This window comes from Parageobacillus galactosidasius, from assembly GCF_002217735.1.
GTDB classification, from domain to species: Bacteria; Bacillota; Bacilli; order Bacillales; family Anoxybacillaceae; genus Parageobacillus_B; species Parageobacillus_B toebii.
This window is the reverse complement of record NZ_NDYL01000001.1, coordinates 634386-865071: the sequence shown is the minus strand read 5'-3', so window position 1 is coordinate 865071 and position 230686 is coordinate 634386. Positions and strand designations below refer to the sequence as shown.

Sequence of the window (230686 nt, the reverse complement as noted above, 5' to 3'; positions counted from 1 at the left end):
AACAGCGGCAAATGTTCATGAACCGTTTCGATCAAATTATCGTAAACACTTTCAGGAATATTATTGCTGCTTAATGCCGCTTCTCGCGCTGATTTATAACGGCGAACGCGGGCAAAAAAGTTATCTTTTTTCACCGCTCCGGCGAGAGTGCTAGCAAACGTATTCTTGTACTTTTCGTACGTATCATATACCGCTTTAAACGCATCGCGCCGCACACGGCGGTCTGTGCTTTCCAAAAAGCGAATAAAACGGCCATGTGTCACTTCCACTTCTTCCCCATTTTCATCAATAATCGTTGGGAATGTTAAATCCGCATTATTCAGCATGCCAAATGTAGTCGAAGATGCTTGCATGACTTCCGCAGCTTGGGCAAGGAGAGCCTCCTCCTCGGCAGACAATACATGCGGACGCTGACGGTTAATTTCGTCTAAAGCGTGTTCATACAGCTTTAATTCTTTTTTCTCTTCTAAAAATGAACGCAACTTCGCCTCATCGATCGCTAAAATTTCCGGAACGATAAACGCCATCGCACTAGACGCTTCGCTATAAAGGCTGGTAGCACGGTCATTAAGTCCTTGATAAAAGGCATTTGTCGTATCTTGGTCGTAACGCATATGCGCATATGTATATAGCTTGCCGAGACGCATCGATATCTCATCTTGATATTGCAGCGCTTCGTATAACGTATCTGCTGATTCTCCCAACCGCCCTTGATAGTCCGATAATTTCGGAATCATTTTTTTCACTGCTTGGAATTCTTGCTCCCATGCTTCATCCGTTGGGAAAATGTCCTCTAAACGCCATGTTTCTTCTACAGGAATTTCACTTCGTGATGGCAACGATTTTTTTGTTTTCTTTTCTTCCATTTTGCAAACCTCCTTTTGGAAAATTATATCATAAATCATATTCACTTTTTTACTATCATTTCCTTTTTCGAGAAAATAAATGTTTGCTATCACTTTCTTATACAATATTTTTGTTAAGTTCCAATTTATTTATATAATGGTAAAGTGATGGCTCCATTTTCATCTGCTCCATCATTTGTTGATCCTGCTGTATTACTTCATCCATCGTCTTTGGAAAAGTAAATTCCTTTACTAAACGAAGGCTTTTGCGGCTTTCCCATTGAAAATAGCCTAACTTCGTAAGCAATTGCAAATACTCATAAACTGCTTGCGTATAGCGTTGTCCCATTGCGAGCGGCAACTGGCGAGCCGCAAGCCGCCCCGCTGCCATTCTTTCATCAATAAAACGATAAATGGAATGTATAGAGACATGTTTGCTTTCTGATTGCATAAATGGGATTAACACATATGTTTGCCAAATAAATGGCGGTGTTTCAAACAAATAGCCGTGCGGCAGCGGCCAGCCTGCTTCGGTAGGAAAAAGGGAAGGAATAATGCCAAAGCGATAAAAATCAGAACAAATAAGCCTTGTGATCTTATTCGGATATGACGTGAAAGTGAGACGCCATTGTTTTTTACGGCAAAGCCAATCATTCCAAAACGATGGTGGCAGTGAAACAACCGGAGATGATAGCAAATCGGAAAAAGAAACCGAATGCAGAGGCTTGACAATGGGAATCGCAAATGTATGGCGAACAGAAAACGGAATCAAATGAACGAGGCGGATAAGACGTTTGGTTTCCGAACAATAGTAGAAAAGGAGCGGGCGAGGAACAAACGGAAAATGGTGGGCAAACATCCATTGAAATCGGGGCAATGCCAAGTGGTATATGGTCCGATATCGCAAATGATGTGCTCCAAGAATCCAAATTGGTCGAATTCCTTTTATGCGATAGGAATCATTGCGTTTTTGAAACAACTGTTCACTAATGGTAGAGCATTGATATTCCATCGCATACAGGAGGTGGTTATGCGCAACAAGGATGTCTGGACGTTGTTGAATCGATGGTAAATATGGTTCCAATTTTGCCCGTATGTTTTGACGTTGAAGCCAGGAAAATAGATCTAACTTTCCTGTTAAATGACGTGTTGATTCCGACTCATATTCATATGGACATGCGGTATCTTTTTTATGCGCAAAATGTGGAATGCGGCGACTGCCGAGCTTTAATACCACTTCCCGCTTGCAGGCAGGACAAAAAAACGCTTCCCTCCTCTTTAACTGAACTAATTCCTCCTTTGTCCAAGTCTTAGCCAGTGAAATGAATTCTCCATTCCGCAACAAGGCAACAAGCAAAATGATCACATCCTTTCATCATCCTTTCTAGTTTATTCGACAAAAACAGTCTGGTTTCCTATTTTTTATACAAAATTCCTTAAAAATGATAAACACCCGGTACAATTCCGGGTGAAATTTTATAATAAAGGAGATAATAATCTTGATACAGATTCAACAACACGAATGGATAACGGACGTTGTTGAAATGTTTCATAATCAATTGGACTGGCTTCTTTTAAATCTTCAAGAAAATCAGCAACAAGTTTTTTTGTACTATCCGTATGATATAAAAAAGCGTTTACTTCGAAATTGAGATGAAAGCTGCGCATATCCATATTAGCTGTGCCGATTGATGCTAATTCCCCATCAACGATCATGATTTTACTATGCAAAAATCCTTTTGAATATTCATAAATTTTCACACCTGCTTCCAACAATTCCGGGAAATAGGATCGTGAAGCATAAAAGACAATTTTTTTATCTGGTCGTTTCGGTGCCAAAATGCGGACATCAAGCCCGCTTAAAGCAGCGATTTTTAATGCTGTTAGGATATCTTCATCAGGCACAAAATACGGCGACGCAATCCAAATCGATCGCTGAGCAGACGTAATCATTGCAAAATATAAATGCTTAATGACTTCCCATTTCTGGTCAGGACCACCCGCAATTAACTGAACCCCCCCCTGACCGTCATAATGAACGAGCTCTGGAGATAAATATTCCGGTGTCAATAACGTTTTTCCCGTCATATAATACCAATCTTGCAAAAAAATAAGCTGTAGCGTCCGGACCGCTTCGCCACGAATCCATAAATGCGTATCGCGCCAAAAACCGAAATATTTATCTTTTCCTAAATATTCATCACCGATATTCAGTCCCCCGACAAAGCCAATCGTTCCGTCAATCACAATAATTTTTCGATGATTGCGGAAGTTAATGGTGTTGCTCAAAAACGGCAAACGAACCGGTGAAAAAGGAATCATTTCTACCCCGGCATCGCGCAGCTCTTGAATATACGTTTTGGATAATTTCCAGCTTCCTACAGCATCATAAAGAAAACGGACATGAACTCCTTTTTTTGCTTTTTCTATTAAAATCGTTTTTAGCTTCTGTCCAACTTCATCATGGCGAACAATGTAATATTCTAAATGAATATGGTGTGTCGCTTTTTCCAGTTCTTCAAAAATAGTAGAAAATGTTTCTTCGCCATTCGTCAATACCCTTGTTTCCGTCGCGAGAGAAACCGGGCTTTTTCCAATTCGATGAGCCAGCTGAAGCAGCGGACGTTGGTGTTCTCCAATCGGCATCTGTTCTATCGCCCACTCTCGCTGTCCTTGAAATTTTAAAAATGTTTGTTCATCGAGCATCGCCTTTTTTTGGAAAAGCCTCTGCTTTCGATAATTTCTTCCAAACATTAAATAAAAGAAAAATCCAATTAGCGGGAAGCTTCCGAGCACGACAAGCCACGTGATTGTATGGGCAGGCTTTCTGTTTTCGAGAGAAATAACAAACGCAATGAAAACAACAGAACAAGAAATTAAAATACTAAGCCCACCAAGCAGCTTCCCTTCCCAATAATCATTGGTCAAAAATAAAAAAGCCGCTACAGCCAGGACAAAAATAATAACCCTTAACGTATTTCGCAATGAAATTCACCTGACCTATTTTCTAAACTTTCCCGCCGAAGAAAACGCCGATTTCAGCAGTTGAAATCGGCGGCTACTTTAATGGAAAATATTGTTTGATCGCCTCTAAAGCATTGTCGCGAATAATCTCTTTTCCATATTCCTCTAAACGGTAAATCGTAACTTGCGAATCCATTCCATATTCTAGAAGCAAGCTCAAAATGTTGTCCATTTCATATTCGGTGTAATCTTCCTCATTAAATTGGACAAATAAGTAATATCGATCTTCAAATTGGAAAAGACGATTGTCAAGTCCTGTAAAGTTAGCACGATGTGCAAGGGCAATCAAATCTTCGATATCTTTAAAACAAATAGTAAACTGAAGGATTTCCTTATCATTATCGTCGGCAAACGATTCATCATTGCGTACAATATGGAAATGATGGTCAAGCAGTTCTTCAATTTTTTCATCAACTGGGACTGGAAAATCGCGCAATTTTTCTTCCGGAAGCGGAAGTTCCAATTTGCTTCCATCTTTCGATAATTGCGCTTTTGTGACAAGCACTTCTAACCCTTTATCCAATGCTTGTACTTGAATCCAAAGAGGGCCCTCAAGCGAAAAATCGCCTTCGCTATGAACCTCATCCATCATTTCCCAAAATAATTCTTCGCTGCGCTCACGGTTATACCAAATTTCTTCCCGGTCAAAACCACGTTCTTCTATATCAACATAAGAAATATAAAACTTTACTGTATGTTCATTAATTCGTTCTATTTCCATATTGCCGAACTCTCCCTTCCTAAAAAAAGAATAAAATTGAAGGGACTTTTACCCCCAAAAATTCTATCTTAAATACAAGATTATGTCTTGTACTTTTATTTTATGATAAAAATCGAAAGATGGGAAATAAAAAAACCAAGTTTTTAAAAATTGGGTATGAAATAAAACATGCCCTACTATAATGATGGTGAAAACAAAAGAAATGAGGGACATGCATGGCTGGCGAATATGTGACATCCATTCTTCTCATCATTGGCATTGATATTATTCTTGGAGGAGATAATGCTGTTGTTATCGCGTTAGCAAGCCGCAAGCTGCCGGAACGAAAACGAAATATCGCAATTTTCGTTGGCACCGCGTTGGCCATTTTCATTCGCATTCTCTTAACAGTAGGGATCGTGATATTATTAAAAATCCCTTTTTTGCAGCTAGTCGGCGGCTGCATTTTGCTTTGGATTTCTTTAAGATTAATGGTTCAAAAAGAGGAAGCGAGTGCATCTATTAAATCGGAAACATCCCTTTGGAAAGCGATATGGACAATTGTGACTGCTGATATTGTGATGGGGTTAGACAATGTTCTTGCGATCGCTGGAGCAGCTCAAGGTCATACTTCTCTCGTTGTGTTTGGTTTTCTTTTTTCCGTTCCCATTATCATTTTAGGCAGTAAACTAATTCTTTATGCGATGGAGCGATACCCTTTCCTCATTTATATTGGCGGAGCTCTGTTAGCCTATACCGCCGGAAAAATGATCAGCGAAGAACAACAAATCCGCTATTTATACGACAGCGCTGCTGCATGGAAACCGATGTTTCCATTTATTACAGCGACATCAGTCGTTTTGCTCGGTTTCATTATCAATCGTAGAAAATTGCATCGTTGGACATAAAAATATGGATCGGCTGCTCAATAAAGAGATGATAAAAAACTTCTACATGGCGGGCCATGTAGAAGTTGGTTCTCCTCTTATTCATTAACGAGACGTTGCGCTTGACGAAGTTGATATGCTCGCACTTTTCGCGGCAAGAAACGGCGAATTTCGTCTTCATTGTAACCGACTTGAAGCCGTTTTTCATCAATAATAATCGGTCTGCGTAAAATTCCCGGATGTTTTTGAATAAGTTCATATAAATCTTGAAGCGGCAACGATTCGAGATTGATGTTCAGCTTTTGGAAAACTTTTGATCTTGTTGAAATAATCTCGTCTGTTCCTGTTTCCGTCATGCGTAGAATTTCTTTAATCTCCTCAATCGTTAACGGTTCGGAGAAAATATTGCGTTCTACATAAGGAATATTATGTTTTTCTAGCCATGCTTTCGCTTTTCGGCATGACGTGCAACTTGGTGAAGTATACAATTTCACCATATTCTCACTCCCTTTCAACAAGGATAACCTAACCTTGCCTTCTATATCAATGGAACGAACTAGCTAAACTCTGCAGCTACAAAACATGGTAATTTGAAATAACTCTAACATAATACATTATACAATAAATATATAAATAAAGATATAGTTTTTCAAAAAAGTCATCTATTTTCTAGGTTTATTTTTCACCGCTTCTTCCAATAAAAAGAAAAATCACTTACAATAAAATTAGAGCGATTGTCTGGGGGAGAGCGTTCATGACACAATATGTTATGGATTATATCATCGTTTTCGTAATGATTGTTGGCATCACTGCGTTAATGGGAGTCATCGCGAACGGCATTGGCGAAAAAATTTTCGGCGGTTCGAAGCGAAAAGAACATGTAAACGAAACAAAACGTACACAAGCTGGCTGGAATTTAGTCGGCGGCAAAAAATAAAACGATCTCACAAATCGAGATCGTTTTATTTATACATCGATTGATATGTTTTATATTCTGCTTCCGAGCATAATACGAAATGCCCTGGAGTAATTTCACGAAACTCCAATTCCTCTCCTTCTTTATAATTATGCTGCGACGGATCATAAATAATCCGTTTGCGCGTCCGCTCTGTTTCCGGGTCAGGAAGCGGGATTGCCGATAATAGCGCTTTTGTGTAAGGATGGATCGGATTGCGGTACAATTCCTCCGCATCCGCAAGCTCCACCATTCTTCCAAAGTACATAACGCCAATACGATCGCTAATATATTTCACCATCGACAAATCATGAGCGATAAACAAATATGTCAAGCCTTTTTCCCGCTGCAACTTTTTCATTAAGTTCACCACTTGCGCCTGAATCGACACATCCAACGCAGAAATCGGCTCATCGGCGATAATAAACTCTGGCTCTACCGCTAGCGCGCGGGCAATCCCGATACGCTGGCGCTGGCCGCCGGAGAACTCATGCGGATAGCGATTGGCATGCTCACGGTTTAAGCCGACTGTCTCAAGCAGCTCATATACGCGCTGCATGCGTTCTTCCTTCGTTTTCGCAAGACCGTGAATATCGATGCCTTCAGCGATAATATCCGCAACGGTCATTCGCGGGTTTAACGAGGCGTATGGATCTTGGAAAATCATTTGCATTTTTCGCTTTAATTCCTTTAACTCTTTTTTTGATTTTTTTCCATGAACGCTCACTCCGTTAAACAGCACTTCCCCTTCCGTCGCCTCATATAAACCGATAATCGTTCTTCCTGTCGTCGATTTGCCGCACCCGGACTCACCAACAAGCCCAAACGTTTCTCCTTTGTAAATATCAAATGTCACTCCATCTACTGCCTTTACCACTTCCCCTCTGCCAACGCGAAAATATTGTTTTAAATTTCTCACTTCGAGGAGTTTTTGTCTAGCCACGAGGTCCTCCTCCTTTCCGAGCAACAATTTGCGCAAATTTAGCCATGCGGTCGCGCACGATTTGCGGCGGTTCTACTTTTGGCGCATTTTCATGGAGTAGCCACGTCGCTGCGTAATGCGTATCCGAAACTTTAAACATCGGTGGTTCTAATTCATAGTCAATTTTTAGCGCATATGGATTTCTTGGCGCAAACGCATCGCCTTTCGGCGGATTCAATAAATCCGGCGGCGTGCCTGGAATCGAGTAAAGCTCCATATCTTTATGATCAAGGCTTGGCATCGAAGCAAGCAATCCCCATGTATATGGGTGCTTCGGATTATAGAAAATCTCATCGACTGTGCCGATTTCTACGATTTTTCCAGCGTACATGACCGCCACGCGGTCAGCCATATTGGCGACGACACCAAGGTCATGTGTAATGAAAATAATCGACATTCCTAGTTTCTTTTGAATATCTTTCATCAGTTCCAGGATTTGTGCCTGGATGGTTACGTCTAATGCTGTCGTCGGCTCGTCGGCAATTAAAATTTTCGGGTTGCAAGCGAGAGCGATCGCAATCACGACACGCTGGCGCATCCCGCCGGAAAACTGGTGCGGATATTGTTTTATGCGCAGCTCCGCATTTTTGATGCCGACAAGCTGCAATAGTTCAACCGCACGCTTGCGCGCTTCTTCTTTCGAGATTTTCTGATGTTTTAAAATTGCTTCCATGACTTGTTTGCCAATGGTCATCGTTGGGTTTAACGATGTCATTGGATCTTGGAAAATCATTGAAATTTTTGCACCGCGAATGTTTTGCATTTCTTTATCGGAAAGCTTCGTTAAGTCTTTTCCTTCAAACAAAATTTCTCCTTGTTTAATTCGGCTCGGCGGAGTTGGCAATAGCCGCATGAGCGCTTTCGAAGTCACCGATTTTCCGGACCCTGATTCACCGACAATGGCCAACGTTTCTCCTTTATATAAATCGAAGCTAACGCCCCGGACCGCCTGCACTTCGCCTGCATGTATGTCGAAGGAGATGTGTAAATCTTTCACTTCCAATACTGTAGATGAGCAAATTCACTGACATAAATTGACAACTAAACAAAAAAGGAGACATGAACCCGATTCCTTGGTTAGAATAGATGTACCACCAACTATCCACAAGGAGGTTCATGTCTCATGAATAGTTTATGACGCTGCAAAGCAAGATATTCCCATTGATGTGATCAAAAAACAGCTCCGTATCGCGTAAGGGGTACCCTGTTTGTCTCTCTAACCATGGAAATTATTGTAATGAAAAATGCTCATCTACAGTTCCAATATTTTCTCCATGCTCTCCTCTCCTTCCGTCCATTATTTGCGCATTTTCGGATCTAGCGCATCGCGCAGCCCGTCTGCCACTAAGTTAAAGCTCAAAATTAATAAACTGATGACAACCGCTGGAATGATCATCATATGCGGATAGGTTTGAATCGATTTATATCCTTCGTTGACTAATGAACCGAGCGATGCTTCCGGTGGACGAATTCCAAGACCGATAAAACTTAAAAACGCTTCGGTGAAAATCGCGCTTGGAATCGTAAACATCGTTGTAATAATGATTGGACCGACGACGTTCGGGATTAAATGCTTAAAAATTAACCGGGAGTTGGATGCTCCTAGCGTACGGGCCGCAAGCACATATTCCATATTTTTTAATTTTAAAATTTGTCCGCGGACGATCCGTGCCATCGTCATCCAGCCAGTGATGACCATAGCCAGTGTAATCGAAATGATCCCCGGCTCAAAAATTAAAATAAACAAAATGACGACAATTAAGCTCGGAATACCGTATAATATTTCAATAATCCGCTGCATAATGTTATCGACGCGACCTCCGTAAAATCCGGAAATCCCGCCGTACGCAATTCCGATGCACAAATCGATCAGCGCAGCCAATAACCCGATGTAGAGAGAAATTCGTGTTCCATACCAAGTTCTTGTCCATAAATCGCGTCCTAAATCATCTGTTCCAAACCAATAGTATTCTTTAATGCCTTTCTCTTTATATACATCAACGCCGTTTGCGTCTTTCCCGTCTAGATTGAGCCAGCTAATATGCTCTAAAACAGGAACTTTTGGCGGCAGTTTCGCATGATTTAAATTTTGTTCTTTATACGTGTGCTTGCTCGTCATCGGAGCGATAATCGCCGTGAGTGTTAAAATAATAATCATGATTAATCCAGCTATGGCTGCCTTATTCTTCCGTAAACGAATCCAGGCGTCTTGCCAAAATGTCAAACTTGGGCGGGTAATTTTTTCATGTTCACTGACATTCGGTGAAGCGGGTTGAAACAGATCTGGTGAAAGATTTTCATAGTTTAGTTTAGCCATCATTTTTTCCCTCCCGCTAAACGAATACGTGGGTCGATGACACCGTATAGCATGTCAACGATAAAAATCGCCAAAATAAGCAATGCGGAGTAGAACAACGTCGTTCCCATAATAACAGGGTAATCGTTTAATTCGATCGAACGAACAAATTGTTCCCCTAATCCAGGAACTGCGAAAATTTTCTCAATAACAAGCGTTCCCGTCATTAAGTTGACGACCATTGGACCAAGAATCGTAATAATCGGGATGAGCGAGTTGCGGATTGCATGTTTCACAATCACTGCGGCATTGCTAATTCCTTTTGCTCTTGCCGTTAAAATATAGTCAGAGCTTAATACTTCCAGCATTTCCGTGCGCATAAAGCGAGCGATATTGGCAATGACGCCAACCGACAATGCAAGCGTTGGCAGAATCGTATATTCAAATCCTTCCCAAAACGCGACTGGCAGCCATTGCAATTTTACGGCGATAAAGTATTGCAAAAACCCGGCAAGCACAAACGATGGGATGGAGATTCCTAATACGGAAATAACGGTTGCCGTATAATCTCCCCACGTGTTATGGCGAATCGCCGCAAAAATGCCAAGCAACAGGCCAATAATAGTACCAAGTACAATCGCCTGAAAGCCGAGCTGCGCCGACGGTCCGATTCGTTCCCCGATTAACTCCGTTACGGGACGGTTATCATATTGGAACGAAACGCCTAAATCCCCTTTTAATAAATTGCCTAAATAGCGGACATATTGCACTGGAACCGGATCGTTTAATCCGTATTTCTCTAAAATAATTTGCTGCTGCTCTGGCGTGAGTTTTTCTTGGTTTTGCAATGGTGAACCGGGAAGCAATTTCATTAAAAAGAACGTCACCGTCGCGATAATAAATAACGTAATGACCATATACACAATCCGTTTGATCACATATCGCGCCATTGGAGCACCTCCTCCAACATAATAATTAGAATCTTCTCCTTTTTTCGACTTTTTTCGCCTTTTCAGGCAAAAGGAGAGTATATGCTTTTCACATATACTCTCCTCAGCAATTACAATTACTACAGAACTATTACTCGATATATGCCCATTTATAACTATAATCTCCGCCAAATGGGTGAGTAACAATATCTTTTACGTACTCGCGCTGTAAGTACGCTCTACCACGTTGATAAAGCGGCGCGATCGGCATTTCTTCAAACAAGATTTTTTCCGCTTTTAACATTGTATCCCAACGAGCTTGCAAATCGCTTAGCAACGTTGTTTTCGCATCTTTAATAAGCTTGTCATACTCTGCGTTAGACCAACCAGTTTGGTTGTGCGGGTTGTTTGTCACCCAAAGATCGAGGAATGTCATTGGGTCTTGATAATCCGGGCCCCATCCAGAGAAGGATAGGTCATATTGCATGTTGCTTTCTAACTCAAGCTTTTGTTTGAACGGTTGTTGTTTAATGTTGACCGTAAGGCCAGGCAAGTTCTTTTCAAGCTGTTCTTTTAAATATTCGCCAGTTTTTTTCGCGGTATCAGTATCATAGTTCAACAGCTCAATCGTAAATTTGTCTTTGCCAAGTTCTTTTTTCGCTTGTTCCCATAATTTTTTCGCTTCTTCTACATCGTATTTCACTAAATCACCGTTTTCGTCACGGAAATCTTTTCCGTTTGGACCTTCAACGAAGTCTTTTGGAACAATATAGTTAGCCGCAACTGTACCGTTGTTTAAAAGCGTGTCAACAAGCGCTTGTTTGTCAATCGCCATCGCGATTGCTTTACGAGCATTCACGTTTTTCAACAATTCGTTTTTCGTGTTCATGCGCAGCCAGAAAATAGATGGTTCAAGCTCTGTATGGAAGTTTTTATCGTTTTTATATTTATCAACAAACTCTGCAGTGAGAATAACGCGGTCTGCTTTTTTCGTTTCGTAAAGGTTTACAGCTGTTGCAGTATCTTTTACGATTTTGACATTGATTGTTTCTAGCTTCACGTTGTCTTTATCCCAATAGTTTGGATTTTTCTTATATGTCCATCCTTGTTCATGTTTCCATTCGCTTAATACGAATGGACCGTTGTAAAGCGTCGTGTTTGCTTCCAAGCCATATTTGTCGCCTTGCTCTTTTACGAATTTTTCGTTTTGCGGCATGAACGATCCAAATACGGTTAAGCTGATGAAGTATGGAATTGGGTTTTTCAATTCTACTTGAAGCGTATAGTCATCTACCGCTTTTACGCCAAGCTGGTCAACTGGCAATTTGCCTTGGTTGACTTCTTCCGCGTTTTTAATGTCATACATAATGTAGGCGTATTCGGAAGCTGTTTTTGGATCTAATACTTTTCTCCACGCAAATACGAAGTCATGCGCCGTTACAGGGTCGCCGTTCGACCATTTTGCGTCTTTGCGAAGTTTAAACGTGTACGTTTTGCCATCTTCGCTTACTTCATAGCTTTCCGCCACACCTGGAACCGGCTTGTTGTCTTTGCCTAAACGGTAAAGACCTTCCATCACATTGTTCAACACGATAAACGATACTTGGTCTGTCGCAAGCGCGGAATCAAGCGATGGAATTTCGGAAGTTTCCAACAAGTTCAACACTTGCTCTTTCTTTTCGGCCGGCTTATTTGCGGTGCCGCCATTGTTGTCTTTTGCTGTGTCGTTGTTGCCTCCACAGGCCGCTAGAAATGTGGTTACAGCCAGGAGAAGCACAAGAAACAATGATAGCTTCTTCTTCACTAAAAAGTCCCCCCTTAATGGTATGTAACTTATTAAAAATCTTCTGAATGTTATGTTTCAGAAGATTTTGCTTACCAACTATTATATATAGTATTAGTATATTTGGAAATAATTTTTTTATTTTTTTGAATAGAAATTTTCTAATTTTTTTGTTTTAGGCAACTATACAGTTACTTTGAATTTTAATGATATTTTCACGAAATGTAAACAAAAAATTTTCACCATCTATCTAAGAAAACGCTTACAATATAATGTTTTTCGACAAATTTAGAATTCAAAGTATACGAATATAGGCTTTTTTAAGAATTTATATTCTTTTCTTAATATAATTCCTTTAATAATATCTTCAAAAAGTTTATATTTCTAATTGGCTATGGAAACAGAAATCTTCGGAGTTTATTTGTGATACAATTAAACTGAAAATTTAGCTGGGTAGCGTCAAAAGTTTTATGAAAACTCCACATCCGCCATCCCATGGAGCATCGTAAGGCATCCTTGGAGCCGGATTCGCCCTTGACTAACACCCGCCAAAGGTGTGAAAGGGACGTCAAGGGCGACGGGGACAAAAAAGAGGGCATAGGAAAGCCGCCCTTGCCCTTACCGAATTTTACCTTTGACGAGGTTCGGTTGGTCAAGGGTTCGCTTCGCCGAATCCGGCTGTTCTTCTGATCCATGGGCTCCGGCGGACAAAAAAGTTAGGCTGCCTCTTGTTGGAGGAAATCTTGAGCCATGGCGATCAGCTTCGTCCACCGGGCCGGCATATGGGGCAGGTCGGCGAGCTCCGGGATGACGACAGGAACCCGGCCTTCGAGTGCACCGTGCGGGCGCAGGAAGTTGAAATACGCCACAAACAGCGTGACAAAGGAGACCGAGCCTTCTTCCGCGCCAAATCCGTGAGTCGGCCGATAGTTGCCTTTAAACGTCCGGTTGAATCGCTCGATGATTTGTTTGAGCGCGCGGAACTCTTCGGACACCGGATCCTCATTGGTCAGTCCGATCACTTGGCGGACGTCAAACGGAATCCCATGCTGGGCAAAAAAGTGCTGCGCCAGCAGGTAAATGGGATTGCCGTCGACGACGAACGACAAATCGTCCGGGATGGACGGCAGCTTTCGCAGGACGTCATCGATGGCCCGGATGGCCGACAACGCATCCCGGTGGGGAGAGACGCGATACGACAACACCACTTTTTTCACGGCATCAAACATAAAAAACAGGTAATGCCAGCGTCCTTTCACGCGAATATACGTCTCATCCCCACAGAACGAGCCGGACAGCTCGTACGGGAACTGGTCGACAAATGGCTGAATCATGAGCGCGACGCTATTGGCGTAGTTGAGTACCGTCTGATGGGAGATCGACACGCCATGCACATCCTTCATGATTCCGGCTGTCTGTCTGGAGGACATCCCATAGTTAACGTAGTACGTCAACACGAGTCCGAGGGTGTGCGACGACACCGCCAGACGAGACAAATCGACCTTTGGCTTTTTCGGCGACGATGGGGCCAATGGTTGAAAGTCAAACAAAAACTCACGGAACAGATACCGCACCTTGAAGGCTTGAGGGTTCTGCTGGAACCGTTGGCGTTCTTTTTGGCTCATCCGGCGAAGGTTCTTTTGGTAAAACGGGCAGTCGTTGTTCTTGCATTTGTAGATGTAGTAGTCCTTGCGTTCTTTGATTTTCTCAAGCGTTTGGAAGCAGTGCGGGCAACGAAAGACTGCTTGCTTTTTGAACCGATTTCGATGGTTGAACCGGCATTGGCACACTTTGCATTGGTACTGCCCTTTTCCGCCGTTGTTGGCGTACAGGTAGGATGACGGCGCCTGGCAACGGGGACACGTCAACGAATCCGGAACACGGTGTTTAGCGTTGTCCCGGCGTTGGATCGGCGGCAACGGACGGCCGTGCCGGGCTTCGTAGTCGGCTAAAAGCTGCCGGTAGTCGAGTGTTTCTGGGACAACGATGATGGGAAGGTCATCGACTTGAAGTTTTCGGTACGGTTTTCGAACCGGTTCGTCCATGTCTTTGCGGCTTAAGGATTTTCCTAATAAGGCACCAATTAAATAGACAATGATTTGATGTTGGGACTTGATTATTTCGAGCAAATAGGCTAATAATTGAGGTAACAAGCTTGTCACTCCTTTGTTTTGGGTGTTGGGTGTGGGGTTACCTCAATGATGGCCTAAAACAACGGGGGTGGCAAGCTTTTTTTATTCTAACCGTTGAAACTCAATGAAAAACAGTGAGTGTGGAGGATAAACTTTTGACAATACCTTTAGCTGTTTAGGGGGCATAAAATGAAGGCAATTGCTAGAAGTACATGCCTGCTTACGGCAGCCATGTTAATCATTAGTTTCTTTATCGTTCTATTTCGGGGAGAATGGACGTTTCTTTCTTTTGTCAATGTTACGTTTTTGCTTTCGCTTTTGCCTCTCGTGATCGGCGGGTTTTTATTCGTGTATGAACAGGGTTTTTTTAACGGTTTTGCATATGGGTTTCGGAAGCTGCGCAAAGGCAGTTCGAAAGCGAAACGTTATCTAGCGGAGCTGCAAGGAATATCCGCTGAGCAGCCGGTTCATCCCCAAAAATTCGCCATTACGTATCCTTTCTTGTTTTCAGGACTTATTCTGTTTCTCTTGATGATTGCCGCCGGATATGCCATACGATAAAGTTGCAGCAACTATCGCATTGTTTTATAATATAAAGCAATCAATCATATGAAACATGCGATGAGAAAGAAGAGTACATATTGCGATGCCTTCAGAGAGCTTGTGGGTGGTGCGAACAAGCGGCTAGCAATATGGAATGGGCTTTCGAGCATCCGGCTGAATGAGCAGTTGGCTTTAGTAGGCTTTGGACGTCTGCCTTACGTTATCAAGGCGCCATGCATATAAAAAGCATGGGCAAAGTGATTGCACGTCATGTGCAATAACTAGGGTGGCAACGCGGTCCTATCGTCCCTAACTCTCAGGGGGTAGGGCCTTTTTAAATTGATAAAAAAGGAGTGGTGTTATGAAAACGAGCTTTTCAGGAATTCAGCCAAGCGGCGTCATTACGCTTGGTAACTATATCGGAGCAATGCGGCAATTCGTGGAATTGCAGCATGAATACAACTGCTATTTTTGCATTGTCGATCAACACGCCATTACCGTTCCGCAAGATCCGGAAGAACTGCAAAAAAACATTCGCAGCTTAGCCGCTCTTTACTTGGCGGTCGGCATTGATCCGAATAAAGCTACTTTGTTTATTCAATCGGAAGTTCCTGCCCATGCCCAAGCGGGTTGGATACTGCAATGCATTTCTTATATCGGTGAACTAGAAAGAATGACTCAATTTAAAGATAAATCGGCAGGAAAAGAAGCAGTGAGCGCCGGGCTGCTTACCTATCCTCCATTGATGGCTGCGGATATTCTCTTGTATAAAACCGATATCGTTCCTGTTGGAGAGGACCAAAAACAACATATTGAATTGACGCGCGATTTAGCGGAACGATTTAACAAACGGTATGGAGAGATTTTTACGATTCCAGAACCGCGCATTCCAAAAATCGGTGCACGCATTATGTCACTTACGGATCCAACGAAAAAAATGAGCAAATCGGATCCAAACAAAAAGTCGTTTATTACACTTCTTGATGATGCCAAAACGATTGAAAAGAAAATAAAAAGCGCTGTAACCGATTCTGAAGGCGTCATCCGATATGACAAAGAAAATAAACCGGGAATTTCCAATCTCCTTAACATTTATTCGATTTTAGCCAATAAAACGATTGAAGAACTTGAACAAGAATATGCTGGGAAAGGATATGGCGTATTTAAAGCTGATCTTGCCCAAGTAATTATTGACACCCTTACTCCGATCCAAGAAAAATATTACGACTTGTTGGAAAGCAGCACGCTTGACCAAGTGCTTGACCAAGGAGCAGAAAAAGCAAACAAAGTAGCAACGGAAATGCTTGAAAAAATGGAACAAGCGATAGGGCTTGGAAGAAGACGCTAAAACAAATAATAAAAGCAAGCCGAACGATGGCTTGCTTTTTTATATGTTTTATATGCTTATTAAGCTTTCCTATGCTGACTCTGGCAGAAATATCATTCATCATTGCGACTTTATTTTTCTTAATTCACTTTTGGCTCCTGTTCCATTTCCCAAAGCTTTTCAAAAAACGGCTGTCCTTTAATTAATTTTTCGCATAGCTGCTCATGTTTGTCGGACCAGCCGTATTTTGTCTCTTCGTATAAGTGCTGCCATGCCTCTTCAAACGACATTTTTTGAATATCAGGATATTTTTGCGGCGCCCATTCCGTATACCAGTAGCGTACCTCTGCAACGTTTTTCGTCAAATGAAGTTGGTCAAGCGCCATAAATAAAAGTTGTTTAAGCTGTCGTTCCTTTCGTGTAAGTCCCATCATCCATTCAGGGGAGGGCGACAAAATATGATACTCTTTTTCATGAGCAGGCAGCGGATATGGTTCTTCTTGATGTTCAGCGACCATTTCGTATACTAGCTGCTCCTGTCTCGGAATAAGGCGGCTTTTCCGAATCGGAATGTTATAACCAATCGTATCAACAGCAAGAATGCCATAACCGTCTGTAATGACAAAACAATAATCAAGCTGAATGCGTTCATGATTTTTTCGCACATATGCTTTTTGGTATACGTCTTCAAGAAGCTGCTTTGGGATTTCCGATAAACTGTTTTCAATATAGTTGAATAGCGCAGAAGACACTTTGAGAAGCGGTACTTGATCGAGCAGTTCCACTTGATCATCTTTCCGCCATTCATGGAAATGACATACGTTGTATCCGTTCTCTTCCCCTTCAAACCAATTGACCCAAACATCATGCAGATACAGCATACGATACCCCTCACTTCTAAACCTATTTGTCCATCAGTATAGGCAGAGGGGGCGAATTTTATTCCATACTACCCTTTTTTATCCATTACTCTTCTCGGTAAGGGAAGTATAAGCTTCCCCACATTAGTAAAAGTCCTATTGGTAATAAATAACATTCTACTCTTGTGCAAATATATGAAAAATATTCGCTCCATCCCCGCTCTGGCGTCATAATGTTTAAATAAGCAATAACGGTTATCCCGCCAATGACAGAAACTCCAAAACCGACTAAATAAATAAATATGCGAATCATCGGGTCCCTCTTCTTTCTCTTAACTTGTCCATCTTATTTTTACATATATGAGCACCCGATGATCATCATGACTATTCCTTTTTCTCTGACGAAGCAAGATGCAACATCTGTTCTGAGTCAATGCCCATTAACTCGGAAAAGCGAGCACCATGTTCAAGGCAACGACGGACTATATAATATCCCACTGCATAGCCAAGCATGACTGGATAAAAACCGAGACCATAGAGAAGTCGAGAATATAACGGATGTTGTGGTAAAATTGACTGATATGGTGAAACATATCGTTTCCAAAAATGATCAAGTTGTTCATCTGAGTAATAGGTCGTCCAACTTGCTTGATGACTCTTGCCAACATAACGGCCAACAGCATTTTCGGCAAGTCCTTCTAGTACGATCGCGTCTAAAAGTGTAACGCCTTCATCTTCCTTTTTTTGTTTTTTCAGGCGGCAAACATGATTATACTCATGTGTGATCAATGCCTCGATTTCTTTGTCCGTATGATGCGGTAATAAAAAAATAAGCAATTTATCGTGAAAAGCGACTCCGCCTTTACTATTAAACTCACGAGCCAATTTTCGATTATGTGTGTCTGCTGGAAAAAGAAAAAGAGGCACATCTGGACCGTTCCATTCCTTTTTTCGCTTCTCGTAAACCGCCTCGACTCGTTCCCATATGTTTTTTTGTTTCATTTGCTTAATCATTTCTCCGATATTTTTTGACGGTTGATACATACCGTAACGCACGAGATAAAGATAAATATCACGTGCTCTGGCGTTTGGAAAGTAGGAAGTTAGATGTTGGCATAGCCGAATAGGATTGTCATGCCATTCATCGAGCCATTGGTCGGTACGAATAACAGGCATCTTTTTCACCTCTTTTTCCGTTTTTTCTATCGTATGACGGAAAAGAAAAAGAGGTGAAAAAAGGCTATCTCTCTTCTATCGAGATAGCCGTTTTCCATTATTTTGTATATTTTTTGAAAATCAACGTTGCATTATGTCCGCCAAATCCAAGAGAATTGCTTAACACTGCGTTTACTTCTTGCTTTCTTGCCTCATTTGGCACATAGTCCAAATCGCATTCCGGATCAGGAGTTTCATAGTTCATCGTCGGCGGAATCATTCCATCTTTAATCGCTAATACGGAAAATATCGCTTCTACTGCTCCAGCCGCTCCTAACAAATGACCGGTCATCGATTTTGTCGAGCTGATCGCAAGCTTGTATGCATGGTCGCCAAACACTTCTTTAATCGCCATCGTTTCATATTTGTCATTGTATTCCGTACTTGTACCATGGGCATTAATATAATCAATCTCTTCCGGATTCATTCCCGCATCCGCCAACGCTTGGCGCATCGCGCGAACACCGCCTTCTCCGCCTGGAGCCGGCGCAGTAATATGATATGCATCCCCTGTCGCACCATAGCCGACAATTTCCGCATAAATCGGCGCACCCCGGCGCAACGCATGCTCTAGCTCTTCTAATACGAGAATGCCGGCGCCTTCACCCATGACAAAGCCATCCCGATTTTTATCAAACGGACGGCTTGCCGTTCTTGGGTCTGGGTTCGTAGATAATGCCGTATTTGCACAAAATCCGGCTAACGCCATTTTCGTAATCGGCGCTTCTGTACCGCCAGTAATCATTACATCGGCATCGCCGCGTTGAATGACTTTGAACGCATCACCAATGGAATTTGTCCCTGTTGCACAAGCAGTGACCGTACAAGAATTGATTCCTTTTGCACCTAGAATAATAGATACTTGCCCTGCTGCCATATCCGGAATCATCATCGGCACAAAAAACGGGCTTACGCGACGGTAGCCGCGTTGTTGGAAAATTTCAAACTGCTGTTCAAACGTTTCCATTCCGCCGATGCCAGATCCGATCCAAACGCCGACTCTTGCCGCATTTTCTTCTGTAATTTCTAATTTTGCATCTTTTACCGCCATCAACGAGGCAGCGACAGCATATTGCGTAAAACGATCCATTTTACGTGCTTCACGTCGATCCATAAAGTCTTCCGGATTGAAATCTTTCACTTCTGCTGCTACTTTCGCCGGGAATTCATCTGGATTGACACGAGTAAGCACCCCTATTCCCGACTTGCCGGCAATAATGTTTTTCCATGTTGTTTCCACATCGTTTCCAAGCGGTGTTACTGCACCAAGACCTGTAACAACGACTCGTCTTTTTTCCATCGCTTCCGTCTCTCCTTTTTATCCGTATTGAGCTGCTAGCGGCCCCAACGTAAAGCGATTGCACCCCACGTTAATCCGCCGCCAAATCCAACCATAATTATGAGATCATCATCTTTGATTTTACCTGCTTCCAATTCTTCGACAATAGAAATCGGAATGGAAGCCGCTGAAGTGTTTCCATATTTTCGAATAGTTGTTGACATTTTCTCCTCCGGCAGTTCAAGACGCTGCCTTGCCGCCTCGACAATGCGAATATTCGCTTGATGTGGAATGAGAAAATCAACGTCGTTTTTCGATAATCCCGCTTTTTCTAAGACGTGAATGCACGATTCACCCATTTGACGAACGGCAAATTTAAACACTTCTCTACCGTTCATTACGATATATTCTTCTTTATATAAATGTTTTCCTCCTGTTCCGTCTGCACCTAATTCAAACGATAAAATACCACGTCCCTCGGAAACAGGCCCCATCACGACCGCACCAGCACCGTCGCCGAATAGCACTGCCGTATTGCGGTCATTCCAATCGATGATTTTGGATAATTTTTCAGCTCCCACTACCAATATATAACGATATGCACCATTGTCAATAAATTGGCTTGCTGTGACCATTCCATAAATAAAACCGGCACATGCCGCGCTAATATCCAATGCTGCTGCTTTTACCGCTCCAAGCCGTTCCTGCAGCATGCAGGCCACAGATGGAAATGCCCTGTCAGGAGTTACCGTTGCTACTAAAATTAAATCAATATCTTGCGGAGAAATTTTTGCGTCCTCGATCGCTTTTTTCGCTGCAAAATATGCCATATCGGAAGTATCCATATCATCAGTGGCTATTCTTCGTTCTTCAATTCCCGTTCTCGTCCGAATCCATTCATCAGACGTATCCATCATCTTTTCCAAATCAAAATTTGTTAACACCTTTTCCGGCAAATACCGACCGATTCCAATAATACCTGCTCCCACACTGAACATCTCCTTTAGTAGTATATAACCAATTATTATTACTTGGTACTAATTTTATCGGAAATAGAAAAAACGCGCAATAGAAATATGTAACACATGTGATTTGTCTAGTCACTTCTTATTTTTTTACATACAGTGCTAATAAAGATAAAGAAAAGGAGGCGGTGTTACGATGGATGATAAAGAGCAGTCAAAACAACCTAGCGAGCAGTTAGATCGTTTTTCCCGTTTAATGTTCGGTCCCTTTCCTCCACGATCTCATCAATCACATGATAATCCAGCTGCTCGTACGGAGTCTTCTTCACAGCAAGACATTGATTTTATGCAGATCATTCAAAATATTGATACGCTGGTCGCTTCGTTTGACCAATTAAAACCATTGATGAGAAAAATTACTTCTTTGGTAGATATGTTTAAAAAATAAGAGGCGTCGTTAGACGGCGCCTCTTTTATTATTAACTCTTAATAACTAACAATAATTCCTCTACCGTTCCGATCGTCAATAGAGGAATTCATGAAAGCTCATTATATTGTTGAAAAAATTGATCGATCGCTTTGCCAAATTGGTACCGTTTTTCCGGCAAACAATAAATCACATGAACGTTATGGTTAGTCGTCCTCATCCATTGCTCATATTTTCGACAATGTAGAGAGGATGGGTAAGGAGTAATTCCTGATAATTGCCATATTTTTATTGGAACTTGATGCGGAACAAGCAGCAGTGAAGGAACCGCTTTTTCGGCATTTGCCTCGTCTATATCGTATGCAAGCGCTATTTCTCTTGCCATTCGCTTATAAAAAAACTTATTTTCCTTTTCATACTCAAGTTGAGCGCGTAAATCTAGACAAGGGCTTAACATCACAATCGCGCGGATTTGCTTTGGCATTGTTTCAAGGAGCTGCAAAGCCACAAGCGCTCCCATTCCTTCCGCAAGAATATAAATACGATTGTTTAATATTTCACTTTTTAATACGTAGTAAATAAGTTGCTTAGCCAAGCGTACGGCTTTAGGGCTTCCCCAATGCCGGCCGTATAAATGAGAGTAAAAAATGGTATAACCATATTCGAGCAACTCGCAAAGAAGATGATGGCGTCCTTTGTGCTCTATCCAAAAACTTGTATGTTCATTAACAAAATGATTCGTATCGCCAATAATAAAGACAGCAAATCCGTTTGGGCGCTCTGGCAAATGAATGATACACCACTGATCGTCGAGCTGAAAAAATCGTTGTTGAATCGTCATTGATATCCACCCTTGCTTTTACGATGCATAATTGTACAATATACAGTATGCGGAATGAAAAAAAAAGTACGGGTATATGCCTAAAAGATCAAGTTGTGGTAAGATAAGAAAAGGAAGCTAGAGAGATTGGGGGGAAGAAGCATGCGGCTTTTTTGGACGTTTTTCTGGACGTTCCTTTTAGTGCAAATGGCTACATACGTCATTGGCTCTATGCAAGGAATTCCATATAATTTTTCAACAGGGGCTTTATTAGGGGCGATCTTTACTATTTTGGTTATTATTGTAGCAAGCTTGATTCCTGATGAACCGATAGAACACCACTAAGAAAAACTAACAACAAGGCTGTCCTAAAATGAAGGACAGCCTTGTTTCTATTATTGGACTTCTACAACAATTTGCCCGTTCCGGTAATCCACTACAACTGTGCTGTAGTCTTTCACACGTCCGGCGACAATTTCTTTTGCAAGCGGTGTTTCAATTTGCTTTTGCATAAATCGTTTTAACGGACGCGCCCCGTAAACCGGGTCAAATCCAGACTCGGCGATATATTCTTTTGCTTTATCTGTCAAAGAAAGCGAAATATGACGGTCGCTAAGCCGTTTCGCTAATTCATTCGCAAACTTTGTCACGATTCCTTTTATTTCATTCATGGTTAACGGCTTAAATAAAACAATGTCGTCGATTCGGTTTAAAAATTCCGGGCGGAAATGAGCGCGCAATTGCTGTAATACTTGCTCACGCGTCTCTTCTTTAATCTCTCCATTTTCCGTAACTCCTTCTAGCAGTAAATGCGACCCGATATTCGATGTCATAATCACAACCGTATTTTTAAAATCAACGGTACGTCCTTGCGAGTCAGTAATACGCCCATCATCCAGCATTTGCAATAAAATATTGAACACTTCTGGATGCGCCTTTTCAATTTCGTCTAACAGGATGACGGAATACGGTTTGCGCCGCACCGCTTCCGTTAGCTGTCCTCCTTCTTCATAGCCGACATAGCCCGGAGGAGCTCCAATCAAGCGAGAAACAGCATGTTTTTCCATATACTCGGACATATCGATGCGGATCATTTGTTCTTCACTGTCAAACAACGCTTGTGCGAGCGTTTTTGCTAGTTCTGTTTTCCCGACTCCTGTCGGTCCTAAAAAGATAAAGGAACCAATCGGACGATTAGGATCTTTAATGCCAGCACGCGCCCGCAACACCGCATCAGCAACAAGTTCAACCGCTTCATCTTGACCGATGACTCGTTCATGCAGCAATTCGTGCAGACGCAATAACTTTTCCCGCTCTCCTTCGACTAATTTCGTTAACGGGATTCCCGTCCATCGCGAAACGATTTCCGCAATTTCTTCCTCTGTTACTTCTTCGCGGAGAAGACGGCCTTCTTGACTATTTTCATTCATTTGTTGTTCAAGCTGCTTTAATTGTTTTTCTAACTGCGGAATGCGGCCGTGACGAAGTTCTGCTGCTTTATTTAAATCGTATTCATTTTCCGCTTCTTCTAATTCCCGCTTTGCTTTTTCCAGCGCTTCGCGAACGTCACGCACGCGCTGGATAGCTTCTTTTTCCTGCTGCCATTGCGCTTTCATACTGTTCGCTTTTTCCCGTAAGTCAGCCAGCTCTTTGGTGAGCGCTTCAAGACGTTCTTTACTCGCTTCGTCTGTTTCTTTTCGCAATGCTGCTTCTTCGATTTCCAATTGCATGACGCGGCGCATCACTTCATCCAGCTCCGATGGCATGGAATCCATTTCGGTACGGATGGTCGCACATGCTTCATCGACTAAGTCAATCGCTTTGTCAGGCAAAAATCGATCCGAAATGTAGCGATCGGCCAATGTCGCCGCCGCAACAAGGGCACGGTCATGAATTTTTACACCGTGATGAACCTCAAACCGCTCTTTTAAGCCGCGCAAAATCGAAATCGTATCTTCCACGCTCGGTTCTTCGACAAGAACTTGCTGGAAGCGCCGTTCGAGTGCCGGATCTTTCTCAATATATTGCCGGTATTCGTCAAGTGTGGTTGCACCGATGCAATGCAGCTCGCCGCGCGCCAACATCGGCTTTAACATGTTGCCCGCATCTATCGCTCCTTCTGCCCTTCCGGCACCGACAATCGTATGCAATTCATCGATAAATAAAATAATTCTCCCTTCGCTTTTCTTTATTTCATTCAATACCGCTTTTAGACGTTCTTCAAATTCGCCGCGAAACTTCGCCCCGGCGACGAGCGAACTCATATCTAAAGCAAAAATCGTCTTATCCTTCAATCCTTCCGGAACATCTTTGCGAACGATGCGTTGCGCCAATCCTTCTACAATTGCCGTTTTCCCAACACCCGGTTCCCCGATAAGCACCGGGTTGTTTTTCGTTTTGCGTGATAAAATGCGAATAACACGGCGAATTTCGCTATCACGACCAATGACAGGATCAATTTTTCCCGCTTTCACTTCAGCGACTAAATCGCGGCCGTATTTTTTTAATGCTTCATATGTAGCTTCTGGATTTGAACTTGTCACGCGCTGATTCCCCCTTATTTCCGTCAATACGTGCAACAATGAAGAACGGTTAATGTTGTAACGATGAAAAAGCCGTCCGATATCATCGGCCTCCGATGTAAAGGCAAGCAGTAAATGCTCAACAGAAATATATTCGTCTTGCATATTTTTTGCTTCTTCTTCCGCTTTTGTCAACAATCGCTGCAGCCGTTGGGACATATAAAGGTTTTCCGCACCAGCCCCAAGCACTTCTGGCTTTTTCTTTAACAACATTTGCAGTTCATGAGTGAATGCGTCTATATTAACTCGAAGCAGTGTGAAGATTCTTCTCGCAAGCCCTTCTTCTTGCTGCAATAATGCGAGCAGCAAGTGTTCGACATCGAGTTGCTGATGATGGCGCCGAATGGCAATCGATTGAGCCTCAAGAAAAGCCTCCTGCACTTTCTCCGTAAACTTATTTGCGTTCATCGACTTTCCCTCTCTTTTGACCTTTTTTGACCTTTAAGTATATTATAGCGGATGCCGACTTTTCTTTTCAAATAGAAAGCCACTCCAATATAGGAATGGCTTTGTAGTGGGGAATATACGGAACCGGGATGACGGCATTTCGCCGTTGCCCACAGGACGTGGGCAGCCTTTAGGCGAAATTGGGCCGCCTCCGCTTTTCTTTATTATGGTTTTCTCTTATATGTCCAGTGGCGATTGTGATTTGATGTTTCCGGGAACGTATCTCCTGCTTTTAGTTTTATTTTTTTTGGATTTTTGACGTTATCACCTGTTTCGCCAATTTCAATATATATACCGTTGTTCGGCGCTTTGTCGCCTGGTTGGAAATGGCGCTGTTGTCCCATTGCAGCATCCCCCCTTATCCGAAGTATATTTTTATCATTCCCGTCTGTTCCTTTGTTCATAACCATACAAATAATGGCTGCATGAAAAAAGCACCGGCATATCTCCGGTGCGATTTCGTCATAATAACGATAGTAAAATCGCCTTCTGTACGTGAAGCCGATTTCCGGCCTGTTGGAAGACAAACGAATTTGGTCCATCAATCACATCGGCTGTTACTTCTTCATCGCGGTGGGCTGGCAAGCAATGAAGAAACATATAATCAGGTTTTGCATGTTTTGCTAATTCGCAATTGACTTGAAACGGTTGAAACACCGCAAGACGCTGCTCGCTTTCTTGTTCTTGCCCCATGCTCGTCCATACGTCTGTATAAATGATGTCCGCGTTGGTGACCGCTTCGACTGGATTATGCGTGACTGCAACATTCGCTCCTGTTTGTTTTCCAATTTGCATTGCCGCATTTACATACTTCTCTTTTGGCTCATAACCAGCCGGGCAAGCGATCACACAGTCCATGCCAACTTTTGCAGCCGCAATCATAAGCGCGTGTGCGACGTTGTTGCCATCACCGACATAGGCAAGTTTCAATCCTTTTAACGTGTTCTTCACTTCATAAATCGTTAATAAGTCAGCCAGCGCTTGACACGGGTGATCATCATCGGTCAGTCCGTTAATAACCGGAATCGTCGCATATTCAGCGAGCTCCTCCAATTTTTGATGAGCGAATGTGCGAATCATAATCGCGTCAACATATTGCGATAATACTCTCGCCGTATCGGCGATCGTTTCTCCTCGTCCAAGCTGCAAATCATTGCTATTTAAATAAAGCGCACTACCACCGAGCTGGGTCATTCCCACCTCAAATGATACTCTCGTGCGGGTGGATGGTTTTTCAAAAATCATCGCTAACGTTTTTCCAACAAGCGGAGTATACAATTGTCCGGCAAGCTGTTTTTGCTTTAATTCCTTGGCAAGTGTCAACAAATAATGAATATCTTCTGTTGAAATGTCCATTAATGTTAAAAAATCTTTTCCTTTTAATGAAACGACTGTTTTCATACAATCACCGCTTTCTCGATTTGTTTTTTCTTTTCAAGCCATTCTTGAATGGATAAAACAGAAAACTTTTTCACACCGACCGCTTGTAAAAAGAGACAGAACGTTTCGATTTCTGTAAACGTCATAATTTGCCGGGACAACGCAAGCATTCTATATTGGCTGTTTCCGTCTTTTTGCAAATCTAAAAACGCTAACGCTTCCTTTCGTTTTATCCATTCGGAAAACGGTATGTCGGAAACAATGATTAATTGTTTTTCCTTTATAATTTGAAGAAGTTCATCGCTTATTTCACCGTTCACATAAATTTCTCGTGCTTTATGTTTTTTTGCTAAATACGAATAAAACGCCTTTGCCGCCGCTTCTTCCATTGTTTTTGCAATGCTGATTCCTTCTCCCGTCGACTTCATTTCTGGTCCAACAAGCGGATCGACTCCCGGCAATTTATATGTCGAAAATACCGGATATTTTAAAACAATATATGGCAAGCTCGCCAAACGCCGCTGTTTTTCGTCAATGACATCGCTTAAACATTTCCCAAGCAATAATTTTGTCGCAATTTGCGCGAGCGGTATGCCTGTTGCCTTGCTGACGATCGGAACGGTCCGGCTTGCGCGCGGGTTCACTTCCAATACGTATACCTGATCGTTGGCAATGACATATTGAATATTCATAATGCCTTTAAATTGTAATTTCTTTACAATTTTTTCGGCGTACGTAATGATTTTGGATTGTTCTTCATCCGTAATCGTTTGCGCTGGCAGCATTGCATAGCTGTCTCCTGAATGTACTCCAGCCTTTTCCACATGTTCGATAATCGTCGGAAGTAAAATATCGTTTCCATCCGCAACAACATCGACTTCTGCTTCTTTTCCGTCTAAATATGCATCGATCAGCACAGGGTACGTAATTATTCGCTGCTCTAGCAGCGCGCATAATTGTTGTTCATTTTTCACAATGAACATTCCTCTGCCGCCAATGACATAAGAAGGACGAAGCAATATCGGATAACCGATTTTTTTGGCGTTCGAAATAAGTTCTTCTTCGTTATTTGCCATCATTCCCGGTACGTGCGGAATATCCAATTCTTCTAATAGCTGATAAAAACGATCACGATCTTCAAGCTGGTCAATCACATCATAAGTGACGCCGAGAAGAGTGATATTCGCTTCTTCGAGCCCTTTCACGAGATTAATTGCCGTCTGTCCTCCGAACTGAACAATGACTTTTTTAATCTGTTCCGCTTCTATCACGTTCAACACTTCTTCTAAAGTAAGCGGCTCGAAATAGAGACGGTCAGCCACAGCAAAATCAGTGCTGACGGTTTCCGGATTATTGTTCATCAATACCGTTTCATATCCTTCTTCTTGAAGTGCGTACACACTGTGGACAGAGCTGTAATCAAACTCGATTCCTTGCCCGATTCGAATCGGTCCTGCGCCAATAATCAATACTTTCTCTTTATCGCTTTTTTTCCGTTCATCTTCGCCGAAATATGTCGAATAGTAATAATCCGTTTCTGAATGGAATTCTGCCGCGCACGTATCGACCATTTTATATGCCGGAACGATGCCAAGTTGTTTTCGCTTTTCTCTTACGTCTTTTTCCTTCACGTTCCATACTTCCGCTAAAAACGCATCAGAAAACCCTTTTTCTTTCAACAGACGGAACGTCGATTCATCAATATGTTCTAAGCTCGTTTCTTTCGCTTTCTTTTCTAATTCGATCAGCTGATAAAACGAATGCAAAAAGAAACGGTCGATTTTTGTTAATTCATATACGGTATCGATCCTTTCTCCGCGACGGAACAATTCGAGAATCGCAAAAAAGCGGCGATCATCTTTTCGAACAAGCAGTTGTTTGAGCTCATCATCTGTATGGGAAGCAAGTTCTGGTAAATACAATCCGTTATTCGCACCTTCTAATGAGTAAACCGCTTTTTGAAACGCTCGTTCCATGTTGCGGTCAATCGCCATCACTTCTCCCGTCGCTTTCATTTGCGTGCCAAGCTGGCGATCGCCGAAAGGAAATTTATCAAACGGCAAGCGCGGAAATTTTACAACGACATAATCGAGTGCTGGTTCAAAGCTTGCGTACGTCGTTTTCGTTACTGGATTAAGAAGTTCCGCCAATGTATAGCCGACTGCTAATTTCGCGGCTATGCGTGCGATCGGGTATCCCGTCGCTTTCGATGCAAGCGCCGATGAACGGCTGACACGCGGATTTACTTCAATTAAATAGTATCGTTTGCTAAACGGATCTAGCGCGAACTGAATGTTGCATCCTCCAATGATACCGAGCGCCGAAATAATTTTGATGGCTGAAGATCGCAACATTTGGTATTCCTCGTCCGTCAACGTTTGCGATGGAGCAACAACGATAGAGTCACCGGTATGGATGCCGACGGGATCGACGTTTTCCATATTGCAAACAGTAATGCACGTATTCGTATGGTCGCGCATTACTTCATATTCAATTTCCTTATATCCAGCTACGCTTCGTTCAACAAGACATTGCGTAATTGGACTTTCCGCGAGTCCTTTTTCGACTAGATCAATAAATTGTTCCATCGTTTCTGCGATTCCCCCGCCCGTTCCTCCGAGTGTATAGGCGGGGCGAATAATGATCGGAAATCCGATTTTTTCGGCAAAAGCGACCGCTTCATCGACACTCGTAATAATTTCACTCTCCGGAACTGGTTCGCCTAATTCATACATGAGCGCGCGAAACGCTTCGCGGTCCTCTCCTCTTTTAATCGCTTCAATCGGAGTTCCGAGCAGTTTCACCCCATATTTTTCTAAAATTCCTTCTTCATGAAGCTGAAATGCTAAGTTTAGTCCCGTCTGTCCCCCAAATGTCGCCAATAGCCCGTCTGGTCGCTCTTTCGCGATAATCGCCTCCACGCTATCCACCGTCAACGGCTCAAAGTACACGGCATCGGCATGAACTTCGTCTGTCATAATCGTTGCCGGATTGTTATTCACTAAAATAACGCGGTACCCTTCTTCTTTTAAGGCAATACACGCTTGTGTGCCGGAATAGTCAAACTCCGCCGCCTGTCCGATGACAATCGGACCGGATCCGATGATTAAAATCGATTGCAGCGATGTATCTTTAGGCATATACTTTCTCTCCTTTTACTACCGTTTGCAAAAACTCGTCAAAAATATGGTTCGTATCGCTAGGACCTGGATGCGCCTCCGGATGATATTGCACCGATAAAATTGGTTTGTGGCGGTGTACTATTCCTTCGACGGAACCGTCATTGACGTTTGTAAATCGGATATTAAACGGGGTGTTGGCTAAACTTTCTTTCTTAACCACATAACTATGATTTTGTGATGTCATAAACACTTTTTGTTTTACCGTATCATACACAGGCTGATTTGCTCCCCGATGGCCGAAGCGAAGTTTTTCCGTGTCTGCGCCGTATGAAAGCGCCACTAACTGATGACCTAGACAAATCGCTAACGTTGGATAATGGTCAATAATTTGGCGAATGTTTGCTAACTGCTTGGAAAGTTGTTTTGGATCTCCTGGACCATTGGACAACACGATTCCATCCGGCTTCATTGATTCGATCATTTCAAATGAAGTATGGTACGGAACGACGGTAACCTTGCATCCCCGCGCTACCAATGACTGCAAAATCGATTTTTTGTAGCCAAAATCGATTAATACGAGATGAGGCCCGCCGCTTCCGTATGTTTCGATTTTCGCAGTCGACACATCATGAACAGGAAACGGGTTTTCATGAAATGCCGCCGTGTTACATGACGGTGAAACAGTAAGTTGTGCCATCATCGTCCCTTCATTGCGAATTTCCTTTACTAATGCACGCGTATCAACATGGGAAAGCAACGGAATATTCCATTGCTGCAAGTATTCCTTTAAGCTGTATTTCGCTTCGTAATGATATCCTTTGCTGCTCGCTTCATATACAATAACCGCCTGTACATGCGGGCGCTTGCTTTCAAAATCATCTGCGTTAATCCCGTAATTTCCGATTAACGGGTACGTAAACACGATGATTTGATTCTTATAAGAAGGATCGGTTAATACTTCTTGATACCCGGTCATGCCGGTAAAAAAAACGATTTCTCCGCTCACTTCTTCATTTGGAAGCGGCGATTCCAACTGTCCGACAAATGTCTTTCCGTTTGCTAAATGCAAATATGCTTCCATGAATGACACCTCATGCTCGAATTTTTATTTATATTACAGAATTTTTATTCACCTATTAAGGATAAAGACGCAGCTATCGACTACTTCGTAGCTGCGATTTTTTCTTTCTGTATTGTTTGTTTGATAATGCCTACCGCTTGATCTAATTCTTCTTTTGAAACGACTAGCGGCGGCAATAGCCGAATCACATTCGGACCAGCTGTTAATACAAGCAGTCCATTTTTGTGAATAAATGGGATTAGTTTTGTAATGTCCTCATCACATTCAATGCCAACTAATAACCCAAGTCCCCGAACTTCTTTTACTAGCGAAAATTCGCTTAATGCCTCTTGAAGCTTCGTTAAGAAATACGTTCCTTTTTCTTGTACGTCTTGTAAAAAGTCAGGCTGAAAAATCGTTTGCAACGTCGCTTTTGCGGCTGCCATCGCGATTGGATTGCCGCCAAATGTCGAACCGTGAACCCCTGCGGTAAACGTATCTTTCAAAAACGCTTTGCCAATCATCGCACCAACTGGAATGCCGCTTCCTAACCCTTTCGCACTTGTAATAATATCCGGTTCGATATCAAAATATTGATAGGCAAATGGTTTGCCAGTGCGGCCGATGCCGGTTTGCACTTCATCAACAATCAATAGCGCGCCGTATTGCTTGCAAAGCTCAGCTATTTTTTTCAAAAACGCTTTATCGGCCGGTCTGACTCCACCTTCTCCTTGAACAATTTCCACCATTACCGCCGCAACATCTTCGTTCATTTCGTTTTCCAGTGTTTCGATATCATTAAACGGCAGATGGATAAATTGTGGTAAAAGCGGGCCAAACCCTTTGTATACTTTTTCTTGTCCTGTGGCCGACATCGTCGCAAACGTCCGTCCATGAAACGATTGCTTAAATGTAATGACTTTATGTCGCCCCGTATGTTTGCGCGCTAATTTTAATGCCGCTTCGTTCGCTTCCGCGCCGCTATTGCAGAAAAACACATAATCGCCGCAGCTATTTGCCGCAAGAAGTTCCGCTACCTCTTCCTGAAGCGGAATGGTAAATAAATTAGAAACATGCCAAAACCGCTCAAGCTGTTCTTCGATCGCTTTCTGCACAGCAGGATGACGGTGGCCAAGATTACAGACGGCGATCCCGGAAACAAAATCCAAATACTGTTTTCCGTTTATATCGGTAACCGTCGTCCCTTCCGCTGATTGTATACAAATATTCCAACGGTTATATGTCGGAAATAACGCTCCCATTAATAGACCCCCACTTCGTTTCGAATCGTCGTTCCATGCAATTGCCCGTTTTCATAAAACGGTGTTTTCCCGCTTACGATCATCACTTCATGAAGCGATTCCGATAACGCGGCAATCGCTGCTTTTACTTTCGGAATCATTCCTCCTGTAATAATCCCTTCATTCATCATCCGTTCAATCACATCGATCGTTGCCTGTTCAACGATAGAACCGTTTCGCAAAATCCCCGGAACGTCCGTCACAAATAGCAATTGCGCCGCCTTGATCGCTTTCGCTACCGCCCCCGCTGCTGTATCGGCGTTAATATTATATTTTTGGCCATCCTTATCCGCACCGATCGGTGAAATGATCGGAATGTAACGTGATTTTAATAGCTGATGAACAAAATCGGCATTGACATTGACGACTTCCCCAACGTATCCGAGCTTCGCTAAATCGATTGGCGCCGCTTGCAATAAACAGGCGTCTACACCGGAAACGCCCACGGCAGGCAGCCCATGCTGCCGCAGCAATGCCACAAGCTGCTTATTTACCTTTCCTGCTAAAACCATTTCTGCTACTTCTAGTACTTCTTTTGTCGTTTTGCGCAAACCGTTCACAAATTCACTCGGCACGTTTAGCCGTTTTAGCATTTGTCCGATTTCCGGTCCGCCGCCGTGAACGAGAACAATGTTCATACCTTGTGCGTACATCTCTTGTAAACTTGTAAAAAACGACGGCGACAGATCACTTAACACGCTCCCTCCACATTTGATGACAATCGTCTTTCCCATCTCCCTCTCCCCTTATTACGTGCGATAACTCGCGTTAATTTTCACATAATCGTACGTTAAGTCACAGCCCCAAGCAACTCCTGTTCCGTTGCCGAGATGAAGATCTACTTCAATGATAATCTCATCATTTTGCAAGTAGGCTCTCGCTTCCTCTTCGGAAAATGGCTGCGGTTCGCTTCCTTTTAGCATGACAATCGGTCCCATCGAAATATCGACATTGTCCGGATTCACCATTGCATCTGCGTAGCCAATTGCACAGATAATTCTTCCCCAGTTTGCGTCAGCACCATAGACCGCCGTTTTTACTAAATTAGAGCCAACGATTTGTTTGGCGATTTTTTTCGCATCCTCGTCCGTTTTCGCCCCGTTCACGCGCACTTCAATGAGCTTCGCCGCCCCTTCGCCATCTTTGGCGATTTGTTTCGCTAAATCCTCACATGTTTTTTTCAGCGCTTCATAAAAGTTTTCCCAGTCTGGATGATCCGGCGTTAATTCCTTATTTCCGGCAAGTCCGCTCGCCATAACGATTACCATATCGTTCGTGGACGTATCTCCATCTACCGTAATTTGATTGAAGGATACATCTGTAATGGAACGAAGCGCTTCTTGCAATACCGGCGAAGAAATATTGGCATCGGTCGTCACAAACGCGAGCATGGTTGCCATATTCGGATGAATCATTCCCGAACCTTTCGCCGCGCCTCCGATCGTTACCGTTTTTCCGTCAATCGTTGTCTGATAACAAGCTTTTTTCATGACCGTATCAGTCGTTAAAATCGCTGTTTGAAACGCCTCCGCATTTTCCGGCAAGTCGCCTGGCTCTAATTTTTTCATTCCTTCCCGAATTTTCTCCATCGGCATAAATTCACCGATCACACCAGTGGAGGCGACCGCAACAAGATGCGGGGCAATGCTGAACTGTTGTGCGCATAATTCTCTCATTTCATACGCATCTTTTAATCCTCTTTCTCCCGTACACGCATTCGCGCATGCGCTATTGACGACTACCGCCTGCAATTTTTGCTCGGCCGCGATGCTTTGTTGCGTTACTTTCAGCGGGGCGGCTTGAAAATGGTTTTGTGTATAAACCGCGGCACAAGATGCTGGCACATCGCATACGATAACGCCCAAATCTTTTTTCGCGTAACGCAAACCGGCATGCACGCCTGCCGCTTTAAATCCTTTTGGAGTTACGACCGTTCCTTCCGCAATATAAGAAATTTTCGTTCCATGCTTTTCTTGCTTTGCGATCACCATCGTTTGATCTCCTTCCTTATGGATAAATCGGTGCTAACATAAGCCCGCTTTCTTCATCCCAGCCCATCATCACGTTCAAGTTTTGAATCGCCTGTCCTGCCGCTCCTTTGACAAGATTGTCGATGACGGAAACAACGGTAACTCTTCCCGTACGTTCGTCATAAGCAACTCCGATATCGCAATAGTTGGAGCCATACACTTCTTTTGTGGCTGGGAATTGTCCAGGCTTGCGAACGCGGACAAATTTCGAATCTTCATAACTTGTTTTATATAAATCTAGCAATGTCTCTAACGACAGCTCTTTCTTTGCTTTCGCATAAATCGTTGCCATAATTCCCCTTGTCATCGGAATTAAATGTGTGCTAAACGTAATCGGCTGAATGCGTTCATTCCAAGCTTTTAGCATTTGTTCGATTTCTGGAATATGTTGGTGAGAATTCACTTTGTAAATTTTGACATTTTCATTGACTTCTGAAAAATGGGTATTCAGCGAAGCTTTCCGTCCTGCTCCCGACACCCCGGATTTTGCGTCAACAATAATAGAATCTTCTTCAATCAACCGTTCTTTGACAAGCGGGGCTAAACCGAGCAGCGTAGCGGTCGGATAGCATCCCGGATTGGAAAGAAGCTGCGCCTTTTGAATGTCCTCTTTATTCCATTCCGTTAATCCGTATACCGCCTGTTGCAAATAGTGATCGGAAGCCGTTTGTCGCTTATACCACATTTCATATACCGATCTATCTTTCAAGCGAAAATCGCCGGATAAGTCAATCACTTTAACTCCTTTATCAATCAACGTTGGTGCAAGTGTGCTAGAAACGCCTGGCGGAGTAGCAAAAAAGACGACCTCGCATTCATCTGCCATTTGTTCGACATCGATTTTCTGAAGAATCGCTCCCTCTATTTCGCCAACATGCGGGAAGCTTTCGGAAAAATGGATGCCGTCTTGTGAAGAAGAATAAAGCGAACAGTGATGAACATGTGGATGATGCTGTAAAAATCTTAATAATTCTACACCGCCATACCCGGTCGCACCAATGATTGCAATATTCATGACAAGCCTCCTTGAACGAATTATCTTTCATGTAATTACCATTATAATACTGTATAAAAATAAAATCAAATGTATATTTAATTATTTTCTAAATATTTTTTAATCGTTTTTATAACTATTTCCGCAAAACACAATATTTGTTTCATGGAAAAAGTGTATTATACTCGGACACCTGTACATCATCGGACACACTAAATAAAAAAACGAGGTGCGTTCACTTACATACCTCGTTTTTATGAGTAAAGGACGATCATGGCAATAAGAAAATAAGCGGCGTTGGCAATTTCTAATATTCCTAATTTCATAATCGGCAGCGATTTGCCATATAAATAAACAGCCCGAACAACACTTGGCACATAGGCAAGAACAAATAACGGGTACCCGATGACAACGAGCGCGATCATTAATATTCCATGGTATCCCCATGACAACCATTTATACATCGGGTTTTTCTTTTCGCGAATCATTGTTTTTACGTAAAAGGTACTTCCGAGGAAAAAGAGAAAACAAAAAGCAGCTAGTTCAAACGCTTCTATCGTTAATTCCTCGCGCCCAACATAAAAGCTGGCAAGACCAGCAACACAAAAAACAATGATTGCCGCAACATCATTCCAAAAAGCACGTTCCTGCTTCCGTTTGGCATAAGAAAGATTAATTAGAAAGAACGGAAGCATCGCCGCTCCAAAATAAAATAAAGATGGCACATACCATAAACAAATAGCTAATATCACAGCGGCAATGGCAGTGTAGCCGTAAAACGACCACATGTACTCTTGTGTGCGTTTTAATTTTACCGCCATCAACAACGGATATGTCGCCAAGTATAAGAAAAACCATCCTACAAATAACGGCAGATGAAGCCATGTCAATCCGCCTGCATATGCGCCTAATACAAACGGAATGATCAGCATTGCCCATGCGCCATGTTGTTTCGGAACAATCCACTTTTGTTTTTGTCGGTTTTTCATAGATCTCATCCTCCGCTTACCGGTGGGATAAAGGCAACGATATCACCTGGCTGAAGTGTTTGATCATCGCGGGCATATTCCTCATTCACCGCGACCATCACTTGTTTCAGATCAATGTGATAACGCTTTTCTACTTCCTGCTTTAATGCATTTACCGTTTTGGGAACGTCAGGAAGCACCATACGCTCCTCTCCAATTGCTTCCTGTAAATGCGCAAAAAAGAGAAGTGTGATCATTGTAAATCCTCTCCTTCCGGCTTTCCTGTTGGATACGCTTTCGTCCCTAATTGATTGCCAACCCATTCCGTTCCATCTTCCCAATGTTCTTTTTTCCAAATCGGAACAATTTGTTTAATGCGCTCAATCGCATATCGGTTTGCCTCATACGCGTCGTTGCGGTGCGGCGACGAAACGGCGATGGCGACAGCGATATCGCCGATATCCAGCCTGCCGATTCGGTGCGTAATCGCCACTTTCGTTTCTGGCCATTTTTCTCGAATCTCCTCCCCGATTTGTTCTAGCATTTTTTCCGCCATCGATACGTACGCTTCGTATTGTAAAAATAAGGTCCGCTTTCCGTTTGTCCATTCGCGCACCGTTCCCATGAACGTGGTCACCGCTCCGGCTTCGGGGCGCATTACTTTTTTTACCACATTCTCAATGGAAATCGGCTTGTCCGTAATCATAAAAAGGCGTTCCTTCATTCGTTTTTTCTCACCTCATTCATTAACCAATGTAAATAACTTTCCTCATCATCGATGAAAAATAAAGGATATGGAATGAAAGATAGCCGCGAAGAAGATTCCCACGTAATAACGGCAATAATATTAGACAACTGTGACAGCGAATCCCAATCGTCCTCGTTTCGCAGCATCACAACCTTTTTATATGATTCATGTTTGTAGCCTTCGACAAGTACGAAATCAAGCGGCAAAAGTTCATATAATGATAAAATTTGCGCTAGCGGCCATGCAGGCTGCCATGCGTGAAGCTCGAGCAAACCGCCGCCTTCCACTGAAACGGCAACTGCTCCCGCCTGCTCGTGGCGCTTTGAATCCGTATAGGAATCGTTTCTTTCAGGATAACCGCCGTGTCCGTGATGTTTCACTGTTCCGACACGATATCCTTCGGCTGCCGCGATTTTTATCCATTTTTCAATAAGCGTCGTTTTGCCGCTATTTTTATAGCCAACCACTTGCCAAACGTTCATATGTCACTTCCTTCCTCATCTTCTAGCAGCCATACATCGACGGTATCCCCTTTTGCAAATCCTCGCGTCCCTCCAGGCAGCACCATCAGCGCATTTGCTTTTGCCAGCGATGTGACTATATTCGATTTATCTGTCCCAACAGGCGACACGGTTAACCGGCCATCTTCGACCGCCACATAACTTCTAACAAACCGGGTAAACGGATTCGGTTTAGGAAAGTCTGCCATCAACGTTGCCGTCGCTTTCCGTAAATACGGTTTTGGCGAAAATAGACGCGTCCGTACGGCCGGACGTACAAACAACTCATATCCAACGTAACATGCCGAAGGGTTGCCAGATAGACCAAACAACAGTTTTCCATTGAGCTGCGCAACCGTCGTCACGCTTCCCGGACGCATCGCGACTTTATTAAATAACACTTCTGCCCCAAGGCGTTCATAAATGGCCGGCAAATAATCGTAATCTCCAACCGAAACGCCGCCCGTTGTGATGAGAAAATCAACTTGTGGCAGCGCCTTTTGTATTGCTGTAAAACATGTATCCACATCATCGGCTAATTTTCCAAAATAAACTGGCTCCGCGCCGCTGCGTACTACTTGCGCCTGAATCATATAGGCGTTGCTGTTGCGAATTTTTCCGGGAACGAGCGGCTCAGATACGTCCAAAAGCTCGCTGCCTGTCGCGAAAATGCCAATTCGCGGTTTTCTCGCGACTTTCACCCGAGCATACCCGAATGTCGCTAACAATGCTTGCACTCCTGGATTAATAAACGTTCCCTTTGGGACGAGCACCTCTCCTTTTTTCGCATCTTCTCCTTGGAACGAAATGTTATCTTCCGGTTGAAAGGGACGTTTGATCGACATATATGTTTTTCCGTCTCTCTCATATTGTTTCGCTAATTCCAGCATGACAACCGCATCGCATCCATCTGGAATTTGCGCCCCCGTCATAATGCGCACCGCTTGAAATGGTTGAACGGTCTTCGACGCTACTTGTCCCGCTCCAATCGTTTCAATCACTTCAAATTCTACGGGATTGTCAAGCTTTGCTTTTGCGGAATCAACAGCGCGTATCGCAAAACCGTCATATGGTGACCGGTCAAACGGCGGAACGTCATGGTCAGCGCGCAATTCTTCCGCCAAATACCGTCCATATGCCTCTTCTAATGAAACCGTTTCCACTTCTCCTGTTCCTGCATACTTCATGACTTTTTGGATTGCCTCTGTTACCGGAATAAGAGTTCGTCTTTCTTCCATGATTTTATCCCTCTTCCTGTATATTGGTTTCCATTTATGCATCCTTATTCCAAATGTATTGATATTATCAATCTTTCTATTCATTTTTTCAACTATATAAGTTAAACTTGAAAGTCCTGCTTCTTGCAGAAGATTAAGTTTGTAATCCATCTTGTTTTCTATTGTACGGAAACGAAAAAAATTCATTTGTGAGATTAATCACATTTTCTGGCTTCCTTTGCAGTTCAACATGATTTGTTCAAAATCTATTCATAAATATATGTGTGATATGCATCACGACATAGAAATAGAAAAGGAAATATACTTAGATTGTAACGATTTATAAAAAATGGAGGGGCCGATCATGGAAAAACGATTTACAGAACAATCGATCATCGGTGATATCGTAGCACAGTTTCCAAAAGCAAGCGATATTTTCAAAGCATACAAAATTGATTTTTGCTGCGGTGGACAGCGTCCGTTAAAAGAAGCGATACAAGAACGAAACTTAGATGGCAAAGCGATACTAGAACAATTAAATACTCTTTATGCACAATCACTTGAAAAAGATGAAAAAAATTGGTCGGAAGCTTCTTATAGTGAACTGATCGACCATATTATCCAAAAACATCACCGTTACCTGGCGGAAGAATTGCCTAATCTTAGCCCTTACGTAACAAAAGTGCTTCGCGTTCATGGGGTGCATCACCCGCATCTAGCACAAATTCATAAGTTGTTTAACGAGCTGAAAACAGAACTCGAGCAGCATACGATCAAAGAAGAAACTCATGCTTTCCCGCTTATTTTACAATTTGAAGAAACTCCGACTCCAGAAAACAGAGAAACGATGAAACAAGCAATTCGCGAACTTATCAATGAACATGATGTTGCTGGCGATATCATCAAAACGATTCGTGAGATTACAAATGACTTCACCCCGCCAGAAGATGCATGCCGGACGTACCATCTTGTCTACAACCGATTAGAAGCGCTAGAAGAAGATTTATTGGAACATATCCATTTGGAAAATAACATTTTATTTCCGCGTGTTCTTCATGAAACAGAAGCATCCCAATAAACAACAACCGGACTGCTCCACATAACGAGCAAGTCCGGTTTGTTTATCCGCCAATATAAGACATTTCAATTTTTTTCCTCGTTTTTGCTGTTTGCTCCGTTCGTTCATCCGAGTAGCGGTCTGTCCGCATGTTCCATGTCGATGCAATCATTTTCTTTATTTCTTCTTTATCGGCCCCGGAACGCAGTTTTTCTTTTAACGAAACACCGCTTGCAGCAAACAAGCACGTATATAGCGTGCCATCGGCGGAAATGCGCGCCCGAGTGCAGCTTTGGCAAAACGATTCGGTCACCGAAGTGATAAAGCCGACTTCCACGTTCGTGCCAACATAGCGGTAGCGGCTTGCCACCTCGCCGAAGTAGGCTTTTTCCACCGGCTCAAGCGGATGCATTTGCTGCAGGCGTTCATACATTTCTTTTTTCGTTACCACATGGGAAAAGTCCCATCCGTTTGTCGTGCCGACGTCCATATATTCAATAAAGCGGAGGGTAATGCCTCGTTCTTTAAAATAGTTCGCCATCGGAATGATTTGCGAGTCGTTCATTCCCTTTTTGACGACCATGTTCACTTTAACGCCAAGCCCGGCTTCCCGCGCTGCTTCAATCCCTTTTAACACCGGTTTGACCCCGACGCCAACCCCGTTCATCTTTTTAAATACTTCGTCATCTAACGCGTCCAGGCTGACATTGACGCGCTTGAGCCCCGCTTCTTTCAAACGTTTTGCCCATTTCACTAAATGAATCCCATTCGTAGTAAGAGCGATATCGCGAATGCCGGAAATGTGCGCCAGCCGTTCTACTAATAAGTCTAAGTCGCGTCTTAACAGCGGTTCTCCCCCGGTGATGCGAATTTTTTCCACCCCAAGTTCCGCAAAACTTTCCGCAAGCAGCCCCATTTCCTCGATCGTTAATAATTCGTCTTCACGCAAAAAACGGAAATTCGGTCCGAATATTTCTGCCGGCATACAATATACGCATCGGAAATTGCACTGGTCTATTACTGAAATGCGCAAATCGCGAAGCGGACGGTTCCACTGGTCGACAATCACCGATTGACCTTTTCCCATACCGCCTCCTCCTTTCAATTGAACTTAAAGTTTGTCGCACATAATTAACCATGTAAATACCGCTGTTTTTTCCAAACAGAAAAAAACCAATGACCGATGGCGGAATCACAAGTGGAAGCCTCAGCACCGTTTCTATTACGATTTTCCCTTTAAACCGGTGGCATGCCATCCATTTCGCGATAACGGTTCCAAGTAGGACCACAATGACTCTGGAGATGAATGCCGCTTTTATCGACAACAAAATCCAATTATGTCAAAAACCTCTTTCAACAACACTATGACATTTTCCCATTTACTATACAAGAAAGATAAGAGAAATGTTGTGACGTTACTCACATTTTAACATAACAATCATGAAAACGGTTTCAAAAAATATTTTGTGACATCATTGTGACAATGATCACAAATACAACAAAATGTGATTTTCTTCACAACAAAACCAACCCCTTGTTTCCTACAATGGAAGTAACAACAAATCATTGAGGTGAAAAAAATGCTTGCAGCAAAAACGTTGCACAACCATGATCGCTTTGGCCATTTGCGTGAATTACTCCGTTCTGCGAAACATACAGTCAAAATACGAAAAGGAACATTTTTATTCCAAGAAGGAATGGATGCTGATGAACTATATCTTATTCTTTCAGGTAAAGTGCAAATGAGCAAAATTTGCGCTGACGGAAAAGAGATGTGTTTCCGCATCTGCGGCTCTGGGGAAATTATCGGCGAGCTAACATTGTTTACAGCAGAACCTCGCTATTTGTTAACAGCAAAAGTAATCGAAGATGGTGAAGTGGCAGTCATTAAAAAAGATGATTTAGAACGAGAGCTCCTCACCAACCCTTCACTTACTTATGAATATATGCAATGGGTCAGCATGCATGCGCGGCGGACACAAACGAAATTTCGCGATTTAATTATGCACGGCAAAAAAGGAGCGCTCTATTCCACGCTCATCCGCATGTGCAACAGCTATGGCGTTACGCTGGATAATGGAAGCATCCTCATCGACTTAACGCTGAAAAACCAAGATTTAGCCAACTTTTGCGGCACCACCCGCGAAAGCGTCAACCGCATGTTGAACGTGTTAAAACAGCAAGGTGTTCTTTCCATTAAAAAAGGAAAAATTACGATCCATGACCTCGACTATTTAAAGAAGGAAATTCAATGCGAAAACTGTCCGGTGGATATTTGTCGCATTGAATAAAAACACCCCTCCTTTTCGAATGGAAAAGGAGGGTGTTTTTAAATCTTCTTTGCACGCATGCGGCGATATACAACATAATGTCTATTTAAATACGTCAGCGGAACGCTCCAAACATGGACAAGACGGGTAAACGGCCAGATGCCAAACAGCAATAAGGCGGTAATAATATGAATTTGGAATCCTAACGGGGCATCGCTTACCAGTTGAGGCAGCGGCCGAAACGTTAAAATCCCTCGGAACCATGGGCCAATCGTATCGCGATAATCAAACGTTCCTCCTGTAGCGGTATATCCTACTGTATTGGTAAATCCCGTTAAAATGACGATGGTTAACAGAAACAATGCAAGGAAATCACTTTTGCTGCTGTTGCGGAAAATACGACGAACGCTTAACCTCCGCCATAGCAGCAACAGAACGCCGATGACCGTTGCGACTCCAGCTGCGCCGCCGAACCAAACCGCCCCGAAGTGATACATCTCATCCGTAATTCCGATTGTTTCATAAAATGGTTTTGGCACCAGTATCCCAGCTACGTGCCCGAAAAAAACAAATATAATTCCCCAATGAAAAAGAATACTTCCCCATCGCAGCCGTCTGCTTTCAAGAAACTCACTTGATTTTGCCGACCAGCCAAATTGATCTGTATTATAACGGTAAATATGACCAACGACAAATAACGTAAGCATGAGATATGGATAAATTACCCAAATAAATTGATCAAGTAAACTCATCAGGCGTCCTCCATTCATGTTCGTATTGTTAAGAGGCTTTTTTCTCCTCTAAAAATGAAACGATTCCGGTTACACAGCCATCCATGACAAGATAATACGGATTATTCGCTAATTTTAGTTCCTCTGTAATTTTATCAATGGTTGTTTTATGAATAAGAAGCATCTTCTTTGCATGCTCTTCGGGAGCGACAGACGCAAATTCTAAAACGACTGGCAAATAGTCTGGCAGCTCCTCATCCAATAGATCAAAACCGGCGTTGCGAAACTCTTCTTTTAGTTTTAAAAAGGCTTGGCCGCGCTCTTTCTGATCGCCAAATAGATGATAAGTTAAATACATTGTGGTTTTATCGCTAAAATCAAACGTATTCACATATATTTCGCATAACGTCTCTATTTCGTTTGTTGTTAAATAGTCCAGAAACTGCATAAACAGTTTCCGGACGCCTTCATTGCTTAGCGAAGAAATTTCATGGAATAATTGTTCATCACCAATCCACCCTTGTTCCGGGTACTGCAGCAAAATCGAAGCGATTTTAAAAATTTTCCGGTGCTCTTCCATCGATATCACTCCAATAAAATTGATGAAAGTTTTCCGCGTCATATCCCGAACAGCCGGAACAAGATTCCATAAATTCATAACCGACTGCTCCTTGTCCGTAAAACATATTGTCTGCCTTCTCGCGATGAGAAGATGGAATCACATAGCGGTCGGAATATTTCGCAACAGCGGAAAGCTTGTACATTTCTTTCACCGTATGTTCATCCATTCCCACTTTATCTAATATGCTCTTATCCGGTTCTTTCCCCAAGTTCACGGCGCGCATATAACTTCGCATCACCACCATTTTTTTCAACACCGTGCGAATCACTTCCGTATCTCCTGCTGCAAGCAAGTTCGCCAAATATTCAATCGGAATGCGCATTTGATCAATCGCTGGAAAAATGACGTGAGCATTAATGTCGTCCAATCCACCGTCAAATGCTCCCATGATTGGGCTTAGCGGCGGAATATACCAAACCATTGGCAATGTGCGATACTCAGGATGAAGCGGAAGCGCAATTTTTTGTTCCACCGCCAATTTATAAACCGGGGAGCGCTGTGCCGCTTCAATCCAATCATCGGTATATCCTGCTTCACGCGCCGCTTTGATCACTTCCGGATCATACGGATTAAGAAATACATCTAAGTGGGCTTGATATAAATCTTTTTCATCCTTAACCGAAGCAGCAGCCTCCACTTTATCTAAGTCATAAAAAACAATGCCGATATAGCGGAGACGCCCGACGCATGTTTCTGAGCAGATCGTTGGCTGACCGGTCTCAATGCGTGGAAAGCAAAACGTACATTTTTCCGCTTTATGTGTTTTCCAATTAAAATACACTTTTTTATACGGACAGCCCGTCATACAAAAACGCCAGCTTCGGCACGCATCCTGATCAACGAGCACAATTCCGTCTTCATCCCGTTTATAAATCGCGCCCGATGGACAGGAGGAAACGCATGGCGGGTTTAAGCAATGCTCGCAAATGCGCGGCAAATACATCATAAACGTTTGCTCAAATTCGAACTTCACTTTCTCTTCAATGCCTTTTATATTTGGATCGCTTTTTCCTGTCTCAAATACTCCTGCCAAGTCATCTTCCCAGTTCGGTCCCCACGTAATTTCCATATATTCACCTGTCAGCTGCGATTTTGGTCTGGCAACAGGCTGATGTTGTTTTTCCGGGCTGTTAATTAAATTTTCATAGTCATATGTCCAAGGCTCATAATAATCGTCAATCGGGGTCATGTCCGGATTATAGAAAATATTTAGCAGTTTATTCACCCGGCCGCCGGCACGCAGCTCGAGCTTCCCGTCTTTGAGCACCCATCCGCCTTTACGTAAATCTTGATTCTCCCACTCTTTCGGGTAACCGATTCCCGGTTTTGTTTCTACGTTGTTCCACCACATGTACTCTGCTCCGGGACGATTCGTCCACGTATTATTGCATGTAATGCTGCACGTATGGCAGCCGATACATTTATCTAAATTCATCACCATTCCAAATTGTGCCCTAATCCTCAAGCCAGTTCACTTCCTCTTTTTTAAGTTTGCGAATGATGACTTGTTCATCCCGTTGGTTTCCCGTTGGACCATAATAATTGAAGCCATAGCTTAATTGCGCATAGCCGCCGATCATTTGTGTCGGTTTTACATGAATGCGCGTCGGGCTGTTAAACGTTCCGCCGCGAAGTTTGCTGATTGGCGAGCCCGGAACATTAATATAACGGTCTTGCACGTGATACATAAACGCGACTCCGCGCGGCAGCCGGTGGCTGACAACCGCCCGTGCGATGACAACACCGTTGCGGTTATACATTTCAATCCAATCGTTATCGGCAATGCCTGCTTCTTCCGCGTCGTCTTTATTCATCCATACATGCGGTCCGCCGCGAAACATCGTTAACATCGGGAGCGTATCTCCATATGTGCTGTGATACGACCACTTAAAGTGCGGCGTTAAATAGCGGAGCGCAATTTCTTTGCCGCTTACCTTCGGACGATGGTCCTTTTCGTAGAAAGCCAGTTTTCGCAATGGTGCTTTAAACGTCGGTAATTCCTCGCCAAACTCCAGCATTAACTCATGGTCAAGGTAAAAATGTTGCCTTCCCGTTAACGTCCGCCATGGAATGAGCCGCTCGACATTGGTTGTAAATGGGGAGTACCGCCGGTTTCCTGTTTCGCTCCCGCTAAATACAGGAGTAGTTAACACTTGGCGCGGCTGTGATGTAATCGCTTGGAACGTAATGTGCTCTTCCGCCCGTTCTTCCACTAAATCTTTTAGCTTTTGCATCGTCTTTCTTTCCATCTCTTCCCAAGCTTTCAGCGCCAGCGAACCGTTTGTCGCGCTCGATAACGCCAATATCGCCTCCGCAGCGTCACGGTCGGTCAACAGGCTTGGACAATCTTTATACGGCCCTGTCAGCGAGGAAGAACCGGCCGTATCAAGCAGCCATTTGTATTCTTCATTGGCGTTCCAGCTGAGCCCTTTCGCTCCGATTCGTTCCTGAACAACCGGGCCGAGAGCCACAAATTTGTTGTACACTTCTGCATAATCCCTTTCCACGATGTGAAGCCGCGGAAAATTTACCCCCGGAACCGGGTCGCTCGCTCCGTCTTTCCAATCGTTCACGATTCCAAACGGCTGGACGATTTCATCTCGTGTATCATGCAAAAGCGGCGTTGCTACCACATCCTTGACTGGAGCGGAAAAATAGTGTTTTGCCATTTCCGAAAACGTCTTGGCGAGCCCTTTAAAGAAATCCCAATCCGATTTCGCTTCCCACGGCGGGGCAATCGCTGGATTAAACGGATGCACAAACGGATGCATATCGGTGCTGCTTATATCATATTTTTCATACCAGGTGGCTGCCGGAAGGACGATATCGGAATACAGCCCCGTTCCATTCATGCGAAAATCGATGTTTACCATTAAATCGAGCTTTCCTTCGGGTGCATCCTCATCCCAAACGATTTCGCTCGTCTTTAGCCCATCGTTTTGTCCGCTTAAATTTGCGTGATGTGTCCCTAACAAATGTTTTAAAAAATATTCATGGCCTTTTGCCGAGCTACCGATCAAATTGGCGCGCCAAACAAACATCACTCTCGGAAAGTTGATCGGGTCGGACGGATTTTCGATCGCAAACGTTAAATTTCCTTGTTTTATTTCATTGACCACATATTGAATCGCTTCTTCGTTTGTCTTTGCGTTTGCCTTTTCCACTAACGTGATGCTGTTTGCGTTAAATTGCGGATAAGATGGGAGCCACCCTAAACGAACCGCTAAATAGTTATAGTCGCCGCCATGCTGATAACGCGGCTGATCAAACAACGGAGAAATATGTTCGTCCATCTTTTGATCTTCGTATTTCCACTGCTCTGTTACAAAATAGAAAAACGACGTTCCGTTTTGCAGACGCGGCGGTCCTCCCCAGTCGCGCGCCATCGCAATCGTCTGCCAGCCTTCCAGCGGCCGCACTTTTTCCTGTCCGACATAATGCGCCCATCCTCCACCATTTACTCCTTGCGAACCCGTTAACAAAACAAGGTTTAAAATCGCACGGTAGATAGCATCGGAATGATACCAATGGTTGATGCCTGAGCCCATGACAATCATCGAACGACCTTTCGAATCGATCGCATTTTGCGCAAATTCGCGAGCGATTTGCGCCGCCGTGTTTCGATCAATGCCAGTAATCGCTTCCTGCCATGCCGGCGTATACGGTTTCGGATCATTATAATCGACAGGATAATCACCCGACAGTCCGCGGGAAACACCGGTTTTGGCCAGCAATAAATCAAAAACGGTCGTTACATACAGCGTATCTCCGTTTTTCTTGATTGCTTTTACAGGAACGCCGCGTTCTAGCACCGATTTTTTCTCTACTTCAAAATGCGGAATTTTAATCGTAACAATATCATCTTCTTTTCCTAAAAACGTTAATGCCGGATCGAGGCCGATTCGTTTATTGTCCATGTCATTGAGCTGCAAATTCCAATTCCCGTTATTTTCCCACCGATGCCCAATCGTTCCGTTTGGCACGGCAAAAGTCTGCGACTTTTCATCCCATACGACCGTTTTCCATTCCGCGTAACGCAGCGGCATGCCGATATCGCTTGCCCGTAAAAAGCGATCTGCCACATAATCGTCTCCATGTTTTTTAAGCATGACTAAAAACGGCAAATCCGTATACCTTTTCACATAATTTGTAAAGTAATCTATTTGCCGATCGACATAAAATTCTTTTAAAATGACGTGCGTCATGGCCATCGCCAGCGCCCCGTCCATTCCCGGCTGAATCGGAAGCCAGTTGTCGGCAAATTTGACAAACTCCGCATAATCCGGGCTCACAGCGACCACTTTCGTTCCCCGGTAGCGCGCCTCTACGTAAAAATGGGCATCCGGAGTGCGCGTCTGCGGCAAGTTTGATCCCCACACGATCATGTAGCTCGAATTAAACCAATCAGAACTTTCCGGAACATCCGTCTGTTCGCCCCATATTTGCGGGGAAGCAGGCGGAAGATCGGCATACCAATCATAAAAACTAAGCATCGCTCCGCCGATTAAATTTATAAATCTCGCACCGGCGGCATAGCTTACCATCGACATCGCCGGGATAGGTGAAAAACCGAAAATACGGTCTGGTCCATACTTTTGAATCGTATAAATAAGCGAAGCCGCAATCATTGTGTTGACTTCATTCCAATTCGCGCGGATAAATCCGCCTTTTCCGCGTGCGCTTTTATACCGTTTTGCCTTCTCGCGATCTTCCACGATCGATTTCCATGCGGAAACAGGGTCTCCTTCTTTTTTTAATGCTTCTCTCCATAGCTTTAAAAGCGCTCCGCGCACATACGGATAGCGGACTCTTAGCGGGCTGTATGTATACCATGAAAAACTTGCTCCTCTTGGGCAGCCGCGCGGTTCGTATTCCGGCATATCCGGACCTGTAGTCGGATAGTCGGTCTGCTGTGTTTCCCAAGCAATAATGCCGTCTTTCACATGCACCCTCCAACTGCAGGAACCAGTACAATTCACTCCATGGGTTGTGCGAACTACTTTGTCATGCTGCCAACGACGGCGGTACACTTTTTCCGAGTCGCGACCATACGGTGATACCTCGGCATGGCCAGCGTTTTTTTCGGATTTGCCAAAATACTTTAGCTTTTTTAGCAGCGGCGAAGGTTTCTTATTCATGTCAGCATGAAGCTCCTTCCTTTGCTTTATTGGCTAAAATAAAAATTTTTCTTCGTCGTCACTATGCATACGGTTAATATGCAAAAGCGCGTGAAATCGAGTGAGTACCTCTTTATCAATTCGTTGCGCTAACAATTGTTTCACTTCTTCAATTAAATATCTCATTAAATCATGGTCGCGCTTTAACATCGCCACTTTTTCAAACAAATTGTGGTCTTCCTCTACTTTTTCTTGATAAAATCCTTCTTCTTCCGCCTGCGCATGGGCAATGACTCTCTTTTCCCAATGCTCCACAAGCGCATCAGCAATCTCGCCAAGATGCTCCTGACGCCCATCGTTATATAGCTTCTCAAGCAGCTCAGTCAGATGTTTCGCCTCGGTAAATGCCCCTTCATGAATGGAACGATGCGCCTCTAATTTCCGTAAAGATGGACCGCCCATTTCACCACCTCTTTCCCCTGCTTAAATAAATTAAACCTCTATTAGCATATGTTTCCTATCTGTTCCGTTTATTATTCAAAAAATAAAAAAGGAGAGTTTTCATCTAACGAGTTCGGTTGTTGTCAACAGTATCCAAGATGTTGAACCCGATTATCAATTTCATAAAGATGGATGTATTGTGGAAGATTGTACGCCTTTTAACGAACCAAAGGCATTCTATAAACGTGGAAAAAGCACAGGTGAATCACAAAGATGGCAATGTAAGACGTGCAAGAAGTTAATATATTACCTAACCGTAAGCAATCTATCACATACAATCAAAAACGAAGTGATATTCTTCTTTGGTTTACAAAGTTATTGTTAAGTCGGGTTCCGATTACCAGAACTTGCGAACTTTTGGAAATTGGGAGAGGTACCTATTACGAATTTGTTTATCGAAGATGTTTGGAGTTTTTGGAACGGCACGAAACAAAACCGCTTCAAAATATGCAGTTTAAAGAAATGTGGCTCAATAGATAAAATGACTTATTTCCTCAACAATGTTCGGAAAAAAGGAATGGGTGGCAGCCAGTATGACGATTTAAAGTCAATTCCCAACCAATGTGGTGATTACTGCCGATGTCTTCTCAAGGTATGTGTTCCGAAGTGATGTGGCATTTGATTGGGATATTTCATTGAGGGATATTGCCCTTGATACCGTTCTTTTAAAAGAAAACCCCCTAAATGAATTTGCTAAGAAACACGCTCGCATTCCGAAATATTATCATTATCCGATGCCTACATCTAAAAAATGACAAACAAACTTATGTCGAGTATCAAGCCGAATTAGATAAAATTGAACGCAGAGCCAAGTATATTGATGGATTACACATAACTTATACAACGATTGCTCATTATTGGCTCATTAAACAGCTTGTAAAGGCTTCAGAATGGCGTTTTGTGACGGATAAAGACAATTCATTGATGACTTCCCTTTGAAAGGGATTTGATATTTTATAAGACCAAATCACCACGCGATTTGTTTTTTTTATTTTTGTTGAAATATCAATATTTTTTGACGAAATCCTTTTTAAGGATTTTGGTATTTTATGTTAAACTAAATATATAGATTAATCAGAAAATTAACAAGAGTAAAATGAACCCATAAGGGGGGAGTGTATGAAAAAGTTTTTAATTACATTATTAATATTAATTGCGTTAGGCATTGGGGGTTATTTTGTTATTGGACTATTTAGTGCTAAACCACCTTTACCAACCATAACTGTTGGAGAAAAAAAGGTAGAAGTGACACAAGGTTCGTATTGTTGGAATGGATTACTTAATTCTGTTTGTATTGATACAAGTTCTCCGCCAGAACTCATTAAAAATCAAGAACTAAAACCTGTGGTTATACCATCAAATTCCCAATTGAAAATAGAATTCAAAGACGAGCCTAAAGAAAATACATTAGTAGTAAATAGATGGCTTACAAATGAAAAAACAGAAAATGTTCCAATAAATGATAATGTGATACTATTACCAAAAGAAAAAGGTGTATATGTGTATGATGTTTCAGCAAGATGGGAAAAGGGAGATTCAAGTTATGCCTTCGTAATTGAAGTGCGGTAGTAACCTTTTAGTAACAGTCTTAATTGAACAAGTCAATATAATTTTAGTTTAAAACGCTTGGAATAAGCCCAAGCGTTTTAATATGCCTTTTACTTTGTTAAATGTGGTTCGAATTTTGTGCTAATTACGCTGTTATTTGTACTGTTTTTTGATTTTGTACTTCTGAACCGAACCCGTTAGTTTTCATCTCTCCTTTTTAATGTTGTGTGATGCACATCACTTATCTTTTTCTATAATCCTTTACAATAGATGAAGAAGCTCTCTTGTAGCGGCATGCCGTTTCTCGTTTGGCAGAACGGGAAACGGTTAGTGTCCGCTTGTTTCTGTACCGTCATCTTCACCGGTCTCCGTTACTTTTAATATCGCTACGGCTCCTTTTTGCGCGTGGTTGAATTGGTGCGTAACGATCGGATACGTTCCCGGGCGTGTGACGGTAAATTCAACGACCGCGCCGCCGCTAGCCGGAAGCATCACTGTCTGCAAACCTTTTAGATGGTTGTTTGGATTACCGTCGATATACACATCATCCAAAACGGTTCCAACGACATGGAATGAGCTGACTTCGTTCGGACCAACGTTAAGGATGTAAATTCTAACTTTGTCGCCGACTTTGGCAACGAGCGGCTTCTCTTTTAGCGTAAATGTATCTCCGTTCGTATTTCGATCGCCTGCTTTTAACGCTTTTGCCGAAAAAACAACATAGCTTGGTACCCCGTTTTGGAAATCATCCATGTCATTATACTTGTACCACTCGTTTTGGATTAAGACAAATTCGCGGTCCACTTCTTTATCGGTCGGATAGCCGTTTTTCGGCTTGACGATAATCATCCCATGCATGCCGTTGGCGATATGGGCGAGCACCGGCTTCGTGCCGCAATGGTACATAAATACGCCTGGGTTGTTCGCTGGGTACGTAAACGTTCCCGACTTATTCGGCATGACGTCGGCAAAATCTTTCGACGGCGAAGCGTGGACGGCGTGGAAATCCATGCTATGGGGCAGCGATGGGTCCATATTTTTTAACGTAAAATGGAGCGTATCTCCTTCATTGACGACAATGAGCGGTCCAGGTGCTTGACCGTTGAACGTCCATGCTTTATAGATTTTTCCTTTATCGATTTCGATGTCAGTTACTTGTGCAGTCATCTCGATTTTGACATCATGCGGACCGATGCGTTCCATTTTCAATGGAACCGGTTTTTGGTTAAGATCTTTATGGGCAGCGATGACGTTTGAACTTGCGTGATGCTCTATCTTTACCGTTTCTTTCGTCGCCTCTTTCTCCCCGGCACCTTCGTTTCCACAGGCCGCTAGTAACGCTGCCGTCGCTGCTACCGCCATGAATGTGTGAAGTTTGCCTGCCATGTTCCTCCCTCCATTTTTATCAATCCTTACACTTTAAGAATAGTGCGTTCTGTTTCTCATCCTAGTGATTCGTATCACGTATCATGGCCGATGTTTGAATAGTTTGTGAATTGTTGAACAATGTTATATATTAACGTTAGAAATCATTTCGGTAGGGAAAATGATGGATTGAACGATATACGTTTTACTTAAAAACATGCAAATAATCAGAAATCAAAGCTCCATATTAAAAAAAGCAGATCGCTTGAAACGACCTGCTTTTTGTTACGGTGCATATGGTTTTGTCACTTTGCCCACTTTTTTTCCGAAGACGACGCGGTTAAGCAGGAAGCAAACGAGGGCAAACAAGCTGAGAAGAAGAAAGCCGAGCACGTAAGAACCAGTAGCATCTTTCACTATTCCCAGCAAAATCGGTGGGAAAAAGCCGCCAAGTCCGCCCCATGCGCCGACGATGCCGGTGACAGCACCTGTTTCTGCAGGGAATAGCTGCGGAACAAGCTTAAAGACCGCACCGTTTCCTAATCCGGACATAATGGCAATAAACAAGCATGCGACTGTCATCACAACAATATTTTCCATTCCAAATACAATGGCAAGCGCTCCAATCGTAATTCCAGCATAAACGAAATTCAATACCCGTTCGGCACCGATTTTATCGCCGAGGTTTCCGCCAATCGGTCTCGCAAGTGTCGCAATAATGGTAAATCCAGCAGCGCGAAGCCCGGCATCCACCGGAGTTAAACCATATAAATCAATGAGCAGCGATGGCAAATAAATGCCGAATGCAACAAATGCACCAAATGTAACGAAATAAAAGAGAGATAACGTCCACGTATGTTTATACTTCAACACCGATAACGAATCAAGCATCGTTTTTTGCTGCTTAGGCTTTGGCATATCCGGAGTAAAGAACCAAACAAGAAGGAGCATGATGACAACTGGGATAATCATTCCCCAAAACGCCCATTTCACTCCAAACGCTGCCGCGATCGAAGGAACCAAAAAGCTTGCCACCGCTGTTCCAATATTCCCCATCGCGTTAATGCCGAGTGCTGTTCCTTGTTTTTCTGGCGGTGTTAAGCGCGATACGAACGTAACAGAAATGGCAAACGACGTCCCTGCCATTCCGATAAAGAACGCCCAAAACATTAACATTGCATATGAATCAGCAAAACCCGCTCCTATTAATGGAATAATTATGAACAATAGCAACAACGAAAATAATCGTCTGCCGCCAAATCGATCCGTCCAAATCCCGAGCGGAATGCGCATAATGGAACCAAGCAAAACTGGAATCGCAACTAAAATGCTTTTTTGTGTCGATGTTAGTCCGTACATTTCTTGGAATGTATTCGCCAACGGAGAAAATACAGCCCATACAGCAAACGCAAACGTCATCGCCAACGTTGTAATCGGCAAAAGGGCTTTTTGCTTATTCATCACGAAAATCCTCCTTTTTGTTCACAGCCATATAACTAAATTCACCTGCTTTTGAGTACATCATACGCAAATGAAAAAAAAATATTTGTGAAGTTTATCACATTTTTTTATAGTGTCACATAATTGTAAAAAGTTGATTTCCATCTTTATCGTGTCCTGTTTATTTTAATGTCTAGAAAATTATTTCAGTGAACTCGTAAATAAAAAACTGGCTCCCTAATAAAAGAGAGCCAGTTACCACTGTGATTAAGATAAATGTTTTTCTTTTTGTCGCAATGCTTTTGGAATGTATACGCAATACGGTTCGCTTTCTAAGTAATCACCCGTAACTGCATACGCCCGCGAGCGCGATCCGCCGCAAACGTAGCGGAATTCGCATACGCCGCATTTTCCTTTATATTTATCAGGATTGCGCAAATCTCGGAAAATCGGAGAATTTCGATAAATTTCCGCGAGCGGCGTTTCCCGGACATTTCCTGCTTTCACCGGGAGCAACCCGCTCGGATATACGTCACCGATATGAGAAATAAAAACAAATCCATTGCCATCATTGACCCCTTTTGGCGCACGGCCAAGACCATCGACTTGTCCAGTTAATCCCTTCATCAACACGTCTTCATAGTTAATTTCATCGCCCGAGATTTGTTTTTCTCGCATTTTCGCCTGCAACACGACACGGCGGTAATGCTGCCCTGCTGTCGTTTTTATGTCAAACGGGACGCGCTTGCTCGTTTCATAAAGCCAACGAAACACTTTTTCATGTTCCACCGGCGAAATCATATCTGACTCTTTTCCGCGTCCTGTCGGCACAAGGAAAAAGACGCTCCAAAGCACACATTTTAGTTTTTCAACCAACTCTGCCATTTCATCAAGCACATGGACGTTATATCGGGAGATGACGGTATTAATTTGCACTGGAATATCAAGTTCATGTAAATATTCAATCGCTTTTATAGTCAAATCAAACGAACCGGATGTCCCACGAAAACGATCATGAATTTCCGCGTTTGGCCCATCTAAACTAAACGCCCAACGAGAAAGGCCAACTTCCTTCGCTTTCCGAATCGCTTCCTTTGTCACGTTCGGCGTCGCACTTGGCGTCATTGAAACATGAAGTCCTTTGTCAATCGCATATTTGGCAAGATCATATACATCTGGGCGCATGAGCGGGTCCCCGCCAGTAAACACGAGAAGCGGCTGATCCATCTCATATATATCATCAATTAACTTTTTCCCTTCTTCGAATGTCAATTCGCGCGGATCGCGGTGATATTGCGCTTCCGCTCGGCAATGAACACATTTTAACTGACATGCCCTTGTTAGTTCCCAAATCACAATAAACGGATTTTCGTTAAAGTCCCTCACTACTATCCCCCTCCTTGTTCTCATTGTACTGCATTGGAGAGGACACTAATGTGATAAATATCACAAAGTGACTTATGTCACAATATCGTCAAACTCATTCGGCGTGTTTACATTGCGAAAGACGATCTCATCTTCCCAAAAATCTTGCTCGTTCACATAGTGGACATGGCAATGGCGAAAAAGCGATTTCATCCTATTATCTTGTGCCTGTAGAAGTTTTTCGATCTGCTTGCATGTTCGCCGATGATATATGCCAACTAATGGCTGAATTCGGCCGAAATGCGCACAGATAATCGCATCAAACTTCTCGTTCGCATATTTAGCAAGTTTTGCCGCTGCTTCTGGACGCATATACGGCATATCGCACGGAAGCACAAATATCCATTCCGCCTCGCATTCTTTCATGACCGTATAAATTCCGGCAAGCGGCCCTTGGCCACGATACCGTTCATCGTCCATAATCACTTTTTCCGCCGTCTTTTGTCGAAAACAGTCTATTAGCGAAGGATGGCTAACAATATAAATATCCTCTACTACTGCGCGTAACGTTTCCACAGCAATTTCAAAAAAATATTTTCCGTTAAATTTGGCAAACGCTTTCGGGCTGCCAAAACGCCGCGACTGCCCGCCGGCAAGAACCACTCCTGCCATTTTGTTCATTCATTTTTCCCCTTTCACCAAAATCTTTGTTTTACTGTACCATGGAAGCAACAAAAAAAAAAGATTCCCATCATTCTTTCGGGAATCTTTTTTAGCATTCATGTTTATTTTTTGCCGATTGCGACTCGCCAAATTTCTGGTCCTTCTTCCAAGTACTCCCAAGTAAATTGATCTGGACGTTCCATCATAAACTGATAATGCAGCGGACGCGGATCATGGTCATTCGTTAATTCCATCACTTCACCTGGTTTTAAGCTATCGAATAAGCGAAAGATCGCAGGGTGTCTTTCTCTCGGCTCATAGTCAGGTGCATGAATTTTTGCGGCAAATTGATTCATACTTATTGCCTCCTTTATAGTATAATTAATTATGTATACATCATAATCATTTCTGTCGTTTGTCGTAGTGACGAATATCACAATTGATGGATGAAAATTCTCAATGCCTGTGAAAGGAGAAATGATGATTGGAAGAGCTTGTTGGCTTTTGTTCGCAGTGCGGCAAACCGATACATTGTTTTCATGGTTTCTTAAACGGCGTCATTTGCGACGAAAAAGAAACATTATACTGTTTTCAATGTCACGAGAAAAAAGAAAAAATGCAGAAAACCTAACAATAAACAAAATAGAAAGCGCTATCATAGAAAGATAAAAAGAATCACAGCTATTTGTGCTGTGATTCTTTTTTGTTTATTCTTCTTTTGTCAGATCGGCGACCGGAAGCGCTTCTCCCTCGCCGTGTGTCGGTTTACGCAAATGGAATAGCGCTTTTACGCTGAACCCCATAATCACGATGACACCAATTAAGAAAATCGTATCTGGAACAGCACGGATCAGATTCAAGTTTTGCACAATATCTTGTTGTAAAAACTCTGGAGAGCGAGATGCCCAATAGCCTTTTTCAAAAGCTTCTTTAATTTGCAGAATGCCGACTGGCAACAACGTCACTGCAATCATCCCTGCAAGCCCGATATTGAGCATCCAGCATGCAAATTTTAATAATTTATCGTTCCATGCTTCCGGTTTCACGATATTGCGCAATGAGTAAAGCAGCACGGCAATACCGAACATTCCGTAAACACCCATCATCGATCCATGGCCGTGGGCTGGTGTTAAAAATTGCCCGTGTTCAAAGTAGCTGACTGCCGGCAAGTTGATAAGGAATCCAAGCACACCCGCGCCGACTAAGTTCCAAATTGCCGTAGCAATTAAGAACCAGAATGTCGATTTATAAGGGAAGTTAACCCCGCCGTCGCGCATCATTTTATACTGTTCATATGCTTCTAAAATCAGCAATGTAAGCGGAATGACTTCGAGTGCTGAGAAGACGGCGCCAAGCGCGATCCATATTTCCGCCGAACCGTTGTAATAATAGTGGTGGCCGATACCGATGACCCCGCTGCCAAGCAAAATCGTAAATTGGAAATATAATGCTCTTACTGTAGATTTTTTTGTAACAAGTCTCAATTGCACTAACAAAAAGCCGATAACAACAACCGCAAACACTTCGAAAATTCCTTCTACCCACAAATGGATAATCCACCAGCGCCAGAAATCTGCCATTGTAAAGTTCGTGTCTGGCTTAATAAAGAACGCAAAGATGTAAAAGAACGGCACCGCAATTGCAGAATAGAACAATAAGTGAATTAGTCCGCCTTTATCACTTTCCCGCTTTAATCCGCTCTTAATGCCGCGGAAGACGATAAACAGCCAAATAAGCATACCTACTACTAAGATAATTTGCCAAATGCGTCCAAGCTCAAGATATTCCCAACCTTGATGGCCGAGCAAGAACCAGTTGTTTCCTAAATATCCGTTTACTCCAAGCCATTGGCCGATCATGCTGCCGCCGACAAGAACGACAAGCGCCCAGAACAAAATGTCAACAAGAAGCCCTTGTTTTTTCGGTTCATGTCCGCCGACAAGCGGTGCGATAAAAATCCCCATACCTAACCATGATGTTGCAATCCAAAAAATTGCTAGTTGTAAATGGTAACCTTTTGCAATGTTAAACGGCAGTAAATCGTGAATCCATTTGATGCCGAAAAAGCTGTCTGGTTCTACATAATAATGGGCAAGCAACGCGCCAAACATCGATTGAACGAAAAACAGCACGGCTACGATTGTAAAGTATTTTGCTGATTTCGCTTGCGAAGGGGTTAATGGCTGCTTGCGCAAATCGATAACTGGAAACTGTCCTTCTTTATATGCTTCTTGCATGCTCAATTGATAACGATAGAAGAAGTACAAAATAATCGCAACAAATAAAATTAAGATGGTCACACTTGCACCGCTCCACCACATGGCGGAAAACGTCATTGTATTTCCTGCATCTTCGTAATAAGGCCAGTTGTTGGTGTACGTAATATTGTCACCGATACGCGGAGTGCTTGATAACCAAGCTGTCCAGAAGAAGAAATCGGCAATTTGCTGAATTTGATCGCTGTCCGCAACCCAAGCGCGATTTGTTTTTGGCATATCCGATTCTTTAATCAACCCTTTTTGCAAGCCCCAACCATCACCGTTTGTAAATACATCGCGGTAATAGTCACGAACTTTTTGAAGCCCATATACTTGTGCATCTGTTAACACAAGCACATCGGTAACCGGATTGTAGCGGTTTTTCCGCATTTCTTTAATAACTTTATCCCGAACGATTGTTTTTTCATCTTTGGATAGCTCAGAGAATGGCTTATCATACAGTTCTTTTGCTTTATACTCTTGCATTCCTTCCGTATAAATCTTCAATGCTTCTGCTGTATAATCCGGCCCCATGTAAGAACCATGTCCAAGCACTGTACCGTAATCCATTAATCCGTATTTCTGGAACACGGACTGCCCACCGATAATTGTTTCTTTCGTCATTAATACGTCGCCGCTTTCGCTTCGGACCTCTTTCGGTCTTGGCGCCATTTCTTTAAAAATCCAGTATCCGCCAACTAGCAAGACGGTAAAACTGATCAAAATGGTAAAAATTAATATAGATTTAAGAAAACTATTTTGTGTTCGACGTTCAGGACGTGGAGACGTACGAACCGATCGATTAATTTCCATAAATAACCACCTTCCTATCATTAAATTCGCCTTCATTGTAACGCTGCAAATGGGATTAGAATGTGAGGTACGGCAAACGTTCGCTATGATTTTCATCACTATGATTTACGTCACAACTCTTTTATGGAAAATGTTATAAAATTAAGTTGGAGGAAGCATTGTTCCTTCTTATTGCTTAAAACAATACGACTATTTTTTTATATATAAATTTAAGGAGAGATTATCTATGACAAATAATTGGATGAAAGAGAGATTAAAAAGCGTTCCGCTTTTCCGTGAATTATCCGATCATGAGCTTGAATCGCTTGTGGCTATTTCTCATGTGCGCGTCTATAAACCGCGGACGTTTGTATTTATGCAAGGAGACCCGCTCGAGCGTGTCTATTTCATTCATTCCGGGACGGTAAAAATTTATAAAACCGATATGAGCGGGAAAGAACAAATCATCTCGATTTTGCAGACAGGCGAAATGTTTCCGCATACCGGTTTTTTCTTAAAAGGTTCGTACCCTGCGCACGCGGAAGTCATCGACGAAGCGACGTTAATTGCGATCCCAATCGCTGACTTCGAACAAACGTTAATTTGCTATCCAGAGGTATGCATTAAATTATTTCGCGTCATGGGCGAAAAAATCGTTGACTTGCAAAAACGTTTAGAAGAACAAATTCTTCATAACACATATGAACAAATTATTATGCTTCTGTTGCGCTTAACAAAAACAAATGCGGTACCGCAAGGGAAATTTTACCGTTTGACTGCTCATGTGACGAATCGAGAGCTTGCCAACATGATCGGCACCTCACGGGAAACGGTAAGCCGAACGCTTAGCCAATTAAAGCGAAAAGGATTGATTGATATTAATGAAGATGGATTTTACCTTATTGATAAAGAAGGATTGGAAAAAGAAATCTTTTTCTAATGGATGTGATAAAAATCACAACGCTTGAAAATGAAAATTACTATCATAAAAAACAAAGGAGGGATTTCGTTGGGAAAGATTGTAGAGTTGGATGTCCGCGAAGATTTACAAAAGAAAATCGAACCGTTTGAAAAAATTATGAACACAATTAAACCGCTTCAAGCGGGGGATACGTTTATTCTGCATGCGCCGTTTAAACCGATTCCGCTTTTTCCGATTATGAAAGCAAAAGGATTTACGTATGAAGCGGAACAGATTGGGAAAAAACATTGGAAAGTCACGTTCGTAAAACAGGGGTGAGAACGATGATTCTTGACAATCGCGGGTTAGAGCCGCCGCAACCAATGATGAGAACATTGGCGGCGTTAGGGAAACTGCAGCCTGGAGAAACGTTAACCATCATTAACGACCGCCGCCCGATGTTTTTATACGAACAACTTGATGAGCTTGGCTATAAATACGAAACGACAGAACGCGAGGATGGCAGCTTCCAAATTACGATTACAAAAGGATGACCATCATGATTCCAACAAATACTGCATATGAAACAAATATTCGTCTTCCTTTTTTATTTATCTTGTTTGGTGTCATTGCTTTTGTTGCATCACAAACAGTCGCACTCATTGCCGGACCAGCCATGGTAAACGGAGCGTTCCGCCTGCCGATCGTCTGGGCGGCGGCGCATTTCGCCGTGCTCGGTTTTGCGCTGATGGTTGCGATGGGAGCGATGTACCAGCTCGTTCCAGTTGCGTTTTTGACACCAATTTGGAGCGAGCGGTTAGGATTTGTACAATTTTTTATTACAGCAGCCGGAATCGTATTATTTTCTGCCAACTTAGCGTTTAATGCGCACTTCGCCTTTTTCCCAGGGTTGTTGCTTGTGCTTGGCATCATGCTCTTTCTTTTTCAAATGGCAATGACATTGCGGAAACAGGCGAAAAAAAATATTATGACATTGTTTGTCAGCTCGGCACTTGCTTGTTTATTATTTACGATTGTCTTGGGACTGACGCTTGCCTTTCATTTTTGGAGCGGCAGACAAACGATGGATCATCTTTTTGCTTTAAAAACACATATCTTATTTGGCGTGTTCGGCTGGTTTACTCTGCTTATTATCGGTTTTTCCTATAAAATGGTGCCGATGTTTTCTCTCGCGCATGGGTTTTCGATGACGTTGGCGCGATATGTATACATCGTTTATATGACGGGGCTTGCCGTTACATTTATCAGCTTTTTCATAAATGGACGATCGGTTTTCATCTCCGGTGCTGGGCTTTTATTTATTGCATTCGCACTATTCGCTTATCATATATGGTCGATTTTGCAAAAACGGATGAAGAAAAAACTGGACCGCCCATTTCAGTTTGCTTTGCTTGCCATTGCGATTGCCTTTATCCTGCACGGGACAGCATTTATTTTATCGTTTTTCGGCAATCTTCACGGAATTGCGATTGTGATTTACGGCTATATACTTGGCTGGATTATGTTAAGCATCATCGGCTATTTATATAAAATTGTTCCGTTTTTATGGTGGACGCACCGCTACAGCAAAAAGATCGGCCAAGAAAATGTGCCGACGTTAAAACAAATGATGAATGAGAAATGGACTGTTGTTCAATGTGTATTGTTTATCATTAGCGTTATCGGTGTCGTAGCTGCATTGACTGTTTCCAGTCCGACGATATTTTATGCTGCCCAAGGTGCATTGACATTGTTTTCTCTTCTCTTTGCCGGGACGATTCTTTCGGTTTTGTGGAAATAAAAAGGAGGCTATAATCATGGATATTCGCGAATTGGTACTTCAGCAGCTTCGAACGGTTATTGACCCAGAACTGGGGATCAATGTCGTGGATTTAGGGTTAATTTATGATTTGCAAATTAATGATGGAAACATATATATTTTAATGACGCTTACGACACCGGGCTGCCCGCTTCACGACTCCATCGTCGGCGGTGTGAAACGTGCGCTCGAACATATCGATGGAATCCGCGATGTACAAGTACAAATTACATGGAATCCGCCTTGGACTCCGGAACGAATGAGTGAAGAAGCGCTGCGGCAATTAGGGCATTTTTCATAACTTTTTTGGGAAAATGTCCCGTCCGCTTTTACCCCTCCGATAATGTTGTAACGGCTATGCCATAAGCATAGCCGTTTTTTTCTTACACATGTTTCGTAAACCATTTCACCGTTTCTAAAAACGCTTCCCTTGTCACTTTATGCCCTGCCGTATCATCGGAAATAAACTTCAAATTTTCTTCTTTTCCTTGATAAAGCGGTTTTATTTGTTCATAAAACTCATATGTATAAGAATAAGGGACAACTTGGTCGCACTTTCCATGCCAAATAAGAAGCGGACGGCCCGCTAATTTCTCCGGCTGTCTAGAAAGGTCATATTTCATTAATCGCGCCTTTTCCCGCTTTAGTTGTTCATCGGAAAGCGGAATCGCCACTCCCATTTTTTTGCCTGTTTCAATTAAGGCGTCAAAAAATGCTTCATACATTGGATTTCCCATCAGCGAAACGGCCGCTTTAATCCATGGATACACGGCAAGTGCGCCAAATGTGACAATCCCCCCCATCGATGTACCGGCAAGTCCTATCCGATCCGGCTGAATGAGATTGCGAAGTTCTAATTCCTCTTTGATTTTTTTAATTTCCGTAATCGTACGCGTCACAATATTCCAGAACGCCAATTGCAGCTCACGCTCAGATAAAGACGAATCTCGTTCACCGTGATGCAGCGCATCCGGCAAAATCACGCGGTATCCCGCCTCGGCAAGCAAGTACCCAAAGTGCAAATTATGTTCTTTTGCACTTGTAAATCCATGAATAAACAAAATAAACGGCAATCGTTCTTCCCGCTTTTCTTTTTTTACGACATGAAGCACAGGCACTTGGGCAACGGTTTCTTTTTCAATGATGACCATGATCCCAAAACTCCTTCATTCTTTTTTCTATAGTGTAACATGTAGACAAGAATTTTGGAAAAGAGTTACACTATATTAGAAAAGATCCAAAAAAACAAAATGATGATAAATATAGTAGTGACCTTAAACTCATGATCGTATATACTTTAAAAAAACAATGTAAAGGGAGTTATTATGAAACAATATTTAATTGCGTTGGATTTAGATGGTACGTTATTAAAAGATGACAAAACGATTTCCCCATTTACCAAAGAAATGATTTTGCGCGCAAAAGAAGAAGGGCATCTTGTCGTGATTGCAACTGGAAGACCTTATCGCGCCAGCAAAATGTACTATGAAGAGCTTGGACTCACAACGCCAATTGTCAACTTTAACGGGGCGTTCGTCCATCACCCTGCCGACCATTCATGGGGGATCCGTCATTTTCCGCTTCCGCTCCAAACCGTAAAAGACATTATTGAAGTAAGTGAAACGTACTCGATTAAAAATATTTTAGCCGAAGTGATGGACGATGTATACTTTCATGAACATGATGAAATACTGCTAGATATTGTCCGGCTTGGCAACCCGGCCATCGAAATCGGCGACTTGCGCTATGCATTAAAAGATGATCCAACGAGCATCCTTATTCATACAGACAAACAACATGTCGACCAAATACAGTCGTACTTATCCGACGTTCATGCGAACGTATTGCATCATCGGCGCTGGACCGAGCCATGGCATATCATTGAAATCGTTCGCGCCGGCGTTCATAAAGCGTTTGGACTCAAGCAAATCGCTGATTATTTCCATATCCCTAGAGAACGGGTCATCGCTTTTGGAGACGAAGATAACGATTTAGAAATGATCGAATGGGCAGGTCATGGCATTGCGATGGGCAACGCGATTGAGCCCCTCAAACAAATCGCCAACGATGTGACTGCAACAAATGAAGAAGATGGCATCGGTATTTATTTAAAATCAATGTTAAAGCTGTAACGAATTGCCTTATTACAATCCCCCCTATACGGTTACACTATCCATGACGCAATACTGCGTCTTTATTTTTTCAAGGGGGGAATACGTCTTGGGTAAACGAAATAAATCGAAACGCTTCATTCAACAAAGCGTCGATGCGGTAGAAAAACATGACGAACGAATCCCTTACCACATGACATACGCTGAAGCGGAAGAGCGCAAAATGCAAAAAGCGTTTGAAACGTCGCTTGGAGGCGAATAACGATGGGCAATCGATTGTTTCAAGAAGCGCGCAAAGCGGTCATGCAGGCAAAACAAGCAGCAAACGGCCAAGCGGATATCGACTTGGATCGCGCGATCGCCATAGCAAAAAACGCCTTATCTTCTGCCTATGCTCATTCCAGCTTGGCAGAAAAAGCGCAGTTGCGTCAATTCCAGGAAGAACTTGATCAACTCACTCAGTAAAGGTTGCGGCGCTCGTCCGCAACCTTTTTATAGGAAAGAAAAATTGTCTTTTTTCATCATAATCGCTACACTAAAATATATCTTATCTTAACTTTATAAGAGGTGGATGCAGTGTCGATTCAAATTATTACGGACAGTGGCAGCGATCTCCCACATTCTTATTTGCAGAAGCATAACATCGCGTTTCTGCCGCTTCTTGTCCATTTCAATGGCGAAGAATACGAAGACTTTATTACCATTGAACCAAAACAAGTATATGACGCGATGCGCAACGGACAAATCGTGAAAACGGCGCAAGCGAATCCGCTAAAAATGAAAGAACTATTTACCAAGTACGCAAAAGAAAACCGCCCTTGTCTATATATCGCGTTTTCCTCGCAATTATCTGGTACATATCAAACCGCGATGGCGATTCGCAGCGAAGTGCTTGAAGAATATCCTGAGTTTCAGCTAACGATTATCGATTCGAAGTGCGCGTCGCTCGGACAAGGACTTGTGGTGATGAAAGCGGCGGAACTCGCAGAAAGAGGAATGCCGTACAACCTATTATGCGAAACGATTGCTTCTTACTGCCGCCATATGGAACATATTTTTACGGTTGACAATTTAGAATTTTTGGCGCGCGGCGGGCGAATTAGCAAAACCGCAGCAATGGTCGGCGGCCTTTTAAACATTAAGCCGCTTCTCCATGTCGAAGACGGCAAACTTATTCCGCTGGAGAAATTACGCGGCCGCAAAAAAGTGTTAAAGCGCATGGTCGAAATCATGGGCGAACGCGGCGACGATCTGCAAAAACAAGTGATCGGCATCAGCCACGGCGACGACGAAGAAGCCGCATTGGAATTAAAGCAGCTTATTGAAAAAACATATGGCTGCACGCGCTTTTTCATCACCGAAATCGGCGGTGCGATCGGCGCGCACGCCGGTCCGGGCACATTGGCGCTCTTTTTCTTGAACAAATATATTGAGGTATAAGTCCTTCTTTTCCACGCATACTAATGGTGTACACCGTGGATAAAGGAGTGCACGCCAATTATGTCACATACAAGCGATAACGATAAAAAAGCACGAGACAACAACGCGAAACGCCATGAAAAAAACATGTTGCGCGAAAAAAACCGCCAGGCTGGGAAATTTGCGTACTCGAAGAAGACGGATCATTTATAAAATTCGGCTGTCCTTTTATACTGGACAGCCTCTTTTCTTTGCCGAGAAGACCCCCACCTCTAAGCGAAGCGTAGGTGGAGGATGAATCGGCATTTTTTGTTTTTTTAGTAATTTTAATAGTTGAAAAGCGTTCTTCTTCTGTCATAAATGAACGGAGGGGGGCTTGGGGCCTTTGAGCAACAACAGACAAAGGAAACAAAAATCCCCCACTTCCACCGGCCTTAGCCGGTAAGTGGGGATAGTTCAATTTCATTCCATCCGAAATTTTGCCATCACCTCATGCAGTTCATCCGTCAATTGTCTTAGTTTCGTTACTTTCTCCACCATTTTTTCAAACGCTGTCAGCTGTTCTGCCATCGAAGCGGCAATTTCTTCGCTGCCGGCCGCCGACTGTTCGACGACGGCGCTGATGCTTTCCACATTTTGCAATACTTTCTCCTCTAACTGTTTCGACATGATAACATCATCGACAAGTGCTTGAATATCGGCGGAAATGCCGGCGACTTTGTCCTCGATTTCGGCAAACGCCTTCGTTGTTGTTTCAATCGATTGCGATTGCTGCTCGGCGATTTTTACCGCTCGGGCAACGGTTTCGGAAACCGTGGAAATGCCATGCTTAATCAGCGAAACTGTTTCAAAAATTTGTTTTGTCGCCTGTGCGGATTGCTCGGCAAGCTTGCGCACTTCTTCCGCGACAACAGCAAATCCTTTCCCCGCTTCTCCCGCTCTTGCGGCTTCAATGGCCGCGTTTAACGCCAACAAATTCGTTTGTTCCGCAATATCGGATACCACCTTTGCCATTTGTTCAATGTTGGCGGCGTAGCTCGTAAATTCATTCGTCGCCTGTTCAATCGACAATGTCGCTTCATTGCTTTCGCGAATGAAGTGCATTTGTTGTTCCATCGCTTTTTGGCCATGTTGAATCGCTTCGACAGCCGTCTCGCTGTAATGTGCTGTCTGTTCGGTTCGCTCCGCTGTTTTGGCAAACGTATCATCCATTTTTTCAATCTGCTGTACTGCTTGCTGCAATTCTTCAGAGATGCTTTGCGCTCCAGCGGACAACTCATTGGTGGATAACGCAACTTGCCGGTTGATCTCCGTAAGCATTTTATTTTCTGTTTCGATTTCTTTTGCAAATGTTTCCACTTGTTGACTAACCACTTCTACCGAACGAAGCAGACGCTTCAACTCCTCGACCATTGTATGAAATGCCACATTTAATGCACCTAACTCATCGTTTTGTTTATAGTCAATGCGCTCAACAAGCAAATTGCCCCCCGCAATTTCGACCGCATTGTGGGCAAGCTGCTTGAGCGGATTCGTAATCGAGCGCGTCAGCCGTAGACTCATAGCACCTGACACAACGATGAGCGCGATGCTGCCGATGACCGCCGTCCAAATGACAAAACGGATTTGTGCCTGTAAATCACGCTGGAGCTCCTTGTAGTAATCATTCGTATACAATTGCAGCGTGTAAATATCATTGACCGCCCCTTCGATTCGCATCGCTTGCCGTCTTGCTTCCGATACATCGCGATGTTCAAGAGCGGCAAGCGACGCATTATGCACTTCGGCAAATTTTTGTTTTGCTTTTTCTAATAGCACGCGAAATTCCTTTTGTTTCAATGATTTTTCTAATTCGCCAATCAGCTTTTCTGTCGTTTCGATTTGCGCTAGCACTTCTTGCTTATTTCCTTCCGTCATATTGTAGGCGGCGTTGTTTAAGCTCTGCTTTGCCGATTTCATGCTTGCCTCGAGCTTTTCTATCGTCAGCAAAACCGGAACGATATCTTTATTCGTTGCCTGAATCGACAACATATTGACGATGATGAACCCCATCAATACGGTCGATGCGATAAGCGAAAGAAACGAATGAAGCCACAATTTTCTGCGAATTGTCATTCTAATCCCCTTTTCTGTATTACTTTGTCGCCACTTTGCCGTCCACAATGTTTTGTTTCCACTGTTCGAGCAGCTGTTGTTTTTGGTCATCCCATGGGATAACGCGAATCGGTGCGAGCCCAACTCCATCTTCCGCTAATCCAAGCTGAACAGTGCCGGTTGGCAATTCCCCTTTTTCCACGTATTGTTTTAACACGCGAAACAAGGCGACATCGACATTTTTGACCATTGATGTCACAACCGCTTTTTCCGCGTAAAAATATTGGTCGCTGTCAACGCCAATCGCATACACACCTCGTGCTTCCGCTTCCCGAAGCGCGCCAACTCCCGTAAATCCTGCCGCCGTATACACGACATCACTCTTTTGGTCGAACATTTCTCTAGCAATTTGGGCGCCGAGCTTGTCATTTCCGAAATCACCTGCATACACGATGTGAACGGAGGCGGACGGCTTCACGGCGTGAACCCCTTTTTCAAACCCCGCCGCAAATTTACGAATCAATGGCACATCCGCCCCACCGATAAACCCGAGGCGGTTTGTTTTTGTCACAAGCGCCGCCAACACTCCGGCAAGAAAGCTTCCTTCATCTTCTTTAAACGTAATCGATGTCACGTTTGGCAAATCAGAAACAGAGTCAACTAAAATAAAACGCTGCTTTGGATATTGTTTTGCCACTTTTTCCAAATCCTCTTGCACCATAAAGCCAAGGCCAATGACGACATCATTGCCATCTTTAATAAGCTCCTTCAATCCTTGTTCATACGTTTTCGTATCTTTCAATTCACGATAATCAAAAATGATGCCTAGTTCATCACGCGCTTTCATTAATCCGCGAAATGCCGAGTCGCTAAACGATTGATCTCCAAGTCCGACGTCCGACAACATAATCCCGACTTTGATACTATCTTTTTTCGTTACCGTCTCTTTCGTCGAACAACCAGTCATCATCAAAATAACCAATAACGCAATAACAAGATGCCATATACGTCTTTGTTTTTTCATTTGTTCGTCCCCTTCTTTTCATGGTGTCCATTATTGTTTATCGGCATCATTCTACATTTGTTGAGTTTTTTGCATAAAAAAAGCAAAGCTGTAATTGGCTTTGCTTTTTATTATCGCTTGATATACGTCCATCCATCTTTTTGATATACTTTGTCTTCTTTCATTAATCGTCCTAATGCTCGTTTAAAGGCGGCCTTGCTCATATGAAAGCGCGCTTGGATATCGTCCGGGTCGCTTTTGTCGTGATACGGCATCGCTCCGCCGCGGCTTTCTAAGTACGTATAAATGGCTGCCGCATCTTCGTCGATGCTTTCATGCTTGCGCGACAGTAAGGAGACATTGACCGTCCCATCCTCTTTGACGGCGATAATCCGCCCTTCCACTGCTTCACCGAGGCGCGGCGCGTTTCGCCACTGGGATTCATGTACAAATCCAAGGTAGCCGACATCAGAGATAAGGAAAGCTCCCACCTTAATCACGCGGTAGACGCGCCCGCGAATGTTTTGATTGAACGCTGATTCCGGCGCTTTCACGGCGATTTGTTTCATCGTTTCATCATCCGCTAGTTTAGCAAGCAGCCGTCCTCGTTTATCCGTTTTTAACGAACAATATAATTGATCCCCTCGCTTCGGCCATTGCGAGCGGAGCGGCGGCAAATCATCGATGGACACGAGCATATCTTTGGAAATGCCAATATCGACAAAGACGCCCAATTTCGGAACGATGTCGACCACTTCAACCCAGTCGTATTTGTGGTTCGTAATTTTCGGCATTTTCATGGTAGCGCACAGCTGTCCGTCGTGGTCATGATATAAAAATACCGTTGCCTCGTTGTCGACCGCAAGCGTTGTATTCGCTTCTCTTTTATGCAGCATCACTTCCTCCGTGCCGTTCGTCAAAAAGCAGCCAAACGGCATTTCCCGTTTTACCGTTAATGTCATGATTTCTCCAGGAATTAATCGTTTCATTGCAATCTCTTCCTTTGTCTATATTTTCACGCTTATTATTTCCCACTCCAATGGACAATTCTGCATAAAACACAGTTTTTCCCATCATCACAAGAGCACCTCCACGTCGTTCGGCTTCCCCTCCTTTTCTTGTTGTGTCCCTTGCCACATTTTACTATAATAAAATAAAAAATGCTGGAGGTTGTGTATGTCGAAAGAAAGTTCCTTTGATATTGTATCGAAAGTCGACTTATCGGAAGTCACCAATGCGATCAACATCGCGATGAAAGAAATTAAAAACCGCTATGACTTTAAAGGCAGCAAAAGCGACATTTCGCTAGACAAAGACGAACTCATCCTTATTTCCGACGATGAATTTAAATTAGAGCAGCTAAAAGACGTGCTCATCGGCAAGCTCATTAAACGCGGCGTGCCGACGAAAAACATCCAATACGGCAAAATTGAGCCAGCTTCTGGGGGCACAGTGCGCCAGCGCGCCAAACTTGTGCAAGGCATCGATAAAGAAAACGCGAAAAAAATCAACACGATCATTAAAAACACTGGCCTGAAAGTGAAAAGCCAAGTACAGGACGATCAAATCCGCGTCAGCGGCAAAAGCAAAGATGACTTGCAAAAGGTCATCGCTGCGATTCGCGAAGCGGACTTGCCGATTGATGTGCAGTTTGTGAATTATCGATAAGCGGATGAGGCAAGCCTCCATCCGCTTTTTGTTTTACAAGCAGAACGATAGAAAATTTGAAGGAGAAGCCAGCTGGCAAGCTCCCTATAATTCTTATAGCAAGAAAAAAACAGCTCATCTTTTGGGAAAAGCGAGCGCATGATATCAGGTACTGAAGTAAGCAGGCGGCCTCTACATGCTAACCACCGCCCAACGAGCACACCAAACACAATGAAGGCGAGTGCCATGTCGACAATCGGCTCGGCGAGTCGCATCGCTTCTCCTTCCCCACCGGAGCGGCCAAGCGCCGCAGCAATTAAAGCAAGACGGATAAAATGGTCCTTAATCCGTTATCGATATTTCTGGATGGTGAATATCCACGATGTGCGTCTTCACTGTGCCCCCGAGATGACGGCGTATGGAGGAAGCCAATTCTTCCAGCGCTTTGTAAAGAACCTCATTCCTTGTTTCATCAATCGATTCGATGCAAAGGAAGGCGTGCTTCGTCTGTTCGGTGAGCATCGTTCGTTGGGCTTCCCGCCAATTCCAGCAGCGGCATATGGCGCCCACGTCATCTTTATACACGATTTCTCCTTCATACGGCAGGTCGTTTTCCTCGCCTCCCAACGGGATGAACGGTTCATGACCATCCGCCAGCGCCAGCCGGATGTCGCCGACAAACGTGTCGATATCCTCCCCTCCGCATGGAAGCCCGTAACGCAATGAAACAGAATTATAAATATCCACAAGCGGGTTGATCGTTCGGATGTGCTGACCGTTTTTCACTCGTTTCAGCAGCGCTTCAACCGAACAACGCGCCCCTTTTTTCGTTTTGAATCGCCGAAACGCCTCTCGCCAAACAACGATGACGGGGTTGCGGCTCAATTCTTCAAACTCCAGGAATTTCCGCGCCTCTTTCTCCGCCTCTCGCAGCATTTGTTCGTAAACGCTGGCATTCTTGATGCCGTTGTCAATCCCTTGGGCAACGACCACACCGATTTTGGCGTGGGGAAATATGGCCCAAACATCGTCTTCAACAACAAAACGTGTCATCATCCACTCCTCCATTCTCTTACGGTTTTGAAGGGCTCGCCAAGGCGGAGAATAGTCCTAACAAGATATAGCAACAGCCCGCCACCCGGTTCATCACCTTCATGCTTCCTTTCTTGGCAGCCAGCCGTTTGCGGATGCCCGCGGCCAACATGGCGTACAAGCTGTCATTTAGCAAGGCGAGAACAACAAATATCGCCCCTAAAAGCAAAAATTGACCAGCCACCAATCCAGCAGAAGGCGAAATAAATTGCGGAAAAAAGGCAAGAAAAAAGAGCGCTGTTTTTGGATTGGTCACTTCGACAAATAGAGATTCGTAAAACACTTGCGCCAATGTTTTCTCCTTGGCCTTCGTGTTCGGGATTTCCTCATCCTTGGTGGAAGCAAAAAATAACGTTTTGCCTCCCAAATAGATAAGATAAACGGCTCCTAAATATTTGATCATCGTAAAGGCAGCCGCCGATGTCATCAAAATCGCGGAAACGCCCACGGCTCCAAGGACAACATGGACAGCGCCACCCAATGCCACGCCAAACACCGCTACAACTCCTGCTTTCGTTCCTTGACCGATGCTTCTAGACACAATGTACAATACCGCCGATCCGGGGACGATGAGCAGTGCCGCGGCTGCCACTATAAACACACCGATCGTCGAAAGCCCCATCCTCACATCTCACTCCTTCATTTTCTATTTCACTGCTGTTGCTTTTTCATCAGGGAAGCGATTCGCTTTTCGTTTTCAAATGGCATTTGCTCGAGTTGCTTGATGATCCGTTCTTGTCGGTATGCAGGATGATTTTGGCTTAACTTGGCTTTTCCCTCGATTCGCTTGATGATGATTTTGAAGGCTTGAATTCCTTTGTTCATGCCGGACAGCATCCCGGCATCGACCTCTGACAGCTGGTAACGGCTGCCCGGCGCTTCGTATTTTTCTACCATATCGTGCAGCGACTGCATGATTTCTTCTTCATCGTCGATCAACTCCACGTTCCCGTACACATGGACATTCACATAATTCCATGTTGGCACCGCCTGGTTCGTTTCATACCAGGAAGGAGAAATATAACAATGCGGACCGTGGAAAATCGCCAAGACCGTCTGACGTTGAATGTCGTTCCATTGCGGATTAGAACGGGCAAAATGGCCGTACAAACACGTTTTCTCCCGATCGAGCAACAGCGGCAAATGGGTAGCAAACAGCTCCCCTTGATGCATCGACACCAAGGTGGCAAAACTGTTCTCCTCGATCACCTCATAGACGACAGACATATCGTTGATGGCAAAATGCTTCGGAATATACATCAGTCCTCTCCCCCATCTTTTCAATTACAGCATTCCATTCTTCACAATGTATAATATAATCAAAACTGACATAAAAAAAGTGACAATAACAAAAAAATAAACATGTCAGGAGGATGAACATGAAGACGATCATTTTTGACTTGAAGGACGGCTCGCCTAAATACAAGCAAATCTACGAAAAATTGAAATCATTGATTGAACAAGGCGACATTCAAGCCAATGAGCCGCTACCTTCCATTCGCCAACTCGCCGAATCATTGAATGTCAGCCGGAACACAACTTTAATGGCTTACGAACAGCTGGTAGCGGAAGGATATATTCGCGCGGAAAAACGAAAAGGGTATTTTGCCAATGAAGTGGAACCTCTCTTCATTCCAAAAGCCCGCATTTCTGCACGCCAATCGGCAAGGGAAGCAGCAACGTCCGTTGTTGTCGATTTTCGCGCCGATACCGTCGATGCCGATCATTTTCCCGTTAAAGCATGGAGAAGAATTTCCAATCAAGTATTGACGGCCAAAGGATGTTTCCGCTATGGGGATCCGTTTGGGGAATTATGCTTGCGCAAGCAAATCGCCATCTACCTTCTCGAATCCCGCGGGGTGATCACAGAGCCAAACGCCATCATCATCGGAAGCAGCACGCAGCAAATGCTTCTCTCCCTTGGCTATATTCTAAAAGATGAATTCAACAGCGTGATCGTCGAAGACCCTGGTTATGACGGCGCCAGAGAAGCGTTTTTGTTTCACCGCTTTCAGCTGGAAACGGTGCCTGTTTCCGAAACCGTCATCGATCTTTCACCGCTCGAGAACAGGCGATCGCGGCTCATCTATGTCACCCCTTCACATCAAAGCCCGATGGGAGTCAGCATGCCGATCCAGCAACGGCACAGGCTCATTCAATGGGTGAACAACGTCGATGGCTATATTATCGAGGACGATTACGACAGCGAATTCCGTTACACGCAAAAGCCGTTTCCTGCTCTTGCTTCCATTGATTCCACAAAAGTCATTTATCTGGGCAATTTCTCAAAATCGTTTCTGCCTGGGATTCGCTTAAGCTACATGGTGTTGCCGCCGTCGCTTTTGTACCGTTATCAGCAGCAGTTTCGCCTTTTCGAAAGCACTGCGTCCATCCTCAGCCAATTGGCGATGGCCAAATTTATGGAGGAGGGGGAATGGGGCCGCCATATTAAACGCATGCGCCTCGTGTACAAACGAAAAATGGAGCATTTAACATCACTACTGCGAAAAGCATTTGGGGATATGATCCCCATTATTGGCGAACAGTCCGGTTTATACGTGTTAATCAAAGTTCATTCCGATTGTTCAGAAGAACAGCTACTTCAACGCGCCCTATCGTGTGGGGTAAAAGTGTATCCCACTTCGCGCTATTTTGTGAACCAACGGCCAGACCGACCCATGATCAAGCTCGGTTTTAGCGGCTTGTCGCTCGAGGATATTGAGCTTGGAGTAAAACTGCTCAAAAAAGCATGGTGTTGACGACGACTTCACGGAAAACGCCCCTCTTTTTACACAAGCTCACGGAATCCCTGTCTTGGCGTGTATTTTTGATCGGTTTCTAATGTCACGTTAATTTTAAATATTTACATTTTTTTGTTTTTTTTTGTATAATACACTTAAGTTTGAAAAAGAAAGGGGAAAGAGAATATGGGTGGAAAAAATCATAGACCAACGAAAGGACTGGCTATTACCACCGCTTTATCTGCTCAGTGCGCTTGGGCTATAGGGCAAGGCATTACTCATTTGTGGCAAGCGAATTCTGAACTAGAAAAACTGTAGTTGAGCAATTTTAATTACAATAATTACCATGTAAAAGAGACAAACAGGGTACCCCTTATGCCACGTGGAGCTGTTTTTTCACGGTATCAATGGGAATATTTTGTTTCGCTGCACGGTAAATATTCATGAGACATGAACCTCCTTGTGAATAGTTTTGGTGACACATCTATTCTAATCAAGGAATCGGGTTCATGTCTCTTTTTTTGTTTGGTTGTAAATTTATGTTAGCGAATTTGCTCATCTACAGTAGAAAAAGCTATTATTGCTGCCACCGGTGCTACAGATGCTACTCGTTTTGTACAACCAACCGGTGATTCAGTTGCACACCTAGAAAACTCCATATCGTTTTTACAAACTGCTATTCATGATATCCATAATATTATAGAATCCTACGATGACCTCCTCAAAAAATGCGTTGAACTTGAATATAAGGGAAATCCATTAGCTTCACAAATTAATAAATGGAACCTAAAAGATAAGCTGGAAAAGAACCTATTCTTACCACCGTCACAAGAAATGTGGAAGTTAGTCTCAGGAATTATTGAACAAGATAATCTTGTGAAATATTTTGAATGGGAAAGAGATTTATTTAAAAACACAATAAATCCTTTACAGGATCTTATCAAAGTTTTGGAGACTTGCAAAGAAGTAGCAAAAGTTGACCCAGAACTTTTTGTTAAATGTGTTGAATTTAATCAAATACCTTTACGCCAATATTTCTTCCGAGTATTTAATATGTGGTGCAAAATTGATATAGCTATTGAACTTTCCACCAGTATTTCTACAGAGCTTTTCTATCGACTGGAAGGACATGGTTCTCTTACTGTGGTCCCTCCTATTCCAACAAGTGACGACATACTAAAACATGCTCCGTCTCAAGTCCCAGCGAGTTGGTAATAATCCTTTCGGGTGGTCCTCAAGATTTTTCAAGACCACCCTAGCTTATTAAATGGAAAGGGTAGAAAAAAATGATTGCCGTGCAAGACGTAAACAAAATCTATCCGCCAAACCGCCAAGTATTACATAATGTTTCCCTTGAACTGGTTGAAGGGGATCGACTTATTCTTTTAGGGCCGAATGGAGCCGGAAAAACTACTTTAATAAGATGCATCATCGGGCTTACTGCACCAGACAGCGGCAGCATCTATGTCAATGGAGTAGATGTTGTCCGCCATCCAGATGAAGCGCGCGAGTCGATTGCGGTCGTATTTGAAGAAGCTGACAACTCCTATTCTTATTTAACTGTTTTGGAAAATCTCTTATACTTCGGCTTGCTGAACAAATGGAGTCGTGCTGAAGCAAAACGAAGAGCCGAACGAATGATGGCCGTGTTGAATCTAACCCCATACGCTGAGCGTCTTACCCAAACCCTTTCACGTGGGATGAAACAAAAACTGGCATTTGCGATCGCCTTAATGAAAGGAGCGCCGTTTTTGTTCCTTGATGAGCCAACTCTTGGCCTTGATGTTGAGTCGCAACATCATATCCGAACCATGTTAACGGAAGAAAACCAATGGTGGAAAGCCGTTCTCATCACCACCCACGACATTCCTTTTGCCCACGCCGTTGGAAATAAGTTTGTCTTTATTCAAGGCGGAAAAATCGTTTGGAGCGGCACGAAAGAACATTTTTCAACTCCAGCCGACCTTGAAACTCATTTTTTGGCCGCTATTCGTTCCAACCTATCCGTCTAAGGAGGTGAGTCGGTTGCCCCTGCAAATCTTGAATGTAGTATTGGCTTCCTTTTTGAAAAAAAGGGCAGAGTATCGTCGGTATTGGTTCGATTTTACCGTTGGCCTTATCATTAAATTTGTCTTTTTTCTCGGTACGCTGTACGCAAGCCCGATACAAACCGGAAAGGAAGCGACGCTCAAACTGTTCGGTTTCAGCCTTTGGTACTTAAGCGCTCATTTGATCTCAAAGCTCGGCAACACGGTGATCGAGGAAGCGTATCTCGGCACGGCAGAGCAGGTACTTTCCACCAAGACTCCCCCATGGCAAGTTTTAATGGGCGTAGTGATCGCGGAAATCGCATTATCATCCGTGTGGGTAGTGCTCTTTTTCATCTGTGCGGCTTTGATGATTGGATTTTCCGAAATTCTCTCGGGAATATTATCCATGATAACGGAGATCGTCGTATTTGGCGGCGTAAGCCTAATCGGGATGACGGGAATCGGTGTGTTCATTTTAGGACTGTCCCTTCGCTTAAAACAAGTCGGAGCCGTTACCGAGGTGCTGCTTTATTATTTATTAATCTTCTCAGGTTTTTTTCTATCTTCAAATTTATTGCCGACAGCCTTTCATATTCTCAACTACTTTTCTCCCCTTTCTTGGGCCGTGCAAGGAGTGAATGAAGGATGGCCCGTATTCTTTCCTGCTCTCGGCATCTCGCTATTATGGCTGGCCATGGGCTCATTAGTCTTGAAGCAACAATGGCATTGGGCGAGAAAAAACGGAAAAATCGGAAGCTACGTATAAAAGAGCGGACGTTATCCCTCACATTTCGCACCCTTTCGGCGAAAATCGAGAGGATGTTTTCGCGACCATGCCGAATGCATCTTCGACAATCAAGGAAAGCAAAGGAGGTTTCATAACACGGACGTCTTGCACGAAGGGGACTCTCTTTATTACAACGCCGCCTGCGAACATCAATTTATGAACACAGGCAACGAAGAGTGCCGCTATGATCTGATTATTCACTCGCCTGCTTCGAAAACATGACCCATAGTCATGTCCGCCCAAGGCGTTGCTTTTTTTGCTTTTTGCCGTCACATAGAAAGAAATCACAGCATCGACGGCGAATAAAAGAGATGGCATTTCTTTGACGGAGGTGTGTGAATGAACATCGGCCAAGAATATTTGCGAGTGGTGCGCGCACGCTTTGTTGACATGAAAAAGACCGCCGAACGGGCTATGGACCAATGTTCGGAGGAACAGCTGTTCCATTGCTTTCATGAGGAGGCAAACAGCATCGCCATCATTGTCAAACATATGAGCGGAAATATGGTGTCGCGCTGGACAGACTTTTTGTCGTCGGATGGGGAAAAACCGAACCGAAACCGCGATGATGAGTTTATCAACGACTTCCATACGCGCAAAGAAGTCATGGCTTGCTGGGAAAAGGGGTGGTCTGCTTTCTTTCAGACGCTGAACGAACTGCAAGAAACGGATTTGTTGCGGACGTCACGATCCGCGGCGAACCCCATTCCGTCATCGAAGCCATTGAGCGGCAAATGTACCATTATTCGTATCATATCGGGCAAATCGTCTATATCGCGAAACAGCTGAACGCAAACAACTGGAAAACACTGACCATACCAAGAAATCGAAAAACAACATAGGCAACTCCTTATTCGAATCATCTTGCAAACGCCATCCGCCCCTCGGAACCGTCAGCCGATAAAGGCGGATGGCTTCTTTTTGTTGTTTGTTGTTCCTTCCCAATCATACCTATCGGGATCGCAGTCATCGTCTGGAAAGTTTCACAATGCCGACCAACAAACAAACCATCCCCACTCCCCACGCCAGCCCCACCTTGCCAAGAAGGAGGGAGATTTCTTCAGATGCCTGCACATGGGTAAGATCAAAGGAAATCGCCTTCAGCGCAAATGAAACAGCCAGAGACAGCAACAAGAAATGGGCCAATATCCACAGAAACGCCCGCCCCTCTCGATTCCTTCGCCAAAGAAAAACGATTGTCGCAACCGCGATCAACATCACAACCGAAAAGCCGCCGATGAGCATATCCATCACATTTTCTTCCATAGGCAAATGATTGGGCAACGTTCCCACCTCCTCTTTTTCATCATATCATGTCTTTCTATTCTTCTTCCCTGCGTCCGATCCCTTCTTGTATGTGAAGCCGCCCATGGGCTTCTTCGTTCCCGCGCGCTAGGGAAGCGGCGCAACCCTTTACGCAAACGCCAAGCAGGCGCCCATCTCCCTATTGCAGAGGGCGGCGCCTGCTCTGATTGTATAGATGCAATGTAAAGCTTTAACACTTTTCGTTTTTACCGGTCATTGCATCCGACTGTCGAGTGACCGAACAACGCCGCTTCCAGACCCATGAATGGGTCTGTGAAGCGAGTCGTTGTTCGGTCTTCCGTCACGCTAAAGCGTGACGGAGGCAAGCCTGTGGCTTGCCTTCGACAGTCAAAAATGGATAAGCCACTTTTTCCGTCAAGGATATGTGAAACGATTTCGTTGCATCTATATGGTTACTTTTGCTGCATCTTAAACTGCAAAAACAGTTCGTTGTAGTAGGCGAGCATGTGTTTCCCTAAGTTTTCGTACACTTCGAGATGCCCAGCTGAATCCAAATCGGGGTAAAAGCGCCGATCGCCCGCGATGTCTTTTGGCAAATAGGCAAGCGCCTTTTTATTCGGCGTCGAATAGCCGACATACTCGGCGTTTTGCGCCGCGTGTTTCGGGTCGAGCATAAAATTGATAAACGCGTGCGCTCCTTCGATGTTTTTCGCTGTTTTCGGAATGACCATGTTGTCAAACCATAAGTTGGAGCCTTCTTTCGGCACGACATAGTCGAGCTTGTCATTTTCGGCGATGATTTCCGCCGCGTCGCCCGACCAAACGACGCCAATGGCCGCCTCTTCATTAGCCAGAAGCAGCTTGATTTCATCGCCGACAATCGCCTTCACATTCGGCATGAGTCGATCGAGTTTCCGCTTTGCTTCTTGCAAGTGGGCTTTGTTCGTATCGTTAAGCGAATAGCCGAGGCTGTTTAACGCCATCCCCATCACTTCGCGCGCCCCGTCGACAAGCAAAATTTGATTGCGCAAGCTTGGCTCCCATAAGTCGTTCCAGCTTGTGATGGTCTTGCCGCCAAGCATCTCGCGGTTGTAGACGATGCCGACCGTTCCCCAAAAATACGGCACTGAATACCGGTTGTGCGGGTCAAACGGCAAGTTGAGGAACCGCGGTTCGATATATTGTAAATTCGGCAGCTTGTCGTGATCGAGCGGCAACAGCAAGTTTTCCTCGATCATTTTGCTGATGGCGTAATCGGACGGAACGGCGACATCAAACGTCGCCCCGCCTTGGGCGATTTTCGCCATCATCGCTTCGTTGGAATCGAATGTTTGGTAAATCACTTTCCACCCTGTCTCTTTTTCAAACTCCCGAATGAGCGCTGGGTCGATGTAATCGCCCCAGTTGTAAACGGTCACCGTTTTGCCTCCGCCGTACCCTTCCGCTTCGCTCAACCGGTGGGTGATGAACATGAGGACGAACGCCGCGATGAACACGGCCGCAAACCCTTGGACAAGCCGTTTCACCTACTTTCGCCCCCCTATCCCGTACATTCGGCCGCCTTTTTGGCTGAGCACGTAATAGCCGATGACAAGCAGCATCGTAAATAAAAATAGCAGCGTCGACAGCGCATTGATCGATAAGGAAATGCCCTGGCGCGCCCGCGAATAAATTTCCACCGACAGCGTCGAGAACCCATTTCCCGTGACAAAAAACGTCACGGCAAAGTCATCGAGCGAATACGTAAGCGCCATGAAAAAGCCCGCCCATATGCTCGGAGCCAAAAACGGCAGCACGACGCTTGACAGCACTTGCCAAGGCCCTGCTCCTAAATCTCTAGCCGCATCAATCAGCATCGGGCTCATTTCCTCGAGTTTCGGCAGCACCATTAACACGACAATCGGCACGCTAAAAGCAATGTGAGACAACAGCACGGACGTAAAGCCGAGCTTGATGCCGGCCACCGTAAACAGCAACAAAAACGAAGCGCCGATGATGACATCCGGACTGACGATCAACACGTTGTTGAGAGCAAGAAGGGCGTTTTTCGTCCGCTGCCGCTTGACATAGTAAATGGCGAGCGCTCCGATGACCCCGAGTATGGTCGCGACCGCCGCCGACAGCAGCGCAATGACGATTGTATTCAAAACGATGATGAGCAAGCGGTCGTCGGACAGCACGTCGCGGTACCATTTAAACGTGAACGATTGAAAATCGTGCATCGTCCCGCCGCTGTTGAACGAATAATACATCAAATATACAATCGGCGTATACATCACGGCAAACACGGCTAACAGGTACACACGTCCCCACCAATGCGTCCGTTTCATCGGCTTCCCTCTTTCCTTCCGGTTCCTGTCAGGACGACGATGACCGCCATCGCGATCATTAACACAACAGCGATCGTCGCCCCCATTCCCCAGTTTTGGGTGACAAGAAAATGCTGCTCAATGGCCGTGCCGAGCGTAATGACGCGGTTGCCCGCAATGAGGCGCGTAATCATAAACAGCGACAACGCCGGGATGAATACCGCCTGGCAGCCGGCCTTCACCCCGCCAAGCGTGAGCGGGAAGACGACGCGGCGGAACGTCGTCCAAGCCGAAGCGCCCAAATCGCGGGCGGCATCGACCAGCGATGGCGGCAGCTCCTCCAGCGCGTTGAAAATCGGCAGCACCATAAACGGAATAAAAATGTACACCGACACAAAGACAAAACTGAAATCGGTGAACAACAGCTGCCGCGGCCCGACGCCCAGCGCTTTCAACAAAGCGTTGGCCAGCCCGTACGTGCCGAACAGCCCTAAAAACGCATACACCTTCAGCAGCAAATTCACCCACATCGGCAAAATAAGCAACAACAGCCATAGCTGCTTGTGCCGCGTCTTCGTCAGCCAATAGGCGGTCGGATAGCCGATGAGCAGCGACACAAGCGTGATTAAAAACGCATACCAAAACGAATACGCCATCATTTTCAAATAAATGGGCGTCCACACGGATTTGTAGTTGGACAACGTCCAATGGCCGTCAAGATCCAAAAACGATTCATACACCAAAAAGACAATCGGGGCCACGACAAACAGCACAAGCCAAATGCCATAAGGGATTAAATACCAGTTCCGCCACGCCCGTTCCGTCATGCGTCCTCATCCTCCTTTTCGAGTCGCATGACGTGAATCGCTTCCGGTTCAAAACGAAGGCCGACCGTTTCCCCGACTTCGGCCTTTTTCGTCGAATGGACAAGCCATTCGTTGCCGTTTTCGTCATAGCCGCAAATTTCATAATGGACACCGCGGAATAAGAGCGAATCGACGCGGATGACGATCTGCCCGTCTTCCGGCGCCGCGAGCTCCAAATCTTCCGGGCGGATGACGACATCGACCGGTTCGTTTGGCGCGAAGCCGCGGTCAACACACGCAAACTGTTTGCCGGCAAATTCGACGAGGAAATCGTCGATCATGCGCCCTGACAAAATGTTCGATTCGCCAATGAAATCGGCGACGAATCGATTGACAGGCTCGTCGTAAATGTCTTTCGGCGTCCCAAACTGCTGAATTTTTCCTTTATTCAGAACAAAAATGTAATCGGACATCGCCAATGCTTCTTCTTGATCATGCGTGACAAAAATGAACGTAATCCCTAAGCGGCGCTGCAATTCACGAAGTTCATACTGCATTTCCGTGCGCAGTTTCAAATCCAAGGCTGACAGCGGTTCATCCAAGAGCAGCACCTCAGGTTCATTGACAATCGCCCGGGCAATGGCGACGCGCTGACGCTGGCCGCCGGACATTTCTTGAATGCGGCGGCGCTTATAGCCGTCTAAGTTGACAAACCGAAGCGCTTCCCTCACTTTCTCGCGAATGTCGGTTTCTTTCATCTTTTTCACGCGCAAACCAAACGCAACGTTTTCAAACACATCGAGATGAGGGAACAATGCATAGTCTTGAAAAACAGTGTTGACTTGCCGTTTGTTCGGCGGGACGTTTTGAATCGGCTTTCCGTGGAAATAAATCGTTCCTTCCGTCGGCTCGATAAACCCGGCAATCAGCCGCAAAATCGTTGTCTTCCCACAACCCGACGGTCCAAGCAGCGTATAAAACTTCCCGCGCTCCATCGCAAAACTGACATCATCCAGTACGGCTGCGCCGTCGTATTCCTTCGTCACTCGCTCGAAGCGGATGATTTCTCCGTTCACTTTCAGCCCCCCATCTTCTTGATGTTCACTATTCCTAATTAGAACATAGGAGAGTAGAAAGTGCAACGGAAAAATATGCTTTCCGCCATGTCGGCGACTAAAAAACAAAAAGCGGCTGACTATTCCGCAGAACAGCTTCCAATTTTGCCCGCAATGCGGAAAGCCGCTGTCTCATTGATCGTTTTTTCAAATTTCCTTGCTTCACCGTATTGAATAATTTCAAAAAATACATTAAATTATATAGTAATAGTCAAGACGAAATAAACAACCGCATACGGACATTCTTATCAAGAGAGGGGGAGGGACTGGCCCGATGAACTCTCAGCAACCTGGCGGAAGTCAAGGTGCTAAATCCAGACAGGCGAAACGCCTGGAAGATAAGAAGAGACGATACATAAAAAGTCTTCTTCTTATAGAAGGCTTTTTTCTTTTACTATCTTCATAGAACGGGGGAATGATCGTGGGGCTTTTGCAAGACTTAAAAGAACGCATCCTTATCGCCGATGGAGCGATGGGAACGCTATTATACTCGCACGGCGTCGACCGATGTTTTGAAGAACTAAATTTATCAAAACCGGAAGACATCATTCACATTCATGAAGCATATATCGCCGCGGGCGCAGAAGTAATCCAAACGAATACATATGGCGCCAACTATGTCAAACTTGCCCGCTACGGATTGGAAGATGAAGTGCCATCCATTAACCGCGCGGCAGTAAGGCTCGCCAAAAAGGCGGCGGGAAATAAAGCCTATGTGCTTGGAACGATCGGCGGATTACGGAGCATCAACAAAAGCGCCGTTTCCATCGACGAAGTAAAGCGGACGTTTCGCGAGCAATTATTTGTGCTTTTAAACGAAGACGTCGATGGCTTATTGCTCGAGACATATTACGATTTGGAAGAATTGCAGACGGTGCTTGCAATCGCGCGCAAAGAAACGGATAAGCCGATTATCGCGCACGTCTCCCTCCACGAAGTTGGCGTCTTGCAAGACGGCACTCCCCTTTCTGAAGCGTTGGCGCGCTTGGAGCAGTTGGGAGCTGATGTCATCGGTCTAAATTGCCGTCTCGGTCCATATCATATGATTCGTTCGCTCGAGGAAGTGCCGCTGCCGAAAAAAGCGTTTCTTTCCGCGTATCCGAACGCAAGCTTGCCGGATTATCGCGACGGACGGCTTATCTATGAAACAAACACCGATTATTTTAAAGAAACGGCTCTTGCCTTCCGTGAACAAGGCGTGCGCCTGATTGGCGGGTGCTGCGGCACGACGCCGAAACATATCGAAGCGATAGCAAACGCCTTAACCGATCGGACACCGATTACAGAAAAAGTCGTTAAACAACGTCATGTTCCGATTTCTATCCAAACAAACGAACCAAATGCCGCCCCGCCGTTGCAGGATATCGTACGTAAGCGGCGCTCGGTGATCGTCGAGCTTGATCCGCCGAAAAAATTAGGGATCGCGAAATTTTTAGAAGGCGCCAAAGCGCTGAAAGAAGCGAACATTGATGCGTTGACATTGGCCGATAACTCGCTGGCAACTCCACGAATCAGCAACATGGCGCTCGGCTCCATCGTCAAAGAGCAGCTCGGCATCCGCCCGCTTATTCATATTACATGCCGCGACCGCAATTTAATCGGCTTGCAGTCGCACTTGATGGGCCTGCATACGCTCGGCATCACCGATGTGCTCGCCATCACCGGAGACCCATCGAAAATCGGCGATTTTCCTGGAGCGACATCCGTCTATGATTTATCGTCCTTTGATTTAATCCGGCTGATTCGCCAATTTAACGAAGGGCTTTCGTATTCCGGAAAATCGCTCGGGCAAAAAACAAACTTCTCGATTGCCGCGGCCTTTAACCCGAACGTCCGTCATTTAGATAAGGCTGTAGAGCGTCTGGAGAAAAAAATTCAATGCGGCGCCCATTATTTTATCACCCAGCCGCTTTATTCCGAGCGGCAAATCGAAGAGGTGTATGAAGCGACGAAGCATCTTGAGACGCCGATTTACATCGGCATTATGCCGCTAGTGAGCGCGCGCAACGCCGATTTCCTTCATCATGAAGTGCCGGGAATTACTCTTTCTGATGAAATCCGCTCTCGCATGGCGGCATGCGCGAATGACCCAGTGCAATCTGCGCGCGAAGGAATCGCAATTGCCAAATCGCTCATTGACGCCGCTTTTGACTTATTTAACGGCATCTACTTAATTACGCCGTTTTTGCGCTATGAAATGACCGTCGAACTCGTTCGCTACATTCATGAAAAGGAACAAGCCGCACAAGAAAGGAAGGTACTCCATGGGTAACATCACACTTGAGCAACAGCTCGAAAAAAAAATATTAATTATTGACGGCGCAATGGGAACGATGATTCAAAGCGCGAAGCTCTCAGCTGATGATTTCGGCGGAGAAGCATACGAAGGATGCAACGAATATTTGACGCTCACCGCTCCGCATGTGATCGAGCGCATTCATGAAGCATATTTGCAGGCGGGAGCGGATATTATCGAAACAAACACGTTCGGTGCGACAAACGTTGTATTAGATGAATATCATCTTGGCCATTTAGCGCTAGAGTTAAATATCGAATCCGCCAAGCTTGCGCGCAAAGCAGCCGACGCCTACTCTACTCCCGAATGGCCACGCTTTGTCGCCGGTTCAATGGGACCGACGACAAAAACGCTATCCGTTACAGGAGGCATTACGTTCGAACAATTAGTTGCTGCTTACGAAGAACAAGCGCGAGGACTATTGCTTGGCGGCGTCGACTTGCTTTTATTGGAAACATGCCAAGACACCTTAAACGTCAAAGCCGGCTTTATCGGCATTTCCAAGGCGTTTGAAGCGGTCGGAAAAAAAGTGCCGATTATGATTTCCGGAACGATTGAACCAATGGGAACAACATTAGCAGGACAAACGATTGAATCGTTTTTCATCTCCGTACAGCATATGAAGCCGTTCGCGGTCGGATTAAACTGCGCGACCGGCCCCGAGTTTATGACCGACCATTTGCGCACGCTTGCTTCCTTGGCGAACACTGCTGTAAGCTGCTATCCGAACGCCGGGCTTCCGGATGAAGAAGGCTGCTATCACGAGACACCGGAGATGTTAGCGAAAAAAATCCAACGATTCGCTGAAAAAGGATGGATTAACATCGTCGGCGGTTGCTGCGGAACAACTCCGGAACATATTCGCGCCATCGCCGAAGCGGTCCGAGACATTCCACCGCGGCCGATTCCGAAATCTTTTGACGTTCATGCCGTTTCCGGCATCGATCCGCTTATTTACGATGAAACAATGCGTCCGCTGTTTGTCGGCGAGCGCACAAACGTAATCGGTTCGCGCAAATTTAAACGGCTCATCGCTGAAGGAAAATATGAAGAAGCGGCGGAAATTGCCCGCGCGCAAGTAAAAAACGGCGCGCACGTCATCGATATTTGCTTAGCCGACCCGGACCGCAATGAACAAGAAGATATGGAAAAGTTTATCCAACAAGTCGTAAAAAAAGTAAAAGTGCCGCTTGTCATTGATTCAACCGATGAACGCGTTATTGAACGTGCTCTCACTTATTCACAAGGGAAAGCAATCATTAACTCGATTAATTTGGAAGACGGCGAAGAACGGTTTGAAAAAGTCATTCCTCTCCTTCACAAATATGGTGCTGCCGTTGTTGTCGGAACGATTGATGAACAGGGAATGGCGATTCATGCTGAGCGGAAGCTGGAAATTGCCTTGCGTTCGCATGACTTGCTCGTCAACAAATACGGAGTTTCCCCGCATGACATTATTTTTGACCCGCTTGTGTTCCCGGTCGGCACCGGCGATGAACAATATATTGGCGCGGCCAAGGAAACGATCGAAGGCATCCGTCTCATTAAAGAACGGCTTCCGCAATGTTTAACAATACTTGGCATCAGCAATGTCTCATTCGGGCTTCCGCCGGTTGGGCGGGAAATTTTAAACTCCGTCTTTTTGTACCATTGCACGCAGGCCGGGCTCGATTACGCGATCGTCAATACAGAAAAATTGGAGCGATTCGCTTCGATTTCGGAAGAAGAAGTGCGGTTGGCTGAAGAACTGCTGTTTAACACGAACGATGAAACGTTAAACACGTTTATCCAATTTTACCGCGATAAAACGAAAGAACCAAAAAAAATAAAAACCGAGCTTAGCCTTGAGGAGCGGCTCGCGGGCTATGTCATCGAAGGCACGAAAGAAGGATTGTACGCCGATTTGGAACAAGCGCTGCAAACGTATTCCGACCCGCTTGACATCATTAACGGACCGCTGATGGAGGGGATGGATGAAGTTGGGCGGCTGTTTAATAACAATCAACTCATTGTTGCCGAAGTATTGCAAAGCGCGGAAGTGATGAAAGCAGCGGTCGCCTTTTTAGAACCATATATGGAGAAAAAGGAAAACAGTACAAAAGGAAAAGTGCTTCTCGCCACCGTCAAAGGCGATGTGCATGACATCGGCAAAAACTTGGTCGACATCATTTTAAGCAACAACGGCTTTCACGTCATCGACCTAGGCATTAAAGTGGCGCCGCAAAAGCTGATCGAAGCCGTTCAAGCCGAAAAACCGGATATTATCGGTTTATCAGGGCTTCTTGTCAAATCCGCCCAGCAAATGGTCGTCACCGCGCAAGATTTGCGGCAAGCGGGCATCTCGATCCCGATTTTAGTCGGCGGTGCGGCATTATCGCGTAAATTCACGGAAAACAAAATCGCTCCGGAATATGATGGAATCGTATTATACGCAAAAGACGCCATGGAAGGACTGGCGCTGGCAAATCAGCTGCAGCAAAACGAAATCGAATATACAAAAACAAAAAAGCAAGAAACGGAAACAGAAAAAACGACACCAACGGCTATTGCGGCAAAGTCGAACGTCTCGACCGACGTTCCCGTGTTTGTGCCAACAGATTTAGAACGCCATATATTGAAAGATATTTCGCTTTCGCATATTATTCCATACGTCAACTGGCAAATGGTATTAGGACATCACCTTGGGTTAAAAGGAAAAGTAAAACGGCTGCTTGAGGAAAAAGATGAAAAAGCGCTTATGTTAAAGCAAGTCGTCGATGACCTGCTTGATGAGGCCCAGCGCAACAACTGGATTACGCCAGCGGCGGTATATCAATTTTTCCCGGCGCAAAGTGAAGGAAACCGGATTTACATTTACTCGCCAAAAGACAAACGGACCATTATCGAAATGTTTGAATTTCCAAGACAGCCAAGAGAGCCATACCTTTGTTTAGCTGATTACTTGAAATCTACAGAAAGCGGACAAATCGACTATGTGGGATTTTTCGCCGTCACCGCCGGAAAAGGCATTCGCGAACTTTCGCAGCGATGGAAAGAAAGCGGCGAATTTTTAAAAAGTCATGCGATTCAAGCGCTGGCGCTCGAAATCGCCGAAGGATTAGCGGAGCTCATCCACCAAGTCATGCGCGACCGCTGGGGCTTTCCGGATGATCCGGATTTCACGATGGAACAGCGCTTTGCCGCGAAATACCAAGGGCAGCGCTACTCGTTCGGCTATCCGGCTTGCCCGAACTTGGAAGACCAAGAAAAGCTCTTCCGTCTATTGAACCCAGAAGAAATCGGCATCCATTTAACGGACGGATATATGATGGAGCCGGAAGCTTCCGTTTCCGCGATTGTCTTTGCCCATCCAGAAGCGCGCTATTTCAATGTGTTATAAAAAGCTGGCCCGATGTGGCCAGCTTTTTTATGCAATGTAGTCATCAATGATTGTTTGCCAACATTACATATTTCCCTGCCCATATCCCATACTAACGATGACAAACGATGCACAGGGAGGAATGGACAATGGTCACAAAACAACAGGCAACACTGCCGCCGCAGCACCAAGACCGCCAGCCAGGTCTGCAAACAGAAATGAACCCGCAGCCTGTTTCCGTGAGTGAACAATACAAAGCAAGCGGGAAATTACATAATAAAGTCACCATCATTAGCGGCGGCGACAGCGGCATCGGCCGGGCGGTCGCCATCCATTTCGCAAAAGAAGGTGCGGATGTAGCGATTATTTATTTAAACGAACAGGAAGATGCGGAAGAAACGAAGCGCCAAGTCGAACAAGAAGGAAGAAAATGCTTACTGATTGCCGGCGATGTCGGTGATGAACAGTTTTGCAAACAAGCGGTCAAACAAACCGTGGACCAATTTGGCAAACTAGACATTGTCGTCAACAACGCCGCGGAACAGCATCCGCAAAAAAGCTTGCTTAACATTACCTCGCAGCAGCTGGAAAAAACGTTCCGCACCAACGTCTTCGGCTACTTTTATTTGACGAAAGCGGCGCTCCCCTACTTGCAAAAAGGAAGTTCGATTATTAATACCGCATCCATCACCGCCTACGAAGGCAATGAGCAATTAATTGATTATTCCGCAACGAAAGGAGCGATCGTCGCCTTTACGCGCTCTTTGGCGAAATCTCTCGCCGGGCAAGGCATCCGCGTCAACGGCGTCGCCCCAGGACCGATTTGGACGCCGCTTATACCATCGACATTCACAAGCGATCAAGTCGCCACTTTCGGCTCCAACACTCCGATGAAACGGCCGGGCCAGCCGAGTGAAGTGGCTCCAAGCTATGTATTTTTAGCAAGCGATGAGGCATCCTATATTACGGGGCAAATGATACATGTGAATGGCGGGAAGATTGTAAATGGATAAGAATTATTAAAACGCACTTTAAACTATTAGCGAATAACACGTTATTTCATTGTTGTTGATAATTTTTCTAAATATTAATATTTTCGACAAACATTTTCGACAGCTTTTTGAACTTGTCGTACTGTAGCTTTATATAAAAAGCAGAATTTCTTATGATAATTTACGAAAGGGTTTCCTTTTCGAAAGAATATGGGAGGGAATAGTTATGAAAGCTGCTGTAGTGGAACAATTTAAGGAACCATTAAAAATAAAAGAAGTAGAAAAACCAACCATTTCATATGGAGAAGTATTAGTCCGCATTAAAGCATGCGGTGTTTGCCATACTGACTTGCATGCCGCTCACGGCGATTGGCCGGTAAAACCAAAACTTCCTTTAATCCCTGGCCATGAAGGAGTAGGAATTGTTGAAGAAGTAGGTCCAGGCGTAACCCATTTAAAAGTGGGCGACCGCGTTGGAATTCCTTGGTTATATTCTGCATGCGGCCATTGTGAATATTGTTTAAGCGGACAAGAGACATTATGTGAGCACCAAAAAAACGCTGGCTACTCAGTCGACGGAGGTTATGCTGAATACTGCAGAGCGGCGGCAGACTATGTGGTCAAAATTCCTGACAACTTATCATTTGAAGAAGCCGCTCCAATTTTCTGCGCCGGAGTTACTACTTATAAAGCTTTAAAAGTAACAGGGGCAAAACCAGGAGAATGGGTAGCGATTTACGGTATCGGAGGCCTCGGCCACGTTGCCGTTCAATACGCGAAGGCGATGGGGCTTAATGTCGTTGCTGTTGATATAGGTGATGAAAAACTTGAACTTGCAAAAGAGCTTGGTGCCGATCTTGTTGTAAACCCTGCTAAAGAAGATGCGGCGCAATTTATGAAAGATAAAGTCGGCGGGGTTCACGCGGCAGTTGTAACAGCTGTATCTAAACCTGCTTTTCAATCTGCGTACAATTCTATCCGCAGAGGAGGAGCGTGCGTTCTTGTCGGATTGCCACCGGAAGAAATGCCTATTCCAATTTTTGATACGGTATTAAATGGAATTAAAATTATTGGCTCTATTGTCGGCACGCGGAAAGACTTGCAAGAAGCGCTCCAATTCGCCGCGGAAGGAAAAGTGAAAACAATTATTGAAACACAACCTCTTGAAAAAATTAACGAAGTGTTTGACAGAATGCTAAAAGGACAAATTAACGGGCGCGTAGTTTTAACGCTTGAATAAGACGGCAAGAGTGTTCTTGCCGTCTTTTTTCTTGCAGCGACACTTTTTATATCGCCAAGCAAAATTCCTCCAGCTGTCGGACAATCTCTTTTCCAATTTCAATCGAAGCGGTAGCGGCAGGGGATGGGGCATTTAAGACGTGAATCGAACGGCGGCCGTGGACAATATAAAAATCATCTACAAGCGTACCGTCTTCTTTTAATGCTTGCGCTCGCACTCCAGAAGGACCTGGAAGCAAATCATCCTCTTCGATATCCGGCATTAACTGTTGCACGTTTTTCACAAACTGTTTTTTGGAAAAAGACCTTGCCATTTCTTCGATACCCTCTTTCGCATAGCGGGAGGCAAGCTTCCAAAATCCCTTAAAAAACAGAACGTCTTTTGTATCCTTGAAACTGAAGTCCGTTTTTAAGTATCCTTCCCGTTTAAAACTTAAAACGGCATTAGGGCCTACATCGACCGTTCCATCTATCATTCTCGTAAAATGGACTCCTAAAAATGGGAAATTCGGATTTGGCACTGGATAAATTAAGTTTTTTACCAAATATCTTTTCTCCGGCTTTAATTGATAATACTCCCCTCTAAACGGGACAATCCTTAAATCCGTTTGCATGTTGGCAAGTTTTGCTATGCGGTCGGAATAAAGCCCGGCGCAATTAATGTAAAAAGACGTTTTGATCGTATGTTGGTTTGTATCGATGACCGCTTCATCGTTTTTTTCCGTAATCGATTCCACCTTATGATCGAGGAGAATTTGCCCTCCCTTCTCTTGAATGATTTCCGCCATTTTCTCCGCTACTTTTTTGAAGTTTACAATCCCCGTTGCCGGAACATGTATCGCTTTTATTCCGTTTACATATGGCTCCAATTCATGCAACTCGCGCTCTTCGATCATCCGTATAGAAAGACCGTTTTCAATCCCTCTTTTATATAAATTTTCTAGAAGAACGAGTTCTTCTTCCTTATTTGCGACAATAACCTTACCGCACATTTCTGCGTCTATTCCATGTTCGCGGCAAAAACGATACATTACTTCATTGCCTTTTTTCGCTAATTTCGCTTTATAGCTTCCTGGCCGGTAATAAATGCCGGAATGAATCACACCACTGTTATGCCCTGTTTGATGGGCGGCAACGCTCTTTTCCTTTTCCAAAACAGCAATTGTCGCATTTGGTTTCCAATTTAATATAGCCATCCCAACGGCAAGTCCGACAATTCCTCCGCCGATAATAACATAATCGTACATCAACAGCTCACACCCTTCCATATATTGCAACTTCATTTATTGAGTCTAGCGAATGAATATGGTTTCCTATCCTAAAATAAAATTTATAATAAGATAAGCAAAAAATCGAATAAAATATTCAGAAAATAAAAAAATCCATACTCATGATGCATCCATATCGTAAATTCGCCACATAAAAAATTAGTCTCCAATCACTTTTTAGCGATTGGAGACTAATTTTTCATTTTCGATAATAATCACACGAAAACCGCTTCACAATCCGATGCGGAATTATGATGCGTTTTACCGGTTCGTTCGGGTTGACGATTTTTTCGATTAAACTTTTTGTTGCTTCATAACCGATTATGTTACACCAAAACCTCAAGTAAAATCGGCCTCACCGACATTCCTCTCTCGCTTTCATTTTGTTTCGAAACGGGAGACTCTTCTTTCAGAGTTACACGAAAAAGTAAAATAGTATAAATAATAACCAATAGTATATTTTTTAACACTATGTAAAAATAAAGTGCGTACTTTTAAAGATAAATCATACATAGTATACTCATCAGTGTGTAAGAGATAAAAACACAAAAAATACTACTACTTATACGACCAACAATAAACTTTTATGAGAGGTGAAGAATTCATGGAATTACAATTAGCATTGGATCTCGTAAACATTCCAGAAGCGAAAAAGCTGGTAAAAGAAGTCGAGGAGTATGTTGATATTGTAGAAATCGGCACTCCAGTTATTATTAATGAAGGTCTTAGAGCCGTAAAGGAAATCAAACAAGAATTCCCTCATTTAAAAGTATTGGCAGACTTAAAAATCATGGATGCAGCCGCATATGAAGTCATGAAAGCATCCGAAGCTGGTGCTGACATTATCACTATACTTGGAGTTGCAGAAGATTTGTCCATCAAAGGTGCCGTGGAAGAAGCTAAAAAACAAGGCAAAAAAATCTTGGTGGACATGATCGGAGTGAAGAATTTGGAAGAACGAGCGAAAGAAGTAGATGAGTTTGGAGTCGACTATATTTGTGTACACACAGGTTATGATCTTCAGGCAGTCGGAAAAAACTCTCTTGAAGACCTTGCAACAATCAAACGTGTCGTGAAAAACGCAAAAACTGCGATCGCAGGCGGCATCAAATTAAACACATTGCCTGAAGTCATTAAAGCAAAACCTGATCTTATCATTGTAGGTGGCGGCATTACTGGTCAAGAAGATAAACGAGCTGTAGCCGCTGAAATGAAAAAAATGATCCAACAAGGTGAATGAAATTATGAAGACTACGCAATATTTGGGTGAAATCATAAAAGAGTTAAATCGGACAGCCGATTTCATTGCTGATGAAGAAGCTGAAAAATTGGTAAATGGGATTCTCGAATCAAAGAAAATTTTTGTAGCTGGCGCAGGCAGATCTGGATTTATGTCCAAATCTTTTGCGATGCGAATGATGCATATGGGGTTAGACGCCTATGTAGTAGGCGAAACCATAACCCCTAACCTAGAACAAGATGACATTTTGATCATCGGATCGGGTTCAGGGGAAACGAGAAGTTTAGTTTCCATGGCTGAAAAAGCAAAAAACTTAGGTGCAACAATAGCCTTAGTGACCATTTTCCCTGAATCGACCATTGGACAATTAGCTGATATCATTGTCAAATTACCTGGCTCACCTAAAGACCAATCAGACAATGGATACAAAACCATACAGCCAATGGGATCACTATTTGAGCAAACCCTATTACTATTCTATGATGCTATCATATTAAGATGCATGGAGAAAAAAGGACTTGACTCCAATACCATGTTTAAAAGACATGCCAATCTTGAATAGAGTATAAGGGACTTTTGCTCAGAGAATCTTAAACCACTCAAAATCTTAAAACTATTCAAACTGAATTTTCAACTTAAAAACACGGGGGAAAGGAAAAAAGACCGCAGAGCTTTCCTTAAGAAACGCTTTGCGGTCTTTTTTATGAGCCGATTTTTGATCGAAAGATTGGATTCATGCTGATGCCAATCGGTGTGATCATATAGTATCAACCATCTCCAACAGTTTGACCATTACATTCTCTGCGTATACATGAGATCGCTCTCCCTCCATCAGCGGTACCTCGATTATCACCGCATTCCTAAAGGAGGTAATAAAATCGGTTATAGTTGGAGTGATCTTTTGTCAGAACTTTTTCAAAATCGATGATCACTCCTTTAAGTAGCTATGGAATAACACAACGAGAAAGGTTTAGAATGGAGATGATCATATCTTCATGTGTAAAGTTGTATCCATAAACATCTTATCCTTGAAGTAATACTTTTGGGAATAAGGATAGTAAAACATATTATGTTGTTAACAATAACCTACAACGTATACGCAGAAACTAAGGGACATTGTACAACATCAAGTACGAACTCACCTGTAAAAAGAAGGAGCTCGTCCTGGGAATAACTTCTAGGATCTCTCTCCCAAATAGTCAGCGGAGATTAACCTTTCATCCAAGTACTTTAAAAAGTCTGTTGCCTGCTATAATACATCAGTAAAAGCCTGTGATAAGGTTCATTCATTAACCTTGAAGAACGCAGCTCCTCGTTGTGGGTGTCGAGAAACGGCGCCCGAACGCAAGCGCCCCCGGCGGCGGGAACACCCGCTACCGGGGGCGCGTAGCCTTTGGGGGCTATTCTTGCAGGGGGGCGCAGAACTCTTCGTCGTAGTAGAGGTCCTGCCCAAGCTCCACCCGGCCGAAAAAGAGGGGCTGAGGCTCCTCGACCAGCTCCAGGCGGTAGACGGTGCTGACGTAGAAGGGGATATCGGGTTCCTTAACCGGCACCGGTGCCATGCGCGCCCAGTCTAGGGCTACAATGTCCTCCAACAGGTAGTCCTGGAAGGCACCCAGCATGTCAGTGATGGCAAAGCCCATGTCGAGAATGCCCTGCTGGATCTGCCGCCACTTCCGCCAAGAGGCCTCCAGGTAAGAGAGACCAAAGTAGCCCGCGGCACCGGGCCCACGCAGCCCCTCTGTGCAGCGGCTCAGGAAGAGCAGGAGGCCCTTGACGGTGTCGACCGGGTCCGTGAAGAACACATCAAACTGGCCACGGAGGTGAGACGGCAGCCCATCCTGTACGTCGTAGACCTCGGCGTGGACGTGGTCCCAACCACGGTCCCGGGCCACGTCACGGATGAAGCGGATTATGCGTTCGTCCACATCCAGGACGTAGATGCGCCGCGGCAACCCTGAGAGCGCGGCCGCAATGCTCGTGAGGTCGTCGTCGCCCAGTAGCAGAATATCGCGGCCCACCAAATCGCCTTGCTGGGCCATCAGGGCCAGTCGTCGCATGGTGGTCTCAGGCGTCACGTACCCTTGGTCAAAGTCGGGCGTCGCCTTGGGCCGCATGGCCACGATATCCTGGAAATCTGCAAGGACGCGATCGAAAAGCGGTCGCAGAACGATACCGCGCCCCGCGCAAGCCTCACAGCGTTGTTCGGCCACCCGTTCTAGGCTCAGAGTTTCCACCTTTCGACGCCCCGCCTCGGTAATCACGAAGTGATCACCGTCGTAGACCACCATCTCTCCCTCCAGGAGCGACTGCAGTGACTTCAGCACCTGGTGGGTCTGGGCTTTCCCTGCCCGCATCAGCTCCCAGTAGGATTTGGGACCGAAGTAGAGTGCACGAAGCAGAAGCGCGTCGATCCGACGAGTTTCCGCAGCAATACTGTTTTTTGACATAGGTACCACTCCTTTCGCTCTAAGAGAGTAAAGACCATTCCGCCCCGTCATCCCTTCGTTTTCAGCGAAGGAAGCGACGAGAAAACATACGTAGCGGCGGTTCAAACGTTTTTTGGAACGTTTGTCAGTTGCTTCTTAATATGGGTCTAACGAGCATCCGGCTACATGTCTTCGTTTTCTTCGTGACCATCACGATTTCCATTCAGAAAAACGGCTTGCACCCGCTCTAAGTCGTTGCCAACGCTGATAAACACATTTCCCAGGTATGCCTCATCAAAGCGCGCTCATTTTCCCTCCCCTGTGATTAACTCTTGCACGAACACGGGTAGCTGGAAAAGGGCTTTGTGCATTCTCGGATGATAATAGCGGGTATTGATTGGATTGAGCTTCGTCTCATCCACTTTCATTGGATCATACTTTTTCGAACCGATCGTAAATCTTCAACATGTTTTATTCCGTCGGTTACCTCTATTTTGACGCGTGGATCCTCTAAAGCACCTGCGATTTTAGGGAAATAGGTTTTGGAAGCTTCTATCACTTTGCCGTCAATCTCTGCCAAAGTAGCTGTTTTTACCGAAGAATGTTTCAAAATTTCGCGGATGGCCCCTCCATCTCCACCGCCAACGACAAGCACATGTTCCGGATTAGGATGGGTATTCATCGCCACATGGGTAATCATTTCATGGTATACAAACTCATCGCCATCGGTAGTCATTACCATGCCATCTAAAACAAGCATGTTGCCAAATTGGACTGTTTCAATTACATCAAAGGTTTGAAATTTCGTTTTTTCATGGTGTAAAGTGCAACGAATCTTGGTTGTGATTCCATGATCGGGAGTTTGTTTTTCTGTATACCAGAGTTCCATCTCCATCTGTAAAAGTCCTCTCTCCTTTATTCGAATTTTGATGCGTTATTTAAGATAAAGCATCCTTCATCTTTCATGTACCGAATAGCATTCTTGCTTCTTTCGATAGGGAAACGATAAAGGATGCCGCTAAATCTGGAAGAATTTTTTTAGGTTTCATAAGTATTACGTTTCTATAGGATTTAAATCGGTAATAGCGTTACGGTATCTTTCGCTTCCAGATTTTCAATCATTTCATACCAAGCCCTTGGCTTGTTCGATAAGACAGAATAATAACGTTTCAAAAACTTCACAACAAGATCCGCTGGAAGTTCATTCACGCTATCGTCCATCGGAAGAAAACAAAGATCGAGACCGGTTACGGCTTCTCCATCATTGTTCCAAGATGGATGGACATAAGGGAAGTCAAGCCGCTTATATCCCAAATGCGATAATACCTCACGACGAACATATGGATCCATCGGCTTAATCCCGCCAAATTCATAATGCTCTACCCGATAAGGATCATAAATTTCAGCGAACATGCCATATAACTGCTTTCCGTTTGCTGCGGCCCAGTTGTTCAAATCCTCTAACCGCTTTTTGGCTAAAAATCGACCAATCCCTAGTCCTGCTTGGCCGATAATGGTGAAATCTGTCATCGCGACATTTAAATCTTCATAATAGCGGTACTCTGTCGCACCTACTACCTCTCCTTCGTAAACAGCAACACACACACGAATTCCCGGATCTTCCAGAGGCTCTTTCCACAAATCGAATGCTAATACTTCTTCAGGAGGAAATACATTTTGCATCAATTGGTGCATTTTTTTAAACAAAGGGTCTTCAATACTCGTAATTCTGAGATATTCCATCTTCATCATTCTCCTTGTTAAAATTTGGATCTATAAAAAGGATTTTTCCATTCCATCAGTGCAGCATAATTGCACGATTCTTCATCCTCTAAATAGTTTGCCACCACTTTAACAGGTGTACGGCCACAGCGAAGCAGAAAGGTAATAACAGGATCCTTCAATTCTCCTTTTACTACAGCTTCGAGATATTGTTCCGCTGTCATCTTATGAGCTTTTTTATGATAGCCGGGCATTCTCCCTCCACCTAACAGCCGTTCTAATCCCAAATGAACAACTACTTCATACATGGATAACATCAGCCATTTTCCCAGCCCTAATTTGCGATAGGCAGGACGCACGCCAATATCAACAACATAGAGTGTATTCCCGTTTGGATTATGGTTACGGATATATCCATTATCCGTGATCTCTTCCCATGTATGGTCCGGATGGCTGGGATCAAAGTCAACAATAAGTCCCGTCATCGATCCCACAATTTCGCCATTCACCTCAACACATAAGGCACCCTCTGGAAATAGTGTTACATGGTTTTTCAGCTGTTCCGTATTCCACCATAATTCAGACGGGAATGGTGGAGGAAAACTTTCCTGTTGAATGCGGATTAAGCCAGGGAAGTCCTTTTCTTCATAATTTCGGATTACCGCTGGAACAGGACGATCTTGGTCAAAGACGTAAAACTCCTTTCGATACATTCTTCACCCTCCTTATAGAGCAGCTAGTCACATCTTATTTCCAATCCGGATAAAGATCCGTGCGTCGATCACGCCACGTGGTGACAGAACCGCTTTCGCGAACCTGATATAACAGCTCTAAATCGAGATCAGCGGTTACAATCATATCATGATTGATTTCTCCTTCTACCAAGATGCCGCGCGGAGGAAATGGGATATCGTTCGGTGTAATCACCGCCGCTTGCCCAAAATTTGCCCTCATGAAATCAACCGTAGGAAGGGAACCTACCGTACCAGTGGTGACGACATAAACTTGATTTTCGATTGCTCTCGCATGGCTGGTGTAACGGACACGATAAAATCCGTGACGATCATCGGTGCATGAAGGGCAGAAAATGACATCAGCCCCTTTCGCCTTTGCCATTCGAACGATTTCTGGAAATTCGATGTCATAGCAAGTCAACATCGCAATGGTTCCCTTGTCTGTTTCGAACACCTGCAAGCTTTCTCCAGGAGACATATTCCATTCCTTTACTTCCGTCGGAGTGATATGAAGCTTTGGCTGTTCGGCAACTCTTCCGTCTGGATAGAATAAATGAGCAACGTTGTATAATCGTTCGCCTTTACGGATGACATGGGTTCCTCCAATAATATGCATCTTTGTTTGCTTAGCCAAATTAATAAATAAAGACCGATATTGTTCTGTAAAATCAGGAAGATCTTGAATGGTCAAAGGTTGCCCTTGCTGGTTGCCAATAGACATTAGCTGGGTGGTGAAAAATTCCGGAAACAAGACAAAATCCGCCCCAAACTCTTCGGCTGTTTTAATATAATGTTCTACTTGTTTGGCAAATTCCTCAAATGATTGGATGGTATGAAGATGATATTGAACTGCTGAAACTCTCAGTTTCATAGTCTCCCCCTCTCTTGTTATCCATCTAGTAACGTTTCGCCCCAGTCAGTGGCGATACTGATATTATTAGACACATCATTCAATTTAACAAGTACACACTTTTGTGTTACATAGTGTGGAAAAGTATACTAAAAGAGGATAAACGAAAAAAAGGAGAATAAAAAAGAAGTCTGTAGAAACGATGAGGGGATGATAGAGGTGATGCTTTGTGATCTGCAACCACGTACATACAAAAAAACCAACGGACAGTGGATCTTTCATAAAGATGGTTGTCCGCTGGTTTTTTAACGTCTAATATAAACTTATTGCTTTCTTCATCTCTATATCGATAAGTGTGCATTTTCTATGAAAATTGCCTGCCTGTAAAAGTATATTAAGGAGGACGAGCAGGGAGTTTTCGAAGCTTTAAAGGAGGAAAGTTTTTTCTACTTGGCGGCCTCATTGATTTTTACTTGACCTTTGACAACAGTCTCCATATAGTTTCTGCCCCATTCATACATAGCATCAAGAATTGGCATCAGACTTTTTCCATGCTCGGTCAGTGAATATTCTACTTTTGGTGGAACAACAGGATAGACTTCGCGATGAACAATTTGATCTTCCTCCAGCTCTCGCAACTGGTTAACAAGCATTCTTTGGGTGATCCCCGGCATGAGAGCTTTTAGTTCACTAAACCGCTTCTTTCCCCCTTTTCCTAGATGCCATAAAATAAGCATTTTCCATTTACCGCCTATAACAGCGAGTGTTAATTCTTTTTCACAGTTATACGTCTTGCCACAAACGTGTCCCATCGTTTCACCTCCCATGTTTATTACAGCCCATGGTATACTCATTTTCACTTTATAATAATAAAACACATACTGTCAAATAAATGTTATACACATTTATTCACTCATAGCAGATGGCATTCATTTCTCTGGATGGTAAAGGTCTCTTCATGATACATTCCGTTCATTGTATCTGCATGCCTTTTATATCATTAGGTATATTTTTTTACACTATATTATTTTTTTATCACTACATGATAATAAAGTGCGTACTTCTCAATAAATTTTATACGCATTATACTAGCATCTGTAAACCAATTACGAGCACTGGAGGGAGCAGCATGAATCGTTTTACTATTCCACGCGATATTTATTTCGGAGAGAATGCTCTCGATGTTTTAAAAACGCTGGAAGGAACAAAAGCTGCCCTCGTCTTTGTTGAACTTTCATGAACGAAAAAATACAAGAACAAGACCTTCTTCCTGTTCACAAAAATACCAATTCTTGCAATGTAGTAAACCTTGTTACATCTGCTCTATCAGCTTTATTCTTTTTGAAAAATGTTTCAAAAAGACAGGGGGGATAACATTGGATTCGATGACCTTTGTCTTGTTTGGGGCAACAGGTGATTTAGCTAAACGAAAAATTTTCCCTGCATTATATAATTTATTTCTCGACCAAAAAATGCCTCAGTCGTTTTCCATTATTGGAGTAAGTAAAAGAGAATTATCCGATGATGAATTTCAAATATATGTGGAAAATTCGGTAAAAACCTTTTCTAGACGTTTGACAAATGACCGTTCCAAAATGGAAGAGTTTCTCCGTGCGTTTCGTTATACTTCTTTAGATGTAACGAATGCACAAGGGTATAAAAAGTTGCTCGAAATTGTTCAACAACGTGAAAAAGAATTGAATATTCCTGAAAACCGTATGTTTTACTTATCTGTTGCGCCAGAATTTTTTGATGTGATTACGTCAAACATCAAGGAAAGTGGATTAGGATCCACCAATGGTTGGAAACGTCTGATTATCGAAAAACCTTTTGGTCACGATATAAAATCGGCCCAAGATTTAAACGAAAAGTTAAGTCAAGCTTTCGAAGAAGAAGAAATTTATCGGGTGGATCATTACCTTGGAAAACCGATGGTCCAAAACCTTGAAGCTTTAAAGTTTGCCAACCCTGTGTTTCAAGCGATATGGAACAATCAATATATAGCCAATGTACAAATTACGGCAAGTGAGACGGTTGGAGTAGAACAAAGAGCAAGCTATTATGATCAGGCAGGAGCCATTCGCGATATGTTCCAAAATCATATGCTGCAATTGTTGATGATGACAGCCATGCACCTGCCAAAACAGATTAGCGCAAAAGACATCCGTAATGAGAAAAGAAAAATCATGGAATCTCTTCGACCAATACAGAAAGAAGAAGTAGGTTTACACGTCGTTCGTGGTCAATACGGTCCTGGAGAAATCCATGGTAAACCAGTTGTTGGATATAAAGAAGAACCTGAAATCGATGCTTCTTCAACAACGGAGACATTTGTTGCTGCTCGTTTGTGGATTGATGATGAAAATTGGAGCGGGGTACCATTCTATATCCGTACAGGTAAAAGAATGAAGGAAAAGTCCACACGTATTGTCATTGAATTTAAAAATCCATTAAAGGAATGGTACTTACCGAAAAATGAGAAAACAGCTCCTAATCTTTTGGTGATTCAAATCAATCCGAACGAAGGTGTTACGTTGCAATTCAATAGTAAAAATGTATTCAACAATGGAAAAATGGAACCTGTTCATATGCACTTTACGACTAATCAGAAAGAGGTACCCGAAGCCTATGAACTCTTAATTTTTGACGCTTTACATGGCGATTCGACTTTCTTTGCTCATTGGAAAGAAGTTGAACTATCTTGGAAATGGGTGCAACCTGTTTTAGAGGCATTTGAGGAAAATCTCCTTCCTCTTCATTCATATCGTTCAGGTTCGATGGGACCAGAAGCTTCTTATCAATTATTGAAAGAAGACGGATTTTATTGGCGGTAGGCAATCACTTTCAGAGCAAACTTGAAAACATAATTAAGTTGTCAATATGTGAAATAGGAAATGCATTATTCTACCAGTAAATCTTCTTTGATCAAGTTTTAGGAGGTAGTCAGCATGAGAGTCGGGTTAATCGGTTTAGGAAAAATGGGATTAAACTTAGGTAAAAATCTCATTGACCATAAGCACGAAGTAGTGGCGTTCGATGTAAATGCAAATGTGGTTGAAGAAATAAAAAAATACGGGGCTAAAGGCGTATCCAGTTTAAAGGATCTCGTTCTATCATTAGAAAACCCAAGAATTCTTTGGATGATGGTTCCACACACAGTTGTTGATTCGGTGATTAGTGAGATTACACCATTTTTAAGCAAAGGAGACATCGTGATTGATGGTGGCAATTCTCACTATAAGGAATCGATTCGTCGTTATAACGAGCTAAAGGAGATTGGAATTCACTTTATGGATGCTGGAACCTCTGGTGGAGTGGAAGGTGCTCGTAATGGAGCGTGTTACATGGTTGGAGGGGATTCTGAAGCTTGGAACATTGTCGAGCCTCTTTTCCGAGATACCGCTGTCAAAAATGGGTATTTATATACAGGAAAAGCAGGTAGTGGCCACTTCTTAAAAATGGTCCACAATGGGATTGAATATGGAATGATGGCTGCCATTGGCGAAGGATTCGAAATATTAGAGAAAAGCGAATTCGATTATGACTATGAAAAAGTTGCAAGAGTGTGGAATAATGGTTCGGTTATTCGTTCATGGCTCATGGAATTAACAGAACGCGCATTTTCAAAAGATGCAAAATTAGAGGAAATCAAAGGAATTATGTATTCTTCCGGTGAAGGGAAATGGACAGTCGAAACGGCTTTAGATCTACAAACTGCCACTCCTGTCATCGCCATGTCCTTATTGATGCGGTATCGTTCATTAGAAAACGATACATTTACAGGCAAAGTGGTAGCAGCTCTACGCAACGAATTTGGCGGACATGCTGTAGAAAAAAATGAGAAGAAATAAACCGTTATAAGCATTTGAAGCATCTCCAGAAAAAACTTTTAAGGAAATAACATAAAATCCCCTTTCAGACGTAAGGTCCAAAATGATCAATGGACATGCACAGCAAAATTGGAAGAGAAAGGAGAAGTGTTATATGGCTATCTCTTTTGATTACTCTAATGCATTACCATTTATGCAAGAGAATGAACTAGATTACTGTAGTTGAGCAATTTTCATTACAATAATTACCATGTAAAAAGAGACAAACGGAGTACCCCTTATGCCACATGAAGCTGTTTTTTAACGACATCAATGGGAATATCTTGTTTCGCTGCATCGTAAATAAACTCCACGAGGCTATGTCCTTTCTTCTTTCGAAGGAAGTCAAGCCCGGTAGAGAAATCGCTGTTGGATTCGACCATACTGTACACATAAGCGAGTTGCACCAAGATCCAATACCGTTTCACCGCCCGACGTTGACGAACGCGGTACCCATCGAGCTTCAGCTGGTCTTTCGCTTGTCGAAAAAAGCATTCGATCGACCAACGCTGGGCATAGTAGCGCAAGATCTCTTCATCGCTTAGCTCCCGGTCGGTGCTCAAGACGCAGTGAAGATGTTCAGGTGTCATCGGCTGATCGGCTTTCCAAGCCAACAACACAACGGCATCATCGAGACCTTTCAGCGCTCCCTCGTAGCTTTACCGTGCAGCGAAACAAAATATTCCCATTGATACCGTGAAAAAACAGCTCCACGTGGCATAAGGGGTACCCTGTTTGTCTCTTTTACATGGTAATTATTGTAATTAAAATTGCTCAACTACAGTAGATTATTTAAGCGAATTTGTAAAAGCAGCTCATCATATGCTTCATGAAAGGAAAGGTCCAGGATCGGATTTTCTCGGTTGGGTTGATTGGCCGATCCGCTATGATAAAAACGAATTTTCGCGAATCAAACAAGCTGCTGAAAGAATCCGGAATCATTCAGACGCTCTTGTGGTGATCGGCATTGGCGGATCTTATTTGGGTGCAAGGGCGGCTATTGAAGCATTATCCCATACCTTTCATAACCAAATGAACGATACGACACAAATTTATTTTGCTGGTCAGAATATCAGTTCCACTTATATCTCTCATTTATTAGATGTATTAGAAGGCAAAGATCTGTCTATCAATGTCATTTCTAAATCGGGAACAACGACAGAGCCTGCCATTGCTTTCCGCATTTTCCGTGATTACATGGAGAAGAAATATGGAAAAGAGGAAGCAAGAAAACGGATTTACGTTACTACCGACCGAACAAAAGGAGCATTAAAAAAGCTCGCCGATCAAGAAGGATATGAAACGTTCGTTATTCCGGATAACATAGGCGGGAGATATTCTGTGCTGACAGCAGTTGGGCTATTACCAATCGCTGTAGCTGGACTGAATATTGACCGAATGATGGAAGGGGCAGCATCAGCATATCATAAATATAATAATCCCGATCTTTTAACCAATGAGAGTTATCAGTATGCCGCTGTACGAAATATTCTCTACCGTAAAGGCAAAGCGATCGAATTATTGGTTAATTATGAGCCATCCCTTCATTATGTATCGGAGTGGTGGAAACAGCTGTTTGGAGAAAGTGAAGGGAAAGATCAGAAAGGACTCTTTCCTGCATCCGTTGACTTTACAACAGATTTACATTCCATGGGGCAATACGTTCAGGAAGGCCGACGCAATCTGATCGAAACAGTGCTGCATGTCAAGAAACCGCAAATCGAACTGACGATTCAAGAAGATCCAGAAAATATCGATGGATTGAATTTCTTGGCCGGTAAAACGCTGGATGAAGTAAACAAAAAGGCTTTTCAAGGCACGCTATTAGCACATGTAGACGGTGGAGTGCCTAACTTAATTGTTGAACTGGATGAAATGAATGAATACACCTTTGGTGAAATGGTATACTTCTTCGAAAAAGCTTGCGGCATCAGCGGTCATTTACTCGGTGTGAATCCGTTTGATCAGCCGGGAGTGGAAGCATACAAGAAGAATATGTTTGCCTTACTTGGCAAACCGGGTTTTGAAGATGAAAAAGCGGCTCTCATGAAACGGTTATCTAAATAACGTTTTCTTACTCGATATCATGGCTATCTTGAAATGTGACTCTACATCTAAACTACCTGTTTTCCTGAACTCTGCAGGAGACAGGTAGTTTCATTTTTCCTGAATTTGATTATAATCTTTTTCCGCATGTAGACCGTTTTCAGCAAGTAAAATCAGTATGTCTAATACAGATCGATAGAGTGTAGGTACATGTACTTTCCAATTTAAAAAAGCCGACTCCAAACGATCACGTGCAGGGTGATCGCTTGTGTCAGCTTTTTATTTCCGATAATAATCACACGAAAACCGCTTCACAATCCGATGCGGAATAATGATTCGTTTTACCGGTTCGTTCGGGTTGGCGATTTTTTCGATTAAACTTTTTGTTGCTTCATAACCGAGCTGGAAAATGTGGATGTCCACCGATGTCAGCGGCGGACGCGACATTTCCGCCAGCAGCGTGTTGTTGAAGCTGACGATCGAAATGTCATCGGGAACGCGCAGTCCCATTTCATCCAATGTCTTCAGCACGCCTAAGGCCATTAAGTCGTCGGCGACGACAAGCGCGGTCGGCGGATCTGCGAGCGAAAGCAACTCCTTCATCGCTTCCTGACCGCCTTCCTGCAGAAATTCTTCATGCATGATATAGTCTTCCCGATAAGGAAGCCCTGCTCCTTTTAATGCCGCCTCATAGCCGTGCAATCGGTCGACGGTCACTAAATATTTCTTATTTCCGCCGACAAAGGCAATTCGTTCGTGCCCTAACTCAATTAAATGCTGGGCCGCTTCTTTCGCCGCCCGATAGTTATCGTTGTCCACATGGGTGATTTGTTCTTCTTTTTGATGCGGCTTTCCGATAACAACAAACGGAAATTTATTTTTTTGCAAGTATTTCATCAGCTTATCATCGATGCGCGAATATAACAAAATCACCCCGTCCACGCGGCGGCCTTGAAGCATGTCGATGACTTCTTCATAAATTTCATCTTCTTCTTCTCCCGTCGACATTTGCAGCGCATATTTCTTCTCATGCGCCGCTTTGCTGATGCCGCGAATCACTTCTGGAAAAAACGGGTTTTGCAGCGCTAGTTCGGCAGCGCTCGGCATGACAATTCCGATCACCTGTGTCGCTTGACTCGCCAAACTGCGCGCAATAAAATTCGGATGATAGCCAAGTTCTTTCATTGCCTGTCGCACTTTTCGCTTCGTCTTCTCACTAATTCGCGGACTGTCGGCAATAACGCGGGAAACCGTGGAGGGAGCCACGTTTGCTCGTTTTGCAACATCTTTAATCGTGACGTTCATCTTTACTCCCCCATTGCTTTTTATCCATAGTATACGTTGTTTATCATGCTAGTCGCGCCTCATTATTCACTTTCAGCGCCTTTGTGCATGTAGAAAGCCATTTTTCTTTTTATTCTACGTCGTCCGTTTCGACCGCTTTTTGGCAAAATACAAAAACAGGGCAAATAATGCGTAAACAGCAACAAGCGCAGCAATAAACGGAATATTTATGCCTGTTTTATCGGCAACAACATAAAATTCCGCCGTTTCGCGATTGATAATAATATCATAGCCTTCGCTGTCGCTCCGCACTAAATCTCCGGCAAGCAGCCCGCGCAATTCTTTGCCAGGTGCAAGCTGTTCATTCGTAATATGCACTTTTTGCGTTTTGCTTGTATTATTAATCGCAATCACTGTTGTTTCCTCTTTATATTGCCGTTTGAATACAGCCATGCCGTCCTTCTCATACAGCAACGTAAAATCGCCTCGTCTTAGTGACGGAAGCTGCTTTCGCAGTTCCCCCAGCTTTTTGATATATTGAATAATTTCATCATCGGCACGGAAATTCATTAAGCGGCGGTTATCGGGGTCTTCTCCCCCGTTCATCGCAATTTCCGTTCCATAATACATAATCGGAATGCCAGGAGCTGAGAATAAATATGATAAAGCAAGCTTTGTTCTGGAAATCGGGTTTTGTTTGTTGTCCAAAGCGAGCTTCGTAAACCGGACCGTATCGTGGTTGTCTAAAAATGTTCCCAGCAAATACGGACGGTCGTAAAATGTTTTATTATACTCCCATACGTCATAAAGCGGCCGCAATGATTGATCCCGTTTCGTCAATGTCGTCGTTACCGCATTGTAAAGCGGGTAATCGATGAAACCGTCAATTCCGTATTTTCCGTAATCCGCAATATAGCGCGGATCATCGGCCCATACTTCTCCAAGCAGCAAGAAGTCTTTTTTAACTGATTTTACTTCTTTGGAAAACTCTTTCCAAAATGATTTTGGCACATGGCGAACAGTATCTAAACGATAGCCGTCAATATCGGTCTGTTTGATCCACCACTTTGCCGCATCAATTAAATACCGCTTCACCTCAGGGTTTTCTTGCGCTAAATCAGGCAGTCCGTATATCCATCCATTTTCTGCTTGTTTTTGGTCATTCCAGTCGAAAATTTCTTTTTTCTCATGAAACCAATCTTTCTTCGCTGGGTCGTTCAGCCATGGATGGTGGTAGCCGGTATGGTTGGCGACAAAATCCAGAATCACCTTCATGTTGCGTTTATGCGCTTCTTTCACTAACGTTTTTAAATCTTCCATCGTGCCAAAATGCGGATCGACTTTGTAAAAGTCTTGAATCCAATAGCCATGATAGCCGCCCGGTTCATTTTTAAAAATCGGTGTCAGCCAAATCGCCGTAAATCCCATATCTTTAATGTAGTCTAGTTTGGCGGTCACTCCTTTTAAATCACCGCCGTGATAGCCTTTTGGGTCATTGACATTAACGTCTTGGTCATTCGTCGGATCCATGTTGTTAAAGCGGTCGACCATAATAAAATAAATTGCCTCATCTTGCCATGTCCGTTCTTCTTTTTCAGCAGCTTGTACCGGAACCGCACAAAAAAGAAGAAACGGAAGCATAAATAAAGCGAATACTCGATTCCCCATTTCCGTTTCCCCCCCCTTTAATCGTAGTATTGTTTGCTTTATCGGAAAGGGGTAATACCATTCTTATCATAACGGTTATTACCCTTTTGTTCCACCTGCTGTTAAGCCAGAAATTAAATAACGTTGCAAGAATAAGAATACGATGGCAATCGGCGCAGCAATTAAAATAGAACCAGCGGCAAAACGAGTAAAGTTATTGGCAAATCGGTCGCTAATAAAGTTAAACAATCCGACTGCAAGCGTATATTTTTCTGGATCACGCAAAACGATAGATGGCAATAAGAAATCAGTAAACGGCGCCATGAAATTGAATAGGGCAACAACCGCTAAAATCGGCTTCGCCAGCGGAAGCATAATTCGGAAAAACACAGCCAAATGTCCTGCACCATCAATGCGTGCCGCCTCATCAAGCTCGCGTGGAATCGTGTCAAAATACCCTTTAACAAGCCAGGCGTTAAACGGAATTTGCCCACCGACATAAATGAGAATAAGTCCCCATAGAGAGTCTAAAAGCCCAAGCATATTTAGTAAAATATAAAGTGCGACCATCGCCATCAATGACGGAAACATTTGTAGCACAAGAAATAAATATAATCCCATTTTCCGTCCAACAAATTGGTAGCGGGAAAACGCATAAGCAATTAATGCTGTAAAAAAGACAGATAAAATAGAATTGGCAAACGCAACGAATAAGCTATTTTTATACCATAGCAAATAATCACTCTGCGGGCTTGTAAATAACCATTTATAATGTTCCAAAGACGGCTTTTCTGGAATTAACGATGCAGAATATAAGCTCGTTCCCGGATTGAATGACATGCTAATGGTCCAAAGAAGCGGATATGCGATAATAACAAACATAAATGCAATAAATAAATAAATCAACGTGACTTCGATTCGTGATTTTGTTTTTCGACTCATTAAATGTTCCCCTCCTCTTTAAAGGAACGTGTACGTCTAAATTGGTATAAAGCAAAGCCGCCCACAATCAATCCGATAATAATGGAAATCGCTGCAGCCATATTGTAGTTGTTTGTCGTAAACGTTAAATCATATACCCAAGAAATTAAAATATCGGTTCCTCCGGCATTTTGACCACGCACTGCCGGACCGCCATCGTTGAATAAATAAATAATATTAAAGTTATTAAAGTTGCCCGCATACTGCATAATCAAAAGCGGTGCAGTCGCATACAATACATGCGGCAACGTAATTGACCGGAATTTTTGCCAGCGTGTCGCCCCATCAATATCGGCCGCTTCATACCAATCGCGGGAAATGCTTTGAAGAACCCCTGTAAATAGCGCAAATACAAACGGAAACCCGAGCCATGTTTGAATTAAAATAAGCGCTACTTTTGTCCAAAACGGATCGGTCATCCACGGGATCATTACACCAAATGCGCTTAAAATATCGCGGTTAATTGCACCAAATTTATCGTTAAACATCGCCGCAAATACAAGAATAGTAACAAACGAAGGGACCGCCCAAGGCAAAATCAACACAGTGCGAATGAATCGCTTGAATTTAATGCGCGGGTCATTGACAAGTACTGCTAAAAACAACCCAAGCGCAATTTGTAACGTCGTTGCGACAATCGTCCAAACAATCGTCCACGAAAAAACGCTAAAAAATGTATTTTGCCAAATTGGCACGGATACTAAGTTTTTAAAGTTTTCAAACCCAACCCAATGCAACAAATGGCGCGGTGGAGAATTATATAAGTTATAATCAGTAAACGCTAGGGATACCATAAAAAGTAGAGGTAGCACGACAATAAATACCAGCATGACAAGACCAGGAGTGACAAATACATATGGAAATCCTTTATCCCATGCGTTTCTACATGATTCGATAAGCGACGGGAATGGCTCTCCCCGCTGCAGACGAAGCGCATCCTTGCGTGCGTCGACAATATTGAAATAATAGAGAACAACTGCAAATACAATGATAATGACAGATACTAGCCCTTGAATCAATAGAAAAATCGAATGATCTACCATTGGGATTTCTCCCAATGTAATAAGCCCCCATAACCCAATATTTAAGAAATTATAAAATGTTGTTAAAAACGCTATTTCAATCACGATAAATAAAATCCCTTTTAGATAACGCCGATTGTATAGTTGTCCCAAGCCTGCAAAAAGGATAGAAAGAATGACGGCGATAGTCGGATTATGCCGCACCTTTTTCTCAGACATGGTGAATCCCTCCTATGCGTGATAAGAATGGTGGATAGAACAGCTCTATCCACCATTCACAGCCCTGATTATTTTCCACCGCCGCTTGCAGCGATTTTATCTTGGATTGTTTTTACTGCTTCTTCTAATACTTCTTTCGGATTATCACCTTTTGCGATAAATTGTAAAGCGTTACCCATTGGCTCCCATACTTGTGACATTTGCGGTACGTTTGGCATTGGCTCTCCGTATTGAATTTGCTCTGCAAATCCGGAAATTAATGGGTTATTTTTAATTTTTTCATTTGTTAACGCTTTTTCATTTGCTGGCATTTCACCCGCAACTTCATAGTAATGAAGTGAATTTTCTTCGTTAGTCACAAATTTCATAAAGTCCGTCGCCCATTCTTTGTTCTTCGAATAAGCAGATAACATCCATGTTTTCACACCGACAAACGATTTTGGATGTTCGCCATTTTCTAATACTGGAAGTGGAGCAGTCGCTAATTTATCCCCTAACGCATCACGATATGTGGCAATGTTCCATGGGCCACTAATAACCGTCGCTACATTTCCTTTTGTAAATAAGCCGTTCATAATATCTTGGTTAATTTCTTTTGGAATGTATCCATTTTTAAACCAAGATTGAACAAGTTCGGCCCCTTTTACAGCTCCATCATTTGCCAACCCGATATCGCTTGTGTCCACTTTGCCATCTTTGTTATGGAACACGTAGCCTCCATACCCTGCAAAGAATGGATAGACAAAATAGAAGTTTGCTGCTTCCATCAAGAAACCATATTGGTCTTTTGCAGCATTTGTTTTTTCTTTCGCGATTTTCATAAGATCTTCCATCGTTTTCGGAGCTTCAGGTACTAAATCTTTGTTGTAGAATAGACCGTATGTTTCCACGACAAAAGGTACACCATAAGTTTGACCGTCATAAGTAACCGCATCAATTGCTGTTTTGTTATATTCGCTTTTTGCATCGCCAAGATCAACTGGATCAGCTAAACCTTGGAGAACAATGTCACCAATGCGGTCATGCGGCTGGAAAAACACGTCTGGACCTTTTCCTGCCGGACCGTCCAGCGCTATTTTTTTCGCTTGATCAAGCATGTTCACAGCGACCATTTCAATTTTGATTCCTGTTTTCTCTGTGTATTTTTTAAAGATATCGCTTAATGCCTGTTTTTGCTTTTCTTCATCATTTACCCAAACAACTAATTTTTCTGGTTTTTTTACATTTTCTGTTGTAGTTTCCTTTTTGTTTTCTTTCACTTGTTCGGTATCACGCTTTGGACCACACGCAGCCAAAACGCCGATCAGAAGAATCATCACCATAAACAATGAAACAACTTTTTTCATATATCCCCCTCCTAAAAGTTAATTCACTTATAGCGCAATCGCTTGTATTAGGAAATCGTTTGCACAAAACTACAAAAAAAGAGTAAGTTATCTATGAAAACGATTGCACCACTCACTTTCATTATACCGTCTATTTTTTATTTGACAAGTTTTTTTCAATAAAAATTTGACTTTTTTGTTCAATTATCCTACTCTTTAAGTACAAAAACATATTTACGTGCAAACGATTGCTCTTGTTAAAGGAGTGGCAAAGAAAATGTTGAAAGAAGCCATTTATCATCGTCCAAAAGATAACTTTGCTTATGCGTACAATGAAAAAACGTTACATATTCGCCTTCGTACGAAAAAAAATGATATCGAAACCGTTTACCTTCTTTATGCTGATCCGTATGAATGGGTAAACGGCGTTTGGCAGCTGAACCGTGCTCCCATGGTGAAAAGCGGGTCAGACGATTTGTTTGACTACTGGTTTATTGAAGTTGTTCCTCCATACCGCCGCCTTCGTTACGGGTTTGAATTAACAGCAGGCAGTGAAACGATAGTATATACGGAAAAAGGTTTTTACAACGAGGCACCAACAGATGATACCGCTTACTATTTTTGCTTTCCTTTTTTAAATAAAATCGATGTATTTCATGCGCCCGAATGGGTAAAAGATACGATTTGGTATCAAATTTTCCCGGAGCGCTTTGCAAATGGAAATCCGTCTTTGAATCCAGAGGGAACGCTACCTTGGGGAAGCGAAGAACCGACACCAACAAGTTTTTTCGGCGGCGATTTTGAAGGGATTATACAACACCTTGATTATCTTGTTGAGCTCGGTATTAACGGCATTTATTTTACTCCTATTTTCTATGCGCCATCTAATCATAAATATGATACGATAGATTATTTTGAAATCGATCCACATTTTGGAGATAAACAAACATTTAAAAAACTTGTTGATCTTTGCCATCAAAAAGGAATAAGAGTGATGCTAGATGCAGTATTTAATCATTGCGGTTACTATTTTGCACCGTTTCAAGATGTACTAAAAAATGGTAATAATTCAAAATATAAGGATTGGTTTCATATTCACGAATTTCCGTTACGGACAGTCCCAAGACCAAACTACGATACGTTCGCATTTGTTGAGCAAATGCCAAAGTTAAATACGGAAAATCCTGAGGTAAAGCAGTATTTATTAGATGTAGCAACATATTGGATTCGCGAGTTTGATATCGATGGATGGCGATTAGATGTAGCAAACGAAGTAGACCACCAATTTTGGCGAGAATTCCGTCAAGCGGTGAAAGCAATCAAACCGGATGTTTATATTCTCGGAGAAATTTGGCACGATGCAATGCCATGGCTTCGAGGCGATCAATTTGATGCTGTCATGAATTATCCATTTACGAATGGCGTTATCCGCTTTTTCGCCAAAGACGAAATCCGTGCTGAACAATTTGCTAATATAATTATGAACGTTCTGCACTCTTACCCAGCAAACGTCAATGAAGTCGCTTTTAACTTGCTTGGCAGTCACGATACACCAAGAATTTTAACGACATGTAACAATGACGTACGAAAAGTCAAACTGCTATTTTTATTCCAACTCTCTTTTACCGGTTCTCCATGCATATACTATGGTGACGAAATTGGTATGACAGGTGGGCAAGATCCAGGATGCCGCAAATGTATGATTTGGGATGAAAGTAAACAAAACCGCGATATATTAGAACATGTGAAAAAACTCATTTCGCTTCGCAAGACTCATCCTGCTCTTGGAAGTCGAGGAAATATTACATTTATTGATGCAAATAATGAAACAAATCATTTAATATATACGAAAACATACAAGCACGAAACGATTTTAGTTATGATCAACAATAACAACAAAAATATTGAAGTCACGGTCCCATTGTCTCTTAAAGGAAAACGGCTAACGAACTTATGGACAAACGAGCAATTTGCTGTAGAAGCAAAAACATTGCGTGCAAACATTCCTCCATACGGTTTTCTCCTCTATCAAGTAGAAAATTGATAAAAGGCGAGAAGGAAATATCCTCTCGCTTTTTTTTACGTGCGATGCACAGTACGGCGATATTCTGTCGGTGTAACTCCTTCTATTTTTTTGAATAGTCTTGAAAAATAGGCGCCATCTTCAATTCCTGCTCTCTTGGCAATCGCTTCAATCGTTTCATTCGTTTCTGCCAACCATTTTTTTGCTTTTGACAAGCGATAATAATTCAAATATTGCACAAAACTCATGCCAATTGTTTTTTGCATGCAACGGGTAATGTAGTCAGGATGAAATCGTAATGATTGGGCGAGCTGCTGAATCGTAATCGGTTCAGCATAATGCCGTTCGATGTAAGCAACCGCTTCGGCACACACTTTTTCAGAAGCGCTTGGAATATGCAGCTCCTGTTTTTGCAATTGCCAAATGAATTCAACAAAATAGAGTAATTGCTTTAATGAACGATCTGGATCTCTCTCCTCATTCAGCTCGACTAATTGTTGAAGCAATTGTTCGATGCGTTCCCTTTGCTTTACTTTCGCATATTGCCGTATCCAAAAACGATATTGAACCGACTCGACATATGTTGCTTCCCTCTCAATGACATTTTGCCAGCTTAACGACTGTTTTGGAACGACGTCATATCCTCCTTCGATCGTAAAATGAAGCCAAACTAGTTGTGTTTCTTCCGTGCAAGGATAATGCCCGTAATGCTCTCTTCCCGGAATAAGAATAAGATATTCTCCTTCTTTTACAGCAAATTCCTTGTTTTCTTCTGTCATATATAAGCATCCCTTTTTCACATATAACAAATCAAACACAGAAAACGTCCGTCGAAAATGTTTTTGTCCTTTTGGAAATACGCTTTCTGCCCCTTTAATAAAAATCGGAAACGGCGGAAAAGAAAATGTTATGTATTCCATTCCAAACATCCTTTCACATGTCGGAAATATACAAATCAAATCGCTCTTTTCTCTTCTTATTATGCAATAAACTAGATAAACTTGATATAGTTTTAAAGTCGGAATGATTAAAGGAGTTGTCTTGATGAACACCGATCAGAAAAAGCTTTCCTTATTTGCGCTGACATGGCCGATTTTTATTGAAACGCTATTATATATGGTCATGGGAAATGCCGATACATTGATGCTAAGCCAGTATTCGGATCACTCTGTTGCCGCTGTCGGCGTAGCGAATCAAATTATTGCTGTGATTATTGTCATGTTTAATTTTATTGCCTTAGCCACTGCCGTCTTAGTGGCGCAATATTTGGGGGCTGAAAGAAAGCAGCATGCAGTGGAAGTTTCGCTCATCTCTATCGCTGTTAACTTTTTGTTCGGCCTTGTACTTAGCAGTGTGCTATTCTTTTTCGGAAAGCCAATTTTATATACGATGAAACTATCGAACCATTTGCTTACAGAGGCGAACGACTATTTAATGATCGTCGGCGGATTTTTATTTATTCAAGCGCTCATTATGACCATTGGAGCTATATTAAAAAGCTATGGTTTTACCCGTGAAACGATGTACGTAACCATCGGCATGAACATACTGAATGTGATTGGCAACTACTTATTTATTTTTGGACCGTTCGATTTTCCAGTATTAGGAGTAAAAGGGGTGGCAATCTCGACAACCGTCAGCCGTCTCATCGGATTGATCGTTATCTTTTCTTTATTATTGAAACGGACAAAAATGCCATTTTCATTATCCGTTCTTCGTTCTTTGCCATTTCATCATATCCGGGATCTATTGAAAATCGGAATTCCATCCGCTGGAGAACACTTGGCGTACAATACGGCGCAAATGCTTATTACGTATTTTATTACTTGGCTTGGAGCAGAAGCGTTGACAACGAGAGTATATACGCAAAATATTATGATGTTTGTTTTTTTATTTGGCATTGCGATAAGTCAAGGGACGCAAATTCTTGTCGGCCATCTCGTCGGGGCCGGACGCTATACAGAAGCATATACACGTTGTTTAAAAAGTTTGCGCAGCGCCATCGTCATCTCGATCACGATGGCATCGATTAGTTTCATTTTCTCAAGACAGCTGCTTTCATTGTTTACAGATAATGAACAAATTATCGAAACAGGCCGATTGCTTCTCTTATTGACAATAGTATTAGAGCCCGGACGTTCGTTTAATCTCGTCATCATTAGTTCACTGCGGGCAGCTGGAGATGTTAAATTTCCAGTATATATGGGGATATTGTCCATGTGGGGCGTTAGTGTTGCCATTTCCTATTTTCTCGGTATTGAGGCTGGTTTAGGACTGATTGGGGTATGGATTTCCTTTATTGCTGATGAATGGCTGCGTGGATTGCTGATGTTATGGCGTTGGCGTTCGAAAGTGTGGATGAGAAAATCACTTATACCAAGCATAGAAACTGCATAGACAAAAAGAGCTGCGACAAAGGCAGCTCTTATTCTTTTATGGTAATGCCGTATTTTTGGAACCAAACATGCACTTGACCAAGATACGCCAATAGTTGTGGTCCTGTCATTAACTGTCCAAACCAAGGCGCTTGGAATGATTTTCCTTCTGTTTCCACTAACTCTTCTAATTTTTTCGCATCAAAAAATTCATAAAGAATCGATGAGCGGTCGTGCAATAATTCTTTTACCCAATTTTTTACTAGCTTCGTATAAAGCGGATGGTGGGTTTTCGGATACGGGTTTTTTTTGCGATATAACACTTCCTCTGGTAAAATTCCTTCCAATGCCTTGCGCAAAATGCCTTTTTCGCGGTTGCCGTACATTTTCATCTCCCAAGGAATATTCCAAACATATTCTACTAACCGATGATCGGCAAACGGCACGCGAACTTCCAAACTCGCGCCCATACTCATGCGGTCTTTTCGATCCAAAAGCGTTGTCATAAACCAAATCATGTTCAAATAAAACAATTCGCGCCGCTTCGCATCTTCCGCGCTTTCCCCTTCCAGTCTTGGAACCTCCGCGATCGTTTCACCAAAGCGCTTTTGTACATATTCATCCAGCTGCAATTTCTTTCTCCAATCTTCTTTTAATAAATCCATCCGTGCCTCTGTCGAACGCATCCAAGGGAATCCGTTCCGCGCTAAATCGTCAGGACGGTGAAACCATGGGTAGCCGCCAAAAATTTCGTCCGCACATTCCCCGGATAAACTAACGACAAAATCTTTTCTTATTTCTTTGCAAAACCATAGCAACGAAGAGTCCACATCCGCCATGCCTGGGACATCACGGACGATCACCGCTTCCTGTAAATGATGAAACAAATCTTCCTGACTAATGACACAATGATGATGGACGGTTTGGAATGTTTTTGACATTAGTTCAATCCAAGGCGCATCGGCATTTGGCTGAAAATCATTTGCTTTGAAATATTGGTCGTTCCCTTCATAATCAATCGAATACGTATGAAGTCGCCCTTTTCCTTCCTTTTCAAACGCCATTGCGGCAATGGCAGTAATGGAACTGGAATCAACCCCTCCTGATAAAAACGTACAAACAGGCACATCAGAAACAAGTTGGCGCGTAACAGCATCGATAAGAAGAAAACGGAGTTTTTCTACCGTTTCACCGAACGAATCTCTATGCACATCGCTTTGAACATTCCAGTAACGCCATACTTTTATTCCTTTACGGGAAAACGTTAGAGCATGCGCTGGGCGCAATTCTTTCATTCCGCGAAACACGCCATGCCCTGGTGTCCGTGACGGACCTAATCCAAACACTTCTGCTAGTCCTTCATAGTCCACTTCTGCTTTTACTTCCGGATGTGCCAAAATTGCTTTCATTTCTGAGCCAAACAAAAGACTATCATGGACATGCCGATAAAAAAGTGGCTTCACGCCAAGTCGGTCCCGCGCTAAAAATAGCTGTTCGCGCTGTTCATCCCAAATCGCAAAAGCAAAAATTCCGTTAAAATAATCAACACAGTGCTCTTTCCACTCTATATAAGCGTTTAATAATACTTCCGTATCCGAATGCCCTTGGAATGTATACCCCTTTTTTAATAGTTCTTTACGAATGTCTTCTGTATTATATAATTCTCCGTTATAACAAACGGTATAACGATACCCATTTTTCATTCTTGTCATCGGCTGTTTGCCGCCTGCTGGGTCGACCACGATAAGCCGCTTATGTCCAAATGCGGCATGTTCGCTAAACCAAGCATTCGTATCGTCAGGTCCACGTTTCGCTAATGTTTCTGTCATTTTAGAGATAATCTCTTTTTCCATTCGCAAGTCGCGCTGAAAATCAACCCAACCGGTGATACCACACATACGAACCAATCCTTTCTTGATAGATAACAAAAAAGCTATTTTTAACATAACACGTCCCGAACGCCATACCTTTTCTTTTCCTTAGCTAAGCCAAGCTATCTCGCGCTTGAGGGATTTTATCATAGTTCTTCCCGCCTTCGCTTTCTTTTTAATTTGGCATTCTCCGTATTGGCATGATTCCATTTTATGCAGCACCTCTCATTTCGATGAATTGTCCGATTGTAAGAACGATGTGAATAAATGGAAGACAATTTGGCAAAACAGGAAATAAAGGAGGAGGAAAAGTGAACATCGAACATCGTCTTCAATGCATAAATGAACAAAAACGCGCTTATATACAAGGAACGATTGAATTCGTAAACGACGAGTGGATCTTTTTTGATGAAGAAGATGAGGAAGCATCATTACTTGAGGAAATGACAGAAGGAAATATAGAGATTTTCCGCCATGGTCATTGGATGTGCGGCCAATTACAAAAAGACGGGATGGTCGATATAGGGATCGAAGTTTTCCCGCTTCAAAGCGGCGAACACGTCCGTTTTCGAAAGCGGCTTCCATACGCTTATCAACAATGGCTCGAATCGCTTTCGGATAAAACGTTTTTTCATTTTGTACAGTGGCTAAATGAACTCGGCTTTTCTTTATACGATTGTTTATACTGCTATAATGGATTGTTATTTAAAAAATATTCTGGTGTTAATTTTATTATTTATGATAATACTGAATTCATTAGCAACGTCCAACATTACTATGAGCGTGGAGATACATATAAAGACCGCTTTGAAATCACATTTAATACCGGAAAACGGTTTATTTGCGCGCACATCGGATAATGGGGAAAGAGTTGTTTTCTTTCCCCAATTCTCTATTTGTGGCTTACCGTCATATATGTTGACAATTCTTCTGCGGTTACCGGACGATACAATGCATATCCTTGTGCGTGATGGCAATGCAGCATTTTTAACAATTCCAGCTGCTCGACCGTTTCCACCCCTTCGGCTACTGTTTTTAGCCCTAATCCGTGCCCCATCGTAATAATTGCCTTTACGATCGCGATATCCGAAGAATTTGTATGCATTTGCTCAACAAATGAACGATCAATTTTCAATATGTTTACTGGTAAATTTTTTAAATAACTAAAAGAAGCGTATCCACTTCCAAAATCATCAATAGCAATACCGACACCGAGCTGCTGTAATTCTTTCATTACTTGAATACTGTAATGAAGATTACGAAGCATAGAGTTCTCCGTTAATTCTAAATGTAAGCAATTTGGGGAGAGCTGCGATTGCTCTAGCGCCTGTTTTACATCATCAATAAAGCCTTCATGCTGAAATTGTCTCGCCGACACATTCACAGAAACGAAGAGTTGTTGATTCCATAATTGCTGCCATTTTTTTGTTTGTTTGCAAGCCGTTACTAACACCCATCTTCCAATTTCATGAATGAGCCCCGTCTCTTCTGCTAGTGAAATAAATTCATTCGGTCTAACAAGTCCTAGCTTGGGATGGCGCCAACGAATTAATGCTTCGTTTCCGACAATAACACCTTTATGTATATCAATAATCGGCTGATAGCATAGAAAAAATTCTTGATTTTCCAGTGCTTTTCGCAAATATCTCTCCATCTCTAAACGGTATAACGTTTCTTCATTCATTTTTGCAGAATAAAATTGTATTCGATTTCCCCCACTCTGTTTTGCTCTATTTAGGGCGATATCAGCATTTTTGAGCAATGAATGTTTATCCACACCATCGTTTGGATAGAAGCTGATTCCAATACTTATAGTGATAAAAAATTCTTTGTTTTCATATACAATCGGCTTCATCACTTCTTTTGAAATGTGTGCTGCTGTTTTAAACACTCCTTCTGAATCGGTGCGCTCTGTTAAAAGTAAACAAAACTTATCCCCATGAAACCTTCCTAAATACGCTCCAGCTGGCAAAACATGCTGAATGCGCTGAACGACTTGTTTTAAAATTTCATCTCCCGCATAATGCCCTATACTATCGTTAACTAGCTTAAAACGGTCTAAATCGATGAATACGACTGCTAGCTTCCTATTTTTTTGCTTCGCCTTTTCTAACTGTTCATCGATGATTTCCATAAACTTTGTCCGGTTTGGAAGATGGGTATCCGGGTCATAATACGCTAAATATGAAATTTTTTCTTCCGCTTTTTTTTGTTCGGTAATATCTCTTCCAATCCCGTAAATGCCTACTTTTTTCCCATCAACGATAATTGGAACGTTTTTAATTTGGAATAATAATGTTTCCCCTGATTTTGTAGGAATCTCCAAATTATAATATTGAATTTTTCCACGCAAAGCTCGATAAAAATGTCTGCTAACACGAGGTACATCATTCGGATGCATGTATTTTAAAGCGTTCGTATGTAAAATTTCCTCTTTTGTGTAACCTAGAATTTTCTCGAAAGCGGGATTCACGTTCGTAAAATTCCCATGTAAATCAGTAGAATATACAATATCTGTATTATGTTCAAAAAGTGATTGTGATATTTGTACATGAACGCGAAGCCTCTCCATTTCTCGAGAGGAGGTGGACATTAAATTCGCTAGCGTCATCACCCCTTGAAACATCTCAGGAATAGATAAAGAAACGGAAGCACTGCTATTCTCTCCGTTCTGATTTCCCTCCGATAACGCAAGCATGCTAAAAGTGGCTGAACGTATATCTCTATCCTTGATCACCAGTTCTACAAATATAAATGGCGTAAAAGTAGGAGCAACTTGCTCCAGCGTTGTCGTTATTTGCTCTAGCACTGGATATGCATAGCCTTGTACGGCGATGCTACGATAGAAAAAAATCGCTTCCGTGTATTTTTTCGTCAATTTGTTTAATTCATCGGATATAGTCCAAACCAATGACGTTAAATGAACGTAGCTAAACTTAACCTTCTCCCCTTGATGGACGTAACCGTTTAGTTCAATAGAACCATCCTCATTTACTTTAACGATGGATAAACATTCTTTATGGCCATTTTTCTCAATAATGAACGGAAATTCCGCTCCTGAAAAAGGCAATCGATCGATAAATTCCTTTCCTAAATAACGTTGCAGCAATTTTATTGCTTTTTTTCCATCAAGCTCGTATAACTTATTTCCGCTGCATTTCGTTATTCGAAAAGCAGTGCCAACTGGTTCCCATAAAAACGGATGTGATGATTGAACACGAAAAGCAGAACCGTTAAAACTAATTGCCAGCATACCGCCAGTGACAAATCCTTCATGCGAAAACAAACGCTCTCCTTCATTAATTCGCCCGGCAATCACAACCGTTTTTTCATTTGCTAGTGGTATATGGCGAATAAGGGAATGAAGATTGCTATTCTGGTCAGTAAATAAAAGAAGAAGATTTGTTTCTTCCGTTATAAGCGTATCCGAAATATATGTTACAAGCTCAAGTTCATTTGCAAATTCTTCGTATGATAATAAAACAGAGTGAACGCTAACTTTTTCGAACACAGTAAAACATATAAAAAATTTGTCATCGAAACCAAAATGTTCGCCGTATGTGACGCCAAATAGCTGCGCTTGTGGAAGATAACGCTGAAGCAACCCAATCATTTTCCGAAGTTCAAGCTGATCGACTTTATTGGCTGCAACTTGTACAAAAATATGTTCATATTGGGCAAGGTGGTGCTGTGCGATAAAGTCATACAATTCTTCTGTATTATGACAATGTAGACGGTACATGTTCATTCATTTTCACCACTCTTATGCGAATATTTAGAAAATTTACAAAACCCTCTCTCTACTAACATATCATATTTTTTCTATCAGAAAAAGCGGCAACTCCACATGGAATTGCCGCTTATTTCAAAAGAGATCAAACCCCAGCGGTAACATGAATCCTAAAAATAGAACGAGCACGAATGCGACGATCCATTGAATCCATGCAACATTCGTATTTTTTCCTTTTTTCATGCCGCTTAAAACCATCTCCATTGCCCCGATTAACCATAGGCCAACAATAGCTTTGATGATGTATAATATGGAAATCGAAGCAATGCTATGTAATAAAAGCCCCCCTGTTATCACGGTGAAGATGTAAAACAAACGAAGTGCCATTTGTACAATTTTTGCTTTCGAAGCCCCCGAGCGTTGCAATGAAACGGCGATAAAAAACAATATAACGGTGATTAACCAACTTGTAATATGTGCATGTGTCATGCCATTTCCTCCTTTTTCACATATTCATCCCCATCATAGCATGCATCAATCAGAAAAAACAAACTTTATATAAAAACTATTTATCTCCCCTGCTCTAGGAGGAAAGTCAACAGGTTCCTGTGTGCTACAGAGCTTCTGCCTTCGCATAAACACTCGCTCTAATTCCACAAGACTTTCATGAGCAAGGAATCCCTCCGCTCTCCCGGTTTAAGACTCTTTTCATCATTTACATCGTTTAACATCCCTTTTTTTGTTATAATAAAAAATAGCGCAAAAATTCCATAAATCACTAGGGAGGAACACGCATGAGCAAAACCACTGAAATTATCCGCTTAACAGAGCAATATGGCGCGAACAACTATCATCCGCTTCCGGTTGTTCTTACTAAAGGAGAAGGGGTATGGGTAGAAGACCCGGAAGGCAATCGTTATATGGATATGTTAAGCGCTTACTCAGCCGTCAACCAAGGGCATCGCCACCCGAAAATTATTCAAGCACTAAAAGAGCAAGCAGATCGCATCACATTAACTTCGCGCGCGTTCCATAATGATCAGCTAGGCCCTTGGTATGAAAAAGTCGCGAAATTAACCGGTAAAGACATGGTTTTACCGATGAATACAGGTGCAGAAGCGGTAGAAACCGCTTTTAAAGCGGCGCGGCGCTGGGCGTACGACGTTAAAGGCGTAGAAAAAGATAAAGCGGAAATTATCGTTTGTGAAAACAATTTCCATGGCCGAACGATGGCAGCGGTATCAATGTCCTCTAGCGAAGAGTATAAACGCGGTTTCGGACCGATGCTCCCAGGCATTAAAATCATCCCATACGGCGATGTGGAAGCATTAAAGAAAGCGATTACACCAAATACGGCAGCTTTTATTTTTGAGCCGATTCAAGGCGAAGCAGGGATTAATATCCCGCCGGAAGGCTTTTTGAAAGAAGCGTACAATGTATGTAAAGAAAACAATGTTCTTTATATTGCGGATGAAATTCAATCTGGCCTCGGCCGTTCTGGAAAAATGTTTGCTTGCGACTGGGAAAATGTCGTTCCAGATATGTACATCCTCGGTAAAGCATTAGGAGGCGGCGTATTCCCTATCTCTTGCGTAGCAGCAAACCGCGACATTCTCGGCGTGTTTAATCCTGGCTCCCACGGCTCCACATTTGGCGGAAACCCACTTGCATGCGCGGTATCCATCGCGGCGCTTGATGTCATTATCGAAGAAAAATTGCCGGAACGTTCGTTGGAATTAGGGAACTATTTCATCGAAAAACTGCGTGAAATTCAACATCCAGACATTAAAGAAGTGCGCGGAAGAGGACTGTTTATTGGTGTGGAACTTCATACTTCCGCCCGTCCATATTGTGAAAAATTAAAACAAGAAGGGCTGTTGTGCAAAGAAACGCACGATACCGTCATTCGTTTTGCTCCACCGCTCGTTATTACAAAAGAAGAATTGGATTGGGCAATAGAGCGGGTGAAAAAAGTGTTTGCTGGGGTATAACAGTGAAACGGGGCTGGTGAATAATAGAAACGCCCCGTTTTTTCTTACTCTCCAATTTTATTTCTTAACGTTCCGATTCCTTCGATCGTAATTTCCACAACATCTCCCGCTTGTAAAAAGCGCGGCGGCTTCATTCCTTTTCCGACTCCCGCCGGCGTTCCGGTAGCGATAATGTCTCCTGGTTCCAGCGTGATTCCGCGAGAAATGGTTTCAATAATCGTTTCGACGTTAAAAATAAATTGCTCTGTGCTCGCTTTTTGTCTTATTTCTCCATTCACTTTCGTCTCTATTTGCAGCTTATTTGGATTTTCAATAAGTGATTGATGGACAATCCATGGTCCCATTGGACAGAATGTATCCAAACTTTTTCCAAGCAAATATTGTTGATGCCGTTCCTGCAAATCACGTGCCGTAATATCATTGATAATGGTATAACCAAATACATAATCAAGTGCCTCTTCTTTGCGAATCGCCTTTCCGCGTTTGCCGATCACAACAGCAAGTTCTCCTTCGTAATCCAATTCGTCTGTCACATCAGCGTGGCGCAAAACCGTTTCCTCATGTCCGATCACCGTTGTCGGCACTTTGGAAAATACAATGAGGTGCTGTGGGATATCCAACTTCCCTCCTAGTTCGATGGCATGATCTGCGTAGTTTTTTCCAATGCAAAAAATATTTTTGGATGGGCGCGGAATCGGTGCCAGCAAACGAACATCGTGTAAATCATACATATATTGTGTAGACGGGTTTTCTTTTACCCATGCTGCAATTTCATTTACTCTATTAAGAAACTCATCTCCTAACGCGATACACTCCAACAATGACGACGGAAGCGTCATGCGCTTTTGCATCGCCTGCTCGGCAAGGTGTAAATGAACGACCTTCTCACTCTCCTCGACTATACCGACAAATATTTTATTATTACGCTGTGCTGTAACAAATCTCACCGTAAAATCTCCTTTCTATTTGAATTAATATGTACTTGTTTACAAAAAACCTACTATTTGTTTAATTTTGTCTAAATTAGTAAAATTACTACTTATTTTAGCGAAAACCTTTCTTTTTTCGTCGCTATATGTATAATAATGTTTAGCTTCTTTTCTTCCATTCACATTCATGGCTTTCGTCGTAGGTAAAAAGAATTGATCATGGCGCTTAAGTAGTTTTTTCTTAAAAGCTTCATTACAAAAATGAATCGAAAAACATGATCTTAGTGACGGTGAATGCAATGGTGATTTTAATTGAGGAAAAGCGGCAACAAATGATCGAATTAGCATTGACGTATGGATTTACCGCCAAAGAAACGATCGAGTGCAGTCAAGAACTAGATGAACTGATTAATCGTTATTTGCGGGAAACAGCAACGATCGAACATTCTTTCTTACCTGTCCCTCCTCAGTAATGATTGTGAAGGGGGACTTTTTTATTTGCGAAAGGGTTGTCTTTTCCCATAAGTTACAGACCGCCATATCCATTCGAGCGGACCGATCCGAAAAAACTGAAACCATTTTTGGCTTCCTATCAGTTGTACACCATAAATAAGAAATACGAGCATACTTCCGAAAAACATGCCGATATGTCCATACCATCCAAATCCATAACTATAAAACAACAGTGTACAACATACTGATTGCAACAAATAGTTAGTGAGCGACATCTTTCCGATATGATGGAAAATGATTAGTTTTCGCCGCCATTTTTCCTTTTGAAATAATAGAATAATAGCTGTGCCATAAAAACATGCTAGCGCTGTTCCTCCAAATATATTTTGAATATACTCGGTGAAATAATTTTTCACCGTAAAGTATGGCAACAGCTTTAGAAATATTCCTAATAGAAGTGACCATAATGCAATTTTTTTAATTACGGAAATGTAACGTTCTGCTTCCTCCACCCATCGTTTTTGTGCAACATATCCCCCGAACAAACAAAGAGGCAACACCGTAAGAACCGTAAATAATAATCCTCCTGAACCATTGGCGTACATCCAGTCATTCCAGCGTTGCCAAAAAATATCGGACATAGACCCGCTTTGATAATTGCGCATCGCTTCCATCGCCAGCTGGATGCTGCCATTTCCTGTTTCTTTTGTTCCTTCTAAAAACATAAGCATTCCAAATAACAGCGCCATAAATAAGTGAGGAATCAAAAAGCAAACGAACGCTCCAATCATCCATGTGCGCGGCCGTGCTTGAGAAAACAGAAGCAATATTCCTCCAGCGATGGCGTATGAAATTAAAATATCGCCAAACCAAATCAAAAAAGCATGAACAATCCCGAACATAAGCAGCATAGCCAGCCGGCGTAAAAATGTTTGAATAAATGGAAGCTGTTTTTTACGCAGCCGATCACGAAACAGTATCATGCTAAAGCCAAATAAAAATGCAAATAACGGATAAAAACTTGCCTCGCAAAAAACGTCAATGGCCGCCATGGTCCAATCATCGAGCCGGCTATTTGTCTTCATGTTTCCATACATAACCGGTGATGAAAAATGAGGCATGTTCGCCATCAAAATTCCTAATAGGGCAAAGCCGCGCAGTACATCAATAACCAAGATCCGCTCGTGATTTGCCTGTTTGTCCATTTTTTCTCCTTTCTTTTCACATCGACCGTTTGACAGAAAAAAGGCTCCGCATATGCGGACGCCATTTTTCTTTAATTAACATAACGGCCTGTTTTCCCAACAGAATCCCAATACTGTTTACGTAAATGCACTTTTTGAATTTTTCCTGATGCCGTTTTTGGCAATGCATCGACAAACGTTACACCAGTAATCGCCTTAAAATGCGCCAATTTTTCCCGTGAGAAGGCAATCAATTCCTCTTCCGTCACTTCATGGCCAGGCCGAACGACAACAAACGCGTGAGGCGTTTCTCCCCATTTTTCATGCGGCGCAGCGATTACTGCCGCTTCCAACACCGCCGGATGTTCATATAAAACGCCTTCTACTTCAATGGAAGAAATATTTTCCCCACCGCTAATAATAATATCTTTTTTCCGGTCGACAATGTCAATGTATCCATATTCATCTACTGTTCCCATATCACCAGTATATAACCAGCCATTGCGGATTGCCTCCATCGTTGCCTCTGGATTTTTCCAATACCCTTTCATCACATTGTTGCTTCTTATAATGACTTCACCGATCGTTTTTCCATCATGCGGCACTTCATCACCATACTCATTCACTACCTTTACTTCACAACCGATCATCGGATACCCCGCTTTTGCTTTCAGGCGATATTGTTTTTCTAACGGCAAATCACGCAAATGGGAGCGGATCGTGGAAATCGTGTTAAGCGGTGAAGACTCTGTCATGCCATACACTTGGGTGAACTACCCCCACTTAATTTCTAGCGAAAATTTGAAGTGGGGGCTTCCAAAGAAGTTTGACTGCTTCAAGCAATCCTTATTCTTTGAGGCGTGTCCACTTCGCCGCTAGAGCATAAGACACTCAGGTCTACAGCTTTACTTTTCTTTAAGATGTTTAATGCGCCATTGACATCAGCATTAATTAGTTTGCCAGACTTTGTTCGATACAAGCCGCGCTTAATACGTTTGCCGCTGAACTTATATTCTTTTGGATTGTCGGCATTATATTCAGGAATCTCATCGCCGTCAAAAAAGCTGGCTTGAGACGTATAGGATTCTTCCTGTTTCAAGAATTCAATGCCGTAAAATTTACAAAGATATTCTAGTTTTTCTTTTATGTTACCGAGAGGAATATTGACAAAGTTTTGATTTGTCTTTTTTCCTAGATTCATATTGCGCTGCCATGTTTCCGCATAGCCAATGACAAGTTTGCCAATTTGATTTTCAATACAGTAGTTTATGATGTAACGGCAAGTCTTGTTGATATAATCATTCACTTTATTATTGCGATTCATAGCAAGCAACGCCTGTTTACGAGTGGTGCCTTTGATTTTTTGCTTATCTTTAATGCTTTGAAGTCTGGCATTTTCTTTGTTAAACCATTGATTAATACTTTTTAATCTCCGACGTTGTACATGTTCTTGGCAATATGGCACAGTTCTCGAAGAGTCAAGTATTCTTCTTTGGTCAAACCATTTAGCTGTTGTTTGATACAAAAATACATTTTTTCACCTCCCATCTAACTATATGATACTATATTTTACTGAATCTATCCTATTTTCAGCAAAATATAGTTAAGGCGATTCATCTCCCACTTACTCCGCTTCGCTTCGTTGAAGTGGGAGTCTTCTCGCCTAATTAAGATAAAACGGCGCTCCCCATCCGTTCACATGAAACATCGGCAATATATGCAAATACGTATCTTGGTCGGAAACGCGGAGATGATGCATCGATATTAACGCGTGAAGATAATTATTACGGTGTGTTAACATGACACCTTTTGGATTTCCCGTCGTTCCGCTTGTGTATAAAAGGCTACATACATCGTTTTCGTCAATGTCCGGACGATCAAACGACGTGCTAGGATGCTGCGCTAACCATTCTTCGTAATCGATTTCATCTGTTTCTTCATTTTTTTGATGAACAATAATCGTCTTTACGGTCTGCAGTTTGTCCTTAATTGGTGCGATGAAATGATATAAATCTTGATCAACAAATAACACTTTGCTTTCACTATGATTTAAAATAAACAAATAATCCTCCGGCCTAAGGCGAGTGTTCAGCGGGACCATGATCGCTCCAAGCTGAAATACACCGTAAAATCCTTCTAACATTTCAAGCGTATTTGGCGCCAAATATGCGACCCGGTCTCCTTTTTCTACCCCCAATTGTTTTAGACCGTGAGAAAGTTGATTCACACGCTCATTTAATTGTTTGTATGTAAGCGTGCGACCAGAGCAAATCATTGCTGTTTTGTCTCCATACAGTGAAACGGCTCTATCCAAAAATTGTGTTAATACTAATGGTACGCTCATTATTCCATCCCCCGTAAAATATTTTAGAAAATTCACAATTATATTATACATAATTTTTTATTATTACACCATATCTTATAAAAAGAAAAAGATGGCCTTTTTTTAATCGTGACCATCTAATTGTTTCCACGCACTCCTGCATCTTTTATATCAGGGTCAAACGTATTTGTTACACTGCAAAATGTATTTGTCTGCAAAAAATCGCCTGTATTTGCTCCCCCCCGCTCCTGAGTTCGTTTTCGCTGTACTTTTTGGAGCGATTTGCAGCACATCTCCCATATTTACTGTCCCGTTTCCGCTTACACTCGTCACTTTAACTCCCCCGATAATCGTCGCCGGCATATCCATTCTCCTTTTTATATTTTTATATATCATATGACAAAAAAATCGATTCGTCTGGACATCCATCGTGCGTTTAACTGTTTTGTCGCTTTTTCATACACTAACAGTAAGCATATAAAATAAGGAGGTAGAGCGCATGCCATCCTTTATTGGCGGCCCAATTAAAATTACTCACGTTAGTGGTGACGGAACGGTTAATTTTGGGGATGTGTTACAAATTGCACCAAAAAGTACACTTAAATCAAATACTGGCTCTGGCGGCAGCAATAATGGCGACTTTTTACAAACAAATACGTTCGTCAGCTTTACAAACACCAGCGATCCTGATGTGAATGACTCCAATACTACCGCAAATAAATGAACCTCTCCCACCTTCATTCCATTTAGAGGTGGGAGACTTTTTGGGAAAAATCTTAAAACGCTCACGTTTTTGCCGCCGCGCCCATACATTATCATAAGAACAAGAGAAAGGTGCATGCGTTATGCCAGCATTTGTCGGAGTTGTTAAGTTAAACAGTATCGGAAGCAGCGGCGTGTTTCACATTGGAGACGTGTTTGCGATTTCGCCACACAGTGTTGCCAAAACATTTGCCGGTGCCGGTTCATTTAATACAGGAGATGGCTTGCATATTTATAACTATTACAGCAATACGAATATAAACGATGCGGACATCGCGGATGAAAATGTAGTAGCTAACGCCTAAAAGGGGGAGAACCAATGAATTTTTATATTAGCCAAAGTATTTGCATTTATCAATTGAAAATAGGTTCTGTTATGAACTCATCCGTACTGCAAATCGGCAGCGCTGGCAGCATCCAAGCGCTTTCTACACTAACAAACACAGGAGGATTCACGAAGCCTGCTCCACACGCTACCGCCATCGTTCCATTGGCAGGAGGAGCATCTAGCAGTCCTCTAGTCCCGCTTCATTCAGCAACTCGCTAAAAAAGCATGAAAATAGTGATGACAACAAAAGGCCGTCCATATATTGAAATAAGAAGGGACTTTGGAGAGGATGATTTCAACATTATGTTCCTATATGACTATTTTGCGAAACTGCGGCGCTACTTGTCATGGCAAACAAAAAAAATACAATCGTTAGAACAGCGGCTTCTCCTCCTTGAAAAACAGCTAATAGAACTTCAACAACAACCGCGTACAACCATTGAACGAATCGAATATAAATTTGACCAATTAAAAGTAGAAACATTGGAAGGGACATTAAATATTGGCATTACTCCCAACGGTGTTGGCAACACTATCGAAGATTTTGCCGTTCAACCTGAAAAAACAATAGTTCCAAAGCCGGAACCAGTCTTATTCCGCACCATTCAAGAAAAAGTTCATGCTTATTTAGAAAAGGAAGCAAAGGAAACGTTAAAGAAATTGGAAGAACAATATGCACTTCGTCTTGATGACACGTATCGACATTTTATTTTGCAAGACATCGCTCGACAAGTGGACGAACGAATCCATTTTTATTTACAGCAAAAAATGAATAACGGATACGTCCCTGCATCGGACAATGATAAATCGGTCGAAAACGAAATTTTTCAAAAAGTAAAGATAGATATTGAACAATCGCTTGACCTTTTTCTAAAACATTTACCAAAACAAGGGGGAGAACAATGAACTATACAGTGATTAACCGCGATATCCATGTTGGCGATATTCACTTAACAGCTATAACAAGCTCCGCCATTTTTTTAGTTGGAGATGCAGATGTTATTAATCTCGCTTCCACTTTCGACACGCCGCCGGAATCGTTAATTATCGGTCCATTCGTCCCACTCGCTCCAAGAGGAGAATAATCATGAAACGAACATCGATGGTAGAATATTTTCATGGAGAAACAGTTGTTTATAGTTCTGTTTTACAAATCGGTGATTCACGGGAAATTACTTCGCGTTCTCGCGTTTTAGCGGTTCAACGACAATATGAATTATTTTTCGGGGGCGAAGGAGAAGAAATTTTTCCTATCTTTACAAGACCAATTCCCAAATTGCAGCCAAACAGCAATGATATTTTCATTCAAACCCTTCATCAATCTCCCGTTATTTCCGTTCGCTCCATTCGTATGTTAGCGGTTTCCACTTCTTCCGTTGTTCATATTGGATCGACTTCTACTGTTGATGCGGAAGCAAGAATTAAACATATTCGTCAGCTTGCTCCGGATTCTTCATTGCCTTCTATGACAAATACAGAAACCACTTCATCAATAACAAAGGATGAGAAATAATGCCTTCTGTCGTCGGACCCATTAAAATTAATACTGTCAGCAGTGGAGCAGTTGTGCAAATGGGGGATTGTCTTTATATCGCTCCAAAAGTAGCCACAAAAACAATGGCTGGTTCAGGAGGATTTAATACTGGGGATTTTATCATTACAAACAACGGCATCAGTTTAACAAACACGTTTGACTCCGATACGTTTGACAGCAATGTTGCTGCAAACAATTAGCAAAGCAGCCACTCCTTTTCAGGAAATGGCTGCTTTGCATTTTTATTAGTAAAAGTTACATGACTTCTAATCTAACTCTTGTTCCTCGCCCAGACGGTTCCGCCGGCTCAACAATAAGCCGCTTCGGCAGGCGGGAGCGAATTTCTTGCACATGACTGATTACCCCGACAGAAAGCCGCTGCGAATGAAGCTTTTCCAGTGCAGAAATAACCGTATCAAGAAGTTCCGCATCAAGCGTGCCAAACCCTTCGTCCAAGAAGAAAAACTGAAGCGGATATTCCCCACGCAATTGAATTTGTGCTGATAACGCCAATGCGAGCGATAATGATGTTAAAAACGTTTCTCCTCCTGATAATGTTGTCACTGGACGCTTTACCCCGCCATTGGCATCATCGCGAATGAGAAACCCTCCTTGTGAGTCGACTTCCAATGAATAGCGCTGTCTTGTCAACGAACTTAATCGCTCGGAAGCTATTCTTGTCACTTGAATGAGTTGTTCTTCCGCCATAAATTCGACAAAGCTGTTTCCCTTTAAAATCGACTGCAAATGTTTATAACGATCCATAAGAGCGGCTAACTCTTGTTGTTTTTTCTCTAATTCCGTAAACCGTTTATGTTTTTCCGTTAATTCTTCCACTTTGTTTTGCGCGGCACCCACTTGCTGCATGGCTTCATCTACTTGTTGTTTTATTTGTTCATATACAGTCTGCAATTGTTCCCATTGTTGTTGATCAATCATTTCCCCACCGATCGCTTCGGTCAGCTGCTGAAGACGATGCTGGGCATGTTGCACTTTCTGCCAATAATGTTTGATTTGCTGTTCCCACTCGAGGCGTAATTCTTCTGCCGCCTTTGCTTCTTTCACTTCGTTTTCATCGGCAAATGTTGTTTTTTTCAATTCATTAAGCCAACGCAATTTCGCTTCTTCGTACCGTTCTTTTCCTTCTTCCAACGACTGCTGTATCGCTTTTACTTCCGTTTCTAGAGCTTGGTATTGTTTTTGTGCCTGCAGCCATCTTTGATATGCTTCTTCTTCTTCTTTTTTTAAGTAAAGCAGCTGTTTTTCCACTTGAAGAAGTTGCTCTTCTACTTGCTTTCCACCTGCTTTTTCCATTAACTGCTGTTTATAGTCATCTGCCAGTTGTTGTTTAGCCTTCCACAAGGAAACAAGGCGGACTTTTTCCGTTTCCAGCTCTCGCTGCTGTTGGGCTAATCGCTCTTTTTCATTTAATTTAGTTTCAAGAAACGGAATGCTGTCATCGATTCGTTTTTGCAATTGCCGAACGATTTCTTCATGTTTTCGCATTTGGTTGCGGAGCGCTTCGATCGTATCAAAAGAAAAATCAGTATATTTTTCACGCCAGCTTGCTTCTAATTGATTGTATTCATTGAAACGATATTCCCGCTCCGTTTGTAATTCTTGTACATCTTTTTCTAGCAATCTTAATTCTTGCTCGATGGCTTGCTGTGACGATTCGGCATCACGCCACTTTTGCAGCGCCTGCTGAAGGGCTTCTTTTAATTGCAAACAATCTTGTTGAAGTGCTTTCACTTCCACGGCAATATCGATATCTTCTTCAACCTTTAATTTACTTACGTCGAATCGTTGGAACGTCCACTCATTTCCAATAAATTGCGCCAATTGTTCAAGCTGTGCTTTTAATGTGTGCAACACTTGCATATAAGTTTGTCCTTGTTTTACCTGCTGTTCCAATATAGCGATTTTCCCGCTGCTAACATTATTGTGCTCATATACATACGGATTCGGATGTTCGCATGACCCGCAGACAGGACATGGTTCTCCTTGGCGAAGTTGTTTAGCAAGAATTGCTGCCATCTCTGCAGTTTTCGCCTGCTCCGCTTTTTCGCGTTCTTGCTCGAGCTGTTGTTCATACCGATACAACCGTTTTTCTAACTGCCATTGTCTCTCACAGACAGAATGATAGACTTTCTCTATTTTTTGGAACAAAACGTGCAATTTTTCTTTTGCCGTCTCTGCGCGCTGTCTTCTTTTTTCTCGTTCCTTATTGGCCTGCTGTTGCGCTTTTTGTTTTTGTGCCAGCCGTTGTTGAATATCTTGAAGCGCATCTGTTATTCTTTCAATTTGCTGTTTTTCATCGTATGCCCGCTCAATCACTTCCTTTTGCTCTATAGAAGCTGCATATTTTTGCAGCTCTGCCTTTAACATTTGTTGTTTTTCCAGCCCGCGTTCATACAACTTTGCTGCTTCCTGCCATTCGACAAGCTTTTTCCGTTCTTCTTCTTCTAGCAAATGAATTTGTTTCCTCATTTCGTTTAATTCTGTTTCTAACGCATGGATTTGAGCCGCTAACTGTTTTGCTTGGGTGAGCTGTTCTTTTTTTGCTAATAAATGAGGTTCGGAAGCGGCCTTTTCTTGCCGAATACGTTCATAACGATGCATCGCTTTTTCATAAAGTTCTTTAGCTTGTACGAGTTTTTTCTGTAATTCCTTTTGTTTCTCCTCTGCATTGATCACAAACCGGCGCGCTTCTTCATACTGTTCGAGATATGGCCACATTCGTTCCGCTTGTTCCGCGCGTTCTTTTCTATTCTCTAATAAGCGAATATGTGATTCTTCACTGGCAAGGCGCGCTAGTTCGGCTTCAAGTTCTTCTTTTTCCCTTTGCCATGCCCATAACTGTTTCGTTCGTTCCATCGTTGCTTCCATATCATGTAATTCTGCTTTTCGCTTTTGCAATAACTCTTGTAATGTTCCTAACTCTTGTTTCGCGCGTTCAAGCGCTTCTTCCGATGCATCTCCTAAACCTGTCTTCTCAGCGATCACTTCATTTAATTCATTAGAAATGGCAGCGAGTTTTTCTTTCAATTTTTTATTTAACTTGTCTCCATATGGTTCCAAATGAAAAAGGCGCTGTAGCATCTGCCGTCGTTCGGCGCCTTTCAATGATAAAAATTCGGCGAATTTCCCTTGCGGCAGCACGACGGCGCGCGTAAAATCTTTCATCGTTAAACCAAGCAATTGCTCTATCGCTTTATTGACTTCCGTCAACTTATCCGCCAACACAACGGTTTCTGCGCCAACTTCGATAAGCCGGCATATTCCGCTTTTTAACCGCCATTCATCGCTACGTTTAAAGCTGCGCTCTACCGTATATCGCTTCGTGCATGTGGCATTTTCTAATTCAAACGTAAAAGAAACGAACAGTTCATTTTCCGCATGATTCATAATTCCTTGCGTATGGTTTGGCGCACGTTCCACACTGCCAAATAACGCAAGTGTAATCGCGTCTAAAATCGTCGATTTCCCGCTTCCAGTTGGGCCGAAAATGCCAAAGACGCCACCTTCGCATAATGATTGAAAATCAATCGTTTGTTTCTCGCGAAAACTGTGCAAACCCGCTATCGTTAATGAAATCGGCTTCACTCTTCCGTCTCCCCCTCTTCTTCCTGTTCCGCCACCAGTTCTAAAAATAATCGGACAAGCTCGTCGTCCGCCTTGCCGCCGCCTGTCTGGCGCTCATAAAAACGGCGGAACATTTCTTCTAATGATAATTGCTCTTGCTTCCGATTCTCTATATGCTCTTCTTTTTCTGGAAAGACAGGACGGATATGCACAAAACCAGAATGAAGCTTGCGCAATCGATAAATTTCCTCCATGGATAACGGCTGTGAAAGGTGAATTTCCAAATCAATCCATGCAGATGGATCTTTTCCTTCTTCACACCAGCGATATACTTGGGCAATTCCTTCGGTTGCTTGCCACCTTACTAACGGTTTGCCAGAGGACAACGGTATTTCGGAAACTATCGCTTTTTCCCTTGGTTTTACATCAACAATCGTAACAGATTTAGCGTATCCCGCTTCAGAAAAGCTATATGCAAGCGGTGAACCAGAGTAACGCGCCGCCGTTTCAGCACGTTTTACATCTTGCGGCCGATGCAAATGGCCAAGCGCGACATATTGAGCTTGTTTTGGCAAACTAGTAGCAGCTACTGTGTAAGCACCACCGACTTCAATCGGCCGTTCCGAATCGGATGTACTTCCTCCCGCCACATAAATATGGCTCATTGCGATGTTTACCGTCTTTTCCGAAAACGAAGCGGACATCGCTGCAAATAGATGGCGAATGCGCTCGTCGTATCGGTCACGCAAAGAAATTTCGGAATGTTCTTTGGACAGCAATTCTGCTAAACGCGATTCAGAAGGATACGGGAGCGGAGCGAGCATCATCGTTTCATTTCGCGCTGGCACTTCAATGCGATAGACGGTCGTATCCGGCCACCCTAGCAAAAGGATGCCGTAATCGGCTACTAATTTCCTAGCAGCGCTAATCCGCTCCGGATGGTCATGGTTACCGGCAATAACAGCAACCGGACGTTTTCCTTTATCTGAAAGGCGGGCAAGACTTTCGTAAAACAATTGTTCAGCTGCTGCCGGCGGATTAACAGAATCAAACACATCTCCCGCCATTAACACGACATCAATTTTTTCTTTTTCCACGATGTCGACAAGCTCATCAATAAATTGTTCCTGTTCCGGCAGACGGCTTCTTCCTTCCAGCGTTCTTCCTAAATGCCAGTCGGCTGTATGTAAAATGCGCATACGCTTTCCGTTCCTTTCTTTCTAGAAAGTATTCGGAAAAGAGGAGATCCTCTTTTCCGTTTCTAGTTTCTATATGGAAATAAGATGTGAGCCATCAAATAAATATAAATAACATTCATCTACATTGATTTTCCAAATTTGTTCTACAGCGCGACGGTATAACTGCATTTGTGTTTTATAGCGGGATATTATCACCTGTTTTGCTTCATGCCAACCTCCTGCGAACCGATTAGTTACGGTGTCTGTTTTAAAGTCGATTAATACAAGTCCTTTTTCGTCAGCAAATAAACAATCAATGACGCCTTGAACAAGAACTTTTCTTTCTTCGCCAACACCATCTTCATATACTTCTTTTGCCGGCAGCGCCAAGCTAAACGGCACTTCACGATACACTTCGTCTGCGGCACGTAGGCGCTTGCCGATTTCTGTGTCGAAAAACGCAACAACGCTCGAAATATCGATCGCTTCCGCCTGTTCGTGTGTTAGCAGCTCCATTTGAACTAATTTGGCTATTTGTTCACGAACCGTCTCTTCCGTAATTGGTGCTGTCAAATCGACTTGCTGCATCACAATATGCATTGCCGTTCCTTTTTCTGCCGGTGTCAATGTTTTCTCTCTCATAAACATTGGACGCTCAAACAGCGGTGTGGAAAATGAATGAAGCGGCATTCGGTCGGCATTTTCCCCAAAAATTTCACGATGTCGTTTTAACTCAGATACCGTTTGCTTCGCACGGACAAGCATTTCTTTTTCATATGCGTATTCCCACGAAAGAAGGCGATCAACCTCTTCCTTCCATTCCCCCGCGTTCGGAACACGCTCTCCTCGTTTTAACGCGGTGATTATTTGCTCATCCATCTGCTCGGCTTCTTTATCCACGTCATACAATTGGCTCGCCGGAATGACTTCCATATGCCAAATAGACGGATGGGAAGCGATTTTCTCACATACATAGGACAAATCACCGAAGTTTCGCCCGTCACGATGGCGGATGAGCGCTCTTCCGATCCAATCTAAGTAACAACGCGCAGAAGCACGGACATCATCCGGCAAAAGCCACTCTTCTTCCATCGCAGTGCTTTTCCATTTTGCTACTTCTTTTTCCGCATCTTTCACCGCTGCGATTAAATATAGTTTCTCTTTTGCCCTTGTTAACGCAACATATAAAATTCGCATTTCTTCCGCTAAAAAATCGAGCCGTTTCTTCTGTTTTATCGCGATTTGCGGCAATGTCGGATAGCTGATGCGCAGCTTTGGATCTACAAATCTCGCCGCAAACCCGAGTTCTTTATCAAGCAAATACGATTCATATAAGTCTCGCGTATTAAACGGACGCGATAGCCCTGCAATAAAAACGATTGGAAATTCAAGCCCTTTGCTGCTATGAATCGTCATAATGCGAACAACATCTTCTTGTTCGCCAAGGGAGCGGGCCGCACCTAAATCATCTCCGCGATTTTGCAGGCGTTCAATAAACCGTAAAAAGCGAAACAATCCTCGAAATGACGTCGTTTCATATTGCCGAGCTCGGTCATAAAGCGCGCGCAAATTCGCTTGTCGTTGTTTCCCGCCAGGCAAACCACCGACAAAATCGTAAAATTGCGTATCCCGATATAGCTGCCAAATAATATCCGCCAACGAACGCTGACGCGCCATTGTCCGCCAATGTTTTAGCTGTTCGTAAAACAGGCGCAATTTTTGTTGCAACGCTGCTTCTTCTTTGTCATCCACCGTTTTAGTCAAAAATGACACCATCGCCTCATAAAACGTGCCTTTTTTCTCATGAATGCGAATAAGCGCTAATTCATTTTCATTCAAACCGACAATTGGAGAACGCAAAACCGACGCAAGCGGTATGTCTTGATATGGATTATCGATCACTTTTAATAGTGACAGCATGATAGATATTTCTGTCGCTTGGAAATATCCAGAAGATAGATCCGCATACACCGGAATACCTTGCGCGCGAAATTCTTCCATTATTTGCGGAGCGGCCGTCATGGAACGGAGAAGAATAACGATGTCTCGATACATGGCGCGACGCATTCGTTTTGCTTTGCGATCGTAAACGTGAAACGGCTCGGAGACGATTTCCTTTATTTTTTTTGCCATCATGCGCGCTTCTAGCTGTGCTGCTGCTAGATCATTCGTGTCAAACTCCCCGGTTTCTTCGTCGTCTTTGCTATTTCGGTCAATAATGATCAATTCCGGCACTGCCTGCTCATTGTCCGGATAGTCAACGGCGCCATATTTTAATTCCGCCGCTTCGTCATATTCCATCTCCCCGACTGTTTCGCTCATAATTTGTTTAAAAATAAAGTTCGTTCCATGCAAAATTTCCGCGCGGCTGCGAAAGTTATTGGATAAGTCAATTTTCATTCCCGATTGCTTACCGTCTGCCGTAAACCGTTTATATTTGCTTAAAAATAACATCGGCTCCGCCAAGCGAAAGCGATAAATTGATTGTTTTACGTCACCTACCATAAATAAATTTCCGGTATGTTCATTTCCTTTTGTCACAAGCCGCAATATCGCTTCTTGCACCATGTTCGTATCTTGATATTCGTCAACAAGCACTTCAACAAATTGAGCGCGATAATCCAAAGCAGCGTCAGACGGAAGCCATTGTCCGTCAGTTGAATCTGGATGACGCAAAATTTGCAAACAATAATGCTCCAAATCCGAAAAATCGACGATTCCTTTTTCACGCTTGCGTGCTTGAAACATTTCCGTAAATTGTTTTACTAACCGAACAATCGTTTCAACGACCGGTTTCATCTCCCGCATATGGCGAAGCCATGTAGTCGGGCGGAGAGAAAATACATTGTCCCGCAACGATTCCAATTTCTTTTTCGCTTGATCGCGCAATGATTTTGCTTCTTCCACGAGCTGCGGATCGTATTCGTCGCCGCGGCACGATTTTAAACGCGATAACGACAACGACTTCATCGCTTCATATAGCTCGTCCCATGAGCGGTCTAACAATGCTTCTAAATGGGCGATAAGCTGCAAATCATCGCGATAATTTTCAGCTCGCGGCAACGGCCCTCCAGGCAAATGAGCCAGTTGTAAAGCTCTTGCAATAAGGCGTTTTGCCGCTGCCAATTCCATCTCTACATATTTTCTTAAGTAAGAAATATACGGAAGCTGCGTTAATGGAGTATCCTCGTCTATGTCATACATCGCAACAAGTTGGTCAAGCCATCTATACGGTTCCGGATGCGACCGGGAAAATTCATAGATAGCCAAAATCATTTCTTGCAGCTCAGCGTCGCTCCGGTCCCCTGTATAACGGTCCACCACTTCGAAAAACAGCTCGTTATCGGCTTTTCCGTACTCTTCTTCCAAGAGTTCTTCCATCACTTCTTCTTTCAGCAATTCCATTTCCGTATCATCAGCAATGCGAAATACGGGATCAATATCGATCAAATAGTAATATTTGCGAATAACGTCCAAACAAAAGGAGTGAATTGTTGAAATCGAAGCGCGATTCAACAAACTAAGCTGTCTGCGCAAATGGAGCGAGTTTGGCTGTTTATCCAGCTCGCGTTCGATCGCCTCGGCAATTCTCGTTTTCATTTCGGCCGCAGAAGCGTTGGTAAACGTCACAACAAGAAGCCGGTCGACATCAATCGGGTCTTCTTTCGCCGTAATTTTTTGGATAATCCGTTCGACAAGCACCGCTGTTTTCCCTGATCCTGCCGCCGCTGCCACTAAAATGTCTTGGCCATCCGCAACAATAGCCTTCCATTGTTCATCCGTCCACTGACTTTCCTTCGGTTTCGGACGAAAAACGATATTCATTTCAGTCCTTCCCTTCTGAAAATTTTTGAACAATTTCGCGGTTTTCTTCCGGAACTAACAAGCGATAGCGATTATTTGAAAACGATTCATCAAACTGACAAACCGACTTAAATGCACAAAACTCGCAAGGCGTCTGTTCATTTAACTTGTATGGCGAAATGTCGACGATTCCGTCGACGATTTGAATGCCAATGGTTTGAAACAGCTGGCGGATATGTTGGCGAAGACGCGAAAAATCTTCTTCACTGACCACCGATGAGCTGGAATGAATAGCGCCTTTTTTCGTAATTTGGGCTGGAACGATTAACGACCATTTTCCTTCCTCCATTTGCGTGTCCATCAAGCGGATTGCTTCCACATCCCCGAGCAAAAGCCCGCGCATTTTAAATTGTTCCAACAGTTTTCGTTCCACTTCTTTTTCATCATAAAGGAGCTGATCGCTTTTAATAATTGGATTGTGCACATGGAAATAAAGAATCCCGGCCGGAAAAGCTTCCTTGCCGACTAGCTGTTCTGCATAAGTGAGCACAATGTCCAAGTAAGTGAGCATTTGCAGCGCAAGGCCGTAATATACTTCCGTTAAATTCAGCGTTTTGGCGCTAGATTTATAGTCAATGACGCGCAATAGCACTCCCCTTGAACTTTCCGCTTTATCAACGCGGTCAATTCGTCCGACAAGCTCCATCACCGTACCGTCCGGAAGCCGGAACGTAAGCGGTGGAAGCACGCCATTTGGTCCAAACTCCAACTCAAGGCCAATCGGCACAAAACTGCTTGCTTTCGCGTGCTCACTTAATACATTCGTTGTCCGCGCAATAACGTTTTGCAGCTTTCGTTTCATATAATAGTAGCGATTGGAACTAAGCAATATTTGCTGCTGAATGAGCGGTGCGATTTGTTCCACCGCTTCCATTGACAGCTGCTCACACTGCTGTTTGGACAAATGGCGCCAATCAATTTTTGCTTCGCGAAGGCGGTCGGAAATAATTTTCAGCGCAGAGTGAAATAGTTGTCCAATGTCAGGAGCATCGAGCCGAAAAACAGCCCGTTCCTTTAACCGTAAGCCATGGGAAACAAAATGGGAAAACGGGCATTTTTGAAATTGCTCCATGCGCGATACGCTCGCCTGAATTTTTTTGCCGTACAATCGCTTGCTAATTTCTTTTTTCAACGGCGTTGCCTCATTCGTATAAAATACCCCTGCAATCGCTTTGCGCGCGTGACTTCTCCATTGTTGATCACTTACGTAAAAGTTATATACATCCCACCAAAGCGGCGCAATCGAGTAATTCCGTTTCCATGCTTGCAGTTGTGTTACAAGATATGTTAACGTCGCACGCGGAACAGTGACAAATTCATGTTGTTCCGCAAACGGCGCATCAAGCGGATCATTTCCGCAGACACGCTTTTGCAAATTCGGGAATAAATCAGTAAGATGCTTAATAATGATCGAAGGAGAGAGCGCTTTTCCTTCTTCATTTGCCAGCGGATAGGTCACATATAGCCGCTCGCTTGGACTCGTTAATGCTAAATAAATGAAAAACGGTTCATAAAATAATTGTTCTCTTCCTCCTGGAGCAACTCTCGTTCCAAACTGCTGTAAAAGTTCCCGTTCCGTTTCCGCCAGCAATCCGTCTTCTTTTGCTTTCGCCGGAATGATACCTTCATTTACGCCAATAATAAACGCGCATTTTACATCAATAAGACGAGAACGGTCTAATTGGGCAATAATCACTTGGTCCATCGCGGGTGGAACAAGCGAAAATTCGAGACGGTCAAGCCCTGTTTCGATGATTTTCGCAAACTCTGCTACCGGTATCGATTCATCTCCTAACATTTCTACATATTGGTTTAATAAATCAATCACCGCATTCCATACTTGCTCATGCTGTCTTGCTTCCATCAACCTGCCTTGTTCTTCCGCTTCTTTGCTCATTTTTTCTAGTTTTCTAGGAATTTGCAATTCTTCTAAGAATAAATAAATCGCTTCACAAAGGCTTTTTCCATCTTTCGCTCTACGCATTCGGCGCTCTAGCTTAGAGAGCGGAGCTGCAATTATATCACGCCATTCGTTTAACTTTTCTTCGTATTGCTTTTCCTCATCTGTTTGCGGGATGGATAATCCTTCTAATGCCTGGTAGCGGCGGTATGTCCAACGTTCACCATTTGTCCATTTTTCTCCTTTAATTCCGTATGCGAGAACATAATTTTCTAGCTGGTCCATCGCTTCTCGCAACGCAACGATATCTTCTTCCACTGGAAATAATAAATCGGTTTTAATGGCGCGAAATACCGATTCATAACGCCAGCGCGATGTAATAATTTCCATGCTGGCCCGCAGCAATTCAATAAGCGGGTGATGATGCATCGGCTCTTTTTCATCCATAAAATAAGGAATATGAAAATCATAAAAAATGGTTTTCACTAAATCGCGATAATCTTCCGTATTGCGAACAATCAAAGCAATATCACGATAACGATATCCTTTATCACGCACAAGATGAACGATTTCTCGAGCAATCGCTTCGATTTCCGCGCGGCGGTTTGCCGCTTCATACACATTAACCACCTCTGTCTCTTCTGAATAGACAACCGCGGGGCGCTCATGATAATACGCTTCAAGATGAGCAAGCGCTTTTTCTTGATGGCGCATATTTCTATCTAAAATCATGGTTTCTTCGATGGCAACATCATTTAAGAGCGCCATTTGGCGAATATCATGATAAGTTTTTGCCGTTAAATAAAATAAATGCAATTCATTTGGCAATCGGTCATCGTAAGGCGCATCTACTGTTAATGCCACAGTAACACGTTTACAATGAATAAGCAGCTGTTCAAGCACCATATACTCCTGTGGTGTAAATTGGTGAAACCCATCAATATAGATTTCTGCATTACGCAAATAGCGGGATTGCGGGATTTTTTCGGAAAGCAACCGCAAATAATCCTCCGAATCTATGTAATGGTTCAATAAACTTCTCTCTAGTTCCTCATAAATGATGGATATATCGTTTAATTTATCGGCTAACACCTTTTCAGCCGGCTTTTTTCCTTGTTCCGTCATCGCTTTTACATGTTCGCGAAGATGCTGTGGGGTAACACAATAACGTTTACATTCTGTAATCATGTCGTGAAGCTGTTTGATAAAGCCTGTTTTATCAACGGCGCGGCCAAATAATTTCAATTGTTGTTTCTTTTGTTCGACAATTTTTCGAATCATCATCTGCATTCCGATATCATTCACATGGTATCGACTCATTCCGCCAGTTTCCTGCAAAATACGCCATGCTAACCGTGTAAAGCTAAAAACTTGCGCCCGGATCATTCCGCCTAATCCTGGTGTATGTATTAACGCATATTCTGATTGAAACGTCATTTGCTCTGGAACAAGATAAATAATCGGATTCCCTTTTGGCTCTTCTTTTAATTTACGACGAATTTCATTTAAGCACGTTGTTGTTTTTCCACTTCCCGATCTTCCTAAAAGAAATCGAAGCGACATCGATATCACCTTCATTTTCTATTATTTTCTTCATTTTAGCACATATGTTCGTATTCTGGAAGAAAAAATAGTATTCACGAGCTATACCGCATCGATGAATACCTTTTACGCGAACTACCCGCCACTTCACTTCGTTTGAACTCAAGCGATTTGAAGTTTTCGCCAAGCGATAAACTAAAAAACCGTTTTACACTTCCCCTCGTTCCAAAGGCGTCCGTTCTTCTATCATTTTATAGCCATGCGTTTACTGCCGCAAATAGAAATTCATTTCCACTCCAAACAAAATTTTTAAACTATATCAAAATCGGACAGAAAATTGTTGAACAGGCCAATAGCGCAAATCAACTTTTCCTACTACTTGACTTATTTTCACGAATCCGAAATGCCGGCTGTCCCAGCTGCTTAACCGGTTATCGCCAAGGACAAAAATATATCCTTCCGGCACTCTCTTTTTCCCTGTAAGTTCTTCCAGCGTAAAATCTCCCGTCAACTTTCCGCCAATCAATTTTTGTTTATACGGTTGTAAATACGGTTCATTGGTTTTTTTTCCGTTAATATATAGCACATCATTTTTATATTCAATTTGATCACCAGGCAGTCCGATCACGCGTTTTACGTAATCTTCCTTTTCGTTCGCATGAAAGACGACAACATCAAACCGATGAATATCGCCAATTTGATAACTTAGTTTATTTACTATCAACAAATTTCCTTCTTGCAATGTCGGCATCATCGATTTCCCCTCCACCATATAGTTGGTGAAGCAAAGAAACCGTAATACCAAAATAAAAGTGAGTGCACCTCCGAAAAGAAATGACCTGCGCCACCGCCGTCTCTTCTCCCCCATGTTCCAATCGCCACCTGCCATTATCCATCTCCCTCATTATACCGTTTTTCAGTTATCGAAAACTTCGCTTCCACTTTCTTTCCAGCATACCATAACATTGCGATAACAACCGCTATCGCGACTGTACGCAACGGCTGTTTCACAAGCGCGGCAATATCATATCCAATAAAACTAATTGTAAAAATCATTACCATCTTTCCCAATAATACGGCTAAAATAAATTGCTGCTGGCTTATCCGGGACAACCCTGCAACAACATTGACGACCGCTGATGGAGTAAACGGAAAACAATATATTAAAAACACTGGGCCAAAACCATGACGCTCAATCCAGTGCATAAACTGCCTGACTTTTCGATGGCGGCTTACAAAACGAAAAAAACGCTTTTGTCCAATTTTTCGTGTAAGCCAAAAAACGAGAATGGAACCGAGACAGGCGCCGATCCACGAAATAAGGAAACCTTTCCACAAACCAAATGCTGCCGCATTTGCCATAACGAAAACAAACATTGGTAAAACAGGAAAAAACGATTCCAACAACGTTGCTGCAATTCCTGGGAACACTCCAAAGGAGCGATACTGCTCCAGCATGGATAGTGCGTTGTCAAGGGTAAACCATTGTTTGATTGCTTCGATGTCCATTTATACTCCCCATTCATATTATGCTATATATTTATTTTACACACTTCTAAGGGGAATTTGAACTAATCTTTATGGATATGAATGATCAAAACAATGGAAAATGATTAAATAGTAATAATAGTAATGAAAAAATAACAGCTGCAAGAGCCGTTTTTCTCCCACTTACTTGCGATGAAGAAAATCCGCTGAAGTGGGAGATTTTTCGGCTTTTTAAAAAACTATTGCTGCAACCACCCTTTAGAATGATTCATCCGAAACACATACTGCAGTTTACGTTCTCTTGCTTCCATTCGCTCTGTTAGTTTCGTTCTGAGCTGTGCCGTACGATAAAGTTGATTGACAAAAGAGTGGTAGGAAACATCAAGTAAAATACTTTTTTCGTTGGTAAAATAGACGATTGTTTGATCATTTTTTGTGGGCTCATATTTATATACGTGAATGTGTGATAGCCAAACACAGCGGGGATCACTAGGGGAAATCGTTGGGAAAACATAAATTTCGTTGAGCGGTTCGATTGCGATCGGCGCTTTATGCGTAATGCCGATGACAGCTCGGGTGCCTTCTTTTCTGCCTCGAAAACTAGAACCATAATAGTCGCAGCTGCGTTTAATAATATCAATTGGCCTCATTTTAACAATATACTCGCCATCTTCTTCCACAACTTTTGCGTAGAAATTACCATGTAAGTGATGCGGTAAAACCGCCATGGTATAGCGGCTAATAATAAATTTATTCAGGACGATAAACTCATTTACTTTCATTACAAATTTCTCTCCTCTCTTATACATTGTACCTAATTCCATCATATCATTAATAGTTATATTTTTCTATATTTTCAAAAAATAATGAACAATTTTTATGATGAAAATCACGTTAAATAATAAATCCCATGACCAAAGTCATGGGAGAAAGGTGTTTTTAGAATGGCTAATCTCTCGCGAACTCTTCCACTTATTAATGGAATGAAAGCGGAAGAGGTTCATGAATTATGAAATGTTTGCCGAATTTCTTCTTCCGCTAAATATTCATTTGCTTGTTCAATAGCTGTATGCTCGCCAATCGAACCTCCAGCATATGTTTCCTCATTCAAAAATGCCTGCTGAAAATGAAAATCTGTACTTATGCGAAACTCTGGATGCAACGTTGACTCAAATGGCATTTCTCTTTTTTCATTTTCCTTTTGCATATGATAATCGCCTCCCATGTTTAGGATGTGTTAGTATTTCCAAATTATACAAAACTAGAAGGCATGTTGTTATTTTGTAATATTTCATTGGGAAGGCAACCATAAAAAGCGATCATATGATTCTCTAGCATATTTTTACAGGAATATGTATACTTTCTTGTCTAATTTTATCATTTCTATATATCACTCGATAACAAAAGGGCACGCTTATGTCAAGCATGCCCTTGTTTCTTCTATATGAAATCCCCCATTTTTCCCTTATGCTGTCGTAAATTGTTCTTCTTCTGTCGAACCTTTCAACGCAACTGTCGATGATTGACCGCCGGAAATCACTTGCGCTACTTCATCGAAGTAACCAGTACCCACTTCGCGTTGATGTCTTGTTGCCGTGTAGCCATATTTTTCTGCTGCAAATTCTGCTTGTTGCAATTCTGCATATGCCGCCATGCCGCGCTCTTTGTATCCGCGTGCCAATTCGAACATGCTGTAGTTTAATGTATGGAAACCAGCGAGTGTAACGAATTGGAATTTGTAGCCCATTTTTGCGAGTTCTTTTTGGAAGTTTGCAATCGTTTCGTCATCCAATTTTTTCTTCCAGTTAAATGATGGCGAGCAGTTGTAAGCGAGCATTTTGCCTGGGAATTTTTCATGAATCGCTTCTGCGAAACGACGCGCTTCTTCTAAGTTTGGCTCGCTTGTTTCGCACCAGATTAAATCCGCATACGGCGCATACGCTAAGCCGCGAGCAATCGCTTGGTCAAGCCCTGCTCTCGTGCGGTAAAATCCTTCCGGTGTCCGTTCACCAGTAATAAATTCTTGGTCACGAGGGTCGATATCGCTCGTAATTAAATCCGCCGCATTCGCATCTGTACGTGCAATCAACACAGTCGGTACACCCATGACATCTGCTGCAAGACGTGCCGCAATTAGGTTACGTACCGCTGTTTGCGTTGGAAGCAACACTTTTCCGCCTAAGTGACCGCATTTTTTCTCCGAAGAAAGCTGGTCTTCGAAGTGAACACCTGCTGCACCTGCTTCAATCATCGCTTTCATCAATTCAAACACATTTAATTGACCACCAAAACCTGCTTCTGCGTCAGCAACAATCGGTACGAAATAATCGATATCTCCGCTTTGTTCCAAATATTGAATTTGATCGGCACGTTGCAATGCTTGATTAATCCGTTTCACCACATGAGGTACGCTATTGGACGGATATAAGCTTTGGTCTGGATACATTTGCCCTGCAAGGTTTGCATCTGCCGCTACTTGCCATCCGCTTAAATAAATCGCTTTTAAACCGGCTTTCACTTGCTGAACTGCTTGGTTTCCAGTTAACGCCCCAAGGGCATTGATGTAATCTTCCGTATTTAGCAATTTCCAAAGTTTCTCTGCTCCGCGACGAGCTAATGTATATTCAATATCAATCGAGCCGCGCAATTTAATGACATCTTCTGCGCTATAAGGACGAACAATCCCTTTCCAACGCTCCTCATTTTTCCAACTTTCTTCCAATTGTTTTACACGTTCTTCAAAACTAGCCATTTCTCTTCCCCCATCTCTATTGTTATAATACATTATCGTTTTGTACGTTGTTATTATATAACAGAATCACAAAAAAGAAAACAGTTTTTTTTAAATTTTTTAAAAAGAATTTCAAAAAGGAAATCTTTTTTGCTTTGTCACTGTTTTTTCCGTAAACCGGCTGAATGAACATAAAAAAATCATAAATGGCACGCATAACACCCACGCATACAGCCACCAGCGCCTTTCAAAGCGGCGAAGGAGCCAATACAATACTGTTGCAATCAACATAAACAGCACCGTATCAACAAAAAAATTGGTCAGCTCATCCTTCAACCAACTTGATACCGATTGCGTGCTAATGCCATATGCGCGGGAAAGATGATAGCCGACAAAATTTAGAGGAAGCGAAAATGCCGCCACAATGAGGGATAACCAAAATACATATAGGACGGATCGAAGCGTAAACCACTTTGTTGCTCGCTCCACCCACGTTTGCAACGCTTTAGCAACACCGAGCGACAAGAGACAAAAATAAATTAGCCATTCGTACGGAACGGCGAGAAAAAATAAAAGATCCTTCCACCTCGAATATTCTTCGCTTAACATTTGCTCTCTTGATGTTAAAAATGTCGACGGATCGGCGCTCGTTCCTTTCCACTCTGGCGGAATCGATGTATCAGCAACAAATAAATACCATGCCATTCCTATTCCATACAGCACATAAACGAAGAGTATCCAACGAACGACTTTTTCATTACTTGCAACCTCCTTTTTAGTAACCAACACTGCTATTTTTAGTGTAATCAACTTCGCCATAATTAGAACGCCAAAGAACTGTCACAAATATCATCCGTATAAATGACTATTTTCCTGTATGATAAACATAGGAGAGTGATAATGGTGAAAAAATTGTATTTATCGCTAACCATCTTGTTTATTCTTTGTGTTGGTGCCGGAGCATTTTATTTCACCGTATATCGGCAGGCAAAGATGGAACTGCCTAGCGATGTTGTAATGGAAACAGCATGGGGGGATGAATATCGTTTTAGTGATATGAAACCGAAAGTTCGCTTGCTTGAATTTATGTATACAAATTGCCCGGACGTTTGTCCAAATACGACATTTCAAATGACAAAATTACGCGCAAAACTAGAAAAAGAGCACGTGTTTGGGAAAAATGTCGAGTTTATTACGATTACCATCGATCCGAAGCGGGATACTCCGGAAAAGCTGCAAGCATATGCGAAATCGTACGGAGTCACCAACGGCAATGAAGGCTGGCTGTTTTTGCGGGGAAATGAAGCAGATACAAAAAAAGTCGCCGATGCTTTTGATTTCCAATATCGCGACCCTGGAAACGGCATGCTTGTCCATACGACGTTAACCTACTTATTAGATGAAAACGGGCGCGTTATTGAACAATTTGGCATGGGAAAAGAACGATTTAACGTACAGGAAGTTTATGAGACGATTATGGACGAAATAAAATAAAACAAGGAACATCCTAGTAAAAAGCTTCAGTCTTGTGATGAGCTGAAGCTTTTTATTTTATATATCAAACTGTTCACAAGACGATTGCTTGTTTCCTGCGCTCTCTGCTTTTATCAACATATGAGTGTCAACCGAAGCACTCTTATTCTGTTGCCGCCACTCCTACTCCATCTACCTTTCCATTTTAGCAATAAAAAAGGTAAGCACATATTAGGAACAGAAATATGTTTGGCTTACCTTTTTACTGCGTTCATCATTCTATTGACCATTTATGCAAGCAGCGCATAAACGCTCAACACCGCCACAGATACGAGAACGACAATGATAACGTTCGCGCCGAGCCATGCCGCCACAAATGCGCTTATAAAGCCAAGAATGCCAAACCAAATATCTTCATGGATGAAAAAGATTCCTGGAACGATAAGCGCACCTAACGTCGCATACGGAACGTTTTTCAAGACACCTTGCCAAAACAGCGGCAGCTTGACGCGCTGAAACACGACAAGCGGAAGCATACGCGGAATATATGTCACAAGCCCCATACCGATAATCATCCAAACGATCGCGCTATTCATCTTGTTCCGCCTCACTTTCTTTCGCGAAACATTGCACGGCAATTGCTGACGCTAATGTCGCAATCACAATTGACCACCCTTTGGAAATATGCAAGAGAAGCATGCATAGCGAATTGATGACTGCGGCCATTCCCGCAAGCAAAATGATTTTTCGCTGCTTTTTCAACGCTGGAACGAGCAAACCGATAAACATCGCATATAGAGCGACCGACATGCTTTTTTGCAAGCTTTGCGGCAAGCTGTCGCCGACAAGATAACCGATGCCCGAATTCACCACCCAGCTGCCGTATGACATCAAAATAAGTCCAAACATATAAGAGGCGGTCACGGTCCCTTCTTTCATCGCCGCCACGGAAAACGTTTCGTCCGTAATGCCAAATGCATAGAGCGCCTTTTTCCAAAGAACGTCCGGTTCCGCTTTTTCATTTAACGAAGCCGACATAAGAAAATGGCGAATGTTTAAAATAAACGTTGTCAACACAATTTCAAACATTCCCGTGCCAATGGAAAGCAAGTTTAACGCAATGTACTGGGAAGCTCCAGCAAACACAATAACGCTCATCAGCACCGTTTCCGCGGGCGTTAATCCCGTTGTTTTCGCGAGAAACCCAAACATCAGCGCAATCGGCATATAGCCAATCGCAATCGTCACCCCTGCTTGCACGCCTTGGCGAAACGGCGATGATTTTCCCGCTGCCAATGTCGTTTCCACGATGAATCCCCCGTTTCTGTCTAGCTTTACGTAATATTATCTAAAAATTGTTTATTTTTTGCAATAATCAGTTCATCATGATTCGATGGGGATATATTAGAACTGCGATCTCTCCTTCACAGATTCCCAATCTCTTGTTAAATAACGAAAAAGCATCAATCAAAACGGCGGCATGTCTTTCTATATTCCAGCAATGTTTTATAGGGGACATATTGATGAAGATGGGTATCACCTTAGTAGAAAAAAAGAATTGCTATAAGCTGCTCTTTTTTGTTCGTGATATACTGATAATAAATTGAATTTTCACACTTCTGAAAAAAGGAGCTGGAACCGATGACGTTAAAGCTGTACGTACTAACGGAAAAACAATTTCTTCCCCGTCATGAAGTAACCTATCCAATGGAAGAACGGGGGCTGCAGTTTGGCGATGGGGTTTATGAAGTCGCGCGCATCTATCAAGGAACGTATTTTTTGCTTGAGGAGCATATCGACCGCCTATACCGTTCTGCGGCGGCGATTCGCCTTTCTGTTCCTTTTGACAAAGATGTGCTGATGGAAAAGCTGGAACTGCTGCGGGAAATGAACAATGTGAAAGAAGACGCGATTCTCTATCTTCAGGTGACAAGAGGGAGCTTCCCACGCAACCACGCGTTTCCGGCCGAGAATCGTCCGAATTTGTACGCCTATATTCGGGAAATGCCAAGAAAAATACGAGAAATCGAAAATGGAGTGCGTACGATTTTAACAAGAGATGTCCGCTGGGAATATTGCTATATTAAGAGTTTAAATCTTCTACCGAACGTGCTGGCAAAACAAGAAGCAACGGAACGCGGGGCGTTTGAGGCAATCTTTTACCGAGACGGAGATATTACCGAAGGCAGCTCCTCAAACATTTTCCTTGTCAAAGACGGAAAAGTTTACACCCACCCAGCGACAGAGCGCATTTTAAACGGCATTATCCGCATGAAAGTGAAAGAATTTTGCGATTTATTTCACATTCCATTCGTCGAAGAAGCGTTTTCCATCGAAGATATTGCCCAAGCGGATGAAATGTTTTTAACAAGCACCACATCAAGCATTATTCCAATCATCCAAGTCGAAGAGCAACTCATTGCCGACGGGAAGCCAGGAGAGGTTACAAGAAAACTTCAAGCGGCATATGAAAAAGCGGCGGGGCTTGCTGTCAAAAACGCAAAATAACAAAGCGGGGAATCGTTCCCCGCTTTTCTATTATCCTAGCACGGCGCGGTCGCTAGCGAATTGGCTTCCGCGGATGCGCTGAAATTCTTGTAATAGACGTTCAACCGTCAATGATTGCTTTTCTTTGCCGCTCGCTTCGAAAATAATTTGCCCCCGGTCCATCATAATCAGACGGTTGCCCAAGCGAAGCGCTTGTTCCATATTGTGCGTAACCATTAATGTCGTCAGTTTATATTTTTCTACGATTTCTTTCGTCAGCTCCGTAATTAACTCTGCACGCGCTGGATCAAGCGCCGCCGTATGCTCATCCAAAAGGAGCAAATCCGGTTTCGTAAATGTGGCCATTAAAAGCGACAACGCTTGGCGTTCTCCTCCAGACAATAGCCCGACTTTCGCGGTTAAGCGGTTTTCCAAGCCAAGATGAAGCGTCTCGAGCGTCTCACGGAAAAAATCGCGCCGTTTTTTCGTCACCCCGAATTTGAGCGTTCGCCGCTTCGTGCGATTATAGGCAAGCGCCAAATTTTCTTCAATCGTCATATTCGGCGCCGTACCGGCGAGCGGGTCTTGAAACACGCGGCCGATATAGCGGGCGCGTTCATGTTCCCTCAGTGCCGTTACATCTTTTCCATTAATCCAGACAGAACCAGTGTCGGGGAAGAGCCGGCCAGAAATAATGTTCATCATCGTCGATTTTCCCGCGCCATTGCTTCCGATGATCGTGACGAAATCACCGGGAGCTAATGTTAAGTTAATCGGCTGCAACGCTACTTTTTCATCAATCGTTCCCTCGTTAAATACTTTTGTAATCTGTTTGAGCTTCAGCAACGCGCTCCCCCCTCTCTTGCGCTTGTGTTTTGCGCTTTTTGCTCCGTTTTTCTTTTTGCGCTGCGACAATGTTTGGAACAATGAGAGCAACTATTACAATAACCGCCGTAATGAGCTTTACGTCTCCGGTTTCCAAAAACTGCACACGCAAGGCAAGCGCTAAAATGATGCGGTATACAATCGCTCCACCGATGACCGCTAATGTCGCACGCGCAATCGTACGCGCTCCGAACAACGCTTCCCCGATAATGACCGAAGCAAGCCCGATGACAATCATGCCGATTCCCATACCGACATCGCTAAACCCTCCATATTGCGCGACAAGCGCTCCCGAAAAAGCAACGAGCGCATTAGATAAGCCAAGTCCAAAAATCGTCAGCCAATCGGTATTGGCGGAGAAGCTAGAAACCATTTGCTTATTGTCGCCCGTTGCGCGCAGTGCTAAGCCAATTTCCGTTTTCAGCAACTGATCAAGAAGCAGTTTGATAACTATGGCAACAAAAGCCATCGTCACGAAAATCGCCCATGTGCGCGGTACAAACCCGGCAAAAGAGATCATGCTGTTGATCGCTTTGTCTAGCCCTGCATTTTGCCATGCTTCCGTCATCGCCGTCATTACCGTGTCTTGCTGTAAAAGCGGAACGTTCGAACGCCCCATAATCCGCAGATTGATAGAATAAAGTGCAATCATCATTAAAATTCCCGATAATAGCGGATTAATCTTCCCTTTTGTATGCAATATTCCGGTGATCGAACCAGCAGCAAACCCGACTAACAACGCGGCGGCAGAGGCAAGAAACGGATTCGTTCCGTTAATAATAAGCACAGACGCCACCGCCGCCCCGGTCACAAAGCTTCCATCTACCGTTAAATCAGGAAAATCTAAAATACGAAACGATAAATACACTCCTAACGCCATAATCGCATAAATAAATCCTGCTTCAATCGCACTAAAAATCGCTGTTGACATAATGCTCCCGTCCTTTGAAAGTACATCCCTCCTTAAAGGAGGGATGCACTATATTTATTCAATATATTCTGCAATGGAATCCCATTCTGGGTTAAGCTCGATGCCCATATCTTTTGCCGCTTTTTTGTTAATAAGCAGCTTCAACTTCTTCGGATATTGCACAGGCAGATCAGATGGTTTTTTGTCATCTTTAAGAATTTGTACAGCCATCTCTCCTGCTTCATATCCAATGTCATAATAGTCAAACCCGTAAGCGGCAAACCCGCCGCGTTTCACCGAATCTAATTCACCGGCAAACAATGGAATATCATGGTCGCTTGCTACTTGGATCACCGACTCGAGCGCGGAAACAACCGTATTATCCGTAATGATGTAAATGCAGTCCGCTTTGCCGACAAGTGATTCCGCTGCTTGTTTCACCTCAGCCGTTGTCGATACAGAAACAGGAACAATTTTTAAATCTGTTCCTTTCATCGCCTTTTTGACGGTTTCGACTTGCGCCACTGAATTTTGCTCTCCAGAGTTATAAATCATGCCGACGCGATTTCCTTTTACGTATTTATCAATAAACTGCACTGTTTTCGGAATCGCATCAGGATGCGTATCGGTCGTTCCAGTGACGTTCCCTCCAGGTTTTTCTATTGATTGTACAAGCTGTGCTCCAACCGGGTCAGTAACAGAAGTAAACACAATCGGAATATCTTTTGTCGCATTCAACGCTGCTTGAGCGCTTGGAGTGGAGTTAGCAAAAATTAAATCAACTTGATCGGAAACAAAATTATTGGCAATCGTTTGGTTATTGTTCATATCTCCTTGGGCAATTTGTACATCATAGGAAACGGACAGCCCCTTATCTTTCAACGCTTGCTTAAATCCTTTTAACGCCTCGTCCAATGATGGATGCTCCACAATTTGTGTTACCCCGATGCGATATGTTTTCTCTTTGTTTCCTTCACTTTTACTTGTTTCTTTCGCACCGCACCCGCTCAATAATAAAAAACTTGCCGAACATAACATTGCGATTTGTTGAATCCTTTTTTTCATCATCCCATCCCCCTAGCAAACAATACTTTATCGCTTTTATACTTTTTAGCTTTTATGCATTAAATTATATAAATTTATTATTCTATTTTCAACTATATATTTTAAGAAAAAAATAAAAGTACCGAAAATTCGGTACTTTTTACAACTTCGATGAGAGTTCTTTTAATGCACGCCGCAAAATTTTTCCTGTTGTATTTTTCGGCAATTCATCTAAAAACTCAATGGAGCTTGGAACTTTATATTTTGCTAGATGCTTGCGGCAGTATTCGATGAGCATTTCCTCCGTTAATTGCGGATTTTTCGAAACGACAAAACATTTCACCGTTTCTCCATAATCTGGATCAGGCGCGCCAACTACAGCCGCTTCCACTACATCTGGATGACCGTATAGAACTTCTTCTACTTCACGCGGATATACGTTATAGCCGCCAACGATAATCATATCTTTTTTCCGATCGACAATGTAGAAATATCCTTCTTCATCCATTCTTGCTAAATCTCCTGTATAAAGCCAACCGTCACGAAGCGCATGGGCTGTTTCTTCCGGCATTTTGTAGTAACCTTTCATGACGTTCGGACCGCGGACAACTAGTTCGCCGACTTCTCCGACTGGCACTTCTTCGCCAAATTCGTTCACTACTTTGTTTTCGACATTCATAATGCTTGTTCCAATCGATCCAGGTTTTCGCGGACGATCGAGCGGGTTAAAGCATGTTACGGGAGATGCTTCCGACAATCCGTATCCTTCCGAAACGATCACTTTGAATTTTTTCTCAAAGTTTTTCAATAACGCCACCGGCATCGAAGAACCGCCCGAGATGCAGAGACGAAGCGTACGGAAATCGTCCGCGCTTCCGCCTTCATATTGGTACAGGAAGTTATACATCGTCGGTACACCTGCAAAAATCGTTGCTTTTTGTTCCCGAGCAATGTTGAAAATTTTCGCTGGACTAAACTTTGGAACAATAATCACCGTTCCGCCATTCATTAGCGGTGCATTCAGCGCGACGGTTAGACAAAAGACATGAAACATCGGCAATGTCGCAATAACACGATCGTTTTCATTGATTTTTAAATAATTGGCAATATCTTGAGCGTTGCTATATAAGTTTTTATGGGTCAACATTGCTCCTTTTGGTTTTCCTGTCGTCCCCGATGTATACAAAATTACCGCGGTATCATCATCCGCCAACTTCGGTCCTTGGAAGTTCACATCACCAGATCGAAGCACATCTGTAAACGATTTCATTTGTTCCGGCAAAGAAATTCCTTTTTCTTTTCCTTGCGGAGTTTCGCAAATAATCACATGTTCTAGCAGCGGCAAGCGTCCTTGCATTTGTATAAACAACGGAACGAGTAAGTCCAAGGCAATAACCGCCTTTGCATCTCCATTCATCAAAATATAGCTGATTTCATCGGGTGTATAAATCGGATTAATCGGAATAACGGTTGCTCCTAACCGCAACGCTCCGTATAATCCAATCACGAAATATGGTGAGTTTCCGATTAACAAGGCGATGTGGTCACCTTGTCGAATTCCCATGTTATACAGGCCGCTAGAAAACTTGGAAATCGCCGCATCTAACTCTCCATATGTACAACTTTCACCTTCAAACCAATACGCTTCCTTATTCGGCAATTGATCTGCTACCTCTGCCAGCCGCGATGATAAATTCACCAAAATCCCTCCCCCATAAAAGATACTGAATGAATTATCATTCATTTTATAATTTAAAAAATTCTAACTAGATTTTATTATAAGAAAAAAGAAAAAAGAGAGCAAGAAAAAGCTTGCTCTCCTAATTGAGTCACTGTCGTTTGTTTTTCCAGAAAACATTTTGATTGGCTGAATGGGGGATAAACTTTTTCTATTTTTCCCACACTAGTCCTGTTTTCGCTAACTGCACTTTGCCGGAAAACACTGCATTTGCCTCGCTGACAAGCTGCGTATGCTCTCCAAAATGCGGCAAATGGGTTAACCATAGTTCCGTTACGTTTGCATCACGGGCAATCATTGCTGCTTCTTCGCTCGTCATATGGCCGGCGGGAGCGGCGTTTTGCCCGGCGTAAAAATTGCATTCACAAATAAGCAAATCCGCATTTTCAGCAAACGGCGCAAACTCCGGTAAATAGCTAGAATCAGCCGTATAAACGACCGTTGCATCTCCTGCTGTAATTCGCATCGCATAACAAGTAACTGGATGCACTGTCTTCATAAAGGTAATGTGAAACGGTCCGACTTGAAGCGATCGTTCCGGATCATAAGCAACCGCTTCGGTAATCCCCTCATGCGCTAGACGGGCAAATTCCCCTTGATCAAATGGGTGCCCGTAAATCGGAAGCACTGGCAATTGTACTCCAAGATTCTTTTTGATCAGCCGCGCATATTGCAATGGACCGATATCCGCGACATGGTCATGATGATAATGAGATACGATTACCGCATTTAATTTTTCGACAGATACATAATTTTGCAATTTCGAAAGCACGCCGCTTCCACAATCCACTAACAAGCGAAATTCGTCATGCTCAAACAAATATCCGGAGGTTGCTTCATTCGCTGCTGGAAAACCTCCCCAATAGCCAATAACCGTAACTTTCATCGTACTCCTCCTTATGTACTCATCTGTTATCATCATACATAAATTTAGTGGACTTTGCATCTTTGGCGAAATTTGTTTTAAAACAGTTATTGACAAATCACATTCTGTTATAATACAATACAAGTAACAAAACAACGGAGGCGATCGCAATGTTAGTAAAAGTGTTAGAATTTTTCAAAAACCTACCGCCAAAAAAATGTGTGCAATGCGGCAAAGAAATAGAAGAACAGCATGAATGCTACGGAAACACATGCACTAATTGTTTAGGCGTCGTTTATCATCAATAACACGAAAAACGTTTCTGTCTATATACGTAAAGGTGCTTCTCTCTAGAGGCATCTTTAATTTTTTTTGTATGGATCGTCATTGAATCTATATGTGTCCGCGCTGCTTCATTCATAAACGTTGAACGTAGATGAAAAAAGCTTCCAAAGCATTACGCTTCGGAAGCTTCGTTCATCTGTTTATCAAACTGACGTTTATGCTGTGCAATAAAGTATAAAATTGTTCCTACCATGAAAATGGCAATAAACAAGGCTAAAACAGCTGCGTTATGCCACATAAACGCAAAATCTCCACTAGAAATAACCGCTTTAAATCCAAGCACCGAATATGTCATCGGCAACCAAGCATTGAAGTATTGCAATACGTCTGGAATCAATTCAAGCGGGAACGTTCCAGCACTTGTTGTAAGTTGCAAAATTAATACAACAATTGCAATAAAACGCCCCGGATCTGCCAACGTCGTCACTAGGAATTGAATTAACGCAATAAACGTAATGCTTGTGATCATCGTAAATAGTATAAATCTAGGAACACTTTGGACATGAATGTCTAATGCTCCAAGTAATACGGCATCTGCCAGCAATGATTGGATAATCCCAACGGCTACTAAAATGCCAAATTTCCCAATAAACCAGCTAAATCCTGATTTTGGCACGTCCGCTGGTTCACGCAATGGAAACACAATGGACAAAACAAGGGCGCCGACAAACAATCCTAGCGATAAGAAGTATGGTGTAAATCCGGTACCATAGTTTGGCACATGATTCATTTTTTCATTTTTCTTTTTCACTGGATCGGCAAACATTTTATAAGTATCATCATTTGCTTTGACATCACTCGCTTTTTTCGCGCCATCAGCTAGTTTATCTGCCAACTCATTCGATCCATCCTCTAATTTTTTCATTCCACTTACAAGCTGATCAGAACCGTTAGCAAGTTGATTCATGCCGTTGGAAAGCGACACAGCGCCATTTTCAAGGTCATTCATGCCATCGGCAAGCTTTCCGGACCCATCCGCAAGCTGATGCGCGCCATCTTTTAATTTGTTTGATCCTTGGGCGAGCTGATGCAACCCAGAAGACAATCGATCACTTCCCGCGACTAACTGATCAACACCATTTTTTCCTTCTTGTAATTTTTCCCCAAACACTGTTAATCCTTGCACTACTTCCGACTGGCCGGCAACAAGCGCGTCAGCACCGCTTGCTAATTGTTGCTGGCCTGCTAAAAGCTTTTCGACTCCTTCGCTTAACGCAAGCTGACCATTATGGAGCCTAGAAGCTCCCGCAGCAAGCTGATCCGCACCTGTTTTTAATTGACCGGCACTATTCGATAACTGTTCCATTCCTTGAGCGACTTGTTTGCTTCCTTCGGATAGAGGAAGTAATTGTTCTTTCAGAGTTTGTAATTGCATTTTTTCTTTTGGATCTGTTGCTTGTGCTGCTAACGCGTCCAATTGGGCTACCGCTTTCTCCAATCCTTGGCTTACTTGGACAGCGCCTTTATTTGTCTTCTCAGCCCCTTGCTTCCATTGTTCCATCGATGCGGAAAGCTTTTGTGCTCCATTTTGTAAATTCTGCGATCCTTGTGTTAATGGCGGAATGTTTTCTTTCATTTGTTGCATTCCATCAAGCGATTGATGAAGACCGCCGGACAGTTGTTTCGCACCATTCTCCACTTGTTTCGCGCCAGCTAATAGTCGTGAATGGCCGTCCTGCATTTTTGTAAAACCATTTTGCAGCTGATAGAGCCCGGCGTTTAGCTGATTAGCACCTTCGCTAGCCGATTGCAATCCATTTTCAAACGTAAGCGATTTTTCAGCGAGCAGTTTTAAGTTTTTATAAAGCTCATTAGCACCATTTTTTGCCGCATGCGCTCCTTTCGCTAATTTTCCGCTTCCTTCTTTCGCGGAATGCAGACCGCTTTGCAGCGAGACACCGCCATCATTTGCTTTTTGAATGCCGTCATGCAGCTGTTTTGCACCTTCGCTAGCCCGATCAAGTCCTTTCGCCATCTCGCGGATATTTTCAAACATCGCTTCCGCATACGTTTCTGTCACCGTATTGGAAACTTCTTCTTTAATCTTCTCTACGGCACTATCGCCAATTTGCGCCGATAGGAAGTTAAATCCTTCGTTTGGCTTATAGATGAGTTTCATCGGTTTTGGATGTTCATTCTGTAAAGTCGTAGCATTTTCCGAGAAATCTTCCGGAATTTCAATGGCCATATAATACTTTTGATGTTGCAATCCTTTTTCCGCTTCTTTTTCAGAAACAAAATGCCAATCAAATTTCTTGTTTTCTTTCAGCTTTTCTACTAACTTATCGCCAATTTCCAATTTTTCACCGTTCATCGCTGCTCCTTTGTCGTTGTTCACCACAGCAACAGGCAATTTATCCAGATGAGCGTATGGATCCCAAAACGCCCATAAAAACATTCCACTATATAATATCGGAATGCATATAACAGCAATAATCGATATCAATGTCTTTCGATTACGAAAAATCGCATGCGCCTCTTTCCATAATAATGAGAGTCCTCGCATTTTCTCCCTCCTCTATACAATTGACCAATTTGTCCATTTGGTCATTTTTAAGCAAAAAAGAGAAGGACTATCTATTTCGACAATCCTTTCAAAAAATAAAGCTCAAATAGTTCAGCAATTTTTTCTTTCGGCAGCGGATCATGATCTTGCTCCCAATCGACAATTAATGCGATATATACTTTTAACATTAAAAACGCTGTAATTTCAGCATCGCAGTCGCGAATTTCTCCTTTTTTTATAGCGATTTCGATTTTCTCACGAATGTAATCGATAATGGCCCAATCTAATTTTTTCATCACTTCTTGGACTGCCGCCGTTCCGACATTGCGCACCTCTTGAAGAAGCTTCGCCGTTAATTGATGCTGCTGGCGAAACTCTAAAATGCGATACAGGGCGCGATGCACGTTTTCCGAAAAGGGACGATTGGGATCCATCGCTTGCTCCGCTGACTTTTTTATTTCTAAAATAAGTGAAGAGATAATTGCATCCAATAAGTCTTCTTTGTTTTTAAAAAACGTATAAATCGTGCCTTTTCCGACATTGGCGAGCTTCGCTATTTGCTCCATCGTTGTTGCCTTGTAACCAAATAACGAAAACGATTTAGTAGCCGCTTCAATGATTTGTTGTTTTCGATCAATAGACATTTCCCTCATCCTTCGAATGACTAAATGAACAATTTGGTCATTACGTCTAAAATCATAACATATTTTTCACAAAAAAGAAAGAGGTTAACTCTTTTTAGTTAACCTCCGCAAACTTTCGATGGCTCACTTGCAAATAATCGAGTACTTTTTTTACCGCTTCTTCCCCTTGGGCAATGCAATCCGGCAGCCCTAATCCTTCGTACGAACTTCCCGCTAAAAACACACCTGGAAGCTCAGAGTCCATGTGTGCTTTTATATTCGCAAGCCGCTCTTTATGGCCTACCGTATATTGTGGCATCGCCCTTTTCCATCGCGAAATAACGAAAAATTCCGGACGTCCCGTAATACGCATAATTTTGTTTAAATCATCCAGCACGACGCGGACGATTTCGTCATCTGACTGTTCGACAATTTCTTCATCGCCAGGACGGCCGACATAGCAACGCAACAGCGCTTTTCCGCTTGGTGCGGTATGCGGCCATTTTTTATGTGTCCATGTGCAAGCCGTAATCGTATAATCATTGCGGCGGGAAACGACAAAGCCCGTTCCATCAATATCTTGTTCAATAGCGCTTTCCGGAAAGGCCAATGCCACGGTTGCTACCGACGTCGATGGAACTGATTGAAACGGCGCGAAAAACGGATAATCAGCAAACATCGCTGGTACAGATGAGTGCGGTATCGCGACGATAATGCTATCTGCTTTCCACACTTCTCCATTGCTTAAACGCAAACGATATTCCGTTCCTTCGCGTCTAACGTTTTCTACCCGCACCCCTTTCATGACACTGCCTTGTTCCAATCGTTTTTCCAATTCATCGACTAACGATTGCAATCCCGTTTTTAATGTTTGAAACGCGCCTTTCCGTTGTTTTGCTGCTTTTGGCGTCGTTCGTTTTGCACCTCGCACAAGGCTGCCGTATCGCTGCTCCAATTGAAAGAACTGTGGAAATGTCGACATTAAACTCATTTGATCAATATCGCCTGCATAAATGCCAGATAACAGCGGCTCAATTAAGTTATCTACCACCTCATCGCCAAATCGGCGGCGGAAAAATTGCCCTAATGATAAATCGCCTTCTGTTTTTGTCGGCGGCAAAATAAAATCAAGGGCAGCACGCAGTTTTCCCAGCGGAGAAAACAGCCCTGTCGTGATAAACGGACCGATTTGTGTCGGAATCCCCATGACGGCTCCGCCTGGTATCGGATATAGCTTGCCGTTCACTAAGATGTACGATTTTCCTGTCGCGTTATGAACGATCTCGTCTTCTAGCCCTACTTCCTGCACAAGACGAAAAGCGCTTGTTTTCCGAGCCAAAAACGAATCAGGACCGCGCTCAATCACAAAGCCGTCACGTATCACTGTTTGCACTTTGCCGCCTAAGCGATGGGTCGCTTCTACAAGTTTACATTCAATAGGAAGCTGTTGTTCTTTAATTGCTTTTTGCAAATAATAGGCAGCGGTAATTCCTGTTATTCCGCCTCCGATGATCACAACCGTACGTTTTCCGTCACTCACTGTTCATCGCCTTCTTTATCAAAGTTTGATCCGTTTTAATACAACTGTTGCCAATGCATCGATGAATTTTGGATTCGCATTCGGCATTTCTGGTCGATAATAGTTTGCCCCGATTTCTTCCGTTACTTGTTTACACTCAATATCGTTATCGTACAACACTTCCAAATGATCGGCGACAAAACCGACTGGAACATAAACAAACGATGTATATCCTTTTTCCTGATGCAGCTGTCTCGTTAAATCTTGTACGTCTGGCCCTAACCAAGGCTCTGGTGTGTTGCCGGCACTTTGCCAACCTACCGCATAATGTTTTACACCTGCTTTTTCCGCAATTAGTTTAGCTGTTTCTGCAAGCTGCTGCGGATATGGGTCACCAACTGCAATAATTTTTTCCGGCAGGCTATGCGCTGACACGATAAGCACTGCTTTTTCGCGTTCTTCTTCGGTCATGGACGCGTATACTTCTTTTACTTTTTCCACCCAATAATCGATAAATTTCGGTTCATCATGCCAGCTGTCAATCGTATAAATCACCGGTCCTCCTAATTTTTTTGCTTCCGCTTTTGCCCGTTCATTATACGATTGAATGCTAAACGTTGAAAAATGCGGTGCAAGCACAATGCTCACAGCTTCTTTTATGCCATCTTCATGCATTTGGCGAACGGCATCTTCCACGAACGGCTCAATATGTTTTAATCCTAAGTACATTTGAAACTCAATGTCATCTTGAATGTCGTTAAGCCGCTTTTCCAATTGTTTTGCTTGTTCCAGAGTAATTTTTGCCAATGGAGAAATTCCGCCAATCGCTTTGTAGCGTTGTTTTAAATCTTCTAATAATTCCTCGGAAGGTTTTCTGCCATGACGAATGTGCGTATAATATCGTTCAATATCTTCTTCATTTATATGGAGTTCCGTACGCCATCACTAATAATCCCATTTTCTTTTTTGCCATCTTTACTAACACCTCTTATTTTCTTGACGTATAGTCATGGATAAACGCCGTTAACCGTTTTAACGTTTCTGGCTGAATCTCCGGAAAAATGCCGTGGCCTAAGTTGAATATATATCCTGGTTGTTCCATGCCTTCGTCCAAAATTTGTTTCACGCGTTTTTCAATTACTCCCCAAGGAGCAAGAAGAACTGCTGGATCTAAATTTCCTTGAAGCGCTTTTGTAATCCCTCTTTCCCGCGCCTCGCGAATCGAAAGCCGCCAGTCGAGACCTATGACATCGAGCGGCAAATCGTTCCATTCCTTCGCTAAATGGCTCGCGCCAACCCCAAACATAATTAGCGGAACGTTTTCTTCGCGAAGCTCCGCAAAAATGCGCGCCATTGTCGGTTTAATAAATGTGCGGTAATCGTCAACATTCACTGCGCCAACCCATGAATCAAAAATTTGAATCGCATTCGCGCCAGCACGAATTTGTGCCTTCACATAGCGAATCGTCATATCAGCAAGCTTGTCCATCAGAGCAAACCACGCTTTTGGTTCTGCGTACATAAACGCTTTCGTTTTATTGTAGTTTTTCGATGGACCGCCTTCAATCATATAGCTCGCAAGCGTAAACGGCGCACCCGCAAATCCGATGAGCGGAACATTTAATTGTTCAGTCGTCAGCAGTTTGATGGTTTCCAATACATATGGCACATCTTCTTCCGGATGAATTTCTCCAAGTTTTTCTACATCCGCAAGAGAGCGGATTGGATTAGCAATCACCGGTCCAACCCCTGCTTTAATTTCTACATCAACACCAATCGCCGGAAGCGGGGACATAATATCTTTATATAAAATGGCCGCATCCACATGATATTGTTCGACCGGCAATCTTGTTACATAAGCACAAAGCTCTGGTTGATGGGTAATTTCAAATAACGAATATTTCTCCTTAAGCGCCCGATACTCCGGCTGGGACCTTCCCGCTTGTCTCATATACCAAACCGGAACATAATCTGTCTTTTCGCCGCGGCAAGCGCGTAAAAATGTATCATTCTTTTGTTTTGACATCCTCATCCGCCTTTCTTTCATTCAACATCGATAGATCTATAAAAGATAAAAAATTTTTCATCAAAGCAATTGTATACAAAGTTACAATTATAACTATACAAGGTTCTTATGACAATGTATAGCAATGGGGGGAAACTGTCAAAAAATTGACGATTTATTTTCGTTTGTTACTGACTTTCTGCACAATACCGCTTCGTTCGTCTGATTTCAGAAATAAATAGCCAGTCATTCCGTTTTTTATACTTTTCATGGTTATATCAAAAAATCATTCGTGTTCCTTTATTATTATATCAAAAAAGCTGCCTCGCTCACTCCTACGAGACAGCTTTTTCGTCAATGTTAAATCAAAAACATCGCTACAATGGTTGTCACAACAAGTCCAATCGCCACCGGAACCAAGTTTCGGCGCGCCAGCTCAAACGGGTCTACACCGCAAATAGCTGCCGCTGGAATAAGCGCCCACGGAACAAGCGTGCCGCCTCCAACCCAAATTGCCGCAATTTGTCCAAGCGCAGTTAATGTCGCGGCACCGCCGCCAATCGCTGTCGCGAATAAATGAGCAACCGCCCCCGTTAACGAAATACCAGAAAATCCTGAACCATCCAATCCTGTGATTGCTCCTACAATCGCTAACGTGACCGCTCCAACTCCATCGCTGAGCGGTACGACATGAGCGAGCGCAATTCCTAGATCGTTTACAATTCCTTGCGATAGTTTAGGCAAGTGTTCTCCGATGATTTTGACAAACCCTGCGTCACCGAGATAAAAAAACGCCGCGATCGGAATGACTGGTCCAAACACTTTAAAGCCAAATTGAAATCCTTCGATTAAATAATTCGTAATTTCACTAAAACTTTCTTGTTTATAAGCAAAAATGGAAATAAGAATTAAAATAAAAATCGCTGTTCCACCGATTAACGCAGTCGCATCTCCACCTTGCAGGCGCAAATAAAACATTGCGATGACATCTAGAACAAATAAAATCGGAATGATGATCGCCAACATATTTTTCGCTTGATTAGACAACAATTGTTTTGCCTTTTCGATTGCCTCATCCGCTGTCGCCGCTACTTCATTCGTTTCATTAGCGAAATGGCCCCTTTTCATATCACGACGAAGCAATAGAAAGGCAGCAACCGTAGTAACAACTCCCATCACAAACACAAGCGGCACGCTGGCAGAAATGACTTCGGAGACAGAAAGACCAGCGGCATCTGCTGTCAGTTTTGGCGCTCCTTGAATAATAAAATCTCCTGATAGAGCAATACCGTGACCAAACAAATTCATCGCCATCGCCGCTCCTAACGCCGGCAACCCAACACGAATGGCCACAGGCAGTAACACTGCACCCATTAACGCAACTGCGGGAGATGGCCAGAAAAACCAAGAAATGATCATCATCAAAATCCCAATCGTCCAATACGCCCATCCCGGAGTGCGGATAAACCGGATAAACGGCGAAATCATCACATCATTAATTCCTGTTGTTGTCATCACTTTGCTCATTGCCACAATAATGGAAATCACTAAAATGGTTGGCAAAAGCTCTGTAATCGCGTAAATAAAGCTATTAAACACCCCGCTGATCGCCGCGCTTAACGAATGGGTCGCTGTAGCGGCTAACAAAAAGATCCCGATAATGCAAATAAGTGATGTATCTTTTCGTGCGATCATAAATCCGATAATAAACACGATAAACGCTAAGTAAATCCAGTGCAGCACCGTTAATTCCACACCCATTTATATTCTCCTTTCCTATATGCTTTCCATTGTTAAATAGGACATTTTCCCAACATGGATGTACTACAGCATATGAAAGGAGAATAAAGGTGTGAAACACTTATATACAAAAAACCCCCGCTTATTCATTCGAAAAAGCGGAGGTAAAAAACCGTTTTATCTTTCTTGAACGACCGAATAGACTGTTATATAAGATGGACGCGGAAATATTTTTTGTTGAGATGGTTTTTGTTCTTCTTTCCGCTGCTCATGCGCTTTTGTGAACGCTTTTGAACGCTGCCAATTTTCAAAATGCTCTTTTCCTTCCCATAATGTCATAATGATATACGTGTCATTAGAAAGCGGACGCAGTACGCGAATCGCAACAAATCCAGGTTCATTTTCAATCAGTCTTGCCCGCTGCACAAAGCGATGCTCAAATAGCGACCGCCCTTCGTCGGTCACCGGAATATTATTGCATACAACAAACGCTCCGCCCAACTCACCAACTGCATCGATCACCTCATAACGGCGCGGCTCTTTAAACACCGTTTTGCCATCTGTTTCATGAATCAAAACAGCATCTTCTTCCCTTTCCAACAACAACATCGTTTCGTTCGCATGCGTGTCTTTCACTTTTTGCAAATAATCCGTTGTTCCTGTTGTGATATACATCTTTTTCATATTTTTCCCTCCCGCTTGCGACGTTTGGAAAGATAATGAAACAGTAGCCAATAACTAAAAACAGCTCCTGCCATCCATGACGCGCCCCATATCCAGCCAGCATAAAGCAGGAATAAAAACAAACTGAAAACAATGTTTTGCACCATTAATAAGAAAAAGAGAAGGCGGCATAATGCCTGTTTCCGCACATCGTTTGGAAGCGGATATAATCGGATCAACAAGTTTGTCCGGTGATGGTCGATCAATGCGAATAATTGAAAGCCGGTGATGTAAAGAAAAAATAACGACGCGGCGATTTTTCCGTATTCGGATGGAACAATATAAAGAAATAACAATCCGATTGCGATTAAACGGATATAAAGACCTAAATATCCGCCCGAACGGATGAATGTTCTTGCGTACAAATAAAGAAACGTATTTTTTGGATGATATGGAATCATAGAAACTAGAAAATCAAGCCAGCGCCGGCGTTTCGCCTCCTCTTTCCATTGTGGAACATCGGTAAATAAATTGGCGATACGGTAAAATGTGCGCACCGCACTTGTTTCTTGTTCAATGAGCCGCTCCCATTTCCATCCTTTTCGCTTTGTTGCTTGCACCAAATAAACCGTTATGCCTGCGATGATGGCACATAGAGCAAGTAAAAACAAAACCGAAGCGTGAACAAGCAAAAAGTAAACAAAAAGAGCATTGACCCCAAACCGTGCGACCATGCTAAGACGATGGGCAAGCGGTTCAATAAAATAATTTCCTTTCCAGCTTATAAACAAATTCCATCCTTTCAAAACGAGCAACACGAAAAACAGCAGCCATAAAGAAACATCGGAAAACTTCCGGTGAAGCGGCGCAATTGCCAACCATACAAGAAGCAGCCCATATCCCTGCAAAAGAAAACTCAGCAAAAAAGCCCGTTGAATATATGGACGAAGCTTTGTCTCAGACGGCAATAAAAACACGATATCCGCTTCTTGAAATAACGTGCGCAACGAACCAAACGTCAATACGAAAGAAAAAATCAGTGCGGCAATGATGGGATAAGGAAAATGCGGCGGAAGCGTTTGTACCCAACGATGGTAGGCGACCGCCCCTAGGCCAATGCCAATGAGCAATATAAACAATAGATGATCGTTCAACATATAACGTAAATAGCGCCGCATTTTTCGCACTTCTTGATAAAGGCGGTCGTTCCATAGTTTTTTTCCATCCATCATACGCTTTCTTCCTTTGTTAACGCAATATATAGTTCATCCAACGTTGCCGCTGGAGAAGAAAATTGTTCACGCAACTCCTCGAGCGTTCCTTTCGCCCTTACTTTTCCGTTATGCAAAATGACAAACGAATCACAATATTTTTCTGCTGTCGCCAAAATATGTGTCGACATTAAAATGCCCGCCCCTTTTTTCTTCATTTGCTGCATTTGTTCAAGCAAAGAATGAATCCCTAACGGATCAAGGCCAAGAAACGGCTCGTCAATGATATAAAGCTCTGGCTCCACTAAAAAGGCGCACATAATCATGACTTTCTGCTTCATTCCCTTGGAAAAATGAGCGGGAAACCATTTTAACCTTTTCTCCATGCGAAATTCTTTTAATAACGGCGGAAGACGCCGTTCGTATTCATGTTTTTCCAATCCATAAGCCATCGCCGTTAATTGCAAATGTTCCTCCAATGTCAGTTCCTCGTACAAAATAGGTGTTTCTGGTATATATGTAAATTGCGAACGATATACATCCGGCTGTTCCGAAAATGTTTTTCCGTTAATCGTAATCGTCCCTTTCCTCGGTTCCATCAGCCCAATAATATGCTTGATCGTCGTACTTTTTCCCGCGCCGTTTAGACCGATTAAACCAACTATTTCCCCGCGATCGACGGTAAACGAAACATCTTCGAGCACGTTTTGCTTCGTATATCCCCCGTATAAATGTTGAACTTCCAAAAGCGCCATCGCCTGCTTCCTTTCTATTCATAAATTACGGATTACATTTTCATTTTATCAAAGCAACAAATACTTTCCAAAAATTATCTCTCTCCTTTTTGCATACATCCTTTTTTCTCGGGCATGATAAATAGCGAAGAGGGGATGAGGAACAGCGCAAATGATGAATCATCCACTTGGAAATGAGGTGTTCACGAAAGACACACTTGTCGAAGTAACACCATTGTAATGCAGTGAGGAAGCGCGAAACTCCTTAAGTAAATGAGGTGTTTGTGAAAGACAAGACCATCGTTCCATTGCTATGAAGCAACGAACCTCTATGTAAGAGCTTAAAGGGGATGGTCATCTTGAACAAAGGAAAACTCACTCTTTAACAACTTTTTTTGCAAATGGGGTGTTCATCAAACGCCATTTTGTTTGAATAAACCCTCTCCCCTTTTCACTAAAGCAGGATGTAATCAATACAAGATTACATCCTGCTCTTTTTATGGTAAAATGGAAGAAAAAATAGGAAAGGTGGCTTTTTCTAGTGAGTGAATGCATTTTTTGCAAAATTGTAAACGGAGACATCCCAGCGGCAAAAGTGTATGAAGATGAACATGTATTGGCGTTTCTCGACATCAGCCAAGTAACGAAAGGGCATACGCTTGTCATTCCAAAAGTACATAAAGAAAACATTTTTGAACTCACTCCAGATGTTGCAAGCCACGTCTTTACCGTTGTTCCAAAAATCGCAAACGCGATCAAAAAACAATTTTCCCCAGCCGGCTTAAATTTACTAAACAATAACGGTGAACAAGCAGGGCAAACTGTCTTTCATTATCATGTTCACTTAATCCCTCGTTACGGCAAAGGAGATGGATTTGGCGCTGTATGGAAATCCCATGCAAGCGATTATACGTTTGACGATTTACAAACCATTGCCGCAACAATTCAAAAAGGATTGGAATAAACAAAAGGAAGCGATTCTTACCCGCTTCCTTTTGTTTTTGACCGTTATTTTAACACATCTTGCAAATCTTTATCTTCAATCTCCACTTTTGCATCTTTTATCAGTTTTTCTACTTTTGATTGTACTTTTGCTGGATCCAATTTGCTTTGTTTTACTTCGAATTCGATTTCCTCTTTCATTTCGTTAAACGGCTTTTTCTCCTCTTTATCCGTCACTTTGATGATATGGTAGCCATAGTCTGTTTTCACCGGATCGCTCACTTGTCCAACTTTTAACTTATAGGCCGCATCTTCAAATTCTTTCACCATTTTTCCAGGTCCAAACCAGCCTAAATCGCCGCCATTCGGTGCTGACCCTGGATCTTGTGAATATTGTTTCGCAAGCTTTGCGAAGTCTTCTCCTTTATCAAGCTTCGCTTTAATTTCTTTTGCTGTCTTTTCGTCTTTTACTAAAATGTGGCTCGCTCTAATTTTCGGTTTATAGTTCTTATAATAGTCTTTTAACTCTTTATCCGTTACTTTTATATCTTCCATTGCTGCTTTTTGCCGCAAAAGATCCAGTTTCACCATATCCCGGATCGCTTTTTCTCCATTTTGCTGAACGGCTAAATCATATTGCGTTCCATACATTTCTTTTAAGTTCTCGATTTCTTTATCGATTTCCTTGTCCGTCACTTTATATTTTTTGCTTAATACTTTTTCATGAACAAGGTCACGAATCACTTCCTTGCCTACGCGGGCCTTCATTTCATTATAAAATTCTTCTTTTGTGATGTTGCCGTCCTTTGTTTTTACAATGACTTCAGAATCGCCGTTATTGCAGGCCGAAAGCCCAAAAACAGCGGCGACGGCTGCAACGATCATCCATTTTCTCATTTGTTCCACAACTCCCACACCAATTTTTTGACAAAAAAAATTACAACAATAACTATAACATATTTTTCATAAAGAAAAAAACTTTTTCCTTTTAGTCATACGCCCATACATGTGTTTTTGCCTTACATATGATGATGATGAAGCATCTGAGGCTGAATTGCTCCTTTTTGAAAGGAGGTGTTACAATGGGCGCACCTTATGCAGGAGGCTTTGCGTTAATTGTTGTGTTGTTTATTTTGTTAATTATTGTTGGATGCTCATGTTTATTCTAATAACCCCTTCCCCTTGTCTACAACACATCTACAAAAAAGCTGGCAGCACAAGCTGTCAGCTTTTTTCTATGTAAATAACACTTCAAAATAGGAAGAAATTAATAAAATCGTAATAAGAACGTTGATTGTTCGAAAAACACTTGGTTGCTTTTCTTCTGGTATTTCCCTTTGCGCGCAAAGGCGAGATGTTAATTGATTAATAAGAAATAAAATAATGACAGCAAGGGGTATAAAGTACACCGTCAAACCTGTTTCCCCTCCTATTCATAATTACTCATTTACTTTACAACGTTTCTTTTTATAAATCAATATGATTTTTACAGAAAAACTCTTCTCCCCTGAAAAAAACTTTTTTATTGGTTGTTTTTCATAAATTAGGTAAAATATACGTAAAAACTTGTCCATTATGTTCGGCAAAAGGAGCGCGCATATGGGAACACTAGAGGAACGAATCGCCAAATTGGAATTCCATCGATCGTTGTTAATGGAAATGGTCGATGAAACAAAAAAACCGTTTTATTATCTTGTTATTAAAGCAAATTTAACAAAAGAAGAAGTAGATGAAGTGCTTGCCCTTTGCGAACAGTTAAGCGAGGAATATGAAAAACAAAAAGCGGAAGGGCTGACGATTTTCACCCCGCTTCTCCTTCATTTCGCGGGAATGCTCCATCCTAGCCTTCCGCTCGAACAGACAGTTGACGCTCTCCTTAAGCAGCAAATGTTTGTCCCCCTAATGACGGAATTGAAAAAGTTAATGAAAACCGTTAGCTAGACTGACTTGTTAGCTCCTTTTCTTTTTCTTGCGATTTCGCGTTTCGTTTCACTAGTTTTCCATCTTGTTCCACGAAATCGTTTTTAATGTTTTCAAACGCTCTCTCAAAAATTTCCATAAAGTCATCGCCATAAATGTTGCGGATGATACACATCATTTCTAAAATTTCTGGAAACTTTCCATATAGCTCGCGCAGCGGCAATGCTCCGTTAAACACCGCGTTTTGCGTTGGATCATACGATTCCATTAATTTCAATAATACTTCTTCTCCTTTTTCTGTCAGTTCAATGTACGTATTGCGTTTATCATCTTGTTTTTTCGAAAAGGAAAGCAAGCCTCTCTCTTCTAATTTTTTTGAAAAATTAAACGCTGTGGATACATGCATCACTCCAAATTTTGCAATTTCCGAAATCGACGCCCCTTTAAAATGATATGCAATCCATAAAATATGATGTTCGTTAATGTTTAAGTCAAATGGTTTAATCCATTGCTGCCAGTCTTTTTCGATCGATTTCCAAAGCGCCTTGCTTAACTGAGCAATTCGTTGGCTAAATAGCATCGCCTCTTTTATAGAATAATTTTGCTCTGTCGTTTTCATCGTTCCACCCACTCTTTCCTCACCGTGTTTTTTACTTTCTATTATGCCAGTAAAATAAAAATTAATAAAGATAAAAATGTTTAATTTTTTTATTTTTGTGACCATTCCCCGCCGTTCATAGCTGTAAGTTAGCCAACATATAGTAAGCATAGGGGGAGAAAGCAATGATATATATGCAATCGTTTTTTTTTATGATTAGTTTCATATTTTTCTGTCTTTTCATAAATACTCTTTTTTCATTAACAAAAGCGAAAATGTATCCACCAAAAATAGTATTAAAACAGCGTGCTTTCAATTATATTGGAATAGCATTTTTTTGCTTTGTCACTGCTTGGCTACTCCGATATGTATAGCGTGATAGCAAAAAACCCGACCAAGATGATGATCGGGTTTTTTGCGATTGTTACGCATGCGCTGTAATGTTCATCCGCTTAAAAATGGACGAGGCAATTGGATAGATAATCACCATCACAATCGTATTAATCACAGCCGCCGGCAATACAACGGTCAGAAATAAAGCAGAAAAAGCTGCCCCGCCTGGCAATCCGACCAACAAAAGCGCAGCGGTTAAAAAGATCGTGCCAGAAATGATCGTGCCGACCGCTGTTAATATTGCGGCAGAAATCACCGTTTGACCATACTTTTTCAAAAGCAACACAAACGCGAAGAATACAAAAGCGGTAATCGTTTTGTCAATGATATTTGGAACTTGTCCCCCCGGGAATCCTGTTGTCATCGCGGAAATAATGCCTGTCACAACTCCAACAAGCCCCACTGCTTTAACATTCGGAAACAACAAAATAGCCAAAAACATCATTGTCAGCATCATGTCCGGCTTCATCCCAAAGAAAATTCCTGGAATGACCGCGTGCAATACCGCACCAATTCCGACTAACAATGCCAATGAAACTAGTACTCTCGTATTCATGCTCATCTCTCCTCATCTATTCTTTCCTAAGCTCCTCTAATAGTGCATTTGCACCTATTACGAGAATCTTTCTACCATTATATCACTTTGCAGTATGAAAGTGAAGTAGAAATTTTCAGTTAAATTTCCGATAGAAATCATTCATAAATTCCGCTAACGCTTCACACGCTTCAAGCGGCACGGCATTATAAATCGATGCACGGCAGCCCCCAACAGAACGATGGCCGGCTAGTCCAACAAATCCTTTCTCTTTTGCCTCCGCCAAAAATTTCTTCGTTAATTCTTCATTTGGCAGCCTAAATGTCACGTTCATAAGCGAACGGCTGTCCTTTTCCGCATGTGGGGCATAAAACCCATTGCTTGCATCAATCGCTTCGTATACGACAGCCGCTTTTTCTTTATTGCGTGCTTCGATCGCTTTCACACCGCCTTCTTCCTCGACCCATTCGAGCACAAGAGAAAGCATATAAATCGCAAACGTTGGCGGCGTATTGTATAATGAATTACTTGAGCTGTACGTGCGGTAATCGAGCATCGTCGGCAAGTTATCCGGAATGCGCTCCAATAAGTCATTGCGGATAATTACCACCGTCACGCCGGACGGCCCAAGATTTTTTTGCGCCCCCGCATAAATTAATGCAAATTGCCCAACATTGATTTCCCTGCTTAAAATATCGCTCGACATATCGGCAATAAGATCAACTGGCAAATCCGGGAATTCATGCCATTGTGTGCCGAAAATCGTATTGTTGGAGGTAATATGTAAATACGCTGCGTTTTCGGAAAGCTGAATGTCTTCCGGATGCGGAATGTACGTATAATTCGCTTCTTTGCTTGATGCGGCGATATGAGTTTTCCCAACCTTCTTTGCCTCTTTCAGCGCTTTTTCCGACCACGATCCTGTTAACACGTAATTAGCGACATGGTCTTTTCCAAGCAAATTCATTGGCACCATCGAAAACTGCAGGCTCGCTCCGCCTTGTAAAAACAAGACGTCATGGGTATCAGGAATGTTCATCAGCCGTTTCAGCCGCTCTTTGGCGCTGTTGTGCACCGCATCGTATTCTTTGCTGCGATGGCTCAGCTCCATCACGGACATCCCTGTATTTTGAAAATTAAGCAATTCCGCTTGCGCCCGCTCTAATACCGGAAGCGGCAACGCTGACGGTCCCGCGTTGAAATTATACGCCCGTTTCATTTTTTCATCCCCCATTTTATTTCTTTAATGAATAAGAGAGTTAATATTATCCTAACACGAATTCCGAAAAAATAAAGGGAATTTTTCAAAAAATAAAGTCCTTGTTGGCTACAAGGACTTCGCTTGCTGGCGCCGCTCCCGCTCCTTTCGGATGCGCTCCATATAAATTTCTCCCTCTTTTTCAATAAATGCTTCATCGATTTCTCTCTCTTTCGCTGCTGTTCTTACTGCCATGTAACCGCTAAAAATAATTCCCGCAACAACTAAATAAATCCACCATGGCATGCTAAGCATTAACATCCCCCTTTTTCTGGCTTGTCTTACTAAACTATACGCACAAAATCAATGATCTATGCATAAAGAAAGAGGCGGAAAATACCGCCTCTTTCGTATTGTGCAATGCTTATTCTTTTTTTTCTTTGCTTGCTGCTTTCAGGGCTTATGAATAATGCAAGAAGCCCACTGCCTTAGCCGTTGGGAAGAAGGCTTTATGATGTCCCCCCTCTTTCTTGCATTAAAACAGAAGAGAAAATTGGTTTATAAAATGAACGATTCTCTAATGCATAAATTCGTTCCGTAAACTCACCCGGCTTTACTTTTTCAAGCGCCCGGTCGATCATATTCATTTTCGCATCCAAATTGTCAATGTAATGAAGAATTTCTGCTTCTTTCACCATTGGCGGCTTCGGACTGCCCCATTCCGCTTTTCCGTGATGGGAAAGCACCATATGTTGCAGCACGATGATTTCTTCGCCGCTGATGCCAAGATGTTCAGCAGCTTTGCTGATTTCGCCTACCATAATCGGAATATGTCCAAGCAGCTTGCCTTCGAGCGTATACGAAGCGGACACTGGGCCAGACAGCTCAATTACCTTGCCAAGGTCATGTAAAATCACGCCAGCGTATAATAAATCTCTATTCAATGACGGATATAAATTCACAAGCGCTTTTGCCAATTCTAACATCGACACGACATGGTACGCCAATCCGGAAATAAATTCATGGTGGTTTTTCGTCGCCGCCGGATAGTCAAAAAATTTCTGTTCGTATTTTTTTAATAAATAGCGCGTAATCCGCTGAATATTTGGATTTTGCATTGCAAATATGTATTCTGTAATTTTTTCCATCATGTCTTCGCGTTTCATTGGGGCCGTCTCGAGAAAATCGGATACACGGACAGCATCCCCTTCGTGAGCGAGACGAATCGAGCGGATTTTCAGCTGCATTTTGCCTCGGTAATTATGAATGTCGCCCAATACTTTAACAATGCTTTCCGGCACGTAGACACTTTCATCTTCCGGAGACACATCCCATAGTTTCGCTTCAATATCTCCAGTTTTGTCTTGCAAAATCAATGTTAAAAACGGTTTCCCGTTACTAGCGATTCCTTTTGTCACCGATTTAATGAGCAAATACACATCGACTTGCTCGCCAACCTCATAATGAACAATTCCTTTCGCCAACCTTTTCCCTCCGTTTCCGTATTTGCGTATAGTTAAGTATACCACATGTGTGCAAAACACAAAAAGAAAACCTTGCCTTAGGCAAGGCCTTACTTTTTCGTCAATTGCACCGCTTTTTTCATATCTTTCAGTGAACCAGATTTTCCGTACATGAGCACTCCGCCGCGATACACCTTCGATCCGAAAAAGGCAAGCAAGCCAATCGTAGCGATTAATAAAACAAGGCTGAGCACCACTTCCCAAAATGGAACAGGCAGTAACCCAACACGCAAAAACATAATCATTGGCGCGAAAAACGGAATGAATGATGTCACCGTAATAAAGGACGACTCTGGAGCGTTTAAGCCAAACATCGCGATCATAAACGCAGCAATGACAACAATCATCACCGGCATAATCATTTGCTGTACGTCTTCCACGCGGCTGACGAGCGAACCAAGCACGGCAAATAATGTCGCATATAAGAAATAGCCTAAAAGGAAGAAAATAATCGCATACACAAATGTCGAGACAGGAAGATGATCAAAACCGAGAAATTTCCACAATTCTTGCCCGCTGCTTTTCAGCGCTGTGAAGCCAACCGCAAATAAAATCGCAAACTGTGTTAAGCTAAGAAGCGCAACCCCTAGGATTTTCCCGAACAGCTGCTGGATCGGGTGAACGCTTGATACCAAAATTTCCATGACGCGCGACGACTTTTCCGTCGCCACCTCTGTGGAAATCATGCCGCCGTACATGAGAACAAACATGTACATCGCAAACAGCAGCACGTAAACGAGAACGCGCGCCTGATTCAACTCTTCCTCCGTTTTCGCGTTTTTTTCCAATGCCACTTTTTCAAACGGAACCGGTTCATATAGCTGTGCAATCTGCTCTTGTTTAAGACCGAGTTTTGCTGTTGCCAGCGTTGTTTTCAGCTGCTGGAGAGCTTGCTCAAGCTCGCTTGACGTATCGTTGTCGGCAATCGTGTTCGCGTAATATGCTGCTTTCGGCAGCTGCTTCTCATCAGCGGAAACTACGAGGAGCGCATCCCACTTGCCATTGCGGACGGCCTCCTTTGCCTTTTCTTCCAGACCGGTCACCTTCTTTAACTTGAGATCATCGTGTTTTCCCTGTTTTAGCTGTGCCTCAAGCGGTTCGTAAAACGCTCCCGTTGTATCGATGACCGCCACCGTTGTTTTTTCATCCTTTGTAAAAAATTCAATAATATGCTGGATGTTGGCCATCGCAAAGACAAAGAGACTCGTAATAATCGTTGTGATGATAAACGATTTCGCTTTCAGCTTTGTCGTATACGTATGCCAAAGTACAATCCAAAACTTATTCATACGCCGCACCTACTTTTTCAATGAAAATATCGTTTAACGAAGGCTCTTCTAGCGCAAACTTGCGAATAAATCCTTTGTTGGCAATATGGGAAAGAATTTTTTGCGACACGTCTTCGTTTTCGATTTGCAAATGCACGCCTTCCGCTGTCCGCTTCATTTTGACAACCCCTGGGAACTCCGCCAGCTCATCAAGCGGCATATCAGCATGAATAATAATGTTCTTTTTGCCAAAAGACCGCTTCACTTCTTTCAATGATCCGTATACGACCGGCCGACCGCGGTGCATAATGCAAAGATGCTCGCACAACTCTTCGACATGCTCCATACGATGGCTCGAAAAGACAATCGTCGTTCCATTGTTTTTTAAATCGATGACCGCTTCTTTTAACAGCTCGACATTGACCGGATCGAGCCCACTAAACGGCTCGTCTAAGATTAATAGCTTCGGCTTATGCAACACGGCGGCGATAAATTGAATTTTTTGCTGATTCCCTTTCGACAGTTCCTCAACCCGCTTGTCCGCGTACTCCGGCACGTTAAACCGTTCAAGCCACGCTTCCATTTCTTTTATAATCGCTGCTTTATCCATGCCGCGCAGCCTGCCTAAATAAATAAGCTGATCTTTTACTTTCAGTTTCGGGTACAGACCGCGCTCTTCCGGCAAATAACCGATGAGATGGCTTTTCGAGTAGTCGATTTTTTCTCCATTCCACGTAATCGTTCCTTCCGTTGGTTCCAGCAAGCCTAAAATCATGCGAAACGTTGTCGTCTTTCCCGCCCCGTTCGCGCCAAGAAATCCGAACAAGTTTCCTTCCGGAATCGTTAACGTGACATCGTTGACCGCAGTCACTGTGCCAAACCGCTTTGTCACATGCGCTAACTGTAACGACATTCTCACTCCCCCAATTTTAGATAAAATTTCCACTAAATCATACACGTTTATCATAGCGAAAAGTTTCATCATTTAGAAGGAATTTTTTTAAAAATAGCAAAATAATAATATGAATCACCATTCAGCAAAGGGGGGGACTACTATGCCAACATATATATTAACAGCATTCGACAAAAGTGGAGAAAAACTGTTGGACGAAACGTTCGAAGCCGCGAACGATGAAGAAGCAAAAAAAATCGGCGAACAAAAATTGCGCGAACATAACTGCCACGATAAAACGCACCGCTGTGTAACATCAAGCGGAAAGCTGATTTTATTCCACCGTTGACACGAATAAAGCCCGGTTGCCGAAAGCAATCGGGTTTTGAACAGAAAGGACGGGAAAAACAAGGAAAGATATGCATAAAACGCAGCAGGCGGAACAGCTTCACCATGATGAGGACAAAGTCTTTGCACCTACCGAAGACTTACAAAGGATCGAAGGAGGCGTATGGAATCAAAAGAGCTTTCGCCCGGATTCACGAGAACATCCGCTGGAAGCCCACTGCTTTAGCTGTGGGAGGAAGGCGGGGTTTATATTTTCAGTATATATTGAATTTTTCGTTCAATATAAGTACACTGGATTTAGAAAGGTAGGTGAATCAAGAATGCTCTGCACTCTCAAGATTAAATTAATGCCAACTCTTGAACAGTTTCATGCGCTGCTGGAAACAATGAAACGGTTTAACCAAGCATGCAACTATATTAGCGAGATTGCTTTTCGCTCCAGAACCTTTTCCAAAACGAAAATCCAGCGTCTTTGACAGACCGTCAAGGGATCAGTTTTGTTGTCGAGCTTGTGGGTACGCTGCCCCTGCCGACAACGTGGCTGCGGAAAACATCCGCAGGGCTGCTGTCAACCAGCCGAACGCGGCAGCCAATTAGGCTAGTTGCAAGCCCACGGCTTTAGCCGTTGGGTAGTTGACTGCTGTGATCCCTATCCAAACAACGTTTCCAGCATTTTCAGTTTTTCGTTCGTGTAATGGACAAAATTTTCGTTATACACCTTCGGTTCTTTCGGATTGGCAAAGCGGGTAATTTTTCGAGTCTTCGGATCGACAAACTTGCTGGACGCGCCGCAGCCAAGCCCGATAATCGACTGTTGTTCTTCCATAATCATAATGTTGTAAATGCTTTCTTTTCCCGGCAAGGCATATCCGACGTTTTCGAGGTTGCCGAGAATGTTTTTTTGCCGATACAAATAGTACGGAACATAGCCGTGCCGCTTCGTCCACTCTTGGGCCGCTTTCATCATTTCGCTGATTTCGTCGCGGTCGGCGACTTTGTATTTCGCTTTGTTTTTTGTCATTTCCGACGCTCGTTTAAACGAAAGCGTATGCACCGTTAACGACTCCGGCATGAGTTTTTCCGTTTGCGCCAATGTATAGGAAAATTCTTTTGTTCCTTCCCCCGGAAGCCCGATAATTAAATCCATGTTAATGTTGTTCATGCCCATCTCGCGAGCGAGATGAAACTTTTCAATCGTTTCGTCTACCGTATGGTGACGGCCGATTGCTTTTAGCGTTTCCTGAATGTAAGACTGTGGGTTAATGCTGATGCGATCGATGTTCCACTTTTTAAGCACATTCAGTTTCTCTGGTGTGATCGTGTCCGGACGCCCCGCCTCGACCGTGATTTCGCGGACACGCTCGACATTTGGGAACGACTGATACATTTCCGCATACAGCCGGTCCATTTCTTCGGCGGTGATGCTTGTTGGCGTGCCGCCGCCGTAATAAATTGTCGTAATGTTGATGCCGCGCTCTTTTAAAAAGCGGCCGACTTCCCGCATTTCGTAATGCAACCCAGCTAAAAAGGCATCGACGGAACCTTGGCGCCCGCCAATCGCATACGCTGGAAACGTACAATACGCGCATTTCGTCGGGCAAAACGGAATGCCGATATAAATGCTTACTTCATGGGCGAGGTCATATAAATCTGGCACGACTGTAAGCTGGCGGTCGACGATTTCCTGCATCAGCTCAATTTTTTCTTCTGTTACTAAATAATCATCGCGAAGCTGACGGTGCGCTTCCTCTTTTGAAAGACCGGAACGCAGCTTTTGATGCAACAGTTTTACCGGACGTATTCCTGTCAACACTCCCCATTGTTGAATCAGACCGGTATATTGCTGCAATAACGTCAAATATACATGAAACACCGTATATTTTATTTGTTTGAAACGATCTTTCTCCTCAAGATAGCCGGATACGTCTTTTTCATGATCCGCTTCATATTTATTTCCCGTTAATTTTTCCGTCAATATTCCATGCACATGAACACGCTTGTCGCCGTTTATCGAAAGCGCAACTGCTATATCTGCGTCGTGAACCGATTCAAATACCAGCTCATATTCTTCGAAAAATAATCCTGTGATTACCTCCAACGGACGTTGAAACCGCTCGACATCATGTAATCCTTGAATTTGAACGCGCAATGACATCACCTTTCCCAGTCAAGCTTATTTAAGTGTACAGAAGGCAATTCGCTCTCGTCAAGTAGCGAGATTCGCCAATGAAAAAGCTGGGACCATCCATCCCAGCTTTCCTTTTATCGTTTTATTTTTAATTTCCGCAGAAATTCCGGTCGCAGCTGCTTGCGGAAATGTTCTTTAATCATGTAGGCGACACCGAGCTGTTCGTTCGAACGTGTCACCCAGTCAGCTGCTTTTTTCACTTCCACTGGCGCATTTCCCATTGCGACTCCTAGACCAACAGCTTCAATCGCTGGCATGTCGTCGAGACCATCGCCGATTACAACCATTTCTTTTAAAGAAATCCCTAAATGATTGCCAAGGCGCTGCAATCCTGCGAGTTTTGACACGCCCTGCGGTACAATTTCCATCTTTTCGTTTGGGTGCATAATCATATCAATGGTCGGGAACGCTTTTGCTAATACCGACATGGCCTCATTCCTTTCTCGTTCGTTGGCAAAATAGACATCGATTTTCGGAACAGCCACTGGTTCATCCATCAATATATTGCCGAGCGAATCGACAAACTGCGTCGGATAAAAAAACGGATCGCCTGATGATAACACCGTTTTTACGACTAAATTTTTTTGCACTTTGTTCCGATTGCCGATCGAATAGCGCTCATGCATCAATCGAATGTTGCAATTGTAATTTTCAAGCACCTGCACAATGTTAAATGTCCGTTCTTCTGGAATAAGCGCTTCAAATATTTTTTCCTTTAGTGATTTTCCGATTATTGCACCTTGAAACGTGATCAATTCGCTATCCAATTTTAACGCTTTTGCGACTTTCCGTGCCGCGAGCAAATTTCGGCTCGTCATTAACGTCACGTAAACTCCTTTTCGTTTCACATATTCTACTGCTTCTTTTGTTTCCCTTTGCAGGCGGCCGTTGTTTTTTAAAATCGTTCCATCAATATTGAGAGCAAGCAATTTGTACATCGCTGTCTCCCCCTTTTCGAAAAAGTTGAATCTTGCCCCTCTTTGCGTTCGGCGTTTTTTTCTTTTTGAATTGTTTCGCCTCCGCTTTTCTTCCCTGTCTAGCTTCGGCTCGCAACCGCTCGGGGTCAAATAACCTTCGCCTTCGGGGCGACAAGCACCCCTGCAGGCGAAGAACATTTGCCCGTCGCGGTTAAGCAGCTCGCCTCCGCTTTTCTTCCTATCACTTCATAGCTATGATAAAACGGACAAAAAAAGAACACCCAATACGAGTGTTCACATTTATTCTGCGAATGAACGATATAGTTCCTCTAGCGGTTTCATCGTGATTTGTTGAATATCGGATAATACCATGCTCATTCGTTGTTCAAGCGTCATCAGCTGGGCAAGCTTTTCGTTTTGCTGGGTGAGCGCCATCGCTTTTTGCGCTTGCTCGATTTCTTCCGGTAAAATTTCAGCACCAGTCATCTGTTTTTCATGAAGGCGCATTTGCAAATTGCGGAAATTCGTAAATAGGCGATACGCGGTTTCGTCGCGGCGCACCGCTTCGTACGCCTGCTTTAATTGTTGAAAATCACTGCTTGTACGGATTGCCTGCTCCAGCTGTTCGGCAAGGACATAGAGTTGATTGGACATAAAAAAGCCTCCTATAAAAAAGTAACGTATCACTATCATAACGTATGCGCCGAGAAAAAGCGATATGACTAACAAAAATTTGATAATCCGGACGGAACAGCATTTTGATTTCAAGTGTGTTTGTCACTCCACCGACCATCAAATCATCCCATGTTTCTCTCCTTTCACGTATGTTTTGCAATCACCAATATTAGGCGAAAATCATACGATACGATATGAAATAGAGTTTGTGTAACGAAAGCACAAATGAGGGAGAACAATGAACCACCCCCAAGCTATCGCCGTAATGACCGAAATTTTTCATACGGACTCACATGTTCACTTTGGATCCATACATGAATTTTGCAAGGAATTAGCGGAATATAGCAAGCAACATCACCTAACTTTATACGTTACATCTTTATCGATGTATTTAGAAAATGAACGAATTGGCTATCAGTGGATCAATGGAGAATGGACAAAAACGGAAGTACCGCCTGCAAAAGTGATCTATAACCGCATTCATTCACGAAAAACAGAATTAACCAGCTTATTTGAACGTCTTATCCAAAAGCTAAAAGATGAACATGTTCTTATGTTTAATCACCGTTTTTTGCATAAATGGGAAGTGCACGAATGTTTAATGAGCCATCCGTACTTGCATCCGTATTTGCCAAAAACGGAGTTATTCACAAAGAAACAAATGCTCGACGACTTTCTTGAACAATTTCCTGTCGTTTTTATTAAACCAATTTACGGCAGCCAAGGACGCCATATTTTGCGCATTGAAAAAACGGAAGGCAAGTTTCGCTTTGACTATTCCACGTTCATGAAAGATACGATGCAACAATATCCTTCTACTTCCGCCCTGTTTGCGGTCTTGAAAGAACGAATAAAGCTGGCATCCATCATTCAGCAAGGCATTGCCCTCCAGACGATGGAAGGACGTCTCGTTGATTTTCGGCTATCATGCCACCGCATTCATGACAGCGAATGGCGCGTAACATCCGCTATCGCACGCGTCGCCCAGCAAGAACAATTTGTCGCCAATCTTGCCCGCGGCGGGGAAATCGTTTCAATAGATGAGGTATTGCGGAAATGGTATGAACAAAACAGAGCGTTCCAGCAAAAAATGCTGTTAAAAGAAATCGCGCTCGAAACAGCTTCCGTATTAGCAAATGAAGCCGACGGATTATATGGAGAGTTCGGCATTGATTTAGCGATCGACCAAGAAAACAAACCATGGATTATCGAAGTAAACACAAAACCATCCAAACAGACCGATATGGCAATGTCAAATCGCCTTATTCGGCCTTCCGCTAAAGCGATTATTGACTATTGTTTATCGCTTATCGAGCAAAAGGAGTGAGTAAAATTGATTTCTCTTGGATTTGTCACCGTCTATGATCAACAAGAAGTAAAGTATTCCACAGAAGTTGCCAAGCGGGCTGATCGTTATGGCATTACCGTATACCGCTTTACCCCTTTTGATATTGACCCGTTAACGGAAAAAGTGCGCGGCCTGCAATTTGATAACACCAAGCAATCATGGATAGAAAGCACTTTTGACATTCCCACCTTTTTATATGACCGTTGCTTTTATCGTGCGGATGACCGCTCGAAAAAAAGCAAACCGATCGTACAATGGTTAAAACATCGGCCAGATATTACATTTTTAGGACACGGATTCCCAAGCAAATGGGAATTGTACAAGAAGGTCATTGAACATCCATTGCTTTCCCCGTATATTCCCAAAACAGAACGTCTTCAATCCGCTATGGATGTACTGCACATGATCCAGAAAGAAAAAGCCGTCATTTGCAAGCCTGAACACGGCTCGCGCGGCAAGGGCATTTATGTCATAAAACAAATGAAGAACTTACTTCATATTTTAGATGCAAGTGGTCAAACAATTGCCCATATCAGACGAGAAAACGATTTGCAACGGTGGATTAATGATTTGCTTCAACACAACTCATACCTTATTCAGCCGTTTTTGCCGTTACAGACGAAGAAAAACGAGCCGTTCGATATCCGTTTTCTCTTCCAAAAAAACGAACGAGGCAAATGGAGCGAACGAGGCAGAGCGGTGCGAATCGGGCAGCCTGGAACAATGATTGCCAACGTCAGTGCCGGCGCTTCCATTTTCGATTTTTCGGAATGGATCAACCAAGTTTCTTCCCCACAACGCCTTTTTATTACCGATGGAATCGAAACGATTACAAACGTGTTGCCATCCTACTTGGAAGAGCAATTTGGCCCATTGTTTGAACTAGGTCTTGATCTCGGGATTACTGAGGAAGGCGCTGTATGGATCATTGATATGAATTCGAAGCCAGGCCGAAAAATTATTACTGCACTCACTCCTGAAAACTGTGACGTCTACGAAGCACCGCTTCGCTATTGTCTGTTTCTCGCAAACGAGGTGAATATCTCATGAAATATACATTAACGATACAAGAGGCGGAAGAAAATACGATTTATCTTCCGCCCGATATTTCGCTCTCCGGGCAAACGATGGCCGCGTTCGGAAGCATGTCCACCGCATGCTGCTTTGTTTCGTCCCCGGTTTTAGACAAACATATCGTTATCACAAACGATGTTGCCAAACGCTTACAAATCCCATTTTCTGCCGATATTCATCTATTTCTCACTGAAGACACCGTCCATCTTGGTCCGCTCATTGGCATTTTTACCGCAGGGTTTACGAAATCGCCGCTTCGTCCGGTGGGAAAACGGAGCTTTTTCTTTGCGAAACTGCTTTCACAAGAGAAAAAAGTCGGCGGATTTGCTTTTGTTTTTGGCGCTCATCATATTCATTGGGAGAAAGGAACGATAACGGGGTATTTTTATACAGAAAACGGTTGGGTCCAGCATGAAGTTCCGTTTCCTACCGTTATCTACAATCGCTTGCCAAACCGTCGAATTGAAAACGATGAAACATTTCAAGCAATTAAAGAAACATTAAAAAAAGAATACGGAATCCCTTGGTTTAACGAAAACTTTTTTAATAAATGGGAAATATACCGTCTGCTTGAAAAACATCCATTATCCAGGCCGTACCTTCCAAACACGTCTTTTTATCCTACGATCGAGACCGCCGATCAATTTTTAAAACGTTATGGCGAAGCATATTTAAAGCCCGCCAACGGCAGTCTCGGTTTAGGTATTTACCATCTTTTGAAGAAAAACACGAAGTATGAATGCCGATTTCGAGATGAACATGGAACTAACCGGTCGCAAACCTTTCCAACGTTATCATCTTTGTGGGAAAACGTTTTTTCACAAAAAAAATTAGATTCATATATTATCCAACAAGGGATTCGCCTCATGGAAGTCAACGGAAGAAAATTCGATTTTCGCGTTCATACAAATAAAAACGAAGAAGGGGTTTGGCAGGTGAGCGCGATCGCTGCAAAAATCGCAGAAAAAAGAAGCGTTACGACCCATATTAACAATGGGGGCATCGTAAAAACGATCGAAGAAATTTTCCCAGACCGAAGCACTCGCAACCATATCATAAGGCAACTTCATGACACCGCTCTTACCCTAAGCCGTTGTCTTGAGGAACAGCTTCAGATGAACATTGGTGAAATCGGATTTGATCTTGGAATCGACCAACAATATCGGATTTGGATGTTTGAAGCAAATTCGAAGCCGGGACGATGCATTTTTAAACATCCGAAGCTAAAGCGATATGATGAACTAACAGCGATGCTCTCTCTTGCGTACGCCGTTTATTTAAGTAAAAAAATAATTGATGAACCAGAGGCGTTATTCACATGACGATCATTTGCTACAATGAAAAAAAACAACAATGGTTTCATCAAGATGAAGGCCGTACCTACGTTTTTGGATACCAACATCCATTGTCTTTTTCTAACGAATTGCCGTCTTTTTCGTTTCACGTAAAAGAACAGCGGGGAAAAGTAGGACCGCTTGTCGGCATTATGATTAGCGAATCTTCCATTCCCGCTTTGTTAAAACGAAAAAAACGATATATCGAGCTGATCACCACTTCCTTGCAAGAAGCGGGAAGTATCGCTATCGTTTTACCATTTAGCTCTATCTATGAAAAATTCGTTCAAGGATATGTATTCGTTCGCGGCCTCGGACAGTGGGTGCCTGTTACCGCCCCTCTTCCCGACGTTTTTTACAACCGAATCAAAAGCAGATCAGAAGAAAAAACAGACGAATTCCAACGAATCATCGAATTTTTAAACAACCTTTGCATTCCATTTTTTAATCGTTCTTTTTTTACAAAGTGGGAATTATACGAGACATTACAAAAAAATGACCAATTGCGCCCGCATTTGCCAGCTACGCTTTTAGTTCATGATACGGACGATATACGAAAAATGCTGCAAATACACGGAAGTGTATACGTTAAACCAAACGAAGGAGCAAAAGGAAAAGGGCTGTTTCGCTTAACTTCTTCTCCTTTACAAACACACATCCTTTACGAACAAATAAATGTTCGAAAAACACTCACTTCCCTTGACGAACTCACTCCTCTTTTTTCATCGAAACGCTACATTGTCCAACAAACAATTGACGCTGATACATGGAAAGGAAATCGGTATGATTTGCGTGTTCTCGTTCATTATCACCACGGCGCTTATGCAATCAGCGGCATTGGTGTGCGGATGGCGCCAGCGCAACAACTGACAACACACGTCCTAAACGGCGGAAAACTTCTGCCGTATTCCGAAGTGAAACATCGGATCGATGAAGCCCTTTTATGTAACCTAATTTCCGAGTGCGGGAAAGAAATGAGCAAGCATTTCGGTTTTATTGGCGAGTTTTCCGCGGATATTGGCCTTAGCAAAGATGGACAATTGTACATGTACGAACTGAACGCCAAACCGATGATTTTCGACGAACCGGACATTCAACATCATGGTGCCAAACAGCTTATCTCCCTATTTGATGAACTAGCTGGTTTTTTATCATCGTAAAAAATAGCTGGCTATATTGAATGGCCTGCTGTAATGAGTGATCTGCCGCTTTTTGTGCAGCTCCCGATAACATCTCACTTGCTTTTCGACACAACATTCCTTTTTTTAATTCATTGGAACAAAGCGCATACAACAGTTCGGAAACCGAAGCTGTTACGATCTTTTCACTGTCGCTTTCTTCATATGCCCCGGCAAGTAAATAGTGAATATATTGCCATAGTTTATATTGACGTGTTATATCCTCTAAATACAGAATAAATTGTTGTTTCCACGTTTCATCGCTCACTATTTCTGCCATCTGTTCTGCTAGTTGCGTTGATGTTCTTGTTATGTACAGCAGTTGTTTCACCGTGCGTATCATTGTGTTCCCTCCTTGCTTGTCCTGCTTTTTGACATATATATGATGAATACGAATAATCTATGCTTTTATAATACAAACTACAAAAAACAAGGAGGGACGCATTATGACGGAACGAAACAAACGGAATTATCAAGATTCCCAATATGAAGGACGCGATGAACACTATATGGATATCGACCGTATGATCAATGAGGGATTGGCAGGGGGCTATGTCCATGGCCACGGTGATGCCGTAAACATCGAGGAAGCGCGCGACTTAGCAAAAGAAGAACCTCCTCATGAAACAACGTAGCCATTCAAAAACCGATTTTCCTTTTTATTGGGAAAATCGGTTTTTCTTTTTGTATAATAAGTGAAAGGAATCATTCAGATGTAGAAAGGAAACATCGCCATGCTCAAACAGCTAAAATCCTACTATAAGGATGCAATCGTCATTAATGAACAAGTAGCCGACACTGATGCATATGAATGGTTTTATACAAAAGATGGAGATAAAATCGGAATTTGCAAACAACGTCTATCGAAACAGGAAAAACAGCTATTATCGATTTTTCTCACGCCGATTCCCGATGTCAGCCGTACGATTAGCGATGAAGAAATGGCGTGGCATCGTTGGGTCACGCATGGAGATTCAACGTTGCTGCAGCATTTTTCCTCCCAGTCCCCGTATTATCGCTTTATTCATTTTTTCATAAAAGGTTCTGTTGTCAACAAAGATGATTTTTTCGATGTCATCAGCGGGTTGTTTTCCGAACATATTATTATCGTTTGGGAACACGACTACCGAGGTGTCATTATTGAAAAAAAACAAAAACCAACCCTAGATCCTTTGCCGTTTGCTGAAATTATTGATACATTATCTACCGATTTTTATATCACCATTCATCTATTTATCGGGCACATCCATCCATATGGTGACCATCTTTATGAATTATTTTGCCACGAAAAACAATGTTTCCAGCTAGCACAAACGTATATGCCAACACAAACGGTATATCAGATGGAAGATGTGATTCCGCTATTGCTTATCCATGGTTCCTCGGAACTTGAAATGATCAAGAAGTCGCTTCCTTTTCTCGAAACATTGGATGACGAGTCACTTCATATCATCAAAACGTTTTTTCAATGCAATCTAAACGTTTCCTTAGCGGCAAAAAAGTTATATATGCACCGCAACAGTTTACAATATCGCATTGATAAATTTATTGAAAAAACAGGAATCGATATTAAACATTTTAAAGGAGCTGTCGCTGTGTATTTAGCAATATTATTACAGCAATATGCGGACAATTGAACTACAGTAAAGCCAGGATCACCATACGAGGCAAGCGCATAGTCCATCTATTCGTCATCTTGCCTGAAATCTCCCTCTTTTTTTGTGCATGTTGTCCATTTACGAATTCTGCTATTTTCGGTACGCTTAAAGCAGTTGAAAACGTTTTCTAATAGGGGGGAGTGAGAATATGGCAGAGCTTCGTTTAGAGCACATTTATAAAATTTACGATAACAACGTAATCGCTGTAAAAGATTTTAACCTACATATTAAAGATAAGGAATTTATCGTCTTTGTCGGTCCATCCGGCTGCGGCAAATCGACAACATTGCGAATGATTGCCGGTCTTGAGGAAATTTCAAAAGGCGACTTATATATTGACGGCAAGCGCATGAATAATGTCGCGCCAAAAGACCGCGATATTGCGATGGTATTCCAAAACTACGCGCTTTATCCGCATATGAGCGTTTACGATAACATGGCGTTTGGCTTAAAATTACGGAAATTCCCAAAAGCAGAAATCGAACGCCGCGTCCGCGAAGCAGCGCGCATTCTTGGCCTTGAACAATACTTAGATCGCAAGCCAAAAGCGCTTTCTGGCGGCCAACGACAACGGGTGGCATTAGGACGCGCCATCGTCCGCGACGCAAAAGTATTTCTAATGGACGAACCGCTTTCGAACTTGGATGCAAAACTTCGTGTGCAAATGCGTTCCGAAATCGCTAAATTACATCAGCGTTTAGAAACAACAACGATTTACGTCACACACGATCAAACGGAAGCGATGACAATGGCAACACGGCTTGTTGTCATGAAAGATGGTGTCATCCAGCAAGTCGGCACACCGAGAGAAGTATATGAAAAACCAGAAAATATTTTCGTCGGTGGCTTTATCGGCTCTCCAGCGATGAACTTCTTAAAAGGAACATTGCAAGATGGCAAGTTTGTCATTGGTAATATTACTATTAGCGTTCCAGAAGGAAAAATGAAAGTGCTTCGTGACCAGGGCTATATTGGTAAAGAAGTCATTTTAGGCATTCGCCCAGAAGACATCCATGATGAACCACTCTTCCTTGAAGCATCGCCAAATACGAAAATTACCGCCCGCGTTGAGGTAGCCGAGCTGCTTGGTGCAGAATCGATGATTTATTCCAATATTAATGGACAAGAATTTGTCGCACGCATCGACGCCCGCACAGAAATCAAGCCAGGCCACCAATTAGACCTTGCCTTAGATATGAACAAAGCACACTTTTTCGATATCGAAACGGAAAAACGAATCCGTTCTGCGGATGAAAAATAACGATATCGTTCCCCAAAATATTGCACAGGCTCTAGCGATGATGCTAGAGCCTATTCTTTAATAAACCGCACTTCTTCGTGACAGCAATGCAGACAATAAAAAAGATGCACACATTCGTGCCGAATCAATGTCTTCGGATACCCATCGACCAATTTCATCATATCAATATCCATATACGGGCTGTAATCATCAAAATAATCCGTAATTTTTCCTTGATCCACCATTTGCTTCTGACAGCGCGAACAATGCACTGCCACATTACGTAATCCGTTGCATAGCGGGCAAATGTTCATGATGTTTCCTCCTACTAAAACAATACCTTATTTTACATATTCCCTAATATCCTCAACCATAAAACGTCAAAAATTACCATAAAAAAGAAATGAATAATGAAAGAAAAACGTCTCAAACTATTAGTACCATTAGCAAACAATATATTGGGTTCAGCCTAGTTTGGCGGCATGCTTATAACAGCATGCGTGCTGGTGCAAGTCCAGCGAACCCAGCCATTAAAACTTTAAACAAGGAGATGACCACAATGGCACGTAACAACAATTCTAACCAACTACTAGTCGCTGGTGCGCAACAAGCAATCGATCAAATGAAGTATGAAATCGCTCAAGAATTTGGTGTAAACCTTGGCCCTGACACAACTTCTCGCGCTAACGGTTCTGTTGGCGGCGAAATTACAAAACGCCTTGTAGCAATGGCGCAACAACAAATCGGCGGCCAATTCGGCACTCGCTAATAAAAACTTCATATACATGGCTTAAGCCCCAGGCGTCTTGCCTGGGGCTTTATCTTGTTACTCGATGAGTTGTAAAAATTGTTTTGTGCGCTCATGTTTCGGAGAAACGAGCAGCTGTTCCGGTGCTCCTCTTTCCACGATGATTCCCCCATCCATAAAAACCACTTCATCGGCTGCTTCTTTCGCAAACCTCATTTCATGAGTGACGACGATCATTGTCATTCCTTCATTCGCCAAACTTTTCATGACTTTCAGCACTTCACCGACAAGCTCCGGGTCTAACGCTGATGTTGGTTCGTCAAACAGCATGACTTCCGGTTCCATGGCGAGCGCCCGTGCGATCGCGACACGCTGCTGCTGCCCTCCAGACAGCTGAAATGGATAATGATTGGCTTTATCTTTCAGCCCCACTTTCTCCAACAATGCCATCGCTCTCTCGCGTACTCGCTCTTTCTTTTCGCGCTTGACCGTCACAGGTCCTTCCATGACGTTTTCAAGGGCGGTCATATGGGGGAACAAATTATAGCTTTGGAACACCATTCCTGTCAGTCGGCGAAATTCATGAATCTCCCGCTTCGTCACAGGCTTCGAAAAATCGAGCTGTCTATTCGCTATCGAAATTTTCCCTTTCGTCGGCGTCTCAAGCACGTTTAAACAACGCAAAAATGTCGTCTTCCCTGAGCCTGATGGACCGATAATGACCACTACTTTCCCTTTTTCCACCGTAAGATCGATTCCCTTTAATACTTCTACGTCTCCAAATTGCTTATATAAGCCTTGAACAGAAATCATCATCGTATCTCCTTATCGCTATCGTGCAATGTAACGATTTAAACGCTCTTCGATTCGGTTTTGCACAATTGATAGTAGAAAGCAAATAATCCAATAAATGATTGCCGCTTCAGTATATAACAACAAGAATTCGTAGTTCGTCGAGGCAATTTCTTGCGCTTTGCGAAACATTTCCGAAACGAGAATGAGCGATGCAAGCGATGTATCTTTGACTAAGCTGATAAACGTATTGGACAACGGTGGAATCGACACACGCGCTGCCTGTGGAAATATTACCCGGCGCAACGCTTGCCCCGATGTCATTCCTAACGAATACGCCGCTTCCCACTGCCCTTTCGGAATCGATAAGATAGCGGCGCGAATAATCTCTGAAGCATACGCGCCGACGTTTAACGAAAAACCAATGATCGCCGCAGAAAACGAAGGAATCGTAATGCCTATGTTCGGCAGGCCGTAAAAGATAATAAACAACTGGACAAGAAGCGGTGTTCCGCGAATGGCGGATACGTATATTCTCGCGATAATTTCTAATACTTTTACTCCGGAAATGCGCGCCAATGCCGTGGCAATCGCCAATATTAATCCAATAGTAAACGTAATAATCGTCAGTGGAATCGTATAATACAAAGCCCCCTTCACCAGCGGGAGAAGGGAACTCTGCGCGATAGATACTAATCGGTCTACCCGTTCAGGGTCTGCTAGCACATTATTTAGATACATCTTCACCAAACCATTTCTCGGAAATTTTTGCGTATGTGCCGTCTTTTTTCATGTCCTCTAACGCTTTATTCACAGCTTCCACTAACGTTTCGCTGCCTTTGCGGAACATAAATCCGCTTTGAGAAGCGTCCTTATGCTTTGCCACAATTTTAATTGGCGCGTTCGGCTTTTGTTTTAGGAAATCAAGAACGGATAGATTATCGTTAATGGTAACGTCCACCCTCTTGGAGCTTAACAATTCAACCGCTTGATTAAATCCTTCCACACCAACAATTTGAGCGCCATACGACCGCGCTAAATCCGCATAGTTGCTTGTCATCGATTGCGCTGCTTTTAGTCCTTTTATGTCTTCAAATTTAGATACTTTATTGTTATCTTTATGAACGACTAACACCGCCATAGAAGTAATGTACGGATCAGAAAAATCATATTTCTTTTGCCGGTCCCGGCGGATTCCGACTTCATTGGCAATCATGTCAAAACGTTTTGCGTCCAATCCCGCGAACATCGCATCCCACTGTGTTTCCATAAACACAGGCTTGACGCCGAGACGCTTCGCTACTTCTCTTGCCAAATCCACATCAAAACCGGTTAACTTTCCGCTTTTATCATGAAACGTAAACGGCGGATATGTTCCCTCTGTTCCAATGCGCAATTCCCCCGATTTTTTCACCTGCGCTAACAAGTCGGTTTCTTGCTTGCCCGACTTTTCCTTGGATTGCTGATTGCCGCATGCGGCCAACAACAAAATCGAAGCTGTCAACAAAAGAAGCAAACTTTTGAGAAAAAATCTTTTCATATATTTTTTTAACCTCCATCATTCCGATTGGTTTTTAGCGACATATGTCATAATAAAAAAGTTTGTATAAGATGTCAATAAAAGAGTATAAACGACAAAACAAAAAACGGAGCTTCTCGCTCCTTACATATTTTCCACTAACGGCGGCTCATTTAATGAAACAAGTACTTTCCTAATTCTGCGATTTTCGACTTGTCGTACGGTTAAAGTAAGCGGACCATAATGCAGCGTTTCGCCGACATTCGGCACGCGTTCAAACATTTCAAATATCCAACCGCCTAACGTATGGGAAGAGCTTTCCGGTGCATCAATTTTCATTATTTCGCAAAATTCATCAAGCGGAAGTTCAGCGTTAAATTCATAACTGTTTTCATCGATTTGTTGAATATTTTTTACCGCTTCATCATGCTCATCCCATATTTCTCCAACAATTTGTTCAATAATGTCTTCAAGCGTAATTAATCCTGCTGTTCCTCCAAACTCATCAATGACAATTGCCATATGCACTCTGCTTTTTTGAAGTTCCGGCAACAAATCAGAAATTTTCATTGATTCCACGACAAACAGCGGCTTGCGTAATAACGCGCGAATGTTTATATCTTTTTGTTGTACAAGCTCACTAAAAAAGTCCCTTTCAGATAAAATACCAATCACATTATCAATATCTTCCTCATACACCGGTATACGGGAGTACTTTTCTTCAAGAAAAACATCTCGAATTGCTTCGATCGGCTGATTTACTTCCACAGCGACCATATCTGACCGTGGCGTAAAAATTTCTCCAACTAAAATTTCATCAAAATCGAGCGAACGGTGAATTAATTCTTTTTCTTTGTTGTCAATAATGCCTTCTTCTTCACTTAAATCAATCATCACTTTAATTTCCTCTTCCGTTACTGCTGGAACAACCGTTCCATTCGTAAACCGTTTCGCTACGCTCTCTTTTACAGCGTTAAATAATGTCGTGATGGGTGAAAGCAGTTTCATCAATGCGTAAACAATTCCGGCATAACGAATCGATAGCGATTCCGCATGCTCTTTCGCAATCGATTTTGGCAAAATTTCACCGAAGATTAAAAGAAGCACGGTCATGACAATAATCGCAGCAATAAGACCTGCACGCTCCCCAAGCATCGTTGTCGCAATATCTGCTAAAAACGCAACGGCAACAATACTTGTGACTCTGTTTGCAACAAGCACCGTCAATAAGACGCGATCTAAGTTTTCCATAATGTAATTTACTCGCTTGCTGCCACGGTGATTTTCTTCCACATAATTTTTCAAGCGAATTTTATTCGCTGAAGAAAATGCGGCTTCCACCGAAGAAAAGAAGGCAACTAACACGATACAAAGAAAAAACCACCCTAACAGACTCAGAGGCAACTCTCCCAAAGAATCTTCACTCTCCTAAATAAAAAAACGTACTTTGTTAGTATTTTAGTATTATCCATTGTATTTATTACATTATATCAAATTTTTCACAAAAAGCCTATTCGCAAAACGCCTATCGTCTAAAATATAATAAAACTGCAGGATGATCCCTGCAGCTTTTTATGACTCGATGATGATTGAACCGATAAAATATATCAGCACAAGCAATGAAGCAATGTTTAACGTTACGGATAATTCCTCCATAAATGCCCCTCCTAACGATAATCATCCCCATTGTTATGTTAACACAATAATTTTCTCAATACGTAAGACATTTTATACAACTTTTTGACAAATCCATTTTTTCCCCTTGCATTTTATTGTCAACTACCCAACGGCTAAAGCCGTGGGCTTGCAACTAGCCTAATTGGCTGCCGCGTTCGGCTGGTTGACAGCAGCCCTGCGGATGTTTTCCGCAGCCACGTTGTCGGCAGGGGCAGCGTACCCACAAGCTCGACAACAAAACTGATCCCTTGACGGTCTGTTTCGACAAAACGAACCAAATTCCTGCTTGGGAATGAATTTTTTAAACAAAAGCAGAGAGCCAATCTATGACCCTCTGTTTCTACAAATCTCGACATATATCGGGGCGTGACAGGCACGCTGCACATGTAAAGCCCTATATGTATTTATGCACCGCCAACCTCTGTACTTTTAAACCGCCATATACACTTTGCCAGCTGTTGATACATACCTCCCAATACTACTTATGACCTCCCTCTATAAATGTTGATATATCAACGGTTGTAGCCGTTTCAGGGGTGTCAAAAAAATATTTTTCGACAAAGTTTCTAACATTATTTCTTAAATATGTGTATATCTTACATTGATGGGGTACGCTTCGCGGCCACTACTGGTTAAATTTGGTTGTAGTGGGGGAAGCGTATGGGATGCACCGTGGATCTCTGCATCGCTGATGATGACGAACCCTCCCATGTCTCTTGGCATCCTTGCGCCTACATTCCTTCGTTCGGTCTAGTCATCAGGCAGAGGCTGGCTAAGCTCCTTTAGGGACTCAAGGTCGAATGGATGATATCGCGCCAGCTTCTCCGTGTCATCCTTGTTGTCTAGAGAATCGAGACTATAGGCATCAAGCAGCCGTTTCGAGGCCAAAGATGTCCTCAAAGCCGCTGGATTTTCGTTTTGGAAAAGGTTCTGGAGCGAAAAGCAATCTCGCTAATATAGTTGCATGCTTGGTTAAACCGTTTCATTGTTTCCAGCAGCGCATGAAACTGTTCAAGAGTTGGCATTAATTTAATCTTGAGAGTGCAGAGCATTCTTGATTCACCTACCTTTCTAAATCCAGTGTACTTATATTGAACGAAAAAATTCAATATATACTGAAAATATAAACCCCACCTTCCTTCCACAGCTAAAGCAGTGGGCTTCCGGCGGATGTTCTCGTGAGAAAGGTAATACTTATTACTCTATTATAAAAAAGGCTAATCGACAATCCTTTTGGCAAAGCTACAAACACAAAAAGAGAGCTTCTCATAATAGAAGCTCCTAGCCTAAATAGCGATAATAAATCGTTTTTGCCTCTTGAATATCCTTTGTCCCATGAATGAGCGCGCGTCCGTCTTGAAAGACAACAAGCCGTCGCTCTCCAAGCGATACAGAGACAAGATACGGGTTGACATCTACGGGCAATCCTTGTTTGACAAATAATTCAGCCAGCTCTTGCAAGTTGTAGTTTCGAGGCGCAGCCGGGCGAATTTGTACGGAATTTCGTCCGCATAATACCGCTGTTTTTGTCTGTTGATCATAAGAAAGGTACGGATACGATGGATGAGTGCCGCAAGTAGGGCAATCTTCTTTTTTCACTTGATCAATGCGAATCGCCGTATGCTGATTTTTCCATAAATCAAACGACACAAGTTTATTGCGCAGCGCCGCCCAATCTTCAACAAGAATTTTTAATGCTTCCGTTACTTGATAGGCGACGACCATTTGCACAGCAGGGCTGATAATTCCTGCTGTATCACATGTCAAACCGCCTACTGGCACCGTTTCGAGCAGACAGTGAAAACATGGGGTCTTCCCTGGGATAAACGCGTAACTAATGCCATAGCTTCCGACACACGCGCCGTGAATCCACGGGATGCGATATTTATACGCAGCATCGTTAATAATCATACGTATATCAAAATTATCTGTCGCATCAATCAAAAGGTCGGGCTTTCGCTCTGCAATAAGCTCTTCAAGCTCTTGTGCCGTTACATCGCCGACGATGGCATCAATTGCGACATCAGAATTTACCTCTTCAAGCCGCCGCTTTGCAGCAATTGCTTTTGGGATACATTCTTTTGCGTCCGCTTCGCTATATAATTGCTGACGTTGCAAATTGCTCCATTCGACATAATCGCGGTCAACAATGGTGACTTTGCCAACGCCTGCCCGCACAAGCGCCTCTGCATTTCCTGTTCCTAGCGCACCCGCACCAATAATGAGCACATGTTTCCGCATAATCTTTTTTTGTCCTTCTGCGCCAATTGGCGCAAATAACTCTTGTCGAGAATACCGTTCAATCAAACAACACTCATTCCTTCCATTGGACTGCTTGCTGTTGCGTACCGTTTTTTAGGAATTCTGCCTGCCTCATAGCCAAGACGTCCGGCTTCCACAGCAAGTTTCATCGCTTTTGCCATTTTAACCGGATCGGCTGCACCAGAAACAGCAGTGTTTAACAACACACCATCAGCCCCTAGCTCCATTGCAAACGCCGCGTCCGCCGGGCTGCCAATTCCAGCATCAACAATCACCGGGACAGTTGCCTGTTCAATAATTAAGCTTAAGTTTAACGGATTGACAATGCCTTGTCCGGAACCGATCGGCGAAGCCCCCGGCATAACCGCATGACAGCCAAGCTCTTGCAGACGTTTTGCGAGCACAACATCATCAGAAGTATATGGAAGAACGATAAATCCTTCTTCCAACAATATCTCTGTTGCCTTTAACGTCTCCACTGGGTCTGGAAGCAATGTTTTCTCACAGCCGATCACTTCTACTTTTATCATATCACATAATCCCGACGCTTTGGCGAGCCGAGCGATTCGCACTGCTTCCTCCGCCGTTTTCGCCCCCGCTGTATTTGGAAGAAGTTTATATTTTGTAAGATCTAAATTTTCCAAAAAATTAGGCTGGTTTGGTTCAAAAATGTTCATGCGTCGAACAGCAAACGTTAAAATTTCCGCACCTGACACTTCCACTGCTTGCTTTTGTACTTCCAAGTCTGGATATTTTCCTGTTCCTAGCAACAATCTTGATTGAAATTCATATGGCCCGATTTTTAACATATCAACCGCCTCCTACAAAATGAACGATTTCTACTTTATCGCCATTACATAATGTTGTTGTTTCATATTGCTGTTTTGGGATAATCGTTAAATTTACTTCGACAATCGCAATTTTATTGTTTAACTGAAAATGGGCAAGCAAATCGCTAACCGTTTTCACTTCATCTGGAACATGAATCGATTCGCCGTTAATAATGAGTTCCATCACTTCCCCACCTTTGCTTGATGTCTTGTAAGTGAAAATGGAGCAAGGTCGACCTCGCTTCCTTTTCCTTCAATGAGATCGGCTAATAATACGCCGGTGATCGGACTTAACAAAATTCCGTTCCGGTAATGACCTGTCGCGATCCATACATTCGGATAGCACGGATGCTCCCCTATGTATGGCAAGCCATCGCTCGTTTGCGGACGGATGCCGCTCCACGCTTTTTCCCATTCCGCATTTTTCATTTCTGGAAGAAGATGATGCGCACGTTCAAGCAAACTCATGATTCCATGAATCGATACTTTTCGGTCAAATGTGTGCGGTGTCGAAGTTGCCCCTATCAACAGGCGATTTCCTCGTTTTGGAACGATATAACAACCGTTTTTCGCAAATAAGGTCGCTTGAATTAACGGTTTTTCTGTTTTTACAAGAAGACATTCCCCTTTGACTGGATACATCGGCAACGATATGCCCGTTTTGGCAAGAACACGCGAAGACCATGCTCCTGCCGCAATAACCACAACATCGGCTGCGATCGTTCCATGATTGGTGCGAATCATGTATGAATGATTTGCTTGTTGTAAATCGATGACTTCCGTATACTCATGCCACTTTGCTCCATAGGCAATCGAGGCATTCGCAAAAGCGGCAGCGAAATCAGAAGCGCTCACTTGTCCGTCTGATGGGATGTACATCGCGCCCGCTAAATCGCGGGAAACATTCGGCTCTATTTCCGCTGCCTCATCCATCGACAGCCAGCGTACTGGATAATCGGTATGCTGCCAAAATTCGTAATGGCGACGGAGGGCCGCCGCTTCTTCCTCGGTCACCGCCACTTTCAACATGCCTTTCTGTACAAGCCCAATGTCGATTCCGGTGAGTTCCTTTAATTCCTTCGCAAGTTCAGGAACCATCTCCCTGCTTTTGAGAGCGAGAGGAATAAGCGGACTCTCTTCGGAAAATTCAGACTGCGCTCCAAGCATTCCTGCCGCCGCGCTTGATGATTGGCTCGCAATCCGCCCTTTTTCAAGCACACCGACGCGAAAATGACGTTTCGCCAGCTGAAAAGCAATAGAAGCGCCAATAATTCCGCCGCCGACAATCACAACGTCGTAATGGTAACGTTCCATTTAAATCCCCTCTTCCCTTTTCTGCTAACGATTTCTTCCTCGTTCATGCCATTTTCTCTATAATTTTTTTAAGTTTCTTTGCTTCGCCAACAGGATCTTCAGCAAAAAATACTGCTGACATGACGGCAATCCCGTGCGCACCAGCTTTCAGTACTTGTTCTGCATTATTGGAATGGATGCCGCCAATCGCGATAACAGGAATATTCACGTGATTGACGACACTTCGCAATGATTCTATTCCGCGCGGCGGTACCCCTACTTTGCTTCCAGTAGCAAAAACGTGGCCGTATATACAATAATCAGCACCGCTTTCTTCCGCTTCCATCGCTTCCGCGATCGAATGAACCGAACAACCGATAGACAACGAAGGAAAATGATGTTTTACTTTCCGCACAGACAAACTATGGTGCGCAAGCTGGACTCCTTTTACTCCAAAAACCACCGCCACATCAATTCGGTCGTTCACGATGATTTTTCTAGGCGGCACTCCTTGCTTGATTAACGCTGTAAGAAACTCGGAAATTTCCCTTGCTGTTTTCATTTTTTCCCGCACATGAATCGCGTCTACATATGGATGAACGCGGGCGCAAATCGCAACGAACTGGTCTAAAGGCTGTTTTCCTGTTGAAATGATATGAAGTTGTCTTTCCATTCTGATCCCTTGCTTTCTACCGCACATCTTCCACCGGAATGTACGGATAATAAATCCCGGCGTAATAAGCCGCTGCTGTCACCACAATCAAAACAGCAACAAGGACGATATCATATTTACTAAACCCGATTTCATAATAAAACGTACGCTCTGCGCTGTTGGAAAAACGCTTTGCTTCCATCGCAACAGCGATGCGCTGGGCACGGCGGATGCTTTGTGATAAAAGCGGAATCGCATACCGCTTCATTTTTTCGAACAATCCGTTATGGACAACCCCTCGTACTTTTAACGCGTTTCTTACAGTTTGAAATTCCTCGATCATAATCGGAATTAAGCGAACGCCTGCTAAAAAGCTGTAAGCGTATTTTGGCTTTAATTTTAACTGCTGCATCAGCGAATAAAATAAGCGGACCGGTCTTGTCGTTAGGGAAAACAAAAGCCCAAGGAGCGCGAACGAAAGCGCTCGAAATCCAAGATGCATTCCGCGCAAAAAGCTTTCTTCCGTCACATGGATAAGCCCCCAGCGAAACCATGTCGTCGAACCTTCACCAAACAAAATCATCGATGACGCGGTCGACACAAATACAAGAAAAAACGGCAAAAACAATAGCAGCAAAAACCTCCATGGATAGCCGGTATACAGTATAAATAACAAGAGAAGACCGAACGAAAAATTGATTAAAACATTTGGGTTGTGTACGAATAAAACAACGATAAACAACAAAATGAGCACCATAAGTTTTAAGCTCGGATTCGTATGATGCAACCATGTTTCTCGATAATGAATGTTCCATTTCATCATCTATACCTCCCTACACGGACAGCACAGCCGCTTTGGATGGATGAGGAGAAATCCGTTCATCTTTCACCAGCTGCCCGTCTTCAATCACCCATCTTCTTGTGGCAAAATATTTGACAATGTTCTCATCATGGGTGACCATCATAATCGTTGCTCCTTGCTCGCGATACGATTCCAATAACTCAAGCAGCGCAAACGTATTTTTTGCATCTTGCCCAAACGTTGGTTCATCGAGCAGGAAAATTTGCTGTCCGCTTACGATCGATGCAGCCACACTTAAACGACGCTTTTGTCCCATGGAAAGTTGGTATGGATGCTGATTTTGCTGTTTTCGAAGGTGGAATCTCTGCAGAAATTGTTCGACCGTTTCCGTAATTTCCGCTTCTTCTCGTTTTTCTAAACGAAGCGAATAAGCAATCTCCTCTCGTACAGAATTAGTAACAAACTGAAATTCCGGATTTTGGAAGACAAATGCAATCAAACGATGAAGCTGTTTTAACTGCTTGCTGTCTTTTCCGTATAACTCATACGTCCCGTCTGTGCGAATGAGCTTCATCAGCGCATGCAAGAGCGTACTTTTCCCAGCGCCGTTTTTGCCGGTAATGGCAATCCATTCTCCTGCGCATACGGTCGCTTCTTCCACGCGTATTTTGACATCGCGCAGGCGATAGCCTTGGAACTCGCGAAGGCGGATAATTTCCTCTTGGCGAACATTCACTCGCTGGCGTTGCCGCTTCGCTATATATTCATCCCATACACCGGGATACCAAATTCCTTGTGAAGCAATGATATCTTTGTAATCGGAAAACACCGTTTGCGCTTTATCATCAGCAATGATCTCGCCGTTATCATTAAATAAAATAATCCGATCGACAAAATCGAGTATATGATCGATTTTATGTTCGACAATGATGACCGTTTTATCATGGGCAATTTGTTTCACCGTCCGCCAAATCGCTTCCGTTCCTTCTTCATCAATCATTGCCGTTGGTTCATCCAAAAACAGTACATCTGGATCTAACGCCAATACGGAAGCAAGGGCGAGCCGTTGCTTCATTCCTCCCGATAGTGTATGAATATCGGTATGCGGCTCTACAAAAAGACCAACTGTCTCTAGCAGCTTCTCGATCCGCTCTTTCATCTCTTCGCGCGGCACACCGATATTTTCGAGCGCAAAGGCGATTTCTTCATCGACAAACGGCATGCAAAATTGCGAATCGGGATCTTGGAAGACGTAGCCCCAATTATCGGGAAGCTGCACTCGCTCTGCTTTCATCGGAATATCGATCGAATGCGGAATCAAGCCCGACAGCACTTGCAACAATGTTGATTTTCCGCATCCGGATGGACCGAGCAACAACACTTTTTCTCCTTCGTAAAACGTGATCGATAAATCTTTAAATAACAATGTATCTTTTCCAGGAAATTTCAAGCGCAGCCGTTCAACAGATGCTATCGGTTTCATCGGTTCACACGCCACCTTTTTTAACGATCAAGCGCATCGTAATCTTCTTTCGAAGCCGGGCGCAACATTTGCGTCACACCAGTTTTTTCTAACGCTTTTACTAAAGAAACGGCAAAAACACCGGCAATCACCACTGCGCCAATAAAGCGGGCAATAAGGAATAATGCCAAGTTCCAAGGAGCCAGCGATTCAATATACCCTTTATAAAAATCCATCACAAGCGAGCCAATCGTCGCACCAATCGCCCCTAACGACACGACCAATGCGTCAAACCGTTTATAACGGAACGCAGCAAACACCACTTCCGCCAAAAGCCCTTGAACGACTCCGTAAATAAGCACCTCTAGCCCCCACTCTGAGCCCATAATAAATTCTCCAGAAGAAGCAGCAATTTCCGCTAACAGCGCAACACCTGGCTTGCGGATCAGCAAATATGCCACCGATGCGGCGATAAACCACATGCCGTAAATCAATTGATCAACATGAAACCCAAATGGCTTAACAAAGTAATAGAGAGGTCCCCAAATTTTATAAATGATCCCAAAAACGACAGAAATCACGATTGTCGTTAAAATATCAACGAGCTTCAATCCTTTAGTTGCTGACATGTTCTTTGATCTCCTTTCTTGCTGATGGCCATGTTTCTAAGCGATATGCCATCTCCCAAAATTCGTATTCATATTCACTGCTAATAAGAAAATGCTGTTCCATCCGTTTGCGATCGGATTCGGTGACTGCTTCCGCAATCGCATCCAAACGGGCGATTTGTTCTTCTACTAAGCTGCGAAACCATTCGGAGCTATATGTTCCAATCCATTTCTGATAGATCGGCTCTTTCGGCTTGCAGTCCTTTAGCCTCTCGCCAATCTCATAATAAAGCCAGTAGCACGGCAAAATCGCTGCAATCACATCACCTAAATGCCCTTCGTACGCAGCCCGGTACATATGCGACGTATACGCGTATGCGGTCGGCGCAGGAATAAATGACGCTTTTTCTTCCTCCGTGATCCCAAGCAGCTCGGAAAACGTTTCATGCAAAGATAATTCTGCTTCACATGTGCTTTGGGCATGATGCGCCATGCTCGCGATTGTCTTTGCATCTGGAGACTTCGCTGCCCCAATTGCCTGGACTCTCGCAAAATGGTGCAAATAATACTCATCTTGCATCACATAATAGCGAAAACGAGTAAGGTCTAGCGTTCCTTCCCCTAACTCTCTCACAAAAGGATGGCGAAAGCTTGCCTGCCAGATCGGATCGGCCTTTTTCCGCAATTCCATCGCAAATGACATCTTTATCTCTCCCCCCTCTTTTTATAAAAAATAAACACCACTTCCTTTACGATGCGTAAAGAAAGTGGTGTTGCACACATAGTCGTCGAAAAAACACAGAAAAACCCACGACTGCGCCACTCCACTTCCCTACGCTGGTATTACCCAGATCAGGTTCTAAGGGTCTCAAAGGCACACTTTGATCTCAGCCTTTCTAAAGGCCCCCCTAGTGGATTGCGTCCAATATAAAAAATTTTCCCTTGTTTGAATTTATCATATCACGGTAAATATCATTGTCAACCCTTTTTTTACTATTCCACGATGACTGCTGTACCGTATGCCAAGATTTCCGACGTATTCGCCATAATTGCCGCTGTAGCGACTCTTACGCCGATTACCGCATTTGCTCCTTGGCGTTTCGCCTCGTTTATCATGCGTTCAATCGCAATTTTTCTCGCTTCGTCCATCATTTCGGTATACGCCTTGATTTCTCCGCCGACAATCGTTTTCAGACCAGCCATAATGTCTTTGCCGATATGTTTTGACTGTACCGTATTTCCTTGTACAAATCCGATATACTCTTTTATTTGTTTTCCTGGTACATAGTCCGTCGTTGCGATAATCATCACAATCCCTCTTTTCTTTTCATCTATGCTTATCGTTATTCTGTTTAGAAGAAAATAGTCCTGCCAAATGTCGACAAACTTGCCTGCGTTGCGTCTTTGTCCGCAATTCTGTATCATAGAAAAAGCAAACGACTATATCATAATGGAGTGGAGAACGTGGCAAACGTATTTTTAAAACGAAAGCGAAAAAAACGGCTGGAACAAGGACATCCATGGATTTTCCAAAGCGAAGTCGATTATATTGAAGGAGACTTTGAACCAGGCGATTTTGTGGACGTATATAATCATCAACGCTACTTTTTGGCAAAGGGCTATATTAACCCGAAATCGCAAATCATTGTGCGCGTTTTGACGCAAAATCCTGATGAAGAGCTAAATGAACAATTTTTTGTCGACCGAATCCGCAAAGCATGGGAATATCGTGAGCGAATGATTCCCGGCGTTCGCTCATGCCGCGCTATTTACGGTGAAGCTGACTTTTTACCGGGGCTGATCGTCGATAAATACGAAGACGTGCTTGTCGTTCAAATTCTTTCCCTCGGGATGGAAAAACGGAAAGACTGGATTTTGCGCGGTTTGCTTGAAGTATTTAAGCCAAAAGCGATTTATTTGCGCAATGACGTGTATGTCCGCGAGCTAGAAGGGCTAGAGCAAGAAAAAGGCTTTTGGTATGGCCAGTCGGAAACGGAAGTGCTGATTGAAGAAAACGGCGTCAAATATATCGTCGACATTGAAAACGGGCAAAAGACGGGATTTTTCTTCGACCAAAGACAAAACCGAGCGGCGATTAAACCGCTCATTAACAGCGATACAACAGTGCTCGACTGTTTTACCCATACTGGCTCGTTTATGCTCAATGCGTGCTTATATGGTGCGAAACACGTCACTGCGGTCGATATTTCCGAACACGCCATTGAAACAGCAAAACGCAACGCCGCACTCAATGGCTTTACCAACGTCGATTTTGTCGTCGCCAATGCATTCGATTATTTGCGCGAAGCGGTTCGCGATGGAAAGAAATGGGACGTTGTCATCATTGACCCGCCAGCGTTTGCGAAATCAGCTCAAGCCGTTCCGAAAGCGCTGCGCGGCTATAAAGACATTAACTTAAACGGCTTAAAGCTTGTCAAAGATGGCGGCTTTTTCGTCACAGCGAGCTGCTCGTACCATGTTCACGCTGATTTGTTCCAAGCGATGATCGAAGAAGCGGCGTTTGATGCGAAGAAAATTTTGCGGCAAGTGTACTGGAGCGGCGCCGGCTACGATCATCCAAAGCTGCTTGCTGCCGATGAAGGCGACTATTTAAAATTTGCCATTTATGAAGTGCATTCGCGCAGATAGCTAAATGGTTCCATTTTCTAAACAAAAAAACGCTTAGGACTGTCATACAGTCCTAAGCGTTTTATTTTTTATGCAAAATATATAAGTAAAAGCTAATAGAAATCAACACGGATAGTGCGGCAGTTATATAAATGCTAGAGTAACCGAACCAATGGCCAATTTGCCCAAAAACCATCGCTCCTACTCCGACCCCTAAATCGAAAAAGGCGAAAAAGGTCGCATTTGCCATTCCTTTTCGGTTTTTTGCCGCTTTTTCCACAGACCATGCTTGCAGTGCTGGCTGCACCGTTCCAAACCCTAGCCCGTAAAGAATCGCTGCGATAAACAAAATCGCATTGCTTGGCAGCCAAGCCAACAATAACATTGCAATGAAAATCAGTGCAGCACCTGGTATAAACACCGCCTGATGGCCTTTTCTATCATACAACCGGCCGGCAAACGTTCTTGTTACCATTAACGCAAGCGCATATAGCAAGAAATACCATTGGATTCCTGAAATTCCTTTTTGTGCAGTATATAGCGGCAGAAATGAGGCAATTCCTCCAAATGTCACCGTAAGGAAAAATAGCAAAATTGAAGGCTCTAGCGCGCTTTTTTCATAAATATCCCATTTATTACGCGCTTGCACTTGCGGCTGTCCGATTTTTTTATATGTAATATTCGAAGCAAACAATAGTGACGCCAAACCTAAAACGGCACAAATCAAAAAAAGATGGCGGAATGACAACATTCCGGCGAGCAATAACCCCATAGATGGCCCAAAAGCGAGCGCTAAATTCCCTGATAGTCCATAATACCCCATTCCTTCGCCTCTCCGGCTGGCAGGGATAATGTCCGTGGCAATCGTTCCGGAGGCAGTAGTCGAAAACCCCCACCCAATGCCTTGAATAACCCTCATCATAAACAACAAAAAAATGCTCGCAATAAAGCTGTACGATCCGACCGAAAGGACAAAGATCGCAAGCCCTAGCAAAAATACAAAACGCCGCCCCTTTGTTTCTAACGCATGCCCGGCAAACGGCCGCACCATTAATGCCGCAAATGTGAAAATCCCGACCACTAAACCGATCAGCTGGTCATTGCCGCCAAGATGCTCGACAAACAGCGGAATCGTCGGCAATGTCATTTGAAATCCAAGAAAAACAAAAAAATTAGCTAAACAAATAAGTATAAAATCTTTTGTCCAAATTTTTTCCTTCGTTGCATCTATGATGTTTTGACTTTGTGGTTCCCCCACCGCAAACTCCCTCCAATCATTCATTTTAAACCGAACACTCAATACAGTTTAGTGTAACATAAATAGATAAATTTTTTATGTAAAAAGCTTATTGGAAATTTATAAAAATATGTTCAGCTTATTTTTTCGCTATCATTCATAAAGCCAATTTCCCCCAATATATCTCCTTATCAAATAAGCCATATCCTGCTCGCTAGGATAACATTGACCAATCTGATATATTGCTTCTCCTTCTGTTAATAAGGCGGCGCAGCAATTTCAAGCATAAGTTTCCCATCTTATAATGAGATAAAAAAGCTGCCCGTCTAGGCAGCTTTTAGTTCCATCCTTTGCGTTGTCGCAACGAAGCAATTTGCGCCGTATGATGTTTGCCGTGCCATGCGTGCATGGCGATTAACACATATAAAGGGACGTTCTCTTTTGTACCTTCATGATAAAAATTCCGCTGAAAATCATCGCTGCTCATCGACTCTAGCAGATGCGCCCACCGCTCGTGAAGGCCTTCGAGCAATTGCAGCGATGGCTCGATATATAGTGAACGAGCTTCTGTCGTCTTTGCCCAATCATTTTCCTCAAACGGTTTAATCGAAGGAACATCTTCCGTCAATGTCCATTTTGTGCGCAAAAACGCGTTCATGCTTGCATCGGCGATGTGATGGACAACTTGTGCAACCGTCCACCCACCATCTCGATACGGCGTGTTCAGCTGTTCTTCATTTAATCCGCTGACCGCCTCCCGCAATTTTACTGGTATTTGGCGAATATCAGAAATCCACTGTTTCGCATCTTCTTCGCAAAACGCAGCCGGTGCTTGAAATTTACCAATCGGGTAGCGAATTTCATCCATAATTTTTTCCTGGTTACTAAAATCTATAAAAATCGACTCATCGCGATGGAACCAGAAAACACCGCTTGCCGCTCAGGAAACACCTGGGTTCCATCAGGAAGGGAAGCCCAATGTCTCACCTGCTGTGAAAGACAACCCGTAGATCGCTGTCAGCGACGGCATCTGTCGTGCACCATTCCTTCCATCGGCCAGTACACGACAACAATTTTAGCAACCAGGTCTACACCTCCTTTTCTTACATATATTCTATAATCCATAGAAAAATCCTGCTTAATATGAAAGGCATATCATTACTCCCTTGAACCGGATATAATTGCCGCAGGCGAAGTTTACAAAAGGACAGTACAAAATAATTTGACAAGCCCTGCCTGGCATGATACATTTAGTTTGAAAAAAATCAATATTCTTAAAAAATAGAAAATTATAAAATTAATAGAGCTTATGAGGGGGATGACGAAAATATGACGAGGCAAGCAATCAAGAATGCTCTCAAGGATGTTCTTGACAAAGTTTTGGATAAAGCTGTAGGCAGGGCTGGAGGCGTACCAGGAGTGGTTGCAATGATAACTGATCGCGAGGGCAACATCTACGAAGGTGCAGCCGGGGTGCGCGAACTCGGAAAGGAAACGCCGATGACCACCGACACAGTGTTTGCTCTTTTCTCGACCACTAAAGCCATCACCGGCACAGTATTGATGCAATTGGTCGAGGAAGGAAAAGTCAGTCTCGACGATCCAGTCAAAAAGTATGTTCCTGAGATTGCCGAGATTAAGGTTCTTGAGGGGTTTGACGCAGACGGGCAGCCTAAATTAAGAGAACCTAAAACCGACATTACGATCAACATGCTGATGCTCCACACGGCTGGCTTCGGTTACGAGTTCTTCAGTCATGAGGATCGCAGATATCGCGAGCAAAAAGGAATACCTTCCATCCTCACTAGTACCTTTGACTCGATTAAGAGTGTGCTGCTATTTGAGCCAGGCGAACGATGGAACTATGGCGTCAACATCGACTGGGTTGGCAAAGTTGTCGAAGCCGTACGCGGCAAGCGACTGGGTGAAGTAATGGCCGAGCATCTTTTTGCTCCTCTAGGTATGACCGACATCGGATTCACGCTAACGCCGTCGATGATGGAACGCCGCGCAACCATCCACAGTCGCGCAAAAGACGGTAATATCACACCACTGCCTGATCTCATCCTGCCGCAATCTCCTGAAATGGACATGGGAGGACATGGTTTGTATGCCAGCATTGGTGAGTATATGAAATTTATCCGGATGATCCTGAATGACGGTGCGGGCGTAATCAAACCAGAAACGGTCGCGCAAATGGCTCAGAACGGGCTTGGCGCATTGAAGAGCGGCGGCTGGATCTCGTCCGATCCATCGCTAGCTAATGACGGTGAGTTCTATCCTGGCGTGCAAAAATCGTGGTCCTATACATTCCAGGTAAACGAAGATCCTACCCCTACAGGTCGTCCAGCAGGCCAATTGATGTGGTCTGGTCTAGCCAACCTGTTCTACTGGATCGACCGTAAGAACGGCATTGGTGGATTTTGGGCTTCTCAAATATTCCCATTCCAAGATACAGCTTCATACTTGGGCTTCATCGAATTCGAGTCAGCGGTCTACAGTACATTGAAGCGTTTAGGCCAAATTACCACTTGATCTGAGAGTCTAAAACTGAAATAGCTGTTCAGAATCAGATTTGCCGCCTCCGCATTCACTCTCTTGCTTTCACTGTTGCTAGTGGCAAGCGCCAGTTCTTCCACACCGAAGCAAAATAAAGCTGCCGAGAAATGAACGGCAGCTTTTGTCTATTTCAGCAAATATACGCGTGCTTCATACGGTTTCAGCTTAAAGCGTGTTGCGTTTTTATGCGGTTTTACATCATAGTTTTGCAGCACCAAATTTTCTGAGCTTAATCGAATGCCATCATATCGATACAGCGCTGGTTTATCGCTTAAATTGACAATAACCACCGCTTTTTCGTTTCCAAGCGTTCTTGTGTACGCATAAATCGTCGGATGCTTTTCTAAAATCAAATCGTACGTTCCATAAATAAACACTTCGTTCTCCTTGCGAAGCCGAATCATTTTTTTGTAAAACTGAAGGACGGAGTTCGGGTCGCGCAATTGCGCCTCGACGTTAATGGTCTTATAGTTTTCGTTCACTTTCATCCATGGCGTTCCCGTCGTAAACCCCGCGTTTGGCGCGTCGGACCATTGCATTGGGGTTCGCGAATTGTCGCGCCCTGTTTTCCAAATCACTTTCATAATTTCTTCATGGGAGCGACCCTTTTCCCGTTCGATTTGATACATTCTTTTAATAGCAACATCATTGTAGTCTTCAATATTCGAAAATTGGACGTTCGTCATCCCAATTTCTTGTCCTTGATAAATAAACGGTGTTCCTTGCATCAAAAAGTACATCGCACCAAGCGCCTTCGCACTTTCGGTAAGGTACTCCTTATCATTTCCCCATGTCGAGACAGAACGAGGCTGATCGTGGTTTTCTAAAAACAATGCGTTCCAGCCGCGGTTTTCCAGCCCTTTTTGCCATTTTGTCAACGTGCGCTTTAATTGGCGCACATCCACTCCGCCATTCGTTCCTTTTTGCCATAACCCTAAATGTTCAAACTGGAAGATCATATTGAAAATGCCGTTTTCCTCACCGACCCATTCTTCCGCGTCCTCGACGGTAACGCCATTCGCTTCTCCAACCGTCATAATGTCATAATGCGCAAACGTTTGCATTTTGAGCTCTCTTAAATAATCCATAATCCCTTCTTGGTTCATATGGCCAGCAAAAGACGGGACATAATCTAGCCCTTTCGGATTCGGCAAATCCGGCAATCCCGGCTTTTTCTTAATATGTGAAATGGCATCCACTCGAAATCCATCAATTCCTTTATCCAGCCACCAATTAATCATTTTATACAATGCTTGGCGCACTTCTTCGTTTTCCCAGTTTAAATCCGGCTGCTTTACATCAAATATGTGCAAGTAATATTGATCAGTTTTCGGATCGTACTCCCACGCCGATCCGCCAAAGATGCTTTCCCAGTTGTTCGGCTCTTTGCCATTTTTTCCATCACGCCAAATGTACCAATCCCGTTTCGGATTATCCCGTGATGAACGCGATTCAATAAACCATGGGTGTTCGTCGCTTGTATGGTTAATGACTAAATCTAAAATCACTTTCATGCCGCGCCGGTGAATTTCCTCGAGCAATAAATCAAAGTCTTCCATTGTCCCGAATTCTTCCATAATCGCATGATAATCGCTAATATCATATCCGTTATCGGCATTTGGCGACTTGTAAATTGGACAAATCCATATGATATCGATTCCAAGGTCTTTTAAATAGTCAAGCTTCTCGATAATTCCGCGAAGATCTCCAATTCCATCGCCATTTGAATCCATGAAGCTTCTCGGATAAATTTGATACGCGACTCCTTCTTTCCACCAAGCTTTCTTCACGGCTGTATCCTCCTCTTTTTGTGCATACGTTTTCACTATTAACTGTACACTACATGATGCCAATATACAATCTTTTTTGCAAAAAAGAAGGCAGCCTTCTTTTGTATACATAGAAAGCTGCGCTTTTTCTATTCTTACTCTGTTTTGGAGCGATTCGCCTCGTAAATTTTTAAATTATGGTACGCCAATTTTAACAGTGGCGTTTCGATTTCGTATTGTTCCGCCAATGAAAGCAAATATCCTTGCAAATGATCCGCTTCAATGAGTTGTCCTTTTTCCATATCCCGCTGCATCGATGATTTCATCGTCGCTTCTATTCGGTTTAATTGCGCCAGTTGTTTTTCTTCGATATCATCGGCAATTGGTGCTCCATGAGCCCGCATCACGGCCGCAATCTCTTTTAGCAATCCGAAAATAATTTCTTGTCCGTACTTTCCAGAGCGAATTGGTCCAATCGGCGCTCGAAACAGCGTCGTCACCCCTGACATTGTCGCGATAAATAAATATTTATTCCACATATCTGTCGCAATATGCTCGCTTAAACGAAAACGGGCGTTGCAGCCGGAAAATAATTGTTCCAACGCAAGAACGCGCTCCGTCCGCTCCCCGGACCATTCCCCAAATCGAACATCATGGGAAGCGCTTGTTTGCGCGATTTCTCCATGCTCATTCAGCGTTGTTTCGATAAAACAAAGCCCTCCTAACACGTTTTCCTTTCCAAACTCATTCCAAAGTATTTCCATATGCGCCATGCCGTTTAACAGCGGTAAAATCATCGTTTTTTCTCCAACATACGGTTTCACATCGCGAATCGCTTCCGGCAAATGGTATGCTTTGTTGGAAAAAATGACGACATCAAACGGCTCGGCTTGCTCACCCGTTACAAGCAGCTTCGGAGACAGCACCGCATCGCCGTGAACGCTATGAATCACTAGTCCCTTCTCTTGCAGCTGCTTTTTTCTTCGCTTGCGAACAAGAAATGTCACGTCCACTCCTTTTTCGAGCAATCTTCCGCCGAAATAACCGCCGACTGCGCCTGCACCGACTACAAGTATACGCATATATTTATTCCCCCTTATAAAACAAAAAGAAAGTTATTTTTCTTATGACAAAACAGTCAACTACCCAACGGCTAAAGCCGTGGGCTTGCAACTAGCCTAATTGGCTGCCGCGTTCGGCTGGTTGACAGCAGCCCTGCGGATGTTTTCCGCAGCCACGTTGTCGGCAGGGGCAGCGTACCCACAAGCTCGACAACAAAACTGATCCCTTGACGGTCTGTACGAATGGTTTGAATCCATGCTTTCATTTGTTTTTCCATGAAAAAAATCCTTTCTAACGTGGAGTGTTCGTTAGAAAGGATACCATGTTTTTGACGATGCACAAAGACCAAAATTCTTAACTTGATGAGTATGGGAATAGTTTCCCCTTTTTATGTCAGCAACAGCGTGATACTTTTCCGCCTTTGCCGTTATAGCGCGCTTCCTGCACTTCGCAGAAAAACTCTTTTCTTGATTTTATCGGCTCTCCTGGATGATGTGTTTTCATATGTTCTACATATTTCTCGTAGTTTGGAACACCAACCAGCAAATCAAGAAATTGCTTGCGGTAGGAAAGAATCGTATGAAGCCACTTACGCATAATGTTTAACCTCATTTCCTCCATCTCTTGGAATATAAGGTGCTTCTTTCAACGGTACATGTTTGTTTTTCAATACTTTTATCCACATATTTACTGCCGAAATCAACATGGCAATCACAACAAGCATGAAAATCGCGCAAAGCGTTGCATCAATGTAGTCGTTCATAATGATTTGCCGCATTTGTGCTTCATTGGTTGCAGGTGCTAAAATTTTACCTTGATTTAATGCATCTTTAAAGGCATTAGCATGAGCTAGAAAACCGATTTTTGGATTGCTATGGAACAGCTTTTGGAATCCTGCCGTCATCGTTACCACTAAAAGCCATGTCGTTGGGACCAATGTCACCCAAACGTAAGCTTTTTTGCCCATTTTGAATAAAACCGTCGTTCCAAATAAAAGCGCAATTCCTGCCAGCATTTGGTTGGCAATACCGAAAAGCGGCCATAATGTATTAATGCCACCCAGAGGATCGACTACCCCTTGATATAGGAAATATCCCCAAGCAAGAACACACAGCGTCGTCGCGATAATATTGGAAACTAGCGAATCTGTTTTGCCAAGCGGTTTGTAGAAAGTGCCCATAATATCTTGAATCATAAAACGGCCAACGCGTGTACCCGCATCAATCGTCGTTAAAATAAAGAGCGCTTCAAACAAAATCGCGAAATGGTACCAGAAGGCCATTAATGCTTTGCCGCCGATCACATTAGAGAGAATGACAGCCATTCCGATCGCTAGTGTCGGCGCTCCGCCAGTCCGCGATAAAATCGTTTGCTCGCCGACATCTTTCGCAAGTTCCGTCAGCATGTCAGGCGTAATTGTAAATCCCCATGAAGACACGACTTTTGCTGCTTGCACAACATCTTGCCCAATCACAGCAACTGGGCTATTAATCGCGAAATATACTCCAGGAGTTAATATACACGCAGCAATCATTGCCATCACTGCAACGAACGATTCCATTAACATGGCTCCATAGCCGATCGGGCGGGCATGGCTCTCCATCTCAATCATTTTTGGCGTTGTACCGGACGAAACAAGTGCATGGAATCCAGACACCGCACCACAGGCAATCGTAATAAATAAGAATGGGAATAAGTCACCAGCAAACACAGGACCAGTGCCGTCAACAAATTTCGTCAGCGCCGGCATTTGCAAGTCTGGAGCAACAACTAAAATTCCCAGCGCTAAACCAACAATCGTCCCGATTTTTAAGAACGTACTCAAATAGTCGCGCGGCGCAAGCAGCAGCCACACCGGCAAAGCAGATGCGACAAATCCGTAAGCAATCATTAAAATCGCGATCGTTTCACCTTTCAATGTAAAGATTTTCGCTAATGTCGGGTGCTCCGCCACATATTGTCCAGCGACAAGAGAAACAAGAAGCAGAATAAATCCCATTAATGACGCTTCCGCCACACGCCCTGGACGAATAAAGCGCATGTAAACTCCCATCAAAATCGCAATTGGAATCGTTGCGGCAATAGTAAACATTCCCCAAGGGCTTCCTACAAGCGCTTTTACTACTACCAATGCTAAAACAGCTAATAAAATAATCATGATTCCTAAAATACCAAGCGATGCAATGAACCCTGTAACCGGGCCAATTTCTTCCTTCACCATTTCGCCAAGCGATTTGCCATTGCGCCGCATAGACGCAAATAAAATAATAAAATCTTGGACAGCACCGCCTAAAACAACGCCGATAATAATCCAAAGCGTGCCAGGCAAATATCCCATTTGCGCTGCTAAAATCGGTCCGACAAGCGGTCCGGCGCCAGCGATCGCCGCAAAATGATGGCCGAATAATACCCATTTGTTTGTCGGCACATAATCTTTTCCATCATTAAACACTTCCGCAGGCGTTTTGCGACTGTCATCAAGTTCAAATACTTTGCGAGCGATAAATTTACTATAAAAACGGTATGCTACCGCATACGTACAGACAGCCGCGACAATCAGCCAAATCGCATTTACCGTCTCGCCGCGGTTCAATGCAAGAACGGCAAACCCTGCCGCCCCAAGAGCGGAAATAAGCCCCCAAAGCAAGACCGATTTTAATCCTTTCACGTCTTTTCCCCCTTTGTTGTTTTAATAATATTATATTAACTATTCTGAAAAATTCAAAGAATATTTTCTAAATATTATAAGGATAAATATTTTTATAGTCGTTTTATCACCATATCTTTTTTACTCTGAACATTCCTGCCTAATATTAATTTGTTGAATTTTGGATAACTGTTTTATTATTCCAAAAAGTATAAAGTAGTTTTATTTGTTAAAAATGTAATATTAAGAAGATAATCATGAGTTTTTTGCGCAATGATTATATCTTCTTTTTTCGATTGCAACAACAAACAACACAAAGCAAAGGGTTAGGAAACGTGAAGGCAATAGAACAGTTAATGTGGAGCATTGCATTGCCTGGATTGGGCCAACTTCTCAATAAAAAATACTTCAAAGGCACTTTGTTTATTTTGTTGGAATTTCTCATTAACGTACAATCGCGATTCAATGAAGCAATTCGATTAAGCTTTTTAGGGAACAACAAAGAAGCGATTGATGTCGTTGATTTCCAATGGTTAATGTTCTATCCATGTTTATACTTTTACGCCATGTGGGATGCGGTAAAAGATGCGGGAGGTGGACAGTCCCCCTACTCCTTTCTTCCCTATGTGTTCTCTGCCTATTTCGTCACGATCGCTCTTATGTATTCCGCACATATTAAAATTTTCGAAATCGTTTTCGGTCCTATTTGGCTTCCGATGCTTTTTGTCATTCCAGGGGTATGCATTGGATTGTTGCTTCAATTTTTGTTGCTAAAATTTCAGACTTCTCGGAAATGAGAAATGCTTTCCTATTTGAAAAGCATTTCTCATTTTTTCATGTCTGTATAAAAAGTAGTTGAATTTTCCATCGTTTTATTATATGCTTGTACCATCAGCAACAAAAACACTATATATTGTGTCATATATCTAAAACCACAACTAAATATAGTATGAAAACCGCAAGCAATGGTGTCCATCCGGACTTAATAGGGAATCTGGTGAGAATCCAGAACTGCCCCCGCAACTGTATGTGTGGACGAAATGGAACATCCACTGTATGTGAAAGCTCGCTCGGGCGCACATACGGGAAGGATCCAGAGTAGGATGAAGCACGAGTCAGGAGACCTGCCTTGCTTGTTTGCGTTTCATGTTCTCCGGGGAGCGAGAAGATGAAACGATGGTTGGAAAGGGCTTCTCTTGCCTTTTTTATACTGTCGTTTCGTCCACTCGACCCGAGTGGATTTTTTTATGGAAACAAGGAGGAGAAACTGATGGGACTACAGGCGAACACTATCATTATTACTTCAGAAAACGGGCAAACTAAACCATTTTCTCGCGAACGTCTTATTTCCTTTATCCGCGATATAACAAAAGACTACCCGCATCTACAGACTGACGGCTATATGGAACGCATCATCCGCATCATCGAAAGCAAAGATGCGCTTTCTGCGGAACAAATCACGAATTACTTAATACTTGAAGGCCTTTCCTATATTAGTGAGACAGAACCAGAATGGACGTTTGTCTGCGCTCGCATCTATTTGCAAAAGCTATACAAAGAAGCGGCCAAACAACGCGGATATGACGCAAAACAACGCTACGGCAGCTTGTACGAGTTGATTACAACGCTTGTTTCTAAAGGCGTGTACGATCGCTCTCTTCTTGATGATTACTCAAAAGAAGAAATCAATGAGCTTGGAAAACTTATTGATCCAGATAAAGATAAGTTGTTTACATATATCGGCCTTCGCACGCTCGCGGACCGCTACCTCGCCCGCGACTACGACCGCAACTTGTACGAACTGCCGCAGGAGCGCTTCCTTATCATCGCAATGACGTTAATGGCGAAAGAACCGAAACATCGCCGGTTTACGTTCATTCAAGAAGCGTATTGGGCGCTAAGCAACTTATATATGACCGTCGCCACGCCAACGTTAGCAAATGCCGGAAAAAGCTACGGACAACTTTCAAGCTGCTTTATCGATACCGTCGATGACAGCTTGCAAGGCATTTACGACAGCAACACAGACATCGCCAACCTTTCCAAATCCGGCGGCGGAATCGGCGTCTATCTCGGCAAAATCAGAAGCCGAGGCAGCGATATCAGGGGGTTTAAAGGCGTTTCGTCCGGAGTGATTCCATGGATGAAGCAGCTTAATAACACCGCCGTCAGCGTCGACCAATTAGGGCAGCGCAAAGGTGCGATTTCCGTTTATTTGGATGTTTGGCATAAAGACATTTTCGCTTTTTTGGACGCAAAATTAAATAATGGCGATGAACGAATGAGAACACATGATTTATTTACGGGCGTCTGCATCCCAGATTTATTTATGGAGCAAGTAGAAAAACGCGGCGATTGGTACTTGTTTGACCCCCATGAAGTGCGCAAAGTGATGGGATTTAGTTTGGAAGACTTTTATGATGAGGAAAAAGGCAGCGGAAGCTTCCGCGAAAAATATTGGCAATGCGTTCAAGAAAAGAGCCTTTCGAAAGAAAAAGTGCCAGCGATCGAAATAATGAAAAGCATTATGCGCAGCCAGTTAGAATCCGGCACACCATTTATGTTTTACCGCGACGAAGTGAACCGGAAAAACCCGAACGCGCATCTCGGCATGATTTACTGCAGCAACCTTTGTACAGAAATCGCGCAAAACCAAAGCCCGACCGTCGTGGAAAAACAATATACGAAAGATGGAAAGATTATCATTGAAAAAATCCCGGGCGATTTCGTTGTTTGCAATTTGTCTTCCATCAATCTTGCCCGTGCCGTCACCGACGATGTACTCGAGCGGCTCATCCCGATCCAAATGCGCATGCTCGATAACGTCATTGATTTAAATAATATCCCGGTATTACAAGCGAAATTCACCAATCAAAAATATCGCGCCGTCGGACTTGGCACGTTCGGCTGGCATCATTTGCTTGCGTTAAAAGGCATTCGCTGGGAATCAGACGAAGCAGTTGAATACGCGGACAAGCTGTACGAAAAAATTGCCTACTTAGCGATCAAAGCGAGTATGGAGCTCGCGAAAGAAAAAGGAAGCTATCCAGCGTTTCCGGGATCTGACTGGCAGACGGGCGCTTATTTTGATAAACGCGGATACCGCCGCAACGACAACGTCGACTGGGACACGCTGAAAAAACAAGTTACCAAATACGGCATGCGCAACGGCTATGTGATGGCGATCGCGCCAAATGCTTCGACGTCGATTATCGCCGGCAGCACCGCCAGTATCGATCCGATCTTTTTAAAAGTGTACGCCGAAGAAAAGAAAGATTACAAAATTCCAGTTACCGTGCCCGATTTAAACGCCGAAACAACGTGGTACTATAAATCAGCTTACCATATTGACCAGCATTGGAGCATTAAGCAAAATGCGGCGCGCCAACGCCATATCGACCAAGCGATTTCGTTTAATTTTTACGTGTTGAACACCATCAAAGCAAAAGAGCTGTTGGATCTTCATCTCACCGCATGGAAGTCAGGACTAAAAACAACGTATTACGTCCGTTCTACTTCCAGCACGATCGATGAATGTGAATCATGCGCAAGTTAATGCCAAGGGGGAATAAAACATGGCACATCCATTAACGAAGCGGATCATCATGGACCCAGAAGCACCAAACCGCTCTACAAGAATCATTAACGGCAAAAGCTCAAACGTCCTAAATTGGGATGATATCGCCTATCCTTGGGCGTACGCCAAATATAAACGAATGCTGGCAAACTTTTGGACGCCGTTTGAGATCAATATGTCCCAAGACGTCAAACAATTTCCGAATTTAACTGAACGCGAACAAGACGCGTTTTTGAAAATCATTGGGCTTTTAGCGTTGCTTGACAGCATTCAAACGGATTACGCCGGAAGAGTCGCCGATTATATCACTGATTCGAGCATTAACGCGCTGATGATTATGCTTGCGCAGCAAGAAGTCATTCATAATCATTCATATTCTTATGTTCTTTCAAGCCTCGTGCCAAAAAGCAAACAGGACGAAGTGTTTGAGTTTTGGCGAAACGAACCGATTTTGCGAAAGCGAAACGACTTCGTCACAAACGGCTATAAAGAGTTTGCTGAACATCCAAATGTTGAAAACTTGCTAAAATCGATCGTGTATGACGTTATTTTAGAAGGTCTGTTCTTCTACTCCGGCTTTGCCTTCTTTTATAACTTGGCGCGCAATCAAAAAATGGTCGCGACAAGCACGATGATTAATTACATCAATCGAGACGAACATATTCATGTCGATTTATTTGCAAAAATTTTCAAAGAAGTACTAAACGAATATCCAGAATACAATACACCGGAACTTGCTCAATTTGTGCGAGAAACGTTCATTAAAGCAGCAGAGCTGGAAATCGAATGGGCCAATTATATCATTGGCAACGATATCGATGGCATTGATATGCACGATTTGAGCGCCTACATTAAGTTTTACGCCAACGTCCGCGCCCATCAGCTTGGATTTGACCGTCCGTTTGACGGTTATCGGACAAATCCATTGCGCTGGATTAAAGCATATGAAGAAGTCGACCTCGGCAAATCAGACTTTTTCGAACAAAAATCAAGGCAATATACAAAAGTGAACATCGATAACGGATTTGATGAGTTATAAGCAAAAGCCGCCAATCATTCGTTGGCGGCTTTTGTTTCTAATTGGTTTTCACCCTTCTTCTTTTTCAATGTGCCAGCGGCAATCACTCCAGCAATGACAAGAATTTCAAATCCGTATTTTACAACCGGATTGGCGAAGTACTGATCTAAAAACGGTTCATCCACAATCATTTTCGAAGCCGTCCATGCAAGCACTCCCGCTCCGATTGTAATAATAATTGGGAAACGTTCGATCCACTTCAAAATTAACGTACTTCCCCATACCATGATAGGTACTGAAATTAATAACCCTAATATAACTAACAAGAAGTTTCCGTGCGCGGCTCCCGCTACCGCTAGTACATTATCCAATCCCATTAATGCATCGGCGATAATAATCGTGCGGATTGCCTCCCATAAACTTCCTCCCGCTTCTACGTCATGACCTTTTTCTTCAATGAGAAGCTTATAAGCGATCCAAACAAGCAATATACCGCCAATCAGCAGCAATCCAGGAACTTTTAACAGCCATACGACAAACAAGGTCGCAAGCGCGCGGATCACAACCGCTCCTACCGTTCCCCAAATGACTGCCTTTTTCTGTTGGTGCTTCGGCAAGTTTCGCGCCGCCAAACCAATGACAATCGCATTATCGCCCGCTAGTACAAGATCAATAATGATAATCGATAAAAGTGCAGATAGAAATTCCATCGAAAATAATTCCATTGATCATTCCTCCTTTTTTTAAATACCGTATTTATCTTTTGAATGTGAAGGAGCCATTTTTACTATTTGCTGAAGAATAAATAATAGTACGGTTACATCATCAATGATGCCAAAAAGTCCCAACCAATCAGGAATAATGTCAAACGGAAACACCATATAGATCGCTAAAAGTACAATGGAAAGCGTCTTTTTAAACATAGGCACTTCTCGAGAGCGAAAAAATTCGATGAAAAACGGGATAAACCGGCGGATTTTTACAATGAAACGCAGTCGTTTCCATAATTTTCTCATTATATCCCCCCAAATACTGCATTTCATCTTTTTCGAATCTCCTTTTTATTCTCCCCAATCCTCCTCCTTTCTTCACAAAAAAAGACCTTTACCCAATCGGTAAAGGTCTTCATAAAAACAGACCTTTACCAATATCGGCAAAGGTCTCGCTAACAACGTCACCGTTGCCAACAAAGCCGAGGGTGTGACCCTGAACTGACGACTTTGCTGTTAAAGCTACTCCCCTTTAACACAGAAACCATATATTATTTTCAATTTAATGATATTCAATCATTATATGCGTTGTCAATAAAAAACTCGACTTGTCAATCAATCTCTTCTGTGCCAATAGAAAAAATATGATATAATTCAGAAAAAATTCATTAGGAGAGACGGAATATGAATACCAAAGAAATTTCTGCTCTTTTTCTGCTTGCGGCTTTATGGGGAGCTTCTTTTTTATTTATGCGCATCGCTTCTCCTGTCATCGGTCCTGTGCTTACAATTGAGTTGCGCGTGCTTATCGCCGGCCTCGTGCTGTTATTGTATGTATGGATGTTCAAAAAAAGCATAGAGCTGAAAGCTTATTGGAAGCAATATCTCATCGTCGGGGCGCTGAATGCGGCAATTCCGTTTACACTGATCGCCGCTGCCACGCTGCATTTACCTGCTTCCGTAGCGGCCATTTTGAACTCGACCACTCCGTTGTTTACCGCGCTTGTTTCGCAATGGTTTCTTCACGAGCCGCTTTATGCAAAAAAATGGATCGGCATCGGCTTCGGAATTGTCGGTGTGTTTGCGCTAGTCGGCTGGAGTCCTGTTCCGCTGTCGATGCAGACCGTTTTTTCCGCATTACTGTCGATTTTGGCCGCGTTCTCCTACGGCTGTGGCGGTGTGTATGCCAAAAAAGCGTTTACGGGAGTTTCTTCCTTATCGTTGTCGATTGGACAGCAACTAGGCGCCGCTTTCGTGCTCATTCCGTTGACGGTCTTTTATATCCCAACGAAACCAGTATCGCCAGTCGTGGTGTATTCGGTATTGGGATTGGCCGTTTTTTGCACGGCGGCCGCTTACTTATTTTATTTTTACTTACTAGCAAGCGTCGGTCCAACAAAAACATTAAGCGTTACCTTTCTTGTACCTGTTTTCGGTGTCATCTGGGGAGTGATCTTCCTTCACGAAAAAATCACGATTGGCATGCTCGGCGGCCTAGCCATTATTTTAACAAGCATTTTCCTCTTGTCAGATGTCAAAATCACCGTGAAGCGACAAGAGTACATAAAAGGATAAGGAGTAAAAACGATGGAAAAGTCATATTACGCGGTAATTTTTACCTCGGAGCGAACCAAAGGAGATCACGGATATAATGCGATGGCGAAACAAATGGTTGAACTTGCCTCCCAACAGCCTGGTTTTCTTGGCGTCGACAGCGTCCGCAATGAAAGCGGCGCCGGCATCACCGTTTCCTATTGGGATTCTTTAGAGGCCATTGAGCAATGGAAAGCGCACGCGGCGCACCAAATCGCGCAAGAAAAAGGAAAGCAGCAATGGTACGAGCGCTATTCAGTCCGGGTGTGCAAAGTAGAACGGGAATATGGTTTTGAAAAGTAACCCAGACTGCTGCATTTCGTCAGCAGTCTTTTTCAATGCATAATAAAAAATTGAACCTTTTCTTCCCTGACTTCGCCTTATATGCAGATAAAACTTTGTCAAAAGAAAGGATGGTTGTATGCATGATGAACAACATCTTTTGGCGCAGTGCAGACAAGGAAACAAAGATGCTTTTTATCTGCTTGTTTCCCCGCATCTAGCGAAAGCGTACCGACTTGCTTTTACAATACTGCGCTCACACCATGATGCCGAAGATGCCATACAAAACAGTTTGCTCGAAGCCTATCGCACGATCAGCGAAAATAAAGAAATTCACCATTTCTCATCATGGTTTTACCGGCTTGTCACTCATCGGGCTATTGATTTAGCGCGCAAACTTGGAAAAGAAAGACAATATACCGAAATCAGCGATGTGCTTCCGTTTTTATCGAACTCTCATCACCTGCCAGTCGATGAAGTAGTCAGTAAAGAAGAGGAGCAGGAACTTTTGGCGCATATTCTTAAGCTCGACATGAAATATCGCGTTGTTCTTGTGCTTTATTACTATCAAAACATGAAAATCAGCGAAATTGCCGAACTTCTCCAAATCAAAGAAGGCACGGTGAAATCGCGGCTGTTTCAAGCGCGAAATTTGCTTTATCAATCTTATCAAGGACAGCGGAAGGAGGAACTTCGATGAATGTTCAAGACGATTTTTGGAAACGAAAAATTGGAAAATCGTTGGATCATATCCAAGTTCCAGAAAGCATTTTTACATTCGCGAAAGAACTTCCTTACAGAATGGAAGAGCAGTCAAGACAAAAACCCCCACGTAAATCAAAATGGAAAAAGTGGCTGGCCATTGCCGCTGCTTCAATAACGATTGGCATCTCAGCGGGCGCTTATCTTTCCCCGACCTTTGCGGCATATATCAAATCATTTTTTGTTCGCCCTGACCTCGATGAAGGATTGCAAATCGCCGCAAAAGAAGGATTTTCCGAAACAACAGAAGCCTCTGTTACCGATAACGGCATTACTCTTAAAGTAAAAGAAGTGATGGCAGACGCAAACCGTCTTATTCTTACGTACAGCCTTGAAAAAGAAAACGGTGAATTTATTGACCCAACCATTCTTTTCGAATCTGAAGAATGGGGGCCAGGGAGAGCAATATATTTTGTGAAAGACTTAAATACATTTTACATTACAGATAAAGATGGTGATATTGTATCGACAAGCACGAATTATCGAACAAAAAAAGGACGATTTGTAACACAATACATTAATCGTGTGTTTCCTCACTATCCTTACGCTGATCTGATGTTTGAGTTAAACCATTCAGCTTCCGATTCTAAGCAACTTTTCGCTAACATTAGTATCAATAAAATTGGTTCAACCAAAGGCAAATGGAATTTAAAAGTTCCAGTTAATATTGAGAAAAGCATAAAAGCAACAAAAACGCTGCCTATCAACAAAGAATATGTCACATCTGAAGGATTGGCTATTACATTAAAAAATGTTGTTTACTCTCCTACTTTAACAAGTTTAAATTTTGAAACAAGATGGACGGAAAAAGGGAAAAAATTGATGAAAGGTCACCCAGAATACTTTATCCAAGGTATTGGCTATTCTTATCACGGACTGCTTTATGACATTGTTGACAGCAAAGGAAACATAGTTGCCACAACCCTTCCGAAAGGCCGTGATAATGGTACGAAAGGGTTCGTCTTATCCGAACACAACCAATACTCTCCTCGCCAAATTGAGAAAGTGGATTGGCGCCATTCGTTCATTCCGCTTCCAAAGGGAGAAAAGTTGACATTTGTTTTTCGAGGAATTGAAAGAGTAGAGTATCCAAATAAATCTATCGCCTTTAATCCAATCAAATTAAACGAGCAACCTGTTACCTTTGATTACAAAGGTAATTCATTTACCATTCAAAACTTTAGGTTAGAAACAAACAAAGACGGAAAACGAGTAGGAATACTACAAATAGAGGAAAAAGCTCATCTCGCAGGAGGACATTTCGAACTAAGTGATGAACACGGAAACATATTCACTATTAACACCAAGGACACTTCCCGTGTATCAATAATAGGCTATGATAAACAGACAATGACTTATCATATGAAAAGAGAGTTAGAAATAGAAGGAATCGAGAAAATACCAACTCAACTCACCCTCACCTTAAAGACGGCGACGGTTTTCTATAAAGATGGAAACTGGAAAGTCCCGATTCCGTCTCCTTCAGAAAAGTAAGGCTAATGCTACTCTTTCCTGTACAATACTTGAAAACAAGCAGGGTTCATCATAAGCAGAATATAATGAATTGAGGATAGTTAGTTTCATTCAAAAACTAACATCCTCTCTTTTTTTATTTTTTATACATAATTGGATGGGGGAAGCATCCCCATACCCGTCAAGTTAGCGGTATAAAATTTTTTAGGATGATACGCATGTTCGAAAAATCAATCAAAGGATGAAGAGAAAACCAAATGCTGGGCATGCCAAATAACCCTCAAGAAGAGGGTTATTTGGCATTTATATCCATAACCCACACTACCATATCCCCAATTTCTTTAAAAGATCCGATACCGTTTCCTCTCCTTTCCTTCGGTCTTTCCTCGCGTGTTTCCTTAACAGAGACAGGAGAGATGGAAGGGCGGTTTCCATCGCTTGGGGATGCAAAAGAAACCGATGCCAATACGATTGGAGGATATTAAGCGCTTTCCATTCACTGATCTCGATTCCCTCCCGTTGATGCCAATACCTTCGGGCTTGGAACAGAAGAGTCTGCGTGACTAAAATGGCAATCAATGTCCCATATAAGTGGCATTCGAATCGTTCCTTCTTCATCTTTTTGACACGGTCAAGGTCAAATAAGGATTTCCAGCCCTTAAATATTCCGCTGTTAATGAACGCTGCCGCTGAATGAATCCGACTTTCCGTGCCAGACGGGTCAGTTCTTCAGAGGAGAAGAGTTGACGAATCGTTTTTATCCATGCCTTCATCTTTTTTGCCATCAAAAAACAATCCTTTCCAACGATGATTTTCGTTAGAAAGGATACCATGTTTTTGGCGCTGAAAAAAGATCAAATTCTTAACTTGATGGCTATGGGAAGCATCCCTGTTATTCCTGTGGTCAAGCACCTCAAAGCACATGGACATAACAGAGAAAAACAGTAATCACAAAAGACATAAAGCATGCTTTTTCGTTTAATGCCCCGACGTCAATTTCAAACCAACAAGCCCCACCAAAATAAGCAGCAAAAAGATTACGCGTGAAGCATTGATCGGTTCATTCAAGAATACCATCCCGATAATAACCGCACCCATCACTCCGATTCCCGTCCATACCGCATAGGCGGTTCCGATTGGCAACGTTTTTGTCGCTATCGACAAAAAATAAAAGCTGGCAAGCGCGCCGAAAAACGTAATGATGGACGGCACCATCCGCGTAAATCCCATCGTATATTTTAGAGCGATCGCCCATACTATTTCAAAAATGCCAGCAATGACTAAGTATACCCATGCCATGTTCATCACTCCTTGTTTGCAAAATAAAAAAGCCGCGAAGAAATATCGAATCGATATCCTCCCGGGCTTTTGTCCCTGGTTACTAAAATCTATAAAAATCGACACATCGCGATGGAACCAGGAAACACCGCTTGCCGCTCGGATTCTCACCGAGTTCCATCAGGAAGGGAGTCCCCTTGTCATTCACCTGCTGTGAAAGACACCCCGTGGATCGCTGTCAGCGACGGCGCCTGTCGTGCACCATTCCTTCCATCGGTCCGTACACGACAACGATTTTAGCAACCAGGTCTACACCTCCTTCAGTTGAATTTGGTACTGGTTCAGCCAACAGAATTTGTGCAAGATGTTCCATAATGACCATTCATGTTCCTCTTTGAAATTCTCGATTTTGCGTAACATCATCGCGATATATTGACGTTGTTTCGTTCCGCTTTTTGATTGCTTGTAGGATTCTTCCATCGACCCTAACACCGCAATCAAATGGCGTTTCACTTTCGTTTTGATGGCGTCAATGAGTTCTTTTGGCAATCGTTCATGGTAGCCTAATCCCCTTCTGCCAATCACCAAAGCGGCGCTTTCATGGACGGATAACCCATACTTTTTCATATACTTAAAACGTCCGATGACACTGGTATAGGCAGGGTTCACTTTTTTGATGCGAAACCCAAGCCGCATCCCCCGACGAACGATCGCTTCCGTCAGCTTTTTCTTTTTAAAATTATGGGTGAGGCGATTGAATCGTTTGTCTGTATCGTGCCGCTGCCTCAGTTGAATGTTTTCGATGACCACTGCCCCAACATTCTCTTGAAGCAGCCAGTCATACACATCTCTTACTGTTTCTCCAACGATGTTGTTTCGTTTATTCGCTTTCACATATTCGAGTTCATGACAGTAAAACACTTTTGATTGAAGAAAGTTTCCCTGTTTCGAAACGATGCTTACAGCGATGCGGTCAATGTTGATGTCAATCCCAGCGATTCGTTCCGCTTGAATCGGTTCATCATAGGCAAGTTCCCTGCCATATACCTCTTCTTCATAGACGAGATGGACATAATATTCCCCGTTTTTGCGTTTGATTTCAACGGTATATGGTCGATATTCGATAATGGGCTTTCCTTTTGCATTCACTCCGACTGGTTCTCCCATGACGAGATCGATGATTTCCTCTTCATATTTTTCAGGAACAGACACAGGCAACCTCAAGCGGGGAGCGTGTTTTCCTTTTGGTTGTCCAAGTGGATTCGCAATTTCTACATAACATTCATACGTGTGATCGTCATACACGAGACGAATGTTTAAATTTCCTTTTTTGCTTTTATCGCCTCTGGCATACAACTGATTCGAGCGCAAATCTTTCCATTCTTCGTTCGTGATGTTTCCTTTCAAGCGCTTGTAAAAGTTCTGTTTTCCGCCAAAAATCACACGTGGAATCGTCCCATGATCGAGATGGTGCTTTAGCTCGGCTTCTTTGAATTTCAGTTTTTCTAATCGTCGGTGTAATCCGTCTAAACACGTTGGAAGATCGACTTTTTTCGGTGTTTTTCTTCCATGTTGGTATTCATCGATTTTCTTTTCGGTTTTTTCGATTTTCGCCTGCACATCCTCTAAGCGCATGGGAAGCAACTCACGTTGAGAAGAAATCAACGATTGAGCAAGCAAGACCGCATCTTCGGCAAACCGTTGGTTGAGCTGAAATTGGCGCGGAAGGTGCTTGATGATGTCTTTGGCGTTCCTTCCTTCCAGCAAACGGTTGAACGCGTATCGCTTCGCGGAACCAAAGACGCGCATCAACTCGTCTAATGAGTGAAGTTGTGTTTCATCATCGGAAACGATTTTCATCACCCGAACCGTTTTCATCCCCTTGCCTTCCCCCTATGTTTAGATCCTTTAGAACATATATTCGTCAATTCTTCTTCATCTCCTTTTTACATGAGGAAGGGGGAGATGATTTTTTATCATCAGACAGGAGACGATGGAAAAGATGGAGAACATCCACCTCTCCACACCGAATAACAGGAGATATTTAATTTATAGATGTTTAACAAACTGCTTATACCTCCGTGTACGCGGCAATGCCGCGCGTTTTCTCTCGGTCGCAGACTGGCCGCCGCGTGGCCACGGAACCCTAGAAAACTTTTTATCTCCTTATTCGCCATTATTGTAACACTTATGATTGTTGCCGGCAAATAAAAGGAGTTCTTCATGTTCTTGAAGAATATGATAATTAAGGAGGAGACAAGAAAGGAGGAGCAATAGCCATGCGCGAAGTGCAGCGTCTGCCTTGGTATGCGAACGCGCTTGTCCTTATCGTCGCCGCTGTTATATGGTACGGATTTATCCAGCAAATCATATTTGGAATCCCATTTGGCTCGAAGCCGGCAAGCGATACGGAAATGTGGGGCTTGTTTCTGTTGTTCGGCATCTGTTTTCCCCTCTTCTTTTTGTCGATGAAACTAGTCACAAAAACGGAAAAAGAAGGGCTTGTCATTCGTTTTTTCCCATTTCGATCTCGCGTTATTCCGTATCAACAAATTAAAAACGTCCAAGTTCAGCCTTACCATCCTATGTCCTACGGCGGCTGGGGAATCCGCTGGAGCTTGAAAAAAGGCCGTGCTTACACGATGAAAGGAAAAAAGGGAATATGGATCGAGCTGACGGACGGAGACTGTTTGTACCTCGGCTCGCAAAAACCGGAAGAACTTGCGAAATATATACAAAGAGAGTGTCTGTACCGCTAACAGGTGAACACTCTCTTTTGTATGTCATCCAATCTGCCTTCATAGAAAAAGCGCATAAAACTATTACTGAATGATCAGCTCGATTTCGTTGCCAGACGGATCGCTTGTCAATATGCTATTTTCGCTTCGCCGCACCGATGCACCGATATGTTGGAGCCGTTCCACCACTTTTTCTCTTTCCGCTTCATTTGGCAGCACAATCGAAAATACGCGCAATCCAACGGCGTTCACTGGCGGTTTTGGCGCCCCGACTCCAGCCCATGTGTTCAGACCGATATGGTGGTGATAGCCGCCCGCGGAAACGAATAACGCGTGCGTTCCCATACGTGTCGTCGGTTCAAAGCCTAATCCTTGCACATAAAAAGCATAAGCTTCTTCGATGTGGGCGACGTGGAGATGAATATGGCCAATCCGCGTATGCATTGGAAGCCCCGACCACGCTTCCGTTCCCGCTTGCGCCAGCAAATTGTTCACATCTAACGGCTCCGTTACCGCTTTATATTCTCCATTTGCCGTCTTCTCCCACTTTTCCATCGGGCGGTCGGCGTATATTTCGATGCCGTTTCCGTCCGGATCAGCCAAATAGATCGCCTCGCTGAACAAATGATCGGACGCTCCCTGCAGCGGATAGCCGGTCTGTAATAAATGGAGCAGCGCCTCGGCGAGACTCTTTCTGTCCGGAACTAAAATCGCGAAATGATAAAGCCCCGTTGTCCGAGGCGGCTTCGGCACCGCATCCGCTTTTTCCTCGAGCACCACTAACGGAGTAACTCCATCCGCAGTTAATGCCGCTTCGTGTTGATTTTGCTTTAATAGGCGAAATCCGATGATTTCTGTGTAGAAACGAAGTGAACGCTCCAAATTGGATACGATAAGATGAACGTGTCCGATCATTGTTTTTGGATGAATAATATCTCTCATCATAATAACCTCCATCTTTAATAACCAACGGTAAACCTCATCCGGGTTAAAGCGTGGGTTTTCAATCATGTTCGTTGTAACAATTTTAGTTACAACAAGTTTAAAAAATTATTGATGACCTTCCTCGATTTTTTGTGCTAAATTGGTGACTAAATCTTTTAAGCGAATCTCTTCTAATACTTTTTCCATTGCCGTTTGCGCACGCAGCAAAATGACTTCAAGAACAGCTTGAATGTTTGCCCCTACTGGACAATGAGGATTAGGATGCTCGTGAAATTGGAAAAGCTCTCCTTCTTCAACGACTTCTACAGCTCGATAGATATCAAGCAAAGTAATCTCTTCTATATCTTTTAAAAGATATGCTCCACCAGTCCCTGGACGTACATTCACTAAACCAGCTTTTTTTAGTTTACCAATGATTCTGCGCACAACGACCGGATTCGTGTTGATACTTTTCGCAATCCATTCTGAAGTACAAAGAGTATTTTTTTCTAACGCTAACAATGACAAAATGTGGACTGCCATAGTAAAACGACTGCTGATTTTCATAAGTTGCCTCCTTTATGTAACCATTGTAGTTACAACAATAATAAAAATCAAGTTCAACTATCCATTCAATTAAGAAAGAAATGTATATGATTTGTTTGAAACTATTTAAGCTATACGTTTTCAAAAAAGAAAGTAAACAAAGGCAAATAATTTTACAATTTTATTTAATTTATTAAATAATAATTAATATAAAAATATATTAATTATAAAAAGGTGTAAAAAGGAGAGAGGATTTTATGTCCATTTACGACTATGAAGTGAAAAACGCGGACGGAGAAACGGTTTCCTTATCTGACTACAAAGGAAAAGTGTTGCTAATTGTTAATACAGCGAGCCATTGCAGATTTACGCCTCAGTTTCAAGATTTACAGAAGTTGTATGCGAAATATCAGAAGTACGGATTTGAAATTCTCGGTTTTCCGTGCAATCAGTTTGGTGAACAAGAACCGGGAAGCAATCAAGATGCCGTTGCCTTCTGCCAGCGAAATTACGGTGTAACGTTTCCGATTTTCGAAAAAATTGAAGTGAACGGTAATAATGCCCACCCGTTATTTCAATATTTAAAGAAAGAAGCCCCTTTTAAAGGATTTGATGAAACAAGTGCGAGCGGAAAAATTCTTAAACTGATGATTATGGAGAAAAACCCAGAATGGTTAGTTGGTGACGAGATTAAATGGAACTTCACTAAATTTCTTATTAACCGAGATGGAAAAGTGATTCGCAGATATGAACCAACCGAAGAACCGATCGATTTTGAAAAAGATATAGAAACACTTGTCACTTCTTAAAAAGACCTGTCCAGCTTTATCAAGTAAAATGATAAAGGTTGCTGAAGCTTCAGCAACCTTTTGAGGTAGAACCGTTTCTCGAAACGGTTTCTTTATCCTTTTAGGACAAATTCATTTCCATCGATGTCCTTAAATTGCACAAATGTGCCCCATTGCATTTTTTGCGGTTCTCCTAAAAATTCCACACCTTTAGCTTTCATCGTTTCATATGTGCCTAGCACATCATCGCACTCAAACACAATAGACGGCTTTCTTTCATTCCAGTCTTTCATCATCGATTTTCAGTTGCAATCCGTTTAATCATCAAGTTTCCTCCCTCGATAAATATCTTTTAACTTGTCCATTTGTAATGTATCATATTTTTATTTACTCATCTTGTAAAAGCACACATACCCCGTCAAGTAGACGATGAAAAAAGAGTATATTAAACTGCATTCAACCGAGGAAAGGCCGTTCCGCTTTTCTTGGAATGGCTGTGATTGTAAAAATGAATATACTCTTCAAGCTCATTACTCCCCTCTCTGAAACAGCCTCTGTGGCCATCTCCATCCCCACCTTCCATAAACATACGTTCGTAATCTTCGGTATTAACTATGAAATAAATGTGAACATCATTGACAAAAGTAATAATCACCTTTAATATACCGTATAGGGTATATTATTAAAGAACATTCAATACGAACAGATAGGATCTTTCATGCTTGCAATAATTAGTCAATAAATGCAACTTCGTAATCTATATAATGGAGGGGAATCTTCATGCGAAAAATTGTAATTGTCGGCGGTGTAGCAGGGGGAGCCACCGCAGCGGCCCGATTGCGCCGGTTAAGCGAAAAATACCAAATTATTATGTTTGAGAGAGGCGAATACATTTCGTTTGCTAACTGCGGCCTGCCGTATTATATCGGCGAAGTCATTACGGATAGAAACAAACTATTAGTCCAAACGGTTGAAGGAATGGCGAAGCGTTTTCGCATTGATGTTCGCAATTTAAGCGAAGTCACAGCGATTCATCGTGACCGTAAAACTGTTACAGTAAAAAATATCCGCACTGGCGAGGAATACGAAGAAACATATGATACATTAATTTTGTCACCTGGCGCAAAGCCGATGATACCTCCAATTCCTGGAATTCATGAAGCCAACGCGTTATTTACGCTTCGTAATCTATCTGATACAGATAAAATAAAAGCGTACGTTGATCACGAAAAACCAAAGAGCGCCGTAGTCATTGGCGGAGGGTTTATCGGTGTCGAGGTGGCAGAAAACTTAGTCAAGCGCGGAGTGAACGTAACGCTTGTGGAAATGGCAAATCAAGTGTTGGCACCGATTGACTACGAGATGGCATCGATTGTTCACGCGCATATGCGTGAAAATGGCGTAAATTTGATTTTGGAAGATGGCGTGAAAGCTTTCGAAGACAACGGCCGACGTATTGTTCTAAATAGCGGCCGCACGCTTGAAACCGATATGATTATTTTGGCCATCGGGGTACAGCCAGAAAGTCAATTAGCGAAAAATGCCGGACTTGAACTTGGGGTGCGCGGCACTATCAAAGTCAATGAATATTTGCAAACATCCGATCCGAACATTTACGCCATCGGCGACGCTATCGAAGTAAAAAACTACATTCATGGTTTTGAGACATTTGTCCCTCTTGCATGGCCGGCGAACCGCCAAGGCCGCTTGGTAGCGGATCATATTCATGGGCTCGATGTGAAATACAATGGCACATTAGGAACTGCGATCGTGAAAATTTTCGAATTAACCGTCGCAGCAACAGGAAATAATGAAAAAACCTTAAAACAACTCGGCATCCCATATGAAGTTGTCCATGTTCATCCAATGAGCCATGCGGGCTATTATCCAAATGCAACACAAATGACATTGAAACTGATTTTTGACAAAGAAACAGGCAAAATTTATGGTGCGCAAGCCGTTGGAAAAGACGGCGTCGACAAACGTATCGACGTCATCGCAACCGCTATTAAAGGCGGCTTAACGGTTCGTGATTTACCGGATTTAGAGCTTGCTTACGCACCGCCGTTTTCTTCCGCGAAAGATCCAGTGAATATGGCCGGTTACGTTGCTTCGAATATTCTCGATGGAATGGTGGAAACCGTACAATGGCATGAAATTGATGAAATCATCGCAAACGGAGGCACGCTCATTGACGTTCGTACACCAAAAGAAGTCGCATGTGGAACGATTCCTGGTGCTATCAATATTCCGCTTGATGAACTGCGCGAACGTTTAGCGGAACTTCCGAAAGACAAAACCATTTACGTAACATGTCAAGTCGGCTTGCGTGGATATTTAGCAACACGAATTTTGCACGACAACGGTTTCCGCGCGAAAAATTTAGATGGCGGCTATAAATTGTATTCCTCCGTATTTGGTGCAAAACACTAAGTTCAAAATATGCCGCCGAAAGTCATAGAAAAATAATGAACCAATCCCACCTTCATTCCATGAAAAGGTGGGAGTTTCTTATTATCTCCAGCAAAGAAGTTTTGGCATAGAAAAATTCTTGTATAGAACACATATTTGTTTTTATACAAAAAAACCGCTGATCATCTTGCCCTTCCCTTCGTTTAGAGAAAGGAGGCTTTTCGGGAAAAAAGGGAAACGATCAGTAGTTTTTGGCGTTTATTTTACCACTTCATGAAACGTAGCTTCTGTTATGCTTTGTAAATCTTCCACGCTTAGTTCAATTAACAAACCAATTTTTCCGCCGCTAACGATGATATGCTCAAATTGACAAGCACTGGAATCGATAAAGGTCGGATAATGTTTTATCATCCCTATCGGTGAACACCCTCCACGAATATAGCCAGTCAATTTTTCGATATCTTTCATCGGCGCCAATGCGACATTTTTCTCTCCCGTTATTTGCGCAGCTTTTTTCAAATCGAGTTCCGATTCTACCGGGATGACAAACACATAAACGTTT

Annotated in this window: 215 protein-coding genes, 15 pseudogenes, 3 riboswitches and 1 other annotated feature (2 of these 234 only partly in view); of the genes and pseudogenes, 78 read left to right on the top strand and 152 right to left on the bottom strand. The window is 43.0% G+C overall.

Going from position 1 to position 230686, the window contains the following annotated elements:
- The 4 genes from pepF to mecA all read right to left on the bottom strand — a co-directional run.
- Positions 1-866, bottom strand: the start of a protein-coding gene (gene pepF / locus B9L23_RS04580) for an oligoendopeptidase F (RefSeq protein ID WP_012749453.1). The gene continues 949 nt to the left of window position 1, outside the view; 866 of the gene's 1815 nt are visible here — the first part of the coding sequence; the start codon lies at positions 864-866; the stop codon falls past the left edge of the window.
- 97 nt (positions 867-963) lie between these two features.
- Positions 964-2211 carry a competence protein CoiA gene (locus tag B9L23_RS04575; protein WP_245842287.1) on the bottom strand — a complete coding sequence of 416 codons (1248 nt, stop codon included), beginning with the start codon at positions 2209-2211 and terminating at the stop codon, positions 964-966.
- A 110-nt stretch (positions 2212-2321) separates the two neighbouring features.
- A complete protein-coding gene (cls, locus tag B9L23_RS04570) occupies positions 2322-3830 on the bottom strand; it encodes a cardiolipin synthase (protein ID WP_012749451.1) in 1509 nt (502 codons plus the stop codon).
- A 73-nt stretch (positions 3831-3903) separates the two neighbouring features.
- Positions 3904-4590, bottom strand: coding sequence for an adaptor protein MecA (gene mecA, locus B9L23_RS04565; protein WP_012749450.1), 687 nt, complete (start codon positions 4588-4590; stop codon positions 3904-3906).
- Positions 4591-4805: 215 nt separating this feature from the next.
- Between mecA and B9L23_RS04560 the strand changes: the two genes are divergently transcribed.
- Complete coding sequence (locus B9L23_RS04560; RefSeq protein ID WP_012749449.1) at positions 4806-5477, top strand: TerC family protein; 672 nt, start codon at positions 4806-4808, stop codon at positions 5475-5477.
- Positions 5478-5554: 77 nt separating this feature from the next.
- Here B9L23_RS04560 and spxA read toward each other — a convergent pair whose 3' ends face one another.
- On the bottom strand, positions 5555-5953 hold the full coding sequence (spxA, locus tag B9L23_RS04555) for a transcriptional regulator SpxA (RefSeq protein ID WP_003252337.1): 399 nt from the start codon (positions 5951-5953) through the stop codon (positions 5555-5557).
- 257 nt (positions 5954-6210) lie between these two features.
- On the opposite strand from spxA, the gene B9L23_RS04550 reads away from it, so the two are divergent.
- Entirely contained in the window at positions 6211-6393 is a 183-nt protein-coding gene (locus tag B9L23_RS04550) for a hypothetical protein (protein WP_012749448.1), read from the top strand.
- A 25-nt stretch (positions 6394-6418) separates the two neighbouring features.
- Here the strand turns inward: B9L23_RS04550 and B9L23_RS04545 are convergent, their stop codons facing one another.
- The 6 genes from B9L23_RS04545 to B9L23_RS04520 all read right to left on the bottom strand — a co-directional run bounded on the left by B9L23_RS04545 (position 6419) and on the right by B9L23_RS04520 (position 14554).
- Positions 6419-7354, bottom strand: coding sequence for an ABC transporter ATP-binding protein (locus tag B9L23_RS04545; RefSeq protein WP_012749447.1), 936 nt, complete (start codon positions 7352-7354; stop codon positions 6419-6421).
- Positions 7347-8414 (bottom strand): ABC transporter ATP-binding protein, encoded by a 1068-nt coding sequence (locus tag B9L23_RS04540; protein ID WP_089096958.1) that lies wholly within the window; start codon positions 8412-8414, stop codon positions 7347-7349. Before B9L23_RS04540 ends, B9L23_RS04545 begins: the two co-directional genes overlap by 8 nt.
- Before the next feature lie 276 nt (positions 8415-8690).
- On the bottom strand, positions 8691-9713 hold the full coding sequence (gene opp3C / locus B9L23_RS04535; protein WP_012749445.1) for an oligopeptide ABC transporter permease: 1023 nt from the start codon (positions 9711-9713) through the stop codon (positions 8691-8693).
- Complete coding sequence (gene opp3b, locus B9L23_RS04530) at positions 9710-10639, bottom strand: oligopeptide ABC transporter permease (RefSeq protein WP_089096957.1); 930 nt, start codon at positions 10637-10639, stop codon at positions 9710-9712. Before opp3b ends, opp3C begins: the two co-directional genes overlap by 4 nt.
- A 130-nt stretch (positions 10640-10769) precedes the next feature.
- Positions 10770-12422 carry a peptide ABC transporter substrate-binding protein gene (locus B9L23_RS04525; protein WP_089096956.1) on the bottom strand — a complete coding sequence of 551 codons (1653 nt, stop codon included), beginning with the start codon at positions 12420-12422 and terminating at the stop codon, positions 10770-10772.
- 695 nt (positions 12423-13117) lie between these two features.
- Complete coding sequence (locus B9L23_RS04520; protein ID WP_089096955.1) at positions 13118-14554, bottom strand: DDE-type integrase/transposase/recombinase; 1437 nt, start codon at positions 14552-14554, stop codon at positions 13118-13120.
- Positions 14555-14722: 168 nt separating this feature from the next.
- Here B9L23_RS04520 and B9L23_RS04515 point away from each other — a divergent pair, with 168 nt between their 5' ends.
- Positions 14723-15094 (top strand): DUF3899 domain-containing protein, encoded by a 372-nt coding sequence (locus B9L23_RS04515; RefSeq protein WP_062679116.1) that lies wholly within the window; start codon positions 14723-14725, stop codon positions 15092-15094.
- A gap of 51 nt (positions 15095-15145) precedes the next feature.
- Positions 15146-15390 (top strand) — a binding site (T-box leader).
- 47 nt (positions 15391-15437) lie between these two features.
- Positions 15438-16424, top strand: a complete 987-nt coding sequence (gene trpS, locus B9L23_RS04510) for a tryptophan--tRNA ligase (protein WP_012749441.1) — start codon at positions 15438-15440, stop codon at positions 16422-16424.
- A gap of 119 nt (positions 16425-16543) precedes the next feature.
- Here the strand turns inward: trpS and B9L23_RS04505 are convergent, their stop codons facing one another.
- The 5 genes from B9L23_RS04505 to B9L23_RS04485 form a co-directional block, all read right to left on the bottom strand.
- Positions 16544-17284, bottom strand: a complete 741-nt coding sequence (locus tag B9L23_RS04505; protein WP_012749440.1) for a YjbA family protein — start codon at positions 17282-17284, stop codon at positions 16544-16546.
- 85 nt (positions 17285-17369) lie between these two features.
- On the bottom strand, positions 17370-17576 hold the full coding sequence (locus tag B9L23_RS04500; RefSeq protein WP_012749439.1) for a YuzI family membrane protein: 207 nt from the start codon (positions 17574-17576) through the stop codon (positions 17370-17372).
- A 71-nt stretch (positions 17577-17647) separates the two neighbouring features.
- Positions 17648-18439, bottom strand: coding sequence for a DUF2268 domain-containing putative Zn-dependent protease (locus B9L23_RS04495; RefSeq protein WP_089096954.1), 792 nt, complete (start codon positions 18437-18439; stop codon positions 17648-17650).
- Between the two features lie 97 nt (positions 18440-18536).
- A complete protein-coding gene (gene fabF, locus B9L23_RS04490) occupies positions 18537-19778 on the bottom strand; it encodes a beta-ketoacyl-ACP synthase II (protein WP_012749437.1) in 1242 nt (413 codons plus the stop codon).
- Between the two features lie 35 nt (positions 19779-19813).
- On the bottom strand, positions 19814-20746 hold the full coding sequence (locus B9L23_RS04485; protein WP_089096953.1) for a beta-ketoacyl-ACP synthase III: 933 nt from the start codon (positions 20744-20746) through the stop codon (positions 19814-19816).
- Positions 20747-20918: 172 nt separating this feature from the next.
- Here B9L23_RS04485 and B9L23_RS04480 point away from each other — a divergent pair, with 172 nt between their 5' ends.
- Positions 20919-21170: a hypothetical protein gene (locus B9L23_RS04480; protein WP_062679118.1), complete on the top strand. Its 252-nt coding sequence runs from the start codon at positions 20919-20921 to the stop codon at positions 21168-21170.
- A gap of 88 nt (positions 21171-21258) precedes the next feature.
- Here the strand turns inward: B9L23_RS04480 and B9L23_RS04475 are convergent, their stop codons facing one another.
- Positions 21259-21990 (bottom strand): alpha/beta hydrolase family protein, encoded by a 732-nt coding sequence (locus tag B9L23_RS04475; RefSeq protein WP_089096952.1) that lies wholly within the window; start codon positions 21988-21990, stop codon positions 21259-21261.
- 141 nt (positions 21991-22131) lie between these two features.
- On the opposite strand from B9L23_RS04475, the gene B9L23_RS04470 reads away from it, so the two are divergent.
- Positions 22132-22314 carry a YjzD family protein gene (locus B9L23_RS04470; protein ID WP_012749433.1) on the top strand — a complete coding sequence of 61 codons (183 nt, stop codon included), beginning with the start codon at positions 22132-22134 and terminating at the stop codon, positions 22312-22314.
- 50 nt (positions 22315-22364) lie between these two features.
- On the opposite strand, the gene clpB is transcribed toward B9L23_RS04470, so the two are convergent.
- From clpB to B9L23_RS04400, 14 genes are all read right to left on the bottom strand, one after another.
- Positions 22365-24959, bottom strand: coding sequence for an ATP-dependent chaperone ClpB (clpB, locus tag B9L23_RS04465; RefSeq protein WP_081189639.1), 2595 nt, complete (start codon positions 24957-24959; stop codon positions 22365-22367).
- Positions 24960-25162: 203 nt separating this feature from the next.
- Positions 25163-25342 carry a YjzC family protein gene (locus tag B9L23_RS04460; protein ID WP_062753763.1) on the bottom strand — a complete coding sequence of 60 codons (180 nt, stop codon included), beginning with the start codon at positions 25340-25342 and terminating at the stop codon, positions 25163-25165.
- A gap of 118 nt (positions 25343-25460) precedes the next feature.
- The gene (gene argF, locus B9L23_RS04455) at positions 25461-26399 is read right to left on the bottom strand and encodes an ornithine carbamoyltransferase (protein ID WP_012749429.1); all 939 of its coding nucleotides are present in this window, start codon (positions 26397-26399) and stop codon (positions 25461-25463) included.
- A complete protein-coding gene (locus tag B9L23_RS04450) occupies positions 26396-29518 on the bottom strand; it encodes a carbamoyl-phosphate synthase (glutamine-hydrolyzing) large subunit (protein WP_089096951.1) in 3123 nt (1040 codons plus the stop codon). The genes argF and B9L23_RS04450 overlap by 4 nt, the downstream gene beginning before the upstream one ends.
- Positions 29511-30581, bottom strand: coding sequence for a carbamoyl phosphate synthase small subunit (locus B9L23_RS04445; protein ID WP_062679123.1), 1071 nt, complete (start codon positions 30579-30581; stop codon positions 29511-29513). The genes B9L23_RS04450 and B9L23_RS04445 overlap by 8 nt, the downstream gene beginning before the upstream one ends.
- 80 nt (positions 30582-30661) lie before the next feature.
- On the bottom strand, positions 30662-31822 hold the full coding sequence (locus B9L23_RS04440; RefSeq protein ID WP_089096950.1) for an acetylornithine transaminase: 1161 nt from the start codon (positions 31820-31822) through the stop codon (positions 30662-30664).
- Positions 31822-32595 (bottom strand): acetylglutamate kinase, encoded by a 774-nt coding sequence (argB, locus tag B9L23_RS04435; RefSeq protein WP_012749425.1) that lies wholly within the window; start codon positions 32593-32595, stop codon positions 31822-31824. The genes B9L23_RS04440 and argB overlap by 1 nt, the downstream gene beginning before the upstream one ends.
- 15 nt (positions 32596-32610) lie before the next feature.
- The gene (argJ, locus tag B9L23_RS04430) at positions 32611-33852 is read right to left on the bottom strand and encodes a bifunctional ornithine acetyltransferase/N-acetylglutamate synthase (RefSeq protein WP_012749424.1); all 1242 of its coding nucleotides are present in this window, start codon (positions 33850-33852) and stop codon (positions 32611-32613) included.
- Positions 33853-33868: 16 nt separating this feature from the next.
- The gene (gene argC / locus B9L23_RS04425) at positions 33869-34906 is read right to left on the bottom strand and encodes an N-acetyl-gamma-glutamyl-phosphate reductase (protein ID WP_062679127.1); all 1038 of its coding nucleotides are present in this window, start codon (positions 34904-34906) and stop codon (positions 33869-33871) included.
- A gap of 233 nt (positions 34907-35139) precedes the next feature.
- Positions 35140-35874, bottom strand: a complete 735-nt coding sequence (locus B9L23_RS04420) for a YwiC-like family protein (protein WP_089096949.1) — start codon at positions 35872-35874, stop codon at positions 35140-35142.
- Between the two features lie 5 nt (positions 35875-35879).
- On the bottom strand, positions 35880-36110 hold the full coding sequence (moaD, locus tag B9L23_RS04415) for a molybdopterin converting factor subunit 1 (RefSeq protein WP_012749421.1): 231 nt from the start codon (positions 36108-36110) through the stop codon (positions 35880-35882).
- A complete protein-coding gene (locus B9L23_RS04410; protein WP_062753773.1) occupies positions 36107-36577 on the bottom strand; it encodes a molybdenum cofactor biosynthesis protein MoaE in 471 nt (156 codons plus the stop codon). The genes moaD and B9L23_RS04410 overlap by 4 nt, the downstream gene beginning before the upstream one ends.
- Positions 36574-37083: a molybdopterin-guanine dinucleotide biosynthesis protein B gene (gene mobB / locus B9L23_RS04405; RefSeq protein WP_089096948.1), complete on the bottom strand. Its 510-nt coding sequence runs from the start codon at positions 37081-37083 to the stop codon at positions 36574-36576. The genes B9L23_RS04410 and mobB overlap by 4 nt, the downstream gene beginning before the upstream one ends.
- Entirely contained in the window at positions 37080-38339 is a 1260-nt protein-coding gene (locus B9L23_RS04400; protein WP_089096947.1) for a molybdopterin molybdotransferase MoeA, read from the bottom strand. The genes mobB and B9L23_RS04400 overlap by 4 nt, the downstream gene beginning before the upstream one ends.
- A 343-nt stretch (positions 38340-38682) precedes the next feature.
- Here B9L23_RS04400 and ric point away from each other — a divergent pair, with 343 nt between their 5' ends.
- On the top strand, positions 38683-39396 hold the full coding sequence (gene ric / locus B9L23_RS04395; protein ID WP_089096946.1) for an iron-sulfur cluster repair di-iron protein: 714 nt from the start codon (positions 38683-38685) through the stop codon (positions 39394-39396).
- A gap of 43 nt (positions 39397-39439) precedes the next feature.
- On the opposite strand, the gene moaA is transcribed toward ric, so the two are convergent.
- Positions 39440-40462 carry a GTP 3',8-cyclase MoaA gene (gene moaA, locus B9L23_RS04390; RefSeq protein ID WP_089096945.1) on the bottom strand — a complete coding sequence of 341 codons (1023 nt, stop codon included), beginning with the start codon at positions 40460-40462 and terminating at the stop codon, positions 39440-39442.
- 493 nt (positions 40463-40955) lie between these two features.
- On the opposite strand from moaA, the gene B9L23_RS04380 reads away from it, so the two are divergent.
- On the top strand, positions 40956-41666 hold the full coding sequence (locus tag B9L23_RS04380; RefSeq protein WP_081189865.1) for a Crp/Fnr family transcriptional regulator: 711 nt from the start codon (positions 40956-40958) through the stop codon (positions 41664-41666).
- Between the two features lie 38 nt (positions 41667-41704).
- Here B9L23_RS04380 and narI read toward each other — a convergent pair whose 3' ends face one another.
- Genes narI through B9L23_RS04355 form a run of 5 tightly spaced genes read right to left on the bottom strand, consistent with a single transcriptional unit; the run spans position 41705 to position 48577 of the window.
- Entirely contained in the window at positions 41705-42397 is a 693-nt protein-coding gene (gene narI / locus B9L23_RS04375) for a respiratory nitrate reductase subunit gamma (protein ID WP_081189866.1), read from the bottom strand.
- Positions 42398-42425: 28 nt separating this feature from the next.
- Complete coding sequence (narJ, locus tag B9L23_RS04370; protein WP_062677769.1) at positions 42426-42956, bottom strand: nitrate reductase molybdenum cofactor assembly chaperone; 531 nt, start codon at positions 42954-42956, stop codon at positions 42426-42428.
- Complete coding sequence (gene narH / locus B9L23_RS04365) at positions 42931-44463, bottom strand: nitrate reductase subunit beta (protein ID WP_089096944.1); 1533 nt, start codon at positions 44461-44463, stop codon at positions 42931-42933. Before narH ends, narJ begins: the two co-directional genes overlap by 26 nt.
- A complete protein-coding gene (locus B9L23_RS04360; RefSeq protein WP_089096943.1) occupies positions 44453-48136 on the bottom strand; it encodes a nitrate reductase subunit alpha in 3684 nt (1227 codons plus the stop codon). The genes narH and B9L23_RS04360 overlap by 11 nt, the downstream gene beginning before the upstream one ends.
- Before the next feature lie 33 nt (positions 48137-48169).
- Positions 48170-48577, bottom strand: a complete 408-nt coding sequence (locus tag B9L23_RS04355) for a hypothetical protein (RefSeq protein WP_089096942.1) — start codon at positions 48575-48577, stop codon at positions 48170-48172.
- Between the two features lie 723 nt (positions 48578-49300).
- Here B9L23_RS04355 and B9L23_RS20875 point away from each other — a divergent pair.
- Together B9L23_RS20875 and B9L23_RS04345 are read left to right on the top strand one after the other, a co-directional pair.
- Positions 49301-49555, top strand: a complete 255-nt coding sequence (locus tag B9L23_RS20875) for a hypothetical protein (RefSeq protein WP_245842285.1) — start codon at positions 49301-49303, stop codon at positions 49553-49555.
- Positions 49556-49735: 180 nt separating this feature from the next.
- A complete protein-coding gene (locus tag B9L23_RS04345) occupies positions 49736-50185 on the top strand; it encodes a hypothetical protein (protein WP_081189477.1) in 450 nt (149 codons plus the stop codon).
- A 306-nt stretch (positions 50186-50491) separates the two neighbouring features.
- Here the strand turns inward: B9L23_RS04345 and B9L23_RS04340 are convergent, their stop codons facing one another.
- The 6 genes from B9L23_RS04340 to B9L23_RS04315 form a co-directional block, all read right to left on the bottom strand.
- On the bottom strand, positions 50492-51550 hold the full coding sequence (locus tag B9L23_RS04340; protein WP_089096941.1) for a multicopper oxidase domain-containing protein: 1059 nt from the start codon (positions 51548-51550) through the stop codon (positions 50492-50494).
- A 264-nt stretch (positions 51551-51814) separates the two neighbouring features.
- Positions 51815-52990, bottom strand: a complete 1176-nt coding sequence (locus B9L23_RS04335; RefSeq protein ID WP_062753793.1) for an MFS transporter — start codon at positions 52988-52990, stop codon at positions 51815-51817.
- 246 nt (positions 52991-53236) lie between these two features.
- Positions 53237-54355: a TIGR04053 family radical SAM/SPASM domain-containing protein gene (locus B9L23_RS04330; protein ID WP_089096940.1), complete on the bottom strand. Its 1119-nt coding sequence runs from the start codon at positions 54353-54355 to the stop codon at positions 53237-53239.
- Positions 54356-54427: 72 nt separating this feature from the next.
- A complete protein-coding gene (locus B9L23_RS04325) occupies positions 54428-55015 on the bottom strand; it encodes a molybdenum cofactor guanylyltransferase (RefSeq protein ID WP_062753797.1) in 588 nt (195 codons plus the stop codon).
- A gap of 104 nt (positions 55016-55119) precedes the next feature.
- Entirely contained in the window at positions 55120-55353 is a 234-nt protein-coding gene (locus B9L23_RS04320) for a DUF2249 domain-containing protein (RefSeq protein ID WP_012749412.1), read from the bottom strand.
- Positions 55354-55704: 351 nt separating this feature from the next.
- Entirely contained in the window at positions 55705-58068 is a 2364-nt protein-coding gene (locus tag B9L23_RS04315; protein ID WP_062753799.1) for a nitric-oxide reductase large subunit, read from the bottom strand.
- 226 nt (positions 58069-58294) lie between these two features.
- On the opposite strand from B9L23_RS04315, the gene B9L23_RS04310 reads away from it, so the two are divergent.
- The 5 genes from B9L23_RS04310 (at position 58295) to B9L23_RS04290 (ending at position 61068) form a co-directional block, all read left to right on the top strand.
- The gene (locus B9L23_RS04310; RefSeq protein ID WP_089096939.1) at positions 58295-58987 is read left to right on the top strand and encodes a Crp/Fnr family transcriptional regulator; all 693 of its coding nucleotides are present in this window, start codon (positions 58295-58297) and stop codon (positions 58985-58987) included.
- Positions 58988-59056: 69 nt separating this feature from the next.
- Positions 59057-59287 carry a DUF2249 domain-containing protein gene (locus tag B9L23_RS04305; RefSeq protein WP_171699043.1) on the top strand — a complete coding sequence of 77 codons (231 nt, stop codon included), beginning with the start codon at positions 59057-59059 and terminating at the stop codon, positions 59285-59287.
- A 5-nt stretch (positions 59288-59292) separates the two neighbouring features.
- Entirely contained in the window at positions 59293-59502 is a 210-nt protein-coding gene (locus B9L23_RS04300; protein WP_062677780.1) for a DUF2249 domain-containing protein, read from the top strand.
- Positions 59503-59507: 5 nt separating this feature from the next.
- The gene (locus B9L23_RS04295; protein ID WP_089096938.1) at positions 59508-60749 is read left to right on the top strand and encodes a hypothetical protein; all 1242 of its coding nucleotides are present in this window, start codon (positions 59508-59510) and stop codon (positions 60747-60749) included.
- A gap of 16 nt (positions 60750-60765) precedes the next feature.
- The gene (locus B9L23_RS04290; RefSeq protein WP_012749411.1) at positions 60766-61068 is read left to right on the top strand and encodes a metal-sulfur cluster assembly factor; all 303 of its coding nucleotides are present in this window, start codon (positions 60766-60768) and stop codon (positions 61066-61068) included.
- Positions 61069-61150: 82 nt separating this feature from the next.
- Here B9L23_RS04290 and yjfP read toward each other — a convergent pair whose 3' ends face one another.
- Entirely contained in the window at positions 61151-61918 is a 768-nt protein-coding gene (gene yjfP, locus B9L23_RS04285) for an esterase (protein WP_081189471.1), read from the bottom strand.
- A 174-nt stretch (positions 61919-62092) separates the two neighbouring features.
- Here yjfP and B9L23_RS04280 point away from each other — a divergent pair, with 174 nt between their 5' ends.
- From B9L23_RS04280 to B9L23_RS04265, 5 genes are all read left to right on the top strand, one after another.
- Positions 62093-62899, top strand: a complete 807-nt coding sequence (locus B9L23_RS04280; RefSeq protein ID WP_062753809.1) for a Cof-type HAD-IIB family hydrolase — start codon at positions 62093-62095, stop codon at positions 62897-62899.
- An 88-nt stretch (positions 62900-62987) separates the two neighbouring features.
- The gene (locus B9L23_RS20285) at positions 62988-63140 is read left to right on the top strand and encodes a hypothetical protein (protein ID WP_012749408.1); all 153 of its coding nucleotides are present in this window, start codon (positions 62988-62990) and stop codon (positions 63138-63140) included.
- Between the two features lie 2 nt (positions 63141-63142).
- Positions 63143-63343, top strand: coding sequence for a DUF3813 domain-containing protein (locus tag B9L23_RS04275; protein WP_012749407.1), 201 nt, complete (start codon positions 63143-63145; stop codon positions 63341-63343).
- 111 nt (positions 63344-63454) lie between these two features.
- Positions 63455-64318 carry a DegV family protein gene (locus B9L23_RS04270; RefSeq protein WP_081189470.1) on the top strand — a complete coding sequence of 288 codons (864 nt, stop codon included), beginning with the start codon at positions 63455-63457 and terminating at the stop codon, positions 64316-64318.
- Between the two features lie 60 nt (positions 64319-64378).
- Positions 64379-64510 (top strand): DUF3941 domain-containing protein, encoded by a 132-nt coding sequence (locus B9L23_RS04265; protein ID WP_012749405.1) that lies wholly within the window; start codon positions 64379-64381, stop codon positions 64508-64510.
- 249 nt (positions 64511-64759) lie between these two features.
- Here B9L23_RS04265 and B9L23_RS04260 read toward each other — a convergent pair whose 3' ends face one another.
- The 3 genes from B9L23_RS04260 to B9L23_RS04250 all read right to left on the bottom strand — a co-directional run bounded on the left by B9L23_RS04260 (position 64760) and on the right by B9L23_RS04250 (position 68383).
- Positions 64760-66412 carry a methyl-accepting chemotaxis protein gene (locus B9L23_RS04260; protein ID WP_089096937.1) on the bottom strand — a complete coding sequence of 551 codons (1653 nt, stop codon included), beginning with the start codon at positions 66410-66412 and terminating at the stop codon, positions 64760-64762.
- Between the two features lie 19 nt (positions 66413-66431).
- On the bottom strand, positions 66432-67415 hold the full coding sequence (locus B9L23_RS04255; protein ID WP_089096936.1) for a BMP family lipoprotein: 984 nt from the start codon (positions 67413-67415) through the stop codon (positions 66432-66434).
- A 110-nt stretch (positions 67416-67525) separates the two neighbouring features.
- Complete coding sequence (locus tag B9L23_RS04250; RefSeq protein ID WP_171699039.1) at positions 67526-68383, bottom strand: CvfB family protein; 858 nt, start codon at positions 68381-68383, stop codon at positions 67526-67528.
- A gap of 187 nt (positions 68384-68570) precedes the next feature.
- Between B9L23_RS04250 and B9L23_RS04245 the strand changes: the two genes are divergently transcribed.
- Entirely contained in the window at positions 68571-69062 is a 492-nt protein-coding gene (locus tag B9L23_RS04245; protein WP_062753820.1) for a YajQ family cyclic di-GMP-binding protein, read from the top strand.
- Here the strand turns inward: B9L23_RS04245 and B9L23_RS04240 are convergent.
- The 4 genes from B9L23_RS04240 to B9L23_RS04225 all read right to left on the bottom strand — a co-directional run bounded on the left by B9L23_RS04240 (position 69053) and on the right by B9L23_RS04225 (position 71393).
- Positions 69053-69316, bottom strand: a complete 264-nt coding sequence (locus B9L23_RS04240; protein WP_021322546.1) for a hypothetical protein — start codon at positions 69314-69316, stop codon at positions 69053-69055. The genes B9L23_RS04245 and B9L23_RS04240 overlap by 10 nt on opposite strands.
- Before the next feature lie 67 nt (positions 69317-69383).
- On the bottom strand, positions 69384-70094 hold the full coding sequence (locus tag B9L23_RS04235) for a B3/B4 domain-containing protein (protein WP_089096935.1): 711 nt from the start codon (positions 70092-70094) through the stop codon (positions 69384-69386).
- 19 nt (positions 70095-70113) lie between these two features.
- Positions 70114-70755, bottom strand: a complete 642-nt coding sequence (locus B9L23_RS04230; protein ID WP_068895626.1) for a LysE family translocator — start codon at positions 70753-70755, stop codon at positions 70114-70116.
- A 29-nt stretch (positions 70756-70784) separates the two neighbouring features.
- The gene (locus tag B9L23_RS04225) at positions 70785-71393 is read right to left on the bottom strand and encodes an FMN-binding negative transcriptional regulator (protein ID WP_011230242.1); all 609 of its coding nucleotides are present in this window, start codon (positions 71391-71393) and stop codon (positions 70785-70787) included.
- Positions 71394-71512: 119 nt separating this feature from the next.
- On the opposite strand from B9L23_RS04225, the gene pdxR reads away from it, so the two are divergent.
- The 5 genes and pseudogenes from pdxR to B9L23_RS04200 all read left to right on the top strand — a co-directional run bounded on the left by pdxR (position 71513) and on the right by B9L23_RS04200 (position 76533).
- Positions 71513-72892, top strand: coding sequence for a MocR-like pyridoxine biosynthesis transcription factor PdxR (gene pdxR / locus B9L23_RS04220; RefSeq protein WP_089096934.1), 1380 nt, complete (start codon positions 71513-71515; stop codon positions 72890-72892).
- 816 nt (positions 72893-73708) lie between these two features.
- On the top strand, positions 73709-74089 hold the full coding sequence (locus B9L23_RS04215; RefSeq protein WP_089096933.1) for a hypothetical protein: 381 nt from the start codon (positions 73709-73711) through the stop codon (positions 74087-74089).
- 71 nt (positions 74090-74160) lie between these two features.
- On the top strand, positions 74161-74886 hold the full coding sequence (locus tag B9L23_RS04210; RefSeq protein ID WP_011230240.1) for an ABC transporter ATP-binding protein: 726 nt from the start codon (positions 74161-74163) through the stop codon (positions 74884-74886).
- Between the two features lie 4 nt (positions 74887-74890).
- Positions 74891-75670: an ABC transporter permease gene (locus B9L23_RS04205; RefSeq protein WP_223812640.1), complete on the top strand. Its 780-nt coding sequence runs from the start codon at positions 74891-74893 to the stop codon at positions 75668-75670.
- Between the two features lie 360 nt (positions 75671-76030).
- Positions 76031-76533 (top strand): annotated as a pseudogene (locus tag B9L23_RS04200) (DUF1572 domain-containing protein).
- A gap of 124 nt (positions 76534-76657) precedes the next feature.
- Here B9L23_RS04200 and B9L23_RS04195 read toward each other — a convergent pair.
- The 5 genes from B9L23_RS04195 to B9L23_RS04170 form a co-directional block, all read right to left on the bottom strand.
- Complete coding sequence (locus B9L23_RS04195) at positions 76658-76975, bottom strand: hypothetical protein (protein WP_089096932.1); 318 nt, start codon at positions 76973-76975, stop codon at positions 76658-76660.
- A gap of 434 nt (positions 76976-77409) precedes the next feature.
- Positions 77410-78483: an ABC transporter substrate-binding protein gene (locus B9L23_RS04185; RefSeq protein WP_089096931.1), complete on the bottom strand. Its 1074-nt coding sequence runs from the start codon at positions 78481-78483 to the stop codon at positions 77410-77412.
- Complete coding sequence (locus B9L23_RS04180) at positions 78484-79287, bottom strand: ABC transporter permease (protein ID WP_089096930.1); 804 nt, start codon at positions 79285-79287, stop codon at positions 78484-78486.
- Entirely contained in the window at positions 79284-80093 is an 810-nt protein-coding gene (locus tag B9L23_RS04175; protein WP_089096929.1) for an ABC transporter permease, read from the bottom strand. Before B9L23_RS04175 ends, B9L23_RS04180 begins: the two co-directional genes overlap by 4 nt.
- Entirely contained in the window at positions 80090-81148 is a 1059-nt protein-coding gene (locus B9L23_RS04170; RefSeq protein WP_089096928.1) for an ABC transporter ATP-binding protein, read from the bottom strand. Before B9L23_RS04170 ends, B9L23_RS04175 begins: the two co-directional genes overlap by 4 nt.
- Positions 81149-81208: 60 nt before the next feature.
- Between B9L23_RS04170 and B9L23_RS20280 the strand changes: the two genes are divergently transcribed.
- From B9L23_RS20280 to adhP, 5 genes are all read left to right on the top strand, one after another.
- Positions 81209-81361, top strand: a complete 153-nt coding sequence (locus B9L23_RS20280; RefSeq protein ID WP_157807507.1) for a hypothetical protein — start codon at positions 81209-81211, stop codon at positions 81359-81361.
- Positions 81362-81429: 68 nt separating this feature from the next.
- A riboswitch (SAM riboswitch) is annotated at positions 81430-81532 on the top strand.
- Positions 81533-81608: 76 nt separating this feature from the next.
- The gene (locus tag B9L23_RS04165) at positions 81609-83459 is read left to right on the top strand and encodes a bifunctional homocysteine S-methyltransferase/methylenetetrahydrofolate reductase (RefSeq protein ID WP_081189465.1); all 1851 of its coding nucleotides are present in this window, start codon (positions 81609-81611) and stop codon (positions 83457-83459) included.
- Entirely contained in the window at positions 83452-86862 is a 3411-nt protein-coding gene (gene metH / locus B9L23_RS04160; protein ID WP_089096927.1) for a methionine synthase, read from the top strand. Before B9L23_RS04165 ends, metH begins: the two co-directional genes overlap by 8 nt.
- A gap of 128 nt (positions 86863-86990) precedes the next feature.
- Positions 86991-87854 (top strand): SDR family oxidoreductase, encoded by an 864-nt coding sequence (locus B9L23_RS04155; RefSeq protein ID WP_062753825.1) that lies wholly within the window; start codon positions 86991-86993, stop codon positions 87852-87854.
- Between the two features lie 205 nt (positions 87855-88059).
- On the top strand, positions 88060-89073 hold the full coding sequence (gene adhP, locus B9L23_RS04150; RefSeq protein ID WP_081189462.1) for an alcohol dehydrogenase AdhP: 1014 nt from the start codon (positions 88060-88062) through the stop codon (positions 89071-89073).
- A gap of 46 nt (positions 89074-89119) precedes the next feature.
- Here adhP and lhgO read toward each other — a convergent pair whose 3' ends face one another.
- Positions 89120-90319, bottom strand: coding sequence for an L-2-hydroxyglutarate oxidase (gene lhgO, locus B9L23_RS04145; protein ID WP_089096926.1), 1200 nt, complete (start codon positions 90317-90319; stop codon positions 89120-89122).
- Positions 90320-90539: 220 nt separating this feature from the next.
- Positions 90540-90662, bottom strand: a pseudogene (locus B9L23_RS20870) (LacI family transcriptional regulator); the annotation flags it as partial.
- A gap of 282 nt (positions 90663-90944) precedes the next feature.
- Between B9L23_RS20870 and hxlA the strand changes: the two are divergent.
- On the top strand, positions 90945-91580 hold the full coding sequence (hxlA, locus tag B9L23_RS04140) for a 3-hexulose-6-phosphate synthase (RefSeq protein WP_062753831.1): 636 nt from the start codon (positions 90945-90947) through the stop codon (positions 91578-91580).
- Between the two features lie 4 nt (positions 91581-91584).
- Positions 91585-92142, top strand: coding sequence for a 6-phospho-3-hexuloisomerase (gene hxlB / locus B9L23_RS04135; RefSeq protein WP_089096925.1), 558 nt, complete (start codon positions 91585-91587; stop codon positions 92140-92142).
- 838 nt (positions 92143-92980) lie between these two features.
- Here the strand turns inward: hxlB and B9L23_RS04130 are convergent.
- The 6 genes and pseudogenes from B9L23_RS04130 to hxlR all read right to left on the bottom strand — a co-directional run bounded on the left by B9L23_RS04130 (position 92981) and on the right by hxlR (position 98127).
- Positions 92981-94030 (bottom strand): bis-aminopropyl spermidine synthase family protein, encoded by a 1050-nt coding sequence (locus B9L23_RS04130; protein WP_089096924.1) that lies wholly within the window; start codon positions 94028-94030, stop codon positions 92981-92983.
- 284 nt (positions 94031-94314) lie between these two features.
- Positions 94315-94898, bottom strand: a pseudogene (locus tag B9L23_RS04125) (spermine/spermidine synthase domain-containing protein).
- A gap of 182 nt (positions 94899-95080) precedes the next feature.
- Positions 95081-95752 carry a GNAT family acetyltransferase gene (locus B9L23_RS04120; protein ID WP_089096923.1) on the bottom strand — a complete coding sequence of 224 codons (672 nt, stop codon included), beginning with the start codon at positions 95750-95752 and terminating at the stop codon, positions 95081-95083.
- A 17-nt stretch (positions 95753-95769) separates the two neighbouring features.
- A complete protein-coding gene (locus B9L23_RS04115; protein ID WP_089096922.1) occupies positions 95770-96444 on the bottom strand; it encodes a GNAT family N-acetyltransferase in 675 nt (224 codons plus the stop codon).
- 34 nt (positions 96445-96478) lie between these two features.
- Positions 96479-97336: a carbon-nitrogen hydrolase family protein gene (locus B9L23_RS04110; protein ID WP_089096921.1), complete on the bottom strand. Its 858-nt coding sequence runs from the start codon at positions 97334-97336 to the stop codon at positions 96479-96481.
- Positions 97337-97761: 425 nt separating this feature from the next.
- The gene (hxlR, locus tag B9L23_RS04105; RefSeq protein WP_062677804.1) at positions 97762-98127 is read right to left on the bottom strand and encodes a transcriptional activator HxlR; all 366 of its coding nucleotides are present in this window, start codon (positions 98125-98127) and stop codon (positions 97762-97764) included.
- A 564-nt stretch (positions 98128-98691) separates the two neighbouring features.
- On the opposite strand from hxlR, the gene zwf reads away from it, so the two are divergent.
- Both zwf and gnd read left to right on the top strand, forming a co-directional pair.
- Positions 98692-100149: a glucose-6-phosphate dehydrogenase gene (gene zwf, locus B9L23_RS04100; RefSeq protein WP_062753843.1), complete on the top strand. Its 1458-nt coding sequence runs from the start codon at positions 98692-98694 to the stop codon at positions 100147-100149.
- 114 nt (positions 100150-100263) lie between these two features.
- Positions 100264-101166, top strand: a complete 903-nt coding sequence (gene gnd / locus B9L23_RS04095) for a phosphogluconate dehydrogenase (NAD(+)-dependent, decarboxylating) (protein WP_089096920.1) — start codon at positions 100264-100266, stop codon at positions 101164-101166.
- A gap of 257 nt (positions 101167-101423) precedes the next feature.
- Here gnd and B9L23_RS04090 read toward each other — a convergent pair.
- Positions 101424-101840: pseudogene (locus B9L23_RS04090) on the bottom strand (transposase); the annotation flags it as partial.
- Positions 101841-101967: 127 nt separating this feature from the next.
- Here B9L23_RS04090 and B9L23_RS04085 point away from each other — a divergent pair.
- A pseudogene (locus tag B9L23_RS04085) lies at positions 101968-103251 on the top strand (glucose-6-phosphate isomerase); the annotation flags it as partial.
- A 258-nt stretch (positions 103252-103509) separates the two neighbouring features.
- Here the strand turns inward: B9L23_RS04085 and B9L23_RS04080 are convergent.
- The 5 genes from B9L23_RS04080 to B9L23_RS04060 all read right to left on the bottom strand — a co-directional run bounded on the left by B9L23_RS04080 (position 103510) and on the right by B9L23_RS04060 (position 109729).
- Positions 103510-104535 carry a LacI family DNA-binding transcriptional regulator gene (locus B9L23_RS04080; protein WP_062753848.1) on the bottom strand — a complete coding sequence of 342 codons (1026 nt, stop codon included), beginning with the start codon at positions 104533-104535 and terminating at the stop codon, positions 103510-103512.
- Positions 104536-104649: 114 nt separating this feature from the next.
- Entirely contained in the window at positions 104650-106182 is a 1533-nt protein-coding gene (locus B9L23_RS04075; RefSeq protein ID WP_089096919.1) for an alpha-amylase family glycosyl hydrolase, read from the bottom strand.
- 78 nt (positions 106183-106260) lie between these two features.
- The gene (locus tag B9L23_RS04070; protein ID WP_012749390.1) at positions 106261-107103 is read right to left on the bottom strand and encodes a sugar ABC transporter permease; all 843 of its coding nucleotides are present in this window, start codon (positions 107101-107103) and stop codon (positions 106261-106263) included.
- On the bottom strand, positions 107103-108383 hold the full coding sequence (locus B9L23_RS04065) for a sugar ABC transporter permease (RefSeq protein WP_012749389.1): 1281 nt from the start codon (positions 108381-108383) through the stop codon (positions 107103-107105). Before B9L23_RS04065 ends, B9L23_RS04070 begins: the two co-directional genes overlap by 1 nt.
- A 68-nt stretch (positions 108384-108451) precedes the next feature.
- Positions 108452-109729 carry a sugar ABC transporter substrate-binding protein gene (locus tag B9L23_RS04060; protein WP_089096918.1) on the bottom strand — a complete coding sequence of 426 codons (1278 nt, stop codon included), beginning with the start codon at positions 109727-109729 and terminating at the stop codon, positions 108452-108454.
- A 256-nt stretch (positions 109730-109985) separates the two neighbouring features.
- On the opposite strand from B9L23_RS04060, the gene B9L23_RS04055 reads away from it, so the two are divergent.
- The gene (locus B9L23_RS04055) at positions 109986-111752 is read left to right on the top strand and encodes an alpha-glycosidase (protein WP_089096917.1); all 1767 of its coding nucleotides are present in this window, start codon (positions 109986-109988) and stop codon (positions 111750-111752) included.
- 35 nt (positions 111753-111787) lie between these two features.
- Here the strand turns inward: B9L23_RS04055 and B9L23_RS04050 are convergent, their stop codons facing one another.
- Positions 111788-112651: an AraC family transcriptional regulator gene (locus B9L23_RS04050; protein ID WP_089096916.1), complete on the bottom strand. Its 864-nt coding sequence runs from the start codon at positions 112649-112651 to the stop codon at positions 111788-111790.
- A 124-nt stretch (positions 112652-112775) separates the two neighbouring features.
- Here B9L23_RS04050 and B9L23_RS04045 point away from each other — a divergent pair, with 124 nt between their 5' ends.
- Positions 112776-114128, top strand: a complete 1353-nt coding sequence (locus B9L23_RS04045) for an MATE family efflux transporter (protein ID WP_012749386.1) — start codon at positions 112776-112778, stop codon at positions 114126-114128.
- A gap of 28 nt (positions 114129-114156) precedes the next feature.
- Here the strand turns inward: B9L23_RS04045 and asnB are convergent, their stop codons facing one another.
- Positions 114157-116004: an asparagine synthase (glutamine-hydrolyzing) gene (asnB, locus tag B9L23_RS04040; RefSeq protein WP_089097472.1), complete on the bottom strand. Its 1848-nt coding sequence runs from the start codon at positions 116002-116004 to the stop codon at positions 114157-114159.
- Between the two features lie 284 nt (positions 116005-116288).
- Between asnB and B9L23_RS04035 the strand changes: the two genes are divergently transcribed.
- Positions 116289-116837, top strand: a complete 549-nt coding sequence (locus B9L23_RS04035; protein ID WP_081188621.1) for a DUF2777 domain-containing protein — start codon at positions 116289-116291, stop codon at positions 116835-116837.
- Positions 116838-116869: 32 nt separating this feature from the next.
- Here B9L23_RS04035 and B9L23_RS04030 read toward each other — a convergent pair whose 3' ends face one another.
- Complete coding sequence (locus B9L23_RS04030; protein ID WP_089096915.1) at positions 116870-119725, bottom strand: EAL domain-containing protein; 2856 nt, start codon at positions 119723-119725, stop codon at positions 116870-116872.
- A 117-nt stretch (positions 119726-119842) separates the two neighbouring features.
- Positions 119843-120196, bottom strand: coding sequence for a YisL family protein (locus B9L23_RS04025; RefSeq protein ID WP_012749382.1), 354 nt, complete (start codon positions 120194-120196; stop codon positions 119843-119845).
- A gap of 305 nt (positions 120197-120501) precedes the next feature.
- Here B9L23_RS04025 and B9L23_RS04020 point away from each other — a divergent pair, with 305 nt between their 5' ends.
- Positions 120502-121698: an ornithine--oxo-acid transaminase gene (locus tag B9L23_RS04020; RefSeq protein WP_012749381.1), complete on the top strand. Its 1197-nt coding sequence runs from the start codon at positions 120502-120504 to the stop codon at positions 121696-121698.
- Between the two features lie 44 nt (positions 121699-121742).
- On the opposite strand, the gene B9L23_RS04015 is transcribed toward B9L23_RS04020, so the two are convergent.
- The gene (locus B9L23_RS04015; RefSeq protein WP_089096914.1) at positions 121743-122645 is read right to left on the bottom strand and encodes a fumarylacetoacetate hydrolase family protein; all 903 of its coding nucleotides are present in this window, start codon (positions 122643-122645) and stop codon (positions 121743-121745) included.
- 257 nt (positions 122646-122902) lie between these two features.
- On the opposite strand from B9L23_RS04015, the gene B9L23_RS04010 reads away from it, so the two are divergent.
- Positions 122903-123100 (top strand): aspartyl-phosphate phosphatase Spo0E family protein, encoded by a 198-nt coding sequence (locus tag B9L23_RS04010; RefSeq protein ID WP_174525693.1) that lies wholly within the window; start codon positions 122903-122905, stop codon positions 123098-123100.
- Positions 123101-123121: 21 nt separating this feature from the next.
- Here B9L23_RS04010 and B9L23_RS04005 read toward each other — a convergent pair whose 3' ends face one another.
- From B9L23_RS04005 to B9L23_RS03985, 5 genes and pseudogenes are all read right to left on the bottom strand, one after another.
- Positions 123122-124285 carry a DUF418 domain-containing protein gene (locus tag B9L23_RS04005; RefSeq protein ID WP_089096913.1) on the bottom strand — a complete coding sequence of 388 codons (1164 nt, stop codon included), beginning with the start codon at positions 124283-124285 and terminating at the stop codon, positions 123122-123124.
- A 71-nt stretch (positions 124286-124356) separates the two neighbouring features.
- Positions 124357-125037 (bottom strand): annotated as a pseudogene (locus B9L23_RS04000) (AMP-binding enzyme); the annotation flags it as partial.
- Between the two features lie 62 nt (positions 125038-125099).
- Positions 125100-125708: pseudogene (locus tag B9L23_RS03995) on the bottom strand (RNA-guided endonuclease TnpB family protein); the annotation flags it as partial.
- 228 nt (positions 125709-125936) lie between these two features.
- Positions 125937-126608: pseudogene (locus B9L23_RS03990) on the bottom strand (AMP-binding protein); the annotation flags it as partial.
- Positions 126609-126724: 116 nt separating this feature from the next.
- Positions 126725-126950, bottom strand: a pseudogene (locus B9L23_RS03985) (spore germination protein).
- A gap of 136 nt (positions 126951-127086) precedes the next feature.
- On the opposite strand from B9L23_RS03985, the gene B9L23_RS03980 reads away from it, so the two are divergent.
- The 7 genes from B9L23_RS03980 (at position 127087) to B9L23_RS03950 (ending at position 129411) form a co-directional block, all read left to right on the top strand.
- Positions 127087-127311: a spore germination protein gene (locus tag B9L23_RS03980; protein ID WP_062677223.1), complete on the top strand. Its 225-nt coding sequence runs from the start codon at positions 127087-127089 to the stop codon at positions 127309-127311.
- Between the two features lie 121 nt (positions 127312-127432).
- Entirely contained in the window at positions 127433-127654 is a 222-nt protein-coding gene (locus B9L23_RS03975; RefSeq protein WP_062753867.1) for a spore germination protein, read from the top strand.
- Positions 127655-127668: 14 nt separating this feature from the next.
- Entirely contained in the window at positions 127669-127896 is a 228-nt protein-coding gene (locus B9L23_RS03970) for a spore germination protein GerPB (RefSeq protein WP_012749373.1), read from the top strand.
- An 84-nt stretch (positions 127897-127980) separates the two neighbouring features.
- Positions 127981-128583 carry a spore germination protein GerPC gene (gene gerPC, locus B9L23_RS03965; protein ID WP_062754021.1) on the top strand — a complete coding sequence of 201 codons (603 nt, stop codon included), beginning with the start codon at positions 127981-127983 and terminating at the stop codon, positions 128581-128583.
- Positions 128580-128762, top strand: a complete 183-nt coding sequence (locus B9L23_RS03960; protein WP_012749371.1) for a hypothetical protein — start codon at positions 128580-128582, stop codon at positions 128760-128762. Before gerPC ends, B9L23_RS03960 begins: the two co-directional genes overlap by 4 nt.
- Positions 128763-128764: 2 nt before the next feature.
- A complete protein-coding gene (locus B9L23_RS03955; RefSeq protein WP_062677222.1) occupies positions 128765-129190 on the top strand; it encodes a spore germination protein GerPE in 426 nt (141 codons plus the stop codon).
- Positions 129190-129411 carry a spore germination protein gene (locus B9L23_RS03950; protein ID WP_012749369.1) on the top strand — a complete coding sequence of 74 codons (222 nt, stop codon included), beginning with the start codon at positions 129190-129192 and terminating at the stop codon, positions 129409-129411. Before B9L23_RS03955 ends, B9L23_RS03950 begins: the two co-directional genes overlap by 1 nt.
- A 55-nt stretch (positions 129412-129466) precedes the next feature.
- Here B9L23_RS03950 and B9L23_RS03945 read toward each other — a convergent pair whose 3' ends face one another.
- The 10 genes from B9L23_RS03945 to B9L23_RS03900 form a co-directional block, all read right to left on the bottom strand.
- Positions 129467-132817 (bottom strand): SbcC/MukB-like Walker B domain-containing protein, encoded by a 3351-nt coding sequence (locus tag B9L23_RS03945; protein ID WP_089096912.1) that lies wholly within the window; start codon positions 132815-132817, stop codon positions 129467-129469.
- Positions 132814-133995, bottom strand: coding sequence for an exonuclease SbcCD subunit D (locus tag B9L23_RS03940; protein WP_081188627.1), 1182 nt, complete (start codon positions 133993-133995; stop codon positions 132814-132816). Before B9L23_RS03940 ends, B9L23_RS03945 begins: the two co-directional genes overlap by 4 nt.
- A 69-nt stretch (positions 133996-134064) precedes the next feature.
- On the bottom strand, positions 134065-137799 hold the full coding sequence (addA, locus tag B9L23_RS03935; RefSeq protein ID WP_089096911.1) for a helicase-exonuclease AddAB subunit AddA: 3735 nt from the start codon (positions 137797-137799) through the stop codon (positions 134065-134067).
- A 1-nt stretch (position 137800) separates the two neighbouring features.
- Complete coding sequence (addB, locus tag B9L23_RS03930; protein ID WP_281255465.1) at positions 137801-141301, bottom strand: helicase-exonuclease AddAB subunit AddB; 3501 nt, start codon at positions 141299-141301, stop codon at positions 137801-137803.
- Positions 141302-141599: 298 nt separating this feature from the next.
- Positions 141600-142148 carry a signal peptidase I gene (gene lepB / locus B9L23_RS03925; protein ID WP_041269824.1) on the bottom strand — a complete coding sequence of 183 codons (549 nt, stop codon included), beginning with the start codon at positions 142146-142148 and terminating at the stop codon, positions 141600-141602.
- Between the two features lie 20 nt (positions 142149-142168).
- A complete protein-coding gene (locus B9L23_RS03920) occupies positions 142169-142789 on the bottom strand; it encodes a TVP38/TMEM64 family protein (protein ID WP_012749363.1) in 621 nt (206 codons plus the stop codon).
- Between the two features lie 218 nt (positions 142790-143007).
- On the bottom strand, positions 143008-143550 hold the full coding sequence (locus tag B9L23_RS03915; protein ID WP_081188630.1) for a competence protein ComK: 543 nt from the start codon (positions 143548-143550) through the stop codon (positions 143008-143010).
- 218 nt (positions 143551-143768) lie between these two features.
- Positions 143769-143975 carry a hypothetical protein gene (locus B9L23_RS03910; RefSeq protein WP_089096909.1) on the bottom strand — a complete coding sequence of 69 codons (207 nt, stop codon included), beginning with the start codon at positions 143973-143975 and terminating at the stop codon, positions 143769-143771.
- 258 nt (positions 143976-144233) lie between these two features.
- The gene (gene aceA / locus B9L23_RS03905) at positions 144234-145520 is read right to left on the bottom strand and encodes an isocitrate lyase (RefSeq protein WP_012749360.1); all 1287 of its coding nucleotides are present in this window, start codon (positions 145518-145520) and stop codon (positions 144234-144236) included.
- Positions 145521-145631: 111 nt separating this feature from the next.
- Positions 145632-146318, bottom strand: a complete 687-nt coding sequence (locus B9L23_RS03900) for a M48 family metalloprotease (RefSeq protein WP_089096908.1) — start codon at positions 146316-146318, stop codon at positions 145632-145634.
- Positions 146319-146402: 84 nt separating this feature from the next.
- On the opposite strand from B9L23_RS03900, the gene B9L23_RS03895 reads away from it, so the two are divergent.
- Positions 146403-146993: an SCO family protein gene (locus B9L23_RS03895; RefSeq protein WP_041269821.1), complete on the top strand. Its 591-nt coding sequence runs from the start codon at positions 146403-146405 to the stop codon at positions 146991-146993.
- Between the two features lie 269 nt (positions 146994-147262).
- Here B9L23_RS03895 and B9L23_RS03890 read toward each other — a convergent pair whose 3' ends face one another.
- The gene (locus tag B9L23_RS03890) at positions 147263-147568 is read right to left on the bottom strand and encodes an AzlD domain-containing protein (RefSeq protein WP_062753883.1); all 306 of its coding nucleotides are present in this window, start codon (positions 147566-147568) and stop codon (positions 147263-147265) included.
- A complete protein-coding gene (locus tag B9L23_RS03885; protein ID WP_081188632.1) occupies positions 147561-148280 on the bottom strand; it encodes an AzlC family ABC transporter permease in 720 nt (239 codons plus the stop codon). Before B9L23_RS03885 ends, B9L23_RS03890 begins: the two co-directional genes overlap by 8 nt.
- A 333-nt stretch (positions 148281-148613) precedes the next feature.
- On the opposite strand from B9L23_RS03885, the gene dat reads away from it, so the two are divergent.
- Positions 148614-149480 carry a D-amino-acid transaminase gene (gene dat / locus B9L23_RS03880; RefSeq protein WP_062753894.1) on the top strand — a complete coding sequence of 289 codons (867 nt, stop codon included), beginning with the start codon at positions 148614-148616 and terminating at the stop codon, positions 149478-149480.
- Positions 149481-149510: 30 nt separating this feature from the next.
- Here the strand turns inward: dat and B9L23_RS03875 are convergent, their stop codons facing one another.
- The 5 genes from B9L23_RS03875 to B9L23_RS03855 form a co-directional block, all read right to left on the bottom strand.
- Entirely contained in the window at positions 149511-150305 is a 795-nt protein-coding gene (locus B9L23_RS03875; RefSeq protein WP_012749354.1) for an ABC transporter ATP-binding protein, read from the bottom strand.
- Complete coding sequence (locus tag B9L23_RS03870; protein WP_081188633.1) at positions 150271-151275, bottom strand: ABC transporter permease; 1005 nt, start codon at positions 151273-151275, stop codon at positions 150271-150273. The genes B9L23_RS03875 and B9L23_RS03870 overlap by 35 nt, the downstream gene beginning before the upstream one ends.
- A gap of 54 nt (positions 151276-151329) precedes the next feature.
- On the bottom strand, positions 151330-152322 hold the full coding sequence (locus B9L23_RS03865; RefSeq protein ID WP_081188634.1) for an ABC transporter substrate-binding protein: 993 nt from the start codon (positions 152320-152322) through the stop codon (positions 151330-151332).
- A 136-nt stretch (positions 152323-152458) separates the two neighbouring features.
- The gene (locus tag B9L23_RS03860; RefSeq protein WP_081188635.1) at positions 152459-153997 is read right to left on the bottom strand and encodes a fatty acid--CoA ligase family protein; all 1539 of its coding nucleotides are present in this window, start codon (positions 153995-153997) and stop codon (positions 152459-152461) included.
- A 190-nt stretch (positions 153998-154187) separates the two neighbouring features.
- Complete coding sequence (locus B9L23_RS03855; protein WP_012749350.1) at positions 154188-154922, bottom strand: MBL fold metallo-hydrolase; 735 nt, start codon at positions 154920-154922, stop codon at positions 154188-154190.
- A 149-nt stretch (positions 154923-155071) separates the two neighbouring features.
- Here B9L23_RS03855 and yhfH point away from each other — a divergent pair, with 149 nt between their 5' ends.
- Positions 155072-155209, top strand: a complete 138-nt coding sequence (yhfH, locus tag B9L23_RS03850; RefSeq protein WP_012749349.1) for a protein YhfH — start codon at positions 155072-155074, stop codon at positions 155207-155209.
- A gap of 149 nt (positions 155210-155358) precedes the next feature.
- Here the strand turns inward: yhfH and B9L23_RS03845 are convergent, their stop codons facing one another.
- The 9 genes and pseudogenes from B9L23_RS03845 to B9L23_RS03805 all read right to left on the bottom strand — a co-directional run bounded on the left by B9L23_RS03845 (position 155359) and on the right by B9L23_RS03805 (position 166268).
- Entirely contained in the window at positions 155359-157752 is a 2394-nt protein-coding gene (locus B9L23_RS03845; RefSeq protein ID WP_089096907.1) for a YhgE/Pip domain-containing protein, read from the bottom strand.
- 71 nt (positions 157753-157823) lie between these two features.
- Positions 157824-158396, bottom strand: coding sequence for a TetR/AcrR family transcriptional regulator (locus B9L23_RS03840; protein WP_062677436.1), 573 nt, complete (start codon positions 158394-158396; stop codon positions 157824-157826).
- 94 nt (positions 158397-158490) lie between these two features.
- Positions 158491-159915 carry a protoporphyrinogen oxidase gene (hemY, locus tag B9L23_RS03835; RefSeq protein WP_081188637.1) on the bottom strand — a complete coding sequence of 475 codons (1425 nt, stop codon included), beginning with the start codon at positions 159913-159915 and terminating at the stop codon, positions 158491-158493.
- Positions 159916-159933: 18 nt separating this feature from the next.
- Positions 159934-160867 (bottom strand): annotated as a pseudogene (hemH, locus tag B9L23_RS03830) (ferrochelatase).
- Between the two features lie 15 nt (positions 160868-160882).
- Positions 160883-161920, bottom strand: coding sequence for a uroporphyrinogen decarboxylase (hemE, locus tag B9L23_RS03825; protein WP_089096906.1), 1038 nt, complete (start codon positions 161918-161920; stop codon positions 160883-160885).
- Positions 161921-162259: 339 nt separating this feature from the next.
- Positions 162260-163660, bottom strand: a complete 1401-nt coding sequence (locus tag B9L23_RS03820) for a hypothetical protein (RefSeq protein ID WP_089096905.1) — start codon at positions 163658-163660, stop codon at positions 162260-162262.
- Positions 163661-163816: 156 nt separating this feature from the next.
- Positions 163817-164323: an antibiotic biosynthesis monooxygenase family protein gene (locus B9L23_RS03815; protein ID WP_089096904.1), complete on the bottom strand. Its 507-nt coding sequence runs from the start codon at positions 164321-164323 to the stop codon at positions 163817-163819.
- The gene (locus B9L23_RS03810; protein WP_089096903.1) at positions 164320-165534 is read right to left on the bottom strand and encodes an ABC transporter permease; all 1215 of its coding nucleotides are present in this window, start codon (positions 165532-165534) and stop codon (positions 164320-164322) included. Before B9L23_RS03810 ends, B9L23_RS03815 begins: the two co-directional genes overlap by 4 nt.
- Positions 165531-166268, bottom strand: a complete 738-nt coding sequence (locus B9L23_RS03805; RefSeq protein ID WP_012749340.1) for an ABC transporter ATP-binding protein — start codon at positions 166266-166268, stop codon at positions 165531-165533. Before B9L23_RS03805 ends, B9L23_RS03810 begins: the two co-directional genes overlap by 4 nt.
- 520 nt (positions 166269-166788) lie before the next feature.
- Between B9L23_RS03805 and B9L23_RS03800 the strand changes: the two genes are divergently transcribed.
- Positions 166789-167211: an HIT family protein gene (locus tag B9L23_RS03800; RefSeq protein ID WP_012749339.1), complete on the top strand. Its 423-nt coding sequence runs from the start codon at positions 166789-166791 to the stop codon at positions 167209-167211.
- A 44-nt stretch (positions 167212-167255) separates the two neighbouring features.
- Here the strand turns inward: B9L23_RS03800 and B9L23_RS03795 are convergent, their stop codons facing one another.
- The gene (locus tag B9L23_RS03795; protein WP_089096902.1) at positions 167256-168086 is read right to left on the bottom strand and encodes a peptidylprolyl isomerase; all 831 of its coding nucleotides are present in this window, start codon (positions 168084-168086) and stop codon (positions 167256-167258) included.
- Positions 168087-168271: 185 nt separating this feature from the next.
- On the opposite strand from B9L23_RS03795, the gene B9L23_RS03790 reads away from it, so the two are divergent.
- On the top strand, positions 168272-168358 hold the full coding sequence (locus tag B9L23_RS03790) for a YjcZ family sporulation protein (RefSeq protein ID WP_073967926.1): 87 nt from the start codon (positions 168272-168274) through the stop codon (positions 168356-168358).
- Positions 168359-168424: 66 nt separating this feature from the next.
- On the opposite strand, the gene B9L23_RS03785 is transcribed toward B9L23_RS03790, so the two are convergent.
- Positions 168425-168604: a hypothetical protein gene (locus B9L23_RS03785; RefSeq protein ID WP_012749337.1), complete on the bottom strand. Its 180-nt coding sequence runs from the start codon at positions 168602-168604 to the stop codon at positions 168425-168427.
- Between the two features lie 184 nt (positions 168605-168788).
- Between B9L23_RS03785 and B9L23_RS03780 the strand changes: the two genes are divergently transcribed.
- Positions 168789-169130, top strand: coding sequence for a YhaI family protein (locus B9L23_RS03780; RefSeq protein ID WP_012749336.1), 342 nt, complete (start codon positions 168789-168791; stop codon positions 169128-169130).
- Here the strand turns inward: B9L23_RS03780 and B9L23_RS03775 are convergent.
- Complete coding sequence (locus B9L23_RS03775) at positions 169123-169728, bottom strand: HTH-type transcriptional regulator Hpr (protein ID WP_012749335.1); 606 nt, start codon at positions 169726-169728, stop codon at positions 169123-169125. The two genes, B9L23_RS03780 and B9L23_RS03775, sit on opposite strands and share 8 nt — an antisense overlap.
- A gap of 164 nt (positions 169729-169892) precedes the next feature.
- On the opposite strand from B9L23_RS03775, the gene yhzF reads away from it, so the two are divergent.
- The gene (gene yhzF, locus B9L23_RS21830) at positions 169893-170081 is read left to right on the top strand and encodes a membrane protein YhzF (protein WP_089096901.1); all 189 of its coding nucleotides are present in this window, start codon (positions 169893-169895) and stop codon (positions 170079-170081) included.
- A 50-nt stretch (positions 170082-170131) separates the two neighbouring features.
- Here yhzF and B9L23_RS03765 read toward each other — a convergent pair whose 3' ends face one another.
- The 6 genes from B9L23_RS03765 to B9L23_RS03740 all read right to left on the bottom strand — a co-directional run bounded on the left by B9L23_RS03765 (position 170132) and on the right by B9L23_RS03740 (position 175537).
- The gene (locus B9L23_RS03765) at positions 170132-170656 is read right to left on the bottom strand and encodes a tryptophan transporter (protein ID WP_012749334.1); all 525 of its coding nucleotides are present in this window, start codon (positions 170654-170656) and stop codon (positions 170132-170134) included.
- Positions 170657-170771: 115 nt separating this feature from the next.
- The gene (serC, locus tag B9L23_RS03760; RefSeq protein WP_012749333.1) at positions 170772-171854 is read right to left on the bottom strand and encodes a 3-phosphoserine/phosphohydroxythreonine transaminase; all 1083 of its coding nucleotides are present in this window, start codon (positions 171852-171854) and stop codon (positions 170772-170774) included.
- Between the two features lie 108 nt (positions 171855-171962).
- Positions 171963-172148 (bottom strand): sporulation YhaL family protein, encoded by a 186-nt coding sequence (locus B9L23_RS03755; protein ID WP_012749332.1) that lies wholly within the window; start codon positions 172146-172148, stop codon positions 171963-171965.
- Positions 172149-172342: 194 nt separating this feature from the next.
- Positions 172343-173317, bottom strand: a complete 975-nt coding sequence (gene yhaM, locus B9L23_RS03750) for a 3'-5' exoribonuclease YhaM (RefSeq protein ID WP_062753915.1) — start codon at positions 173315-173317, stop codon at positions 172343-172345.
- A gap of 89 nt (positions 173318-173406) precedes the next feature.
- On the bottom strand, positions 173407-174645 hold the full coding sequence (locus tag B9L23_RS03745; RefSeq protein ID WP_089096900.1) for an ABC transporter permease: 1239 nt from the start codon (positions 174643-174645) through the stop codon (positions 173407-173409).
- Positions 174638-175537, bottom strand: a complete 900-nt coding sequence (locus tag B9L23_RS03740) for an ABC transporter ATP-binding protein (RefSeq protein WP_012749329.1) — start codon at positions 175535-175537, stop codon at positions 174638-174640. The genes B9L23_RS03745 and B9L23_RS03740 overlap by 8 nt, the downstream gene beginning before the upstream one ends.
- Before the next feature lie 142 nt (positions 175538-175679).
- Between B9L23_RS03740 and B9L23_RS03735 the strand changes: the two genes are divergently transcribed.
- Both B9L23_RS03735 and B9L23_RS19850 read left to right on the top strand, forming a co-directional pair.
- Positions 175680-175865, top strand: a complete 186-nt coding sequence (locus B9L23_RS03735; protein WP_012749328.1) for a YhzD family protein — start codon at positions 175680-175682, stop codon at positions 175863-175865.
- Between the two features lie 319 nt (positions 175866-176184).
- Positions 176185-176337: pseudogene (locus tag B9L23_RS19850) on the top strand (RNA-guided endonuclease TnpB family protein); the annotation flags it as partial.
- A gap of 176 nt (positions 176338-176513) precedes the next feature.
- On the opposite strand, the gene B9L23_RS03725 reads toward B9L23_RS19850, so the two are convergent.
- The 3 genes from B9L23_RS03725 to B9L23_RS03715 all read right to left on the bottom strand — a co-directional run bounded on the left by B9L23_RS03725 (position 176514) and on the right by B9L23_RS03715 (position 179623).
- On the bottom strand, positions 176514-178019 hold the full coding sequence (locus B9L23_RS03725; protein ID WP_012749327.1) for a coproporphyrinogen III oxidase: 1506 nt from the start codon (positions 178017-178019) through the stop codon (positions 176514-176516).
- 107 nt (positions 178020-178126) lie between these two features.
- Positions 178127-178990, bottom strand: a complete 864-nt coding sequence (locus B9L23_RS03720) for a Cof-type HAD-IIB family hydrolase (protein WP_012749326.1) — start codon at positions 178988-178990, stop codon at positions 178127-178129.
- A gap of 279 nt (positions 178991-179269) precedes the next feature.
- A complete protein-coding gene (locus tag B9L23_RS03715; RefSeq protein ID WP_012749325.1) occupies positions 179270-179623 on the bottom strand; it encodes a YlbF/YmcA family competence regulator in 354 nt (117 codons plus the stop codon).
- 259 nt (positions 179624-179882) lie between these two features.
- Here B9L23_RS03715 and B9L23_RS03710 point away from each other — a divergent pair, with 259 nt between their 5' ends.
- Genes B9L23_RS03710 through B9L23_RS03695 form a run of 4 tightly spaced genes read left to right on the top strand, consistent with a single transcriptional unit; the run spans position 179883 to position 184560 of the window.
- Positions 179883-180971 (top strand): YheC/YheD family endospore coat-associated protein, encoded by a 1089-nt coding sequence (locus tag B9L23_RS03710; protein ID WP_081188648.1) that lies wholly within the window; start codon positions 179883-179885, stop codon positions 180969-180971.
- A 6-nt stretch (positions 180972-180977) separates the two neighbouring features.
- Complete coding sequence (locus B9L23_RS03705) at positions 180978-182042, top strand: YheC/YheD family endospore coat-associated protein (RefSeq protein WP_012749323.1); 1065 nt, start codon at positions 180978-180980, stop codon at positions 182040-182042.
- Complete coding sequence (locus B9L23_RS03700; protein WP_062753925.1) at positions 182039-183388, top strand: YheC/YheD family endospore coat-associated protein; 1350 nt, start codon at positions 182039-182041, stop codon at positions 183386-183388. The genes B9L23_RS03705 and B9L23_RS03700 overlap by 4 nt, the downstream gene beginning before the upstream one ends.
- Entirely contained in the window at positions 183385-184560 is a 1176-nt protein-coding gene (locus tag B9L23_RS03695; protein ID WP_081188649.1) for a YheC/YheD family endospore coat-associated protein, read from the top strand. Before B9L23_RS03700 ends, B9L23_RS03695 begins: the two co-directional genes overlap by 4 nt.
- On the opposite strand, the gene B9L23_RS03690 is transcribed toward B9L23_RS03695, so the two are convergent.
- Positions 184517-184921: a hypothetical protein gene (locus B9L23_RS03690; RefSeq protein ID WP_012749320.1), complete on the bottom strand. Its 405-nt coding sequence runs from the start codon at positions 184919-184921 to the stop codon at positions 184517-184519. The two genes, B9L23_RS03695 and B9L23_RS03690, sit on opposite strands and share 44 nt — an antisense overlap.
- A 103-nt stretch (positions 184922-185024) precedes the next feature.
- On the opposite strand from B9L23_RS03690, the gene B9L23_RS03685 reads away from it, so the two are divergent.
- The 3 genes from B9L23_RS03685 to B9L23_RS03675 all read left to right on the top strand — a co-directional run bounded on the left by B9L23_RS03685 (position 185025) and on the right by B9L23_RS03675 (position 187497).
- Positions 185025-185213, top strand: coding sequence for a hypothetical protein (locus tag B9L23_RS03685; protein ID WP_012749319.1), 189 nt, complete (start codon positions 185025-185027; stop codon positions 185211-185213).
- A gap of 99 nt (positions 185214-185312) precedes the next feature.
- A complete protein-coding gene (locus B9L23_RS03680) occupies positions 185313-186215 on the top strand; it encodes a PucR family transcriptional regulator (RefSeq protein ID WP_081188650.1) in 903 nt (300 codons plus the stop codon).
- 169 nt (positions 186216-186384) lie between these two features.
- Positions 186385-187497 carry an ABC transporter ATP-binding protein gene (locus B9L23_RS03675; protein WP_081188651.1) on the top strand — a complete coding sequence of 371 codons (1113 nt, stop codon included), beginning with the start codon at positions 186385-186387 and terminating at the stop codon, positions 187495-187497.
- Positions 187498-187547: 50 nt separating this feature from the next.
- Here the strand turns inward: B9L23_RS03675 and B9L23_RS03670 are convergent, their stop codons facing one another.
- A complete protein-coding gene (locus B9L23_RS03670) occupies positions 187548-187790 on the bottom strand; it encodes a hypothetical protein (protein WP_062753933.1) in 243 nt (80 codons plus the stop codon).
- Positions 187791-188035: 245 nt separating this feature from the next.
- Here B9L23_RS03670 and B9L23_RS03665 point away from each other — a divergent pair, with 245 nt between their 5' ends.
- Entirely contained in the window at positions 188036-188245 is a 210-nt protein-coding gene (locus B9L23_RS03665) for an alpha/beta-type small acid-soluble spore protein (protein ID WP_062679188.1), read from the top strand.
- Positions 188246-188302: 57 nt separating this feature from the next.
- Here the strand turns inward: B9L23_RS03665 and B9L23_RS03660 are convergent, their stop codons facing one another.
- The 16 genes and pseudogenes from B9L23_RS03660 to B9L23_RS03595 all read right to left on the bottom strand — a co-directional run bounded on the left by B9L23_RS03660 (position 188303) and on the right by B9L23_RS03595 (position 201429).
- Positions 188303-189037: an amino acid ABC transporter ATP-binding protein gene (locus B9L23_RS03660; protein WP_081188652.1), complete on the bottom strand. Its 735-nt coding sequence runs from the start codon at positions 189035-189037 to the stop codon at positions 188303-188305.
- 18 nt (positions 189038-189055) lie between these two features.
- Positions 189056-189757, bottom strand: a complete 702-nt coding sequence (locus tag B9L23_RS03655; protein WP_089096898.1) for an amino acid ABC transporter permease — start codon at positions 189755-189757, stop codon at positions 189056-189058.
- On the bottom strand, positions 189744-190556 hold the full coding sequence (locus B9L23_RS03650; protein WP_081188654.1) for an amino acid ABC transporter substrate-binding protein: 813 nt from the start codon (positions 190554-190556) through the stop codon (positions 189744-189746). The genes B9L23_RS03655 and B9L23_RS03650 overlap by 14 nt, the downstream gene beginning before the upstream one ends.
- Positions 190557-190679: 123 nt before the next feature.
- Positions 190680-191948 (bottom strand): hemolysin family protein, encoded by a 1269-nt coding sequence (locus tag B9L23_RS03645; RefSeq protein WP_012749314.1) that lies wholly within the window; start codon positions 191946-191948, stop codon positions 190680-190682.
- A gap of 402 nt (positions 191949-192350) precedes the next feature.
- Positions 192351-192473: pseudogene (locus tag B9L23_RS19845) on the bottom strand (RNA-guided endonuclease TnpB family protein); the annotation flags it as partial.
- A gap of 638 nt (positions 192474-193111) precedes the next feature.
- Positions 193112-193264 (bottom strand): annotated as a pseudogene (locus tag B9L23_RS19840) (RNA-guided endonuclease TnpB family protein); the annotation flags it as partial.
- A 229-nt stretch (positions 193265-193493) separates the two neighbouring features.
- Entirely contained in the window at positions 193494-194519 is a 1026-nt protein-coding gene (locus tag B9L23_RS03640; RefSeq protein WP_012749313.1) for a thiazole biosynthesis adenylyltransferase ThiF, read from the bottom strand.
- Positions 194516-195283 (bottom strand): thiazole synthase, encoded by a 768-nt coding sequence (locus B9L23_RS03635; RefSeq protein WP_012749312.1) that lies wholly within the window; start codon positions 195281-195283, stop codon positions 194516-194518. The genes B9L23_RS03640 and B9L23_RS03635 overlap by 4 nt, the downstream gene beginning before the upstream one ends.
- A gap of 1 nt (position 195284) precedes the next feature.
- A complete protein-coding gene (gene thiS / locus B9L23_RS03630) occupies positions 195285-195488 on the bottom strand; it encodes a sulfur carrier protein ThiS (RefSeq protein WP_012749311.1) in 204 nt (67 codons plus the stop codon).
- A complete protein-coding gene (gene thiO, locus B9L23_RS03625; protein WP_089096897.1) occupies positions 195488-196618 on the bottom strand; it encodes a glycine oxidase ThiO in 1131 nt (376 codons plus the stop codon). The genes thiS and thiO overlap by 1 nt, the downstream gene beginning before the upstream one ends.
- Positions 196619-196661: 43 nt before the next feature.
- The gene (gene tenI / locus B9L23_RS03620; protein WP_089096896.1) at positions 196662-197270 is read right to left on the bottom strand and encodes a thiazole tautomerase TenI; all 609 of its coding nucleotides are present in this window, start codon (positions 197268-197270) and stop codon (positions 196662-196664) included.
- 16 nt (positions 197271-197286) lie between these two features.
- Positions 197287-198069 (bottom strand): energy-coupling factor transporter transmembrane component T family protein, encoded by a 783-nt coding sequence (locus tag B9L23_RS03615; RefSeq protein WP_089096895.1) that lies wholly within the window; start codon positions 198067-198069, stop codon positions 197287-197289.
- A 13-nt stretch (positions 198070-198082) separates the two neighbouring features.
- Entirely contained in the window at positions 198083-199534 is a 1452-nt protein-coding gene (locus tag B9L23_RS03610) for an ABC transporter ATP-binding protein (RefSeq protein ID WP_081188657.1), read from the bottom strand.
- A gap of 20 nt (positions 199535-199554) precedes the next feature.
- A complete protein-coding gene (locus B9L23_RS03605) occupies positions 199555-200142 on the bottom strand; it encodes an ECF transporter S component (RefSeq protein WP_089096894.1) in 588 nt (195 codons plus the stop codon).
- Positions 200129-200824, bottom strand: a complete 696-nt coding sequence (tenA, locus tag B9L23_RS03600) for a thiaminase II (protein WP_081188659.1) — start codon at positions 200822-200824, stop codon at positions 200129-200131. The genes B9L23_RS03605 and tenA overlap by 14 nt, the downstream gene beginning before the upstream one ends.
- A gap of 109 nt (positions 200825-200933) precedes the next feature.
- Positions 200934-201041, bottom strand: a riboswitch (TPP riboswitch).
- A 73-nt stretch (positions 201042-201114) separates the two neighbouring features.
- Positions 201115-201429, bottom strand: coding sequence for a YbjQ family protein (locus B9L23_RS03595; RefSeq protein ID WP_062753956.1), 315 nt, complete (start codon positions 201427-201429; stop codon positions 201115-201117).
- A gap of 156 nt (positions 201430-201585) precedes the next feature.
- Between B9L23_RS03595 and B9L23_RS03590 the strand changes: the two genes are divergently transcribed.
- Positions 201586-202770: a class I SAM-dependent rRNA methyltransferase gene (locus B9L23_RS03590; RefSeq protein WP_062679179.1), complete on the top strand. Its 1185-nt coding sequence runs from the start codon at positions 201586-201588 to the stop codon at positions 202768-202770.
- Positions 202771-202831: 61 nt separating this feature from the next.
- Here the strand turns inward: B9L23_RS03590 and B9L23_RS03585 are convergent, their stop codons facing one another.
- Together B9L23_RS03585 and B9L23_RS03580 are read right to left on the bottom strand one after the other, a co-directional pair.
- A complete protein-coding gene (locus B9L23_RS03585) occupies positions 202832-204031 on the bottom strand; it encodes an MFS transporter (protein WP_245842283.1) in 1200 nt (399 codons plus the stop codon).
- A 292-nt stretch (positions 204032-204323) separates the two neighbouring features.
- Complete coding sequence (locus B9L23_RS03580; RefSeq protein ID WP_089096893.1) at positions 204324-204854, bottom strand: YfiT family bacillithiol transferase; 531 nt, start codon at positions 204852-204854, stop codon at positions 204324-204326.
- A 461-nt stretch (positions 204855-205315) separates the two neighbouring features.
- Here B9L23_RS03580 and acmB point away from each other — a divergent pair, with 461 nt between their 5' ends.
- Complete coding sequence (acmB, locus tag B9L23_RS03575; RefSeq protein WP_062753961.1) at positions 205316-206521, top strand: methyl acetate hydrolase AcmB; 1206 nt, start codon at positions 205316-205318, stop codon at positions 206519-206521.
- A 149-nt stretch (positions 206522-206670) separates the two neighbouring features.
- Here acmB and B9L23_RS03570 read toward each other — a convergent pair whose 3' ends face one another.
- From B9L23_RS03570 to B9L23_RS03550, 5 genes and pseudogenes are all read right to left on the bottom strand, one after another.
- On the bottom strand, positions 206671-208335 hold the full coding sequence (locus B9L23_RS03570; protein ID WP_062679177.1) for a glycoside hydrolase family 13 protein: 1665 nt from the start codon (positions 208333-208335) through the stop codon (positions 206671-206673).
- Positions 208336-208469: 134 nt separating this feature from the next.
- A complete protein-coding gene (panE, locus tag B9L23_RS03565) occupies positions 208470-209396 on the bottom strand; it encodes a 2-dehydropantoate 2-reductase (RefSeq protein ID WP_081188664.1) in 927 nt (308 codons plus the stop codon).
- 96 nt (positions 209397-209492) lie between these two features.
- Positions 209493-209612, bottom strand: a pseudogene (locus B9L23_RS21635) (RNA-guided endonuclease TnpB family protein); the annotation flags it as partial.
- Positions 209613-209769: 157 nt separating this feature from the next.
- Positions 209770-209973: a YbdD/YjiX family protein gene (locus B9L23_RS03555; protein WP_017435755.1), complete on the bottom strand. Its 204-nt coding sequence runs from the start codon at positions 209971-209973 to the stop codon at positions 209770-209772.
- A complete protein-coding gene (locus tag B9L23_RS03550) occupies positions 209966-212044 on the bottom strand; it encodes a carbon starvation CstA family protein (RefSeq protein ID WP_081188665.1) in 2079 nt (692 codons plus the stop codon). Before B9L23_RS03550 ends, B9L23_RS03555 begins: the two co-directional genes overlap by 8 nt.
- Before the next feature lie 314 nt (positions 212045-212358).
- Between B9L23_RS03550 and B9L23_RS03545 the strand changes: the two genes are divergently transcribed.
- From B9L23_RS03545 to B9L23_RS03535, 3 genes are all read left to right on the top strand, one after another.
- Entirely contained in the window at positions 212359-212820 is a 462-nt protein-coding gene (locus tag B9L23_RS03545) for a hypothetical protein (protein WP_089097468.1), read from the top strand.
- A 151-nt stretch (positions 212821-212971) separates the two neighbouring features.
- A riboswitch (cobalamin riboswitch) is annotated at positions 212972-213169 on the top strand.
- Positions 213170-213293: 124 nt separating this feature from the next.
- Positions 213294-215579: a ribonucleoside-diphosphate reductase subunit alpha gene (locus tag B9L23_RS03540; RefSeq protein ID WP_089096891.1), complete on the top strand. Its 2286-nt coding sequence runs from the start codon at positions 213294-213296 to the stop codon at positions 215577-215579.
- 19 nt (positions 215580-215598) lie between these two features.
- Positions 215599-216639: a ribonucleotide-diphosphate reductase subunit beta gene (locus tag B9L23_RS03535; protein ID WP_062679173.1), complete on the top strand. Its 1041-nt coding sequence runs from the start codon at positions 215599-215601 to the stop codon at positions 216637-216639.
- A 14-nt stretch (positions 216640-216653) separates the two neighbouring features.
- Here the strand turns inward: B9L23_RS03535 and B9L23_RS03530 are convergent, their stop codons facing one another.
- Positions 216654-217343 carry a TerC family protein gene (locus B9L23_RS03530; protein WP_089096890.1) on the bottom strand — a complete coding sequence of 230 codons (690 nt, stop codon included), beginning with the start codon at positions 217341-217343 and terminating at the stop codon, positions 216654-216656.
- Between the two features lie 18 nt (positions 217344-217361).
- Positions 217362-217634, bottom strand: coding sequence for a YkvA family protein (locus B9L23_RS03525; RefSeq protein WP_089096889.1), 273 nt, complete (start codon positions 217632-217634; stop codon positions 217362-217364).
- A gap of 378 nt (positions 217635-218012) precedes the next feature.
- Here B9L23_RS03525 and B9L23_RS03520 point away from each other — a divergent pair, with 378 nt between their 5' ends.
- From B9L23_RS03520 to B9L23_RS20700, 5 genes are all read left to right on the top strand, one after another.
- A complete protein-coding gene (locus tag B9L23_RS03520; protein WP_089096888.1) occupies positions 218013-218903 on the top strand; it encodes a DMT family transporter in 891 nt (296 codons plus the stop codon).
- Between the two features lie 12 nt (positions 218904-218915).
- On the top strand, positions 218916-219224 hold the full coding sequence (locus B9L23_RS03515) for an antibiotic biosynthesis monooxygenase family protein (RefSeq protein WP_012749294.1): 309 nt from the start codon (positions 218916-218918) through the stop codon (positions 219222-219224).
- A 118-nt stretch (positions 219225-219342) separates the two neighbouring features.
- Entirely contained in the window at positions 219343-219903 is a 561-nt protein-coding gene (locus B9L23_RS03510; RefSeq protein WP_012749293.1) for an RNA polymerase sigma factor, read from the top strand.
- A complete protein-coding gene (locus B9L23_RS03505; RefSeq protein WP_081188671.1) occupies positions 219900-221459 on the top strand; it encodes a DUF4179 domain-containing protein in 1560 nt (519 codons plus the stop codon). Before B9L23_RS03510 ends, B9L23_RS03505 begins: the two co-directional genes overlap by 4 nt.
- A gap of 236 nt (positions 221460-221695) precedes the next feature.
- Positions 221696-221923 (top strand): hypothetical protein, encoded by a 228-nt coding sequence (locus B9L23_RS20700; protein WP_211278792.1) that lies wholly within the window; start codon positions 221696-221698, stop codon positions 221921-221923.
- A gap of 129 nt (positions 221924-222052) precedes the next feature.
- On the opposite strand, the gene B9L23_RS20275 is transcribed toward B9L23_RS20700, so the two are convergent.
- From B9L23_RS20275 to B9L23_RS03490, 3 genes are all read right to left on the bottom strand, one after another.
- Positions 222053-222223, bottom strand: a complete 171-nt coding sequence (locus B9L23_RS20275) for a hypothetical protein (RefSeq protein WP_169712515.1) — start codon at positions 222221-222223, stop codon at positions 222053-222055.
- 193 nt (positions 222224-222416) lie between these two features.
- Positions 222417-222737, bottom strand: coding sequence for a DMT family transporter (locus tag B9L23_RS03495; protein ID WP_081188673.1), 321 nt, complete (start codon positions 222735-222737; stop codon positions 222417-222419).
- A 288-nt stretch (positions 222738-223025) separates the two neighbouring features.
- Positions 223026-224594, bottom strand: coding sequence for an IS200/IS605 family accessory protein TnpB-related protein (locus B9L23_RS03490; protein WP_089096887.1), 1569 nt, complete (start codon positions 224592-224594; stop codon positions 223026-223028).
- A gap of 401 nt (positions 224595-224995) precedes the next feature.
- On the opposite strand from B9L23_RS03490, the gene B9L23_RS03485 reads away from it, so the two are divergent.
- Positions 224996-225475, top strand: coding sequence for a DUF6141 family protein (locus B9L23_RS03485; RefSeq protein ID WP_089096886.1), 480 nt, complete (start codon positions 224996-224998; stop codon positions 225473-225475).
- Positions 225476-225538: 63 nt separating this feature from the next.
- Here B9L23_RS03485 and B9L23_RS03480 read toward each other — a convergent pair whose 3' ends face one another.
- Positions 225539-226396 (bottom strand): VOC family protein, encoded by an 858-nt coding sequence (locus tag B9L23_RS03480; RefSeq protein ID WP_062753985.1) that lies wholly within the window; start codon positions 226394-226396, stop codon positions 225539-225541.
- A gap of 108 nt (positions 226397-226504) precedes the next feature.
- Positions 226505-226945 (bottom strand): Rrf2 family transcriptional regulator, encoded by a 441-nt coding sequence (locus tag B9L23_RS03475; RefSeq protein ID WP_089096885.1) that lies wholly within the window; start codon positions 226943-226945, stop codon positions 226505-226507.
- 236 nt (positions 226946-227181) lie between these two features.
- Here B9L23_RS03475 and B9L23_RS03470 point away from each other — a divergent pair, with 236 nt between their 5' ends.
- Positions 227182-227733 carry a glutathione peroxidase gene (locus tag B9L23_RS03470; RefSeq protein WP_062753989.1) on the top strand — a complete coding sequence of 184 codons (552 nt, stop codon included), beginning with the start codon at positions 227182-227184 and terminating at the stop codon, positions 227731-227733.
- Between the two features lie 92 nt (positions 227734-227825).
- Here the strand turns inward: B9L23_RS03470 and B9L23_RS03465 are convergent.
- Positions 227826-228014, bottom strand: a pseudogene (locus tag B9L23_RS03465) (VOC family protein); the annotation flags it as partial.
- 478 nt (positions 228015-228492) lie between these two features.
- On the opposite strand from B9L23_RS03465, the gene cdr reads away from it, so the two are divergent.
- A complete protein-coding gene (cdr, locus tag B9L23_RS03460) occupies positions 228493-230145 on the top strand; it encodes a CoA-disulfide reductase (protein WP_089096884.1) in 1653 nt (550 codons plus the stop codon).
- Between the two features lie 237 nt (positions 230146-230382).
- Here cdr and ybaK read toward each other — a convergent pair whose 3' ends face one another.
- Positions 230383-230686 carry the 3' portion of a Cys-tRNA(Pro) deacylase gene (ybaK, locus tag B9L23_RS03455; protein WP_012749287.1) on the bottom strand. It continues 173 nt past the right edge of the window, so only the last 304 of its 477 coding nucleotides appear in the window; its start codon lies beyond the right edge, outside the window — the gene reads right to left on this strand; its stop codon occupies positions 230383-230385.

Coding starts and splice junctions, on each gene's coding strand:
- mecA (WP_012749450.1), bottom strand. CDS start 4,590: ATGGAAATAGAACGAATTAATGAACATACAGTAAAGTTTTATATTTCT.
- B9L23_RS04560 (WP_012749449.1), top strand. CDS start 4,806: ATGGCTGGCGAATATGTGACATCCATTCTTCTCATCATTGGCATTGAT.
- spxA (WP_003252337.1), bottom strand. CDS start 5,953: ATGGTGAAATTGTATACTTCACCAAGTTGCACGTCATGCCGAAAAGCG.
- B9L23_RS04550 (WP_012749448.1), top strand. CDS start 6,211: ATGACACAATATGTTATGGATTATATCATCGTTTTCGTAATGATTGTT.
- opp3C (WP_012749445.1), bottom strand. CDS start 9,713: ATGATGGCTAAACTAAACTATGAAAATCTTTCACCAGATCTGTTTCAA.
- opp3b (WP_089096957.1), bottom strand. CDS start 10,639: ATGGCGCGATATGTGATCAAACGGATTGTGTATATGGTCATTACGTTA.
- B9L23_RS04515 (WP_062679116.1), top strand. CDS start 14,723: ATGAAGGCAATTGCTAGAAGTACATGCCTGCTTACGGCAGCCATGTTA.
- trpS (WP_012749441.1), top strand. CDS start 15,438: ATGAAAACGAGCTTTTCAGGAATTCAGCCAAGCGGCGTCATTACGCTT.
- B9L23_RS04505 (WP_012749440.1), bottom strand. CDS start 17,284: ATGCTGTATCTGCATGATGTTTGGGTCAATTGGTTTGAAGGGGAAGAG.
- B9L23_RS04500 (WP_012749439.1), bottom strand. CDS start 17,576: ATGATTCGCATATTTATTTATTTAGTCGGTTTTGGAGTTTCTGTCATT.
- B9L23_RS04495 (WP_089096954.1), bottom strand. CDS start 18,439: ATGCCTGTTATTCGTACCGACCAATGGCTCGATGAATGGCATGACAAT.
- fabF (WP_012749437.1), bottom strand. CDS start 19,778: ATGGAAAAAAGACGAGTCGTTGTTACAGGTCTTGGTGCAGTAACACCG.
- B9L23_RS04480 (WP_062679118.1), top strand. CDS start 20,919: ATGGATGATAAAGAGCAGTCAAAACAACCTAGCGAGCAGTTAGATCGT.
- B9L23_RS04475 (WP_089096952.1), bottom strand. CDS start 21,990: ATGACGATTCAACAACGATTTTTTCAGCTCGACGATCAGTGGTGTATC.
- B9L23_RS04470 (WP_012749433.1), top strand. CDS start 22,132: ATGCGGCTTTTTTGGACGTTTTTCTGGACGTTCCTTTTAGTGCAAATG.
- clpB (WP_081189639.1), bottom strand. CDS start 24,959: ATGAACGCAAATAAGTTTACGGAGAAAGTGCAGGAGGCTTTTCTTGAG.
- B9L23_RS04460 (WP_062753763.1), bottom strand. CDS start 25,342: ATGGGACAACAGCGCCATTTCCAACCAGGCGACAAAGCGCCGAACAAC.
- argF (WP_012749429.1), bottom strand. CDS start 26,399: ATGAAAACAGTCGTTTCATTAAAAGGAAAAGATTTTTTAACATTAATG.
- B9L23_RS04450 (WP_089096951.1), bottom strand. CDS start 29,518: ATGCCTAAAGATACATCGCTGCAATCGATTTTAATCATCGGATCCGGT.
- B9L23_RS04445 (WP_062679123.1), bottom strand. CDS start 30,581: ATGGAAGCATATTTGCATTTAGCAAACGGAAAGACATTTGTCGGACAG.
- B9L23_RS04440 (WP_089096950.1), bottom strand. CDS start 31,822: ATGGGAGCGTTATTTCCGACATATAACCGTTGGAATATTTGTATACAA.
- argB (WP_012749425.1), bottom strand. CDS start 32,595: ATGGGAAAGACGATTGTCATCAAATGTGGAGGGAGCGTGTTAAGTGAT.
- argJ (WP_012749424.1), bottom strand. CDS start 33,852: ATGGTGATCGCAAAGCAAGAAAAGCATGGAACGAAAATTTCTTATATT.
- argC (WP_062679127.1), bottom strand. CDS start 34,906: ATGAATATTGCAATCATTGGTGCGACCGGGTATGGCGGTGTAGAATTA.
- B9L23_RS04420 (WP_089096949.1), bottom strand. CDS start 35,874: ATGAAAAACCGACAAAAACAAAAGTGGATTGTTCCGAAACAACATGGC.
- moaD (WP_012749421.1), bottom strand. CDS start 36,110: ATGATCACACTTCTCTTTTTTGCGCATTTACAGGAAGCAATTGGAGAG.
- B9L23_RS04410 (WP_062753773.1), bottom strand. CDS start 36,577: ATGAAGGAACGCCTTTTTATGATTACGGACAAGCCGATTTCCATTGAG.
- mobB (WP_089096948.1), bottom strand. CDS start 37,083: ATGAACGTTTGGCAAGTGGTTGGCTATAAAAATAGCGGCAAAACGACG.
- B9L23_RS04400 (WP_089096947.1), bottom strand. CDS start 38,339: ATGGAAGAAAGACGAACTCTTATTCCGGTAACAGAGGCAATCCAAAAA.
- ric (WP_089096946.1), top strand. CDS start 38,683: ATGGAAAAACGATTTACAGAACAATCGATCATCGGTGATATCGTAGCA.
- moaA (WP_089096945.1), bottom strand. CDS start 40,462: ATGGGAAAAGGTCAATCGGTGATTGTCGACCAGTGGAACCGTCCGCTT.
- B9L23_RS04380 (WP_081189865.1), top strand. CDS start 40,956: ATGCTTGCAGCAAAAACGTTGCACAACCATGATCGCTTTGGCCATTTG.
- narI (WP_081189866.1), bottom strand. CDS start 42,397: ATGAGTTTACTTGATCAATTTATTTGGGTAATTTATCCATATCTCATG.
- narJ (WP_062677769.1), bottom strand. CDS start 42,956: ATGGAAGAGCACCGGAAAATTTTTAAAATCGCTTCGATTTTGCTGCAG.
- B9L23_RS04360 (WP_089096943.1), bottom strand. CDS start 48,136: ATGAATAAGAAACCTTCGCCGCTGCTAAAAAAGCTAAAGTATTTTGGC.
- B9L23_RS04355 (WP_089096942.1), bottom strand. CDS start 48,577: ATGGGCGGTCCATCTTTACGGAAATTAGAGGCGCATCGTTCCATTCAT.
- B9L23_RS20875 (WP_245842285.1), top strand. CDS start 49,301: ATGAATTTGCTAAGAAACACGCTCGCATTCCGAAATATTATCATTATC.
- B9L23_RS04345 (WP_081189477.1), top strand. CDS start 49,736: ATGAAAAAGTTTTTAATTACATTATTAATATTAATTGCGTTAGGCATT.
- B9L23_RS04340 (WP_089096941.1), bottom strand. CDS start 51,550: ATGGCAGGCAAACTTCACACATTCATGGCGGTAGCAGCGACGGCAGCG.
- B9L23_RS04335 (WP_062753793.1), bottom strand. CDS start 52,990: ATGAATAAGCAAAAAGCCCTTTTGCCGATTACAACGTTGGCGATGACG.
- B9L23_RS04325 (WP_062753797.1), bottom strand. CDS start 55,015: ATGAACAAAATGGCAGGAGTGGTTCTTGCCGGCGGGCAGTCGCGGCGT.
- B9L23_RS04320 (WP_012749412.1), bottom strand. CDS start 55,353: ATGAATCAATTTGCCGCAAAAATTCATGCACCTGACTATGAGCCGAGA.
- B9L23_RS04315 (WP_062753799.1), bottom strand. CDS start 58,068: ATGGAAATTAATCGATCGGTTCGTACGTCTCCACGTCCTGAACGTCGA.
- B9L23_RS04310 (WP_089096939.1), top strand. CDS start 58,295: ATGACAAATAATTGGATGAAAGAGAGATTAAAAAGCGTTCCGCTTTTC.
- B9L23_RS04300 (WP_062677780.1), top strand. CDS start 59,293: ATGATTCTTGACAATCGCGGGTTAGAGCCGCCGCAACCAATGATGAGA.
- B9L23_RS04295 (WP_089096938.1), top strand. CDS start 59,508: ATGATTCCAACAAATACTGCATATGAAACAAATATTCGTCTTCCTTTT.
- B9L23_RS04290 (WP_012749411.1), top strand. CDS start 60,766: ATGGATATTCGCGAATTGGTACTTCAGCAGCTTCGAACGGTTATTGAC.
- yjfP (WP_081189471.1), bottom strand. CDS start 61,918: ATGGTCATCATTGAAAAAGAAACCGTTGCCCAAGTGCCTGTGCTTCAT.
- B9L23_RS04280 (WP_062753809.1), top strand. CDS start 62,093: ATGAAACAATATTTAATTGCGTTGGATTTAGATGGTACGTTATTAAAA.
- B9L23_RS04275 (WP_012749407.1), top strand. CDS start 63,143: ATGGGCAATCGATTGTTTCAAGAAGCGCGCAAAGCGGTCATGCAGGCA.
- B9L23_RS04265 (WP_012749405.1), top strand. CDS start 64,379: ATGTCACATACAAGCGATAACGATAAAAAAGCACGAGACAACAACGCG.
- B9L23_RS04260 (WP_089096937.1), bottom strand. CDS start 66,412: ATGACAATTCGCAGAAAATTGTGGCTTCATTCGTTTCTTTCGCTTATC.
- B9L23_RS04255 (WP_089096936.1), bottom strand. CDS start 67,415: ATGAAAAAACAAAGACGTATATGGCATCTTGTTATTGCGTTATTGGTT.
- B9L23_RS04250 (WP_171699039.1), bottom strand. CDS start 68,383: ATGAAACGATTAATTCCTGGAGAAATCATGACATTAACGGTAAAACGG.
- B9L23_RS04245 (WP_062753820.1), top strand. CDS start 68,571: ATGTCGAAAGAAAGTTCCTTTGATATTGTATCGAAAGTCGACTTATCG.
- B9L23_RS04240 (WP_021322546.1), bottom strand. CDS start 69,316: ATGCGACTCGCCGAGCCGATTGTCGACATGGCACTCGCCTTCATTGTG.
- B9L23_RS04235 (WP_089096935.1), bottom strand. CDS start 70,094: ATGACACGTTTTGTTGTTGAAGACGATGTTTGGGCCATATTTCCCCAC.
- B9L23_RS04230 (WP_068895626.1), bottom strand. CDS start 70,755: ATGGGGCTTTCGACGATCGGTGTGTTTATAGTGGCAGCCGCGGCACTG.
- B9L23_RS04225 (WP_011230242.1), bottom strand. CDS start 71,393: ATGTATATTCCGAAGCATTTTGCCATCAACGATATGTCTGTCGTCTAT.
- pdxR (WP_089096934.1), top strand. CDS start 71,513: ATGAAGACGATCATTTTTGACTTGAAGGACGGCTCGCCTAAATACAAG.
- B9L23_RS04215 (WP_089096933.1), top strand. CDS start 73,709: ATGTGGAAGTTAGTCTCAGGAATTATTGAACAAGATAATCTTGTGAAA.
- B9L23_RS04210 (WP_011230240.1), top strand. CDS start 74,161: ATGATTGCCGTGCAAGACGTAAACAAAATCTATCCGCCAAACCGCCAA.
- B9L23_RS04180 (WP_089096930.1), bottom strand. CDS start 79,287: ATGAAACGGACGCATTGGTGGGGACGTGTGTACCTGTTAGCCGTGTTT.
- B9L23_RS04175 (WP_089096929.1), bottom strand. CDS start 80,093: ATGACGGAACGGGCGTGGCGGAACTGGTATTTAATCCCTTATGGCATT.
- metH (WP_089096927.1), top strand. CDS start 83,452: ATGGGTAACATCACACTTGAGCAACAGCTCGAAAAAAAAATATTAATT.
- B9L23_RS04155 (WP_062753825.1), top strand. CDS start 86,991: ATGGTCACAAAACAACAGGCAACACTGCCGCCGCAGCACCAAGACCGC.
- adhP (WP_081189462.1), top strand. CDS start 88,060: ATGAAAGCTGCTGTAGTGGAACAATTTAAGGAACCATTAAAAATAAAA.
- lhgO (WP_089096926.1), bottom strand. CDS start 90,319: ATGTACGATTATGTTATTATCGGCGGAGGAATTGTCGGACTTGCCGTT.
- hxlA (WP_062753831.1), top strand. CDS start 90,945: ATGGAATTACAATTAGCATTGGATCTCGTAAACATTCCAGAAGCGAAA.
- hxlB (WP_089096925.1), top strand. CDS start 91,585: ATGAAGACTACGCAATATTTGGGTGAAATCATAAAAGAGTTAAATCGG.
- B9L23_RS04130 (WP_089096924.1), bottom strand. CDS start 94,030: ATGTCAAAAAACAGTATTGCTGCGGAAACTCGTCGGATCGACGCGCTT.
- B9L23_RS04120 (WP_089096923.1), bottom strand. CDS start 95,752: ATGGAATATCTCAGAATTACGAGTATTGAAGACCCTTTGTTTAAAAAA.
- B9L23_RS04115 (WP_089096922.1), bottom strand. CDS start 96,444: ATGTATCGAAAGGAGTTTTACGTCTTTGACCAAGATCGTCCTGTTCCA.
- B9L23_RS04110 (WP_089096921.1), bottom strand. CDS start 97,336: ATGAAACTGAGAGTTTCAGCAGTTCAATATCATCTTCATACCATCCAA.
- hxlR (WP_062677804.1), bottom strand. CDS start 98,127: ATGGGACACGTTTGTGGCAAGACGTATAACTGTGAAAAAGAATTAACA.
- gnd (WP_089096920.1), top strand. CDS start 100,264: ATGAGAGTCGGGTTAATCGGTTTAGGAAAAATGGGATTAAACTTAGGT.
- B9L23_RS04080 (WP_062753848.1), bottom strand. CDS start 104,535: ATGAACGTCACGATTAAAGATGTTGCAAAACGAGCAAACGTGGCTCCC.
- B9L23_RS04075 (WP_089096919.1), bottom strand. CDS start 106,182: ATGGGGAATCGAGTATTCGCTTTATTTATGCTTCCGTTTCTTCTTTTT.
- B9L23_RS04070 (WP_012749390.1), bottom strand. CDS start 107,103: ATGAGTCGAAAAACAAAATCACGAATCGAAGTCACGTTGATTTATTTA.
- B9L23_RS04065 (WP_012749389.1), bottom strand. CDS start 108,383: ATGTCTGAGAAAAAGGTGCGGCATAATCCGACTATCGCCGTCATTCTT.
- B9L23_RS04060 (WP_089096918.1), bottom strand. CDS start 109,729: ATGAAAAAAGTTGTTTCATTGTTTATGGTGATGATTCTTCTGATCGGC.
- B9L23_RS04055 (WP_089096917.1), top strand. CDS start 109,986: ATGTTGAAAGAAGCCATTTATCATCGTCCAAAAGATAACTTTGCTTAT.
- B9L23_RS04050 (WP_089096916.1), bottom strand. CDS start 112,651: ATGGAATACATAACATTTTCTTTTCCGCCGTTTCCGATTTTTATTAAA.
- B9L23_RS04045 (WP_012749386.1), top strand. CDS start 112,776: ATGAACACCGATCAGAAAAAGCTTTCCTTATTTGCGCTGACATGGCCG.
- asnB (WP_089097472.1), bottom strand. CDS start 116,004: ATGTGTGGTATCACCGGTTGGGTTGATTTTCAGCGCGACTTGCGAATG.
- B9L23_RS04030 (WP_089096915.1), bottom strand. CDS start 119,725: ATGAACATGTACCGTCTACATTGTCATAATACAGAAGAATTGTATGAC.
- B9L23_RS04025 (WP_012749382.1), bottom strand. CDS start 120,196: ATGACACATGCACATATTACAAGTTGGTTAATCACCGTTATATTGTTT.
- B9L23_RS04020 (WP_012749381.1), top strand. CDS start 120,502: ATGAGCAAAACCACTGAAATTATCCGCTTAACAGAGCAATATGGCGCG.
- B9L23_RS04010 (WP_174525693.1), top strand. CDS start 122,903: ATGATCTTAGTGACGGTGAATGCAATGGTGATTTTAATTGAGGAAAAG.
- B9L23_RS04005 (WP_089096913.1), bottom strand. CDS start 124,285: ATGGACAAACAGGCAAATCACGAGCGGATCTTGGTTATTGATGTACTG.
- B9L23_RS03980 (WP_062677223.1), top strand. CDS start 127,087: ATGCCATCCTTTATTGGCGGCCCAATTAAAATTACTCACGTTAGTGGT.
- B9L23_RS03975 (WP_062753867.1), top strand. CDS start 127,433: ATGCCAGCATTTGTCGGAGTTGTTAAGTTAAACAGTATCGGAAGCAGC.
- B9L23_RS03970 (WP_012749373.1), top strand. CDS start 127,669: ATGAATTTTTATATTAGCCAAAGTATTTGCATTTATCAATTGAAAATA.
- gerPC (WP_062754021.1), top strand. CDS start 127,981: ATGTTCCTATATGACTATTTTGCGAAACTGCGGCGCTACTTGTCATGG.
- B9L23_RS03960 (WP_012749371.1), top strand. CDS start 128,580: ATGAACTATACAGTGATTAACCGCGATATCCATGTTGGCGATATTCAC.
- B9L23_RS03955 (WP_062677222.1), top strand. CDS start 128,765: ATGAAACGAACATCGATGGTAGAATATTTTCATGGAGAAACAGTTGTT.
- B9L23_RS03950 (WP_012749369.1), top strand. CDS start 129,190: ATGCCTTCTGTCGTCGGACCCATTAAAATTAATACTGTCAGCAGTGGA.
- B9L23_RS03940 (WP_081188627.1), bottom strand. CDS start 133,995: ATGCGCATTTTACATACAGCCGACTGGCATTTAGGAAGAACGCTGGAA.
- addA (WP_089096911.1), bottom strand. CDS start 137,799: ATGAATATCGTTTTTCGTCCGAAACCGAAGGAAAGTCAGTGGACGGAT.
- addB (WP_281255465.1), bottom strand. CDS start 141,301: ATGTCGCTTCGATTTCTTTTAGGAAGATCGGGAAGTGGAAAAACAACA.
- lepB (WP_041269824.1), bottom strand. CDS start 142,148: ATGGGGGAGAAGAGACGGCGGTGGCGCAGGTCATTTCTTTTCGGAGGT.
- B9L23_RS03920 (WP_012749363.1), bottom strand. CDS start 142,789: ATGGACATCGAAGCAATCAAACAATGGTTTACCCTTGACAACGCACTA.
- B9L23_RS03915 (WP_081188630.1), bottom strand. CDS start 143,550: ATGAAAGTAAATGAGTTTATCGTCCTGAATAAATTTATTATTAGCCGC.
- B9L23_RS03910 (WP_089096909.1), bottom strand. CDS start 143,975: ATGCAAAAGGAAAATGAAAAAAGAGAAATGCCATTTGAGTCAACGTTG.
- aceA (WP_012749360.1), bottom strand. CDS start 145,520: ATGGCTAGTTTTGAAGAACGTGTAAAACAATTGGAAGAAAGTTGGAAA.
- B9L23_RS03900 (WP_089096908.1), bottom strand. CDS start 146,318: ATGGCGAAGTTGATTACACTAAAAATAGCAGTGTTGGTTACTAAAAAG.
- B9L23_RS03890 (WP_062753883.1), bottom strand. CDS start 147,568: ATGAATAGCGCGATCGTTTGGATGATTATCGGTATGGGGCTTGTGACA.
- dat (WP_062753894.1), top strand. CDS start 148,614: ATGACGTTAAAGCTGTACGTACTAACGGAAAAACAATTTCTTCCCCGT.
- B9L23_RS03870 (WP_081188633.1), bottom strand. CDS start 151,275: ATGTCAACAGCGATTTTTAGTGCGATTGAAGCAGGATTTATTTATGCG.
- B9L23_RS03865 (WP_081188634.1), bottom strand. CDS start 152,322: ATGATGAAAAAAAGGATTCAACAAATCGCAATGTTATGTTCGGCAAGT.
- B9L23_RS03855 (WP_012749350.1), bottom strand. CDS start 154,922: ATGAAAGTTACGGTTATTGGCTATTGGGGAGGTTTTCCAGCAGCGAAT.
- yhfH (WP_012749349.1), top strand. CDS start 155,072: ATGTTAGTAAAAGTGTTAGAATTTTTCAAAAACCTACCGCCAAAAAAA.
- B9L23_RS03845 (WP_089096907.1), bottom strand. CDS start 157,752: ATGCGAGGACTCTCATTATTATGGAAAGAGGCGCATGCGATTTTTCGT.
- B9L23_RS03840 (WP_062677436.1), bottom strand. CDS start 158,396: ATGTCTATTGATCGAAAACAACAAATCATTGAAGCGGCTACTAAATCG.
- hemE (WP_089096906.1), bottom strand. CDS start 161,920: ATGTCAAAACAAAAGAATGATACATTTTTACGCGCTTGCCGCGGCGAA.
- B9L23_RS03820 (WP_089096905.1), bottom strand. CDS start 163,660: ATGGGTGTGGAATTAACGGTGCTGCACTGGATTTACTTAGCGTTTATC.
- B9L23_RS03815 (WP_089096904.1), bottom strand. CDS start 164,323: ATGAAAAAGATGTATATCACAACAGGAACAACGGATTATTTGCAAAAA.
- B9L23_RS03810 (WP_089096903.1), bottom strand. CDS start 165,534: ATGATGGATGGAAAAAAACTATGGAACGACCGCCTTTATCAAGAAGTG.
- B9L23_RS03805 (WP_012749340.1), bottom strand. CDS start 166,268: ATGGCGCTTTTGGAAGTTCAACATTTATACGGGGGATATACGAAGCAA.
- B9L23_RS03795 (WP_089096902.1), bottom strand. CDS start 168,086: ATGAGAAAATGGATGATCGTTGCAGCCGTCGCCGCTGTTTTTGGGCTT.
- B9L23_RS03790 (WP_073967926.1), top strand. CDS start 168,272: ATGGGCGCACCTTATGCAGGAGGCTTTGCGTTAATTGTTGTGTTGTTT.
- B9L23_RS03780 (WP_012749336.1), top strand. CDS start 168,789: ATGGGAACACTAGAGGAACGAATCGCCAAATTGGAATTCCATCGATCG.
- B9L23_RS03775 (WP_012749335.1), bottom strand. CDS start 169,728: ATGAAAACGACAGAGCAAAATTATTCTATAAAAGAGGCGATGCTATTT.
- yhzF (WP_089096901.1), top strand. CDS start 169,893: ATGATATATATGCAATCGTTTTTTTTTATGATTAGTTTCATATTTTTC.
- B9L23_RS03765 (WP_012749334.1), bottom strand. CDS start 170,656: ATGAATACGAGAGTACTAGTTTCATTGGCATTGTTAGTCGGAATTGGT.
- serC (WP_012749333.1), bottom strand. CDS start 171,854: ATGAAACGGGCGTATAATTTCAACGCGGGACCGTCAGCGTTGCCGCTT.
- B9L23_RS03755 (WP_012749332.1), bottom strand. CDS start 172,148: ATGCTTAGCATGCCATGGTGGATTTATTTAGTTGTTGCGGGAATTATT.
- B9L23_RS03745 (WP_089096900.1), bottom strand. CDS start 174,645: ATGAATAAGTTTTGGATTGTACTTTGGCATACGTATACGACAAAGCTG.
- B9L23_RS03740 (WP_012749329.1), bottom strand. CDS start 175,537: ATGTCGTTACAGTTAGCGCATGTGACAAAGCGGTTTGGCACAGTGACT.
- B9L23_RS03735 (WP_012749328.1), top strand. CDS start 175,680: ATGCCAACATATATATTAACAGCATTCGACAAAAGTGGAGAAAAACTG.
- B9L23_RS03725 (WP_012749327.1), bottom strand. CDS start 178,019: ATGTCATTGCGCGTTCAAATTCAAGGATTACATGATGTCGAGCGGTTT.
- B9L23_RS03720 (WP_012749326.1), bottom strand. CDS start 178,990: ATGTACAAATTGCTTGCTCTCAATATTGATGGAACGATTTTAAAAAAC.
- B9L23_RS03715 (WP_012749325.1), bottom strand. CDS start 179,623: ATGTCCAATCAACTCTATGTCCTTGCCGAACAGCTGGAGCAGGCAATC.
- B9L23_RS03710 (WP_081188648.1), top strand. CDS start 179,883: ATGAACCACCCCCAAGCTATCGCCGTAATGACCGAAATTTTTCATACG.
- B9L23_RS03700 (WP_062753925.1), top strand. CDS start 182,039: ATGAAATATACATTAACGATACAAGAGGCGGAAGAAAATACGATTTAT.
- B9L23_RS03695 (WP_081188649.1), top strand. CDS start 183,385: ATGACGATCATTTGCTACAATGAAAAAAAACAACAATGGTTTCATCAA.
- B9L23_RS03690 (WP_012749320.1), bottom strand. CDS start 184,921: ATGATACGCACGGTGAAACAACTGCTGTACATAACAAGAACATCAACG.
- B9L23_RS03685 (WP_012749319.1), top strand. CDS start 185,025: ATGACGGAACGAAACAAACGGAATTATCAAGATTCCCAATATGAAGGA.
- B9L23_RS03680 (WP_081188650.1), top strand. CDS start 185,313: ATGCTCAAACAGCTAAAATCCTACTATAAGGATGCAATCGTCATTAAT.
- B9L23_RS03675 (WP_081188651.1), top strand. CDS start 186,385: ATGGCAGAGCTTCGTTTAGAGCACATTTATAAAATTTACGATAACAAC.
- B9L23_RS03670 (WP_062753933.1), bottom strand. CDS start 187,790: ATGAACATTTGCCCGCTATGCAACGGATTACGTAATGTGGCAGTGCAT.
- B9L23_RS03665 (WP_062679188.1), top strand. CDS start 188,036: ATGGCACGTAACAACAATTCTAACCAACTACTAGTCGCTGGTGCGCAA.
- B9L23_RS03660 (WP_081188652.1), bottom strand. CDS start 189,037: ATGATTTCTGTTCAAGGCTTATATAAGCAATTTGGAGACGTAGAAGTA.
- B9L23_RS03655 (WP_089096898.1), bottom strand. CDS start 189,757: ATGTATCTAAATAATGTGCTAGCAGACCCTGAACGGGTAGACCGATTA.
- B9L23_RS03650 (WP_081188654.1), bottom strand. CDS start 190,556: ATGAAAAGATTTTTTCTCAAAAGTTTGCTTCTTTTGTTGACAGCTTCG.
- B9L23_RS03635 (WP_012749312.1), bottom strand. CDS start 195,283: ATGTTAAAAATCGGGCCATATGAATTTCAATCAAGATTGTTGCTAGGA.
- thiS (WP_012749311.1), bottom strand. CDS start 195,488: ATGGAACTCATTATTAACGGCGAATCGATTCATGTTCCAGATGAAGTG.
- thiO (WP_089096897.1), bottom strand. CDS start 196,618: ATGGAACGTTACCATTACGACGTTGTGATTGTCGGCGGCGGAATTATT.
- tenI (WP_089096896.1), bottom strand. CDS start 197,270: ATGGAAAGACAACTTCATATCATTTCAACAGGAAAACAGCCTTTAGAC.
- B9L23_RS03615 (WP_089096895.1), bottom strand. CDS start 198,069: ATGAAATGGAACATTCATTATCGAGAAACATGGTTGCATCATACGAAT.
- B9L23_RS03610 (WP_081188657.1), bottom strand. CDS start 199,534: ATGAAACCGATAGCATCTGTTGAACGGCTGCGCTTGAAATTTCCTGGA.
- B9L23_RS03605 (WP_089096894.1), bottom strand. CDS start 200,142: ATGTCAGCAACTAAAGGATTGAAGCTCGTTGATATTTTAACGACAATC.
- tenA (WP_081188659.1), bottom strand. CDS start 200,824: ATGTCATTTGCGATGGAATTGCGGAAAAAGGCCGATCCGATCTGGCAG.
- B9L23_RS03595 (WP_062753956.1), bottom strand. CDS start 201,429: ATGATTATCGCAACGACGGACTATGTACCAGGAAAACAAATAAAAGAG.
- B9L23_RS03585 (WP_245842283.1), bottom strand. CDS start 204,031: ATGAATGATTGGAGGGAGTTTGCGGTGGGGGAACCACAAAGTCAAAAC.
- B9L23_RS03580 (WP_089096893.1), bottom strand. CDS start 204,854: ATGGATGAAATTCGCTACCCGATTGGTAAATTTCAAGCACCGGCTGCG.
- acmB (WP_062753961.1), top strand. CDS start 205,316: ATGACGAGGCAAGCAATCAAGAATGCTCTCAAGGATGTTCTTGACAAA.
- panE (WP_081188664.1), bottom strand. CDS start 209,396: ATGCGTATACTTGTAGTCGGTGCAGGCGCAGTCGGCGGTTATTTCGGC.
- B9L23_RS03555 (WP_017435755.1), bottom strand. CDS start 209,973: ATGCGTAAGTGGCTTCATACGATTCTTTCCTACCGCAAGCAATTTCTT.
- B9L23_RS03540 (WP_089096891.1), top strand. CDS start 213,294: ATGGGACTACAGGCGAACACTATCATTATTACTTCAGAAAACGGGCAA.
- B9L23_RS03535 (WP_062679173.1), top strand. CDS start 215,599: ATGGCACATCCATTAACGAAGCGGATCATCATGGACCCAGAAGCACCA.
- B9L23_RS03530 (WP_089096890.1), bottom strand. CDS start 217,343: ATGGAATTATTTTCGATGGAATTTCTATCTGCACTTTTATCGATTATC.
- B9L23_RS03525 (WP_089096889.1), bottom strand. CDS start 217,634: ATGAGAAAATTATGGAAACGACTGCGTTTCATTGTAAAAATCCGCCGG.
- B9L23_RS03520 (WP_089096888.1), top strand. CDS start 218,013: ATGAATACCAAAGAAATTTCTGCTCTTTTTCTGCTTGCGGCTTTATGG.
- B9L23_RS03515 (WP_012749294.1), top strand. CDS start 218,916: ATGGAAAAGTCATATTACGCGGTAATTTTTACCTCGGAGCGAACCAAA.
- B9L23_RS03510 (WP_012749293.1), top strand. CDS start 219,343: ATGCATGATGAACAACATCTTTTGGCGCAGTGCAGACAAGGAAACAAA.
- B9L23_RS03505 (WP_081188671.1), top strand. CDS start 219,900: ATGAATGTTCAAGACGATTTTTGGAAACGAAAAATTGGAAAATCGTTG.
- B9L23_RS20700 (WP_211278792.1), top strand. CDS start 221,696: ATGCTGGGCATGCCAAATAACCCTCAAGAAGAGGGTTATTTGGCATTT.
- B9L23_RS20275 (WP_169712515.1), bottom strand. CDS start 222,223: ATGGCAAAAAAGATGAAGGCATGGATAAAAACGATTCGTCAACTCTTC.
- B9L23_RS03495 (WP_081188673.1), bottom strand. CDS start 222,737: ATGGCATGGGTATACTTAGTCATTGCTGGCATTTTTGAAATAGTATGG.
- B9L23_RS03490 (WP_089096887.1), bottom strand. CDS start 224,594: ATGAAAACGGTTCGGGTGATGAAAATCGTTTCCGATGATGAAACACAA.
- B9L23_RS03485 (WP_089096886.1), top strand. CDS start 224,996: ATGCGCGAAGTGCAGCGTCTGCCTTGGTATGCGAACGCGCTTGTCCTT.
- B9L23_RS03480 (WP_062753985.1), bottom strand. CDS start 226,396: ATGAGAGATATTATTCATCCAAAAACAATGATCGGACACGTTCATCTT.
- B9L23_RS03475 (WP_089096885.1), bottom strand. CDS start 226,945: ATGAAAATCAGCAGTCGTTTTACTATGGCAGTCCACATTTTGTCATTG.
- B9L23_RS03470 (WP_062753989.1), top strand. CDS start 227,182: ATGTCCATTTACGACTATGAAGTGAAAAACGCGGACGGAGAAACGGTT.
- cdr (WP_089096884.1), top strand. CDS start 228,493: ATGCGAAAAATTGTAATTGTCGGCGGTGTAGCAGGGGGAGCCACCGCA.